Raw genomic sequence first — 230,686 nt, forward strand, 5'->3', positions numbered from 1 at the left:
GATATATCCAGTATTACAACCACAAACGCATAAAGGCAAAACTAAAGGGCATGAGCCCGGTACAATACCGGATTCACACCCATAAGGGAGCCTAATATATATTGTCTAACTTTTTGGGGTCACTTCACTCCTGTCCGGACGGTTCTATTGTTATACATACGTTTATTGTAGCGATAGAGTTACAATTTATATAATTTTTTGGCATTTTCGTAGAAAATCTTTTTTCTTGCTTCAAGGCTCAGACGTTTGAGAATCGCATCCGGGGCATCAAAGTCCCAATGGGGATAGTCGCTGGAAAACATCAAAATATTTTCCGCATCCATCATATCAAACAATCTGATCAAATCTTTGGGATTATCCGGCTCTTCAATCGGCTGTGTGGACAGGAAACAATGGTCGCGAATGTACTCACTTGGCAAACGTGTCAGCCATGGCACCTGGGCCCGCAAAGCTTTGTAATTTTTGTCCAGCCTCCACATCAGATGGGGCAGCCAGGCAACCCCACCCTCCAGCAGAACCATTTTCAAATTTGGAAATTTCACGAACACCCCTTCACAAACAGCGCTGGTCAATTGCGCCATAAACATTTGAGACAAATTCGTGTGCCATTCGATATATCGGGTAGGATAACCGGCTGAGGTTGGAGCGCCAGTACCCCCTGTACCTTCGGTTCCGGGATGTACAGCTATTGGCAGTCCATGCCGCTCGGCCGCCTCATAGATCGGATGATACATGCGATGCCCCAGCGGTTCGCGGGTTGCACTGGAAATAATAACCTCGATAATATCCGGGTGTCCGGCGATACGATCGATTTCACGCGCAGCGAGCAGAGGATCCCCTGTCGATACGACCATGGCCCCCTTGAATTTATCGCTCCGCGGAAGCCATTCTGCAATCAAATAATCGTTATACGCAGAAGCAATAGCTGCTGTAAAATCTGGATCATGTGTTGCTGAAATATTATAAAGAATACCGGTCAGAACGACATATTCCATTTTGTACTCTTCCAGCAGCTGTTCGAGCATATAATCCGGGTCCGATCCTTCCACCCCTCCATCTGGTGGCTTGGTGTCCTTGCGCATTCCACCGACTGGCGACCAGTACCCGCTCCCCATCATACCGATCCCCGAAGCAGCAACCCGAGTTTTCCAGGGCTCCGGTAAATAGGGAACCAGATCCTGCGGTTTTTTCAACTCATTATGCACGTCCACATCGATGACCTTCAATATCTCACTCACTTTCATTACCTCCCTTATGTCCTAAGTTTATTGTAATCAAAGAGACAAGGGACCACGATAAGTGATTCAACATTTTATTGAGAGATTCTCCGATTAATATGATAAAATGAAGTCATTGGGAGGGGAGCAGGCTCGTGAAAATAACATCGGTTTTATTTGATTCACAAATGGGCAAAAACTGGAGCATATCAAGGTCACCCACTAAACATGATATTTTACTGCTTGTTATCAATGGAAAAATCACTTATACCTTAGGAGATACCGTAATTCCTCTACAGCGTGGAGACGGTCTGTTTATATCAGCGGGTACTATGCGTTCTGCTGTCACGGACCCTATCGATCCCCATCAGATGTTTTCCGTTCACTTCAACGATTCTACGGAAATTGATATACCTCTGCTTGCTGGAGGAGACCACCGTTTTATTCGAACTATCAGCTTCGATTACCTGAAGCAGCGGTTTTCCTTGCTTTATGATTGCTGGATCGGGCAAATGCCGTGTTATGAAATTATTTCCAAAGGAATTATGCTGGAAATATTGGGGATCGTCCAACGGGAGCTGATGTCCAGACAGCATCCTTCCTCCAAGCAAAGCCTGGCTATGCACATTCAGCAATATATCGTCAAGCACTACCGGGAGCCGATTCGTCTCAAAGAGCTTGCTCAACACGTTGACCGGACTCCGAATTACATTTCGAGTGTTTTTAAAGAAGTAACAGGCCGCACACCGGTCGAATACCTGCATCAGGTGCGCATTACCGCTGCCCGCGAGATGCTGCTTAATACCGATATGACGATCAAGGAGATTTCCGATTATCTCGGTTATTGCGATCAAACTTACTTCAATTATATTTACAAAAAAAATATAGGCTATCCTCCTACATCTACGCCCAAGCGTGGCATGAAGCAGGCAGTGGAATAAATAGCAGCTGATAGAAAAACCCGGCCTGCGGCTAGGTCGTTGACTAAACCCATACGTTGGCGCGTTGGCGAGGACATAGGTATGGGGCTCCAGCCGTTGTTGAAGTCGTGTTCCGTGGATTAGACTAGGCGGTTGGAACACGACTTCAAAGACGGCCCGTAAACTTTACACCCCACACCCATGTCCTCTGTTCAGCTTTATTTGCTGTCTGCTACTTCTTAACCCAAGAAAGACCGTCCAGCAAGCTCGCCGGACGGTCTTTTCGTGTTCGCATTCGTTTACACCCGAAACTCCAAGTGAATAGGCTTATTTCCCATAAGTGCGCTTGTAGGCTGCATTGTACATTTTCAGCAGATCGTCTACGCCCTGTTTCTTCGACTGGTCAATAAATTCGGCAACGGTTTGATCATTGATCGGTGTTTTTCCAGTTACAAATTCGGTTAGCTTTTGATCAAAATATTTGTTGAGGTTGTTCAGCTTCGATTTTTCGATTTCCTGCTCATCCGCATTTTTAACGATCGATTTGGGTGCATCAATAATAAATTTGGCATAGGAAGCATTGATTTCCTTGTTTTTGGCGTCCAAGCCTCTTTCCCATGCAGCACGCGCTATCGCGTTATTGATCGAGACGTTGGGAAACCACACGCCCCAATCACGGCGCAATGGAACATAGGGACTGGTACCGAACTCTTCCATATATCTGGGCTTGCCATCTACCAGCTTATAGGTTTTGTTCAAGATGCCGAGCGACATTAAATTCGTGCCTTCCTCGCTGTATAAATAATCCATAAATTTGATCGCCGCATCTTTGTCTTTGACATTAGCTGATATCGCAAGGCCGCTTGTACCGACGGCAGGCCGTGCGTACTGATAATTTTTGACGCCCTCGGCAGCAAATTGCGGGATGACATTCATATCAAAATCTTTATTGTTGGCGTTGGCTTTGCGGGCCTTTTCAATTAACGGGTCCATGTCAGCCTTCCAGAAGTAGGTCACCATCGATTTGCCCGTCAGCAGCCGCTCCTCCCACTGTGCTGTAGTCAACAGCGCGAATTCCGGTTCGAGCAGCTTCTCGGCATACAGCTTATTCATGTACACCAACGAATCCTTGAATCCTTTATGATACCCGGCGAACTCATATTGACCGCCGCTTCCTGGTGTTTCGTTAATGAATCCTTCGACGCCCGTGAACGCTCTTAAGAATACCGTAAAGATCCCGGTCAGGTTAGGGCTGCTGACAGGTGTGCGAAATGTGAGCGGATACGAATCCGGATGTTTTTCTTTCAACGCTTTCAGATATTGGTAGAATTCATCTACAGTAGTCGGCGCCTTCAAGCCGTATTTGTCCTGCAAATCCTTGCGAACGTACCAGGCGTAGTTAAAGCCTTTGGTGCTGGGGTCACTTTCTAATACAGGCATGGTGTAATATCCGCCATTCGCTGCGGTTGCTTGAGCCTTCGCTTCCGGGTTATTGTCAAAAAACTTCTTGATATTCGGTGCTTTGTCCAAATAATCTTTTAAATTCAGGAACACCTTCTCCGGTCCAAAATCTCTTCCGTCCTGATTAGGCACAAGTATAAAGTCGGTGACCGTATTCGTCGCAATCATTATTTTTCTTTTTTCCGGGAGTGCTTCCTCGCTGATCACCTGAAAATCAATTTTGACGCCCGTTTTCTTCTCAATTTCCTTGAAGGTTTCCCAATCCTGCTTAACCGGTCCCTCCACGCGATTAGCTGCCAGCCATGTGAACGTTACCGCTTTAGGCTGCTGGCTCGCCGCCGGGGCTGGCGTTGTCGCTGCTGGCGGCGCCGTTGTGCCGCCTGTATCCTTTGCTGGCGCTGAAGTGCCAGCAATGGGTCCCCCGCTGCTACAGCCGGCAATCATGCCGCCAAACATAATAGCTGTAAGTGTCGCTGCATATGCTCTCTTTTTCACCCTAATACCTCCCTTAATGTTCATGTATAGGAACAGATTCCAGAGGAATCTATGGCTATCTAGCCTTTCACGCCGCCAATCATGCTGCCCTGCACAAAATATTTTTGGATAAAGGGATACACGCACAGGATCGGCAATGTCGCGATTACGATCAATGCATATTTTAACGATTCGATATAGCTTTGATCCCCTTCACCCTGCGGGTTATTGCCGGCTATAAGGACACTGCGGAGCATAATCTGCAGCGGATGCATCTTGCCGTTATTCAAGTACAGCAGTGCATCAAAAAAAGCATTCCACTGATTGACGGCTGTAAATAATCCGATCGTCATCATAACCGGCAGCGATAAAGGTACAACGACTCTCAGCAGCACCTGCATGGAGCCGCAGCCGTCCATAATCGCCGCATCCTCAATCTCCTCCGGCAGCCCTTCAAAAAACGTCCTCATAATGAACAGATGCCAGGTGCTAATCAAGGATGGCAGCACGATAGCCCAAATCGTATCCAACATATTTAATTGCTTGACAAGGAGAAATGTTGGAATCAGTCCCCCATTGAACACCAGAGTAAACGCGGCCAGAATCAGGATCCATTTTCTACCAATCAACCACCTTTTGGCCAAGGGATACGCCATAGCCGAGGTTGCTATTAAAGTAAGAACGGTTTGCACCACGGTATAACGAATCGTGTTCCAATAGCTGATCCACAGGTTTTCATCAACGATAATTTTTTCATAAGCACCAAAATTGATGCCTTTGGGCCACAGCAGAACCTGTCCGCTGGCAACCATCGCATTATCACTGATCGAGGCCGCAAATACAAACACCATCGGATATAACATGATCATAATGACGACTACCATGATCAGCGTATTGACAATATCAAACAGCTTGAAGCCCAAGCCTTTTCGTTTCATGCTGCCCCTCCCTCTACCATAAGCTGGTCTGCGAATATTTTTTGACAAGCCGATTGGCCGTAACGACTAATGTAAAGCCAATCACCGATTGAAACAAACCTACAGCTGAGGCGAAGCTGAAGTCAGCATTCAATACCCCTCTTCGATAGACGAAAGTATTGATCACATCGGACGTTTCGTAGTTCATCGGATTATAGAGCAGCAATATTTTTTGAAACCCGATCTCCATAAAGTGACCGAGACTGAGTACAAATAAAATCGTCATGACCGGAATCATCCCAATCAACGTAATATGACGTATTTGCTGTAGACGATTGGCCCCATCCATTCGGGCCGCTTCATACAAAGCGGGATCGATGCCAGCAATAGCCGCCAAATAGAGGATCGTGCCCCAACCGACCTTTTGCCATATTTCCGAACTGATATATATGGTTCTGAACCATTCGGGCAAGCCCAGAAACATCGTCGGCTCGATGCCAAACGCTTTATGCAGCAATATATTGACGATACCGGTAGAAGGCGACAAAAAGATGACCAGAATACCGGCGATCACCACGGTTGACAGGAAATGCGGCATGTAGCTGATGCTTTGTACGATTCGTTTGAATGTTTTATTTTTGATCTCGTGAAGCAGCAAGGCCAGAGTAACCGGAGTCGGAAAATGAAACAACAAATCGTAAATATTCAATAACACGGTATTGCGAATCAGCTTCCACGAATCAGGCGTATTATAAAAAAACTCAACAAAATGCGCCAGTCCGACAAACTTGCTCCCCAGCATGCCTTTTCCGATTGAATAGTTCTGAAACGCAATAATAACTCCGTACATCGGCACATATTTGAAAACAATATAATAGATGATGCCTGGGAGCATTAATAAATATAAGGCTTTATGCTTCATTAAATAACGTTTGGCGCGTAAGCGCTTTCCAGTTGTGATTTGAGAAGCGATGCGCTCACTCGTTTCTTCATTAACTCCGCTATTGGCTGACAAAGCACCCTCACTCCTTTTGATTACATTTCACTCGGTACTTGGTAATGCATGCTCCTGACCTAAAGATAGGTGCTTTGGCATCAGGCGTAAAGCGTGCATTTTTGTGCTATGTAGCCATTTATGTATTGTGCCCGTCTTCTATCCTATTCCAAGCTTCCCGCAAAAATAGCGACACATACAATTATAGCTACGTATAATAAGCCTGCCGATGCCGCTCAATGCCAAAGACCCGCTCCCTGTCATTATGACAGTGAAACGGGCCGCTTGGAGTGATATGTCATTGTGTTATTGATGATGAATCGTTCGATATTTGCCGGGAGTAATGCCTTCATATTTGCAAAAGGTTCGGATGAATGAAGTCCGTCCCAAATACCCGACTTTTTCAGAAATGACGTCGATAGTCATGTCGGTCTCAAGCAAATATCTTTTGGACATCATCAAGCGATGCTTTGTAATATATTCCACGTATTTTTCTCCAACTGTTTCCTTGAAGGTCCGGCTAAAATGGCTTACCGACATGTTTAATTGCTGGGCAAATTTCTCCACAGATAGTTCTTCTCCGTAATGTTGGTGAATATAGTCCAATATTTGTGCAAATTGCGCACTCCGGTCGCTGGGCTCCACCAATGGAAACATAATCGTATGGATATGCTCGAAGCATTGCTTGATTTCATCCCAGGTCGCACAGCGATTCAGCTTCTCAAACAAGCTATAGTAAAAAGGAATGTTCAAGTCTTTACGTTCCGTCTCAACGGCCCGGATCCATGTATTCAACACGTCCGAGCATAATCCCTTTACCTGATAAGCGCTTGCATTTTTCACGACTGCCATATCCAACAGGTCGAAGACCGATTTCAGCAGCTTGGCATAATTCCGTGATTTGTATATATTAATAATCCGATTGACTTCGTCACTAGATAAAAAGCTGTCAAGCTGCGTTCGATCTTCCCACGCATTCTCTTCACTTAAAATCTCGACTCTGGAGTGAAGGCTTTTATGCTGCAGCATGGCCAGGGCTGAATCATAGGACAAGTACAGCTCACCGATATCGTGAACTTTTTTCCCGACTCCAATCGCAGCTTTAAAATACGGATTAAATTGCTGAAGAATCAGCGATACAACCTCTGATACCTCTTTAGGGCCGATATGTAAAAAAAGTGAATGCTGGACCACACACGCCAGCATATCCGGCTTTGTCTGGCACAGCCAGACGGTTCCTGATGCTGATTTGAGAATGCGTTCCTTTAATTCCACCATCATAAACGTTTTGGACGTTTCCGAAATTTGCTCAAGCACCCACGAATAGTACTGGATTTCAATACACAGAACGGTTCGTGCCACATTCCGCTCGTAAACAAAATCGATTTCTCTGGCATATAATTCGATCGATAAATTGTCGCGATATTCGCCGGACAGCATTTTCGCTATAAAATCCTCTTGTACAATCGGAGACATCCCGCTCACCAATTCAGACAGTTCTTTATTCTCGGATATTAATAGCTTCGAGAACTGCTTAATAAAATCGTAGTCATTTCCTTTTTGCTGTACAGGCACAACCGATTTACGGAGGTGCGACGTCAATCCACTTTTGATTTCGAGGATCGGCTTGTATAACCTTTTGCTTAAATAATAAGAGACCAACCCGCCGAGAACCAGAAAAAAACCGAGAAATACAAGGTTAAACATCCGAATCCTGTGCGCTGGCTTCAATAAGGTTTCGAGATCGATCAGGCTGACATAATACCACGCGTCATTAAAGCGGGATTTCACATATGATAACGCTTGCAGCTGGTCGTCTGAATACAGCGCTCCTTCGGAATGAGAACGGGCTGCGTCAAGCAGCTTTTGCGGATTAACAATGGATTCACCAGCCCCGGTAATCACGTTACCCGTCACATCAACAATAGCGGTCCCTGCAACCCACTTCTCCTGAATACGAATATGCTTGCTAAGCTCACCCAGCTTCATGTTGACGATCAGATACACATCAGGATGATCACTATTGAACGGATAGCTCATCACTGCCGAAATGCTGGAGCTCGACGATACAATATCATTCGTGAACAGTATTTTTTGATGTAAAGTATATGGCTTTGTAAAATGCATCATTTTTTTACCGGAAAAGTTGTTCAGATATTCTTTCTTATCCTGATCGCTGACCGGATAAAAGTATTGAAAAAAATTTTCTTTGCTTGTCTCTGTGTTAAATCCTATAACCATGTCGTATTTGGCAAAATAAAAATAAGCGTTTGAGATAATATCGCCCGTATCCAGCGTATTTAACTGATCCATCAGATAATGGGTAATTTCATAATAGTCGGGGTCTTTGACAGGCTCATCGAACAGCTTCATAGCGCTTTTAAGGTTAGAGGTACCCAGGAGATTAATCATATTAGCCTGAAGAGAAGAAAAGGCGGTATCGGTTTGGGTGGAGAAGTTGCGGATCGTGATGTTATTCGAATTCTCTGCCTCCTGCTCGATCAGCTTGACTACGAACACATAAGTAAATGTACTGGCTATAATAACGGGAATGAGAAAGAGAATAAAATAGCTTGCAAAAAACTGCCAAAACAACGCTATATTAAACGAGCGGGGGCCAAAAAACCGATTCACCTATCACACCAATCCCCTTCCAATTATTTGTATATGTCTATTTTCACACATCTGCTTAGGGGTTGGCAAGGTACGAAATTAAATAAACATTCCCCGTGATAGACGTCACAATCCGCAGGGAATGTTGGATTCGAGCTATAGTTGGAATCACATTTAAAGGTTATACAGCTTTCTGGCATTTTCGTAAAAGATTTTATGGCGTGCATCGGGATTCAGACGCTTCAATATTTCCATCGGGGCATCATTATCCCAATGCGGATAGTCACTGGAGAAAACAATGAAGTTTTCAGCGTCAATCATATTGAACAAATCGATTAGATGGTTCGGATTGTCGGGCTCCTCAATCGGTTGAGTAGAAAAGTAGCAATGATCGCGGATATATTCGCTGGGCAGCCTCTTTAACCAAGGAACCTGAGCCCTCAATGCTTTATAGTTTTTATCCAACCGCCACATCAGATGAGGCAGCCAAGCCAGTCCACCCTCCAGCATGACAAATTTTAATTCAGGAAACTTCTCAAATACACCTTCGCATACGAGACTTATCGTATGGGCCATATAGTTTTGTGATAAACCGGTATGCCATTCCAGATAACGAGTCGGGATGCCCGCCGCTGAAGCATAGGTTCCCCCCGAGCCTTCTGCTCCGGGATGTATGGACATTGGAAGGCCGTTGCGTACGGCCGCTTCATAGATCGGGTGAAATTGACGCTGACCTAGTCCTGCACGTTGGGCACTGCCCATGAGAACCTCCACGATGTCAGGATGTCCCCCAACCCGATCAATCTCCCTGGCAGCCAGCAGCGGGTCCTGACCAGCAACCAGCATCGCCCCTTTAAACGACTTATGAACCGGCAGCCATTCCTTAATCAAATAATCATTGTATGCCGTACAAATAGCCGCCGCATAGTCAGGGTCGGGATTCACACATATATTCATCGCGTCACCCGTCAGGATCGCAAATTCGATATGATTCGGTTCGACCAAATTCTCTACCAAAAATTCAGGGTCGGAAGCAGCCGGCCCACCGGTTGGAGGCATACAGTCCTTGCGGAACACACCTATGGGCGACCATATTCCATGCCAGGGATTTCCAATACCGCTGCTTGCAACACGTGATTTCCATGGCTCGGGCAAATATTCAACAAGGTCTGTCGGGGTTCTAAACGTGTTATGCACATCGGTATCAATGACTTTCTGCACTGAACTCATTTTCTAAAAGCCCCCTTACATTTGATACATCCATTGTAAAATGCAGGGTATTGATTTGCGATTAATAATACTACGTTATATTCAGTAATTCTACGATTTCAGGAAAAACCCCCTATCCGCGGATAAGGGGTTGGTTTAGAGGAGCTATATTTGCTTATTTGCCGCCATACGTCCGTTTATAGGCCGTGTTGTACATAGTAAGAATTTCATCCAAGCCGAGTTTTTTTGTCTGGTCTATAAACTCTTTAATGGTATCATCATTGACCGGTGTCTTTCCGACAACAAACTCCGCCATTTTTTGGTCCATGTATTTGTCCAGATTACTCAGCTTCGATTTTTCAAGCTCCTGCTCTTCTTTAGTTTTTGCATAACCTCTTGGGGCTGGTACGATAATCGGTTCATAGGCCTCATTAACCTTCTTGGTCCTTGGGTTCAAAGCACTTTCCCAAGCTAACCGTGCAAGCGCAAAGTCGGAGCCAATACCAGGAAACCAAACACCGTAATCCTTGCGAAGTCCGTTAAATGGAGATGTGCCAAATGACTCCAGGTAGCGCGGTTTTCCATCCACCATCTGGTAGGTTTTACCTTCAATCCCCAATGAAAGCAGCTTCTTGCCTTCATCACCTATCAAAAAGTCAAGTAATTTGACTGCTGCTTCTTTATCTTTAACCTTATTGGAAAGGGCAATCCCGTTGGCGTTAACGACTGAACGAGCGAATTGATAGTTTTTCACATTCGGAGCAGTGACCTGCATGAAACCTTCCATAGTATAATCTGCATTCCCACTTGCTTTGCGTGCCTTTTCAGCAATGTCTTCAATGTCCGCTTTCCAGACAAACGTAACGAACGATTTATTAGAAATTAGCCGCTCATCATACTGAGCACGAGTTAACAACGAATATTCGGGATCCAGCAGCTTTTCGCTATACAATTTGTTCAAATATTGCAAGGTTTCCTTGAATCCTTTTTGATATCCAGCGAATGTATAGGTATCGTTATCAGGATTCAGATTGATGAGTCCCTGAATGCCGGTAAACGCTCTCAGGAACACCGTATACAGTCCCATCTTCTTCTCTGTAGCAGGCGGGAACATGGTTAATGGATAAGAATCTGGATTTTGCTGTTTAAGTGCCTTTAAAACCTGATAAAACTCATCCATATTGGTCGGAACCTTCAGTCCATATTTATCCAATAAATCCTTACGTAAATACCAGGCATGGTCAAATCCTTTGCCTCCAATATAGGAATCCAGATTCGGCACGGTGTAAATTCCACCATCTGCTGCGGTTGCAAGTGCTTTTGCCTCCGGATTTTCTTCAAAATATTTCTTAATGTTAGGTGCTTTGTCCAAGTACGTTTTCAGGTTCAGGAATACGCCTTCAGGACCTTGCTCGCGCCCTTCCTGATTGGTGATGTGCATAATATCAGGTACAGAGTTTGTAGCGATCAGAATTTTTTTCTTCTCTTCTAACGATGTAGCAGGTACAGCCTGAAACTCAATTTTGGCACCCGTTTTTTTCTCAATTTCCTTGAAAATTTCCCAATCCTGGCGAATCGGCCCTTCAATACGATCCCCAACCAGCCAGGTATAAGTAGCCGGTTTGATCGCACTGGTCCCCCCTTCCCCTGCTGCCGCAGGCTTGTCCCCACCACTGCTGCATCCCGCTGCGACTCCCGTAAGCATTACTGAGGTAAGTGCCATCGCTATTGTTCTTTGTTTGTGCTTCATTACTTGAACCTCCCAATTATCGTTCGTTAACTTGTTTGTATATAGTAACAGATGAACAAGCCATCTGCAGCTACCAACATTAACCTGAATTCAGCTGCATTCCAGCAGAGACTAACCTTTTACGCCGCCGATCATGCTGCCTTGTGTAAAGTATTTCTGCAAGAATGGATATACACACAGGATGGGCAGTGTCGCAACCACGATCAAAGCGTATTTGACCGTTTCCATCGTTTGCAGATCGCCTTCACCTTGCGCCGGATTGAGTCCCGCAATCAAATAATTACGAATCATAATTTGCAGCGGATACATCGTGTTATCACTTAAATAAATAAGTGCATCGAAAAATGCATTCCACTGGCCAACTGCTGTAAACAAACCAATAGTCGCCATCACCGGCATGGAAAGTGGAATGACAATACGCAGCAGCACCTGAAAAGACCCACAGCCATCCATTGTAGCCGCATCCTCAATTTCTTCGGGAAGCGCTTCGAAGAATGTACGCATAATGAACAAATGCCATGTACTGATTAATGATGGGAGCACGATAGCCCAGATCGAATTTAACAAATCAAGCTGCTTGACGACGATAAAGGTCGGGATTAATCCACCATTAAACAGCATCGTGAAAGCGGCCATAAGTAATATCGTTTTCCGTAAAGGCAGCCATTTCTTGGCGAGCGGATACGCCATAGCTGAGGTTGCCAGCAGCGTCAGCACCGTATGAACAACGGTAAACCTGATTGTATTCCAGTAGCTGATCCACAGCTGCTTATCTCCAAATATTCGCTCATAGGCGGCAAAGGTCAGTGACTTAGGCCAAAGAAAAACCTTACCTCCGGCTACCATCGCATTATCACTAATTGACGCCGAGAATACATACACCATCGGATAAAGCATAATGATGATAAGGAAAACCATGAAAATCATACTAATCGCATCAAATAGGGTTGATGCCAAGCTTTGTTTCAAGCGCATGCTAATCCTCCTTTCTACCACAGACTGGTCTCGGAATATTTACGGGCAGCACGATTGGCGATGACGACCAGAATGAGGCCGATAGCCGATTGGAACAATCCGACGGCCGAAGCAAAGCTGAAATCGGCATCGAGAATCCCTCTTCTATACACAAAGGTGTTAATAACATCGGCAGTTTCATAATTTAGTGGGTTATACAACAATATGATTTTGTGGAAGCCTATTTCCATAAAATGACCCAGATTGAGTACAAACAAAATGACCATAACCGGAATCATGCCAACAAAAGTAATATGGCGAATTTGATGATACCGGTTAGCGCCGTCCATCTTGGCTGCTTCATACAAGGCCGGATCTACTCCGGCGATGGTTGCCAGATACAGAATCGTTCCCCAGCCAATCTTTTGCCAAATCTCGGAGCCTACATAAATCGTTCGGAACCATTCGGGAATCCCCAGAAACATAATCGGTTCCGTACCCAGCCACTTTAATGCAAAGTTAACAATACCGGTCGTCGGTGACAGAAAAATAACGAGTATGCCTGCGATAACGACCGTTGATAAGAAGTGCGGCATGTAGCTGATCGTCTGCACGAACCGTCTGAAATATTTGTTCTTAAGCTCATTAAACAGCAGTGCCAATATAATGGGAGCCGGAAAGTGAAACAACAGGTCATAGGAGTTGAGCAGCACTGTATTGCGAATCAGCTTCCAAGAATCCGGCGTATTGACGAAAAACTCCACGAAGTGCTTCATACCAACAAACTTGCTTCCAAAAACCCCCTTTCCCATGGAATAATCCTGAAATGCAATGACTACCCCGTACATAGGCACATACTTGAAAATAATGTAATACAATATACCCGGCAGCATGAGCAGATACAGCGCCTTATGCTTCCTTGCTGTCTGCCAACCAGCTTTCCATTTACTTACCACCATCTCATCACGCTCCTGATGTTATCCAATCGGTTCCCGCGTGTTCCGCAAATCTTGCTATGATCTGTATCACACCGTTAACGCATAGCCACAGCATACGGATTATGCGAACAGCTGTAAATCGCGCATTTTTTCGTATCGGCTTTTTTTGTCTGACAGTAAGGCTATACAAAAAAAGCCAGCCCAATGGCCGACTTTTCTGCATGTTTATTAACGTTAAAGGCGCTTCCGCAAAAAAAGCTCATCTTACAAAAAACGCCTATTTTACATTTCTGTACTTGCCCGGTGTGATCCCTTCGTACTTGCGGAACATTCGGATAAATGCATTGCTGCCCAGATAACCCACCCGCTCCGCAATCTCTTCAATTTTCATATCGGTTTCATTGAGCAGCTTCTTGGCCATGGATAATCGATACTTCGTTATATATTCCATATATTTCTCACCGACAGCTTCCTTGAACGTCCGGCTAAAGTGGCTTACCGACATATTCATCGTACCGGCAAACCATTCTATCGATAGCTCCTCCTGATAATGCTCGTTAATGTATTGCACCACTTCCGCAAACTGATCGCTTCGATTCATGGAGAACGAAGCCTTAAACAGCAGGGAATGTATATGTTCGAAATGCTGCTTAAGCTCATCCCATGTCTGGCATCTGTTCAACGATTCGAATAACCCCGAATATAATGAGATGTTAAAATCATTGCGCCCAATTTCTACGGAACGAATCCATGTATTGAGCACATCCGCGCACAAGCTTTTCATCTGCATCGCGCCTGCCTGCTTGCGTTGTCCCAATTCCAGCAGGTAAAGTACGGATTGCAGCAGCCGTTCATACTCTTGTGCCTTGTACATATTCGCAATACGGTTCACTTCCTCGGACGACAGGAAACTGTCCATCTGGGCCCGATCCTCCCAAGCATCGTCCTCGCTGCAGATTTCGACCTCTGCATTCAGACTTTTTTGCTTTAGCATAGCCAGACCGTATTGATAGGAGCTATGAAGTTCGCTTATTTCCTGTACGGTCCTGCCGATCCCGATCGTCGATTTGAAATAAGTCATATAAGGCTCCAGCACCTGCTTGATCTGCCGGGCTATCTCTGCTGCATCGGAGGAATTGTCCAGATCATGATGCCATACACAGGCCAGTACATCTGCTCTTGTTTGGCTTAGCCACATTTGATCGGAAATCTGCTTCCCGATTTTCTCCTTCAGTTCAACTAGCAGGAACGACTTCGATGTCTCGGACAGCTGCTCCAGCACATGTGCATAGTAATGATATTCAATAACCAGCACCGTACGCGCAGCTTTAATTTCACAAGGAAAGGCGATCTCTTTGGAATAATAATCAATCGACAGGTTATCTCTGTACTCACCTAACAGGATCTGGGTAATAAAGTCCTCCTGCACGATAGGAAGCGCCCCTTTAACCCATTGGGACATCTCCTTATGCTCGGATATGAGCAATTTGGAAAACCGTTTAATCATATCGAAGTCATTGCCATCCTGCACAATCTCGACTCCATCAGGCGGAATAAAGGATTGGTGAGCTTGCAAACGATTGCGAATTTCCAGGATCGGGGTATACAGACGCCGACTCAAATAATAAGACACGAAGGCTCCAACCAGAAGAAAAAACAATACAAAACCGATGCTCAAAATACGCAGCGTCTCGGCAGGCTTCAAAAGCGTTTTCAAATCAACCCAGCTGATATAATACCAGGAGGAATCATATTCCGATCTGACAAATGAAACGGCCTGTTGGTCATTGTAAGCAGAAAAGGCTCCTTCCGACTTGGTGAGGATAACCTCATTCAAGGTGTTCAGGTTCAGCTCTGCTGTATCCGATTGGCTGATCACACTTCCGTCAGTATGTATGATCGCAGTCCGGGAAATCCATTTTTCCTGTGTCTGGATCAACCGCTCCAGCTTTTCCTTCTGAAAATGAACCTCAAAGTACACCTCGGGATTATCGGAGTTGAACGGATAACTCATAATAACCGAAACGTTGGAACCACGTGTTTGATTGTCGCCTAAAACATTATTTCTAAGATTGGCAGGATACGGACCGGTGAAACGCATCATTTGTTTACCCTTAAATTGAGCGATCAGCTTCGATGATTCCAATTCATCCAGAGAGTAATAATTTTTGAAATAAAATGATTTGTTCGTATAAATATTATTATCGATCACCAGATCGGCATTTGCGAAATAAAGGAAAGCACCTGACACCAGCGGCTCTGTGATGACGGAGGTTACCTGTGTCATCATCGCGTAAATCATCTCGGTTTGTTCCATATTGAGCTGGGACTTACCGGCATACTTCAGAATGCTTTTCATATTGGACGAGCTTAATAAATTGATCATATCCACTTGAAGCGAATGAAAGCTCGCGTCGGCTTGACGGGCATTGTTCTTCATAACGATGTAGCTCGATTGCTCTGCTTCCTTCTGGATCAGACTAACGACAAAAAGATTTGTAACCGCGCTTGCCAGAATGGCAGGAATAAGAATAAGCATAAAATATTTGGTAAAAAACTTCCAAAAAAGCTTATTATTGAACGATTTGAGCTTGAAGAGCAAGGACATCCGTGTTGTCATCCCTTCCTGAGTGAAGAACCCGTTGAACTATATTGCGGCGTCCGCCTTCTAATTATAACTTCAATTATTGAAAAGCGCGATTGGTAATCATACGGATTTTTGAAGGATTCTCCGATTTTGGACATACAGATTACACATCTTGAACCTAAAAAACCACCTCAAATGAAGCCTCCGGCTTCCACTTGGGCGGTGGGGGGAGGGAGGCTTCCTGACGTGGTTTATTTGAAGCTTCTGTGATTAGGCAGATTTATTTCTGCCCTATTAAATGGAGTAGTTCAGCTCCGGTCGTATCCGCTTGAGGAATTGCTTGGTCCGTTCCTCCTTCGGATCGCTGAACAGCTCATTCGGCTTGCCTTCCTCGACAATGACGCCTTCATCCATAAACACAACATGGTTTGCAACGTCCTGCGCAAAGCCCATCTCATGAGTTACGATGATCATCGTAATTCCTTCCTTGGCAATTTTGCGAATGACTGACAGCACCTCGCCTACCAGCTCCGGGTCGAGCGCTGAGGTCGGCTCATCAAACAAAATCACCTCTGGGTTAAGCGCCAACGCTCGGGCGATGCCTACCCGCTGCTGCTGACCGCCGGATAATTGCGACGGATAAGCGTCCAGCTTGTGTTCAAGCCCTACTTTTTTCAACAGCTCGACGCTTAAATCTCTGGCCGCTTCCTTAGGAAGCTTCTTTACGACCAATAGCCCTTCCATGACATTCTCCAGCGCAGTTTTATGCTTGAACAGATTATACTGCTGGAACACCATGGCCGACCTTTGGCGAAGCTGATGGATCTCCTTCTTGCCTGCACGCTTGCAGTCGATAGCGAAATCGCCGATGGTGATGCTGCCCTCGTCCGGCTTTTCAAGATAGTTCAAGCATCGCAGCAGGGTGGTTTTACCCGAACCGCTGGGTCCAAGAATAGCGACGACCTCACCCTTGTGCACGGTTAAATCGATGCCCTTCAGCACCTGGTTGCGGCCAAAGGATTTTTTGATTTTTGACATTTGAATCATGCTGCGCCACCTCGGTTATAGAATCCAAACATCTGGCTTGCTGCTTACGCGGCCACTCTCTTTTCATGGCGGCTGTATCGGGTCTCCAGCCATACAAAGAGCCTTTCGCAGATCCAGCAAATAACCCAATAAATAATAGAAGCATCAAAGTACATTTCCAGGTATCGATAACCGTCACCGGCGACGATTTTGGCTTGAGCCATCACCTCGATAACCTTGATTGCAAAAGCAAGCGAGGTGCCTTTAATCAGATTAATAAAAATATTTCCCAAGTTCGGAAGTGCAACGGCAAATGCCTGCGGAGCCACAATTCTTATTAGTCCTTGGGATGTCGTCATCCCGATTGAATACGCAGCCTCCATCTGACCCGAATCCGTAGTGAGCAGCGCTCCGCGGATGACCTCCGACTGGTAGGCGGCAGAGTTGATCGTAAACGCGAGTAGTGCAATAGCGAGAGGCGACAATTCCTGAAGAGACAAATGCCAGCCCCACTCCCGGTTCAAGGTATCCACAAGGAGCGGTGTACCATAGAACACTACATAAAGCTGCACCAACAAGGGAGTCCCCCGGATGAAGGAGACATACAATGCGCCCAGCCTATCCAGCACAGGTACTTTATAGATCCTGCACAGAGCGATGATCAGTCCGATAATCGTACCCAGCAGCATCGAGATAACTGCCACAATAAGCATGGAGGGTACACCCTTCAGAACCTCCGGGAATTTCTCGATAGCGAAGGCCAAGCTAAATTCAGCCAATGCAGCTCCCCTCCCTTTCTTCCTTATCTTGCAATACTGACATGGCCTTTCTTATAGCTTTTTTCCAATCGTCCAAAGCCCTTTTCAATGGCAATGCTCAGAACCCAGTAAATCAACGAAACGAGAATATACACCTGAAACGTATTCGCTCCATAATTATTTCCGAGTATGATCTGTACCTGCCCCATAATGTCAACAATCCCGATGGAGAAGGCCAGTGACGTTTCCTTTAATAAAATAATCACGTTGTTGCCCAAATTGGGGATCGCGATACCGAAGGCTTGTGGCAAAATAATCCGCCTTAGTGATTGTCCGTAGGTCATACCCACACTGTAGGCAGCCTCCTGCTGACCGCTTCCGACTGCCAGATAGGAAGAGCGGATAACCTCGGAGAAGAAGGCTGCACTGTGCAGCGAGAAGGTGATTACGGCAAAGATGATCTTATCCCAGTCGTTCACATCCACGCCTACCAGTATTAACAGCTGCGGCAGCCCGTAATAGACCAGAAAAAGCTGAACGATGGTCGGGGTGCACCGCATGAACGACAGATAAAACGTGGCAAGCGCATAAATGATTTTATTCTTTTGAATTCTGGCCAGGGCGATAACTAACCCCAGCAAGAGTCCAAAAACAAGGGATAAGAGCATGATCGTCAACGTAATCGGCAGCCTCTCGGCTATTCTCAGGACCAGATTCAAAGTCGTTTCGATTCCGGCGCTGTTCATTTTCGTTAATCCTTCCGGAATTTATAGCCCTGCTGCACATACTCCAGGCTTTTAAATACATCCACCTTGAACCATTTTTCCGAAAGCTTCGGCAGTGTGCCGTCTTTAATTAACTCGACCGTTGCCGCGTCCATCTTTTGGGCAAGCTCTGTCTGATTCTTGTTGAAGATCAAATATACGGATTCCTTCGAGATGACACCGCCGATCTTCAGGTTCAGATTTAGTTTCTTCACGGCATCTTCAAAATGATTGATGTTGAGCAGATGGGCATCATATTTGCCTGATTCAACAAGCTTCAGATCGTCAGCAGGGGTTGTTTTTTCTACATCTTCAATTTTGATTTCCTTGCCAGGATGCTTGAGATTATAATCCTTCAGAATGTAGCGGAAGCCGGAAACCGGGGTCATTGGGACCAATTTCTTGCCTACCAGATCATCAAGGGTCTTGATATCATTGCGGTCCGGCTTAACAGCCAAACCTGTGATTGAATAGCCAAACTCTTGCTGCGGATACAAATATTTTTTCTCCCGCTCCGGGTTTTTGAACCAGAAGTTCGCGGCAAATGCGTACTTGCCAGTGTCGGTACCGATCAGCTGCCCTTCGTTATCCACGGATTCGTACTCAAATTTATATTCCGGAAGCTTCTTTTCCAGCTCCTTCAGGTAGTCAATCATAAATCCTGCCGGTTGGTTTTTCTCATCCAGAAAGCTGAATAAAGGTACGGGAACTGTATTTAGTGCGGATTTAATCACTTTAGGTGCCGCTTTGGCAGTTGAAGCCGCTGCAGGAGTTGCTGAAGCGGGAGTCGAGCCACCATCCGCAGCAGGGGCCGTTTTGCCGCAGCCTGCCAGAACGGTAAGCAATACGACTGCAAATAATAAATGAAAACGAGTTTTTTTCATGAAGTTGTTCCTCCTGATAAGTGGTTTGTTATTTGGATGATGGTGTACTCAGCGCAGACCAGCGATTCACCGGTGGCGTCAATCCGAGATGATCACGCAGCGTATTGCCGGTATATTCAGTGCGGTAGCGGCCACGCTTTTGCAATATCGGAATGACGTGATCGACAAACTCCTCTAGTCCTCGCAGATAGTGAGAGGGCATAATGTTAAATCCATCGCAAGCCCCCTGATCCAGCCAATGCTCCATCAGATCGACCAGCCGCTCCGGTGTGCCTGCGAACGTATGATGCCCGCCGGCTGATACTACGTGCTTGCTCATCTGCCTGACCGTCCACTGCTCACGTTGTCCCAAATCCTTCAATAGCTGCAGACGGCTTTTCTTGTTATTGTTCGCCTCCGCGTTAATTTCCCAGTATGGGAACGGACCGTCCAGAGGGTATGAGGATAAGTCGACCTCGATGGTACCAGACAAGGTTTTCACGGCAATATCCGGCAAAACCAGCTCGTTAAAGTACGTTTCGCGTTCTTTAGCCTCTTGCTCCGTAGAACCCAGAATCGGTGCAAGCCCAGGCAATATATGAAGCTGCTCCGGTCTGCGTCCATGGGACTTCAGCATCCCCTTCAGATTGGCATAGTAATCCAAAGCGTCCCGCAGGTTATCCTGAGCGGTGAACACGACCTCAGCCTTCTGGGCGGCAAACTGCAGGCCGCTGCCGGAAGAACCTGCCTGAAAGAGCACCGGATGCCCCTGAATCGGGCGCGGAATATAGGAGGTTCCGCTTATTGAGAAATAAGCACCTGTATGATCGATATCGTGGACTTTGGTTGGATCGAGGTATTGGCCCAAGCTTTGCTTGCCAATCAGTGCATTCTCTTCCCAGCTGTCCCACAGCTTCATTGCCACATCTACGAATTCGTTGGCTCGTTGATACCTCAGGGCATGGTCCATATGCGCATCCTTACTGAATTGGGAGGCGACACGCGGGTCCTGGGAGGTGACCATATTCCAGCCTGCCCTTCCACCGCTCAAGTGATCAAGTGTTGCAAATCTGGCCGCGACATGATAAGGATCGTTGTACGTCGTGGATAACGTAGCCGTCAAGCCGATCTTCTCCGTTACTGCGGCCATCACGGATAGCAGGGTCAGCGTGTCCGGCGTCGGGATGGAGCGTTCCTCAGCTACCTTCCCATTCTGTTCACCAATGGCGATTTGCTCCAGCGCCAGAATCGTATCGAACAACCCTCTCTCCGACAGCCTCGCAAAGTCTTGATAGAAAGACAAATCGAGCAGCCGGTTAGCGTGCGTTTCTGGATGACGCCATCCGCCTACATGCTGGCCCGTGTTTAATAGAAAAACACCGAGATGCAGCTGTTTTTTGGTAGTACCCATCGTTAACCCTCCTTGCTTATTCGAACACCGACTGGAGCTTCCAGTCCCAGATGGTCCCGCAGCGTAGTTCCCGTATATTCCGTTCGGAACAGTCCTCTTCGCTGCAATACGGGAATGACTTGTGTAACAAATTCATCCAATCCCCCTGGCAGCAGCGGAAGCTGAAGATGGAACCCATCACTACCGTAAGCTTGGTACCAGTCTTCCATCCAGTCGGTAAGCTGCTCAGGTGTCCCAACAAATACTTTTGCTCCGGTAAGCTTCACAATCTGAGAGCTAAGCTCACGAAGTGTTGCCGCTTCGATTCCTGAAGCTTTGACCGCCTCCAACAAGCCGGGAATAGCAGGAAGGGGGCCGTCGAGTGAATAACCCGTCAAGTCCAGATTCAACAGATCGGATATAATGGCAATTCCCGTCTTTGGATCAGCAAGCTCCTGCAGCTCGGCTGCTTTATGCCTGGCTTCCGCTTCGGTTGCTCCTATTATCGGGGACAAGGTGGTAAGCACCTTCACTCCAGCAGCAGAGTACCCATTCACAGCCCTTCGTTTCTGAAGCTTTTGATAAAAGTCAGCTGCCGTTTCTAGCAATGGTCGGGAGCTTATCACAAGCTCCGGTGTATCCAGACCGTTACCATTCCGGTTATCCCAGGCAGTGCTTATACCGATGCGAACCGGATGTCCCTGTGGAGGCCGTGGTATGCTTAAGGGACCTCGCACTTTAAAGTGCTGTCCTGTATGATGGATCAAATGCACCTTGTCAGAGTCAATATAACGCCCTTCTACCCTGTCAATGATGACAGCATCATCCTCCCAGCTGTCCCATAAACGCGCTGCAACTTCGATAAACTCCTGCTTGCGCTCATTTCTCTGTGCGAGGGAGAGCTCGGGTGGACCGCCGAGACGGCGTTTTGGTTCATATAGATCCACCGCGCTCGCCAGCCATGCCGTCCTGCCGTCACTGAGATGATCCAGCGCGGCCAATTGCCTGGCAACCGCGAACGGCTCGATAACGGAGGTGGATACAGGAGCTCCCAAACCAATGTGTTTCGTGACGGAAGCCAACGCCCCCAGTAAGGTGAATGGCTCGAGCAGCAGCCCGGGTTCCCTGCCTGCGGCGCGGAGATGTTCACCGATGGAAGTCTGGTCCAGAAGCAGCATATCGAATTTCCCACGCTCGGCCGTTTGCGCCAGACTGTAGTAATAAGCTGGTTCATGCAGCTTCACATTACTGACGTCTGGATGACGCCAGCTCCCAGGGTGATAACCAGTGCCCTGTACAGACAAAGTAAGATGCAGCTGTCCCTTTCTTCTACTCATGTTCGTTCAATGCTCCTTTCCACGCCTTTAGGCTTTTCCAGTTCCTGTTTCAATCGGATTATCCGGGTAAGATACCCAATCGCTCCAGCTTCCGCCATACAATTTGACATTAGTAAACCCAGCTTCTGCTAAGGCTAGAACATTAGGGCAGGCTGTAACACCTGATCCGCAATAAACGATGATTTCCTTGGATGGATCCAGCTTATGAAAGATTGCTTTCAATTCCTCCGACTCTTTCAGCTCGCCTTCAGCAGTAAAGGCATTTTTCCAAAAATGGTTTACTGCCCCAGGTATATGTCCAGCTATTCGGTCAATGGGCTCTTCCAGGCCCAGATATCTTTTTTCTTCACGGGAATCGATGAGCTGGGTGTCCGAGCGACCCAATCTTTGCTTCACCTCTTGGGCGTCCAGCAGCAGCCCTTCCTGTAGCTGCGGGACAAACGTACTGCCTTTAACGGATGAGACTTCTTTAGTAAGCTCGTAACCTTGGCTTTTCCACCGGGATAAGCCGCCATCCAGCAGATAGACCTGTGGATGTCCGTAATACTTCAAAATCCACCATAATCGTGATGCCATAGCACCACCTTGATCATCGTAAACGACGACGATCTTGGATTCATCGATTCCGACATCGCCAAGCTTCGCTGACAACTGTTTCGTATCAGGCAAAGGATGCCTGCCTCCGTGGCTGCCAATCACATCCGATAAGTCCTTCTCAAGATCAAAATAAACGGCACCTGGCAGATGGCCAGCCTCGTATGCCTCTTTACCTGCAGCAGGTTTGCCAAGAAGAAACCGGCAATCTGCAATCACGATCTCTGTATGATTCAAGCGTTCATGGAGCCATTCCGCGCTAACTGTATTCGACAAGCAGACCCTCCCCCTTATTTTACAAAAAAATGATTGTAATATATCTATTCATATAGATATACTAGGATTAATATAAGTTAGCATGTGCAATTTTTTTAGTCAACATAATGACAAATATAAAAGATTACTGATGATTAATGACCAAAATGACCAATAATTTACAGTCCAAGGAGGTCACATCGCATGATTAAAGAGCAATTTAATTTAATACACATCAGTGAGGTCATGGATCAATTGGATGTTAGCCGTTCGACGATTGACCGTTGGCGAAAAACGAAGCAGCTGCCCAGCGTAAAGATAGGAAAAGAAATATATTTTGATAAAAATGAGGTTATGCGCTGGTATAGGCAATTTGGCCAAGTACGGCAATCCTCCCCGGTTCTTACCGCCAATCAGACGATAACTATTGGATATACGACCGTTTCCACCCATATGTGGGGTCCGTTAATTATTAAGGAATTCGGATTTCTCGAACAAGAGCTGAGGCGTATCCGTCCCAAGGACCGGATCGAAATCAAATGGCACAAGGCCAAGGATGGAATGGAATTGATAAAAGGGATGATAGCAGGCCATATTCACCTTGCTACCTTTGGAGATTATGCCCTGTCGGTCAGCCATATGATCAGCACCATGCTGCCCGATTACCGCCCGATTCTGCTTGCCGCCGGAGGGAAATCCGCGAAGGGCGACGGGTTTGGGATGGTTATTCCGACAGATCTGACACTACAAAGTATTGGCGATCTCGCTACTCTGCCTATCGCCACCACATTCCGCACCAATGCGGAGTACCGCTTGAGAAAGATGCTGGAATCGCATCATATGACGGATTTGAACATTATTCATCGTTCTATCGAGGAAAGTATGGAAAGCCTGCGTCAAGGCAGACTGAGCGCATCGATTATGTGGGAGCCCTTCCTGAGTCTTGCCCATCATCAGCAAATCGGCAAATCGATTTTTAACCAGGAGCTGGGACTTGGTTTTATTGCTAACGTGGTCGCTGACGAGCGTTGGGCACTCGACCATGAGGATTTGGTAGTTGCTTACTTAAAGGCCCATGTGCAGGCCAATCGGCTGATCCGGGAGCAGCCCCATCAGGCTGCCAAAGCTTTTGCGCTGGAAACTGGATTTCCTTTGGAAGTTGTCAGCCGCTCCATATCCAAAATTCGCTGGGATGCAGCTCTGTACGATAATGACCTGAAGATGCTCAACTATTTTGACCCCAGCAAATATTTCGGCCCAGCCACACCCCCGTTGGTCAGTTCGGAAATTCGCTATAATATCAAATATTTGCGTATTGCCGCGCAGGAGCTGAAGCTCCCAAATCTTCCCGCAGCTCCAATCGACGGCGCTTGGCAGAGAGATATTCAATATTGAGACAACTGTCAAGACCATATTTATGGAACGACAGCTCAGAGAGTATGCTAAAAAAACCTCGGGGATATTCTCCCCGAAGCTGCTTCTGACTGCTGTCTTGCTATTGGAAATTGCTTGTTTCTTCAGCGCATGCGATCATTCACTCGGTCTGACCGGGCCATCTAATTTTTTATCGAAGCCCGGGGAGCGCGGGTCTATTGGACTTCTGGCACGGTCGGATTCAGACTTACCCGGTTTGGATGGTCCTTCGCTGTTGGTTCCCTTAAATTCAGTCATGTAAATTCCTCCTGTTCTGGTAGATACTTTCCTATTTAATATGTCCTCCCATTAGCGTTTTATCCCAACATAAGTAACACCGTGTATACACAAAAAACCGACTGCGCCTGGCAATCGGCTTTTGAATCTATTATTGTAAAATCCAAACGAATACCCTATGCTACGATAATTTGAATCCAAGCCCCCCGTCTACGGTGAGCATTTGACCTGTGATTTGTCCTGCATGAGCAGAGCATACGAACAAAATCGCCGCCGCAATATCATCCTCGGTTTGCAATCTGCCGAAGGGCATTTTGGATCCATGCTGCTCCGGCCAATTATCTTCTTCTCCATTAGCCTTCATCAGCGCCCTCTCACCGTGAGAGGCTACCCAGCCTGGATGCACACAGTTGACACGGATGCCGTGCTTCGCTAAAGCGCGGGCTAAATTTCGGGTCAGCGTCACAACACCACCCTTGGATATCGCGTATGCAAACAGTTCTTCCCCTCCTACGGTCGAATGCAGCGAACCTATGTTCACGATACATCCCCCGCCCTGCCTGATCATCAGGGGGACTGCCGCTCGGCACATCAGGTATACGCCTTTTAGATTGATGCCCATCACACGATCCCAGAAAGTCTCATCCGTTTGGAGCAAATCAGCACGCGGAAAGATTCCAGCGTTATTGACTACAATATCCAGCCTTCCGAATTGCTGCTCGGCAGCAGAAACCGCATGATTCACTTCAGCTTCCCGGGACACGTCGCATTGGACATACACCGCTTCTTTACCTTGGCTCTGCCACTGCTTCGCAGCTTGCTCCCCATCCGGGGAAGCGTCTGCTATCATGACTTTGGCTCCATTTTCCAGAAACTGCTTCACGATAGCGGCTCCGATTCCTCTGGCTCCGCCGGTTACCAATACGATTTTGCCATCAAAGTTCAAATTGGTTTCACCCTTTTCCTTATTCTCATTTCCAGCAAACGATCGTTTCTCCGGTTAAATAATCTGCTTGCGGACCGCAGAGGAACATGACGATTCGGGACATATCCTCAGGCTGGGCAATCCGCTGCAGTCTGGACAAGCCTTCTTCATTGCTCACCGTTCGTGTAGCTGAAAAGCGTGCTGTGTAGGTCGGTGCGGGTGAAATACAGTTGACATTCACATCATACGGCCTCATCTGCTGGGCCAGACTTCTTGTATAATGGGAGATGCCCAGCTTGGCAGCAGCATAAATAATGCCTGACGTAACGGGCACATGTCCTGCAATTGAGCCTACATTTACAATTTTGCCGCTGCACCGTTCACGCATATGCTGACCCGCAAATTTGCACGTATACATCGTAGACAGCAGGTTGCGTTCGACAACAGACCGGATATCCTCAGCACGAATATCCAAGCAGTCATTTGGCTCCGGGCGTGGGGTATTGAAGCCAATGTCGCCACCTGCATTATTGATGAGGATATCTATGGAACCCAGCATTTCTATCGACCGCGCAATCAATTGCTCAACCTGTTCAGGATCAGTGAGATCGGCGGCAATAAACCCGGATTTCACACCCAACTCAACAGCTTCCTCAGCCACTGTAAAGCCGGAAAGTGCTTCGTTGAATTCCATCGATTTGGTTTCCGTTTCATCATGAATAATCACATTAGCGCCGGCACGGGCCAGATCCATTGCGTACTGTCGGCCAAGACCACGGCTGGAGCCGGTGACCAGCGCGTTTTTACCCCTTAAATCAAAATCTGCCATGGCTGCACCTCAACTTTTCACCAAATTTTCATGATCACGAAACTCCCGGATCAACGATTTCAAATAGGCAAGGGCTGTATTCATTTGCGATTGTTCATAAGCAACTATTACTGCGGGCAATTCGCCTTTCTCAAAGGGAGTTCTCCAATCGCCTGTTGCCTTCGCATGGTCATGTACAAATCTCAGCAGGCGAGTAAGCTGTCTAGCGGAGCGCTCTGGATATTCCGTCCAATAGTCCTCTTCAAGCACCCTAACGTTCCTTGCCTCCAAAGCTCCATGCTCCACGGACATCGTTACATGAGGAGCCGCTACCGAGATAATTCGCAGCAGTTCAGGGAAATTTATCACGCCTTGACCAAGCGGACTTCTTACCAGCCGATACCCTTCTTCATACCAATACAGGTAATAATCCTTCAAGTGAACATTTTTTACATAAGGGGCTACCCGGCAAAAAAAGTCATTGGGCTCTTCAGCGGTTGCCAGCGGATTACCTGTATCGAGGTTAATACCAAACCTGTCCGATCCGATAGTTTCACACAGCCAGAGCAGTTCCTCAGAGGCCAAATCCTGATGGTTTTCCACGGCCAGATTGACACCTGTTTGCTCCGCAGTTTCAGTCACTGCCTGAAAGGATGTAAGAAGCTGATCCAAAAATGGCTTCCACGTACCGGCCATATGTCTGCGATCGCCACCAAATTTGGCTCCGCCCACCACGGTTCGCACCGTTATTGCCCCCACTCGCTTGGCAAGCAGCAGCGCTTTCTTTAATGATTCAGGATCATAACCGCTTGCTGCAATATTCACGAACATCCCTTTGGAGCGCGCGTAGTCTGCCACTTCGTCGGGATCATGCTCCTTTAATATTGGATAAGGGATCTCTATCCCTTCCAGTCCATAGCTTTCCGTAATATCCATCAGCTCTATAGGCGTGATTGGTTTTATGCCCGACTGCGGATGGATGCCCATTCCATAGGTTGTGCCATAAACCGTGAGACCGTATCTCAAGCGCTTCAACCCTTTCTGATCGTATTATTGTGCCGTCCACCCTCCATCGATGACAATGGAAGATCCCGTCATGAAGCTGGATGCTTCTGAAGCCAAATAGATCAATAAACCTGTCAATTCATTCGGATTGCCCCAACGTTTAAGCGCAAGATGATCAAGGAAAAATTGATTAGCCGCTGGATTGTCGATCACCACCTTGTTAAGCTCAGTAGCAAATGGTCCGGGACATATGGCGTTAGCCGTTATATAGTGCTCAGCCCATTCCAGCGCCATAACTTTGGTCAGCTGAATTAATCCGCCCTTGCTGGAGCAGTATGCAGAGCGTTCAGGTAGTGCGACGGTGCCCAGCATCGAGGACAGGTTAATAATTCTTCCATAGGCTTGTTTGATCATAAAGGGAACTACCGCCTTGGCGCATAGGAATGGAGCTTTCAGATTCGTGCTTTGCACCAGATCCCAGCTCGCTTCATCGTATTCCAGAATCGGCTTGCGCACATTGATTCCTGCATTGTTGACCAGAATATCGATCCGTCCCAAGCTCTGCATCGTCTCGGCTGCCATACGCTGAACCTGCTCGCCATCCGTAACATCCACGGCTAATCCTACTGCCTGCTGCCCGGTTTCCTCACGGATTTGCCTTGCGACTTCGGCGGCCTTCGCTTCATCCCTGCTCGTTACAGCTACACTTGCTCCAGCTTCTGCAAGCGCCTTGGCACAAACTAACCCCAACCCTTGGCAGCCACCAGTAATCAAGGCAACTCTACCATTTAAATTAAATGTATTTAAACTCATTTTATTGCTCCTTCGTGTTTTGATAGCTATGCGTTCCGTTCATTTGCTGCCCATTCATAAGCCATTCGCGGCACCTGGGTCGCCAGCTTTCCTCCGCTAATATCGATCATGGTTCCGGTAATATAGCTCGCATAGTCGGATGCCAGGTAACAAATCAGGTGAGCTATTTCCTGTTTATTGCCCCAACGCCTAAGCGAGAGATTGTCCAGCAGCTCCTTTTGCTCCTTAGGAGAACGATCCGCAAATCGATTCAAATCGGTTGGAATGACTCCAGGCGCATAACAATTCACCGTTATATTCCATGGCCCCAGCTCCCCTGCAAGCACTCGGGTAAAATGCACAATCCCCGCTTTGGATGCGGCATACGCTGCCCCACCCAAGCTCGGGATCTTGGCGGCGAATGAAGCGGCATTCAGGATACGTCCTGATTTTTGCCTCTTCATTATCGGAAGCACGGCCTTACACATGAGGAAGCTGCCCTTCAGATTGACATCCATATTGAGATCCCAGACCTCCTCGGATAAGCTTTCCACCAGACCACCGCTTGCAACACCTGCATTGTTAACAAGGATGTCGATTCGACCGTATTGATGTTCAACCTCTTGAATCACCCTCTCGATCTCCGAGTATTCACGAATATCGCACACCTGTTGAAAGCCCTCGAATTGATGCTCAGCGAATACTTGATGGAGCTCTGCCAAATGATCCGGATTTACATCCATGGCGACCGTCCTCACGCCTTCAGTTGCTAAAGTGAGTGCAATCTCCCGGCCAATTCCCCGCCCCGCTCCTGTCACAAGAGCTACCTTCCCACGCAAATCAATATGCACAATCTATCCCTCCCTTTGCTTCGACTATTAGCTTACAAAGTCCAGAAATAAAATTGCAATCCCTTACATTTGCAGGTAATAATCGGGTCTCTCATACACCATTGGTCTTCATCAGAAAGCAGACTTCACATCTAAAATATATGTACGTTTGTCCGGAAGGAGTACAGCGATGGGAAGAAGAAATCCCAGTACATAAGGTGTAAGAAGCACGGTAACCTCATCTTGGATAAAATAGCAGCTTCCAGAGTTGCACAAAAAGGCCTACCGCGTACTTTTCGCGAGGCCCTTTTGTATCCGTACATTATTCGCTTAATTATATAACTCTGCAACCAAGCCGATGAGTTCATTCCCTTTTTCCTGATCGTTTTATGTATCCTCCACGCAGGTGGAGGCGTCATTTAGATAAATGTACAGCTGATAATAACCAGCAAAATAAATAGTACAAGAATTGCACCCGTAGTCGTACCCAAACCATATCCAGCACAACTAGCGCAGCTTCCGCCAACTCCTAATGCACCCATATGTCCTCCTCCTTCCGCCTTGCATATTTGCATAATATGAACATCAGCGGAGATTGGATTGGACGCTTTGAAAAAAACATAATCAGATGTCTCTATTGATCCTGATCCTGAATAAGATCACCCGGCTTCACTTGATCCGTAGATTGCAAAATCATGGAATGTTTCATCGCATCATACCGGAAGCGATAAACATCAATGAAGTCCTGTCCTGCCCCATAACCTCCCGTCAAAATGAGCTCACCATCAGTTACCTGAAAAGGATGATGCGGCAGCTGCCCTATGTGCGTCCAGATTTGTTCTGGCTTCATCTCCAGCGTTATCGGGAAAGCCTTCCCGCCGCTTACTCCAAAAAGAAAAGTCTCAAGCGCATGACAGTCCGTATACCGCGGCACATAGGCATAAATGTCGGTTTCTCCAAAGGTATACTTCTGCATTTCGACAGGTTTATCCTCAGGCTGTACAATTTCGAAATCAACAGGGAATGTCATTACTGTGCTCTGTGACCCATCCGATCGGGATTCCCATACCATGGCATAATCTCCAGACCAACTCAGGTCAGTCTCCAAACCGTAACAGCTTGGGGCTCCCAAGGGAGATGAGACTGCTTTGCTAGCAGGTTGCACGAGCAATTTTCCGTCTGCATGCTTGCCAATCGCCCTTACTGAGTTATCTTCTTTGTTATCTTCCACTGCAGGAAGAGAGCTAAGCTTCTCTTCACTTATACGGTTTGCACAGGCAGTGAGTACAGCCCAGAGCAGCATCACCAATATCATCTTTTTTCTCATCCGATTTGCCCCTTGAGTGAAAATTTATATCCTATCCTATAGACTAAGGGCAATTGGATAAAGTTACATATCAGCTGCTAACAATTCCCAATACAAAACCATCATAGCCTTTACTTCCCACTGTCTGAATCGCTGTAGCCGAAATCCTTGGTTCTTCAGCCAACAAGTCATAGAACTGCCTGACGCCTTGCACACGGGGGTCCTGGCTATTTTCATTAATGACCTCGCCATCACGAATGACATTGTCTCCTACAATAACAGTTCCGGGGTGGGAGAAATGAAGTGCCCATTTTAAATAATTAGGATTATTAGGTTTGTCAGCGTCAATAAATATGAAATCAAAAGGTGGCACGCCCTCATCTTTCATCTTGGCCAATTGAGCCAAAGCATCACCGATACGAATATTTATAAGTCCATCCAGCTGTGCAAGGGTTATGTTAGCCTGTGCTACCTGAGCATGAAGGGGGTCAAGCTCCAGGGTGATCAATTGTCCATCAACCGGCAGTGCTCTCGCCATCCAAATGGTACTGTATCCGCCCAACGTACCGATCTCCAGAATCCGTTGTGCGCCTTTCAATTGGACAAGCAGGTTTAATAGCTTACCTTGATTCGGCGTTACATCAATTGCTGGCAGACCTGCCTGACGATTGGAAAATAATACCTTTTCCAGCACAGCATCACGTGGAATCAGACGCTCTGTAACATACTGATCGACCATATCCCAAGTATTCGATTGATTCATCTGGATCACTTCTCCCTCAGTTTATTTTACTTCTAGTGGAAGTCCGTTGAATACATCTCGCTGCGCGGCCAAATATCCTTCCGATCGCTCCGCTTGGTTTTCACAGGCCTTCTAGTTCTATTGTAAATCAGTTATAATCATAAATATAATATATCTTTTTATAAGATCGATATTTTAAATATATAAATTAAAAAGAAGGAGGATTTCGAGTGAATCTACATGCATTGCGTTTATTCCACGTGATCGCTTCAACCGGAAGTGTGACACGAGCCTCTGAATTGTTGAATATCAGCCAGCCTGCCATTACCGCTCAAATCAAAAAATTTGAAAAGGAATTGCTTCTCACTCTGCTGAAGCCCCAAGGAAGAGGCATAGCGTTAACCGATGCAGGTGAAGATCTTGCAATACTTGCAAAGAGACTCTTCGCTGTCGAACAGCAAATCGAACAATTTGCTCTCGATTACCGCAATGGCGATAGCGGAGTTATTCGATTAGCCGCTACGTATTTACCTGCTCATTTCCTGATTCCGACCTGGATAGCCAAGTTTAAACAGCAATATGAACAAGTTGAAATGATCATCACGACTACCAATTCAAGTGATGCCTTTAGGCAGCTTTTACATGTAGAGGTGGATCTAGCTATTTACGGGGGGCTGCCAGAAGATTATGTAGATGAAATTCAGACCGAGGAATTGTTTCAGGATGAGCTATGGTTTGTAGTTGCACCCAATCACCGATACGCCAACCAGCAGGTAACCTTGCCGGAAATGATGAAAGAGCCTTTTGTGATGCGGGAGAAGGGCAGCTCCACGCGTGAGCGGTTACTTTCTTTATGCCGCACCTATAATTCACCAGCGCCTACAATCTCCCTGCAATTCAATGGGCTGCATGAAGCGATTACAGCCGTTATCGCCGGATATGGTGCGAATTTCGTCTCCTCACTAGTTGTACGCGAATATGTGAATCGTGGAGAGCTGTGCAGGGTTCATGTGGACGGTATCCATCTCACCAATACGATTGCCATTTGTACGCGTAAAAACGAACCTTTATCTGCTTCCGCGGCGAACCTCATTCAGATGATCCGCCATAATCCATATAAGCATTCACTTTAAATACATTTCTTTGCTCGTTATTTCAACATTTGAAGCCCTGTGTTTCTCAGCTTGGACACAATTTTCATTTCAATTTCTGCATGCTGGTACATTTCGGACCAGTCCTGATTAGAGGCCAGTGTGCCTCGATAACGATTTCCGAAGCCAAATATATCGGACTTTTTCTGCTTCGTCAGCTTAAATACTTTCTCGGCTCTCTCCTCAAGCAGCTTGCTGACTGACTTCTCAATCTCTGCTGTATCATTCTCCGTGGACTGTGAGGAATCCATTAGCGTCATCGTTAGCAGGGTACGGATGGAAATGACCGGCTTGCCCTTTATCATTTTCGAGGAGATCCATGTATTATTTTTAAGGATTTTCACATTGGCTCCTTGTGCCGTTTCAATTTCAAAACCGCTCATCTTTTGGGTAATAATTTCATAAATCAATGTTTCCTCAGGGGTAAGCTTTCCGACCATCTTGTCATTTATAAAAAAGGCATTTCCCTTTAATTCAAACAAATTCACGTTACTTCTCTCCAATAAGGGTACGAGATTTTGTTCCATAGGGTTGTAGAAGCGACTAAACAAGCGCCAAAGCGGAACCTTATTCTTTTGAGGAGTTCCACCAGCGTACGGTTCAAAAAAAAGCTTTGTATATATACCTGACAATTCTCCTGTAGGATTAGGTTTTGCGAAAATCGGCTCCATACTGCCTGATATCAAGGCCACCACTGTGCTTAACGGAAGGGTTCGATCCCTCACCGCGAATTCCAGGTAAGGCTTTACTCCCTTTTCAGCTAATTCCTGATCCAAAAATATGGCTCTTGTCTCAGACATATCAAGCGATTTAGGCAATCTTGATCGCAGATTATCCAAAGCATCTACCACTGTATCTCCAATTTGCCGTGTCATAAAAAAGCTTTTATTGAGCCCGCCTACGCCTGTTTGCGTAGATTTGGTTATAGGAAACCGCACCCAAAGCGATATTTTATTATCTTCGGCATGTTCGATTCCCAAGACGGCGACCAGCATGCGATTGTCTATATCCTTGACGTCCCAGCAGCCCTGCATGAGCATGAATAAAATAACGATACCTATCAGGCGGAGTAACGATGTTGGTTTCATGGTTGACGTATCTTCCCTTTCTGTATCCGATATTTGATCAGAATAGCTGTCGGAATGACAAATACGACGTATAAACGAAGTGGGGTAGCCCATATGACCGCTTGTTCCATCCAATTCCAAGAAGGGATAATTAACGCTAATCCATACGCCCATAGCCCCGTAGTTATATACAACCAATTTTCCTTAAACCTGGGAAACAGTGCACGAACTCCAATGACGAAGCAATAGATCATAAGAGCCATGGCCAGTATGACATATAACATCGATACCGAAACAAATACAGCTGTCAGATTCTCAATGACCAGCCAATAGTGACTTATCGAATCCATTTTGGTGATGTAGGGGAAGGTAAGGCTTCTCGTTAATTCGGGACCAAAGGTCAGAATGGGAAAATACACCGCTCCGCCTATCATGGGTAAAAAAAAGAGTGCAGCAATCCCGTATGGTTTCCAGAGCTGTTTGGGTTTATTTGAGTAGGCACCGGTAACTGCAAAATAAATAAAACCCGTCCATATATAGGAAGAGGCATAAAAAGAGGCTTCCTGTAAAAAATCTCCGTTACTTTGCAGCCATGGTTTTCCCAGCTGAAAATCATTGTCACTCAGACCTAACAGCGTTAACCCAATGGATAACGGTATACTGACAATAACGAACACACCTGCTGTACGAACAATCGAGATAAGTCCGCCTGATGCCAAAAACGCAGAGATAAAAACAACCCCGCTTAAAAACCATTGAGGGGTTGCGTGCAGCATGGTCATGGAGATCATTTCCCCGTGTGAGCGAATCATCAGAACGATCGAGCTCCCGACAAACCACAGCAAAGGTACAATGAATAATATACTCCCCACCATACCAAATTGCTGTTTACAAATAGCAAAAGCATCTTTACCAGGTTCTATCGCCAACATGCAGCTATACAGCCATGCACCCAACAAGCCGAGCAGCATCCAGATGACGATAATGATCCAGTAGCTGTTGTTCGTTGCATGAACGACATAAAAGGGATACAGAAAAAAAGAAGTACCCCCGAATAACATAATCTGCAATACAAAATATTGGCTAAAGGAAATATGCAGCTTGGATGGGTTCAAGTTCTCTGCCTCTTCTCTTTCCACAAATTCATGAGGAATTTAATTGAAAAAGGATGCATTTTTTCAATTAGACCGATACCCCGGGAGCGGACCCGTGCATTTGGCCCAATAGGTGTCAGATAGGATACGCCAAAGGATTCAATACGGGATAGAAAAATAACCATGATCACAAAGCAAATGACAATACCCAACACGCCAATTAAACTGGCCCCTAAAAGCACAAAATATTTTAATAGTCTTTGTACAAGTCCCATTTGATAGTCGATAACGATAAAATTCGTAATGGCCGTCGTTGCAGCCACAATCACGAGCAGATTACTTACAATATTCGCTTGAATGATCGCTTGGCCGAGCACGACACCACCGACCATGGTCACTGTGGAACTGATTGACTTAGGCAGACGAACTCCAGCCTCTACAATAAAATCCAGAATCAGCAGCATGAGCATGGCTTCAATTAAGACAGGATAGGGCACGCCTTCTCTGCTCGCTGCAGCGGCAAGACTAATCTCCAACCGATTGACATCAATGTTAACTGAGGTTATCGCCACATAAAAGCCAGGCAAGAACAAATTAATCATGAGAGCAGCAAACCGCAGCACCCTTAGAAAAACAGCAACAAAAGGTGAAAGATACTGATCCTCGGCTGATTGCCAAAAATCTACGAAAGCAGTTGGTGCAATAATGGTGAAAGGGGTTCCTTCCAGAATAATAATAACTTTTCCATCTAACAGAGAAGCTGCCGCTCGATCCGGGCGTTCTGATGTAATGGCAATAGGAAACAAATTAAAAGTAGAATGGTTGTTTATTAATCGCAGAAGCTCTCCCGTATCCTGAATACCATCGATCTCAATCTTGCTTATTTGGTCACATATATGTTGAACGAGACTTGGCTCCGTTACATCCTTCAGGTAAACAACCCCTACCCTGCTCTGCATCACATTGCCTAAGGTAGATTCCCATATTTTCAAGCGCGATGTTTTTATTCTTTGGCGCAGTAGGGCAACATTTGTTTGATAATTTTCATTGAAGGCATACATCGGCCCCTGGATTACATTTTCGGTTTGCGGTGCTTGCACAGTACTTTGCTGCGGATAATACGTCTCCAGAATGATTCCATTGGATGCGTGTGACATACATAAAACGGTCTTCCCGCTGCATATAGAGCTCTCGCACGCAGTGAAGCCGCCTTCTGCATATTTAGTTCCATAAAAGCTTTCCAATACCGTGTGAAGCTGGTTCTGTTCCATGGAAGTTACATGAAAGCCCAAATGATCAGAACCTACAAGTGTTGATAAATAACAAAGATAAACCTTTTGGGACTCTACTTCGCCGATGCAGACAACTTCAAAATCCGCCGCATCCTGGAAAGCTTCTTGCAGCAAGGCTAGCAGGAAAGTGTGATTCGATGACTTTAACATTTTCATAATAAGCGGATTCATTTTATTTCCCAATCGTTATCACCTCAATCCTTCCATTCTGCTCGATTCCTAAAAATTAATATGCCAAATATGGGTAAAATCTATACCCAAACAGCTCCAAGGTGCAATTGCCGGGCTCGTATATCCGAGAAATGGAAAAAGGACTACCAGCTGGCAGCCCCTTTCGTTCTCAAATTATGAATGATCACGAATGATATAACCGGGAATCATACGAATATAGATGAGCTCGCCTACCAATTCCACGATCGTTTGGGTGACAATAACCGCAGCAACTAGTCCATCCAGCGGATCGGGTAATGCATAGGCAAACGGTAAGACAACCAATGAGTTGCGCGTACCTCCGCTAAATACGAGCGCACGGGAAGCGGCAACATCCAATCGAAACCATTTTGCAAGCTGTGCTGCGACAAAAGGCATAATGATCATAAAGGCGATATAAATCGGAATTGCGTATTTTATGACATCATAATACTCATAGATTCGGCTGATCTGGGACGCCACAATGACAAAAAGCGTCAAAGCCATAAAGGGAACCGGAAGCCAAGCAGCTCCATCTAAAGTCAATTCTCCCCTTCTACTACGTGCGGCCCATAGCTGTGTACCTAGAGCAAGCAGAAGTGGAATCAGAATAAGTCCAATGAATGCTTCAAAAAAAGGCTCCAAATGGATAAATGGAACGGCTTGATCTCCGATAAAAAGCCATAGATACAAGGGCAGAAATAGCATTTGGGTAATAAAAAGAAAAGGAGTTGAGATCAGCATCAGCTTCTCGTTGCCGCGGCCAAGGTGAGTAAAGACGATAACATAGTCAATGCAGGGTGCTAAAAGCACGAGCATAACACCAAGCAATAGAGGCGGTTGATCAGGTAAAAGGCTAGTCAGCAGCCAGACCAATAAAGGCACAGCCGCATAGTTGGTAACAAGCAGGGCGTACATAAATCTACGATTGGACAACGTTTCCTTTAAACGAAAAAAAGGAATTTGTGTGAACATGCTATATAGTAGAATCGCAATCACGATAGAGGTTACATGCCCAAAGGACGAAGAAAAAGCTGGCCACATCAAACCAATAGCTGCAGCTGCGATCAACGTAATCGCATAAATCCAGATTTGTTTTTGCTCGAGTGTCTCTCTGGTAACCATAATAGTATAAACGTCCCTCCCAGATCTCTAGATGCTATAACAAACATTAATAGTAGCTCAAATCATATCTTTTCCGCCATTAACGGGTACATATGAGCCTGTTATAAAACCTGATTGTTCGCTAACATACAACGCAATCGCTTTAGCAATATCTTCAGGCTGTGCCACTCTTTTCAGTGGAGTCAAAGCAGTGATCGCTGCTCTGAACTGTTCAACTTGATCTTTAGAAGCTTCGGTTTCTACGGCTCCTGGTGAAATTACATTGGCAGTGATACCAAATTCGCCGAATTCCTGCGCTTGACCATGTAATGTCCAGGAACGGCTTAACAACAAAAGGGATGTGGGCATTGCTCACTAAAATATCAATCCGTCCCCACTGATCAACAATTTGTTTTGTCATCAGTGCTACCTGTTCTGTGTTACACACATCCGCTTGAATTTTTATCGCTTCTCCGCCTTGCAGTTGAATTTCGTTGACTACTCGGTCGGCACTATCATGGTCAGATAAGTAGTTAATGGCTACTTGTATTCCAGAACCAGCTAACTCTTTCGCTGCAGCCGCACCAATCCCTCGTCCAGCCCCAGTAATCAACGCTACCTTTTTTTCCTTAATCATAAGACAATACTCCTTCCGCTCTTTTATTTAAGTTGATCGATCAGCTTATTTAACAAATGAGAGAAAGTGATTAATTCCTCTTCTGTAAAATTGCTGAGCACTTTGCCATCCATTTCTGTCCGCATATCTTCTAGCTGTTCCAATCTTTCGTAGCCCTTTGCGGTTAATTCGACATAAACATAGCGTTTATCATCTGCATCCTGGTTGGTCTGTACTAGCCCCGAAGCCTTCATCCGTTCAATCATCTTTGTAATATTTTGCTTCGTTACCAAAGTATTTTTGGTTAAATCGCCTAAAGACGTTTTTTGAGGTTGAGCAATTGTGTCCAATATTAACCATTGTTGTACACTCGTGAGATCACACTTGGATGCTAATTTACCCCCCCACCTTGAAAGTAAGTTGGATGCCTTAAAAGTATCTAGGATGATATCCATTTTTTCATTCTGCATTTACTCTACACATACCTTTCTATATAGTCAACTAGTTTACAGTATATCATAAATGTATGATGGATATGATAAATAAGCAAAACTATTACTTATCAAAGAACATAATTAAATCTGGCAATGATTGTCCTGGGGATTGCAGCCATTTGGGTAGCAGTTCAATTGAACACTCCTCATCCATTTCGGCGCAGGAACGCCATTGTATTTTCTGTGATCCTTATCTTGCTGCGGATCATCGAGTTCAGCGTCTGGCACAGCATTGGGTTTTTACTTGGTGTTATCCTGCCGATACTCGTGATATGGAGACTCAACAGCGCAGAGGCAAAATCATGGTTTGGTTTGCGTTGACGCCCTAAAGCGAGTCATTTTCGAAAATATGTACAAAACCTCCACATCTACGATAAAAGTAGGAAATGGAGGTTCTTTGGTTTGTTCATAGTTTCTATAAATTATAGACGGTTGATCATAGTTACTGCTTTTCCGAAAATCCAAAAAAAGGTAAGATGTTTTTATCCGAACTATCGAGGAGTGGACAATATAACTTCAAAAATACTCATTGTCGAAGATGACCGGGAGATTCACGAATTGCTGGCCAGTTATTTACAAAAAGAAGGCTACGAAACGACATCCGCCTACAACGGAAAAGAGGCAATCAGCCTCTTAACACAAACACAATTTCAAATCCTCATTTTGGATCTGATGATCCCTGAGATTGACGGTTATGAAGTACTCCGCCGCGTACGAGAAACACAAAATATTCCTGTACTGATCCTGTCTGCAAAAGGAGAAGAGGTGGACAAAATCATCGGACTTGGGCTCGGTGCGGACGATTATTTAACAAAGCCTTTTGGGCTTGGAGAGCTGTCCGCGAGGATCAAGGCTATGCTTCGACGTTATGTCTACTTTAACAATAGTACAAAAGACGATCCCTCGTCCGTGTTGACCCATGGCGATCTTACGATCAATTTACATACCTATGAAGTCGCGTCACGAACCGGTAAAATAACGCTGACCTCCAAAGAATTTGAAATATTAAAGTTGTTTCTCTCCAAACCTTCCCGGGTCTTCACGAAGGCGCAAATTTTTCAAGCCGTCTGGAAGGAAGACTGTATGTCTGATGATAACACGGTCATGGTGCATATCCGCCGTCTTCGCACTAAAATTGAGCTGAATCCGTCTCAGCCGGAATATATTCAAACGGTTTGGGGAATTGGATACAAACTCGGGGAGGCTGCTAACTGATGTTCACGTACATCCAGACTATCATCACCGTTATTTTGCTTGCTGCAAGCAGCTTACTTGTTATTCGACAGTGGCATTTCAAACGGCAATTAGCGATCGTGACCTCCCGTATCGAAGAGATACGCAATGGCAGCAGCAATCAGAGAGTCCGTATCTCCACCACGAAGAAATCTCTGAACGAGCTCGGAGGCAGCATGAACCGACTCATCGATGACTTTCAGCGAAGCATGGAGAAGGTCAACTGGCTGGAAAGCGAACGAAAAAAAATGATTACCCATCTCTCCCACGATTTACGAACACCGCTAACAGCCATTCTAGGCTACGTAGAATTCATGCAGACAGATAGAACCCTTACAGAAGCTACACGACAGCATTACCTCCAAATCATCTCCTCTAAGGGGAACAAGCTGGAAGCTTTGATACGAGATTTCTTCGAGCTTTCCAAACTGGAGGCCGATGATGAACTATTGAACACTGAGAGAATCAACATCATTGACAAAATACAAGAAGCGATACTTTCCTTCTATCATCAGTTTCAGCTCGTACAATTGAGTCCACATCTGCAGCTTCCCGAACACCCCATTTACGTTTGGGGAAATGGGCACAGCATAGATCGGATTATGAACAATCTGCTGTCCAATTCGCTTCGTTATGGAGTGGAAGGTGGAATGATCGGCATTAGTGTCCGGGAAGAGGATGAACGCGTATGGATTGATGTTTGGGATCAAGGCCAAGGAATTTCAGAGACAGATTTGCCGCATATATTCGAGCGCCTTTATACGGGCAAAGCATCCAGAAATGCTGTGCAGCAAGGGAATGGACTGGGCCTGACGATCACCAAAAAATTAGTTGAGAAACAGCAAGGTGAAATTCATGTCGATAGCATCCCAAATCAAAAAACCAGTTTTTCCTTCTATTTGCCCAAGGCGACTTAAGAAAAATGTAAGGAATAATTAATTAGGATGTAAATTGTATTCTATATAATTAAAACCACCAAGATGATGACTTACGAAGTCATTTTGCTATGCAAAACTTATAGGGGGTTCGAAACAAGTGGAAACCATTTTGCAAACAAGCGGCCTCACCAAAAAGTATAAAGATCACACAGCGGTCGACTGTATTAACATTTCCTTGAAAAAAGGAGAAATTTACGGTTTTCTCGGCCAGAACGGGGCTGGTAAAACGACGACGATTCGTATGATTATGGGTCTCATCCAGCCCACATCAGGCCAGATCGAACTGTTCGGGCAGACCTTGGAGTCGGGGCGCAGAGCCGCTTTTGAACGCATCGGCTCGATGATTGAAATACCCGGCTTTTATCCCAATCTGACTGCCGCCGAGAACCTGGACATCCACCGCCGAATGATGGGCATGGGGAACATGGAAAGCATTGAACATTCACTGGAGCAAGCAGGTTTGCTGGACGTTCGCAACAAGCGAGTAAAAAGCTTCTCGCTTGGAATGAAGCAGCGTCTTGGCATAGCCCGTTCTCTACTGCATCATCCAGAGCTGCTTATCCTCGATGAGCCGACAAACGGTTTGGACCCTGTTGGAATAAAGGAAGTACGCAATTTAATTATTGAGTTGGCATCTAAACGCAATATTGCTGTTTTAGTATCGAGCCATATTTTAAGTGAGGTTCAACAGATGGCTACGGTACTTGGCATTATTCATAACGGAAAATTAGTGGAGGAAATTGAACAACAAGCGCTGCAGATGAGAAACAGACATTGTGTGGAGTATAAGGTAAGCAATGATCGTCAGACAGTTATGCTGCTGGAGCAGAAGCTGGGCATTCAAGACTACTCCGTTCCCGAACCGGGCATTGTCAGGGTGTTCGAACAGCTATCAGAATCGGCTATGATCAATCGAACACTTGTTAATAACGGCATAGATGTGTGCGAAATTACGATGCTGCGTGAAACATTGGAGGATTATTTCCTTAGCCTGACGGGGGGTGCTCGGAGTGCTTAATATTATGTATACCGAATTACTGAAACTTAAACGCTCCAACATTCTCTGGTTAACGATCATTGGCGCTGTACTGCCTGCGTTAATCACCACATTCGGTGAATTCAAGGACATGAATTGGACCAATCTGTTAAATAACAATCTTCTGTTTCTCAACGTAATGATTGGTCCGATGTTATTATCGATGCTAGCAGGATATGTGGTGGTCCGGGAATACAATGATAATACGGTTAATCAGCTTTTCGTATATCCTCATCGTCGCGTCACGATTTTGTTTGCAAAAATGGTTGTTGTTCTGCTTCTATCGCTTACGGTATCTGCCCTTAATTATTCATTGATTTGGTTGTCGGGCAGCTTAATAGGCCATCAACCGATTACAGCCGATCTCTTCTGGAAATATACCAATGCGTATTTGTGGATGTTTGTGCTGCAGGCTCTGCTTATCCCGATTATGATGACAGCCGGGATTGTTGGAAAAAGCTTCATCCCTCCGGTTGTGCTCGGAATTGTCGCTATCCTCATTAATATGATGGCGATTCAGGGAGTTGAGGACCATTTTCCGGAACGTATCACTTTTGTAAGCTACTTTCCATTCGGTTCTGCAATCATTCATTTGCTTGATTTGATTAAATCAAATGTGGATATTGATGTTCTCAACCCTTTATATCCCAGTGGATTAAGCTTTGTCTTATTTTTTATTTTCAATGCGCTCTATTACACGAAGTCCGAGGTTCATAGCGGTTCTTGATATCTTAGTTACATGACATTGAGCCTACTCCCACTGCCTTCAATTAATTCCTATAACTAATTATTCGTCATGGAATGAGGAACATTGTATGATACAAAAAGCAACGTTTGCGGGCGGCTGCTTCTGGTGTATGGTAAGTCCATTTGAAGAACAACCGGGAATTCTCGGCATTTTGTCCGGATATATGGGCGGCAATGTGGAGAATCCTCCGGCCGCAATGCCATTATCGAAAAATACTGGAGTAAAAAGTAGCGCTTCATAACGTTTTAAGGCGACCACCGGAATTGTTGGCCGCCTTTCTTATTTACTTCGAACCCAAAAATTTTAAGACATCAAATCGTGCTCACGATGACAGCAACAACTCACAATTGCTTTTAAATATTCCGTTAAACCATTACTTGCTATGTAAATTGAACAATTATTCTCTTTTAAAAAACTGAAAACTTCCTTTACATTCGGATATAAAGCACCCTTCCCACTACTTATATTTTCAACTAATCTTGCGAGAAAATAAGCATCCGTTTGCTCTCTTTCTTCAATGGAATGATTAGGCAACAAGGCCTCCCATACTTTGGGTAAAGGTACACCCATAATTTCACGGTATTTATCAATAGGGGTTGCTGCATCCCATTTGTTTAGTGACCGTAACTGATTAAAAGCATCCTCAAGTGATAACTCTAAAATTGTATCTGTTTGAAATAGTGTCCCATCCATATCAAAGATTAGTGAATGCAGCATGGTTCTTTCCCCCTAATTTTATATAAAACCTTCATTGGCATGCCCACTTATAATTTTCGTGCTTTTACTATAAGAAAATGCGGGTTCGTCGAAAGACGATCATACCAACGTCTATACCAATCCATCGCCTCCGGTTGGTCTTTGAATTGTATATCGGGCTGCGGTTCCACGATTTGGTCAATTACAAACTGTGCTGATGTCACGTTAAGTATTTCTTGAAGAGGTCTTCTGTAAAATGTAACCTCCACGGGTCCAGACTCCTGTTTGTTCCAAGTTTCCTTCAATAGCTCATGAGCGAAATAATCCGGTCTTTCAAAGTGCTTAAAGTCCATAAAAGGGTGATGTACGGAGAAAGTCAGGCAGCCCCCTGGTTTCAGGATACGATGGAATTCACGAAAGGTGGGTGCCCAGTCATCGATATAGTGAAGTGTCAAAGAACTAACAATCAGGTTGAATGTCTCGTTATGGAACGGAAGCGTTTCAGTCAAATCACAAGTGAATACCGCTGTCTCTGAACCGACTCGTCTTTTACAAGCTTCTACCATGGCAGGACTTAAATCAACAGACGTAACCTGTGAACCCCGTTTGATAAATTGCTCCGTATACCAGCCTGCAGCACAGCCCGCATCCAGAACTACAAGATCAGTCATATCACTTGGCATAAGCTTCATCATCGCCGGTCGTTCATAATAAGCGTTATGCCCACTCTCCAGATCAACATGTAATTCATAGTCTTTAGCAAGCTTTTCATAAGCTTCGAGAACCTTTTCCTTCATTTAGCTTCGCACCTTCCACCTATTAGTTTGCATTCCTCTTATGTTAACGAATTCCACATTTAAACTAATATTCCTTGTTAATGTGTACAAAAAGGCACTTGACGAACCGCCTCTTCACTCATATAGTTATGCAAATATCTAATTGATGACAAAAAAAGAAGGATGGATTGACGTGTTATTTCTCGGTCGCTTTTACAGCAGCCGCCAATTCCGTAAGCAAAGAACAAGTTCCACAAGCCATATCCAAAGTATTCATGGGCGTAACTGCCGGGATGGTCATTGGTACACCTATTACGTCTTTAATCGCGGACGTCATGTCGCTTGGAGCCTCACTCTGGTTTTTTGCTGTAGTCAATGCGATCGCATTCGTAGCCATTCTCACTTTTGTTCCATCAATGCAGGTTAAGGAAAAACTATCCTACGGGGCTCAGCTCGGCGTTTTGAAAAGACCTCTGGTCTGGTTAAGCATAGCGACTGTCATTTTCTTGAACTTATCGATGTATGCCGTCTACAGTATTTTTTGCTGAGTATCTGGATACCGTGTCTCACATGAATGGCAAACAAATCAGCTTAATGCTGGTATTATTCGGTGTAACCGGCATGGTAGGCAATCTATTGGCCGGTAAGCTGCTAAGCAATAAAGCGATCACAACCGCAATCGTGTTTCAATTTGTGTTCGGAGTCAATTCAATCAATGTCTCAAACATGGATAATAGTAGGAGTTAATGGAGGGTCGATAATCACGACCTGTACGGGGGAAATCTTGAATCAAATATGGTATGATAACATAATCATAGTTGCTTTTGCTGCCAGGCTCTGTGTTAACCAAGCAAGATGCTTCCTACATTATAACGAAGAGCGACAGACAATATATATACCGAAGTTTTCAAGCCAAAATAATATGTCACAGAAAAGGAGAAACATGTGTATGACGACCTTATCAGACCAACAGTTCGCGAGGATATCCCGCGCCTTGGCCGAACCTCGACGTTATCAAATGCTTAAAGAAATTGGAGCATCCAAAGAGCCTCTGCCTTGCAGTACGCTGCATGAGTCCCATAATGTAAGCGCCGCGACCATTTCCCATCATATCAAAGAATTGGAGACGGCAGATTTGGTTCAATGCATTCGCGAAGGCAAGTTCATGAGTCTCGTCCTCCAACATGACGTTCTGCGCGCTTATTTGGATAAGCTTGCGGAAATATAAGAACGGTTCTTCCACATAAAAGTGAGAAGGCTTATGTAATCGTATTCAGTAATTCTATAAATTCAACGGTAGCCAAGGACAACGTAATAAAGTCCAGACTACCGTTGCACATGGAACCAACCTTATATGACTAATGAAGCTCGCAAAATAGCACCGTATTCCAAATAACCTTTTAAACAGGTCAACATGTATACCCAGCCCTCTTTATTGCCCAGTAATTTGCTTATGAGCTCATCATCATTTTCTTTAAAACCTGTTTCGTTAACCTCAATAATGGTAAGCGTAGCGTCCAGCTCCTTCAGCGTAATCGTAGCTACGTTGCCATCCTCAGTTGCTCCCCATTGGAATACGATTTTCTTATTTGTTTCAAGCTCCAATATTTTAATATCCACCTGGGCATTGTATTCTATATATTTCAAAGTGATCGTTTTCCCTTGTTCCCATTTATCCGTGCCTTTGAACCAATAGTTTGCCATTTGTGCAGGATTCACAAAAGCATCGAATACGTCCTCTACAGACTTTGATATTTTCATTTTTGTATTGACATCAAGGTTCATATTTAATCAGCTCCTATTGGGTTTTCCGAAACTGTAATTATCATAGCCTAACCACTTTTAATCTGCAAACTCGCGGTTACTTTATCCACAATAACTGCTCCAATGTTTGATCAAGCTTTACTCCTCAAAATTTTTATTTTCTTCCAATTTCGCCCACCCCTTATGCCCAATCCATGTTATGATGAACAAAGATACCATATCTCGGGAGGGCTTATTATGATAGAACAAGTGTTTCCTCGTTCCAAACCCGAAGAGCAGAATGTCACTCCACATGCCATTGAACAATTCACTAGATCTATGGAAGCTGCCGGATTGAATATTCACAGCTTTATGCTGCTTCGCCACGGCCATGTAGTTGCCGAAAAGTGGTGGCCGACGCATCGACCAGACGAACCGCATGCTTTATTTTCAATTAGCAAAAGCTTTTGCTCAACAGCTATCGGTATGTTAGTTGATGATGGTCTGCTGTCCCTTGAAGAACCGGTAATCCCATATTTCCGAGATCATATGACACCGGAAATTGAGTCCAATATGAGCTCCTTGCTGATCCAACATCTGCTTACAATGACTTCAGGACACTCCGAAGATCCCACAAACCACATACGGAATGCACATCATGGTGATTGGGTAAAAGCTTTCTTCGAAACACCAATCGAAGAAGCTCCAGGCTCACGATTCGTCTACAACAGCGGCGCTACTTACATACTGTCCGCAATCGTACAGAAGATTACCGGACAAACATTGCTTGATTATCTACGCCCCAGACTTTTTGAACCTCTTGGAATCGGTAATGTAACTTGGGAGACATGTCCTATGGGAATTAACTGTGGCGGCTGGGGTCTTAATCTTACTACAGAGGGCATTGCCAAATTTGGACAGTTATACTTACGTAAAGGAATTTGGAATGGCCAGCGGCTTATATCAGAGGAATGGATTGATCAAGCAGTTTCTGCTCATATATCCACAATGGCTATGAATGATATAGACAAGCAGCAGGGTTATGGGTATCAGTTTTGGCGATGCCGGTTTGGCGGATTTTGCGCAAGAGGTGCAAACGGTCAATTTTGTATCATTTTGCCGAATCAGGATGCGGTCATTACCATAACGTCGGATGAGAAAAAAATGCAGGCGGTACTTGATGTTGTTTGGGAAAACCTACTCCCTGCTATGAAGTGAGCAGCCAAATAATGGATTATCAACCGCAAACCATACTGAAGGATTATTAGCTATGCCCTATTCAGCTATTATGAATTTCCTTCAAACGGTTGTAATCAAGTGGCTGTCGGATGCGTTTCCTGAATAATTTCCATTTGTCCATGTTAATTAGGTTACAATCCATACCTTCGGAACGAATGGTGCATATCATTACATTGTAAGTAAAAAGGAGGGATAATCGATGAGCTGTGTTGGTGTTGGCAGAACTTCTACCGCAGAAATTTTGGTTCTTTACATTTTGTTGGTGATCGTGTTGTCGGTTGGTTTCTTTATTTAACAGAAAAGTGAAGACAAAGAAAGAACAAGAGCTTGATATCTTGTTCTTTCTTTTAATTTATTTAGTTCCAATAACGAGAACAAATCCGATGTATTCTCGAAATCTGTCCATGATACCGTTGTACTTGCTTGTTACTTCCCAAACATGGATGTCAAGAAAAGAACCAGCATCAATTTGTTGAGATGGGTCTGGATGTTCCAAAAGATCCTCACTTGTTTCAGGAAACAAGAATGGACCCTCTATCTGTGATCGATTAAAGCCCTTTGTGTTTACTAATGCTGACCAATCATCAATGCCCCATAGCTTATCAATGTGATAAAATCCAGTAATCTCTTCGTTGATTTCTGTAGACACTGGTTGTAACAGTATCATTTCTCTGTCAAAAAGTTTGCCTCCAGTACGCAAAACCCTATAATATTCCGATAATGCCTTATCCGTATCCGTGAATATGGATACAGATTCAACAAGAATCACATCAAATGATTCGTTAGGAAATGGGAGCGCGCCTGCGTCTCCTTCCATAAATTGAACCGAGACATTCTCTTTTTCAGCCCGTATTTTTGCTTTTGCGATCATATCTGGGCGAATATCTATACCTGTTACATCATGACCCTGAGCAGCTACATAACATGATGTTCTGCCAGTGCCACAACCAACTTCAAGGATTCGGCAGTTAGTAGGTAGTGGATATTGTTCAAGCTGCTTTAAAGTTGCTGTAAACCCTCCAGGATGAGCATTGCCAATACCTAATTTAGCCAGCATATCGAAATATTCCATGAGTATTTAATTCCTTTCGCTACAGGTCTTATCTCATCATATGAAAGAAAACCAATTTTGCACCGAAAAGGAGAATTTTATCCAATGGATATACCTAAACATGAAAATAATAAGCTTTTGGCGTTCGATACATCAGTCGATTTTATAAATTTGAACCATCTTCATAATATGACCTTGCAGCTCGGCAATTAATTCGGGAGGATCAATAAGCTTGACATGGCTGCTGTAGCTAAGAATGTTCTGAACCGCTTTTTCCTTGGAGGAATAATGGGCCGTTACGGATATCGTGCCGTCCGGATTATCTATGATCTGGTCATAACCATATTCATCTCTTACTCTGGTCTTGACTTCAGGATTAAAATGCAGAACTGCTCGCACCTTGGAAAAATTAGCATGGCTCATGAACTGCTCTTCAACATCCTGCAGCGTATAAGCGCGCCGAACGAAGGTCTCAGGCAAGCTTCGCAGCCTGAGCATACGGGAAAGCCTGAACACACGTATAGCAGATCGAGTGAGGCAATAGCCATACAAATACCATACATATCCTTTGAGAAATAGTCCCATCGGTTCGATCATTCTCTCGGTTTCCGTTCCCTTGCTATCCAAATATTCAAACCGGACGATATACTGTTCTTTAATGGCCTGACGAAGTGGGGCGATTTTCACCTTATCATTGGGGGCTGGAGTGAAATCAAGATCCACATGAACCATATTGGCGGCATTCGATGTAGTGGGCATCAAGATATTGATTCTCTCCAAAAGCCCATCGATGTCCGAGCTGTCGGTAGCGGAGCGAGCTCCTTTCAAGGCCGAACAAATAGACGAAAAGTCTTCGAGGGACAAGACTTGTTTATCTATACGATATCCTGACATAATCTCATATCCTCCGTCCGAGCCAGGAAATGAAACAATCGGGATTCCAGCCTGATTGATCGATTCCATATCCCGATAGATTGTGCGCAGAGAAACTTCAAAGCGCTCGGCCAGTTCAGTTGCATTGACGCGGGGCTGATTGAGTAAAGTCATCGTAATGGCAAGCAACCGATCCAGTTTCACTTGAAGTTCCTCCTTAACGAGTTTAATGGTCACACTGGCAGATTCTTATTATTTTCTACACCTAACCGTCTATAACCTTCTTATGCGAGGGAGTCATGTTATTATCTGAAGCGACGGAAAAAGCTTTGCAAGTCGGGAGCCAAAAGATCCGGCGCATCCATGGCGGCAAAATGCGTGCCACGCTCAAACTCCGACCAATGCACAATGTTAGTGTTATCGCGCTCTGCAAAACGCTTCATCGATTTGAAGTCGTAGCCAAACACAGCAACTCCGGTCTTGGTCGTATTAGGACCCTGTACGGTCTGTTTGTTGTTATGTGCATTTTCATAGTAGAGGCGAGTGGAGGATTCCGCCGTATTGGTCAGCCAATAGAGCATTACATTCGTCAGAAACGCATCACGGTTGATGAAATCCACATGGTCACCAAATCCATTGAACAACTCAGCAATCCAGGCGAGCTGGCCTGCAGGAGAGTCCGTCAGCCCATATGTCAATGTCTGCGGCCGGGTTTGCTGAATCGCATTAAAGCCGGCCCGTTCATGGAAGCTGGCCAGAAATTGAAGTCGGCTCTGATCGTCTGCGGACAGATCTACCATCTCAGCAGGATCGCCGGACGGGAAGGAGAACAGTTGCAGCACATGGATACCGAGCAGACCGTCAGGCTTCTGAATGCCCATCTCACGGGAAACGAGCGCACCGCAATCGCTGCCATGAGCACCGTATTGTTCGTAACCGAGACGTTCCATCAACTCTGCCCATGCTTGGGCAATACGAGTTATATTCCAGCCGGATTCGAGCGCAGCACCGGAGAAGCCAAACCCAGGCACTGAAGGGATGACAAGATGAAAGGCATCCGCGGGATTACCGCCATGTGACCGTGGGTCCGTAAGCGGTCCAATCAGGTCCAAAAACTCTACAATCGAGCTTGGCCAACCGTGTGTGAGGATGAGCGGCATCGCATCAGGCTCCGGTGAACGAACATGCAGGAAATGCACATGGGCCCCATCTATCGTCGTTGTAAATTGTGGAAATTCATTCAAACGCGCTTCATGCTTGCGCCAATCATACTCATTGTTCCAATAAGCGGCCAGCTCTTTCACATACGGAAGCGACACGCCGTACTTCCAGCCTGCATCCTGTAGTGCTTCAGGCCAGCGAGTGCGGGACAAGCGGTAGTGCAGTTCATCAAGATCCGCTTGTGGAATGGCGATGTGGAAAGGGCGAATCTCAGTGTCTACATGGTTTGATGTGTGGTTGATCGTTGTCATTAGAAGTGCCTCCTCGAATTTGGGGTCTCTGTGTTTCTTCTTTACACTTCTAATCATAAAGCAAGTACCCTGACAGCATACTGTCAGGGTTACGGAGAGAACTAATATTTATTTACCGTTTATTCGGATATCAACCTTAATTTCAGGAGGAAGTTCGGGAAACAAGCTTTCCCATTCAAGTAACTGGTCAATATGATACACGCCATGCGGCAATACAGAACGGTAAACCTTATCAGCTACAGTCGCAGCTACTTTTGCCGTAATGCTGGCTTCCTTGATCCCCTGAACCAGACATTCTATCAACAGGTCATCTTGACCTTTTTTTCCCCATGCATCTATTTTTACGGCAAACATCTCTTTTCCAAATCGCAGCTTACTGAACAATAAGATAGCAGCATGGCAGATACGCTGCAATTTTAATAAACGGAACACTCCACCTGCTCTTAACCACGCTAGCAAGATGGTAACGGCAGCCGAGTCAAAACAGAGTCGCGTGGATACCAATGGCACACCCAAGGTTCGTGATAAAGCATGCTGATCAGCAAAATTGAACCTATAAGACTTTCTATGTCCCAACGATAATCCAAAGTCCGTTATTTTACCGTCTGTAAAGCTGGATACAACAACCCTGCTTCCAGCCCGCATCACAGTAAAATCCGTGCCCAGATTATCCACAGTCCATTCAATTGCCGCTTTACCATGCTGGTCGCCCAAGCCCAGCATGATCGATATATCAATCGCATCCGTCCGATCCATCAAATGTTTGGCGTGAGCAGCCAACAGGTTGGTCAGACCCGGCGCGAGTCCAATGCTCAGCGTTGCTGCCCTTAAATAAAGACGGGAGTAATGCTGCAGGTAGTGAAAATAAAAATGAATAGAGCGGGCAGTATGAACTCTGCTTACTCTATCCATATACAGTAATCGACGTATTCAACGATGTTCAAGCTGAAGATCCCGTTTGTAGGTTGGCGTGACTCTGTGTGCTCCTATCAGTTCCTTATGAATCCATATCGCAGCCTGAGAGCCTTCCCCCATGGCTATAGTCAGCTGCTCCGCATGCACGCCGATATCGCCTGCTGCCCATATGCCAGGTATGTTGGTCATCTTGGTGCGTGGGTCCGTGAGGATATGCTTATTTTCCAGGCATTCAATGCCCACCTGACGAGCGAGCTCCGAATGAACATGATTCCCGCCAAAAGCGATAAAGCCCCGTTCGCCTGCAAGCATACGTCCGTCATCCAGAAGAACACCCTGAAAATCACCGTTGAAATCACTTCTTACAACCTCAGACAACGCTGCGTCGATATGGACAATGCCATGTGAAGCCAGCTTCTCCAAATGCTCATCATCTACCGACTTAGTCTGCCATTCATGATTGATATACGTGATAGCCTGGGTCCAGTAGGTCAGCGTCAACGCCATGGCAGCCCCAACATTACCCGCGCCCATTACGATGGTCTGTCGTCCATTAACTTCATAACCGTCGCAATCGGGACATACATACACTGTTAGTCCGAGACATTGCTTAAGTCCAGGCAGCGCCGGGAACCTGTCGCTCAACCCCATTGCAAGCAATACAGTCATAGCCTCAAAGCTTTGATTACCCGTTGACCTTTGTACATTAAACCCGTCGTCTATCCTTGTAAGGCTTGTCACCTCATCCTGGATGAACTGCACGCCAAGTCGTTCCGCCTGCATTTTGCCAAGACTGCGAAGCTCATTGCCTGCTACCCCGTCCGGCCAACCGAGTATATTGTGATAGCTCCTGCAGAGGCTTGAACGACCATCCCCCTTATCTATAACGAGTACGCGGTGCTTATATCTGCCGAGCTGGATCGCTCCCTGTAAGCCCGCAATACCTCCCCCAATAATGATACAATCGTATTTGGAAGTATCCAATGGCCTGTGACCCCTCATCGTTTTTTATTAGATTCTCCAAGCTTTCCAATAAAAAACGAAATGAAGCCATATGCGGTCATGCAATTTTTTCCATTCTATTTCCGTCAGTTGAAGATAGAGCGCTTGGCTTCTAAACGACTGTGCCATGGAGAAACACATGAATGGCTTGACGATATATGCTCAACGTCGCATCATGGTTGGGGGAACGTTTGGACATTTCACCAAGCCCCATTAGCAATCCCTCCAGTATAAAGCCAAGTGTCCGTGCGTCAGCCGGCTTCAGCTCACCCGCGTCCATCGCCTGCTGGAGCATTCTTTGGTTCAATTGCACATGGTCAGAAAGATAATTGGCTACCTCCTCCTGTACATCATTTCTTGCCCATTCGCTGTATATAAATTCATCCGTAGCTTTGGTTAGCGGGTGGTTCAGATCATTCACGACAAGATGTTCAGCAAACCCATACAATTTTTCTTCGACGGTTGTGTACAGCTTTTCCTTCTCTGCCCATTGCTCCTTCCAATCCCGATCCCATTCATCCAGCAAATATAAGAATAATCCTTCTTTGTTATGAAAATGATAATAAATATTCCCTTTGCTGCTTCCCGTCGCGGCTACAATATCCTCAATGGAAGTGGCTGTATACCCTTTTTGGGCAAATAATGCCCTTGAGGCTTCAGCTACCTTTTTTTTAGTCTGCTCACTCTGCAGCTGTTTTTTATTCATCGGGTCCATCTCCTTTTTAGATACCAGCCTTACGTAATGCAGGTTTCCCTAAAGATCCCTGCCTCCTATAATAAATAAGTATCGTGATCAGTACAATACATTCTGACAAGGGAACAGCCATCCAGATCCCCGTAATCCCCATGATCCTTGGAAGCACCGTAATAAACGCCAGCATAAGAATCATTTCCCTCGCTGCAGTGATCCAGATAGCCATTCTCATACTGCCGATTGATTGATAATAAGTCATCATCACAAAATTAATGCCCATAAACAGATAGGCGATTACGAAAATCCTGAGCCCATGGACAGCATGAGCTGTGACCTGACTGCTAAAATGTCCAAAAATCCCAACGATCGGCAATGTCGCCAGCTGTACAATCAGCAATAAGACAGCCCCCGCTCCAAGCGCCGTGCGGACTGCAATCCGAATCGTTTGCCGCTTCCGTTCATCCTGCCGAGCTCCATGATAATAGCTGATTAGTGGCTGGATCGCCGAGCCCATTCCTAAGAAGGTCAGTAAAATAATGCTGTGAATATAACTCATAATAGAAAATGCAGCGACCCCGTCTGTCCCGGCATACTTTTCCAGTGAAACATTATGCGAAATCGTAAAAACCGAGATACCGACCTCGGCCAGAAAGCTTGGAAATCCTACTATGATAACTGTAATCAGGAGTGCCTTATCCCATTTGAACCGCCGCAGCTTCAGATGATTCGTTTTTTTGAGAAAATGGGTGAAGATCACCATTAAGCCAAGAAATGCAGCAATGATCGTCCCCATAGCCACGCTGGCAACCCCCAGCTCAAACACATATAACACAAAGTAATTGATAACAATGTTAGACAAGGCAAAGGTAATCTGCGCCATCATCGACAGATTGGGATTACCGTCATTTCGGACGAAAATGCTCAGTGCATTTTCTATAGTAAATACGAAGCCGAACAGCAGCATCACATTCATATAGGCAGACGCATAGGGATACGTCTCCACATTGGCACCCAGCGCATAGATGAGCGGATCACGGAACATAAAGGCAGTGATGCCTATCACGAGTGTTGCTACGGTAATAATCGTTACAGAATACGAAAAAATAGTTTGTGCCTTATGATGCTCCTTAGCACCCATCGCCTGTGAATACAAGGTTGCACTCCCGATGCCAATCCAAAGTGACATGGCGACAAATATCGTATATACAGGACTTGCAATACCTAAGCCTGCGAGCGCCGTGGACCCCAGCTTGTTTCCTACCATGACACCATCAACAACGATATTGACAGCGACCAGCAGCATCCCCAGCATGGAAGGGATCAAATAACGAAGGAAAGCCCGACCAACCGATTGGGTATCCAGTAGGTGTGTCGTGTGTTGTTCTCTCATGTTGAAGCTCCTATCTGAACATTCGTTTTATTATACTGAACGTTCGGTATAAATTGTAGCACATCAAAAATAAAGTTACAACATCTTAAAGCTTACAAGGGCTTGCAGGCAGCCATCTCAGCTGGAAATGCTGTCCAGCGGATTTGTGAAGCCATAGGGGTACTAGCTGTTCCAATAATTATTCTACTTGCATCTACTATGAGTAGTTTCATATACGAAAGTGAGGTGAAAGGTTATGTCTCTTATAAGAAATGATGTCGTAACAATAGAGTTCCGTCGGATTGCTGGTATTCGAGTTATTAGAGCTTTTCGAATTATTGGCAGTGCATTTCCATGTAGAGGTTTTTTATTTATCGGTGGCCGCGTATTGCGTGCTGAACGCTGTCTCTTGAATAATCGTTTCCGTATAGTATCTATCAGACCCAATATTATAGTATTTGAACGTAGACGATTGCATCATTGATAATGATACCTATGCCCCATTTCCATTAATAACAATCAATACTAAAACTAAAGCCTCGAAATTTGAGGCTTTTTTGTGTTATGGCTGATTGAATGTATCCATATACTTTAAATAAATGAAGTTAAGCATGCGTGTGCAATTTTTGAGAGGAAGGTGTGCGAATGGCGATTCGGCCGGCTATTTTGCAAAAGGGCGATACCATCGGTGTCGTTACATTGGGTAGTCCATTGGAGGCAGAAACTATAAATGCCAACATTAACTTTCTAAAAGGTATGGGGTTTAATGTTATTGTAGGTCAATTTGTATATTCGCAAAATGGTTTTATAGCAGGTACTGATCAGGAGCGGGCACTCGACTTGATGAGGATGTTTGAAAACAATCAGGTGAAAATGATCCTGCCTACACGAGGAGGTGTCGGAGTAGCCGGAATTTTACCTTATCTTGATTATCGGTTCATCCAGAGCCATCCCAAAATCATATCCGGCTATAGCGATATAACCGTTCTGCTGAATACCCTGTACCAATTTGCTAATTTGATTACTTTCCACAGTCTCATGCTTATCGATTTCAAGCCGGATACGCCCGCGTACAGTTTCAATCAGTTTTTTTCGGCAACGTCTTCGTTATCCTTATACAGGGAAATTCACAATCCACCAGGATTTCCGTTGGTCAGCAGGGTACCGGGCAACGTCACTGGCTCCATAGTTGGGGGTAATCTGACTTCCTTGGTCGATACTTTGGGCACTCCCTTTGAAATCGATACGAGGGGGAAACTATTATTTCTGGAGGATACCCACGAACCTATTAATACGATATACAGATATCTGAACCATCTGAAGCTGGCTGGCAAATTCGCGAACTGTCTTGGTATCATAATGGGGGAATGTACAGATTGTCCAGATGCCTATGGAAAATCATATCAAGATCTTATTAATGAATTCGTTGTTCCCCTTGGCAAGCCCCTCATGACCAATCTGAGTAGTGCACACGGTCCATATAAAGCTGCGATTCCTATAGGTGCTGTGGCAAATTTGAATACGTTCAATAATACTTTAACGGTGCTTGAGCCTACTGTCAGCTATTGAATCGAATTATACACAATTACAATTACAATTAAAATCATACGTATTGCATCTATCAGAGTCGTATTATGGCACAATAATTTGCTGCCGCGGGGGCTGCACTTCTTCCATTCACTCCGCCCTCGCCAATACTTTCCTAATTATTTGTTCCCAACCATCAGTAAAAATTTTTATACCACAACGAACATTGTTCTTTACGAACATTGTTCGTTGTGGTATAACTAAAGTGTTCAGGGAAACGAATATCCACACTAACATGGAAAGGAGAGTGCACTTTTTGTCCGATCACGCACAGCCCATTTCATCGGTGTTTTCGATCAGACAGATTCTACCGACATTGCTGGCCATAGCTTGCGGTATGTTTCTGGTCATATTGGACAGCACGGTCATGAATGTTGCCATTCCCAAGCTCGTCGTTCATTTCGGCACCACGCTTGGAACCATTCAGTGGGTCATAACCGCGTACACACTCGCCCTTGCAGCAGTCATTCCATTGGCTGGATGGTTTTCAGACCGATTCGGGGCGAAAAAAGTATTCTTGTCTAGCATCGTGTTGTTTGTGATAGGTTCTTTATTATGTACGCTTGCCCATACACCTGAGCAGCTGATTTTCTATCGGATCATTCAGGGGTTAGGCGGAGGCATGATTGCTCCCATTGGCATAGCGACAACCTTTCGAATAGCACCACCAGACAAGCGAGGATCGATAATGGGGATATTAGGCATTCCGATGCTCCTGGCTCCTATCCTGGGTCCCATTTTATCCGGTTCGTTGATTGAATACGTCAACTGGCATTGGATCTTTATTATTAATCTGCCAGTCGGTATGCTTTCATTTTTCATGGCGTTGAAGTTTCTTCCGGCGACAAGCCCGAGCAAGGAGATGAAATTAGATGTGAGAGGTGCGCTACTTGCCCCTGTAGCCTTTGCTTCGCTTGTATTCAGTATTCATCAAGGCGGCGAAACAGGCTGGTCGGATGGGCTGGCTCTGGGTACGCTAGCGCTTGGCGTCATGACGCTCCTCCTTTTTATTACAGTTGAACTCAGGCAAAAGCAGCCGCTGCTGGAGCTGCGTGTCTTCCGTTCGCCACCGTTTTTGCACGGAGCCATTCTTGCCTGGCTGAATCAAATTGCCTTGTTCGGCAGCTTGCTTCTCTTCCCGTTATATCTCCAGCAGGTTAAAGGACTGTCTCCATTCGAAGCCGGCTTGTACGTTATTCCTCAAGCCATTATGTCCACCATAGGGATTAATATTGGCGGCAAATTATTTGACAAATATGGCGCCCGTCCGGTAGTCATCGCGGGAATCAGCTCCTTGTTGGGAGCCTTGCTCGCCCTGACGCAAATTTCAGCCCAAACCGGAGCCATTTATATGCTGACCAGTTTTGCTTTTGTCGGTCTTGGTCAAGGCTTGACGCTGATGCAAATCAATTCGCATATCCTGAAGCTGGCACCGCGGGAGTTGGTCAGCCGGGTGACGCCAATCACAACTTCAGCCCAGCAGATTATGTCCTCCTTTGGAATAACGATTACAATGACGTTCTTGTCTCGGCAGTTAAAGCAGCTGTCTAGCGAAGCGTCGGCTGACCTGGGTATTGCATTCGGGCATACGTTTTGGATCACAGCCGGAGTAGCCGGACTGGCATTGCTGTTAAGTCTGTTTATCCAAAAAGAAAAGAAGCGATGAATTCCACATGCTTCTATACATCGTGGGGAATATAGAACAAACCAACCTTGGGAGTGATGACTTATGAACCATCCATTGAAGCGAATTGCTGTTATCGGTGCAGGACCCGGTGGACTTACGCTTGCCCGCGTGCTGCAAACGGCTGGCTACAATCCTGTTGTGTATGAAGGCGAAGCTTCCCCTAATGAGCGTCAGCAAGGAGGAACACTCGATCTTGAAACGGATTCCGGTCAAAAAGCGCTGCAAATAGCCGGTTTGCTCGAATCGTTTTACCAGATATGCCGGTTTGAAGGGCAAAGCGGCAAAATCGTTGACAAGAGCGGTAAGGTTTATCATGATGACACGCATGACGACACGGCGGATGAAGTCCCCGGTATAGATCATTATTCGCGACCCGAGATTGACCGCACCGTCCTCCGCGAATTATTGCTTGATTCACTGCGGCCGGATACCATTCAATGGGGATACAAATTTATGCAAGCAATCCCAGTCAGTGACCATCAATATGAACTTCATTTCGAAAACGGAAAAACTGATGTCGTTGACCTGGTCGTGGCAGCAGACGGTGCATTTTCCCGTATTCGGCCGTTGGTGAGTGAGGCAACGGCAGAGTATTCCGGTATCAGTATGATCGAACTGAACATTATGGATGTGGCGAATCAATTCCCCGAACTGGCTGCTTTTAACGGTCCCGGTAGTGTTATTGCGTTGGCTGACCATAAAGGAATTATTGCACAGCTGAATGGAGACGGACGGATTCGTGTGTATTTGGGCTTTCGAGCAGAACGCGATTTTTTGGATATCGTGGATATCCCATACGACGAGCCCGAGAAAGCAAAGCCTCAACTGCTAGCCATGTTTGCGGACTGGGCGGATGAGCTGCAAAAGTACATTACTAGTGCAAATGGAGCCATCACGCCAAGAAGAATTTATATGTTACCCGTTCCGCATACATGGGAGAGCAGAGCGGGCGTTACACTGATTGGAGACGCCGCGCATCTCATGTCGCCGTTTGCCGGAGCTGGCGCCAACCTGGCGATGCTGGACGGCGCTGAGCTTGCGCTCTCCATTATTAACAATGACGATCTCGATACGGCTGTGCGGCAGTATGAACTGAAAATGTTCGAATACGCCGGTGCCATCGCAGCCGAAACCAAGACGAATATGGAGCTGTTTTTTTCCGACAACGCCGCAGCTAAGCTGGGTGAATTGATGAATTCTTATGTAAACCAATAAACTTTATACGAATAGGAGGAAGCTGGCAGCAAGTCCAGTGGAATAGACGCGGCTGCCGCCAGCGAAATATATGACCGTAAAAACAAAATTAACAACACTCAGCTTAAGTGTGCCGGTGCCAGGAATGCCCGGTGGAGGGTTATGGACCATCACGCCAACGTTGATTTCATCAGGAGATACCCATTACCTGGTTGACACGGGAATGCCAGGGATGCTGGATGATTTGGCAGCTCAGTTGTCGTCTATGGGCGTTTCCCTGGAGATGTTGACTGGCGTTATTATCACCCATCAAGACATCGATCATATCGGCAATCTCTCACGGATACTGGAGATAAATCCAGGAATCGAAGTATTCGCTCATCCTGACGATGCACCTTATATTATTGGAACTCTTCCGCTTATCAAACCTCTGCCCAACATTCTTGAAGCATTTGGGGCTGACTTTTCAAGAAACGGCAATCGCATTGACCATTTGGTTGCTGACGGTGATGATTTACATGTCGCTGGCAGATTCATAATTATCCATACGCCAGGGCATACTGCCGGTCACATCAGTCTGTATCATCCAGACAGCAAGACGCTGATCGCCGGCGATGCGATGGTCGTTCGGGGCGGTCAGCTGCAAGGACCAAATGAAGCGCAAACACCCGATTTGCCTGAAGCCTACCGTTCATTGGTGAAATTGACCGCATATGATATCCGGCAGATTATTTGTTATCATGGCGGCATATTTGATACGGACGCCAATCAGTGGATTTCCAGGCTGGCTTCGCGTGGAGAAAATGACTAAAATGCTTGCTGCATGTGATTTTACTAATAAGGGCAAACATGGTATAAGATAATTATGAACAATACGAATCGAACCATTATCAGCCGCCGTGCTCGGCCCGCCAAGGAACCGCTCAGTCAGGGACTCATTGTAGAACAAGCATTTCTTTTGTTGAGAGAGGAGGGAATCTCGGGTCTTACCATGCGTAAGGTGGCCAAAGCTCTGGACACTGGGGCGTCGTCACTTTATGTCTATGTAAAGGATTTACAAGAATTAAGCTCCTATGTGCTGGACTATGGCCTGGCCAATGTCGAATTACCCGATTCAGATGACGGATCATGGAAGAACAACTTGTTTGCAGCCCTCATATCTTACCAGCAAGTGCTCTATAAGGACCCCGGTATAGCAGAGCTTGCCTTGACAACGATGCCGCTAGGTCCCCATTCACTAGCTCTATCGGAGTATTTGCTGAAGCAGTTAGCGGCCAGTGGCCTCCAGCCCGCATCAGCAGCCTGGGGGATGGATTTGCTATTGATGTATGTATCTTCCTCGGCGTTTGAGCATGTCTCGTGGTCCAAAAATGAGAAACGATCGTTTACAATGATGAAAGAAGCTTATTTATCCGCTGATGCTTTGCGGTTCCCGTTCATCCATTCACATAAAAACGAATTGTTTTCCGGCGATGTCTCGAAGAACGAGCGTTTACTTTGGGGTTTGGAGGTTATTTTGCAGGGAATCTTAAAGCTGGATCATTGAAGGTTGACAACAAAAAAAGCTCCATCCGCAACAATAACAAGCCGAAAGAGACATGCCCATAACCCGCGTATTCGCGGAGCAGGCATATTCTATTTCGGCTTGTGGTTATCTGGAAGACATCTTCCCGCTATCACAAGGCTACACTCTTCAGCTTCTTACAGTCAACTGCCCCATCTCAGGGGATACTTATCTGTTTTTACGAATAGATTCCAAATCTTTATTGATTCCGTCTTGTGCTTTTCTTATTGCCGTATTGACATCAGCGCCGTTTAATGCGATGTCATCTGTAGCTTTCGTCAGCCATTTACCGATATCATTGTCGAATTCGCTAGGTGTGCTGACCTTTCTTGGCTTCACCTTGAAGACGTTAGCGATCTTCTTCCCCTTAAGTACTTCGATATCCGCTCCATACTCTTTTTCCAAATCTGGCATATCAATTGACGCGACACGTCCGTTGTGCACCGCAGTACGCTGCACCTCATTACTCAACGCTGTTGCGATCACTTGGAACGCTTCATCCTTATGCTGACTTTTACTCGAAATAAGCAGTGAATGGATAGTGCCCCCTACAGAAGGCTCGTCATAATATGGCGGAGGCGCTAAGTCCCAGTTCAATTCCTTTCCCTGCTGGCGCAGCTCCTCGAGTGGTCCGATCATATTGGCTAAATATGAAACCCGCATCGCAAGTGTCCGGTCTTTCATGAAGCTGTCTTTATCATAGCTGTATTTTTTATCAGGACCAACAAATCCCGGAATATCGTAGGATTGCTTCAGCGTTGTAAATACCTGGGTCCACCCTGCTGACTGCAGTCCTTTACCGGTTTGCGGATCGATCAGCGATAACGGTAAACTACGTGCAACCTGAGCCGGTCCGCCCAGATCGATTCCTACATAGTTCACTCCATTATCCGAACGCGTCAATTGCCTGCCGAGGTCAAGAGCTTTCTCCCAAGTGAATCCTTCATCCGAAGGATAAGCGACACCAAACTTATCGAAAATATCTTTATTGTAATAAAGAATCGATAGATTAAACGAGAACGGCAGAGCCACAAGCTCGCCCTTGCTGGAATAGGATCGAATCGATTCGGTAAGAACCGGCTTGATTCGCTTCAGGTCGAAGTGGTGCTTCTCTATTAAAGTTTTTAAGTCCTCTACCGCTCCAAGCGTAGTGAACCGGTAGTAGGATCCGTCACTGGTATAAATGATATCAGGTACAGTTCCGGAAGTGAACAGCTCCTCCGGTGTCGTTGTAGCGGGAGGTTCGATACGCTTCAGAGTGATGTGGGGATACAGCTTTTTGACCGGTTGGACGAAAAATTTGTCAAACTCCGTATTGGTTAGCGTATTGCCGTATGTATAAAAAGTTAACGTGACAGGCGTCTTCTCCTGTCCCTTTGAGTCTGAGACTCCAGGTGCTTCTTGTTTAGCCTCCAGCCCTTCACGCTGCGCACAACCTACTATCGGCAGCGCAAGCAAAATCAAGGAAATGACTAAATTAATAATTGCCTTCATCATAGAGCCTCCCAGTATATGTTTTCTACGTCCATTGTGAAGATGTCTGCTGTCGCCGCCCTGTATGATGCACCGCCGCCAATAATCAGACCATCTATCGTCCTTTTCAGCTCCAGAAATACACGCATGTATTACCTATCCTCCCTTTGATTGAATCTCTGGCACCCATTTTTTCTACACAAAAAAGGAGACATCCTCATATGAAGGAAGTCTCCGGTGGACCGGTGCACGAAATGTATGGACGTTTATATCAAATAATAACATAGTTATCCAATCTGTCAACTATGATTTATTTGAATGAAGGAACAGAGGAATCCGGCATTACTTTATGCGTTGTGAGGGAATTGGGTATGTGGCTGCTACGCTTATACCACCACATCTCCATTCCCTCTTGAGCTTCCTCGCTACCTAATTCTATTTTAGCTTCGCCATCAATCGATCCGAATACCGCTTCAGCTGCTCCACCAGTATACGCTGATGCGGCTGGAGGCCAGCACCATCCTTGACACGTGTGGTCAGTGTGATTGGAACGCCTGACAGCTGAATGTTGTATTTGGCATCTACCGGATAATATTGACCTTCGATCCCCGAGGCGAGACCCACGTAGTCCTGAACATGCTCGGCCTTCTCTGGCTGCGTGTTCCAGTTCTCAGTTAGCCACACATATAAATTCGGATGATGATTAGCCATGATTCCGCTAAAACCTGCAGCTCCGAGCTTCAGTGATTCCAGCAAGGTTGCCGAGTTGGCATTAAATAGCTTCAGTCCGGTTCCCTTAAGCACCTCAAGCCGAGCCTTGATCTCAACGATATTGCAGCACGTATCCTTAAGAAACAAGAAACGCCCTGTCGAGACGCACCACTCCAGCAGTGCCGGGTTCATCAGTCTTTTATAAGGATAAGGGCATTCGTAAATCCCGAATTTGACATCGGGAACCGCCTGCAGAATACGCTCCGCATTAGCCTTCCATACCTCATCGGATTCGTGCTCTGCTGCCAAACGGTTGCTCAGCATGACGAAGGCCTCAATCCCTTCAGCCCATATTTGCTTAATCTCCTCAATCTGGTCTTCGATCGAATCTGAGGTATGCCCGGATGCAATAACCGGCACACGGCCGAAAGCCTGTCTGACGACAATCCGGGTCGCCTTCACGCGTTCCTCCAGACTCAGCTTGAACATCTCACTGGATTGGCATACGGCAAACAAACCATGTACGCCCTGCTCGATATACCAATCCACCAGCTGCTCCAAAGCAGGCTCATCCAATTGATTATTTTCTGTGAACGGCGTGAGCATCGTTGGCCATACGCCATTCGCAATCGTGTTCCCCATTTTGTATTCCCATCCTTTATTATTAAGGTTGTCTCATTGCTCCTTGAGCGTAGACTGTTAGTCGGCTGTTATCAGTTGATTCAACGCTACGGACAATCCGGCATAGTCGCCGACCTGCTCTTTCAGTCCTGCAGGCAGGATTCGGCACACGGACAACGAATGGGAGAGCGCTTCGCGCTGCAGCTCCTCTTGCATCACCCGTTCCAACAAAGGAAGCTGTCTGCCGTAAATACTGCCGATCACGATGACTTCGGGATTCAGGATATCCACAAGGATTGCCAAGCCGAGGCCTAATTGACAAGCTACCGTCTGAAAAATATCAACCGCATCCGCTTCCCCGCGCTGTGCCGCCTCACCGATAGCTTCCGCTGTAATCGCAGGTATAGCGCCAGGCTCAGCACAAAAGGAAGGAGTCCTTCCTTCCTTAAATAAACGTGCTGCTTCCATACGTCCAAGCTCAGCAATTCCCCCGCCACTACAATAGCCCTCAAAGGAGCCCGCTTTTCCATAACCGACAGGACCTGTTGGAGAGAGACGCATATGCCCAACTTCTCCAGCCATATCTGACGTTCCCGAATACAGCCTGCCATTCAGAATCAGACCGGCTCCCATCCCGGTGCCGAAGGTGAGAAAGATCATATTGCGGCTGCCCTGACCAGCACCCCATTTCCATTCTGCCAATGCACACGCGTTGGCATCATTTTGCAAGCCGACAGGCACGGCGAAGCGCTCGCGAAATGGAGTGACGATATCGACACGGGACCAGTCCGGCAAATTCGGCGGTGACAGAATGAGTCCCGCCTTGCTGTTCAATGGGCCGCCGCAGCTGATGCCTATCGCTTCGAGCTGCCCATGTCCAGCATTTGCTTGACCAGCCTCGGCAAGCAGTTCTTCCAGCTCGCTTAACAATCGGGCGATATTGGCCTCTGCGCCTGATAAAGTAGCAAAGCGGCGTTTGGCAATAATTTCGATCCGCTCGTCAGCCCTATCCCCCATAACTCCCAGACTTACCGCACATTTGGTGCCTCCAATATCGATACCGGCCAAAATACTCATGAGGGAAAAAACTCCTCCTCCAGCATGATGCACAAGGCATGGTAAATCGGCAAATGCCGTTCTTGAATATCCGGCGTCAGCTCCCATGGCACCCGAATGGTTACATCGCACAGCTCCGCCATCTGACCGCCTTGATTCCCTGTAAGACCGATGGTATGAAGACCCTGTACCTTAGCGACCTGGATTGCCCGGGCGACGTTCGCGGAATTGCCGGAGGTGCTCAGTCCAAGCAGCGTATCTCCTCGCTTGCCGTATCCGTAAACCTGCTGGGCAAAGATCATTTCCGCTGACACATCGTTGGCATAAGCGGTTATCAAGGCCGAATGACTGACCAAAGATATCGCAGGCAGTGCTCCCTGCAAATGATCGGCAAGGAAATCCCCAGCGTCGGGGAACTGCGTGAGAAATGAGCTTCTTGCCTCGTCTGACAAGTATCGCTTGGAACGAAAGCCTTTCATTAATTCGCCTACAATATGCTCACTGTCGGATGCGCTTCCGCCGTTACCGCACAGCAGCAGCTTGCCCCCTCCATGGAACGTTTGCTTCAACAGCTCAGCCGCTTTTTCCACATCAGGCAGACACACGACCAGCTCCGGGTATTTATCACACATTACATCAAGCACTGCACTCATTGGTATGCTCCTTTACATAAATAAAGTTAGCTCATTCACTTGACTTTGTTCAGCTTATTCACTTTACTCGGTTTCAGCCAATTCAACGAAATTGACCTCTTTCACTGCCAAGCCTGCATCATCGGGAACAAAAAATGTCTTGATTTCACATTTGCGGAACGCTGCGCTCCACTCACGCTGCAGCGCAGGCAGCTTGAACGCGGACTCGGTTTCCTGCCCCAGGGTCTCATAGCAGCGAACGATCCATCCGTCGCCATCCTCCGCACGCTTGAACGTCGTTGCCACAATAGCAGCCTCAGAAATGACAATACCCTCTGATATTTGCGGAAGCGGTCCTTCATGGTAAGTCTCCCATATGAGCAGCGGCGGAACATTAAGCTCATTTGCTTTTTGAACCAATCTGCCATCCTTCCAGCTGCCGGAGTGAGGTACGAGTGTATAACCGAATTCCTGTACACCTTGATCCATATATTCAACCTGTTCATCACGCTCGCTAAAATGATCGGCAAATATCGGACTGCGCACAACCGTCATTCGGATCTCGCTTCCCTGTACGTCATACGCATATTTGCAATCATTCAGCAGTCCCATTCCTCTAACCTGCTGCTCTTCACCATCCGCAGTATTCGGTACGAGACCGTATACATCCACCCATTGCTGGCCTGGCACCTCCTTGCCATTCGTCGGCCGCTCAATAAAGCCATAAGGAATTTCCGAGACAGACTGTGGCTGCTCCACATGAATAGGGAAGGACAGCTTCAGCATCTTGTGCTTTTCTCTCCAGTCCAGCTGTACACGAACCTGTATATCTGATGAATGATGGCCCAGACTGATATCCTGACGCAGCACAGAGTTGTTATAATAGCTCGTCACACGAAGTGTAACTCGCAGTGGCCCTTGCTCCAGCACCTTGATGTGCGCATCGCCAAAGCGGCCGATTTCATCCCGATATTGCACCAGATGATGTCCCCATGTATCGCTGTGGTGCTCGTCGATCACAATCGGCACAGCGCCCTTGCCGTTCAGCAGCTCTGTATTCGTCAACTTGTCGAGAATACTGCTGATGTAACCGGTATGAGCATCCACTTGCACACGGATCTGAGCATTTTCCAAGACATTGTTATCCACAAGAACCTCTCCTGCAAGTGGTGCCGCTGGAATGTCCTTATCGCGGTAGGTCCAATAAACACGATAGCCAAACGCAGGAACACGAGCCGTGATTAACGAGTCCCACTTGTCGTCTCTTCCATTTGTTCGTGAGGCGCGTACAGTCTGGATTGGAATCGGTATACCCGCTTCGTCAGTAACACTTGTCAGCTTCTTGTTCACTTTAACAAGCGTCTCGACTTCCCAGGACAAAGGGTTAAACACAACGATAGGTGCTCCCAAATCATCCTGCTCCCAGGTTTGCCAATCCTTATCCTTGCTCAGTGACTTGACCTCGGGCTTCATCGTATCGATTGCCCACGATATTTTTTGCAAAGCCGCATTCAGTGTTCTAGCACCAATGGCCAATGCTTCTCCGTGAAACTCTCTCACATCGTCAAAAGCTTCCTTGATGCTGCAGCCGCCCATAATATCATGGAACTGATTAAACATCACGTTCTCCCAAGCCAGGTTGAGCGGTGCCTTCGGATAGGGAAGCCCTAACAACACATTGGCGAAAGAAGAGAATTTTTCAGCGCTCAGCAATCGATGCTCAGCACGGCGATTGTTCGCTTTGGACTCGGAATGGGCAGAGTAGCAGCCGATAGCATGATGCTGCATTTCATCCTTGACAACAGGAATCGCCGGATTTTCCGTAACCATATCGGTAAAAAACTGATTCGGCGAGCTTAAAATAATTTGTTCACGGCCATGCTCCTCACGAATTTCATCGATCAGCTGCAGGTTAGCTACAGTCGGTCCGCCACCATGGTTACCCACTCCATAGAACGACATGTAGTCGTGACCTTTTTCTTTGGCAAGCCGCTGATGCTTGAGAATTTTGGCATCCTTGCCATGCCTGGTGAAATTGGCGTAGCTGTCTGACAAACGGAAGGTCATCACACGGCTGCCATCCTCGGACTCCCACCAAAACAAGTCATTTTCCAGATGCTTCTCATGCTCTTCAGGACGCATAAACAAATAATAGTCCATACCGCTTTGCTTTAAAATTTGCGGCATCATCCCGTGATGGCCAAACGAATCGACATTGTACCCGACGGTCGCCATGATTCCGAATTTTTCCTGGAAATAGCGTTGTCCATACAAGCTGTGACGCGCAAAGGATTCACCTGACGGCAAGTTGCAATCCGGCTGGATCCACCAGCCTCCGGTTATGACCCAGCGCCCTTCAGCAATCCGCTCGCGGATTTCTGCGAACATATCAGGAGCATTTTCCTCTACCCATTGATAGTAGGCGGCGCAAGCACACGTAAACACAAACTCGGGAAATTCGTTCAAGCGATCCAGAGCAGAGCGGAACGTTGCCTTGATTTCCGCATAACCCTCCTGCCACTGCCATAACCAAACCGGGTCGAGATGGGCATTACCAATAAGATGAACCTTCGTATTTTCCGACATATCCACTGCTCCTTTAAAATAGTTTTTTTACTCGTGATTAACTAACCTTTTACCGCTCCCAGCATAGCGCCCTGTATGAAATACTTTTGAACAAACGGGTACACCAGCAAAATCGGTAAAATGACTACGAAAACGACGGCATACTTAATATTTTGAGCCATCATCGTAATGCCTTCGGCAGAGCCTGTTTCTGTTGCTTGTGAAGTAAGCTCGCCCTGAACGACAATGTTCCACACAAGAATTTGCAACGGGAACATTGATTTATCGTTCAAATAAATCAAAGCCGGGAAGAAGCTGTTCCAGTGCGCCACCGCATAAAAGATAAACATCGTCGCCATAACCGGCAGCGATAACGGCAGCACAATTTTCCATAATACTTTTAATTCTCCAGCACCATCCACCGTAGCCGACTCATACAGGGCTTCCGGTATTTCCTCAAAGAAGGTTCGCATTAAAATCATGTTGAACACATTGACCGCTGTCGGAATCAGCAGCGCCCATATCGTATTCACCATGCCGAGCGAATGAACGACCGTATACCTTGGAATTAATCCGCCATCGAAAAACATCGTAAATACTACGAAAAAGGCAAACAGCGATCTTCCGTATAAATACCTTTTCGAGAGCGGATATGCGCATAGCGTCGTCATCATTAAATTGACAATGACACCAAGCGTGGTGTACAGCAGCGTGTTTGTATAGGAACGCAGAATGGCCGGATCATCCATAACAAATAAAAATACATCACCCCTCTGCACCGCAATACCCGAGCTTACGGACACAATTGCCATATAGTAGAGGGGATAGATCGTAACAATGATTAAAACCAGCGTGAGCAGTACATTCACAATGTCAAAGGGACTTATTTTGTTAAGTCTCATCCCGTTGTTGTCCTCCTCAAGGATCATTTAAAATAAACTGGCACCCTGTATCTTTTTGGCAGCCTGATTCACTACAACAATCAATGCAAGCGAGATGACGGATTGAAAAATGCCCACAGCTGCGGCAAAGCTGAAATCATCCGGTAAAACTTGTTGAAAAACATATCAAAGTCAGCCATCTCCTGGCTCGTATAAACCTTGACCGTGTCCGTGTACATAAAAATATGATCAATGAAAGAGCTGATCGTATTCCGATTTCCCGTAATCGCTCTTACAATTAATTGCATGCTCAATTTTTCTTCGTTGTTCATCTGCATATAAGGCTTTAAATTTTGTTCGATAATCGGGTTTGAAAATAAATTATTGTTGGTCAATTGCGCACTGCGCAAATAAATATCAACCGTTTGTGAAGAAAACTTCAAATTATCGGTCAGCTTCTGCGAAACATCCATTTTTACAACTTGATCAACATTAAAATACACGATCAAACCTATGATCATGATAGGAATCAATGAGGAAAGAAAGTACATCAAAATTTTGGTAAATAACTTGTTCGCCGGGAATAGCTGCTTCAATGGATGACCTTTAATCTCTGTATCGCCCTTGTTAAAAACATGGACCGGGCATGAGTATGCTTCCTTATGCCCGAATCCCATTATGTTGCCTGTTTAGAAGTCCGGTGATTAAGTCTCGCTGCGCGGCCAAATATCCTTCCGGAGTAGTGCTTACGAAGCCAGTTTGCTTTAGCAAACTCTCAGCTGTTGAAATCGTGAAATTGGATGAGAATAAACGGTTTATTCGCGATTTCAAAGGCGACGCTTACGCTTCTCCAGGATCATTTGGCCGCTTCGCTCGTCCTTCACCGGACTTCTAAACTTCGCTGTGATCCCAGCGGTCCAATATTTCTTGCGGAGATGCCGTCCCGGTCTCCCCGCACTTCCTCACTGTAACCGCTGCCGCCAGATGTGCGAATGCTGCTGCTTCAGGTCCTGTGCATCCGGTTCCCCAAGCGGATAAAAAAGCGGCCGTGAATGAATCGCCTGCGCCCACAATATCAATAGGAGGCGGCACTGGCCGTGTCGGCACCAGCATCATCTCATTATTCTCGAACCATACCGCTCCCTTTTCCCCCAAGGTGATGCAGCAAGGAGCACCGGCCTGCTTGCTCAGCTGCAGACCTGCTTTCAATATATCACTTTCTGTGGTCTGTTGATGTTTGGAGCTTCCACTATACCAACGCAATGCCTCCAGCTCGTTCGGCTTAAGCACGACATGCTTGAATGTTCCAATCCGATCTCGGCTGTCTACAACGATTCTTTTTCCGTGACTTGCCCAGTAGCTCAGCCGTTCGCGGACGATAGAACCGACCACACCATACTCCAACTGGTCGGTTACGCTGATGACATCGACTTTCTCCGCCATCCGGTCCAACTGCTGGACAACCCTGTGCCCGGCAGCGTCCGACAAACCTTCCTGATTGATAAAATCTATCCGCGGCGCCTCCTGTCGCACCTCCTGCAAGCCGTGCAGCATAACCTTGCAGTAGGCGGGAGTGACTCGCCCCGCTTCCACCTGCACAAACGCATCATCGATACCACGTGAGCGTAAAGCCTCCTTCAGCAGATGTCCGCGCCAGTCGTCGCCTGCAATCGAGCAGAAGCTGACCTCTTCACAGCCAAGCGCTTTGAAATTAACCGCTGCATTGCCGGCCGCTCCGGGAGCGAAGCGCTCCCCAACAACCGGTACATTATAGTGCGGCGTCTCTCTGGACAATTCGCTGGCCGTCATATCGGCATGCCAATACATATCGAGGCAGCCATCTCCGATCACACCGACCTTTAAGCGGGATATGCGCTGCAAAATATCGGTTACCTGCTCCCTTGCCAGTCCGCCAAATTGCCGGATCGAAGCCAGGTTCATCGATTCGTCACTGCGCATGAGAGTGTCTCCCTTCCTGGTCCTCCGACTGCGCTGCCAGAACGATGCGGAACGTTTTCAGTTCAAATGGATTGAAGAAAGCTCCGAACCCATGCTCGCCATGCTCAACAGGAACAGCCTCTTGTTCAAGAAGATTGACCTCTTCGGCCTCGTCAACTTTGTAATGCGTAGTAAAGGAGACCTCGCCGCGTTTACCCGCGTATTCATAGCAGCGGACGATCCAGCTGTCCGAATCCTCGGCTTTCTTGACGGTATCAATCATAACGTGATCGCCGCTCACTCCGATAAAGCTTAACTGCGCTGGCAGTGTCTGCGATTGTGGACGGCTTGATTGAGCTGGTACTTCCGAAACCACGACAGGCACATTCAACCGATAGGCCTGTTCTACCGTACCCGCGGCGAACCAATCGCCATCATGTGGAAGCAACGAGTACGTGAAGGTATGCTCACCCTTATCGCATTCAGGATCAGGTTTATTGGATGATTTAATTAACGTGAGTCTCATCGCATGATCCTTTATGTCATGGCCGTATTTGCAATCGTTTAATAGACTAACGCCGAATCCACGTTCGGAAAGATCCACCCATTTATGTGCGCACGTCTCAAACCGCGCATAATCCCAGCTCGTATTCCAATGAGTCGGACGCTGTACGTGTCCAAATTGAATTTCATAAGTCGCCGCAGCTGCACGAACGCATACCGGGAAGGCCACTTTCAATAGAGTCTCACGCTCGTGCCAATCGACCCAGGTGGAGAAATCAATCCGCGGGTGATGTGCATGCACAATCAGCTCCTGACGGATGACCGTCCTGCCATATGACCATTCAAATTGAGCAACGGCGCGCAGTGGACCTTTCTCCAGCCAGACCACTGATTGCAATTCTGTAACATGACGGACCTTTTCCAAATAAAAAATATCGATTTCCCAATTATCATGATAAGCTGGCTTATCCTCGTGCACATCAAAGCGGTTGCCTGTCTCTCCCGCTGCAAGCACTTCACGATTTGAGCGTTTATCGAATAAACGGCTAAGCTGGCCAAACTCATTCCATTCCATATCATAAAATGGAGTCGACACTCCATTCTCTGTGAAGGAGAATGGTGAAGGTTGCATAACCTCTAGTTCTTCAGAAGTCAGCAAAGCTGGTATTTCCTGCAGCTTTGCTGCATCCAGATTGACGGTTCCAGTTGTATCTGTCGAAGCTGCTGCTTCCAGTCCTGCATTCGACTCCATATGAATCGTTGTGTAGCCCATCGCAGGAATATCGTTGACCAGCAGCAGCAGGCGATCACCTGCTCCATCAGCATCAAATCCACGAATCCGTTCAGCGGCAAGTACACGGCCTTCAGCATCTACCCACTGCTGTCCTTCATAGTCTTCCTTCCAGGATAAATCTACCAGCTCGCTGCGCGTCCATGGCAAGGAGTTGAATATCATCCAGCCCTGGCCTTCCAAGGATACGCATGAGGTTAACAGACTCAACCCATCCGTAAGTGCTCCCTGAGCCAGCCGCTCCGACTCCGCATACTCAATACGACAATCCTCGTAAACCTCTGTAATGGAGGAACCCGGCAAAATATCATGGAACTGATTGCGCAGCACAATTTTCCAGCTGTCATACAGCTGCTTTTGCGGATAGCTGGAATAACCGGTGAGCGGACTGTTAAAGATCGATACAATCTCGGCATCACGCAGCAAAAATTCCATGTGGCGATTCATCTTTTTCACATAGGCCTGTGAGGTATAGGTGCCGCGATGCAGCTCCAAATACAGCTCCCCGTCCCAATGGTGAACGTAGCGGTCTGTTTGCTCTACCGTTTGCTCCAGCTTGTTAAAAAATTCGTCGGCCCGACCTGTTGTCGCCCTCGGCAAGCCCGGCATATTTTCCAGTCTTCTGCGCATTTCCAGCATCGTACGTGTCGGTCCACCGCCACCGTCTCCCCAACCATAGGATAACAGCAGCTCGGAATCGTTGACTTCCTTATCACGGTAATTGTTCCAGATCCCGCTTAATGTAGCAGGCAGCACCTGACCGTTGTAGGTATAGAAGCGGGTGAATGTGCTCTCAGGAATATCAGGGTCCGGTGTCGTAATATAATGCGTCAACACCTCTGTCCCATCAATTCCGCGCCAATAAAAGGTATCGTGCGGAAAGCGGTTATATACATTCCAGCTGATTTTGGACGTCATAAAATGGCGCAGCCCGCTCTTCTGTAAAATTTGCGGCAGTGCCCAGCTGTACCCGAACACATCGGGCAGCCATAAATATTCGCATTTCACACCAAAGGTATGCTCAAAGTAGCGTATGCCATACAGAAGCTGGCGGACAAGCGACTCCCCGGAAGGAATGTTGCAGTCCGACTCCAGCCACATGGCACCTCCAGCCTCCCAGCGTCCTTCCTGAACACGCTCTTTAATTTTGGCAAAAACCTCAGGGTAATCCTGCTGGATGTACTCATACAGCTGCGGCTGCGTTTGTAAAAATACATATTCCGGGAACTGCTCCATCAAGCGCAGCACCGTCGAGAAGGAACGAACTGCTTTCTCCCGCGTATGCTTCAATCGCCACAGCCAGGCCACATCGATATGCGTATGACCGATGCAGCGAACAGTTAGAGGCTGGTAGGTGGGCAGCTTCGCCAGCTCATCCTTCAGTTTTTGATTAGCCTCCTTAACACTTGCGTAGAAAACCTCATCTCCAGGAACCCTCCAATTCAGCAGAAGAAAAGCACGGTCAAGCGCTTTCACCAACGCCTGTCGTTCCCAGCGATTTTCCTCCAATACCTGAATCGTATGATACACAGCAAACGCAGTATGATACAAGTCGTCCGTTTCCGTTTCGAGCACAGCAAATGCGGACGTCCGGATCTGATGCTCCTGCACGGTTTTCGTACCATCGGCTCCGCTTAATCCGCTCCATACTTTAAACAACAGCTCCACCTTTTGCCCCCTGTACGATTCGGGGAACCAGACCTCCGTATGATTGCTGCCCACGCCCTGATAAGGCTCTCCGTTCACATAGAGCAGTGATTCGAAGCCCAGGGTATGGCCGGAGCCTGTTTTGCCAAAATCGAACAAACCAACAATTTGTCTGTCCGTCCATTCCGCAGGGATCGTTGCTTCGGTTTTCAACCAAGCGGTCAAATCCCAGCCTTTCCATCTGTCGCCAACAGCAATACGGTCCCAGGCTGCATCCTCTGGCGGCTTCGCGGCAATTTCTGCCTCCTTATCGATCCAGAACAAGTAGGAAGGCAGCTCGCGGTGATCGATATAACGGTGCCCCTTCAGCTCCTCAATACGCTTTGCTAATTTATCCAATGTTAAAAACATGTATAATCCCCCTCAAGGTTTTTGTAAGAAAACTTACTTCGAAAGCTTCTACTTTGTTTTGGTAAGAAAACTTGCTTCGTAGGCTTTACCTTTGTTCTCGTAAGAAAATTCGCTTCCTCAGTCCGGCACCTATGTACCCTTTAGCTGTCCAATCCCAACCATTGCTTCCATTTCGTCATGTCCGTGAAATCCCCCGCTATCCAGTCCGCTCCTGCAGCCTGCAGTCTTTCCAGCTTGATTGGATTCAGTCCCTCACGCTTGTCTTCGTCACTAGCCAGCCCAAGCGCCAACGCACCATTTTCCTTAGCCAATCTGATCTCTACTTTGCCATCTCCAATGACCGCAAGCCCTTCACTATCGAACTGCTCGTGCCCCAGCAGATCCCTGATGACCTTCTCCTTGGAGCAGTCCGCACGTCCAACCGGAGCACCGGCAATTTCTTTGAAATACGTTCTGACGCCAAGCACCTCAGCCTCATGAACCACATCGGGATGGTCGGTTCCACTAGCGATGTACATCGGGATTCCATGCTGCTGCAGCAGCTCAAGCATACGTTCCGAACCCTTTATCAAAAAATCCGATGGTTGATACTGCCCCGTCTCTAAGCCCCTGATCCGCTCATTCACCTGGAGCAGCAGACGCCTGTTGTATTCCGCTTTATACTCCCATTCTCCAAGTATTTCCGTATTCCAGCCCTTTTCCTTTACCTTTTCGGTCAACCAGCGCATCTGGAAAATAGTTTGAATCCCTGTGGATTGATCAATGTAATCGATAATTTCCTCATTCAGCTTCTCAGCTTCCTCAGCTGTCAGCTGGTGATCGCCTGCAATCTTTTCCGTAAAAAGAGGAATCATGACTTCCTCCCAACCTGCCCTGAGTGTTGATAATGTACCGTCAAAATCGAACAGCACCGCTTTAATCCGAACTGCCTGCTTCTCACTTGTCATTCGAGCCTGTCTCCTTCTATCTGGATAATAATGGATAATATCTTTTTCTATGAAACATTGAGTAGCGAATTTTCCAATGGATCAACTATTGGCTTCAGCTGCTTCAATCGCTTTCCAGATGGCCGGAATGGTTTCCTGATGCAAGCCTTCAAAATGAAATCCTTTCCCCCCAAGACTGGTGGGGCGATGGACGATATTTTTGCGCGGACGGTAGTAATACTCCCAATCGGCATAACCGACTTTAAGTGAATAATCACCAAGCCGGATAATGTCAAAGTTAGCGGTCGTAATCTGATTCACAGGATATTGCAAATTTCTCGCGATCGACAGTGCCTTCAAAAATACCTCAGGCCCCGTAACCGATGAGCCAAAGTTCATGAACACCCCGCCCTCCAGATGCGCAACTGTGTGACAATACGATTGAAAATCATAGCCGCTGGCACCGGCCTGAATGCTCAAATTCGATTTCGGGTGCAGTTGAATATCATCAGTACCTATGGTGATATGACATGTATAAGGAATATCGTATCGGGCACATGCCCCAAGCAGGCTCTCTTCGAGATAAGGAAGCTTGTGCGGATACTTACAGCTGTAATCGATCAAACTTTCACCATAACCACGTTTGGATGTATGGCCATCCTCAAGTGCCTGATGGATCAAATCTCCTGCCTCCTGCCACATGCCGAGCTTTCCTTCGCGTAAATAACCATCCTCCCGCTCTTCTGCCTGCCCGCTTATTGCAAGCTCTACATCCTGAAAGCAGGCGGCTCCATTCACAGCCAGATGGCTAATGAAACCTCGCCGGATCAGATCGATCAGCAAACGGTTAACACCGCTGCCTATCATATTGCCTCCAATGGAGACGAGAATTCGATTGTTGTGCGCTCTGGCTAGCAGCAGCCGCTGCATGAATTCGTCAAAATGCGGAGATTGCCATGGCTGCTGCGAAACAGCATGCTTCGAGCCCGTTTTGCCAGCTGCGCTTGCTGATGGATCAACCAAATCCTTCACATGCAGCCTGCTGACTCTTGTGCCGATTGGATAAAGGACGGTTTTATTTCCATTGGTTGATGCGGATTTGTTACCTGGATTGACCTCACTCTTGTCAGCCGTTGGTGGGAATTCAATCCCAAGCTCCTGCTTTTTCCTCAAAAGACTGTGAAACAACGCCGGGATCGTCTGCTGATGCAGCCCGTGAAATAAATAACCTTTCCCGCCAAGCTCACTGAACCTGTCGATAAACACACGACGCGGACGATAATGGTAATCTGGGTCAGTAGGTTCCGGCTTATCATCTGCAGCCACAGGTACAATATCGAAGTTGGCCGCGATCATATCATGCATCGGCAGACCTTTGTTACGGGCAAGTGATAATCCTTTAAGAAAAATTTCCGGTCCAGATATCGCCGATCCGAAATTAAGAAATACACCTCCGTCACTCATCTCCGCAACGGACCTGCACATGCGGTCAAAATCCACACCGGAAGCCTTTCCCAAAGCTGCAAAATCAACGATGGGATGCTGGTGAATAATATCGGTTCCAATGGAGATATGGCATGTATAGGGGACGCCATACTTCTGGCACTGCACGAACACGCAGTCATCGTAATACGGGAACTTATCCGGATTCGCTGACAAATACTTGTATAGACTGGCACCGTAGCCCAAGCCTTGCTCTGCTCCCTGTTGGATCGCTTCATTCATATAGCGACCGGTTTCCTCCCACATCCCAAAAGAGCCGTCCTCAATAGAGCGGGCTACGTCCTCGGAGGTTTCACCGAGAAAGGCCAGCTCAAAATCATGAATGCTGGTAGCCCCATTACCGGAAACATGCGTCACGAAGCCGTGCCTGACCAGCTCGATGATATATCGAGACAAACCGTTTTTAATGACATGTGCGCCCATCGACCAGATCACGGGTTTGCCAGCCAGACGTTTTTCAAGGATATGCTCGATCAGCTGCTGAAATTCAGGAGCCTCTGTGGCCGTTAAAGCTTCAGCTTGATCTTCATAAGGACGGGCCATGTTGGTGATCGTGACCAGATTCGTCCGTGAATACACGGAATTTGTTTTAATGCCTTCAAAAGATAATCGTTGTGTGTGTGCCACTTGGTTCCTCCTTAGAGTTTTGCGTATGCAAAACTAGCTTCGTAAGCGTTAACTTTAGAGTTTTGCGTTAGCAAAACATAAGCTGATAAGTACGGCGAATAAGTCCCGCTGCGTGACCGAAGTATTCCTCCGAGATGATGCTTACGAAGCCAGTTTGCTTAAGCAAACTCTCAGCTGTTGTTTCCAGATTTATTCTATAAAAATATAGCGGTAAAATTCCGGAAACAAAGGCACCGCTCCGCTATCTCCAGAACACCACGGTCACTCCGCTATTTATTCGCCGCACTTATTTATAAGTTTGCATACGCAAAACTTATTTCGTCACAGAAATTGCCTCGATCTCCAGCCAGGAAGAAATGCTCCCCCCGGCGGGGATTTCCAGCGCGTATCCTTGCTCAGCTGCTTCACTCAATGTCAATTTAGGTGGTATATTGAACATTTCCAGTCCAATATTATAATCCCGGCCAAAAAAGGGAGCATCGCGGTCAGCCATGAAATTTTGCCAATACCACAAATACGGCCATACCTCGCCATCCCAGCGAACCTCAAGCGCTACCTCTTTTAGTGGATGAGTCACACGATATTGATAAGCTGCCAATTTAATGTACAGCAAGTCCCTTACGGTACCTGGAGCAGGCATGATCGATAAATCTGTAGCAGCCCCATCTTTTATCAAATACGGCCATTCCCAGCTTTCACCGGTGATCGGGTCGCATATTTGTGCGCCTTCTCCGAGGGAAATTACCGCTTCCCTATCAACAAACGGAGCACCGTAGGCTAAGTGATGCCCCCAGTTCGCCTCTACCGATGCTGCTGGTGACAAGTTGTACAGTGTCTCCTCGACTCTCACCGTCCCACTTCCTGAGGTGAGCGTTATCCGCTTTTCCACACGTAAAGGCAGAGAACGAATAGAGTTGGTCAGCACAACCTGAATTTCGTCAGGTTCGTCCTTTATTATGCGGTAGTCCCATGGCGTCACGGCCGACTCTCCACGGTGCACGGTTGCACCCCGATATTGCGATGTATAGCTCACCTCCGGCAGCATTTCCTGCCACCCGCCCATATAGCTGCTTTGATAATCCGAATATAATGCGTTAGCGCGAACCAGGCCCTGCCCCGATATCCAGATAAAATCGGTATCTGTTGGTTTATGCAGCCAACGAATAGGCTCCGCCCCTTTATCCAACAGCAAATGTATAAGCAGCTTGTCATTTTCCAGCAGCAGCGAACGGTAGCCTTTGTATTGAATGTCGTCAACAATCCGACAGCCTTCATTACGAAGCGATCGATACAGTAAATCGGCCATTCTGCACCTCTTTTTATATTTACTTAATTATTAAGTTAATTATTCAAAAAAAATTTGGTCCGCCCCCTGTCCAGAGCGGACAGGGATTAGCTATCTTGTAGCGACAACAAGCGAACAGGCTCAGATAACAGGAACCCCAGCATTAAGGCAGCAGCACCAACCGCACTTTGAGAAGTTCCAAAGGTAGCTGGCTCTATTCTCAAGCGGTCTTTGGCAAAAGCATACAGTCTCGACTGCAAACGCGGCTTCAATTGCTCCAAATGCTCTGCCAGCAGCGGAAACAATCTGCCTCCGAGTAAAATGAGCTCGGGATCGTACAGATTCTGAACATTGACCAAGGCTGCCTCCAAATAAGCAAGCGTCTCGTCGATACACCGAAGGGCTTCAGGCTCCCCCTGCTGTATGGCTGTCTGCAGCTCCGCAAGCGTGCTGCCCTGCGACCAACGGTTCAGAATGCCCGGAATGGAACCAACTGTTTCCCAACAACCGCGGTTGCCGCAATCACACATTTTACCATCCAGCACAATCGTCATATGGCCAACCTGACCGCATAGTCCATTCGTTCCGCGAACGATTTTACCATCGGTAACTACCCCGCCGCCAATCCCGATTCCCATTGTAATGGAAACGAGATTTTGCACACTTTTTCCAAGACCATACCAGCGTTCAGCCATTGCCGAGGTTCTGGCATCATCCTCAATCAGTGTGACAAGATCAAATTGCTGCTCCAGCCTCTGCTTCAGCGGATAGCCCTTCCAGCCGGGAAAATTGGGTGGTGCAAGGAGCGACCCACTGTCATAATGAATCGGTCCCGGAATGCCTACTCCCAATCCAAGGATTTTTTCGCCAGAAGCTTCAATCTCCTGCTTGACTGTCGTTAGAGTCGGCGTGATGACCTGAAAATAGGCTTCCGGCCCTTGAACGCCATTCATCTCTCGTTCAATGGATTGCAGGATGGTTCCATTCAGATCCATCACTATGATTTCAAAGCTGGTGCGTCCGATATCCAACCCGATAATGCGGTAAAAGCGCGGGTCAAAACCGAGCATAACCCGTCTGCGCCCGACATTCCCCGAAATGGCTTCATTTTCCCGCAAAATCCCCAATTGTATCAAATCATGTGTAAGATTGGTGATTGTACCTGAAGTCAGCCCCGTTAGCTCGACCAATTCCACACGTGAAATTTGACGATATTCCCAAATCCGTTCAAGGATCTCTGACATATTTTTTTGTTTAACCTGCTGCAAATAAATCATTTTGTTAGAGATACTCGCTCATTCCTTTAATTTTCTTAATCATTTAGTTAATTCACATTATACATGTGGTACCTGTATTTTGTAAATCCCCAATTATAAGCATCATACCGCATATAGCAGTGGAAGTCACCTTAAGCTATCCATCTCGAAGAACGTTGACATCACTAAAAAACGATGCTATATTTAATTTCGAGTATTACACTGTGAATAATATGTTTATATTTGCTACCGGATCACCGGAGACTGGCCTAATGGCTGAAGTCTTCGGTTTTTTTGTTGTCCAGCAGTCTTACTTCTTCAAGTTGAAAAGGGGAAACCGCGATGAATACCACAATAAGCCAACTACAGCAGCACCGCTCCATCCGTAAGTATAAACCAGATGTATTGACCGATGAACAGCTCCAAGCCATTATCCAGTCCGCGCAAAGTGCTCCAACCTCCAGCAATATGCAGGCATATAGTGTCATTGCAGTAACGAACCCCGAAATCAAGAGCGAGCTTGCTAAATTGGCTGCCAATCAGTCGTATATTGAGGAATGTCCTGTATTCCTGGTCTGGTGCGCCGATTTGTACCGCCTTCAATATGCCACCGCCTCAGTAGAAGACATTCAAATACCGACCACTACTGAAATTTTCATTATCGCTACGGTTGATGCCGCACTGGCAGCCCAAAATGCTACACTTGCAGCCGAATCACTTGGACTCGGGGCCGTCTATATCGGAGGGATTCGCGACAATATTCGCAAGGTGTCCGAGCTTCTACGGTTGCCTAAGCTGGTTTATCCGATTTTTGGCATGTGTGTCGGTTATCCGGATCAAGAGCCGACCTCCCGTCCCCGTCTACCTGTAGAAACGATCCTTCATCGGGAGCATTACTCCACCGACCATTACGACGAAGGCATAGAACAGTATAATCAGTCCTTACAGGCTTTTATGGCAACTCGCGTAGGTGGCAATCGGGACACGAACTGGTCCAAAGAAATGGCTAAACGTCTGAAATCCCGAAAACGCGATGATGTCACGGAATTCCTCCACGATCAGGGATTTAAATTAAATTAAAACTCAGTTAATGCTTACGATGCCAGTTTTGCATTCGCAAAACTCAGTTAATGCTTACGATGCCAGTTTTGCATTCGCAAAACTTTTAGGGGGCCCCCATGCTTGATTTGATTATTATTGGTGCGGGTCCTTATGGGATTTCCTTGGCAGCTCACGCTTCCGCTCATGGCTTGACTTACAAATTGCTGGGATATCCCATGCATTTTTGGAAAAACCAAATGCCGCAGGAAATGTTTATTCGTACCAATCCGATTTCCATAGGACTTTCCGATCCACAAAACGTGTATACGCTGGAACGTTTTTCAGAAGAAACCGGGGTCGAGATTACGACTCCGCTGCCCCGCCCTGTTTTTGTTCATTATGCCATGTGGTTTGCTGATAAAACAAATGTCGTATTTACGCCCGAGTATGTATCCCTTCTGCAGCGGATTGAAGCCAGTAAAGACGGATATTCGGTCATCACCGAATCCGGTCAAATGTACTCCGCACATAACGTTATCGTGGCAACAGGTCTGCAGCACTACGCTTACATTCCCGAGGTATTCGCAGGTATTTCCTCTGACCTCGTGTCCCATACATTTGGCTACAGCAGCTTCAGCTCATTTACTGGGAAAAAGGTTGCTGTAATCGGAAGCGGACAAAGCGCTTGGGAAGCAGCAGCCCTGCTGCATCTCGCAGACAGCGAATGCGAATTGCTTTATCGGCGTGAAACTCCGAACTATAGTGTCAAAGCTGCTACTGGTATCGAATTAATTGAGCTGGCCAATACCTTTTACGACTTGCCGCTGGAGCAAAAGCAAGCACGTTGGGCAAAACCAGCCGGCAGCATTGCCAATTTCCTGCGTCCTTATGTCGAGGGCAAAATACGAGAGACGGCTCATGTATCCGTTGAGCAGGCAGCTGTGACCGCTGACGGCAAGCTGTTTCTTAACCTAACCAATGGTGAGCATCGTATCGTCGACCATGTGCTGGCCGCTACCGGATTCCAAATTCAATTGGAACGTGTCCCATTCATTGATCAACATTTGCTGCAGCAAATTAAGCGTGAAGAAGCTGGATATGATCAATACCCTCTGCTAGATGTCCATTTCCAAAGCAGCCTTCCCGGGCTTTATTTTGCAGGTCCGCTCTCCTCCCACACACATGGCCCCGCATTCCGATTTATCGCCGGATTAAACAAGGCCTGCAAATCGATTATTCCAGAGATTAGTCGAGTACAGACTGTCGTGTAAGAAAACCTCTATCGAAGCCTTTCTAAGATGAGCGACTGCGGTTCAGAGGTAGGTTTTCTTAAAACATAAGAATTCTTCAGCTCCGCTGAAAACTTATAAATTCTTATGTTTTAAACAAAATCCCCCACCAATGCCACGATATCGTGGTTATGGTGGGGGATTGTTATTTGTACGATGTACGCTGTGCTTCCCAGCCCTAGTAGACCGCTTAATTCGTAACTGCGTGACGCAGATTAACAGGACGAGCCAGTCCCAGGTTCTCACGAAGGGTTGTGCCTTCATAAGCTGTACGGAACAATCCGCGATTTTGCAGCTCCGGGATCACCTTATCGACGAATATCTCAAGTCCGCTCGGGAATATCGGCGGCATCAGGTTAAAGCCATCTGCGCCCCGCTCTTTAAACCAATGCTCAATCACATCTGCAAGCTGAAGTGGCGTGCCAGTAAAGGTAAGATGTCCCCGGGCACCAGCCAGTTGCATAATAAGCTCACGAAAAGTAGGCTGTTCTGTATTAATCTGGTCGATCAGCAGCTGGTGCCGACTTTTCATACCTTGAATCGTTTCAGCACTGCGTGCACCTTCTATAGAAGGAATCCTGCTGTCGGGCGAATATCCGCTAAAGTCGATCCCGAGCCTTTCGGAAAGCCGCTGAATCGCTCCCTTCCAATCGGTCAGCTCAAACAGCTCATTTTCAATATCTCTCGCTTCTGCAACCGTATCGGCAATAATCGGGCTAAGTCCCGGCAAAATTTGCAGCTGCTCCGGGGTACGTCCATATTTGGCTAATCTTGCTTTGACATCGCGATAGAAATCCTGTGCACCTGTTAACGATTGCTGTGCCGTGAAGATCACTTCCGCCGTTTTGGCTGCAAGCTCCTTGCCGCTGTCTGAGGAACCGGCCTGCACCAGCACAGGATGCCCCTGAGGTCCACGTGGAATATTAAGCGGCCCCTTGACCGAATAGCTGCTTCCTTTAAAGTCAATTTCATGGACTTTACTGCTATCGATCTGGATTCCTGCTTGCTTGTCATATACGAGAGCATCATCCTCCCAGCTATCCCATAGCTGCTTGACAACCTCCACGAACTCCTCGGCATTTTCATAGCGCTTGGCATGCTCCGGGTGTTCGTCCAGTCCGAAGTTATGTGCATCCGAGCCACCGCCGGTTACAATGTTCCAGGCAGCTCTGCCACCGCTCAGGTGATCCAGGGAGACGAATTTACGTGCTACATGAAAGGGCTCATTGTAGGTCGTGTTGACCGTTGCAATCAGGCCGATATGCTCGGTTACCGTAGCCAAGCCCGAGAGCAAGGTGAACGGCTCAAAGCGTCTCCAGGTGCCCGAATAATTATCGGAAATAAACAGGGAATCCAGCAGACCACGCTCGGCCGTTTGGGCCAAATGCTTATAAAAGTTCACATCCAGCGTGCGCTCCGGCTGGGCAAGCGGATGTCTCCAGGCTGCCTCATGGTGTCCTGCCATAAATAGAAATAAATTAATATGCAGCTTCCGGTCTGTCTCACTCATGAATAAACACCTCGTTTTTTAAGATGAATTCGAGAGAGTACAGCTCAACCCATCATGGCACTGCACTCCCTCCAGCAGAACTATTGATTCTTTTGCAATCGCTCGACTTCTTTATCAATGCTTTCCGATGCTTTACGGATGGCTGTATTGACGTCGGTACCCTTGGCAATACTTGCCGCCGCTTCCGTTACAAATTTATTAATATCAAGCTCAAACTGGTGCGAGGTATGCTCCTGAATCGGCTTGACGGCAAATACGTTTTGCACCTTTTTGCCTTTAAGCACTGGAAGATCGGCTCCGTATTCTTTTTCCAATTCCGGATTAATGATCGAAGGTACTCTGCCGTTACGAGACAAGATCCTTTGCGTATCATCGGACAAAATATGCGCAATCGCCTGGAATGCTTCATCCTTATGTGTGCTCTTCGTAAAAACGGACAGTGTATGGTTTTGCGCCTCACGCGACTTGCCCAGCTGATCGCTGAATGTAGGCACAGGGGCGATATCCCAGTTCACTTCAAGTCCCTGCTGGCGAAGCTCCTCAAGCGGCCCTACCATATTGGCCAGCCAAGTAGGCCTCATCGCCAGATTGCGGTCCTTCATAAACTCATCGCGTCCGTACACATATTTATCAGCTTTTCCGATATAACCGGGTATCTCATAATTTTGCTTGGCGACGTTGAATACACGAACCCAATCCGGTGTGCTTAGTAACGATTTACCTGTCTTGGGATCAATAACGGGCAGTGCCAAATTTTTGGCAATCCCGATTGGACCCTCGGCATCAATACCTATGTAGTTCACGCCATTCTCCGTACGCGTCAGCTGACGTCCCAGCTCCAATGCCTGCTCCCAGGTCATCTGGGTATCGGACGGGTAAGGAACGCCGAACTTATCGAAAATATCTTTATTGTAGTAAAGAATATGTTGATTGGAGTTAAACGGAAGCTCCAGCAGCTCGCCTTTATTCGACAATTCCTTGGCATAGCTCAACATCTCCGGCTTAATTCGGGTAAGATCAAAATTATACTTTTTTACATACTCATTCAAATCCAGCAGTACGCCCAAGCTAATAACTTTTCGGTGTGAGCTGGAGCTGGAATAAATGATATCGGGTATTTGCCCGGAGGAGAAGAAATCTTCCGGTGTTGTGCCTGTAGGCGGCTCGATCCGTTCCACCTTAATATTCGGAAACTTTTTATTAACCGGATCGGCAATAAATGTTTTGAATTCGGTATTCGTGAACGTACCGCTGCTATTGTAAAATTTCAAGGTGATAGGCTCCGTGCTGGCAGCTGCATCCTTTGGGGCCGATGATGCTCCAGGCTTGGCAGGGTCTGTCGCTACTGCGGTTGGAGCCTCTTTCGAGCAGGCTGAAAGTATAAGTAGAATAAAAATAAGAGCTACGGTTATTGAATGTTTGAACTTCATTTGGTCTGCACCCCTTGATTATGTTTAGTTATAGCTGTGTGATCCACTTGCTTGCTACTTTCTGAACTCCCCCCGCTCCTCCCTGGGTAATTTATTCTCCATACAAAAAACACCGGAGACCCCACAACAAATGTTGGTTGTCTCCGGCGTTCCGGTAGATTTGTATTATTCCTATAGACTTACTATGAAATGAAATATAACACCAAACTAGAACGGTGTCAATCCTATTTTCAAGCTACTATCACGTGCCGTTTCAGATAAAAGCGGCGGGTTGTCCCGCTTGCCTTACCCCGTTTCTTGCGTAATCGTCCCTTGGGAATGCAGATAAAGCTGTTCATAATAGCCATGCAATGCCAGCAGCTCCCCATGGTTTCCCTCTTCCACAATACCTCCCTGGCTCATAACGATAATACGATCGGCTTGCATAACCGTGGACAGTCGGTGGGCGATTACGATCGACGTTCTCCCCTGGGCAACAACACTTAAAGCACCCTGAATCATTTGCTCCGTATGGGAGTCCAGATTAGCGGTAGCCTCGTCCAAAATCAATATTTTCGGTTGAAATACGATAATTCTGGCAAAGGAAATCAGCTGCCGCTCTCCAGCGGACAATCCGCTTCCCCGCTCCGATACACGCGTAGCATAGCCTTCCTTCAAACGGGTAATGAGCGAATCCGCCCCAACCAGCCTACAGGCCTGAATAACCTGCTCCTGTGAAATCGACTCATCAAACAATCTGACATTATCCATAATGCTGCCCGAATATAAATACGGCTCCTGCTGCACAAGTCCAACCAATCGGTGCAGCTGGGCCTGTGGGATCTTCCTAATATCTACATCATCAATCCGTATACTTCCCTGCCGCACATCATAAAATCGGCAGAGCAAACTGATCAGCGAGCTTTTCCCGGCGCCCGTGGAGCCTACGACCCCGATCATTTCACCCGGCGCAATGTGCAGATCAAGATCATGAATGACCTTCGTTTCCTCCTGATAAGCAAAGCTTACGTTATCAAAATCGATTTTCCCGCTGATGGCAGCCAAATCCAGAGACCGCGTTTCCACTGCATCCGTAATTTCCGGCTTAATCGAAAATACATTCCAGATCCGGTTCATCGAAACCGTGGTCGATTGAAGCGTATTCCATTGCTGGGTAATCGTATTGATCGGCTGGAAAAACTGCCTGATGTACGTAATGAAGGCATACAATACTCCAAATTCAATCGCCTTGTCGAATACGGCAATACCTCCAAGCCAGGTCACAAAAGCAACCGACAAATTGCCCAATATATCAAAGGAGCGGTTAAACATCACGTTCGTTCTGATCTCACGCAAATTTGCCTTGTAATAACTGACATTGTGATCCAAAAACCGCGATTGCTGCTCCTTCTCCTGATGAAAGGCTTGAATCAGATGCATCCCGGACAAATTTTCCGCTACATACGATACCAGCTGGGACAGCTGCGCTCTGGAGATCTGGTAGGTTTTGCGCATATAGGAACGAAATCCCGAGGCAATCAGTACGATAATCGGCATCAGCAGCATGCAGTACCAGGTCAACTGAACATCCAATTGAAACATAATGACAATAATAAAAATCAGCGTCATCCCATCACGAACCAGACTTAACAGCACCTGTGTGAAAAACTGATTGAGTGTTTCCGTATCACTGGACACATGCGTAATTAAGCTGCCGCTGGAGGTACGGTCATAGTAGGACATCGACAATTTGAAAATATGGCGAAACAAATCCTTACGGATACGAGCAACGATGGATTGACCCGCCAGCTGCAGCAAATTATTTTGCAAATAAGTAAAAAACAAGCTGCTGACCGATAATCCCAGATAGACTGCACATATGATCAGGAGAGTCCTGTAATTATTTTTGCCCACCATCAAGTTATCATCAATGGCGATCTTGACCAGATAAGGCTGCAGCAAATCTGCGGCTATCGACAGCACGGTACAGAAAAATACGATGATAAAAGTAAGCCTGTACGGCCTTGCATATACCAATAGCTCGCGAAATGCGGACTTATAGGCTTGATTCGCTTGCGGCGGCGTGGTCTCCTGTTTACTGTTCGGCTTTTCCTTACGTAGGTTCGGCAATGCTGCTTCCCTCCTCTTGTATGGCAAGCAGCTTGGCGTATAAGCCCTTTTGCTGTACCAGCTCTCTGTGGGAGCCGTGCTCAACAATACGACCCTGATCCAACACGATAATTTCGTCTACATGCTTGATGGCGCTGATGCGATGGGCAATCCAGATCGTCGTCCTCTGGGCGCGTACCCTGCGCATCGTATCAATGATGCTTTTTTCGGTTACGGAGTCCACAGCACTGACGCTGTCGTCCAGAATCATGATCGGCGATTCCTTGATCAGGCCGCGGGCCAGACTGGTACGCTGCCGTTGTCCGCCTGATAGCGTAACTCCCCGCTCTCCCAGCTTGGTCTCGTACTTATCGGGAAATAAAGCGATGCTGGATGATATTTGCGCCTGCCGGGCGGCTTTTTCGACCAGATCCAGGGATGAGCTTCTCCGAAAAAAAGCGATATTATCGCGAATCGTCGTGCTGAATAAAAATCCCTCCTGAGGCACATAGGCAATTTGCGTTCTCAGACTTTCCAGCGTAAGCTCGCGAATATCCGTACCCCCTATCCACACCGTGCCTGCCGGGGGATCATAAATACGGAGCAACAGCTTAACCAAGGTTGATTTACCGCTGCCTGTTTTGCCAACAATGCCTAATGATTTACCTGCCTGCAGACTGAAGCTGATGTTATGGAGCACCTCATCCTCTTCTCCCGGATAAGCAAAGGATAGCCCTCTTACCTGAATCCCCGAAGCGTTAAAATTGGACGAAACGGCCTGCTCGATTTCCACGATATCCGACTTCATATCCAGCAAATGGTTAATACGCTCAAGCGATGCTCTTGAGCGCTGCATCGTGTTAATAACACGACCGATTTGTTGAAGCGGATTGACCATCATGCGGATATATAACGTCAGCGCTACGAAATTCCCCAAAGAAATTTGCTGATGAATCGTTAAATATCCCCCAAAGGCTATCGTAACAATGAGCGAAAAGGCACCCAAAAACGGAATCATCGCTTCAAACAGCGAGGATAAACGAACCAGACGCAGCTGATGATCCCGGATGCGGTCTACTGTCTCCCCGAACCGTGCGATCATGATCGGCTCAACGGCGAATGTCTTCGCCACGCGAATACCGCCGAATTGCTCCTCCGCAGACTCCGTCATTTTTCCCAAAGACTCCTGTACGAGCAGAGAACGCTTCTTGATAACCGGACGAAAGCGGACAACGAGATACGGTATGAACAGCAGCGGGAATACACAGCATACAATCAAATAAAACGGAATGGAGCTGAATAGCATCGTGACCACAACCGACAGGATCAAAATCGTCGAGTTGATAATGTGATTAAATCCCATCGAAATCGATTCGCGGATCGCGGTCACATCATTCATCACATAGCTGAGCAGCTTGCCTACCCCATGCTTCGAATAAAATCCAGCGCTTAACGTCGTGAAATGATCGAATAATCGTTTTCTCGCAACGTACTCAAACCGCCGGCCCATCCTCATGATCAAATACTGCCCGACCGCCGTCAACAGCCCGAAAGAAACGCCAATACCGAGCAGCTCCAGGCTATAATCGATAATTAACGTTTTGGTCAGTTCCCCCTGCTGCAGCTGATCGGTAAACAGGCCCAGCAGCTTCGGATAATACGATTGAATAATATTTCCACAAGAAATAGATAGGGCAGCCACAATATAAATCGGCCATTTGGACAGCACATAATCCGTCAGCAAACGTGTCGCCTTCACTCGACCAGCCCCGTGCGCTCAATACCCTCAACAAACCACCGCTGCGCTATACCATATACGATCAACACGGGTACAATGATGAGAAAGGACGCGGCCATTTTGATCGGCTCCGAGAAAATACTGGTTCCTCCCTGTGCTTCATCGGCCGACAAGGATGCAGCCAGCTTGGCCAAGCTGATCGACAGCGGGACTTCCTTGGAACCGGACATATACATCGACGGCAAATAAAAATCGTTCCAATTCCACACAAACGAAAATAAAAAAACGACGATGATCGCAGACTTGGAGATAGGCAGCATGACCTTAAAGAAAAACCGAAAGGCATTGGCGCCGTCTATTCTTGCCGCCTCTTCAAGCTCCTTGGGCAGTGTTGAGAAAAATTGCCGGAAAATGATGACGAACAGCGCCCCCTTCAGTCCATGTCCGAATATAGCCGGTACGATCATCGGTAAGTACGTATTCGCCCAGCCAATTTCCTTGAACATCAGAATCGATGGCAATATCGTCAGCTGCGGCGGCATAATAAACGTAAATATCAAGGCGGCAAATAACAGCTTTTTTAATGGGAATTCAAGCCTGGCAAACGCATAACCCGCGATCGAGCAGGATATAATTTGCAAAATGGAAACGGACAATGAAATCGTGAGACTGTAAAAAAACGCCGTTTTAAATTTTAGCATATCGAATGCCGCCTGAAGATGTCCGGTATACAGCGACCGGGGTACCCAGATCACGGACGAATCCAGCATATTATTAGCATCCTTGAGCATCGTGATCACCATATACAAAATCGGCTTTAAATAAATAAAAGCGGTATCGATCAAGATCAGATACAAAAACAGGCGGAATAGAAACCCTTTATCCGCCTCCTTGCCGATAAAAAAATATTTCGTGGAGATCAATCGGTCCCTGATGGATACATCGGCCAATTGACGTTTTTTGAATAATTGGAGCACGCGTTCCATGGTGGTCCCTTCTTTCTTAAGAGTTTTTGCGTATGCAAAAACTGACTTCGTAAGCATTTGCTAAGCTTCCTAAGCTTCTGCTAGCTGCGTTTGCCGCTGAATGCCTTGTCGACCCGGCTGTAGAGCAGCATGACAATACCGATGAATACAAGCACGATCATAAAATAAATCCACGCCAGAGCGCTGGACAACCCATAATTCGCTGTCGTCACCTTGCTAATAATCGGATTGGTCGGGAACGTAAACAAATCAACGACCGTAAAGATTAAATTCAAAAATATAAATGGGATGAGACCCGGCAGCGTAATTTTCCAAAATGTATTCCAGGGATCTGCACCATCAATACGGGCAGCCTCATACACCGAGGAGGAAATCGTCTGCCTCCCCGCCAGAAAGATCAGAATTTGCACCCCGGAGTACCATAGTACAAGCACAAACGAGCTAATAACATGATTGATCGGTTCGACCCAGGTTTTGGGGACATATTCAATAATATACGAATCGATTCGTAAAGATTCCACAAAGGATAATGTACCTTCACCCTGTTTAATAAATTCCAGAATAATTTGACCCGATGAAAAAATAACAGGCAGGAAAAAAACGACTCGGAAAAAGGTCCTTCCCCGAAACTGCTGGTTCAATAAAATTGCAATCAGCAGCGAGAATATAAGAATAATCGGGATCATTACGGCTGCTTCACGCAGAAAGGGAATCAAATCGTCATAAAGCAGCCCGCCGTCAGCAAATAAAATTTCACGATAATATTCCACACCATTGGGTATCGTCTCAATTCCATTGACCGTTACTTTTACACGATGAAAACTCATGTATAAGGAGAAAACCAAAGGAAAGGCCACAAAAGCCAGAAAACCGACTACCCATGGAGTGATAAAAAGCGTTCCCTCCAATTTGCGGAGCGTGGCTCCTTGAAGTCTCAGCTTGCTCATCGCTGCGTCCCCCTCTTCCCAACAATAAAATCCTGGGCCGGAACGCGAATACTGCCATTCGTGAATTCCTGCTCGTTGTAGTTCACGATGATCGATTTGCCACCCTCGTAGGTTGTTTCTTTGACATTTGGAGCTAGCGTCCTGTGCCCGATGATCAGCTTATCCTGAACATCGCCAAGCGCTTCATTAAACCGTTTATATTCCTCGGCCGCCGCCGCCGCCCAATCCCGATAATTCATACTGTAATACCAGACAGAATAGGCGCCTTTCATCGTACCGGATGGAGCACTCGTAAATACATAAGCTGGATAAGCGCCCAATTCGATACTGCGCAGAAAATCCGTACGATATTGTTCACGTAAATTGGACCATTCCGATGTGTACGTGATCAAGCCGTGCAGCACAATTTGCGTAAAAGGTACCGATTCATCCACAAAAATATCATACGAGTAGGTGTCAGCTAATCGGTGAATATGATTAACCTCATTCAAAGCATAGAAGTTAGCATTCTCCGCGTGGACGCTGCCAAGCGTGTCCTTCGTCTGCTTAAGAATAGCCTGCTGACTCTTCAACACATCACTGCGGCTGGCCCGATAGCTGTTGTTGTAATCGCTGTTCAAATATTGCCCGATACCCTCATTGAAATAAATACCGTCGGCACCGAGCGCTTTGTAGCTGCCCAAATCCTTCTGGGCTACATTAGCGGTAAAGATCGGACTCACCAGCGTTGTCATTTCGTGATTGGCATAATTTTCAAATTCGATTACTTTGCCCGCCAGGTCACGAAGCCCGTCAAACATCGGCCAAAATCGGTCTCTGCCATTATTATTCAATGTATAGTTAGCTGTCAGGTATACCGGAATTTGCTGGGAATGGGCGTACTGGATAAATTGCTGCATCCCATCATTACCCCCTATTCGTGAATCTACGGGGAACAGACCGCCATGCGAGCTGTAGCCATCCTGCTGCCATCCTGCATATTGAACCGTTAAATTTTTGAGCCCCCGTGCGGTCAGGCTCTTGATCATATCAGTAGCCTCAGCCGTCGACGTCCCCTTCAAATATTTGTCCCACAGCAGCCCCTTTTTGATATCAGCGCCAATGATGTCGATATATACGGGAACTTCACCGCTTTTGGGCTGAACAGGCTTCAAGCTTTTGTCTTTAACCAGATAGGTTCTGTATTTCTCTGCCATTCCTACGTAATCGCTTTTGTCCGGTGCAAGGAAATAATAGCGAGTCTTGCGTTCCGGAACTGTAAAGCGATCCTTACTGTAGGTGAAAAATCCCGTTTGCGCTTTTTTGCTCGTATTTTGGAAAAATTTGATACGGTACTGCCATTCTGTCGTTACCCAGTTATATTGTCCGAAGGCACCATTCGGGGATGCGAATACCTTGCCGTATTCCTCACCCGAAACCATCACTCCGACCAGACCCTGAGCTCCCGATTTCAAACCGAATACAGGGATTCTAAGCGGATTGCGTGCAGTCGTTTCATTAAAAAAGGCACTATCTGGACCATATACGTTAGCACGATAAAACGATTTATCATTGGCCTGATTCGGCTTAAAGCGTATCAGTGCCCCTGAACCGTCCGGTACAAACAGGTAGCCCTCCTGCTTATCATTGTAAGCCTCGGCTCCCAATAACGGATACAGCTTCAGATTCAGCAGACTAAGCTTGCCTTCTTTAATATCCGGATCCACAATAACCGCATCTACGTAATCATCCTGCAATCTGACCTCGACCGGAATTTTAAACTGTGTGCCTGTAAAATTGAACACAACCTTGAACCCATTCGGAGTCGTTTGGAAGCCTTCCAGAACGCCTTTGTCCTCCGTCCAGCTAATTGTTTTGGCCTGAGACTTGGAATTGGACGCATCGATGTATTCCAGCATAATCGGTGATAACAAGTTATTTCGCCACGTTCCAGTTATCGTTTCCTTGGCCCACTGCTCCGGATTTGGATAGGAACGCCACACTTGTCCGGTTTGCTTGTTCTCTACCTTGAAATGAGCTGTCGCTTCATGGACCCACAGCTTTAACACGGACGATTCGGCTATGGCACGAAAGCCGGCTTCTTCCGGTAATCCGGATTTCGCTGCTCCAGCCGGCTGCGGTGCGGAAGCAGAGGCTGCGGGCTGCGATGCTGGAGGGGCAGCTGTTGTCGGATTTTGGACCGAAGCTGCGGGTGCGGATGACGCCACTACCGTGCCATTTCCGCTCGAAGGCTGCGGGGCTGCCGATCCAAGTACCGTTTTACTGTTCTCCTTCTGATCGGCGGCATACAACCAGTTAATCCCCTGCTGTTGAAACAGCGCAATGCCCACTATCAAAGCTACTATCAGCGCAGCTGCTGATCGATACCAAACCTGCTTACGCCTCATCGAATCGTTACCTCCTGGAAGACCGAATAACCGAAATCCGTTAATTCTTTCGTTAATCCCACCGTAATAAAAATCAATACGCCAAGCACCGTCATCGTAATCAACGATAGCACGACGCTCACCGACGTTTCTCCTATACTATAATTTTGCAAGCTCTGCACCTTCCAGAACAGCAGCAGGCCAATCCAGACAAATAAACCAAAATACAGAAAATAATAAATCGAGCTTTCATTTAATGTCATCACATTGGAGAGGATCGTTAACGGCAATCCGACCAGTACCAATGGAAATAGGGCGTATGTGCTTCCATAAACAACATCACGGAATCGACCTTCCCCGCGTAAAATCGAAGAAATCAAATAGTTGGAAATGACCCATGCGAGCCATATCGCCAGAAATTGAACGGCTACCGTCAACAAGTTAACTTCAAGAATAACAGCCGGGTTAAAAATAAAGCTGATACCTGCCTGCATGATGCAGTAGGAAACCAGAGCCAATATCCATATAATCAGGCTGCTCCAGGCCCCTGCCTTGTTTTCGTAGCGAAGCCCTCCAAACCCGTCAATCGGATGCTTTAATATATAAAAGGCTTGCCCCAGCTGCTGTACAAGCAGACTTTCACTGCGCTTACGCTGACGCCACTTTTGCCGCCAACCGCTTCGCTTGCTCCACTTTTCCAAAATAAACAGCACGATGAATACCGCTATCACGACATTCATCAGCACGCCGAAGTTCTTTTGGAACCAGACCAGACGGTTTTGCCAAAAGGCATCCGAATAGCCCTGAGCCTGACCCGCTTCATAAAACAGCTGCTGGGCCCGGGTATAGTCGCCTTTTTTATAAGCGGCCTTCGCCAGCCCCAAAATCGCAGGCGTATAATAGGCGTTAAGCCGATTTACCTCCGCCCACAGTGCTTCGCTTTCCTCATATTTGCCTTCCTGTGTCAAATGGTTGGCTTTGTGCACCAAGGCGCCAAATTCAGAAAGCCGGAACGATTGAACAAAATTGTTTTCGCCGTCGAGAATAAACAACTCGTTCTTGGAGTTGGTCGTAATGGCCGTAGGTGTCTTGACCAAGCCCAGCTTGGTCGTTACCGCATTGTCATCGCCCCACCAGAAGAACAGCAAGTTACCGGAGCTGTCATATTGGTTCACAACCTTTAGCTTCGAATCAATCACAGTAATGTTGCCATCAAGGTCTACCGTTAAATCCGACAATAAAGGCACGCGATTCTGGAAGTCAAAAAAGGCCATTTCCCCATAAGACGTTTTCTTATCGCTCTTGGCGAAATCACCTTTGCTTTCCAGCTGGTCCAGACCTGCGATATTCAGCTTCTTGATTTGTCCGTACTCCACATCCTTGGAAACCGTATAGATCATGCCATCCTGATCGGCCGTCACGCTCGCTATCGAGCCAGGCAGCTTGCTGATTTCACGTACGTACATCTCCCGTGTGTATACCAGCCTTTTGAACATATCGATTAAGGAAAAGCTTGTCGTATTGGCACCAAAGAAGCCTTGAAAATTGCCTGTCGGGTCCAGCTGGACAAGCCCTTGATAGCCGCCAAGTGCCGCTATATATAGAAATCCGCGTTTGTCGACGACCAGCTTCACCGGATCAAACTTGAACGATGCCGGAAGAAACTTGGATTCAGGACGCTTAAACTCACGAATGAGCTTGCCATCTTTATCGAGGCTAACCACACGCTTATTCCCCGTATCGGCAACATAAATCGTTCCTTTGGGATCGATGAACAGCCCTTGCGGCTTATTCAGCGGACTTTCCTTAACGTCCAAAATACGAACCAGATTCCCCTGTTCATCCAGATGGACAATCCGGTTGTTCCCGGTGTCTGCGATATAAATCTGATCCTTGTCATCTATAAACAGATCCTGGGCTTGCTTAAGCGGTGAAAAGATCAGCTGATCCGGCTTTTTCGGGTCAGGAATATAAATCTCGCGCCCAAGAGCCGCAACCGGATTGTAGGCAGATTGGGTCCAGACCAATTGATCGTAGCCATCCTTGTAATTCGTGTTATATGGCGTATAGGCAAAGATTTCCGCCGGTCGAATGAACACCGTCGAGATCATAGCCGCAAGCAGGATCAGAAGAAGCTGTTTGATAAGATACGAGCGCAAGAAGTCGTCCTCCTTTCTTATTTAATACCGGAATGCGCCATCGTGGAGATCACCTTTCCCTGGAAGAACAGGAAGATCAGCAGGTTGGGCACGAACATAATTAAAGCTGCTGCTGCTGCTGCGCCTTGACGGGCTACAATATTGGCTGCATTGTTCGTTAATGTGCTTAGAAAAAACGGGAAATTTTTCATTTCATCATTTTGCATAAACAGCTGAGAGGTTTCCACATTCCCCCATGAATTTTGAAACGTCAAAATCGCTACAGTCGCTACAGCCGGCATGCACACCGGAATAACAATTCGCAGAAACACCCGAATTTCGCCTGCTCCGTCAATTCTCGCCGCCTCCAGCAGTTCATTCGGCAGCTGATCGATAAACTGTTTAAGCAAAAAAACACCTACCGGCATGGCAAGCAGCGGTAATATATGCCCCCAATAGGTGTTCATAATGCCGAGATGGCTGACGACCAGATATCGCGGAATTTGCATCACCTCGGGAGCGAACATCAGCGTCAGCAGAATAAGGCTGAACACAAAGTGGTGACCCGGAAATTTATGCTTGGAAATCGGATAAGCGCACATGGCACTCACCAGCGTAACACCAACCACAGCAGCAACCGATATGAGCACGCTGTTAAACAAATAACGCGTAATCGGCACTGTGGAGTTGGCGGCTACCAGAAACAGCTCCGTGAAATTCTGCAGGGTAGGCTCCCTGACAAAAATATTAGGCGGATACACAAACAATTCATGATAAGGCTTCAGAGCATGGTTCAAAATATATACGATAGGCAGCAGCATGAAGATGGACAGGAGAACCATCAGGACGATCAATATTTTTTGAAACGTGTCCATTCTCTGCAGCCGGGGCCTTTTGCGGAATACATGGGAAAGCTTCCAGGGCAAGCGCAATGTTGTCATCTTTGAACCTCCTCAGGGCTTTCGTATGGAAAACTGACTTGGTAAGCACTGCTAGAAGTTCGGTTAATAAGTCTCGCTGCGCGGACAAATATCCTTCCGATCGCTGTTGAAATCGTGAAATTGGATATGATTAAGAGGTATATTCACGATTTCAAAGGCGAACGCTTACGCTTCTCCAGGATCATTTGTCCGCTGTGCTTGTTCTTCACCGGAATTATAAAGTTTTCCATAAAGAAAACTGACTTCGTAAGCACTGCTAGAAGTTCGGTTAATAATAGCGAAGTGGGTGGAATCGTTCTGGAGAAGCGAAGCGTTCGCCTTTGTCTTCGGATTTTTACCAATGCATATCTTATATAATCAAGAAAATCCTAAGACAACAGCGATTGGAAGAATGATCCGCCCGCGCAGCGCATACTTATTCACCGGACTTCTAGAGTTTTGCCAAGCAAAACTGACTTTGCAAGTACTGCTTAGTCCGCTGCGTACGGCTAGTCATCGGCTGAACCGAACAACGTCCAGCTTAATTTGTTGGACACATACATCAGGATCAACAGAAATACGGAAATCGCTGCTGCATAGCCCATTTCAAAACGGATAAACCCATAATCATCGATATGATTAATAATCAAATGGCCTGCGTATTCAGGGGTTGGATTCACACCGGACAGCTCCACACCAATCGCTCCCGCTTTGAACGTCGCAACAATAGCCATCACCGCTCCGAACAGCATCTGCGGCTTCATCGACGGAATCGTGATGAACCAGATTTCCTGTATTCTGCTGGATATGCCATCCAGACGCCCCGCCTCATACAGCTCCTTGTTCACATTGAGAATACCAGCCAGCATGGCCAAAAAGCCGACGCCCATACTGGACCAGAGCGTAACCACAATCATCGAATTCATTAAATAGTCTTTACTCGTTACCCACAGCTTAGGTACATCAATGAACCCAAGCTGCAGCAGTATACTGTTCAAGTAACCGATTCGATCACCCGTCAGCATAGGCAGCCAGACGATCGACATTGCAATTCCAATGGTCAGAGATGGTGTATACATCGCAAGCGCGAACCATCTGCGCAGTGAATCGGGCAGCTGGGTAATCAGCCAAGCCAGCGTAAAAGCTGCAATATATCCGCCTGGCCCGACGATAAGCGCAAATTTGAACGTATTGGGCAGTGCATATTTCAAGAACAGCAGATCCTGAGAGATCAAATACTGAAAATTTTGCCATCCGATAAATCTTGGCTGTTCAATCGCATTAAAATAAGTGAAGCTCAAGCCCACCGCCGCAAGCACCGGGATGAAAATAAAGGCGGTGAAGCACAGCATGAACGGTGCAATAAAGAGATAGGATAGACGATACGCCCATATTTCCGACAGCAGGCTGCCAAGTCTGCTCTCTTGCGGCTCCACCTGTGGCTTTGCAGACGCCTTGATGGGCGTGCTGATCGCGACATTCGAGACTTTATTTAACATAGGCGTTAACCCCTTCCCACGGCTTATTAATCACCGGCAAATCCAAAGTTTTGATTACACGTCCATCCTGATCGACATAACCGAATTCCTGCTGCTTGCGCCTGAGCTCTCTGTCGATGTCCAGAACAGCCGTTTCCAGTGAGCTTCGATAATTCGTGCCATCCACCACAGCCCGCAGCCAGGCATTCGTAATCTCTCTTTCCAGAAAATATCCGCCCGGCAGGTTGGGAACATCCTTGTACCAGCTCCACTGCTTGAGAATGACGTTGGCATCCTCCTGCTTCCATGGCAGCTTGGTGAAAGCCTGAGCATTGGATGTATTCCAGCGGAAAGCCACGCCATTCACAGCTTCGATATCGTTGCCATACCGTGCCTGGGTTTCTGGAGAAATCCACCACTGCATGAATTTCCAGGCCTGATCCTTTTTCTTGGACTTTTCAAAAATAACACCTGTTCTTTGCCCGCCTCCGGCCCACCGCTCAATGGTTCCATCCGGCTGCTTCACCCCGGGAATTTCGGCAATTCCCCAGCGATTATTAAGCTCAGGCGCCGCAGCGGTCAGCTGTACATACATATTGTAGTCCGAGACGCCAATCGGCATCGTTCCTCTGCGGAAATGCTGGTAAAAGCTCGGGACCTCTTTTTCCACTGCATACGTATTATACAGGTCGGTCCACTGCTTGAACGATTTAAAGCCCTGTGGCGTATCGAGTACCATTCGCAAACCTTGAGGCTCATAAAACTCCGAATGATTTTGATAAAAGAAAGGCGTATAATCCTTCGGATTCATATAAAAATTCAAAGAATTTTGCTGTAAAACCGGCAGCAGTGCATACACATCGTCCCACGTCTGCGGAATCTCGAGACCCAGTTGCTTTAAAATATCCTTTCTATAAAAGAGAACCTGAAACGACTGTGTTTCCGGGATCGCATAATATCCCTTATTGTAATGAAGCGGCAGCCATGACCCGGGGCTGAATTGCTGATATATCCTTCCAAAATCAGGGAGCTTCGATAAATCCGTGACACTTCCGCGAATCGCATAATCCACAGGCAAATCCTGCGTTAAGCCAAGCGCCACGTCCGGCTGAATGCCCGCTGCATTGGACATGACGAGCAGCTGTGGTGTCGGCAGCAGGTTAACCTTTACCTTAATACCCGTATCCGCTGTGAATACCTCATCCGTCAGCTGCTGCAATTGATCCACGTAGTCGCGACCGCGCTGCACCCAGACGTTCAATACACGTTCATCCAAATCACTCAAGCTGTCTCTGGATTGAAAGGAGTAGAAAAAATTCGTGACTGAGCCTGCTATTTGCGAAATCCAGGAGGCTTCCATCTCTGGGAACGGTTTTTCCAATGGAGCAATGTAGATTTCATCCAGCTGTAATGGCTGCTGCAGCAGTTGTTCAATGAAATTACTAATCTTTTCATTAATACTTGTAATTTGATCGGCATAATAAGGTACATCATCCAGCTTCTTCAGCAGCTCGCGAATATCCTGCGCCGACGTACTGAAGCCCTGAATAATGCTGTCTTTACTGCCATTGACCTTGAGCAGCTGCCCGGACAAGCTGTCCATCAGCTTGGCAGTTTCATCCAGACGACCTGCCAGATCGGGCAGGTCCTGATCCACCTTCCAGGTACGGTTTCTATCAATCAAACCACCGGTTAGCGCTCTTAAATCCTGATCGATAGAACGAAGCCGCTGCGACAATTCATCAATTCCGATCAGAACCGGCTTGACTGGGGCTCCAGTCACAGCTATTGATAAGGTATGCTTGCCTTTTTCCAGAAACAGCTCGTAGGGCTTGCCGTCAGGCTGTTCAAGGACAGTCCCCTTCCAGCCTGAATTGTAGGGAAAACGATATGTAAGGAACTCTTCAAAAGGAACCTTGCCATCAATCTTGATTCTGCGGAAAGATGACTTTTGCGAAATTTGATTTTGCAGGGATCGCAGTGCCAGCTTGTATTTACCTGTCTCCGGCACCTCGAAATTCCAGGTAATTTCCTGATTCTGATACATCCATCTTTTCCCTCCTACCGTATTGTAGGTGATTCTACCCTTGGCAACAGGAACTGTCCGCGGGTCGGTATCGGAAAACAGCTTGATCGAAGTATCATTCTTCAAAGCCATATCCTCGGCCTGTAGGGTCAAGGCTTGCGCTTCAACAGGCTTGGATTGCGGATAAGCTGCAGCCACCCCTGCGTAAGGCTTGAGCTTTTCGGGAGGTACGATTCGCAGCTCCTCTATAGCGACTGGCTCGTTTCCACTGAGTCTGATCGTATGAACGCCCTCGGTGAGATACCACTTTAACGGATTCGCGTACGCGCCTTCCGAGTCAATAAACGGTTGTATACGCCAAGCCGGCGCTTCAATCGAGCGGGGTCTGACTTCGTCTCCATCGTCATTTTTCAGGATCGGACGCGCGTCCTTCCATTCCCGGAAAAATGTAATCGATGAAGCCTCCCGAAAGGGATGCTTCCCGTCAAGTGTTACGTCCCATGCGATTGGATTGCCGACTCCGTTACCCGGAAGCGGACGATAAGAAGCGTGAAATTCGTATAAACCCTTTGCGGATACGTTAAACTGGTATTCCACCCAGCTTGTCGAAGCTGGCTTCCATTGCAGTACATCTGCTTTTCCCTCCAAGCTGCCTGTAGAAAAGATTGAACCCTCAGAGCGTGCCGCAGGTGTTGCGGCTTTAATGATAACAGAGGCAGCTGCATCCTGAGCTCCCTGCTGCTTCCACGTTTGCAGAACATCTGCATAATAAGGCTCGGAGTCAGGGCTATTTATGGTTTTGGCATCCGGTGCTTTGGCAGCTTGTGGTGTGACAGCAGTCGGGGGCTGCTGCTCCTGCTTAATAGCTGTTGCATTTGCCACCGGAGCTGTCCCTTCCGCAGGCAGGAGGCTTATCGATCCCAAGACGCAAGCTAACACAGCAGGCAGGATTCGCTTCCGAGCATGTTTAGTTAAATGAATGGACAACAAAGCGTACACTCCCTTCCCGATGACAAATGTGATTTAAACAAACCTGGTTCCGGTATCTCTATGGAAAAATAAAGCCTTCGTCATATCTGGAGAAAGCCGAACCTGCTCCTCTTCCTTAGCCTGGAAGCCCGGATTAACCCGAACGACCAGCAGCTTATCCTGTCCGATATCCAGATGAAGGAATCGATCCGCACCCATTAATTCACTGAGCTTATACACACCGGTTAATATCGCATCGGAATAAAGACCTTCCAAATTAATATTTTCCGGCCGGATTCCAAGCGTTAACGTCCGATTAATCTGATTGTGCTTAACCAGGATCGGCGCCAAATCATTTGGGATTTCCAATGAAAAGCGAGATGTGGAAAACTCCAGCTTGCCCGGAACATTTTCCACAATGCGCCCATCGATAAAATTCATTTGCGGTGAGCCGATGAAGCTGGCAACGAAGGTATTGCTCGGGAATCTATAAATCGTTTCCGGAGTATCCACCTGCTGGATGACGCCGTCCTTCATGACCACAATCCGATCACCCATCGTCATCGCTTCGATCTGATCGTGTGTTACGTAGATGAAGGTGACGCCCAACGTTTTGTGAAGCTTGATAATTTCCGTACGCATCTGCACCCGCAGCTTCGCGTCCAGATTGGAGAGGGGCTCATCCATAAGGAACACTTTGGGATTACGCACAATCGCACGGCCTAACGCAACACGCTGACGCTGACCCCCTGATAAATTTTTGGGCTTGCGGTCCAGATATTGCTCAATCTCCAGCACACGCGCCGCCTTTTTCACCGCCAGATCGATTTCATGCTTGGGCAGCTTGCGCAGCCTGAGACCGAAGGCAATATTTTCGTAGACACTCAAATTCGGATATAAAGCGTAGTTTTGAAAAACCATCGCGATGTCCCGATCCTTGGGAGGCAGGTTGTTCACCAGCGTGTCGCCAATATAAATCTCGCCTTCCGTGACGTCCTCAAGCCCGGCAATCATCCGCAATGTCGTTGATTTGCCGCAGCCGGATGGACCTACAAAGACAAGGAATTCCTTATCTTTGATGTCCAGATGGAAATCGTGAACGACCGGATGCTTATCCTTGCCATATCGCTTGTATAAATGATTAATCACAATTTCCGCCATGATCACTACTCCCTCTTGTCGCTAGTAGAAGTACGGTGAATAAGTACCGCTGCGCAGCCAAATATCCTTCCGATCGCTGTTGTCTTCAGATTTCTTGATTATATAAGACATTTAGCTGTAGAAATCCGAAGACAGCGTAGGCTTCCGAAGTCGCTTTCTTACAGAAAGCGTGTAGGCGAACGCTTCGCTTCTCCAGGATCATTTGGCCACTCCGCTATTTATTCACCGCACTTCTAGGTCATCCATCATCCAATGCTTCCTGATCAGCCTTTTGCTGTACCTGCGGGTTCTTTAAGCGCTGATCCGCCTTGGCCGGAGCCTGCCGCTTCGCTCGTAATAACATCAATCTCGGCAAGCTCCTCAGCCGAGAGCTTTTCGCCTACATGCTGCACCGATTCTGTAACTTGCAACGCACTGGAAGCACCCAGAATAGCGGACGTGATATGCGGTCTGCTCACAACCCATGTTAGTGCCAGCTGAGCCAATGACCAGCCCTTGCGCTCGGCAATCCCTTTCAGCTGCTCAACAATTCGGAAGTTGCGCTCTTCATCAAGCAGCACCTGCAGACGTTTCTCGCCAGCTGCTCCACGAGTGCCTTCCGGCGGAGCTTGCTCAAAATTATATTTGCCAGTCAACAAACCGCGTCCAAGCGGACTGTACACAATTACACCCACTTCTTCGGAAGCGGCAAAAGGCAGCAGCTCTTTTTCAATATCCCGGGCAATAATGCTGTATTCCGGTTGTACACTTTCGTATCGATGAAGGTTCAAGCGGGCCGAGATGCCATGTGCCTTGGCAATTTGCCATGCGGCGTAATTGGAGGCACCTATGTATCTAACCTTTCCTTGACGGACCAAATCATCCAACGCTCTCAAGGATTCCTCAAGCGGCGTTTGTTCGTCAAAGCGGTGTACCTGATACAAATCGATGTAATCCGTTTTCAAGCGTCTAAGACTGTTTTCAACCGCGCGAAGAATGTGATAACGGCTCTGACCTGCGTCATTGGGCTCCAGACCTACACGACCGTGAACCTTCGTTGCCAAAATAATACGGTGTCTGCGTTCTCCGAGCAGGTTGCCAAGAATCGTTTCCGATTGGCCGCCCTCCAACGGATTGTTGCGATCCGAACCGGTGCCGTACACGTCTGCGGTATCAATCAGGTTAATACCAGCGTCAAGTGCCGCGTCCAATACGTCAGCCGATTGCTGTTCGCTGATCCAGCGTCCAAATGCCATCGTGCCCAGACTGACCTCGGATACTTTTAAACCGGTTCTGCCAAATTTTCTAAGATTGATGCTCATGATCAAACACTCCTTATATATGGGGTTGAGTTATTTAAGTTTATGAATGCGTTAAGATTTGTTGGTGACAGCAGCACGCTCCAGCAGCTTTTTCTTTACAGCTGGGATCAATGCTTTGCCGGAAATCGATGCTTCCTCTAAATTCGGATAGCCAGAGAGAATGAAGGAGGAGACGCCGATATCGATGTATTCAATCAAACGATCCGCTACCTGATCCGGTGTGCCAACAAAGGCCATTGCACCACCTCCGCGTACAACGGATAGCCCTGCCCAGAAGTTAGGGGCAATGACATAATCATGTTTGGCCGATTGCCTCCGCACCTGATTTTGCCTCTGCTGTCCAGCCGATTCGGCCTGTGAGAACCTTGCTTCCGTTTCCTGCAGCGTAGCAGGATCGACTTTGCTTACAATCAGCCTGGCTGCTGCCCAAGCCTCTTCCTCCGTCTCGCGAATAACTACCTGCGCTCTGATGCCGTAGCGGATATTGCGGTCAATCCCCTGCGTCCTGTGCAGCACATCGCGGTGATATTCCACTTCATCAATCTGCTCCTTGATCCAATCGAGCGGCTCCGCCCACATCAGATATACATCGGCAATCTCGGCTGCCGTTCGCTTCGCAGCAGGAGAGCTGCCGCCAAAATAAAACGGTGGATGCGGCTTTTGTACAGGTGATGGATAGCTGACTCCACCCTCAATTTGAAAATACTGGCCGTTGAAGTCAAACGGCTCCACTTCCTCGCTCTTCCCACGGGAAGCCAGTATTTGATTCCCTTCAACCTCCTGAGAGTTAATCCATAGCTGGCGGACGATCTTGATATATTCCAGCGTCCGTGCGTATCTGGCATCCTTATCAAAGGCCAGTGAATCTCCCATAGCCTTCATATCCTCGGCAGAGCTGCCTGTCACGATATTGATCAGCGCTCTGCCTCCTGTCACTTCATCGAGCGTTGCTCCCATCCTTGCAGCCAGCGCAGGAGCGATTAAGCCTGGTCGCATAGCTACCAGCGGCTTGAACACCTTCGTATGCGCAGCCAGTGTCGCTCCCATAATCCAGGCATCCGTGCAATGCCCGCCTGTCGGGATCAAGGCAAAGGTGTAACCAGCCTCCTCCACAGCTTGTGCAACACGTATCATGTAGGCGGTATCCACCACACGGTCAGGCTTGACGCCAATAAATGGACCATCTCCTCTTGTTGGCATATACCAACCGAACTCCGGCTCAATGGCATGATGCTGAACCATTTTCTCCTCACTCCTTGGAATCAGTTTGCGATTTTAAACAAAAAGAGCACAACAAAGTGTTGTGCTCTTCCAGTGGTCTGGTCATCGCAGTTTATTATTCCTATAGTTTTAGTATGAATTTGATCACTTTACCATAGCACTGCCAATATGGCAATGATATTTTAAAATTTGTTCAAGACTCCCTTCCAGGCCTTAAACTATTTTAATGCCTATACATGAAGCAAGCTGTTAGCAGGGCGCACAAGCCCCAGATTTTCACGCAAAGTTTTCCCTTCATAGCTCGTACGGAACAAGCCTCGGTTCTGCAGCTCGGGGACTACCTTGTCCACGAAAGCCTCCAACCCGTTCGGATAAAGCGGAGGCATTAAGTTAAATCCATCGGAGGCACCATGGGTAACCCAATGCTCAATCACATCAGCGAGCTGAATAGGCGTACCTGTGAAGGTTAAGTGCCCACGACCGCTGGCAAGACGATTCACAAGCTGACGAATCGTCAGGTTCTCCTTGCGAATCAAATCCAGAATAAGCTGATGACGGCTTTTGCTGCCGTTGACTGAATCTATTCCCTTGGCGCTATCAAATGCAGACACAGGAAACGGACCATCGATGGGATAACCCGTCAAATTAACGCCGAACCGCTCCGACAGCTTGTCTACGGCATCCTCGACATCATTAAATGCGTTTAATTCATCCTCCAGGTCCTGGGCTTCAGCTGCGGTATCGCCAATAATCGGACTGAGTCCCGGCAAAATCACAAGCTGCTCCGGGACACGGCCATATTTAGCCAATCTGGCTTTGACATCTGTATAAAATGCCTTACCTTCACCAAATGTAGGCTGTGCCGTAAAAATAGCTTCCGCCGTCTTCGCAGCAAGTTCTTTTCCGCTCTCCGAGGAACCTGCCTGAACCAGTACGGGATAGCCCTGCGGAGGACGTGGAATGTTAAGCGGCCCTTTGACCTTGTAGACCTTGCCTTTGAAATTGATTTCATGCAGGCGCGTTTCATCAAACTGAACACCGGACTGCTTATCAAAGACAAGCGCCTCCTCCTCCCAGCTATCCCATAGCTGCTTCGTTATTTCGACAAATTCCTCAGCAGCCTCATAACGCTTGGAATGCTCCAGATGCTCCTCCCGGCCAAAGTTGTATGCAGTCGCATCCGTATGCCCGGTAACAATATTCCATCCGGCCCGGCCCTCGCTGATATGATCGAGCGATGCAAATTTACGTGCCACATGATAGGGCTCATTGTACGTTGTCCCAACCGTGCCAATCAATCCGATGCGCTCGGTCACAGAAGCCAAAGCCGAGAGCAGCGTGAAGGGCTCCAGCCTTCTGCCGGTTCCTACATAGCCGTCTGCCATAAACAGTGAATCCAGCAGCCCCCGCTCTGCGATCTGTGCCAGCTTTAAATAATAGTGAAAATCAAATCCCAGCTCCGGGTGAGTATCCGGGTGCCGCCATGCTGCTGCGTGATGACCGGCTCCCCGCAAAAAAACATTCAGGTGTACTTGACGTTGGGCTTTGCTCATCAACCCCGCCCCTTTCTTCATGTTGTTGATTTCTGTGTCCATTTAGGTCCACATGAAAAAACCGAAGACATGGCTTATAAAAGCCAAATCTCCGGTTGTCCGGTGGTTGGTTACACAATGTTCATTATTCCTATGTTATTACTGTATTTTGAAATATAGCACCCCTTATGTTCGATGTCAATAAGGTTTCACAATATTTTTCGGGAATAAATGTCAGAAGGCATCCCAGTTAATGTCAACTCAGCTTCCCGATAACTGCTTGTGTAAATGCAGTCGTTGATGCCGAGCCGCCCAAATCCTGTGTCCGTACACCGTCTGCAATCGTACTTAATATTGCCTGTTCAATAAGTCGCCCCAATTGATACAGCGCAGGATCGTTATGCCGATTGCTCAGCCAGTCCAGCAGCATCACAGCCGAGAGCAGCTCCCCGACCGGATTAGCGATATTGCGTCCTGCGATGTCCGGTGCCGATCCGTGGGCTGCCTGCGCCATAGCTCTATCATCGCTTGCATTAATCGAGGGGGCTAGTCCAAGGCTCCCCACCAGCTCGCCCGCCAAATCGGAGAGGATATCGCCAAACATATTCGTTGTCAAAATGACGTCAAAATCTTTTGCACGCCGCACCAGATGTGCAGCCATCGCGTCAATATGATAGTCGTCCACCCTGACTTCCGGGTATTGAGCCCCTACCTCACGGCAGGTGCTTAAGAACAGGCCGTAACCGAGCTTGATCACATTAGCCTTGTGGACAATGGTCACGTGCTTGCTCCGCTTCATCGCCATCTGAAAAGCGGCATGGGCGATACGTTCGGCAGCCTTCCGCGTAAATACACCCACCGATATAGCCACATCAGGTGTAACCAGCCACTCTCCTGTACCTGCATACATATTGCGATCGGGATAAAAGCCCTCCGTGTTTTCACGGTAAATAACCAGGTCCGCTTCACCCACTACACTCTGGATTCCCGGAATCGTTTTGTTCGGGCGGATATTGGCATACAAATCAAAATGGTGACGCAGCTCGCCGCTTGGATTCCGCTTCTCCTGATGCTCCGGCGGGTAGGAGGAGGAATCGTGTGGTCCAATTATCCAGCCATCGCAGCTGCCGAGCGCCTCCTTCGTGAGTAGAGGCAGTGCATCACCGTACTCCCTGATCGCAGACCAGCCCATTGGAAGCTCCAGCCAGTCAAGCTCGACATTCTGTATGACTTTCGATGCAGCTGTTACCACTTCAACTGTAGCCCGAACGATTTCCGGACCAATTCCATCCCCCAGCAAGACACCAATTCTATACACATTCATTGGAACCCCTCCTTTGTCATTGACATGAATGCAGCCAATCATAACACTCCGCAGCCATTTCTACCAGAGGGTATGACAATAAATAGACGAGCTCTCACGCTATCGTATCAGCTCTGCTGTACGGCAAGATTAGGAAATTGGCGCGAATTTACCGGTCGAACCAAACCCAAATTCTCACGCAATGTTAGACCCTCATAGGCAGTTCGGAACAAGCCCCTGTTTTGCAGCTCAGGAATGACTTGATTCACAAATACATCCAATCCGCTCGGATATAGCTGCGGCATTACGTTAAAACCATCAGCAGCCCCATTTTTGAACCAATGCTCCATCACATCAGCCATTTGTAAGGGTGTCCCTGTAAAGGTTAGATGGCCCCTTGCACCTGCAAGACGCTGCACCAGCTGACGGATCGTCAAATTTTCATTGCGGACCAGATCGATTACAAGCTGATGACGACTTTTATTGCCATTGACCTCTTCTAGCTCCTTCGCTTCATGCAGGGGAACCGGGCCATCAATCGGATACTCCGATAAATCGACACCAAAGCGAGAGGATAACCTTTTCACAGCATCCGTTGTATCTATCAGGTTGTCCAGCACCCGCTCAATCTCTCTCGCCTCGGCTTCCGTATCCGCCAGAATTGGACTGATTCCTGGTAATATATGCAGCTGCTCCGGTGTTCGTCCATACTTGGCCAACCGCGATTTAACATCTGTATAAAAAGCTTTGCCGTCCGCAAACGTCTGCTGCGCTGTGAATATAACCTCGGCTGTCTTGGCCGCCAATTCCTTGCCGCTTTCAGAGGAGCCTGCTTGTACCAGCACCGGATAGCCCTGAGGTGGACGTGGAATGTTCAGTGGACCCTTTACCGAATAATGCTTCCCCTTGAAATTGATTTCGTGAACTTTACCATGGGCGAACTGGGTACCTGACTGTTTATCATAAACCAGCGCATCGTCCTCCCAGCTATCCCACAGCTGCTTCGTCACCTCAACGAATTCTTCTGCGGTTTCATAGCGAAGAGAGTGTTCCGGGTGTTCGTCCCTGCCGAAATTCGCCTCTGCCGAGCCTGATCCGGTTACGATGTTCCAGCCAGCTCGTCCGTGGCTGATATGATCGAGAGAAGCGAATTTACGCGCAATATGGAAGGGCTCATTATACGTCGTATTAACTGTGGCGATCAGTCCGATATGCCGGGTGACGGCAGCAAGCGCAGACAAAAATGTGAACGGCTCCAGCCTGTTCGTTTTGCCCACATAACCATCAGCCAAAAAGAGCGAGTCGAGCAGACCACGCTCTGCGGTCTGTGCCAGCTGAATGAAATGTTGAATATCAAGCGATAGCTCCGGATGTGTGTCCGGGTGCCTCCATGCAGCTTCATGATGCCCGGCTCCACGAATAAAAGCGTTCAAATGCAGCTTGCGTTCTGATGTACTCATCTAACCAATCTCTCCTTTTTGGATCATTATTATTGATTTTTTTGCAGCCTTTCAACCTCTTTATTTATGTTTTCAGACGCTTTGCGAATCGTCGAATTGACATCAAGACCATGGGCCAAATCCAGATTGGCTTCGGTCATGTATTTGGCAATATCCGTTTCGAATTGATTGGATTTATGAGTTTGCAGCGGTGTGCCTACAAAAATATTTTGAATCTTCTTCCCCTTCAAGGTGCCTACCTCTGCCCCATATTCCTTCTCCAGCTCGGGGTTAATAATCGCAGGCACCCTGCCGTTGCGCGAAATAATTCGTTGTGCTTCATCCGAGAGCAGGTATTGAATAACCTGGAAGGCGGCGTCTTTTTTCTTACTTAGACTGGTCATTGTGATGGAATGAACCTGGGTCTCCCGTGTTTTGCCTAGCTGATCAGCAAAGGTGGGAACTGGAGCAATATCCCAGTTCACATCAATTCCCTGCTGTCGCAACTCCTCCATCGGTCCGACCATATTGGCTAACCAAGCCGGCCGCATCGCCATCGTCCGATCCTTCATAAAGACATCCCTGCCCCACAAATATTTGGTGTTGTCCTTAGGGAGGAAGCCGGGAATTTCAAAGTTAGCCTTCGTGATATTGAATACCCGCAGCCAGTCCGGGCTGCCAAGCAAGGATTTGCCTGTTATCGGATCAATCGTCGCCAGTGCCAGGCTCCGTGAATAATAGGTGAGGCCTTCGGCATCCAAACCTATGTACTGTACCCCATTTTCAGTCCGTGTCAGCTGGCGGGCCAGATCCAGAGCCTGCTCCCAGGTCATCTGCTCGTCTGACGGATACGGAACACCGAATTTATCAAAAACGTCCTTATTGTAATACAAAATGTGCTGATTGGAATTGTAAGGCACACCATAAATCTCGCCGTTGTCGCCGAACGAATGAATATAGCCAGTTAAATAAGGCTTGATCCGGCTTTCGTCAAAATTATATTTTTTAAACCACGGACGCAAATCCTCGACTACCTTAAGCTTTTTTAACGTATGATAATTGTCTCCAAACACCAGATCTGGAACGGTACCTGAAGAAAATAATTCCGGAACCGTCACCGTAGAGGGTGGCTCCAGCCGGTCAATCGTTATATGTTTAAATTTCTTTTCAACCGGGTCCTTGATCTGGTTTTTGAATTCAGTAGCCGTAAAGGTCGCCCCACTCACATAAAAAATCAGATTAACCGGCTCAGTGATTTCCACAGGCTTGTCTGATAATGACTGCTGGTTCTGCTCGTCAGTCCTCTTCCCATCTTTGGAGCAGGCCGTGAATAGAACAGAAAAAGCTGCAATAATAGCAAGTGCCGATTTTGTTGGTTTCATCCTCAACAGGCTCCTTTGGTTCAGTCGTTTGTTTATTGACACGAAAAATAACCGGAAACATGGTATTAAGCATGTCCCCAGTTGTCTGGAAGTGTATGATTCATCATCATATTGCAACAGCTATCTCGCTGCCTCTTGTGCTTCAATCGTTTGGTTGTTGGCCGCCCAAATCTTATTGTGCTGGTTATCCGGCCTTGCCAAACCGAGATTCTCCCGCAGCGTCCTGCCTTCATAGGCCGTGCGAAAAATCCCGCGATTTTGCAGCTCCGGTATTACCTTGTCCACAAAGGCATCCAGACCTGTCGGAAAAATTGGCGGCAAAATATTAAAGCCGTCAGCTCCGCCTTCGCGGAACCACTTCTCAATAAAATCAGCTATTTGCAGAACAGAACCTGTGTGGGTAATATGGCCATGGCCTCCGGCACTCCGACTAATGAATTGTTTGATTGTAAATTTATCTCGAATCGCAGCATCGATAATCACGTCGCGCCTTGAAGTGATCCCTACTCTGAACTCCTCTGCTGGTCTCAGCTTGTCTATCGGTACAAGTGCGTCCAATGGATATTCGGATAAATCCACCGTAAAGAAACGTGACAGGTTACGCAATGCATTCTGCTTATCCAGCAGCGTGAAGAGCTCCTCCTCGAGGTCCCTGGCCTCCGCTTCCGTGTCGCCGATAATCGGGCAAAGCCCGGGTAAAATCAGCAATTGATCCGGCGTTCTTCCGAATTTGCCCAGTCTGCCCTTCACATCGGTATAAAACTCCTGCGCAGCGCCAAGCGTTTGCTGAGCAGTGAAGATCGCTTCTGCCGTTCTTGCCGCCAGCTCCTTGCCACCTTCCGAAGATCCGGCCTGAACAAGCACTGGGTACCCTTGAGGCGGACGTGGAATATTGAGCGGACCTTTTACTTTGTAATATTCTCCCTGAAAGTTAATGTTATAAACCTTGCTCGAATCAAGGCGAATATCCTTTTCTTTGTTATACACGAGTGCATCTTCTTCCCAGCTATCCCACAGCTGCTTGACGACATCTACAAATTCTTCTCCCACCTTATAGCGCTGTTCCACATCCGGGTGCTCATCCCGGCCAAAATTGTGCGCAGCAGATTGGGCGCCTGTGACAATATTCCAGGCAGCACGCCCTTTGCTGATGTGATCCAACGAAGCAAACTGACGGGCAACATGATAAGGATCGTTATAGGTCGTTCCGACGGTAGCAATGAAGCCAATATGCTTCGTAAGCGCGGCAAGCGCAGAGAACAGCGTGAACGGCTCGAACCCTCGGGATAAACCGGCATAACCGTCCGCGACAAATAGAGAATCCAGCAGTCCTCGTTCTGCAGTTCGCGCCTGCTTGGCAAAATGCGCCAGCTCCAGGCCAGCGTTCGGATTGACTAACGGATGCTTGGAAGAAGCCGCATGATGTCCGGTACCACGGATAAATACATTAAAATGGGCCTTTCTGGAAGAATCGGTCAATTGGGTTCACCTCATATCATCATAGTCGTGCGTGTAATAGATTTCTCTCAATCTTATTGAGCTGGCTCATAAGCCGAATCCTTCACTGCTTGGTGGTGTCTGGCTGTCCATATTTCCCGATTTTTGTTCACAGGGCGCGTCAGTCCAAAATTTTCACGTAATGTGGCACCCTCATATGCAGTCCGAAAAATACCGCGATTTTGCAGCTCGGGTATTACCTTATTAATGAAAGTTTCCAGGCTGTGCGGCACAACCTGCGGCAGTAAATTAAAACCGTCAGCTCCACGCTCCCGCAGCCACGTTTCAATAAAATCGGCCACCTGCAAATAGGATCCCCGATAAGTAACGTGACCATGGCCACCAGCACTGCGATTTAAAAATTGTCGGATTGTCAAATTATCTCTGCGCACAGCGTCAAGCACAACCTCACGCCGGCTTGTTATGCCTCCGTTCCGACTGCCATCCTCAGGTTTAACCTTATCAAGTGGTACCCGGTCATCCAACTCATACTCGGACAGATCGACCGAGAAAAAACGTGAGGCCTGCTTTAATGAGCTTTCCAGATTCAACAAAGAAAATAAATCATCCTCCAGATCCTTGGCCTCTGCTTCGGTCTCGCCAACAATCGATCCCAGTCCAGGCATAATGAGCAATTGATCCGGATTTCTTCCGTACTTCGCCAATCTGGATTTGACATCGGTATAAAACTCTTGCGCGGCTCCGAGCGTCTGCTGTGCGGTAAAAATCACCTCGGCATGCTTGGCCGCCAATTCCTTGCCAGCTTCCGAGGAACCTGCTTGAACCAGAACCGGATAGCCCTGCGGAGGACGGGGTATATTCAGCGGTCCCTTTACATTAAAGTAAGTGCCTTTAAAATCAATTTCATGCACATTGGTATGATTAACCTGCAGATTCCGCTCACTGCTGCTCGTTACATCATCTTCATCCCAGCTATCCCACAGCTGCTTGGTGACCTCAACGAACTCATCGCCAATTTCATAACGTTTGCTGGGCTCTGGGTACCCACCCCACCTTGTAATATTGTTGCCGTCCTCTGGTGAATGCCCTGTTACGATATTCCAGGCAGCACGCCCTTTACTCAAGTGATCTAACGATGCCAGCTTTCTTGCAACATGAAAAGGATCATTATAGGTCGTGCTTACTGTTCCGATCAGGCCAATATGTGTCGTTACTGCCGCCAGCGCCGAGAGCAGCGTGAATGGCTCCAGCCTTCTGCCCGTTCCCGAATAATTGTCTGCCATGAATAGTGAATCGATTAGCCCTCGTTCAGCCAATTGAGCCAGTTCCACATACTTGTCAATGTCCAAATCTCGTTCAGGCTCCGCATCAGGATGCTTCCATCCCCCCGCATGGTGCCCTGCAATGCGAACAAACACATTAAGACGTATCTTCCGTTCCGTTTCACTCATATCTCTCACACTCCGCTTTGCAAATTAAAGTCACCGCACCGACATACCGCCCAATACCTTTCATACCTACCTCAAGAACGTTTTTTCCCCAGAATGCACAAAAACCGGAAACAAGCCGAGGCTGGTTTCCGGTGGTCCGGTTTTCCTATCAATTTATAAAATTCATATGCGAATACTCGGTTATAAATTTACCATCGGAATTACAGTTTTGTCAAGATGTGTTGTGTTAAAGAAATATAGCTTTAAACCAAATTAGGCATTTTTCTATGTTTGGTTTGTTGTTCAAATGCAAATGAGCTTTTTGGGAAAGATTACATTTTTAACCCCTTGCACACGTCACAACGATAAAGCGAATCAGCGTTAAACCACATGCTTGCAATATTCCAAAAATGATTTAAAATGCATAATAATCAAGTTCAACTTCATTGCAAAACAAGCGATGACGGAAAGAGTACACGGTAATCGATTCATTACAGGGACGGAGTGCCACCGACTGAAAGCACCCGATCGAACGACCCGTCGAAGTTCACTCCCGAGCTGGTTCCTGAACGGCTGCCTGCATACTGGCATCTCTTAGGGATACCCGTAACTCTCTGCGTTAAGGGACTAAAGTGAGAATAGCATTCCTGTTAGCACAGGAACTGTTGTTCTAATTAGGGTGGTACCACGGCTTCTCGTCCCTTGCGATGAGGAGTCTTTTTGTTTGTCAAAAAACATATTAGAGGGAGCGAATCAGAATGGATCAAATCAATTTAGAGCAATTAAGGGGAAATTTAACAGGAATCAATCGACAGCTGCTGGAGTTGTTGTCGGAACGGGCACAGATTGCTCAGGAAATTGGACATCTGGCAGAGAAGCACGACCTTCCGAGGTTCGATCCTGTAAGGGAGAAGCAAATGCTGGAGGAGCTCATCGCCCGTAACACCGGGCCTTTGGATCACGAAACCATTCGCCAGCTGTTCAAGCAAATTTTCCAAGCCACTACGGAATCTCAACAAACGGGTCATAAAAAACCATTACTGGTCAGCCGAAAAAACCAGAAGGCAGATACTATGGTGACCCTCGGAGATATTACTGTTGGAGGCGGAAAGCCCGTCCTGATCGCCGGTCCTTGTTCGGTCGAAAGCTATGAGCAGGTCCGTCAAGTAGCTGCCTCATTGAAGCAAGCGGGAGTTACCGTCATGCGCGGCGGCGCATTCAAACCAAGAACGTCCCCGTATGATTTTCAAGGGTTAGGGATAGAGGGGTTGAAAATTTTGAAGGAGGTGGCAAGCGAATTCGGTCTTAAAACAATCAGTGAAATCGTCAATCCTGCCCATATCGAATTGGCAAGCGAATATATTGACGTCATTCAAATTGGTGCACGTAATATGCAGAACTTCGAGCTTCTAAAGGCCGCAGGCCAAGTACGCACACCTATCCTGTTGAAGCGTGGCCTTGCCGCTACTATTGAGGAATTTCTTCATGCAGCAGAATACATCTTGGCTGGTGGCAACACGCAAGTGATGTTGATCGAACGCGGAATTCGGACGTATGAGAAGGCAACCCGCAATACTCTGGATATATCGGCAGTTCCGATTCTGAAGCAGGAGAGCCATCTGCCGGTTCTCGTGGATGTCACCCATTCAACAGGCCGCAAAGCAATATTCGCTCCTTGTGCCAAAGCCGCATTGGCCGCGGGTGCAGATGGCATCATGGTAGAGGTACATCCCGATCCTGCAGCTGCCTTGTCCGATGCAGCCCAGCAGCTCAATATTGAAGAGTTCCATCGCTTCCACGCCGAGCTCCAAATATAGTTTATTCGTATTCGCTATCACCATGTATAAGCATAATCACGTACAAATAGACTCAAAAAAATCGGCAAATCCCGAAGGATAAGCCGATTCGCAATGAATCTATTTGATTATTATAGGTAAAATCTGTAGCAGCATAAAGCGCATATCATCACTATCAATCTTTCCATCTTGATTGATATCGAACATATGAGTAGAGAAGTGTGACACGTCTTCTACGGTTATATTACCATCACCATTTAAATCAACGTAACCCAAGGAAGGCTGGGCCGAACGGTTGATCGTCACTTCAAAGGATTTTTGCTGGCCGTCATGCGTAGTTACAACGATTGTTAAAGAGCGGGTCCCCGTTGCTAAATTCGATACCAGGATGGAGTTCGCCGTGTACGTGGCCCCGGTTACGCTGAATGAAGCATTGGGATCGGAAAGAACTACACTCAGGTCCACTGATTTGATCTCATACCCTACATCCAGATGATAACTGTTGGAGGTACGCTGCAAAATCTTATTCATATAAGTGATCGTACTGATATCAGCTACGCCCAAACCTTGCTTATTCACATCTATGGTGTAAGTCTTGCTGGATACATGATCAGGTGCTGTCACTTTGACAGAAACGGTGTTAGACCCGATATGATTCAGATATACAGCGCCAGTTACCGTTGTGCCGTCAGCTATAATTTCAAATCTGGCTTGAGATTCAACAGGAACAGCAAATACCTGAACACTGTAAACACTATTCATTACACTTGCTGCGTAGCTCGTCGTACCTGAGAAAAACGCTGGATTCAACGTGCCTGTACTCAGCGATAAACTACTTAAATCCGCGTTATTGCTCGCTGCTCGGCTGACCGTTGCCGTATAAGTCTTCGTTGAGTTATCCTGTGCCGTCACCACTACTGTGACGGTATTAGCTCCTACATTCAATGGAACGGTTGCTGCATTGCCGCTGGTTACCGTGTTTCCGTTTACCTTAAGCGTCGACGTGTTATCCGCTAATGTTGGCGTCACTTTCAAGCTGCTTACAGGGTAAGCTACAGCACCTGTGTAACTGATCGTTCCTGATGCAAATGCTGGCGAAAGCGTTCCTTGATCCAGCATCAGATTGCTTAAATCAGCATTATTACTCGGGGCTGCTCGATTAACTGTTACTGTATAAGTCCTCGTCGAATTATCCTGTGCTGTCACCACCACCGTGACGGTATTAGCTCCTACATTCAATGGAACGGTTACTGCATTGCCACTGGGTGCTGCGTTCCCATTTACCTTAAGTGTCGCCTTGTTATCCGCTATTGTCGGAGTTACATTAAGGCTGCTTACAAGGTAACCTACATCATTTGTGTAGCTGATGGTTCCTGATTCAAACACAGGTGTTAGTGTTCCTTGGTCAACAATCAAATTACTCAATTCGGCATTGCTGCTGGCAGCACGATTGACGGTAACTGTATAAGTCTTTTGTGTCGTGCCGTCCTGGGCTGTAACCAATATCGTGATGGTGTTAGACCCTATATTCAATGGGATTGTTACGGCACTACCACTTGCAGCGGCGCTTCCATTGAGCTTAACCGTTGCATTACTGTCTGCTAAAATAGCGGTTACCTCTATACTACTCACTGCATTAGCCACTGCAGAAGTATAGCTGATTGTTCCCGCTGCGAACGGAGGCGATAGTGAGCCCTGGCTAAGCGTCAAATTACTCAGGTTGGCATTCGTACTTAGTGCTTGCGATTCCATCCAGCCTTCTTGGCCTACAGCAACAAACTGGCTTTCACCATAAGCAACAGCATTGAAAAATTTTGTAGTATTCGAGGTTTCATTCGTCCAGGCAACGCCGTCAGATGAGGAAATAATTTTCCCGTTATCACCTGCGGCGACAAATTTTCCAGCTCCATAAGCGGCACCGTTTATTCCTGCTGAACCGTTCGGAACAGCCCGCGATGTCCAAGTGGCACCATCTGGTGATGTGAGCAGGGTTCCCGATGACCCCACAGCTATAAACAAACTGCTGCCATAAGCTCCTCCCCACAGATCATTCGTTGTGCCTGAGGTTTGCAGTGTCCATGTAATTCCGTCAGATGAGCTATAGATAGTACCCGCAGATCCTGCCGCGATAAACTTTCCCCCACCGTATAGGACTCTATTGAGATCCTGTGATCCCTTAGTTTGTGAACTCCAGCTTATCCCATCTGTAGAGGTGGTTATTACCCCACCTTTCCCAACGGCTACTATGCGGGACCCACTATAAGCAAGAGCATATAGGTCGTTAACCGTCCCCGAGGCTTGTTGAATCCAGGTCCCGCTATTACCGGTAGGAGAAGTCATAATATTGGCAGCATTGGAGCCAACCGCAACCCATTGAGTCCCTGTATACACAGCATCATTAGGAATAAACGGAACAGCCTGTTTAACCCATGTAATCCCATCTGCAGACGAAACAATCTCACTGCTTACAGGATCAACAGCGAGCCATTTTCCTCCGCCAAAAGCAGCATTTTGAAGCTGCCCTGTGATCGTAGCGTTCGAGGTTTGGCTTGTCCAAATACCCGAAGCCATAACCATATTGTGAAAGCCATAGAATACGCTAAGCAAGGAAATCGCTAATATGGTTAGCAGCAATTTGGGTGATTGCCGAAACTGCTTAGCTATTCGTATTCTGATCATCATTAGATCCCCCTGTCATCACTTGCCTGATGCTGCATCCTTAACACTTGAACTTTCATACTATGACCGATTTGGGAAAATTCCGTTCTGACAAATGATGAAGTTCATCACAAGAAAGGGCTGCATGTTGTTGTGCGGTTGACCCCCTCCAGTTGCAGAAAGTGCATTTGGATGCATAGTCACATTGGCATTTGCGCTGTATATTGGAGCTTGCTGCGGATGAGGTCTGCCCTGTGCGGGTGCCTCTGCCCAATAATGATTGGCAGGCTCGGTTGAAGAGCCCGGTATCTCATAAGCCTGTGCCGCATGAGTGTGTCTTGGCATTTCAGATGCGCTAAGCGCTAACGAATTGACACCGACTTGTTCACCTACAGTGCGAGGCGTTAAGCCTGCCCCCTGACCTTGATGCATCGGAGCAGCTCCATTCAGATTGGGTAAAGCAAAAGTTGAGGTGCCATTCCCGCCATACTGAACACCCAAAATGGAAAAAAGTGCTGTGTTCTGAGAGATTGATAGTAGCTGTCCATTACATAAGGCCCAATTTACCGGCGCAAAATTACCTGAGAAAATCCGTATTTCTCCAATATAAGCGTCTGCCATATGATTAACCCCCCTTTAACTCCTTGATGGATAAATCCCTTGTGTTGCAATACAATAATTCAACGTCAAGTAGGGCTGCATATTGGAATGAGGCTGACTGCCACCAGTATTGGCAATTGCTGTTCCATTCATTGGTGTAATAGCTGCTGCAGGGCCATATAGGTTGTTTTGCATACCCCATACTTGGTTTTGAGGGGAAACGCTTGTTGAAGGATCTGATGAGCCCTGAGCCAAGTGCGAATGAGTTGGCATTTCATTTATATTTAAAGTATGACTTGCTTCTCCCCCTTGTTGCCCAAGCGTAAGGTTTGAACCCACATGAACAGGAACGCGTCCTCGCAAGTCAGGTAAAGCAAACGTCGTTGTACCATTTCCTCCGTACGTGGTGCCAAGCAGCGAGAAGAGCGCTTGATTGGTGGCAATCGACATGGTTTGACCATTACACAATGCCCATCCTCTTGGGGCACGCGCATAGGAAAACAACCGAATTTCAGCTAAAAAAGGATCTGACATTTAAGCACCTCCGACTCGATTTAGTAAATAAAACGGTTAGTCAAAAGACGGGAAAATTCCTACCAGTGCAATAATAAAGGTAATTGTCAGGGAGGGCATCATGTTGTCGTGCGGCTGATTCCCACCTTCCAGTGAGACGGTTTGCTGGTTCAGCGTGACAGGATTGCCATTCGCCTCAGTATACGTTTTAGCTACGTTGGTCGCCCAAATGGCATTGCTTGGAGAGGCTTGAATTCCCGTTTGGGTAGAAGCTTGAGGCACATGGGTATGTTGAGGAAGCTCATTGGCTATAAGGGTAACGGTCTCGGTACCACCCTTAGCCCCTAAAGGGTAGGCAGTAGTTGAATGGATGGGGATTCTCCCTTGAAGATCAGGCAGTGCAAAAGTGGACATCCCATCGCCTCCAAACGTCGTTCCAATCAAAGTGTAAAGAACCTCGTTCTGAGATATACTCATCACTTGGCCATTACACAACGCCCAACCTGCTGGGGCGTAGTTTCCTGCAAACATACGAATTTCACCTACATAGGGTATAGCCATCTATCTTTCACCTCATTATATTATTCGTATGAACACGCCAGTAAAGCTCTTCTTATTCGTTGAACCATATCATATTTTCATATAATCCATTGCTTCCAACACTTGTAAAACCAAGTCGCTCGTATAACCGTTTAGCGGGATTGTGCTGCAGAACGCTGAGACGAATCGATTTTGTCGTTGGCAGTCCTTCTCCAGATTGTAAGGAACGAATCATTAACGTACCTATTCCTTGATTGCGAGATTCCGGTAATAACGCAATATCGATAAGTTGGATTTCTTTTGCTGTAATACCGTACATCACACGACCCACACGAAGATCGTTATATAAAATGATATAGTGGTTCGCATCAGGAAATTGAGCCTCATAAGAACGTCTTTGCGCAGTCCATTGCATATGGAGAAAAGCATTCGTTGCTGCAGCATCCCAGCCCCACGTCACTATTTCAGCTTCTCGAGTGCTTGCATAAAGATTATATAAAAAGGATTCGTCATTAGAAGTAACCTGAATCGTATTCAGCATAATTCCCTTTCTATGTAAGAAATACTCACAATATGGACATTCCTCTTTATCCAATAACATGATATCATCAACTTAACGCCATTAATTACATATTCTATAACCACTTAAAAACTCCTTTTTTCGAGTCGATATTGATTGCTTTTTTCGCTTCTACTTCTATACATGACATCAAGGTTAAATTTCGTAAATTATCGTAAATAATTATCGCAAATTGATTATAAATTATTTGTTTTTTTGCCGTTTTTCTCTCATTTTATGTTATCTTAAAAGAGTCTGTAATGATGATAATGCTAGACTTACATATACATTTCATTTTTGGAGGTTAGGTATGGACGACAATAAGCAATTATCTCGCCGGAAATTTCTCGGTTATCTGGGAACCAGCACAGCGTATCTTGCAGTATCCTCTATGGGTCTCGGTTCCTTCGGTAAACGAGCGAATGCATCGGAAGCGAACAGGTCCCTATTCGATTTTTCAACAATCAAGGTTTCGGATTCCTTTAACCCAACCCGGGATACAGCAGTAGCGAGTGATGATTTGGTACTGTCATCCGGTTTTAAATACGAGGTCATCGCAGCTTATGGAGACACTATTAATACGAAGGGCGACACGTTCGGGGATAACAACAGCTATACCGCTTTTTTTCCTCAAGACGGTTCCCGTGTTGAAGGACTGCTCTGGGTAGGTCACGAATCGACGAACGAATTGTTTCTTGAGGACGGCAATCAGCAGCGACATTTGACTTCGGCTCAGCAGCGGTCCTTGTTATATAATCAAGGGGCTTCCATCTTGAAGGTGTTTCGTAATGATAAGGGCCTTTGGAAAATGGATACCAAGTCTGAATATGCCCGACGTATCACAGGACTTGATGCTGTTGAGCTGACGGGGCCGGTGCGTGGAACCAAGGCGGTACACCATGCAACCCGGGTCCAAGGTACATTAGCCAACCGCGGTGGCGGTACAACCTTATGGGGTACCGTGCTTACCTGCGAGAATCAATTCGAGTCTACATGCAGGAGCACAGGCCTTGACCCGTTACATTATGGATGGGTTGTAGAGGCTGATCCTTACGATGCTAACGCCACACTGAGGAAGCACACAGCATTAGGACGATTTAATCACGGTAACGTAATGATGGGGTTAAGCACCGACGGCAAGGTTATCGTCTACATGGGCGAGGATGCCGAGGACGCTTGCGTCTATAAGTTTATCAGCTCGAACAAATTTGATCCGGCGCGAGGCAAGGCCAACTCCGAGCTTTTAAACGACGGAAAGCTGTATGCGGCGAATAAAGCAACTGGACAATGGGTTGAATTAACGATAGAGGCTGTGAGTCAATCCATTAAGAATCCTCGCTATAAAATACCGAGTGTATTGAATCAAACCCGGGAATCACTTATTGAGATATTTAAGGAGCAGGCAGACGTATTTGTATATGCGCGGGAAGCTGCAATTATTGTAGGCGCTACGCTATCCGACCGTCCTGCAACGGTTACTATAAATCCGCAGGATCATACTTTGTATATTGCTTATACGAACAACGGTCGACGCGGAAACCTGCATGGACAAATTATTCGTTTCTTTGAGAAAAACAACAATCTTGGAGCAACTGAATTTTCCTATGAGATTTTTGCAGTTGGCGGACCTCAAAGCGGGTTCAGCTCACCAGGCAGCCTTGCGTTCGATACCAAAGGCAATCTCTGGGTTTCGACGAATATTGCTTCGAGTCATTTGAATAAAGGCGCATGGGCTGAATTTAAAAATAACGGATTGTACGTGATACCTGCTTCCGGCTCAACCAAGGAGACGCGGCAATTTGCATCCGCTCCATTCGATGCCGAATTTGACGGAGTAAGCTTTACCCCTGATGAGCAGACCTTATTTCTGACGGTTAAGCATCCCGGAGAGACCACTGAGGAGCGGGTTAAACTGACCAGTACATGGCCGCACCGCTTCGGTGACAATATACCGAGATCGGCATTGGTCGCCATTAACGGTTCCGCATTCTAGATGCATCTGCCAAGCGTAAATCGGATGAACCCAAAGACCCATGAGATTAGAGAGAAAATCTTTCTCCGTTCTCATGGATCTTTTAATTTACATAAAATGGTAAAAAAACCCTCTTTTATAAGGTAACTTGCCAGAATGCGATATTTTCTCTTTTCCAGGTATAAGAGACGAATATACGTTTTCCGTCGGCAATAATGGCAGGGTAAGAGTATTCTCCCACCTGATCCTCCAGAACGAATTCATCGTCCCAAGTATGTCCATTATCATAAGACGCTCTTAGCACCAGAGGCGTACGTGGCCCCCAATTGACCCCAACCGGATTAAATGCCAGGATCAACACGCCGTTATCCATTCTCGCTACGTCAATACCGCTGTTATTATTAGGAAGCGGTGTCGGATATGCCTTAGACCAGGTATGTCCCGAATCTGATGAATCGCTCCTATACACATAACCTTCACTGCTTCTCAGCAGCATATGTACCTTCCTAGGCTGCGACTCCCAAAGCGTAGGCTGAATCACACCTCTACCAAAAAAGGATTGCTCCGAAACCGGAATATCGCTGCCTGTCACAGCTTCAATGCTGCTGTAGTCCAGCTCCTGGATCCAGATATCTCCGCTTCGTATCCACGTGGCCCCTTGATCTGCAGAAATGTCGACAAAAGCCTTCCAAATACCGTCCTCAGTAGATGCCGGCGCCAACCATGTACCGTCCGAGAGCACAATGGGCTTATTTCGTACCGGACCTCTGCCTCCGCGGTCGCCTTTTACCAGCTCAACCGGCAGTGACCACGTGTATCCGTTATCCTTGGATACGATAACTTGAGTGCTCCATTCCTTGAGAAGCTGTCCGACCTTGTAAAAAAGCACAAGCTCGCCATGATCATTCCAAAAAAAGACGGGATTCCAATGAGGAATTCCGTCAGCAGCTGCTAACTGGATGGGAAACGTCCATGTTCCCTTGTGTCTCCGTGAATACCAGATAGCAGAGTCACCCGCTCCTTCCTTGCTGCCTGCAAACCATGCCGTCAACATGTCACCATCCGGGAGTATCGCCAAGCTGGATGCGTGACAGCTCTCGAATGGTGCCTGGGCAGTCATAACTAATTCCTTGACCGCTTCAGTAAACATCATGGACCGCCCCTCGCCTCCTCAAAAAGCTTGTTGTGTCGGATCGCTTCTACCATTCGCCTTTTCGTCCGAATTGGGCTTGAGCTGCAGCTCCGAACTGATTTCCTGCCTCTTTCATTCCTTGCAGTAAAGCATTCATCTCGATACCTGCCGTATTGCGCCCTGATGTTATAACGGTGTCACACTCATTTTTATCCATAAACCGCGTCGCGTCAAGCAGTCCGGCCTGATCCTCCTCAGGAATGACGAGAAAGCCGTGTTTGTCGGCATGAATCAACTGCCCGGGCTTGATTGTGATGCCGAAGACCTCAACTTCACAGTTCCAGCGCACTGGCCAGCTATAGGCATGACCAATACACATTTTGCTGGCAATCGCTTTGAACCCTGCATTATTCATTTCATCGAGATCGCGGATCGCTCCATCCGTAATCGTTCCGACGCAGCCGAGGGAACGGTGCATATTCGCACCTACCTCCCCCCAATAAGAACCATACGCATACGGTTTATCCAGATCCTGAACGACCACGATTTTCGGTCCGGGAATGCTGGCAATATATTCGCGATATTCAACCTGGGCGTTCGGATTTCTGGTCTGATGGTCGGGATTGCTCGGCTCACACACTACAGTCACCGCATATCCAACCATAACTCCCATATGTGGCATGAAGTCTTTGGTTTCCTCCAGGTTAAAGCCCGTTCTGCGATCATGCTTGGAAATTTGTTCCCAGCCATTAAAGACTGATGGCGTATTCCAACGTTTGAGCTGCAGCAATTCGCTATGGGTTAAAGTCATTCTGAGCTTCCTCCTTAATAAATTAAATTTCGAAAATCGGTAATCGTATGAAACGAGATCAGATTCACATTATGCGCATCCTTGGCACGATGGTCCCCTGTCCGGCTGAGTACATACAAATTATTCCCGTCAATGGCCAAACTCGCATAATGGCGTGACTGCTTCTGCGAAGCACCCATCGTTACCATACCTGCAAAGCACCAATCGATGCAGTTGCGGGAAAAATGAAGCTGCAGCCGATGCCGTTCATTATTCGGTGTCCAGAACCGATCCTCAGGGAGCTTTTCCGCGCGCGTCATACTATCCGTTGCCTGCGTGCTAAGCAGCCAATACATCTCCGAGACATCGTCGTAAACAATGTGGAACTTCATCTGTCCACCCGGCAAAGGCACGTAGACGATATTTTTACCGGAAGGAACCTGCTCCAGCAAAGTTGTCATACTGCCATCGTCGTTCTCCACAACTTTCGCAATGGCGGCATATCCCGTCCCACCGGTATGCGTTCTCATCCAGAGATGGAATGTTCGCCCCTCTGGATCGTAAAAATAATGATCCGGATCTGCGATCTTCACGACATTCGTCTCCAGCCAGCCGGCTGGCGCGCAATTGCGTCCGGGAGCGATCATCGTTCCCGTAATCGGTGCGGCGTTATAAAAGGGAATGCCGAAATAATCCAGCTGATCCACAGGCACTGTATCGCAAAATGCCAGCTCTGATGCGAACGTCCAATTTTCCCTGATCAGCAGGTCACTGTCGATGCTGCCCCTCATGAGAACAGGAGCAAGAATGCTGCATGGCCATATTTTCATACCGGTGAACGTCATTCTTTCCATAACCAGGTACACATGATCCTTAACGTAAAGGACATTAGCAGGAGCCTGATGCCAAATTTCCCCCTTAGATAAAAAGCTGGTCTCACTCCACGTTTCTCCATTATCGTCAGACCGGACTATCGCAAGATCGTTGCAATGGCCGATGACATAGACGGAATTCCCCGCTACAAAAGGTCTTGCATGCATGAATGGAAAGTCAGCACGAAACTGCCACGTTGCTCCTTTATCATCGGAGGTAAATATTTTACCGAACCATAATTGACCGTGCTCGATGACACGCTTTGGGCCCGGAAGATCGTCCATACCTGGTCCGCTCAGATCAAGCGTGGCGACCAACCTGCCATTCGGCAAGACGGCAATGCCGGGACTGTACGTATAAATATTGTCGGGATCGGGAGATTCATATACGGTTACATAATCCTGGGCAAGCGGTTGTATGGGCTTCATAGCATAACGCACAACCTTTCCATATGATCGATAATAGGTTTAAAGAAATGACCGAAAATTTTCAAGCGTATGAAATGTCATATAATTGGCGTTATGAAAATTGTAGGCATCATTAAGCGCGGTCCGACTTAGATAAATCATATCGTCCCCATTAAACAGCCAATCGACGTATTGGAATCCAACCTTAAGATCGTCCTCCGTCCAACCGTTATCCTGATAATTTAAAGCGTCCGTATGAACCTGCCACGATTCCAAATCGGCTGATGACACCAGAGACAATATATTGCGCTGAGATACATTGGGCAAGGTTACTCTGTTCACTAACGACCAATATCTTCCGCTGACAGGATCATAATGAACCGTGAATTTGGACATATTGCCATGAAAGTCAATGACACTGCCGAACGTCAGATCCGCATCAGGATGTACGGTATTCACATTCAGTATAATAGCTCTTCCATAATCAGGATTGCCCTTGCCTGTATTATAACGGAGCAGGTTGACGAGCCTGCCACCGGGAGCGATTACGATATTCCCTTCCAGCAGCGATGGTCTGCCACCCTCAATGACACCTGGCCATTCATGACTGTATGGAAGAAAAGGAGCTATCGCCCAATTGGCCGGATCCAGCAAATCCGCATCCGCTGGTGCGGATATGACTCCGGTGGCATGACCACCGAGAGACCATGAACCGTATTCCACCCCGCTCCAAATCCGCCCCTCGTGCTCAACGACAGGCATTGGCGCTTTATGAGGTCCGCCTTCCTCCCTGCTTCCGGCTGGTATCAGCTCCGTTGGCGCAGACCAGGTCGCTCCGCCATCATCAGAGCGGCCTATCAGCAAAGCGCCGTATTCTGTGCTTGTTCCAAGCATGTACAGCGCTCCGCGATGAAGAAACAACTTCCCCCAAAAGCACGGATAAAGATCGCACAGGAACGACCAGCTTTGACCGTCGTCCGTAGATCGAAAAATCTTGCTCAGATTTTGTCCGCCAAGCCCCCAAAAAACATCATGGGAGGCAAGCAGGGTTCCATCCACAAGCTTTACGATGGATGGACTTGCCGGAGAACGACCCGAGAAGTCATACGTGTAGTCATCGGGATGAATATAATTGACGACAATACCGGGTACCTCTCCGGTTCTCGCCTTTCTTGCCGGGCTTTCCGCCAACTGCTCATTCGAATCCTTTTTGATGGCATGAACGGCAACCTCATAATCTACAGCATGCTCCAGATCGCTAAGTAAAATCGATGTGGCGTCACCCGGTAGTTGGCGAGTTTGAATTTCTGTCCGTTCTTCCCCTGCCGTCAGCTTGACCTCGTAAACAAATTCACCGGAATTGCATGATCCTTCATACTGCCAATCCAACTGCAGCTGCCGGTTTCCCGGAGCCAGCCGTACTATGTTTAACTCACTATATGGGGCTCCATAGCCCTTGGAAGCGTAGGCGATTCCCTTGGCTGTTGAATAGCTCCATGTAGGGTTCTCTTGAACGTTCATCCACCATTCATCCCTTCTTAAGGCGGCAGTCTTCAGCTACCGCCCCATTTTTTGCGATTTTTTATTGGATTAGAATCACTTTTTATTTTTGGAGGCATCGATGACTTTTTGCTCTTCGACCCATTTATTAATCTTTTCCTGAATGTCTGCCATCTCAGCTGTCAGATCATACTTTTGACCATGATTAGCCCTTGATATCAGCTCTGCCATCCAGGGACGTATAAGTGAGAACATGATCGGCGGAAACAGCACGTTTTTGGTATCCTCCACGACCGTTAGCAACTGTTTGGCATAAGGATTATCCTTTTCGCTGACCCAATCGGCATTTTTCCAGGAAGGCAGGTACTTATAGTTATCATAGATAGCTTTTTGTCCTTCAGCTCCCGTAATATATTTCAGCACCTGCCATGCCGCTTCCGGATTTTTCGTATCTTTGGCCATCGTATACGTTTGGGCTGTACCATAGGAGGTTTTTCCGTTCTTGTCCCGTACCCCTTTGGTCACGACATAACGATCCTGCAGCTTGTTTTTGAGGATTTCATCCGTTTTGCTGCACCATAAACAAATCGCAACATTGTTCTCGACCTTGCCCCAGTTCTCAAAGCCGCGTCCAATCTCATATCCGGGTGGTAGGCTGGAGTTCATATCGATCAAGGTTTGCAAGCTCTTTTTAATTTGCGGGGTATTGAAATTCAGTTTACTGTTCCCAAAGTTCGCCCAGTCGGTTTCGCCTAGCTGTACGCCGTTCCCATCTGAGAAATAATCGAGCATCATGTGACTGCTGCTGCGCGGGTCATAATACATCCCGTAGGTTTGTTTGCCAGTCTTGGGATTGATCCCCGTCAGCTTGGCCGCTTTTTCCAATATTTCCTGAGCGGTTGGTTTATCGCTGAGCGGTGCCACACCCCAATCATCAAAGATTTGCTTATCATACATAACCGTACTCGTATTAACGATTCCAGGTAAGGCCATGACTTTACCATCGGTAGCATTCGTAAAGCGCTCTTTGTCCAGCCATAAAGAATCGTAATAATTTTGCTTCCAATTATCCCGTTTCAAGTAATCGTCCAGAGGCATCAGAAACCCTTGGTTATAAAAATCGATAGATGAATCCAGAATTAATACATCCACACTTCCACTAAGCAATAGTGATTGAAACTTCGCCTTTCTGTTATCCTGCGGAACTTCGATATATTCCACAGTCAGCTTGGGATGTTTGTCTAAAAATGGCTTCAGCATCGTTTTCATCCCTTTGACATTGCTGCCCGTTACCGGATCGATACCGTCATCCACCGGATAACTAAAAACAGCAAACTTGACGACACCGGATAAATTATCCGCGTTTGCTGCGGGACCTGGAGCCGCACTATTGTCACCCGCCCCACCACCGCAAGCGGTTAAAAATAAAAGCAGTGAGCATATTGTTAGCATCAGTGTCATTTTCCATCTATTCACTCGCATCGTATCACTCCTTATAAGTGGATGTTTCATTGTTTAATACCTGATTGGGCAACGCTTTGAATAATATATTTCTGGAAAAACAGGTATACCAGCAGAACAGGAATGATGGACAATACCGTGGAGGCCATATTCAGACCCGGAGGTGATTGTCCGGTTTGTGTGCGTGCGTTAAGCAAAGCGATTCCAATTTGAATCGTGTACTTGGCCGGATCATTCAGCATAATGAGCGGGAACAAAAAGCTGTTCCATACGTTCAGAAAGGTGAGAATAATCAAGGTAGCGACGATTGGCATGCATAAAGCAAAATAGATTCTAGTGAAGCATTGGAACTCCCCCGCGCCGTCGATAATGGCAGCCTCTCTAAGTTCGCCAGGAATGCCGTCCATGAATTGCTTCGCCAAAAAGGTACCGAATATATTGGCGATGGCCGGCAAATAAAAAGCCCAATAGGTGTTGATGAGCTGCAGCTTCTTAAATAGCATAAACAGCGGGATTAATGTCGCTTCACTTGGTATCATCAACGTAGCCAGCACGACCAGCAGTATGATTTTGCCGCCCTTGACGTTCAGCTTTGACAACGCATAACCCGCGAGCAGCGCTGAAAACGTACTAATGGCAATAACACCAACAGCAATCATAAACGTATTCACATACAATCGCGGCATATGGGTATTGATGATGGCAATTCTAAAATTTTCGAAACTGAGGTGTTCCGGAATCAACCGAAAGGGAAAAGGAAATTCGAAAATTGCATCCTTGTCAAAGCTAATCGAAAGCATAACAATGAACGGAAATAGGATCATTACGCCGCCAGCGCATAGGAACAACAGGGTCACAAACCTTCCAAGCCTATCCACTTGTTTCCTCGATTGCAGTACCACCCCGGTTTTTGCTGCAGTGGACATCAGGGTCATATGTCTCATCTCCGGTTAATTCTTATTTTGAAACGCTTTAAAGTTAAAAAGGGTAAACAGCAAAATAATAATGAAAATCACATAGGATGCAGCAGCCGCCTTGCCAAACTCATAGGTGTAAAAGCCGTATCGGTACACGTACAGCATGAGCGTAAACAACGATCCGCCCGGGTTGCCATCCGGTCCCCCAATCACGAACACATCGCCGAATCTTTTAAAAGCATTGATCGTACCCATGACGACCATAAAGAAAATGACGGGCTTCATTCCGGGAATTGTAATATAGAACCACTGCTGCAGCCTCTTGGCACCATCCACACTGGCAGCCTCATACAGATCGCGCGGAATGCCTTGAAGTCCTGCCAGCCAGATTAATACGGAATAACCCAACCCGTGCCACGTATCCATCAGAATGACGCTAAACTGTGCAAGTCTGGGATCTGCCATCCATCCGAGTGGAGCCACGCCAAACCAGCTTAGCACCGAGTTGGCAATCCCTTTTTCCGTCGGATACAGCAGCAGCAGGAATACAATTGAGGCCGCAACCGTTGAAGTCACATTCGGCAAAAAATAAATCGCTTTGAACAGAATGCTTATCCTGCGGGCGGCGATACCGTTAATCAGTGAAGCGATAATAAAGCTCAGAGGCAATCCCACTCCAAGTCCCATGACACCCATGATTATCGTGTTGCTAAGTGCTCGCCAAAAGGTCTTATCGTACCAAATAAATTCATAATTGCTGAACCCTGCCCAAATCCCCCTTACCCCGTTATGGTGATACAAGCTGATACGGAAAGCCTCTCCTATCGGGTACAAGGAAAAGGTAACGACCCCCAGAATCAGAGGAAGCAAAAACAAATAGCCAACCGTATGTTTATTTACTAACAGATTTCTTTTCGGGATCATTATCGTTCACCCCCTGTGTATGCTCATCCCTTGCTCTTATTATCCGTAATTTGCACACGGATAAATAGGTGAAATTCCTATGATTGGTTTGTAATGTTATTCAATTGGGCTGCATTTTCCGATACTCCAACGGGGTAACGCCTACCCTTTTTCTAAACACTTGTCCAAAATATTTGGCATCGGTATATCCGACCTGGCTGGAAATATCGAATATTTTCAAATCGGATTGCTTTAACAGCTGCTTGGCTTTGTTGATCCGAATATCGGCCAAAAAATTCAAAACCGTCTCATTGGTTCTTTCCTTGAATAAATTGGCGAAATAATTGGGTGTCAAATAGACGACGTCGGCTACGTCCTGCAAGGAGATATCCTGCGCATACTGCAACTCCATGAACGAAATTGCCTTCTGAACGATCGAAACATGACGCTGCTGCATTTTCTTTTCTATGCTATGGGCCAGATCGTTGACATAATGCAAAAGCCACATTTCAAGCTGCTCAATGGTTTTCCTTTTCTTAATCTGTTCATCCAAGGCCGTGATTTCCATGATGTTCCCATCTGAAAGATCCCACTCGATCAATTGGCGAAGCAGCGCGTAGACCAGCTGTAGACAAATCTTGCGTAAATGATCAGGAGTTGGGGTAAAGTCGTCGACAATAGCGCGCAAAAATTGCCTTGCATACCCAACTGCTCCGTGTACGTCCCCGATCTTCAAAGCCAGGCACAATCGTTTCTCCAGGTCATACGGGTATACGGTGTGCTCGATTGAAGCCTGGTATGTGACGTCACCGATATATACGATGCTCTCTTTACCTGAATACAGACGATACTGGACAGCCTCCACCGCTTGCTTGCCGGATTCCGGTATCCATTCAGGTTCATCGTAGATGCCGCCAATACCGATTGAAACCGACACCTTGTAATACGTTTGGATATAATATTTTATTTTTCTTGCTACCGCTTGCAGCAGCTCCAAGTAATGTTTGCTTTCCATAGGCTCCGCTCGGCTAACGATTACAATGAGCTGGTTATCGTAATTTTCGACGATCTCGGCGTATAATTGTTCCCGGAGCAGCTCTTCTACAATGTTACGAAAAGCAAATAATAAGAGCTGCTTATCACGAATACGGGCACTCTGTGCTACAGCCTCCTCATCATCGATCTCTACAACCAGGCATGCAAATAAATGGCTGCCGATGGAAAAATCCAGGTAGCCACATCTGTTTCTTATATCCAATAAAGACATTTGACCGGAAAGCAGGTAGCGCAAATATCTTTCCTTGAGCACAGGGATGCTTTGCAGCAGCTGCTGCTTTATTTGCACAACGTCCTTCACCTGGCTCCTTTCTTGCTCCAGGCTGTGCGTTGCCTTTTGGATGATAGCGAATAACTCTTCAATTGTGCTCGGCTTCAACAAATAATCAAAGGCACCATTGCGAATCGCTGTCTGCACATAGGGAAAATTATCATAGCCGCTTAACAAAATCACCTTCGCATGCGGTACGATGCACAGCGCTTTTTCCGTTAACTCCAAACCGTTCATATGAGGCATCAATACATCGGAAATGATCAAATCCGGCTTCTTGTCCATGATCAACTCCATCGCTTCGACACCGTCTTCGGCCTCACCAACAATCTCAATCTGATGCTTGGACCAATCCATACTCATTTTCAGACCATTTCTCACGCGTTCCGAATCGTCCACCAGAATCATTTTATACATCGATATATCCCCCTGGAAGTATGATTTGTATGTGGGACCCTTCATCTCTCCGACTTTCGAAGTGTAAGCCGTATCCTTCTCCATAAGCCAAATGAATCCGTTCGTTAATGTTATAGATGCCATAACCTCCGTCTTGCGAAGGCGGCTCGAGAAGCGCTTCAATTTGTTCCAGATCCATACCGATTCCGTTATCGATAACCTCCAGCAGGATGAACTGACCTTCCCTTTTGGCTGCAATTTTAATCGTCCCACGTTTATTTTTTAACGGTTTGATACCATGCAGCAGCGCGTTTTCCACCAATGGCTGCAAAATGAGCTTGATGCACGCTTCCTCCAGTACATGGGGATCAGCTTCGATCGCATACTCAAATTTATTTTTGAACTGCAGCTTCTGAATCGTCAGGTAGTGCTCGATCGTTTCCAATTCCTTGGCAATGGTTGTCATTTCGCTGCCTTTATTGAGAATAAGCCGGAAAAATTGAGCAAACGCCGTTGTCATTTCCGCAATTTCATCATATTCCTTTGTTTTGGTCATCCAATATATAGAATCCATCGTATTATACAAAATGTGCGGATTAATTTGAGATTGCAAAGCCCGCAGCTCCGCTTCTCTGATTTTCTTTTCATCATCCCGCACTTTGTGGATCAAGGTCCCGATTTCTTCCGTCATTTCATTGAAGCTCTCCGATATTTCCCCAAATTCCTCCTGCGTTCCCAGATGAACCTTGGTGTGAATGTCCCCATCCCTTACTTTTTTAATGTGCCGAATTAATTTCATGAGCGGTCGGGTAATGCTGGATGAAATGAATACGGACAATACAATCGATAACGCCACCGTAATAAGTATAATCATTACAATCGTGCCTTTGGCTAGCTCAATATGCTTGTAGACAATAGACTGCGGAATCATCGTAACGAGCTTCCAGCCCGTATATTGCGATGTAAAATAATGTACCGAATACATCGTTCCTTGCAGCGTAATCAGTGAGCTTCCATTGGACGAGCCGGTAATCATCCTCCATACATCAGGATCTGCCTTGGTAGAGACCAGGTCCTTGTTAACATGAGAAATAATGAATCCATTCTCGTCAACTATATACGTAATCGCTTTCATATCCGTAAGAATATTTTTGAAGCTGTCGAATATAAAGCTTTCCCGGACACCAATCAGCATAAGTCCCCAGTCTTTAAGGGCTAACAACCCCAATGTTTTTCGCGCATTATAAATCACCTTGGGTCCTGAATCGCGGTTGGAGAATATGTCCTTATTGGCAAACAGCCACAAGGGCTTGCCCTTGGCAGCATACGACTGTTGATAAATGGCCGTTTGTTCAAGCTCCTCCCTTGTCCGATTGGCAAAGGACGTATTCACGAATAAATTCAGGCCGTATTGGCCAAAAAAACTTACGGATTGAATCTGTTCAGAGCGCCCCCCAAAAATACTCGGATACACAGTTTCATAAAATATTTTTTCATAATTAGCTCTGGCCGTGTCGGTTGAGGCATCGGATTCCATAATGATCTGCAGCTCTTTGTTCGATACGATGTTTACATACAATTCGTCAATATCCTTGAGCTTGTAATCGATATTTTGCATTGTTTGCTTGAGAACCTCTTGGACGGATTGACCCACTTCATTAACGATGGTTTCTTTTAAAATAAGAAAAAATATCCAGCCGATGATAGACGTGGATATTACAATAAGTAGTACAAAGGATACGATTAATTTGGATTTAAGCCTCATATTACGAAGTGAACCTGCCATCGTTGCCACTTAAATCACCCCTATCTCGTTTCATGCTGTCACAGCTTATCCTCGATATGGCTAACCACCTGCTGCAGCTTAACCGCATAATTTTGTATTGTGGAATCATCAAACCTGAGGGAGGGACCGGCAATGCTTACCCCGGCAATGACTTCCCGCTTTTTGTTGCGAATCGGCATTCCCATGCATTTAATTCCGTATTCATGCTCCATATGATCAATGGAATATCCTCTTGCCCGAATCTGCTGCAAATCCAGTATAAGCGCTTCCTGGCTGGTTATCGTACTATCTGTAATGGCGATAAGACCCTTGTCTATGACAGCCTTGATCCTGTCGTCGGGTAAATAAGCGAGCATCGCTTTGCCAATCCCGGTACAATAAAGCGGCGCCTTAACACCCAGCATGGATCTCGTGGAAAGCTGATTTCGCGGACAGGTAGAATCCAAATAAACGACTTCATTTTCTCTTGGTGTGCCCAGGTACACGGTTTCATTCGTAAAGTCCGATAGCTCTTGCATCAAAGGCAGCACGATGGTCCTGAAATCAATGTTACTATGAATCACATTGCTGAACTCCAGCAGCTTAAATCCAAGCCTGTATTTCCCATTCTCCTGATTTTGCTCCAGATATCCTGCCTTTAAAAAAGTATCTGCGATATTGTGAACATTACTTTTATAAAGTCCCAGCTTCTCGCTTATTTCTGTAATGCCCAGCTCAGGCGATTGTACCGTGAAGCAATCGAGAATTTTCAGCGCTTTAATTAATGATTTCACTTTTCCTTCATCTGACAATTGGGTTCAACTCTCTTTCGTTGTATAGCTAGGTAACCGTATAATCCGGCCCTCGGTCGCAGAATGATGTGCCGCAGAGGTCACTTCGAATGTACGGAAAGCATCGTCATAATCAGATAAGATACGAGAAGTATCCCCCGTTCGCAATGCATGCACAAAAGCCGCATTTTCCAATATGTACGGGTCCGAGCTATTCCGGTACTCTACCGTTCGGTCACGTCTGATTTCCTTCAGGCTATCCATACGAATTTCCACAACACCAGAGGTCGTGTATACATCCAGGCCTGTATGGTGACCTCTTGGAAGTATACATGTATTGGATATCGTGGCCACCATCCCGTTCACCAATTTGAGTGTAACGGTGCCCACATCCGGTATATCCATGCCTTCTTGAATTTCATGTAAACATCGCTTGTTGAAGGCTGCGTACAATTCTTCGACTTCCCCGCATAAATAGCGAATAAGATCAACAATATGCGTGGTCTGTTCGTTGAATTGCCCTCCAGAGCCGTTCATTCGTCTCCACCATGCAATCTGCGGGAAAGAACTCATAAAGTAACCGAGTGCCATACCCATCGTGCCTTCCAGCAGAAGCTCGCGCGCTTTGGCTACAGAATCGAGATAACGCCAATTGTAGCCAACTGAAGTAATAAGACGTTTGTCAGCTGCTTGCTTCCGCAGCAGCTCCAAATCCTCGGTCAACTCGATTCCGAGCGGTTTCTCCACAAAGAAAGGAATGCCACGATCAACCAGGTGCCTTTCAATTTCACCGTGCCCCATCGGTGGTACGCATATGTAGACAGCATCCAATGTACACGTATCCAGCATTTGTGTCACACTTGTAAACGCTTTCGCATCTGGCCAGCTGCGTGCTGCCCGCTCCACATTTTCCATGTTTCTGCCGCAAAAGGCTGCGACCGATACACCCTCCATTTGTGAAAGTATACGTTGGTGCTTATCCGCATATCTACCTGTTCCTATAAAACCGATACGAAGTTTCATATCTCTCTCCTTGTCGTTCTATAATAGAGAACATAGTTCTATATATAATATTAGGCTATACTTTTGTAATTTTCAAGTGAAGTTTGAACAAATCCGGACAAAAAAAATCGTCCCAGCTACCGAAGTTACCCAGTAGTAGGAACGATTGCCAAGTTTATTACATACACGTTTAAACTCCACGACTAATTTCCCTGTTTTTTCACGATTCCCATTAATCCATGTAAGGTTCTGACAAATTCGTTTCCTGATAAGCGGCCCAATGCTCCGTAAACACAATCCAATTCATTGTACCTCTGGACTCGATCCCTACGGATACTGGGTCCATATATGAGAATCGGAACTGAATCGCCAGTGTGTTCACCAACTTCACACGGTGTAGAATGATCAGCAGCCAGAGCCAGGTACGTATCATCAGGCAAGCTATCCAGAATATACCCAACCATTCGATCAAACAGCTCAATGGCTTTTGCTTTTTCAAACGGCTCGTTATCATGACCTTTAATATCCGGTGCTTTCATATGCACATAAACCATATCGTTCTCAGCTATTTCCTTGAGTGCCCATTCAGCTTTTAATTCAATATTTGTATCTATATTGGCTGTCATACGACTATCCGTGATGGGCTTGAAGCCTGCTAATTGGGCAACACCCAGAACTGTGCTTTCTCCTGCAATACAGCTCCCCTTGATATGAAGCTCATTGACAATCGGTTCAAGCTCGACCATTTGCCCTGCTCCTCTGGTCAATATGAAATTAGCAGGTGACTTCCCCTGTTCCTGACGCTCTATATTAACAGGATGCTTCAATAGTATCTGGTGTACCCGTCCAAGGAACAGATTAATAATCGAAGCTGTTCTAAGGGACTCCTCAGATCCATCCAGTGGTTCAACCTCATGATAGGGAACGCCATCGTTAGGGGCTTTGGGATCAGAATCGCTGACCTTATCACTTAATCCATCCCCTCGAAGAATCAGAACAGCCCGATGCTCTGTAGCCGCTTTAAAATAAATTTGAATCCCGTCAATCTCCATACCATTAACAGCCGCTGCTATCTCATCGGTCCTCTCTCGTATTCGCCCAGCCCGACGATCTATAACGATCCCGTGCTCATCCACCGTCGCAAAATTACACCGAAGCACAACATCTCCAGGCTTAATATCCATCCCCATGCCTAATGCTTCTATCGGTCCGCGCCCCGGGTAGTGATGCGGCTGGTAGCCAAATAAAATCAGATGTCCCATATCCGTACCCACTGGAATACCCGTGCCGATCAAATCCATCATCCCCGTAATACCTTGGGATGCCATGAGATCCAGATGGGGTGTTGCGGCATATTCCAATGGAGTTTTATCATGAAGCAAAGGATGGGGGCGGTCCCCCAAACCGTCGGCAATAGCCAAAATCACTTTTCTGTTTAGCATAGTTTCCTCCACATATTTTATAATCCCAGCAGTTTGAACCAGGTGAATATCGATAAGCTAATGACGCTGGCGCCAATAAAACAAGTAACAATGCCATACTTCACTTGATCCAGTACGGAAAAATAACCGGTTCCAAAATAAATGGTATTCACCTTGGAATGGGGAGGAAGTGTTATGGTATAGGTCATTGTCATAGCTGCCGCCAATGCCAGCGTCACAGGGTCCATTCCTAATGACTTGGCCAAAGCAATAAAAGCCGGTATTAATATCGTTACTCGCACGGTTTTACTCGTAAATATGAGATGACTGTACATACTCAGGAATACGACCACCACGTAAACCAAGGCATGATTCATCTGTTCGAGCCCGAGAAAGCTCACTACATTCTTGATCATCCATTCTGCGCCTTTGGATTTATCCAACGCATTACCCACGGCATACGCACCTGCAGCGAATATCATCAATTCCCATTTGATGTTAGCTTCTTTCCAGGTTAGCACACCGAGTCTGGGCAGCAAACAAAAGAGCGCTGCAAGAACCGCTGTCTGTTCGGTACTGATTTCAAAACCGAACCAGCCCTTCTGATAATCGCCTGTCGCCCACAGGATCACCGTAGCAATAAAGATGACCAAGGCCTTCTTTTCATTCAAGGAAAAGGAACCCAGCTTCTTCAGTTCCTCCTTTAGCGTATCCATTGCATGATGAAAATTGGTCTCGCCCTTTAATGAAAAGAGCTTGAAGCCGATGAAAAATGTCAGCAGCATCGTGATGATAGCTGTGGGCATAGATGCCAGCAGCCAATCGATATAACCGATGTGACCACCCGCCTGCTCATTGATAAAACCAACGGCAATAATATTTCCAGAGGTAGCGGTCATAACTCCCGAGGTAGCAATAGCATCGGCCTGGACACCTTGAAGCATCATCACTTTTCCAAGATTGCTTTGACCCGGGATCGCTCTGTACACTTCCAGCAAAATTAAACAAATCGGCACCATCAGCGTAGCTCTTGCCGTTGTGGACGGTACGAAAAAGGCAAGAACAAAATTAATAATGATCAGGACAAGCAGCGTTCTTTTGGGTGTTTTCCCAAAACTCGTAACCATCCATAAGGCAAACCTTCTACCTAAATTTGATTTCATCATGGCAGAAGTGAGGATAAATGCCGCAACCATTAACCAGATAACGTCAAATCCCAATGTTCCGAATGCTACCTCTTGACCTTTTACAGCTCCAACCAATGGTAGCAGCAGTATGGCCATCATGGAGGTTAAATAAATCGGGATCGGTGTGGTTATCCAGAGGATTAGTGATCCCGTAAAAATAGCTATCGCTCTTTGTGCTTCCAAGCTCATACCTGCCGGTGTTGGCATGAAGAATAGAAGCAGTCCCACAATAATGGCAAGGGGAATTCCCCACTTTTTCATCGCTTCCTCAACCTTGCCTTTCTTTTTAAGAGGCGGCTCCTTATCTTCCTTGTCTACTGTTGGCACGACATCCGTCATCTTCATTCTCCTCAAATTCAGATTGTTATCGCTTTCATATTTGTTTGCAATTTCATTATATTCACAGTAGTATTATTATACAATTTGATTAAATTTGAATAATGATAAGATATCGTTATAGTAAATTCGTACTTTAGAAAGGCGTGTATCTAATGAATGTGAACAAACTGGAGACCTTTATTATTCTTTCGGAATGCCTGAACTTTACGGAAGCGGCAGAACAGCTGTACTGCTCACAACCGTCTGTAAGTATGCAAATCCAAAGCCTGGAGGCGGAATTGGGTGTTCTCCTTTTTGACAGGATTGGAAAGAGGCTGTATCTAACGCAGCAGGGCGAGCATTTCAAACCTTATGCTGAGCAGATGATTAATTTACTTCACTTGGCTAAAAATCATATCAGGCAGCTGGAGGATTTATCGTATGGAAAATTGTCCTTTGGAGCAAGTAATTTTGTCGGTGTCTATCTACTTCCGAGCCTGCTGAGAGAATACTCAGTAAAGTTTCCAAATATTAAAATAAACATGAACATAACGTCTTCAAGCCAACTCGTTCACATGCTGGATTCGAATAAGGTAGAATTCCTGATTTTGTCTGATCGCGTACGGATTGATGAAACGCGTTATCAACGAACGACATTTTATAAGGATGAGCTGGTTCTGATCGTAAATCCATCCCATCATCTGGCACAGATGCAGCATTGTACCGTAGAAGATTTGGTCAACGAAACCTTAATTATTAAACCGGAACAATCAGCTACACGAACTTACTTGGAAGATCAATTTAAAGAGTACGGATTTATTCCTTCCAAGTATATGGAAATCAGTAACCTCGAAGGTATCAAGCAGGGTGTGATCCATGAGCTTGGCGTCGCGATTGTTTCCAGCTTTGCTATTCAGCAGGAACTTAACCATGGTTTGCTCGTTAAAGTTCCAATCCAAGGGATTCAATTTCTTAGAGGAATCAGCTATGTATATCTTCGTAATAAAATTCTTTCACCCGCAGCCAAGCAGTTCATTCCTTTATTGGATCAACAAAAAAATCCTCCTCATTTCTGAGGAAGATTCTTATTAGGAGCAGCTACTTCAATATCTACACAATAAGTCTCACAGAACATTTTTACTGGAAGAGTCACTTGCCGGCCATCTGCTTGCGGTATTCTTTGGGCGAGACTCCTGCTATTTTGTTGAACATATGCGTGAAATAATTGGAGTCGTTAAAGCCGGTGGCCTCGGAAATTTCGAATATTTTCATATCTGTGCTTTTCAGCAGAAGCTTAGCTTTCTGTACGCGCAGGTTCTGGATATAGCCGGTTACACTTTCCCCGGTTTCCTTTTTAAACAGATTGCTGAAGTAACTGGGGTTGAGATGGACATGGACCGCCACCTCGGCCAAGCTGCATACCCCCATGTATGATTCTTCAATAAACCGGATGGCCTGCTTGACCGGATTATCATTCTTGCTGGCAAGCCAGTTATTGTGGGACTGCAGGAATTCATGGATGTATCCCTGCAGCCATGCCGTAATATCCTCCGGTGTCACACATTTGTAGACAGAATCCCACTCTATGGGGCGCACGGCCATTTGCCATTCGGGAAACTGAACCTGCACCAGCCGGAGAATAGCAGCAGCCAGCAGCAGCGCTTCGATCTTGGCGGTTTGCGGGGGCAAATGGCTGATCCGGACGGCTTGCTCCTGCAGCTCCCGGCTCAGCCGGCTGTTATCCTCCGACATAAGCCAGGTTACAATTTCCTTCTCCTTCTCGTAAAGCGCCGTCTGGTTGAGCAGTGATTCATTGGCAGAACCGTGGTCCCTGTCCCCTTCCCGGCAATACCGTCTGTAGCCCTGACGCAATTCCTCCGTGCTGGCGCATATCCCTTGTCCACTGCATTCAAGAGTTAACCTCAAATAATGATGGACCGAATCGGTGAGTATCTGCAGCCATGGGAGGGACGTATCCGACCGGGAAGTACTCCGGTCCACCATTAAAGCCCACTCCGATGCGTTCAAGGGAAACAGGCGAAAGCCGCCGGGAAACCACTTATTCAAGTGCTCTCCAGCAATATTGGCGAAAGCAAACTGCAAAAGCGGCACATCCTGGGCGGAATAATGCTTCTCCGGGGGGAAATAGGTATGAATACGGAGAAAAAGCAGCTCGCATTGCTTCATCCGCTTCAGCAGAGCCTCCACCTCTTCGCCGCTGCAGGGCATGCCCATAATTGCCGAGCGCAGCTCGCTGTCTTCATGCTGGCGCTTCCAGCCCTCCACCAAGAGCTGGGACTGGCTTTCTTCAATCAGCTGCACATAAATCCGGTCGAGTACGCTTAATATATCCGCTTCCACACAAGGCTTCGTGATAAAGTCCAGCACCCCGAACTTGACGGCGGACTGGGCATACGAAAAATCCCTGAATCCGGTTACAATCACAATCTTCGTCAACCAGCCGCGGCTTCTGATTTCTTCTGCCAGTTGCAGACCATCTATATGAGGCATCCGGATATCGGTCAGCAAGAGATCCGGGACACATTTCTCCATCATTAACAAGGCGTCCCGGCCATTGGCCGCTTCCCCCGTCACTACCCACTCGGCGGACCGCTTCCCCGCCAGCTTCAGTAGCCCCTTGCGGAAGTTGGGCTGATCCTCTACAATAAACAGCTTGCCCTTCATCCGTTCCCCTCCTCATGACTCTCCAGTGTCCCGTATTTAATAGGAAGTGTCATGTGAACAACCGTTCCTTTCCCATTACTGCTGGTAATTTCCACTCCATATGCGGGTCCGTATACCAGCTGAATGCGCCGCAGCACACTATTGTAGCCGATTCCCGTCTTATTGCTGTCCGGCAGTACAGCCTCCGCCTCTGTCAAGGATCTCAGAGTTTCTTTATCCATGCCGCATCCGTTATCAGCCACCTCGATATGCAGCGCCTCATTTAAAAGGAACGCTTTAATCCGCAGCACCCGGTCTTTGTCCATATCACGGAAAGCGTGCACAAAAACATTTTCCACCACCGGCAGCAAGAGGGATCGCATCATCCGCAGATTTAGCAGGGACTCCTCAGCTTGAATAATGGATTCAATTTCGCCAGTGAACAGCTCTGTCTGGATCTTGATGTAATTGCGGATCTGATGCAGCTCTTCGCCAAGAGTCGAATCAGTCTGGACAGATTTAAGGGAATACTTCAACATCTCCGAGATGGCGTTGATCAGAAGCGCCGCCTCCTCTTGGTCGTTGCTGTACAGCTTCCAATACAGCTCATTGAACAGGTTGTGCAGATAATGGGGGTTCAGCTGTGCCTGGATGGCCTTCAGCTCCGATTCCCTCTGGTTGATCTGGGCCAAATATACCTTATTGATCAGCTCGTTCACTTGCTCCGCCATGCTGTTGAAGCTGTCTCCGATGTAGCCCAGCTCATCGCCGGAATCCACTCTGACACGGACCGTGAAATCGCCGGAACGTAACATACGCAGTCCCTGCATCAGATGGGCCAGAGGAGTCAGGAGCGTCCGGGTGGAAATCGTAATAAGCAGTGCACTGAGCAGGATCACACCGATTCCGGCAAATGCCAATACCTGGATGATATCTTTATTTTTCCTCTGTATCTCCTGCAAGGAGGCCCCTCCGTATAGGGTAAAGCCTGCGGGAATCAGCTCGTGGCGGACAAACAGATAGGTGATGCCATTCATTTTGACATAACGGGGATAATTTGCCTCTGTCAGTTGCAAGAGCTGCTCCATCTCGCTCTGGTCGGTATTGGAGTAAAGCATACCGCCCATAGGCTCCAGCAGCAGCACCTTGCCGCTGCCGTTCTCCGTAAGATCCCGCAGCACCTTGGATACCAGGCTTTCCTCCATCACCATCACCATGGTTCCGTACGGTATCAGCTTCTCATTAAGCATCCGTCTGGCAGCAACCAGAACCGTTCTACGGCCGTCCGGATCAATGGTGCTGGCCGCCTCGGCCCGGCCCCAGACCATATTCCCCCGATATGGCTTAAGCTTTTCCATCATCTTGGTCAAATCATCCGTTCCCGGCTCTCCCGACGCACCGGTTTTGGAGAGAACCGTCATTTCCCCTTTCTCATTGTACAGGAAAACGGAACGGATGGACGGCGCATCCACCAGCAGCATATTCAACTGCTCTTCTACATACTTGCGGTTCTTGAACTGGTTGTAGTAATCACTTGCGGGAACGATATTCTCCCTGAGGAACAGTTCGATGTACGGATTCAGGATAATGGATTGGGATACCCGGTTGATTTCCTGAAAGGACATCTCCAGTCTGGCCAAAGCCTGCTCGTTGGCGATGGAGAACTGCTTGCTGATTTCATCCTCCATTAAACGGATATTTGACCGGTAAACCATCCAGCCTGCCAAGGCAAAGGCAAGTGTTACCATACACGAGAGCAGCACGATCAGTTTGATCTTGAAGCTGCCCTTTATTTTTCCGGCTATATACCCCGGCCAGCTTGTCGGATGCAGTCGGCTCCCCTCCCTTGAATTTCATATTGTATTATAAAACGCTTCCTTCCAAGCAAACAAGGTTTTCATTTTACCTGTCTACGTAGGAAGGAAGCGCGTCACGTTCCGATCCGGTTTACCCGTATTATTTTAAAGCTTCATACAAGGCAATAAGTGCAAGGGACTGTCCGTATGCCATTGGCATGATGGTAATATTTATATCATGGTCTTTATCCATTCCCATACCGGTTCCGTCCGACACATTCAGCGCGGTTCCATCCCCGCTGATATTTTGACAAACCGCCTGGGTGGCGTTGTCTGCAAGAGCCTGATAGGAGAAATCCAGAATACTAGCTTTTATGCCTTTTAGGATGCCCGCGACAATTGCAGCCGCAGCTTGTACAGACCATAAAGACCGACGCCCTGGGGCCAGTCCCATTCTTCAATTTTCACAAGCTTGTCCACTACCAGTCCGACTTTTTGAAGCAGCATTTCATTGTCATGATTCATATACTCATTCTCATATAAAATGTTCCAAAAGCAAACTTGGCCTGGCCTTTGCCGAACCAAGTCCGCTTTCATCCTATTCCAGGCCCTTCAGCCCTTACTTGTGTTGGGAGCGGACCAACTCCAGGATATCCTTACCCAGGAAGGCTCTGTCCTTATTTTCTTTATACCAGGTATTCATGAATTCCTCAATCTGTTTGCCGCCGCCTCTCTCCCAGGCAGCTTTGGCATCTGCAACGGCCTGCTCAGGGGTATATTGGGCCCCGCCGATAATGCCTTTGGTAAGGATATCCTTCATTTCCTTGTCGATATTGGTATTGATCACTACCAACTCACTCGACAGGGTAGGCATATGCTCATAGTGACTTAGTGCGGGATACTTGGCCTCGGGATTAAGCAGAAACTCGTCGGCTTTCTTCAGCATGTCCAGACCGGCCTTCTGGTCAGGATCACTCACGTCGAACGCAGTGGTGGAACTCAGAAGCGGATTCTCGGGGATCGAGTAGAACATGGAGTAGTCCATGGCCCAATCCAGTTCCTTGGCATTCTTCGCAGGATCAATGACCTTGGGAAAACCGTCTGCACCTTTTTTCCAATGCTCTCCCTCAATTCCTTTTTTCAGAATCAGACCTGTCTCCGGCTTGATGATGAAGTTAATATACTCCATAGCGGCCTTGGGATTTTTGGCCGCGGCATTGATCACCGTTGTCATTTGAACCGGGTTGACCACATGATGAACGAATTGCCCCATGGGAGACTTGGGCTGCGCCATCGGCGCAATCTCCGCCTCCGGAACAACCTTGCGGAGCGTTTTGAGGTCCGTTACCGTACTCTCAAACCAGTTGCCGACAACAGGAGGTAGATAAACGCCTATTTTTCCGTTCAGATAGTCCTGCTTGGCTTTGGCTCCATTCTTGTCCGCCAGGTAATCCTTATCGATAAGCCCTTCCTCAAATAACCTTTTCTTGAATTTAAGAGACTCCAGAGTATTATCCCAAGTCCTGATAATTTTGTCATCATTGGAGATTTTCCAGCCGTACGAGCCGAACATGGAATCCACCATGCCATCCGAGGTGTAGCTCATATTGGTTCCATAAGTATCCTTTTTCCCGTTGCCGTCAGGATCCTGCTCAGCGAATGCTTTCAGAACGACAAGCAATTCATCGGTGGTCTTCGGAACCTCCAGCTTTAGCTTTTTCAGCCAATCCATCCGGATAAAGGCTACACTCTGCAGATGGGGCTCATTAATTTTGCCGATTTCGTAAAGCTTGCCGTCCGGCTTGGTGCCTATTTTGCGGAGCTGGGGGTACTTATCCAGCAGCTTCTGGTACTCAGGCGCATATTTCAAGTAATCGTCCAGAGGCATCAATTGCTTCTGCTGGTACAGGGAATTCCGGAACCCCGTATCGAAATCATTGACAATATCCGGCGCACTGCCCGATGCGAACAACACATTCAGCTTCTTGACTGCCTCTGCCCGGGACACCGGCACAAACATGGCCGTAACGGGAGAATGCTCATTGATCCACTTGGTCCAACGGTTCTCCTCAACCGTTCCCTCCACTGCGGGAATATTGCCCCTGTCATAGTTGGAAACGGTAATTGTGGCTTTTCCTTCGGCTTGTCCCTTTGCTCCCTCTTCATTTTGACTGCAACCAACTGCCCCTGCTGCCAGTACCGCCGACAGTCCCAATACGAACGTGTTCTTCATTCTTGATGTGGATGTTTGTCCAGACATGTGGAATCCCTCTCAATCTATAATTGATTACATTATTGTAGCTAACCCTTGATAGAACCAAGCATAATGCCTTTAACAAAATACTTCTGCAGGAACGGGTATACCACCAGCATGGGCACAACCATAACCACAACCCCAACCGCTTTCAGCTTTTCGGATACCATTTCCTGCTGCTGCATCATATCCATGGCCGACACATTGAAGTTCCCCTGAATTTGCAGCATCCCCTGAACGATAACAGTAAGATTTTGCAAATTCGTCTTACTGATGTAAAGAATAACGCTCATGAACATGTTCCAGTAGCCCACCCCGTAGAATAACGTCAGCGTAGCCAGCATCGGAAGAGACAAGGGCAGTATGATGCGCATGAGCAGCTGGACCTCCCCGCAGCCGTCAATCTGGGCGGAATCCACCACTTCTCCCGGGATGCTCTCAAAATAGCTTTTCATTATCAGCATATTATAGGTGCTGATCAGCCCGCCAAACCAGAGGGACCAGTAAGTATTGGTCAAATGCAGGCTATTCATGACCAGATATGTAGGAATCATGCCTCCGCTGAAGAGCATGGTGAACAATGCGGCCGTTGTGATCGGCTTGCGGGCGTAGAGGTAACGGCGGGATAAAGGATAAGCCGTCAGCACCGTGGCTAGCATGCTCAGGGCCGTTCCGAATAAGGTAATGATCACGCTGTTGGTAAAGGCGCGCACGGCCGGCGTATTCTCAAAAAAGTATCTGTAAACGGTGAAATCAAGCCCCACCGGCCAGAACCAGACCTGACCCAGGTCAACCGCATGCCCCGAGCTTAGGGACAACGCAATCAAATGCAGGAAAGGCAGGATGCAAGTGAGTGAGATGATGATCAATACCACGTGAATAAAGTATACAAAAATTTTTCCGCCCGTCGATTCCCTCAAGAGGATTTCCCTCCTTTCTTCAGAATAATCCCTGATCGAATTTGCGGGCCAATGCATTGGCCGACAGCACAAGCACCAGGCCGACAAAGGATTCAAACAGGCCCATGGCTGTGGTCAGGCCAAACTGTGCCTGCTGCAGCCCCACTTTGTACACGTAGGTGCTGATGACCTCCGCTTTCTGCAGGACAGTGGGATTCTGCAAATTGTAAACCTGGTCAAACCCTACTTCCATCAGACGGCCCATTCCAAGAATCAGCAGCAGGATAATCGTAGGACGGATGCCCGGCAGGGAGATATGCCAAATCTGCCTCAGCTTTCCTGCGCCGTCCATCCCGGCGGATTCGTACAGGCTGGGGTCAATGCCAGAGAGAGCGGCGAGATAGATAATAGCGCCGAAGCCCATCTCCTTCCACATACCGGAGCCGATAAAGATGGCGATCCATGAGTTTACGCGGTACAGGAAAGGCACCGGCTCCATCCCCCATTGGCCCAGCAGCTTGTTGATGGTGCCGCCGTCGATGGAGAACAGGGTCAGGATAATGCCTGCAACGATAACCCAGGACAAAAAATGAGGCAGATAAATAATGGTTTGAATCCAGCGCTTCAGCCAGCTCTTCCGGACCTCATTCAAGGCAATGGCGATAATAATCGGTGCAGGGAACCCGAAGATCAGGTTCAGAACACTCAGGGCAAGGGTATTCCAGATAATTTGCAGTGTGACATGGGACTGGAATAAAATCTCGAAATATTTCCACCCCACCCACGGACTTGACCATATGCCATCGTGAAAATTGTAGTTCTTGAAAGCAATCACAAGACCACCCATAGGCAAGTAGCGGAATATCAGATAATAAAGCACTCCCGGTATAAGCATAACAAATAGCGGAATATTCTGCTGAAACCGCTTTGTCTGGTAAAAAGCCTCTTTGGCTGCCGGAGCTCTATCCGTTCCTACAGCGGCAGGCGTTGTTTTCATGGCTCCCCCTTCTTTCCTGCTAAAAGTTTTTGTTGGATGTGATGCATATAATGTACCGCGGTTCGTCCATTCCGGGCCTTAAGAATCTTTAGGTCTTTCTGTGTGATTTTTGTTTCTCCTTCAAACCAGCAGGAGTTTCCCGGATTCACCAGACCATTAAAGCCGGGAGCGTAAGGCAAAAAACAAGGGACCGGGCGGATGTTCCCGCTTGGCTCCTTGTTTTTTGCCTGCGTCCGCAAAGCTCCTGCCACTGCTGCTTGCAGCAGTCTGTCTGGCGTAACGGTGCAGAACAGTAATCAGTTGTTCCCGGGTAATGGAAGCTTCAGGGTGTAGTTGGGAAAGTGAGATTGCTGCCGCCAATTTGGGTATCTACGCCGCTTTTGCCGCTGTCCTTTTGATATACACCCACACTAACAACACAAGAAGCTGTGTAGCCGCCGTCATTAGTGGTTACAGTAATAACTGCTGTACCTGTGGCATGAACTGTTACATGCCCATGTCCATCCACGGTAGCTACTGCCGGATTGGAACTGCTCCAGGTCATCGTCTTGTTGGCTGCGTTAGCGGGTACTACATTGGCGTTAAGCTGGACAGTCGAAGCCCCATGGTTGGTATATCGTTGGGCGGTGGTCTGCTTAAGGCTCACACCCGTCACATGGACTGGCCGAGTCCCCGGATTTTCCGAATCAGTGTACCAGCTTACAGTTACTGTACATGTATCGCTGTAACCGCCGTCTTCCGTGGTTACCGTAATAACAGCTGTACCAGCGGCATGCACCGTCACAAGCCCATTTCCATCCACGGTAGCTACTGCCGGATTGGAACTGCTCCAGGTCACCGTCTTGTTGGCTGCATCAACGGGTTCCACATTGGCGGTGAGCAGTACAGTCGAAGCCCCATTATTGGTATACAGTTGGGCGGTGGTCTGATTCAGGCTCACCCCGATGACATGCTGAGTATAGACTGCAATGGTCAAACCCACAGGGGGACTAGCTTTATGGGTATCCGTCTCAGAGTAACGAACCCAATAAGTCCCGGGAGAAAGATCGGCGATGGTATCCCCTTCTACCTTCAACCAGGTGCCCCCATTGTCGGAGGACCATTCCATGAGAGAGTTGACCCCGGTGATGCGTCCATCCTTAGCCCCAACAGCTGTTTCATTGGTGGTCTCGAGCCCCTCGGGCGCAGCCTTCGGTCCTCCGATAACCATCGCTTTGAAATCGTCAAAGTCGATGGAGGCGTTGGCATAGCCGTCGATGCCGAACCGCTGGGCTGTCAGCTTGTCGCCGCCTGTGTGTCGGAAGTTGTAGTCCGTGGCCACCTCAACATCGTCAATATAGACGGTATAAGTCTTGGCGTCCCAGTTTGCCACCATTTTGATTTTGTACCATTTATTTAACTGAGAGTCCTTGACTTTGACCTTAGTGGAAGGCCCATTCTGGACTATAATTTTACCCGTATCAAAAGCCGTGACCATGGAATAATTGCCTGTTCCGCTGTCATTTCGCACCATGGCGCTATTGGCGTATTGGAAGCTAGTGTTTAGTCTGGCGCGGTATTCGATGACGATTCGCCGACCTGCCTCAGCTTTTAACTCGCCAGCATACGGCAGGAACAGGTTTGCCTTGCCCGAAGTAGCGGTTGTGGTCAGCCGGAGAAATTTATTCCCGGCCTCTTCCTGTACAGTGGCAGTAGCGCCATTGGTCAGATCTTCGGTGATAAAGCCGTAAGGGTACTTGCCAACTGTATCGCCGGAGAAATCCCGGTAAGCGTTATAGTTTACGCCGTCCCGAATGCTGTTTAGCGAACCTAACAAAGCTGCTTCTGCCTGAGCAAGCTTATCCAGTTCCTCGTCAAACTGTTCTTTGCTCAAATCGGAGTTAGCCATCGCATCCGCCTTGTTCACTTCGGCCACGAAGGCATCATACTTGGATTGGCTATAGTTGCCCAGCCCATCGCCCAAAGGATAGGAGAAGTTGGCCAGCTTGTTGCGGAGCTGGTTCACAATCTCATCAAGGCCCCACCCCGGAATAACGTTCACAGCAATGGTGGAAGGAAAATCACGGCCGTCCAGCTTCAGGGTGACAGGCACCTGAACAGTACCCAGAGAGCTGAAGTCAAATCCCTCCGGCTGCCAGCTGACAACCTCTGCCTTCTTCGACTGGCTGTTGTAGACAACATCAACAACGCTGGGCAGCTTAGGGGCCACCCCGGAAGGAATCTTCACTACGGAAGCAACTTGAACCGCATCTGAAGCTGCAATAACGGTCAAGTTGAGCGCCGCTTTCTTGCCGTTGTATTCGGCTGTAATAAGAGCTGTGCCCGGTTTCACCGCATATACCGATTGGGTCACTGAATCAATCCCGGCCACCCCAGGATCGCTGCTGGTATACTGGGCAGCTGCTGTCACATTCTGAACCTCATAGTTGTTATAGCTGGCCGTTAACTGCAATGGCCCGCTTGTCTCCCCAATGGTCAGGAGGCGTTGCAATCCGCCGATGGTAACGGACTGCACAGCTTTAGGCTCCGCAGCAACGGTAACCGAGGCTGTGGCCGTTTTTCCGTTATATATGGCGGTGATTGTGGTACTGCCCGCACTTACAGCCTTAACCCTAACCCCTCCATCAATAACGGCGACCTTCGTATCGGAAGAACTGAAGATTGCTCCTGTGTCAACAGCGGTATAGGTAGTACCTGTTACGGTATACAGGGGCAAGCTACGGGTTTCACCCAACCCCAACGTGTACCCCGGGGCATCGAATAACATTTCCGATGCATCCAGCTTAAATATATCCATGCTGTCGATTTCGGCAAGGTTGTTCCCCTTCGAGAAGCGGAGGATATTGTTGCCTTCCCTAAGGAAGACTTTCGCCGTGGAGAGTCCCCAGCGATTCAGGCCGGAATAGACGATGTTCAAATTGGCGCCGGAGCTCCCGTTGACCGACAAGATATGGGAGGCATCGGCCGCATTGGGTGAACCGTTGGCATTGCGCACGGACAGCATATAAAATCCCGCCTCTGGCACGTTTACGGTAAACTGGGCATAATCTTTGGCGTTCTTGATGTTGGCGATCTTCATCCCGCCGGACGCAGTGCTTTCTAGCCGGACAGCGGGAGAAGTTTCACCGCCCGGACCCTTCACCAGCAGCGCGTTTTCCGCTTCATAGCGCTTCCGCACCGGCTCGCCCGAAGGCTTGGCAATCGGTGTGTTCGGATCGGCGGGCTCTCCCAGGTTCGGCGTATTGTCTGCGTTCCAGGTGAATTTCTGCGTGTGGACTTTGCGGGTCCATCCCGATCCCGGCCAGCGAGCGGCATGGTAGATGATCCAGTCCTCTGTGTCATCAGGAGACATGACGATGCTGTGATGGCCTGGACCGTAAACGCCATTGGCGCTGGAGAAGATTGGCATGTCTTTTTTCAGCCAGGAGCCGGGATTCATCAAATCGTCACCGATCTTGGCCGTGATCAGCCCAAGGCAATAACTGTCTGTCCAGCTTCCGTTTGCGGAATAGACCAGATTAATCGTGTCGCCCTTTATCGTGACTTGGGGGCCTTCATTGATTCTGGCCGGTGACGATTCCCAATCATGTTCAGACGTCGAGAGCAATACCCGTTCCGAGCTGATGGTCCGTGGATCACTCATCTGCGCAATATACAAATTCTGGAAACTGCCGTCCGTTTCTTCCCAACCGGACCAGATGAAATAGTGTTTCTCATTTACAGTCAGCACAGTGCCGTCAATCGCCCAACGGTCGGTAGAATCGGTAATCTTCCCTTTGAACTCCCAGGTACCGGTCAACGGATTTTCACTAGCGTTCTCCAGCACGTACATGCGGTGGTTTGCGTTGGTTCCATTGTCAGCCGCAAAGTAAATATACCATTTGGATTTGCCGTCGGTATCCTTGAGATAGTGCATTTCCGGCGCCCAAACATTGGAGCTGTACATGGTGCCTTTAACCGGCGTCCAAGCCAGACTCCTCTCGCCCGCCTCAATGCCGGTGATGGTCTTCGCTCTGCGGATCATGATGCCGCTAGAGTTGGCAAATACGTTGTAATAGTAGCCGTCCGTGTGCTTGTATACCCAGGGATCGGCTCCTGTCTGCATAATTACATTGTAGAAATCCGACACATTCTTCCCCTCCTGCGCAGACGCCGAATCCGGCTTAACTGGCGTCGGCTCTACCGCCGCAGCCACTCCGCTCCATTGCGGCAGCATCAACAACACTGCGAAACAAAGCAGCAGATATCTGAATTTTTTGTTGACCATGTTCAATCCTCCTTGGAATCATATCATCCTGTTATCCCGCCCGTACATTCCAGCCCGCAAAGAGATAGCCCGGATCTGGTGTGGCGGTTAAGGTAATCGCCGTATCCTTGCCCGCCGACAATACATTGGCGCTGGCAGTGCCGTATCCCTCGGTTGCCAGTATAATACTGTGGCTGGTCACAGCAAAGCTGTCCACCACATTGACACTGAACACAGCCGGATTCCCCTTGTTAAACAGGATGGAGAAATCCGCCTTATCACCGCTCTTCAACCCCAGTGCGGCCATAGTCTCGCGCTTGATGGTCAACATATCCCCGCTGACCGTATAACCATCCGTTCCCAATGTGCCATTGTATACGGCACCTGTTACTGTTGCTGCGTATACAACCCCGGTCACAGACTTGGCCTCATTCCATATAATGCTGGCGCTTACATCCCCCGGAACATAGAGATCATAGGTGGCCTTTTCAGGACTAATATCCGCATCCTTCTTGGAGACGGTAATGGTGAAGTCCTTGGAGTAGTTCACACCGATCTCGTTTCCTTCTTCAATTGTAGCGGTGACAATGACTGTACCCGCTCTTGTGGCGGACAGCACATTCCTATCCAGGGTAGCTCTTGTTTGCCCGGCATCCTTGATGCTCCAGGTGATACTTTTACGTGTGGCCCAATCCGGTGAGACTGTTCCGAAAAGAGACAGCTCCTGTCCTGCCTGCACTGCCGCCGGGACAGCAGTAATGTCCGACACCGCGTAGAAGGTAGTGTCATATAGGTTGCGCAGCTCAATCTTAAACCGCTGGTTGTCTTTGCCCTCGTCATCAGCCAACCGCATAACAGCGTTGTTTCCTTTGGACGCTTCATTGACTGTAATCACTTTTCCATTGCTTTTGTTGATCACTTTGTAATAATCGCCCTCCTTTTCCAGACGCCACTGTTCAGTATTGGAAGGAGTGGGGGCCTCTTCAATAGTCTGATTTAGAATAAGTTCTTGAATATCCGAATTAGGCTTAATATCGAGGAAGCGTGCGCCACGCATAACTAGGATCCGATAATAACCTGTCCCCAGATCCAGGAATCGCACCAATTGACTATTGGTATCACCATTGGAATATTGGATAACGGCTGCTCCCTGATTGTACTTCTCACCTGCCACACTCAGCGCCTTGCCGCTATGCTTCGGCTGGATCTTCACCATCTTCTCGGGGGTAATTTCCCTAGCCGTCGTTCTCATGAATCCACCGCTGAATTTATCCAGGATCAGGCTGTCTATATTGAGCTGTCCGGTATCTCCTTCCTCACGGCGGAATTCAATGCTATTCTTCCCGGCTACCAGATTGACCGTCTCGGTCGCGTCCGTCCAGGTATCCCAATTCGCTGTCGGCGGCAAGGAAACTTGCTTGACCCGGTTGCCGTTCACATACATGCTCATGGTTCGGTTCGACGACTGTACACCCGAATAGCGCAAGGTTGACGTATAGGCCGCTGTATAGGGGACATTCACTTCAAACCCGATAGAATCCCCTTTATTCTGGAATAAGCCGACATAACCGTTGCCTTCAAACCATAGACGGTCTCTTCCGATCCCCGGCGTGCCTGAGAGGGTTGCCGCTTCCGCCTGATATTTCCATGGCGTGCGCTTATTCAGGTGAATATGATCGATCTGGATGACGCCTGAATCTCCGGCTGCGCTCCTAAAGGCGATGCTGTTTTTCCCTTTGTCCAGGGAAACGGTTACAGTGTGCTCCTTCCACACCTTGGCGCCTCCGGAATAGGGAAGGACCATGTTCTGCATAGGCGTGCCGTTCACCTCAAACGACAATGTTTTGCCGCCCTGCTCTGTGGCGTACCGCAGCTTGAGATCATAGCTGGCCGCATACTCGGCATACACAGAAAATTCCACGGACGAGTTCACTTGGGACAGACCGCTCACATAACCGATTCCCGTATTCCCATCCTGAGCCTGAACGATTCTGGCATCCGACCCACCTGTCGTTTTGGCGGATTCCGCTTCATACGTCCAGGTCGCCGCTTCGGTAACCGTGATATAATCCAGATTGACATTCCCCGTATCGCCGCTATCATACTTATAGGTGATAACATTGCTTCCCTCTTTCAGGAATACATTGTCATATCTGTCGGCCCACTTGTTCCATCCCTTCAGACCGAAGAAATTCGCTTGTTTGATCTTGGTGCCATTCACATACATGGTCAAGGCTCGATCTTTCCCAGTTCCAGCGCCATAAGCCAGCTTGACCGAATAGCTGCCCGCGTGAGGAGCGTTTACTGTAAAGCTGATCGCCGCATTCGGCCCCGTGAAGCCGCTGACAAAACCTGAACCGCTATATCCCGCATGGTTTTGAGCGATGCCCGCACCGCCTGATAGCTCCGCGCCTTCCGCTTCGTACAAGACGCTTTTCTTGGCAATGATCGCGTCCAGCCCCAAAGCGCTTTTGCCGGAAAGACGCACGATGTTGCTGCCTTCATTCAGCCGGATGTTGTGAACGGTTTTTAAGTCGAAGTTCAGTTTGTTCGCCGGTCCAGCATTAGATGGGAATACAAGCGGGGCCGGAGCCTCCTGGTTCACGCCCAGCGTCATGGTGACCGGCTCTGCCGTATTGTTGTTGTAGCGGAAGTCCAGCGAGTAAATCCCCCCTGTATGGGTGTTGACTGTAAACTCCACATAGTCGCTGGCAGCGCTATTGCTGTAGCGGGCATATCGGCCGGATGAGGCATAGATGCTATTCATGGTTGCTCTTGCAGCCCCCGATAATTGCGCGTCTTCCGCTTCATAGATTTCGCTCTTCTCCTCCCCGGAGGGGCGGCTCAGCACGGTGCCGGGGTTGGACGGGATGCCCAAATTGATGAAGTCATTGTCGTCCCAATTGATCCGCTGGGCGCGAACCTCTCTGTTCTTGCCGCCTTGGCTATGGGTCGGGATGCCATGGTAGGTAATCCAGTCCTCTGTGCCGTCTTCGGATTTCAGGAATAACGGCGAGCCTGTCGAGTAAGAACTGTTTTCATCCGAACGTTTCATGATCGGCTCGGGATGTTTATGCCATGCCGCTTCATTCTCCACATTTTGAGCCAGATCGGCCCAGGACAGGCCGACAGCATAGTTATCATGCGTGTAGCTGCTGGCGGAATAGGCAAAATAAACTTTACCGTTACGCTCCACCACGGCTGCCCCTTCATTAACATTATCAACATACTTCTCCCAGTCATAGGTCGGTCTGGCTAACGTAATCTCTTCGCCTTCCAATGTCCACGGGTTTTTCATTTTGACAATCGTGGGACATTCATCAAATCTCTGGTTTCCTGTTTTTGGATCTATAAAATAGTAATATTTCGTGTAGGTAAGGTATCTCTGCCCTTTGATGGTGACGAAACCGGTAGGCAGTCCATAACTTTGCGTATTCAGCAACCCCTGTTGGGGTGTAAGTCCGTCTCCATTATCATAGGTTCCCTTCAGTTCCCAGGTCCCTTCAAATGGATCGGGCGAGCTGTTCTCCAAAACATAAGAGCTGGGATGGCCATAAGCAAAGCGCCCCGCTTGATCACTAACCTTCGGACCGGAGGCGAAATAGATGTACCATTTGCCGTCGATCCTGTGCGCATCAGGACCCCAAATAAATTCCAGGTTTTCAGGTAACTTCCATACTTCTTTACTTTTCGCGGTGGAAACGCCAAGAATGGTTTCATGCCGTTTCAATACAACATTGCCATCGCCTGCCGCCGAATAATAGTATCCATCGTCTTGCCTTTCAATGGTAGGGTCGGCTCCTTTCATCAGCGGGTTAAGATAATAGGATGATACATCCGCATAGGCGATATTGGTCAACGTCATCACGACCAGTACCACTATGGACACAGCAAACAAACCAATTTTCCTCATTGCAACAATTTCCTCCTTAGGGAATTTCCTGGAGCTTTTTGGAAAACAGGAATGATCGCTGGAAATAAACCGCTTTCATTTTCGCTAAAGCTTCGCTCCATGGATGCTTATACTGTACTGTGATCCCTCCATACCAGGCCTTAAGAATCTTTAGGTCTTTCTGTACGATTTTTGTTATTTACCTAAATCCGTTTTCAAACGGACTGGCCGACTGCGGGGTGATCGAGTAGGAGACTTCATGTCCGCACCCTGCGAAATTAATATTACGTCCGTAATAGTTGTTTGCCAATATATCCCTCATGAACGAGATTTCCTAAGCTACAAAAAAGCCGTCAAAAGCAATGCTTTTGAACGGCTCTCTTTGACCCTGCGGCTCCAGGCTATGGATAACATATTCACGACGAACTCGAATTCGTAAGCATAATATCCAATGACTGAAAAAGTTGCGTAATCATCACTATTAGGACTTAAACTTTCTAAAAGCTATGATACAGTTTCACTCAAGTGTTCTGCTAGTAATATAGTCTGATCCCCTCCCCTTAAGCCCCTCTGACAGGACCAGGGATCAAACCGTCCGGGATCGGACATATATAACTTCTGCCACTCAGCTGCTTCGCGTGTTCCTCCTTGGCATGTTCCAGTACCTCGGGCTTATGCAACAGCTCAACAACTGTCGCCGCGATCACTTTTCCTGCATGCAGCATGCCTTTGTGGCCGATCGACATCCCGACCTGACTGACCGCCTGCCAGGAATGGAGAGCAGTCCCCAGCGCCATGCTGGTGATCCAGCTCTGAACTGTGGGTACGTTCCAGCTGACATCTCCCACATCGGTTGAACCCATGGCGACAGTAATTTCTTGTTTAGCCTCGTACGGTTCCAGACGATCGGACAGCACCTTACCTGACAGCTCCTGCGGCAAATTGTGGTTTTTCTCAGCATCCGATAAAGTAGCACGTATTTTGTTCGCAAATTGTTGTTCCGTTTCATCAAAAACCGGGCAGCCCAGTTGAATAAATTGTTCATGCATCACCTGCTCCAAGGTCCGATTGACAATCAGCTCAGACGAGCCGGAATCAAATACAATCTCAAGCTCGGTCCCGGTCATTAACGCGGCTCCTTTGGCGACATTGCAAATTCGCTCATATAAATCGGCCAGCTGCTCGGAACGCGGAACGCGCATTTTATACAACACCTCGGCTTCCGATTGGACAACATTCGGCGATAAGCCGCCTGTATTCGTAATCGCATAATGAAGGCGCGCATCCGAAATGATGTGCTCACGCAAATAATTGCAGCCTACGTTCATTAACTCGACTGCATCCAGCGCGCTTCGTCCCAAGTGTGCGTCTCCACCAGCATGGGCACTGCGCCCCTTGAACCTGTAGTAAACCTGGCAGGTAGCCAAGCTCGACGTGCTCATAATATGGCTGGTTGTCCCCGGATGCCAGGTTACTGCGGCATCGACATCGGCAAACAGCCCATTTTTCACCATGAACCCTTTACCACCGCCACCTTCCTCGGCAGGGCATCCATACAAGCGAACTGTGCCTGGCAGCTTATGCTTCTCCATATATTGACGCACAGCTACTGCGGCAGCCAATGCCCCACTGCCAAGCAGGTTGTGCCCGCAGCCGTGCCCATTGGCTCCACTTATAATCGGAGCTTTCCTGGACTCACCCTTCTTCTGGCTAAGCCCGGACAACGCATCGTATTCTGCGAGTACGGCAATAACCGGCTTGCCTTGTCCGTAGCTTCCGACGAGTGCCGTTGGAATACCGCCAGCTTCACGCTGTACCGTAAAGCCCTCCTGTTCCAGCACCTCGGCAAACAATGCAGCCGACTGCCGTTCCTCATAGCGCGTTTCTGCGTATTCCCATATTTGATTACTGACCTTGATAAACAAGTCTCTCTGGTTCTCTATCAAATCCGCAATTTCTTGAACTCTGTCTGAAATATGTTGTACGTCTGTCATGGCCTATCAGCTCCTATATCGTAAATCTCCTCCAGGAATTTTACTTTCGATGCTTCTTTCTGAATTCCAGAGGATTCATGTCTGTGACGCGTTTGAACATTTTCGAAAAATGGGAAAAGTTGGTGTACCCGATTGACGTTGCAATTTCACTAACCGACTTGTCCGATTGAATGAGTAACGATTGGGCTAATTTAAAGCGCTCTTCGATCAGATAATCGAATAAGGATGTGCCTGTCTCTTTTTTAAATATTCTCGATAAGTAATCCGGACTTAAAAATACATTCGCAGCTATGTCATCACGGGAAATATCCTTGTCCATATTTTCGGTAATGTAGGCCTTCACTTGATTGATGACCGTATGGGATTCCTCAATGGATTGAATAAAATCGACAGCAAGCTCAACGACTGCTTTGGACCATTCCTGCAAATTGGAAACGGTACGTGTAACAGATGCCATTTGTTGGGTAGACAATCTTTCCGAGAATATCAAATGAGCCTGCAGCCCTTTTAATTGAAGCACATGATAAACCATTTGGAGAAAATTATGATAAAATTCCTGCAGTATTTTGGCGCTGCCTTCAGTTTGCTTCATATCTTCGAGATAACGATGAATATCTTCCTGCAGCGATGTTTTCGAACCTTGTTTAAGTAATTCCAGCCAGCTGCTTATATTCGGTTGTTGGACATGTTCCTGAAGCTCAGATATTTCGTCCAAACGATAAACCTTTCGCGCATTGGTTACATTATTTCTATCCTTTTCAATTAAGGATTGCACCGCTTTATGAATGTCGACAATATTCGTAACCTCACCAATATAGCACGATAATTCACAATAGAAATACTCATCACAAGAACGAACATAACTCATGAGCTCTGCCTCCAGATAGGCTGTGGATACAAGTAGTGCATGGTCCCGAGGGAGTAAGGCGACCAGATTCCTCTCCGAAATGGGTACCACACATCCCCCCTCAAGCCCATCCAAATGAAAGCTATGCTCAGCGGCATTACGAAGCGCATATTCCATGATCTTCTTCTCGCGTTCCGACAGCTCCTTGCTCCAGCCGCGAACGGATATTAGAATCGGCACAAATTGATCATCGGGGAGATAGGGTATATTACGTTTATAGATCAGCTCACTGATCTGCTCAGGATGGGAGGATACCGTTTGATGAATCAGATCCAACCAAAAACGCTCCACCAATAACGGATGGTGTGCAGACCATAGCTGATAATAATGCTTTAAGGTTTCGGTAAATTTAACAGCTTCGCTATCGGATTCGATTTTTTGTATGGCTTTATGGAGCACAGCTTCGAGTTCCGTGTATCGAACCGGTTTTAACAGATAGTCAAGGCTTCCCAATTGAAGCGCCTTTTTGGCGTATTCAAAATCCGCATGGCAGGTTAAAAACAGACTCACGGTTGCCGGATAATGCTCCTTAACCCATGTTAACAAGTCAATTCCGTTTCCCTGAGGCATTTCTATATCACAGATCATCAAACTGATGGCCTGACTTGTATAAATCTCCTTAGCTTGACGAATGTTGTAGGCTACATATACTTGAGTTACCCCAAGCTTCGCCCAATCAATTCCGGTCTCTATTCCATGCGCGGCATGAATTTCATCATCTACAATAAGCACTCCATCCATGATCAACCCTCCGTCCCCAAGTACGTATTCTGACTGTATAGGATGATTATAACATTAAACCCGATGGGTTAAGGGAGCTGCCCTCCGTAACAAGGAAGGTTGTCAGATTTAGCGCACATAAAGTCCATGATCTCCATGACCATGGACTTTATACAAAGGAGGACCCTACTATCTTGCCTTCTGGCCTTATTGATTAAGGTTAACAAATTCAGCAAAATCAATGGTTTTCCCTGTTTCGGCGGATTGATAGACAGCTTCCAGTATTTGAGTTACCACATACGCTTGCTCTGCTTTGACCAACGGGTCCGTATCATGGATGATGCACTCCAGCCATTGCTCAGCCTCCAACACGCCAGGAGCTTCATCCTTGCCAGTAAAGTAAGCAACACTCGCGCCTGTATTCGGCTTGATTTCAACCAGCTTGCCGTACTGTGCCTTATTAAAGACAAGCTCTGTTTTTCTATTCGGCCCAACCTTCATTTCAGCTCCACCATCAACTCCAAATAAGGAGGTCTTCGCTTCTTTGGCATCAGTCGTATTAAGCGCCCAGGAGCACTCCAGGAATACGGTGGCACCATCCTCCATTTTGATAAAAGCAAAAGCCGAATCCTCTACATCAAAGGTCGCCGGATCCCATGGTCCGAATAAATTACCTTCGATATTGTCCTTCATTTTATAATATACCGAGCCTGTCACCGATTGAGGCTTGTAGTTGTCCATGCACCATAATGTCAAATCGAGTGCGTGGGTACCAATATCGATTAAAGCCCCACCGCCCTGCAGCTTCTTGTCAGTAAACACACCCCATGTCGGAACCGCTTTTCTGCGAACAGCATGGGCTTTAGCCATATACACCTCACCCAAATCTCCCTTCGAGCAAGCACGGTACAACACTTGGGATTCCTCGTTAAACCGATTTTGATAACCAATGGTCAGCTTTTTACCGGTTCTTTTCGATGCATCCAGCATTTTTTTGGCCTCGACAGAATTAATCGCCATCGGTTTTTCGCACATCACGTGCTTGCCTGATTCCAATGCATCTACAGTAATAAAGGAATGATACAAATTAGGTGTCAGCACATGAACAACATCGATAGATTTGTCCTTTAACAGCTCCTTATAGTCCGTATAGACGGCAGCATCAGGAACTCCAAATTCGGCCGCTGCTGTAATAGCTCTGTCCTCCACCACATCGCAAAAGGCAACCATTTTTCCCAGATGAGGCAGTTTGGCAAGTGATGGCATATGCTTCTGATGTGCAATGGCTCCGCAGCCAATAATTCCAATTTTTAAAGGTTCATTCATCATGTAACCGCTCCTTTTATGCATCTAAGTTTTAATGTTATTGTGTCATTTTTTCATTATTCATCGCTTCCATCGGCAGCCGGATTTCAACCTTTGCACCACTTTTGGGTCCATTCATGAACACCACGTGAGCCCGGTTCGGATACAGCAGCGCAATTCTGCGTTTTACATTCCAGATCCCGATGTTCTCTCCTTTATCGTTCATCAGATCCACATCCGATTGCAGCCGCTGAAGCACATCATCGGGAAATCCCTTGCCCGAATCTTCGATGGAAATTTTCAATAAATCCCCTTCAGCAGATGATTCGGAGTCGATGACAATATGAATATGAATGGAATCGTCCATCGTAACCGCATGTTTAATTGTATTCTCCACAAAGGTTTGCACGATCAAGGGTGGAACCTGAATTTCCTCCAAGTCATCCTTCAGGGTCACCTCGTAATCGAGATGCTTCGGAAACCTCATTTTTTGAATGTTCAAGTAATTGCAGGTATGTCTGATTTCATCTTTTAAAGGGACAAACGTCAGGTTGCTGCGGAACATGTACCGGAAGTACTCAACCAGCGACAAGGACATTTCCTGGATAAGCTCGTACTTCTGAGCCTGAGCCAGATGATACACGATATTTAAGGAATTCAGATAAAAATGGGGATTAATTTGCAGCTGCAAATGCTTAAGCTCCGCACGCTGACTGCTCAATTGCTCCTCATATACATCGATTTTCAATTGTTCAATTTGAGCAACCATATCATTGAACGCCGCATTTATCACTTCAAACTCACCGGAGGATGAGTAAGGCACGATTCGAGTATCCCACTTGCCTTCCTTAAATCTCCGCATTGCCATTAATAATTTGTAGATCGGACGCAGAATAAGCTTTCTCAAAAACAACAACAGCAGCAGCAGCATAATAACAAAACCGAGAGGCACAACCAACACAACCCGTTGAAAAACAGGCAGCTTTTCCATAATTCCATTTTCCGGGATCAGCACCGTCAGATAGAAGCTGCCCTTCTTGGAACGTTCTGCAACCTCCAGGTAGGTCTGGTTGTTTCCGGTTAGCTTGTATATTTCATCTTCGAGTGCCAGATCGATGCCATTCTGTGCAATAAACTCATGATGATCCATCGGTTCATGGTGCTCCGTAGACAAAACCGAAATCCCGGTTTCCCCCAAATCGATCAAATTGAGCGGAATCATCATCCTTTTTGCATTCACCCATGCCCCTACATATACATTGCCTATCTTGGCGACATGGCTCAAATAATGCTCTTGGTCAATTTGCTGGACACACCATTTCAGTGTACATTCCTGCTCCATTTGTGCGTTATTCTTGAGCATGGAGGTGAGCAGTATTCGAGCTTGATCCCTCTCTTTAAAGCTTAAAGCCAGGTTCGGTCCGATTAAAAAATCATCATTATTTCCCGAATAAACAAAGAACATATCCATCGTTTTACTGTTATTAATAGTCGTCGATATATTATTAAACAATCGAATTCGAGCTTCCTGGTACCTTACCGAATAGTAGGCATCCGGCTGATCCAGAATGATCAAGTCGGTTTCTTCAGCAACCATATTGTATAAGTACTCATCCGCTTCTCCCAGTGTACGATCGATTTGCCCCATATACAGGGTAACGAGATTCTTATTGGATTGGGCTACCTGATCCCTGACAACCTTCCCCGCATAAGAGCTGTAATAGATCATCCAAACCATCAAAGGAATGAAGATTGCAAAAAAAGCCAGACCGATTCGAAATCTCAGAGATTTAAAAAATTCCTTGTTCATAAATCCCATTTCTTCTGACCTCCATGATCGTGATGTCTATAACCCATTATTATATCATGGAAGAGATCAACCGGAATACGTTCCGGCTGACCCCTTGCGGCATTGGATTGGGATCTCTTACACCGTTACTTGCTGCAGCAGTCTTTCCAGGTTGCGATAGCTAAGGGCTACCCCTTCAATCTCGTCACCTGCGGTTACATCCTGTTCGACAAATACATATTTGGCATGTCCAAGCGAAGTGGCTTCCTTCAAATAGTCCGCAATAAGGAGGGTTCCCTGGCCAATTTGGGTAAAATGAGCCGGGTCCTGAGTTTTATAAAGCTCGTCTATCGTGATGCTGCTGTTGGCCCCGAATACATCAAACCAATTAACCGGCTGAGCCGCCGCAGGCAGATCCTTTTGATGCAGCATGATGCAGCGATCTCCCAGCTTACGCATCCATTCTATTGGGTCAACTCCGCCTCTGAGCGCCCAATATGTATCCAGTTCAAACTTCACCAGCTGTGGATCGGTATGCGCGAGCATAAGGTCCATAACCGTTTCACCCTCAAACACCTGAAACTCCTGAAAATGATTATGATAATATAATTGCATACCGCCACTCTTACATATTTCCCCATATCTATTAAATGATTCGCAGAATTTCAGTACATCCTGTTTATTGGCAAAGAAAGCGATTGAACAACCGATTCCAGTGCTCCCGATTTCTTGACTAGCCGCAAGGATACCTTCCCAATCGGTTTCCTCATTGACTCGGGTATGGCAGCTGACAGCTTTCATGCCAAGGCGATCCAACTGCCTCCTTACTTCAGAGGGAGTAATATCCCCTCCAAGGCTTAAGCCCTCATCGGTTTTACGAATGACCATTTCCAGATTGGTGTAGCCGATTTGCGCCAGCTTCTCCAAGGTCCCTACATAATCTAGCTTTAATGCATCCTTAACAGAAAATAGCTGTAATCCGATTGATAAAGTCATAATGGCCTCCATATTCGAAGTTTATTTCGTTTTCGCCCATTCATCCAATTGCTTTTGCTTTTCTGCAATAATTTTGTCCTGACCTGCCGACTTCAGCTTGGCAATAAACTGCGGCAGCTCTGTTTTTGGATCTATGGTTCCTGTTTCCAGACCGGATTTATATTGATTAAATACGCTGGTCACAGCTGCGATTTCAGTTTTTACCGGTGTGGCGTCAAATGTGAAACCAAGTGCAGGTGATTTGATAGCCGCTTTATTAAATTTATCGGTTTGCTGATAAATATCTTCCGGATCACCGGTAAACACATAAGACTTGAATTGATCACCGAACAACCATCCCTGATTAACTCCATAAGGTACGTTGCTAGAATTAATTCCTTGAGGATAATCGATCACATTGGCGGATTTTTTCACATAATCTCTACCTTCAATCCCCCAGGACATCAGATTAATAATATCCTTGTCTGAGAACATCAGGTTCAGGAACATCATCGCTCTCGCTGGATCCTTGGAATTGTTGGCGATCGACCACATAAAACGTGTAATCTGGTTGGTATTGGAAACCGGATCTGAAATTTTGTATTCAACCATCTCTTTACCCGTTACCCGGGAAGCTTGCATCGCATATCCAGGCTTGGATGTCGTTAAGAAGGAGAAAGCACGGTCCGCTTTGATCAAGTCGGAGCCATTGTCCTTCGATGTCGCGGCATCCTTGAGGATATACCCCTTTTCATACCATCTTCTGACGGTGTCCAGCATTCCTGCATACTTCGGTGTCTCAAACAGATTCACGACCTTCAGATTCTTATCCTCATAATCCAGAACGCCCATATAATCCCCAAGCACATCAAAATACTTATTAGCCATAATATTTGCCGGTGTCACCGAGCTTGTGTAAAGGACCAAAGGCGTAATACCCGGCTCCTTGTCCTTGATCGTTTGGAACACACTATCCAGGTCGTTATAGGAAGTCAGCTTGCTTAAATCAATCTTGTATTTATCAACAAGATCCTTTCTCATCGTAAGCGACCGGTCACCTGCCAAATCTCGGTTGCTCGTAATTCCGTATAATTTCCCATTTACCTTCGCGGCATTCAGAAATGCAGGCTCCAATGTTTTCGTAATATCCTGACCGTATTTGGCAAGCAAATCATCCATAGCCAAGAGGCGTCCTTGTGTCACATGTGTGCTGTACGTTCCTCCAACGCCGCTGACCAGCAAATCAAGCTTTTCATTGGAAGCAACCATCAGGTTGGTCTGCTGTGAATAGGAGCCATAGCTGATCGGCACAAATTTGACTGTCGCATTGATTTTTTTCTTTGTGATTTCGTTCACTGCTTTTTCCACTTCGGGAATGCCTTGTGTCTGTGAGTTCGTTGTGAAGAAAGCCATTGTAATTTCATACGGAGCCAAATTAGCTGCGGAACCAGCTTCTTCTTTTTTACTGCCTGTCGGCGCTCCAGTATCTCCTGCCTGCTTAGTGCCGGAAGAACATCCTGCCAATACCGATGTGAATAAGAGAACAGCTGCAGTAAATAACTGTAACGACCTTGCTCTTTTTTTCATACTAACCCTCCTGAATTTTTGTATACTCAACAGTAATGTACGGATTTGTCTATCCCTTCACCGCACCTACAGTAAGACCCTTGACAAAAAATTTCTGGAAAAACGGATACGTAATCAATATGGGAATAACACCGATGACAGCCATCGCCATACGTACGCCTTCTTTGGGGAGAGCGGCGAGCATTTGTCCTTGATTGCCACCCAGATCGGCGGTGCTCAAAAATTGAATATCGAGCAATATTTTATTAAGCAAATACTGCAGACTGAACAGCTTGCTGTCTGTAATAAAGATCAGGCTGTTAAACCAGTCGTTCCAGTAATGAATAATTTGAAATAAACCAATAGTAGCCAAGATCGGGAGAGACAACGGCATGACGATTTGGTAAAAGATTCTGAATTCGCCAGCACCATCAATGTAAGCTGATTCGATGATTGCTACAGGAATGGAATTCATGAAAAAGGTTCTGGCCAGCAGCACATAAAATCCATTGAGCAACAAGTAAGGAATGATTAAAGCAAAAATCGTGTTTTTCAAATCAAACACCTGTGTATACATATAGTAGGTTGATACGAGCCCACCATTGAATAGCATTGTGAAAAACACGTAAAATGCTAGAACCTTGCGGTAAGGCAAATCTCTTCTCGATAACGGATAAGCGAGTAAGGAGATGATGATCAGACTGATCATCGTTCCAATGACCGTTACCGAAATGGAGATCCCATATGCACGCAGGATGGTGCTGGCATCGTGAAACAAATATTCGTATGCAGCAAAGCTGATTTTATTAGGAAAGAAAGAGTAACCGGTTCGGATAATTTCATTCTCGTCCGTAATTGACGAGGTGACCAACAGCAGGAACGGAAGCAGACTTAACGCGGTTATGACAACAAACAGAAGATGAATAATGAATTGATACAAATTTTCCTTTTGCTTCATCTGAATCGCTCCCTTTAAAATAACGCATTATCGCTATTGATTTTTCTCACAATATAATTGGACAAGATCACTAATGCAAATCCGACTACGGATTGATATACGCCGGCTGCAGAAGACATCCCGATATCCCCAAGCGTCAGCAAGGCCCGATATACATAAGTATCAATGGTGTTGGTCACAGAGCTCAGAGCGCCCGCATCCAGCGGAACCTGATAGAACAATCCAAAATCAGAGTAAAAAATGCGACCGATTGCAAACAACGTCATGATCGTAATGACCGGTGTAATGAGTGGAAGCGTGATGCTTCTAATCTGCTGCCAACGGGATGCTCCGTCCACCGTCGCCGCTTCATAATATTCTTTATCGATGCCGACGATTGCCGCCAGAAATATAACACATAAATGACCGGCACCTTTCCAGACGCTTACTATTGTTAAAATATAGGGCCAATATTGGGTCTCACCATACCAGCTGATTTCCTTAATGCCCAGCATCGGCAATATTTGCTTGTTCATCATTCCGGAATCGCCGCTCAGTAGAGCAAACACGAGATAGCCGATGATGACGGTAGAAATCAGATAAGGCAGCAGTACCGCACTTTGATAGAATCGTGACAGGAAGCGATTTTTCAGCTCATTCAATAAAATAGCCAGCGCCACTGCCGCGATCAGATTCATAATGATGAAAGATATATTGTATAATAACGTGTTTCTGGTAATGATATACGCATCTGTCGTTTTAAAAAGAAACTCGAAGTTTTTAAAGCCAATCCAATCGCTGTTTAATATCCCCTTCGTAAAATTGATATCCTTGAAGGCGATAACAATCCCCAGCATAGGCAAGTAGTTGTTGATGAATAAGTAAAGAAGGCCTGGCACCATCATAATAAATAATACACTATATCGCCTTAATTTCTTCCATGTCCTTGCATATGAAGGGTTCAAAGCGGTTTTGTGGACAGTTTCTGCTTGTTCCATATCGTTTCCTCTCCCTTGTCTCTAGCGCTTTATATAGAGAATTATAAGATAATGAAACAGCTTTCCCTACCCCAATTCCGACGTTAAATAACGTTTTTACGACCATAGTAGTTCCATTATGATTTATTCACCTTGCGGTATTCCAATGGATTCATTCGTGCCATTCTTCTAAACATCTTGGCAAAATGCGAAAAGTTGCTGTAACCGAGCGACGAGGCAATCTCACTGACCGTCATATTCGTTGTAACCAACAAGCTTTTCGCTTCCTTGAATCGCTCTACAAGCAAATATTCCGATAAGGCGAGGCCTGTCTCTTTCTTGAACAATCGGGACAAATAATCGGGGTTTAAATAGACGCTCGAAGCTATATCTTCACGAGACAGCTCCTTATTGATATTTCCGGAAATATACTGCTTGGCTTTTTCAACTACTGTATACGACTCTTTAACGGAATCCATGTAATCGATAGCAGTCTCCGTCATCTGAATGACCCATTCCTGCAAGCTGCTGACTGAGCGGGTAGCGTGGGTTGCACGTTTCGCGGTTAAACTGCCCCTACATATGCGGTGCGCCAGAAGCCCTTTGACTTGCAAAACATAATACACGACTTGTAAATAATTTTGATAAATATCATTCAACATCGCTGTACTGATACTCATCTGCTTCAAAGAGTTAAAATAAACTGCCCACTCGTCCAATAGCGCCTGCTTGGCCCCTTGTTGTAACAGTTCCAGCCAACGCTTACCTTCTGGCAATTGTGCATACAGAGCTTTTTTCGATAATTGTGATCCATCGTTGCGAAACACAACATTAGTTATCGATACATTACCAACGGCTTCCTCCAACAACGAATCCACCAAACCACGTATCTCGCCAATCGTTACGGGTTGCCCAATCATACAGGAAATTTGGCATTCCAGCCTTTCCTTACAGATCTTTATATAGGTCTCGCATGCCGTTTCCATCGTTCCAGCATCAAAAGCAACAATAACAACAATGACGCCGCTCACATACTTCAAGACAAACCCATGACCGGTCTCTAACCCAAATGCAGCTTCTGCCAACCTCAACAATGAATATTCAAGCAGTTCATCATGACGAGCACTTAGATCCAGCCTCGAGCTCCGAAGAGCAACAAGAATCGGTCTATACAGTGTCTTTATCCTATTGAGCAGCCCATACTCTGCCAGCCTCTTCTCAATCTGTTCATCCTCCATATAATCGGCTTGATTAAATAACTCCAGCCAAAATCGTTCAGTTAAAGTTTGACGCTCACGCTCGAGCTTCTGAATTGCTTTCCTTATCCCCGACTCCAACAATTCGTAACGTGCCGGCTTTAATAAGTATTCCAAACTCCCAAGCTGTATCGCTTGTTGGGCATACTCGAAATTGGCATGGCAGGTGAGCAGCAGCACCTCCATATAGCGATCACGCTCCTTCACCCATTCCAACAGCTCTAATCCGCTTCCCTGCGGCATTTCTATATCACAAATTATCACATCAATGTTACTGTTAACGATAACCTCTTTAGCTTGTCTAATATTATAAGCAACGTGAACTTGACTGAAACCCAATCGAATCCAATCTACACCATTCTCGATTCCATGTGCAGCGTGTATCTCGTCATCTACGATAAGCAATTGATACATATTCATTCCTCCCACAAATGTACTTATAAAACGATGTAGACTGACAATGGAGAATCATACGACAAACTTAGGAACCATACATATCGCAATAACTATGTTATTAATGCGGAATATAATCTAACATTAATAACTTTGTCAAGTTAACATATGCTGTAACTATCCATTTATAGCTTTAAATTGTCTTTTCGCATGAATGCTATGAAAGTAAATATAACATGGTATGTGGAACAAAAAAGAATGCAAAATAGCCCTCCATAAATGGAAGGCTGATCGATGACTTCAAAGAGAGTTAGTCGATGTTATTCAACAAGCTCATGTGAATGTAGGTGTGTTTCCTTTTAAAGCTTTTTGCATCATAACCACTTCTGCTGCCAGAATGTTAATTCTTTCTAACACTTCAGCATCAAAGATATCATTTTCCATATTAAAATGATCATTCTGAGCATACACATAACTTGGCGCGACAAAAGCTCTAAAATAGCCTGCGATTGGTTTTAATTGATTTTCGACAACAAGATAATGCTGATAGGTTCCACCGGTCGCGACAAAGCCCATCACCTTATTACGCAACGCTTGCGGATGAACGAGGTCAAACAAGTTTTTGAGCGCTCCGGTAATCGACCCCTGAAACACAGGCGTTCCAATAATATAAAAGTCAGCTGAAGAAACGATATCAATCACCTTTTTGGTATCGCCCGTATAGGTAGACGGATCCCGTCCATCACAGAACTGCACATCGAATTTTTTAAGATCCAGCAGCTCTACCTCAATTTCCGGATCATCGACTTGTATTCTTTCTAACACCTTTTTGACCACTACCAATGTCTTGGAGCCTGTAATCGTCCCTGATATCCCTAGCAGCTTCATCGTTTGCTCTCCTTTTATATCATATAATGGCTAATGTACTTCCTATTATATCGGGAGCAGCTCCCATGTATGGTTAAGCATTTAACCTTTATCCCGCATTTATGGATTGTTTCCTACTTGCAACCGTTCCGAGATACACGCCGGTAATCACCACTAATAACCCAAGAACATGATAGGGGTAGACCTTTTCTTGTAAAATTAAAGCAGCGGCAAAGATACCATAAAACGGGACCGTATTTAAAAAGATTGAGGCTTTTCCCGGGCCTAATTTCCTTACACTTTGATTCCAAACAACGCTTCCCAATGCTGTCGCCAAAAACGAGGAAAATAAAAAAACGGCAATGATCTTCGTATCCATCCCCAGAAACACTTCAGTAATAGGAGTCTTTTCCACAAACCACCCCAGCAGCAGCAGCAATATGCCACCGGCGGAGAGCAGCAGACTGGTCATATAGGCATCTGATAATGAGCCCTGAAGCTTTTTAATAAGAATAAAGCTTAAAGATTGACAAAACATCGCAGCACAAACAAGCAAGTCCCCAGCGTTAATTGAAAGTACGGCCATATCGTTCCATATAATAAGGGAGATTCCTGCGATACCAAGGACAATCCCTATAATTTTCATTGATGTCAAACGTTCATTAAGAATAAAATAAGCCATAACAGAGGTAGTCAATGGAGTTAAAGCCATAATTAGTGCAGCATGCACAGCGCTCGTAAGCGTAAGCCCTATCGACAATAAACTATGATGTAATACCATTCCTGTCAGACAAATCCATAATAAGTACATACCGTGACGTAGACTTATTGTCTGGAATTGCCTTTTCCAAATGACATAGACAAAAATCATGATACCAGCTACTACCAATCTGCAGCCTGTAATGGTAATGGGTTGGCTATGTGCATTCATTAATTTGACTGCTATAAGATTCAATCCGAAAATGATGGTGAAGATAACTAATAAAAGATATGTCTGGCCTCTTTTGACAGGCTCGTCCATCGTTCAATTTCACTCCATACCCCTAATATTAGTCATTTCGGTCAGTCAGGCAATCCCGGAGAAGCCGGTCCATCGACTGCTCTCCAGCGGGATTACCATTCATTCCATCTACAATACAGAAACGACCTTGCTTTATTTTAACCTGAAGCCCTGTGCCTCCAGAAAAGGGAGGATATGTGCCCGTTGAGGCTGACTGTACTTCTCCGCGATGCCTTTGCTCCAGTCTGTAAGCAGCTTTCCTTGCGTTCGCTCTTTGTAATACTCGTGCATAATCTCATCGTATTCTTGAATACCTTTGCTTGCTTGATCTGTATCGTATGCGTTTAGATGCACCACTGCCTTTACAGGCAATCGAGGACGTAGTTGGTTCACCTCATCGGGCACTCCGATTGCCATGCCAAATACCGGATACACGAGGCTTGGCAAATGAAGCAGCTCGCTAACCTCCTGAATGTTATTACGGATGCCACCTATATAGCAGATGCCCAGGCCCATCGCCTCTGCGGCAACGGCCGCGTTTTGTGCAGCTAGTGAAGCATCGATGGTAGCAACAATAAAGTTTCCTGTATTGTGATGAAACATTTCCCCATGTAGTTCTGTCGCTTCCTTGAGACGATTCAAATCGCCACAAAACACAAGAAATAAGCCGGAATGCTCCACCTGAGGCTGATTGCCTGAAAGCCTCGCTAGCTCCTTCTTGATTTCGGGATCAGTTACGATGATAATGCTATATGCTTGTACATTGCTGGAGGTCGAAGCCGCCTGAGCCGAGGAGATGATACTATCCGTTTGCTCCTGTGTTAGCTCCACGTCTTTATACTTGCGGACAGAGCGGTGATTAATCAGTAAATCTACAAAGGTATTCATGAAAAGCCTCACTTCCTACGAACTATTTGCAGCCCGATTATTCCCATTCACAGCTCTTTATTGTGTTCACCTAACAGTGGAGGACGGCCCTGAATCTCCCAAGGGGTTTCATGAAAGATATAAGGCGCCCCAGGGTAAATAAAGGTTTCATTTAATTCCGGGTGCTCCACAGAGACAAAAACCTGTCTGTCTTCTCTCAAATGTTCGTCCTCCAGCATTTCTTCAGGAGCACGGACTGGAGCCCAAGGCAGACCGATGCTTTGCGCTTTGTGAAATATATACTCCGAATCATGCTGTAGACAGAACCGTGTCAGTACATCACAAACATGACTCATTCTTGGTGCGCGATAGCTATCTTCAATGAACCTTTCATCTCCCAGGTCCTCTTCCATGCCGTGAGACAATAGCCATTCTACGAGAGCTCTCCATCTCTTTTCCGTTATATAGGTATTTAGACAAAGCATGTATTTCCCATCTTTACACTTTAAGTTCCAGCGTACCGATCGGTTAGGCAGCGCATGCCGCCCAGTTTGGCGAATAACATGGGTTTGTTGATATACCCAATAAGGGATCGACATTTCCGTAGAGACGGTCACACAGTCATGAACTGCAATATCCAAGTATTGCCCTTCCTCTTCTGACAGTTCCCTGTTTAATAGTGCGCTGACAACGCCCATCGCAGCGAAGTAGCCTGCCAAATGAGCAGATTGTCCCCCCGTTGGCGCAACAGGTGGCGCATCAGGAATATCATCATATCCGGTAACAGCCATGATGCCGCCTAATGCCAATTGGATTAAATCGCTCGATTGATAATCCTTCCAGGGTCCATTTTGACCGAACGGAGTGATAGAGCAGTAAATGAGCTTAGGAAACCGGGCTGCAAGAGCTGCATAATCCAAGCCCCATTCCTTCATTTGACCAGGACGATAATCTTCAAGAATGACATCTACGTTAGGCAGTATACGAAACAAGCTTTGTTTGCCGTCATCGGTGTTAAGATCTAAAGTAATCGATTTTTTGGAAGTATTATAATGCCAAAAATACAGGCTTTGGTTTTCATTGGGCTGATCGCGATAGAATGGGCCGATTCGTCTGGAGTTAACCCCCTCTGGAGGCTCAACCTTGATCACTTCTGCCCCCATATCCGCCAATAGCTTTCCTGCATATTGTGTTAACTGGTCCCCGATTTCAAGTATTTTGATTCCTTCCAAAGCTTTGGTCATCATAGGTCTCACTCCCTCCTTGTCACCATAAAGGTCGTACTGCTTTAAAGGCTTCTTTGGGCATATCCAAGGGCCAAAGTGTTCCATCCTCAACCATGTTATTGATTTCCTCTAACGAATAACCAAGGATACTTCCATAAACATATTCATTATCCTCCCCCATTAGTGGGGCCGCTTTACTGATCTGAGGTGATGTTGTGGACATTTTAATAGGGATGCCTTCTGTTTTCCTCAACCCAAGCAATGGATGCTCGATAGACTCAAACAGCCCTCTGTATGCGAGCTGCGGATCTTTTTCCACAATATCTTCGTTTTCCTGAACAGCACCGCAAGCGATACCGTAGCGTTGTAGGTGTGACATCAATTCGTATTTATGGGTTCGTTTCGTATAGCTTTGGATAGCATCATCCAGCTCATCCTGAAATTGAATGCGTCCAGACATCGAATCGAATCGCTCCGACTGTGCCCACTCCGGCTGGCCTAAAGCTTCTTTAAAGCGAGTCCACTCTTGGTCTGAATGAATAGCAATCGCACACCAATCGCTATTCCCGTCTCCGGCACAACGATAAACGTTATGCGGACAAGCAGTCGCCCCTCTATAATCACCGGCATACTTGTCAGTCGAAAGCACGGAGCGATTACCTGTAGGAAAGCTTTCACGCCGTGATGAACGACCATTAACTGTGAAATCCAACAGATTGGCGCCAGCCAGTTGCATGGCGGTTTCAACTTGCGAAATATCAATATATTGGCCTTTGCCTGTACGTTTTTTATGAAACAGTGCTGTTAAAATAGAATAAGCGCCTGTATAACCAGCGATGATATCCAAATACGAATAGCCCCATCCACATGGATGCTGACCCGGTAATCCTGAGATAAAGGTCATACCGGATAGCGCAGCAGCCGTTGGCCCCCAAGTACCGTACATCATCCGACGCCCGGAATGACCAAGTCCGGAAATACTCATGTAGATAATACCAGGAGAAAGACTGGATAGATTTTCATAAGAAAATCCCCATTTTTCAAAAACTCCGGCACTGAAATTTTCGGTTACGACATCGGATTGACGGAGAAGATCCTTAATTATTTCCATACCCTTGTCCGATTTCATGTTGATTGTTATTCCTTTTTTGCCTGCATTCAGACTATTAAAAAAAGCTCCATTGTCTAGCCCAGGCTCATCATCCTTCGCATACATGGAGAAACGCATCGCATCCGGGGACTTGGGCCACTCCACCTTAATGACCTCTGCACCAAGCGATGCAAGAATCCGGGTAGTTGTCGATCCGGAGACGCTCCATGTAAAATCAAGAACACGAATTCCTTGTAAAATTCCTGGCTTAAGCTCCATCCTGTCCCCCCCTATCTTCAGGTTTCCACTGAACCAGGGTGACCTGCTCGTCAACCTTTTCAAATACTGCTTCCATCCTCATTCCTATTTGAATTTGTGTCGGGTCCATACCTACTGTGTTTCCAAGCAACCTGACACCATCCCCAAGGTCAACCACGACCAAAGCATAAGGAACCTTATCATTGAAATAAGGATAAAAGGATCGATAGACGACATTAAAGGTATATACGACACCGCTTGTTGGAACCGAGACCCACTTCAGCTCCGTTCCAGGGGCGAATGGTGATAAAAACCGGGGTGGCCAAACCTTTTTACCGGTTACCTGACACTCCTGAACCATCAACCTCCCTTGTCTGGTCGCTTCCCAAAAGGTCTTGTATAGATTCGAATCACGAGACCAATCCGAGTCACGATTGGGTAATGGTTTTAAAGCTTCGATCTCATTATTCATCTATGAAAACCTCCACTCGTCAATTTAATTATGAAGGATAGCAATCGATCCATCCCCCATATCCCCATATCCTGTAACCAATCCAATCCTCGCATCGGCAACCTGTGCCGCACCCGATTCTCCGCGGAGCTGTTTCACTGCCTCCACAACATGATTGATGCCCACAATATGAGCTTGCGAGAGTAATCCGCCATGTGTATTCATAGGCAGCTGCCCTCCATAAGTAATTCTTCCGTTTTTGACAAACTCGGAAGCCTCACCTCTTTGACAAAAGCCGATTTCCTCTAATTGACGTAATACGATGAACGTAAAGCAATCATAAATTTCAGCGAAATCCACCTCGTCAAGGGAGATACCCGCCATTGCCAATGCCCTTGGTGCTGCGTAGGTAATCCCCATATCTAGAATGTCCGGCCGTGTCGGCAAGTCATCCGGAACATGGGCATGTCCTTCAGCGATGCCGGCAATATAAACAGGCTTCTTAAAGCGATGGGCATTTTTCTTGGAGGTTACGATAACCGCCCCCGCTCCATCAACCTCAAGTGAACAGTCCAACAGACGAAATGGCGATACCAGCATCGGGGACTTCTGATAATCTTCCGCAGTCATAACCCTGCCTTTCATATAGGCTCTTGAGTTATTATGCGCATGCTCACGACTGGTCATGGCTACGATTTGCATGCCGATAGGATCGGGATTATATTCATAAAACCATCGGTTCGCATGCAAGGAGAAATATTGCATCGGCACCATTAGGCCATAAGGGTATTCCATATTATCGCGATACTCAGGGTTAGGCATAATCGTGTTGTTAAAATCCAGTATTCTGGGGTCCATCCCTCCGAGACGCGGTCCGGAATATCCCCTTTGACCTGTAGCAACAACAACATATTCGGCAATGCCGTGATCCACCGCGAGCGCCGCAGCTTGTATAGCAGCAACGGCACTGGCTCCACCCATTTCACTTCTCCCGCTAAATTTCAGTTCTTTAACTCCAAGACCTGCTGCCATATCCTCACAACGTATATTATATCTCCATGGAGACATGATGCCGTCAATTTCAGAAGGATGAAGTCCAGCATCTGTACAAGCATGTACGGATGCCTCTATTAATAGTTGGGCCAGCGATTTGTCTGTGCCTCTCACAAAGTCTGTTTCACCTACTCCAACGATACAAACTCTGTCACATAGCGAACGATTCATAAAGCCTCCCCCTAACTAGTCAAACTTTAAGCCATAGTCTAATTATAAGTAAACAATCCCGTTTGGTTTGTAAAGCAATATACATTAACTCTGCCTTTTTACCGGTCCGGGATTCACATCCACGGGAATTGGGCATTGATATGTCCGTCCATCCAGCTCCTTGGCATGCTCTGCTTTTGCCTGCTTGAGCAGCTCAGGCTGCAGCAGCACTTCAAGGGCTGTAGCGCCTACTACTTTGCCAGCATGCAGCATCCCCTTGTGAGCAATAGAAGTAGCGCCTTGACTAACAACCTGCCACGTATGGAATGGTGTGCCCAGAGCGACACTGGCAACCGTGCATTGAGCCGTTGGCGCTTTCCAGCTCACATCGCCAACATCTGTCGATCCCATAAAAATTCCGCCAACGGGATCATAAGGCTCCAGTTGATCCGATAAGTTTTTATTGGCCAGTTCTGCGGGTAAATTGTTTTTCAACTCAGCATCTGTCAGGGTATTACGAATCTGAGCTGCAAATTGATTGTCCATTTCATCAAATACAGGGACACCAAGCTTGACAAACTGATCATACATCAGCTGCTCCAGCGTTCTATTCATAATCAGCTCCGACGATCCCGAATCGAATTGAATCTCTAATTCCGTCCCCGTCATCAATGCAGCGCCACGAGCCACATTGCAAACGCGCTGGTACATATCATCAAGCTGCTCGGACCTCGGGACACGCAGCTTGTACAATACCTCTGCCTCCGCCTGCACCACATTGGGTGAAATACCGCCACTGTTCGTGATCGCATAATGCAATCGCGCCTCAGGAATCAAATGCTCCCTTAAATAATTGGCTCCTACATTCATCAACTCTACGGCATCCAAAGCGCCGCGTCCCAGATGTGGACTTACTGCAGCGTGTGCGCTCCGGCCTTTGAACTTGAAGTACACCTGACAAGTGGCCAGACAGCTTTTAGACGTAATTGCATTAACACTCTCCGGGTGCCAGGTAAAAGCTGCATCCACATCATCAAAAAGCCCGTTTCTTGCCATAAAACCTTTACCACCGCCACCCTCTTCTGCAGGACAGCCATAATAGCGGATCGTCCCAGGCAATTTATGCTCTTCCATATACGCCTTGACCGCTACTGCCGCTGCCAGCATCCCACTGCCAAGCAAGTTATGCCCACAGCCGTGACCATTCCCTCCTATCATAACAGGAGCATGGAGCGACTCCCCTTTTTTCTGACTTAATCCAAATAAAGCATCGAATTCGCCAAGAATCGCTATAACGGGCTTTCCTTGACCATAGCTGCCTACAACAGCTGTAGCAATCCCACCCGCCGCACGTTGTACCGTAAAGCCTTCCTGCTCCAGTACCTTAGCCATCAACTCAGCCGATTGATGCTCCTCATATCTTGTTTCTGCATATTCCCATATTTGGTCGCTGACCCCGATATATAGATCCCGTTTTTTCTCGATCATTTCCGCTATACTTTGAGCTGCATTCGTCAGCTTCTTGTGTGTTTGTTTCATAAGTTAATGCCCCTCTCTCATGGATTTGCTAACTGATTACTTTTGTTCAAAATCACTTTTTGGCTGATGGCCTGACTTCCAGAGGAATCGGATTCACATAAGTTTCTTCACCCAGTCGCTTCTTCAATTCCTCTTTGGCTTCCTTGATCAATTGCGGGTTTTGCATGACCTCTGCTGCGGTAGCTGCCATCACTTTGCCGGCATGCAGCATTCCCTTGTGACCGATTGATGTTCCACCGAGCGTCACCCATTGCCAGGAGTGTGCCTGAGAGCCGTTCACAAAACATGCTGTCGAGCATTGTGCCGTAGGTGCAATCCAGCTTACATCCCCCACATCCGTTGAACCCGCAAATATTTGAGTTGATTCTATATAAGGATTCAGACGATCCGACAAAGCTTTATCCCTAAGCTCCGGCTGCATGTTTCTGTCGCTATATTTTTCCGTTTCTGTGAGTCTCGATCGAACTTCCTCGGCCAGCTTCAGCTCATTCTCATCATGAATGGGAACACCGAGCTCAGTAAAATTTTTATGCATGACCTTTTCTATCGTCGTGTTCGAAATCAGATTGGAGCATGCTTTATCAAAAACGATTTTCACTTCGGTTCCCGTCATCAATGCCGCTCCTTGCGCGATGTTACACACTCTGTTGTATATTTCATTTACCTGCGAGATTCTTGGCGCCCTGATCAGGTAAAGTACCTCTGCTTCCGCCTGGACGACGTTAGGTGACAATCCTCCAGTATTTAATACCGCATAGTGCATTCTTGCCTCTGGAATGATGTGTTCTCTCAAGTAGTTCGTACCTACATTCATCAGTTCAACCGCATCCAGAGCACTTCGCCCCAGCTGAGGACTGACGGCTGCATGCGCGCTTTTACCTTTGAATTTATAATAAATTTGATAGTTGGCCAGAGTACTCATGGACATAACAAAATTATGCGTATCCGGATGCCAGCATATAGCAAAATCGATATCATTAAAAAGTCCTTCTCTAGCCATAAACGTTTTACCGGAACCGCCCTCTTCTGCTGGACAACCATAGTAGCGAACTGTTCCCGGGATGTTATTTTCCTCCATGTAATACCGCAGCGAGACTGCTGCAGCCAAAGCGCCCGAACCAAGCAGATTATGTCCGCAGCCATGACCATTGCCGCCTTGAACAATAGGCTCCTCATTGGAGCTGCCTCTTTGTTGACTCAATCCTGAGAGCGCATCAAATTCACCGAGTATCGCTACGACCGGGTTTCCACTTCCATAGCTCCCTATAAATGCTGTTTGGATTCCTGCTGCACCTCTTTCTACCTGGAAGCCTTCATTCTCCAAAGTGCTGCAAATAAGCTCAGCCGATTTAAACTCTTCAAATCTCGTTTCTGCGTAATCCCATATTTTGTCGGACACTTCAATAAAAAGCTCTCTCTTAAGCTCAACAATTTCGGATATTCTTTGAGTGGTTTCCATTATTCTCACCTCTAATTTTATTGGTCAGGATTATGTCAATTAAGGATCCTACTCAAGTAAACTTTACAAAAAATATACGTTCCATGTAAGGCATACAGATTTATATTTAGTATCTTTCGTTGACGACTTTGAAAGCCGCACAATAAATAGGTATCTCTATTTAAGAAATGTATCTTTATTAGCGTTTCGGTCTACTTCTGAAAACACTCTGTGACAAGACATCCAAGAGATAGCTGTCACATCCATGGAACAAATCAAACAGCCGATTGACCCCCTATGGAACAGAAGAGCTAATCGGCTTATCAGATCAAATTATTATCCGATTCATAAAGTGTTATGCTTGCTAAATCCGGTTAATAGTTCTTTATTTTTAATATGAATTAACTTATTTTCTGTTTCAATAATGCCGCTTTCCTTCCAGACTTTCAACACCTTGTTGACGGTGACTCTGGTAAGCCCCGAAAACTCAGCCAAATCCTTTTGCTTGATATAGATCATCTCACTCCCGGACGACTCATACAATTGAAGCAGTGCATGGGCGATTTGCTGTTCGGCTGTGGAATGAAAGGTTTGTTCGACCATCACACTCATCTTCTTCAGCATGGAGCTAAAAATGAGCATAAGAGGTTGATCGGATTGCTGCTGTAATTCCTTGAACCGCTGCAGTGTAAAAAAATAAATCACCGAATCCTCAGCAGAAATTGCCGTTGAAATAGAAGGCTCCTGGATGAGCGAGAGTTCTCCGAACATTTGTCCGGGCCCGATAAAATTAATGTTTTTCTCGTCACCCAGGATGGTACAGGTTTTAATTTTAATGAGTCCCTTCCCGACACAATAAAACCCCTTGGCAATATCGCCTTGATTATAAATAACCGTATGCTTGGCAACAAATTTACGCTCACCGAATTGGATGAAAGCATCCCACGGATTCGTTGTTGATGATGGTTCACTCATAAGAAACCTCCCTCTTGGAAGAGCTTCTTATATTATAAAGTAGTCTAGTAGGTTTTTACAATGAGCACAATTTGCTTGGCTTCGATTACGGGTTCTTAGTGGCTTCCGATTGTGGTACGCCTGCAATTCCCCAGTGGCTCTTCGGCACTTCGGTAACTATCACTCTGACTCTTTCTTTGGGTACCTCCAACGTTTCTGCAACTGTATCGGTAATATTGACGATCAGTGCTTTAACCTTTTCCTCTGTTCTTCCCTGCATCATTTGTACTTGAATAATCGGCACAGGATTACCTCCTTTTTATGATAGTTTAACATAGGATTGCAGCTTATCGCTGCGAATCGTCCACTGTTCTGTCTGCTCATACAATTGCGCGATCTGCAGCAGCTGCGTGTCCGCAAACGGCTTGCCAATCAGCTGCATGCCTGCCGGTAGTCCTTCCTGCATAAAACCACAAGGAACAGAAACCGCTGGAAAACCAAGCAGATTAGCAAGTGGAGCCTTAGCAAGTCTGAACATATTATTAATTGCATCAGCAGGTACGACTGAACCTATAGCAAATGGTGGATTATGATTCATTGGCGATACAAGTGCATCAATGCCCTGCATTTGCCCCAGTACTTGTCGGATGAACACATTACGCGTCTTCTGGGCCTGCAAATATTGCTCCGCCGACACCTGCTGACCGAATTGCAGCCTGTATTGCACATCTTCTCCATACCACTCTGGATGCAAACTATAGATGGGCTTATGAAAAGAATTCCCCTCCGATTGCGCAATCACACGCAGTGCCTGCTGTGCTTGATCTAATCCCGGAAGCTCGATCTCGATAATCTCTGCTCCCAATTCCCGGAAACGCTCAAGAGCCCGATTTAATAAAAGACTGATTTCTTCATTTACATTTTCAAAAAAATATGGCTGGCATACGCCTATCTTTTTCCCTTTGAGCATCCCCGGCTGCGGTGCTGTATAGGATGGTATTTTACGCTTGGATGTAGCGGGATCTTTCGAATCAAAGCCTGCTATACAATTCCAAACCAGTGCCGCATCTTCTACCGTTCTGGCCATCGGACCGATATGATCCAGCGACCAACTGAAAGGAATCGAGCCGTGACGGCTTACACTGCCATAAGTCGGCTTAAATCCGACAATTCCGCACAAGGCCGAAGGCAGTCGAATGGAACCGGCCGTATCCGAGCCGAGTGCTGCCGTGCTCATACCCGCTGCTACAGACACCGCTGAACCACCGCTGGAGCCTCCGGCAATTTTACTCTGATTCCACGGGTTCCTCACATCACCATAATGAGGGTTCTCGCTTGTTGCGCCCATCGCAAATTCATGCATGTTGGCTTTGCCAACGAGGATTACTCCAGCCTTCTTCAGTCGGGTGACAACCGTGGCATCCTCGTCTGGAATCCAATGCTCCAGAACTCTGGACCCTGCTGTAGTCCTAACCCCTTTGGTTTGTATCATATCCTTGACAGCTACGGGAACCCCATGCAGCGGTCCGCGGATTTCTCCTTTAAGCATTTCCTTTTCAAGTACTTCAGCTTGTTCTAACGCCTGCTCTGACATAACATGAATAAATGCATTCAGCTCTGGCTGCAGCCGCTCTATACGGGCAAGGGTTGAACGAACGATTTCGGTAGGAGAGAACTTTTTGTTAAGGTAACCTTCGCCCAACTCTGTGAGGGTTGTAAAATGTGATTCAGTCATAGCTCTGCTCCTCCTCATCAGGCAGGACTAGTATAAAAGAAGGTTCGACTTCCATACATAAGGGCTCATCTGTACCGAGCAGCTGTTGGATGTATGCTTCCAGGTTCATCTGATTACCTCCTTCATTAAGAAAAAGCTTCATGAGTGTTGCTCCACTATTTAACCCAGATGTCATGCAATACCCGCATAACATTGCCACCCGCAGCCTTGGCGATATCCTTACTGCTATATCCATGCTGAACAAGCCACTTGACGATATTAGGCATAGCCTCGGTAGGATTCTCTACCCCCAACACAAAAGGCGCTTCGTCAAAAGTCTCTCCGCTATGCGACTTCCCGATGGTCAAACGCTGATCCACCGCATGCTGCAAAGCCACATGATCACCATAAAACGTGTCAGGACCAAATCCGATGTGGTTAATCCCAACCAACTCGCGGATATACTCAAAATGAGCCATGACCGAGTCTAAGGAATGTCCCTCATGCTCCTTGGTGAGCGTCGTATTCGGTGCAGCCAATATCCCTATGATGCCGCCCTTTGCCTTGCAAGCGAGCAGAATCTCATCCGATTTCATCCGTGGTGTGTTCCATAGAGCTCGTGCTCCGGCATGCGTAATGAGCACGGGCTTATCGCTCGCTTCAATTACATCCAGACTGGTAGCGTCTCCGCAATGGGATATATCAATCGCCATACCCAATTGATTCATACGCTTAACCACCCGTCTTCCGAACTGAGTTAAGCCGCCATCCTTATCCTCTGCCAATCCTGAACCCAGCGTATTCGCCTCATTATAGGTTATCCCCATGCAGCGAATGCCGAGCCCGTATAAAATATCAACACGGTCAATTTCGTTCTCCAGGGCAGTAGCGGCTTCCAGACATGGAACAACGGCTACCTGACCGTTCTCATTGGCATTAATAATATCGGTTAAGGTTCTGGCTACGATGGCCGTATCCTGATGGGCAAGGTCACAATACCTTAAACCCAGATTGTAGATCACATCATCCCACTTTAACCCCATCTTCGAGGTGATGTTCATAATACCGTCCATAAAATTATCGAAAACGACATCCAGACCGGATTTGGCTAACCCTTCATAAGCAAAAGCTGTGTAACCATTCCGGCAGTAATCATCGATATCATCAAATCGTGCTGGCATCATAAACCCGTGATCTCTCATTGAAACGATAACATGCTTGTCAAAAATTCGTTGTACCCTTGTTTCTTCCTTGCTGTTTAGATGAAAGGTATAGGATGCCTTGGTTGGCTCCTGGCTTGACAACGGTACGTTCTGGTAATCCATGCTCTCCTCCAAATAGGAGAACGAAGTGTAGCCGTCATAAGCTTTCTTTTTCATTGATCAAGTCTCCTCAACCTGCTTGTCATAGGTTAGCTCAAAAGCTGCTTTCAGCGGGAGCGCTTCATTCCAGGTTTTCGTCTTCGTATCTACCGTTCCACAGCTGAATAAATCCTTCAAAGGAATCTCATGCAGCGCTTTTTCCTTTTTCTTCAACCCTTTAACCTGCTCAAGCAGCATCCGACGCATGTGAATCAGCGGCAAATCACTTGTCCCCAGATGTTCCCTGGAGCGGTCTACAATAGGCCCCATCGTTTCTGTTACGGCATGATCCTGATTGGCAATTCCACGAATGCCGGAATAATTGGCATCAATCATCAAGCTGCGGTCTTGCTCATAGTCATTCCCAAGGTTACGCAGCTTTCGCAGATCGCTATCCACGATCAAACCTCTTCGTTGGCTTTGTCCTGCACCGTCAATTGGTTTATCATGGGAAAACTGGACATCCCAGCTCCACGTGCTGTTGTCATCACGAGGAATAAATGCGTGCCACATCCCGTCCTCACCCTTCATTCTTGGAGGGAACGTATAGAACGGGAAAATATAATGAATTTCCATAAAGGCATAACGTTCTTCATCTTCCTCACCAACGCCTATACATCGTTTGCCGTAATTCGTGTTCTCAACCGCTTGTTTAACCGGAGGATTCTTCACCAATGGGTGGGACGGATTGATACCAAGATCGCTGCTTAATAATTCACTGCTTATATCTTGATCATTCAAGGCTTTATGCAAAAAGGCGGCATGCACATAATCCACATCATTTTCCATCACCTGGAGGTAATTGCATTCCTGCCATACGCGTTCCGCAATCAACTGATCTTCGGGGAGATTCATCCAGTAAAATTCAGGTAATGGGGGTTGACTTTCCTTCGGACCGAGGTAACCCCAGACAATACCATTTTTTTCTTCTACAGAATAAGCTTTTAAATGAATCCCTTTTTTCAGATTGCTATTTGCCGGCTCTGACGGCAAATCTACACAATTTCCTGCTACATCGAACTTCCAGCCATGGTAGATGCAGGTTAATCCGCAGTCAGCGTTAAGACCAAGTGACAGAGAGGTACGACGGTGTGGACACTTTTCATCAACAAGTCCCAATTTTCCTTCTGTATCCCGGAATACGAGCAAATCCTCACCCAATATTTTTATTTTCAGAGGCTTGCCATTCGGTTCCGCAACCTCATCCGACTTAACTACAGGAATCCAGTATTGGCGAAACAGTTCACCCATGGGTGTACCTGGATCAGTTTGGGTGATGAGCTGATTATCTTCAACTTTTAGCATTAATTGACCCTCCTCAGAGTTTTCGAAGAAAACTTGCTTCGTAAGCTTCTGCTTTAAAGTTTTCGCAGAAAACTTGCTTCGTAAGCTTCTGCTTGAAAGTGCAGTGAATAAGTATCGCTGCGCAGCCAAATATCCCTCCGATCGCTGTTGTTCAACAATTTCTTGTTTATATGAAGGATTTAGAGGTAGAAAATCTTGAACAAAGGCGAACGCTGACGCTTCTACAGGATCATTTGGCTGCTCCGCTTTTATTCACCGCACTTTGCAGAAAACTTACACTGTAAGCTTCTTCGTAGTTTTCGTAAAGTATAACCTTTACTCAAATTATACGGATATTTGATCATTAATATTGTAAAGTGGTTAACACATTAGCCGTATTTATCGTCATGACAAACAAACCCCGGAGCCATGAGGCTCCGAGGTAATTAAACTCCTGTTCAGCAGTTAGGCTTATTTAATTACAGGAGTCCCATACAGGAAGTACTCACCAGGCAGTGAGCCGCCCCACCAGATGATACCCTTTTCCAGATCCTGCTCACTCCACGTGACGGTTTTATGACTCGGATCGAGTATTAAATAGCCATCAGAGAATAATTCTACACGATTGCCACCAGGCTCAAATACATACATAAAAAATGCCTGGCTGATGCCGTGTTTACTTGGACCGGCCTCAATGGTGATTCCATAGTCCGTAAAAATTTCGGCAGCATCCATAAGGTGTTGACGTGTTTGCAAGCAGTAGCAGATGTGGTGAAGTCTTCCCTTGGAGCCTGTTTGGTCTTTCATAAAGGCTACCTCATGAACAAGTGGAGATACACTGGTCCACGCTCCTGCTTCGGTACCGTCATTAAGCACAATATTTTCTCTGGTTCGGAAGCCGAGATTATCCTCCATGAACTTCCGATTAGGCGTCACATCCTGCACCATTAAGTTAATATGATCAAGCCGGGTAACAGGAACACCCTTAAGCGGACGCTTCTGCGGCTGATTCATCAGCTTGGTACGCATATCTGCAGGCGCTTCATAATAATCCACATCCCACAATAGCTCCATCTGATGGCCATCCGGGTCCAAAAAACGGTACGCTTGACCATGGCCAAAGTCGCCTTCGATCCATTGTTGTCCGTATCCGCTTGCTTCCAACACTTTTACTCTGCGATCCAGAGCTTGCTTGCTGGTAGTGCGCCAGGCGACATGACCAAGACCGGCTTCCTTGTTTTCTGTTAGCTTCAGTGTGTGATGATACGTGTCCTGGTAGGCTCTGAGATAAACCGACTGGCCTTCCCGTTGAGTGACTTCCATCCCCAAATAATCCGTAAAAAATTTAAGACTTTCTTCAGGTTTTGGCGTAAACATTTCAATGTGAGCTAATTGTGCGATATCAAAAATAGGTTCTTTCATCGTATTCCCACCTTTTCTCATCGTAAGTTTAAGATACATCGTTCTCTTTTTTAATTTGAATTTTTGTTTGATTTGACGATAAATTCCATGCAGCCAAGTCCATCAAACCTGGCGGAGACGACATCGCCCTGATTCAACATGATGGCACCCGTAATGCCCCCGGAGAGAATCGTTTGTCCCGCTTTCAGCTTCTCTCCTTTTTTAGCCAGCATATTAGCGAGCATCGCGACTGAATTCGCCGGATGACCGACAACTGCAGCGCCAGCGCCAAGATCCTTGATTTGTCCGTTAATGCTGAGTGTAACACCGACCAAATCCAGCTCTAATGCTTCCGGTCGTTGAATACAATTGCCAAACATAACTCTGGAGGAGGATGCATTGTCCGCGATAACATCGGGCAGTGTAAATTGGAAATTCTCATAACGGCTATCAATAATTTCGAGAGCTGGAATGACGTATTCCGTAGCAGCCAGCACCTGCGCTCCAGAAATGCCAGGACCTTCAATATCTTTGCCCAGCACAAAGGCGATTTCCGCCTCTACCTTCGGATGAATGCAATCCGTTAACTCGAATTCTGTGCCACTCACAACCATGTAATCAAATATATAGCCATAGATGGGATCGCTTACATTCATTTGTTTCATTTTGGCCTGGCTTGTAAGTCCCATTTTGGGGCCTACAATCCGATAACCTTCAGCTAATTTCATCTGAACCAGCTGCTCCTGAATTTCATAGGCGGTTTCTATGGATAGATCCGGATATTTAGCCGTAATACGGGTTACCTCTTGCTTCTCGACCTCTGCGTTGATCAGAAAACGCGCGGTTTCTTGAATCGTTGCTTTATCCATGTCATCCTCCCAAATGAGCCAGCTCTGCGGCAACATCGACGATCATATCCTCTTGACCACCAACGACCCTTCGCTTACCAAGCTCTATTAATATATCCCGTGAATCAACGCCGAACTGCCTGGATGCGCGCTGCGCATGTAATAAAAAGCTGGAATAGACGCCTGCATAACCAAGCACTAAATTGTCACGGGTAATTTCTTGAGGTACCTGCAATAATGGTGCAATAATTTCTTCTGCAGTATCCATAATCTTGTAAAGATCAATTCCCGTCTTGATTCCCAGTTGATCAAGAACGGCAGTAAGCACCTCGGTTTGGGTGTTACCTGCACCTGCGCCCAGACAGCGGATACTGCCATCTATACGTGTTGCCCCTTCTTCGATAGCCGCAAGTGTATTCGCCATAGCCAGGGACAAATTGTTGTGACCATGAAAACCAACGTTAACCTGCAAGCTTTGGCGTAAAGCGCGAATACGCTCCCTTACTTGATGCGGAAGCAAGGCACCCGCGGAATCAAACATGTATACAGTGTCTGCCCCATAGCTCTCCATCAGCTTGGCTTGTTCGACCAGCGTTTCCACCGGTGCCATATGGGACATCATCAGGAAACCTACCGTTTCCAAGCCAAGCTCCTTTGCTTGGTATAGGTGCTGTGCGGAAACGTCGGCTTCCGTGATGTGAGTACCAATTCTCGCCATTTTCACACCCAGACTGGCTGCATGCTTCAGTTCCTTGATCGTGCCAATACCCGGTAATACCAGAACAGCAATTTTGGAGCTGCCGCTTACAGACACCGCTGCTTCAATAAGCTCCATTTCATCGGTATGGGATAATCCGTATTGGAGGGAGGATCCACCCAAGCCATCGCCATGCGATACTTCAATATAAGGCACGTTCGCCTCACCGAGAGACTTCGCTGCCCTTTTCACTTGATCGACCGTATATTGATGTGCAATCGCGTGACTGCCATCACGAAGCGCCACTTCTGTAATGAAAATATCCCGCTCAACAGTCATTTTTATCTATTCCCCCTTATTGCCCGTTTGGGCAAATCGATGGCGGGCAAACTCTTCCGCCACTTTAACCGCTGCCGAGGTCATAATATCCAGATTGCCTGCGTACTTGGGCAGGTAGTCTCCTGCGCCTTCCACTTCCACAAATACCGTAACTTTATTCCCGTCAATAATCGGCTCCGTCCGTAGACGATACCCCGGTACATAGGCTTGAATTTCTTGTACCATCTCTTCAATTGAGCGACGTATCCGTTCAACGTCCATCCGTTCCGGGTCTACCAAGGTATACACCGTATCGCGCATCAGAATCTCAGGATCGGCCGGATTCAAAATAATGATGGCTTTGCCTTTCTGAGCACCCCCAATATTTTCAATGCCACGGGCTGTCGTTTCCGTAAATTCATCAATGTTAGCTCTTGTGCCAGGTCCCGCACTTTTACTGGAAATCGTGGCAACGATCTCGGCATAGTGTACCGGACTTATCCGATTGACTGCATGTACAATTGGGATCGTCGCCTGACCTCCACAAGTAATAAGATTGATATTATCCTTATCCAAATGCTGCTTTAAATTAACGGTAGGCACTACAAGCGATCCAATCGCTGCAGGTGTCAGGTCCAGTGCCAGCTTCCCGGCATTTCTTAACGCTTTGGCATGGCGAACATGGGACTTCGCCGAGGTGGCATCAAATACGATATCGGCAAGTCCAGCTTGCTCCAAAAAGCCTGCAAGTCCGGAATCGATGGTCTCATAACCCATCCTTTTGGCTCGTGCCAAACCTTCTGAAGCCGCATCAATGCCAATCATCGTCGTCATTTCCAGCCATTCCGAGCGCTGCAGCTTATACATGAGGTCCGTACCAATATTTCCCGAACCGAGCACGGCGACTTTGATTTTTGACATGCTGTTTATCATCCCTTCGTCGTGAGCTAAGTTAGCCTGTGTTGTTTAATCCTGAAAGCTTACGCTTACTTCACCCAGGTGCGCAAACCGCGCAGTAAAATGGTCACCAGGCTCAGCACTTACAGCTGCTGACAACGCCCCGGATAAAATCACCTCGCCCGCCTTCAACGAAATGCCAAACTCGAATAATTTGTTTGCAAGCCAAGCTACACAGACCGCAGGATTACCAAGAGCTGCAGCGCCTACGCCCGTGTTGACGATCTCCCCATTCTTAACAAATACCATTCCGATTTGAGGCAAATCCACATTACTTAACCTTATAGGCTTCCCACCGAGTACATATAATCCAGAGGATGCATTATCCGCAACGGTATCGGGCAGCTTGATCTTCCAATCCGCAATCCGGCTGTCGACAATTTCCAACGCAGGCAGCACATAATCAGTTGCAAGCCATACATCGAGCGTTGTTACCCTTGGACCTGCCAAATCATGCTTCAATACAAAAGCAATTTCAGCCTCTACCTTTGGCTGCAGCAATCGTGAAGCAGAGATCACGCCCCCATTTTCAATAACCATATCGTCCAGCAGGTGCCCATAATCCGGCTGATCCACTTTCAACAGCTGCTGCATCGCCAAGGAGGTCAAGCCTATTTTTTTACCGACAATGGCAGCACCTGCTTTTACTTTTTTCTCAATTTGAATAAGCTGCACCTGATAAGCCTGCTCAATGGTTAAGTCTGGATCAAGGGTAGTCAGTGCCTCCACACCTTTGCGCTGAGAAATGGCTTGCTCCAAATGTGCCGCATACGTAATAGCCTTGTTCGTCATACAGTTTATACCTCCTCTCATCTAGAGCTTGATACAAATATTTTTTAACTCGGAATAAAATTCAAAGCTGTGCAAGCCGCCCTCACGACCGATACCGCTTTGCTTCACACCTCCAAAAGGCGTCCGTAAATCGCGAAGAAACCAGGTGTTCACCCACACGATACCCGCTTCGATCTGGCCTGCTACGCGATGGGCACGTCGTAGATCATTCGTCCATACTGTAGCGCTAAGTCCATATTGGGTATCATTGACTTGATCCAGAAGGTCATCCTCCGAGTCAAATGGAATCACGGTAACGACGGGGCCAAATATTTCCTCTTGAACAACACGACAGTCCCGGTTCAATCCGGTTATAATGGTAGGCTCCAAATAATAGCCCTTATCCAGCCCTTCCGGACGTTTGCCTCCAAGCAGGATCGTTCCGCCTTCTTCGACCGCCAGCTCGATGTACCCCATTACCCGCTCATAGTGCTCTTCACTAATCAACGCACCAACCTTGGTAGTGGGCTCGAACGGATCTCCAACAACCAATTCTCTGGACTTGGCTACGAACTTATCCAAAAATCCCTGATACGCGGACCGTTCCACATAAATTCTCGAACCGCACAAACAAACCTCGCCTTGATTAATAAAACTGGATTTCAATGTCGTCTCAATCACTTCATCCATATTGGAATCAGCAAAGATAATATTCGGGTTTTTGCCGCCAAGCTCGTAGGATAATCGCTTCAACGTCTTGGAGGCGGAAGCCATGATTACTTTACCTGTCGAGGTTTCGCCGGTAAAGCTGATTGCGTTTACATCCGGGTGCTCGACTAAAGCAGCTCCTGCAGAGTTGGGACCAAATCCATGCACCAGATTGACCACACCGTCAGGAATGCCGGCATCACGACAAATCTCGGCTAGCACAGTCGCTGTCATCGGTGTAAGCTCAGCAGGTTTCATCACGACCGTATTACCGGCAGCGAGTGCAGGTGCAAGCTTCCATGTTAGGAGCAGCAGTGGCAAATTCCATGGATTGATCAGTCCGATTACACCTAATGGGCTTCTTACTGCATAGTTCAACGCGATGTTATCCATCTGGGTTGTTTCGGTTGTGATTGTACGGATGTAATCAGAGAAAAAATGAAAATTATACGCAGAACGCGGAATATCTATGCTTCCTGAAAGCCAGATGGGTTTGCCCGTGTCCATTGATTCCAAGGCTGCAAGCTGATCTTGTCTGGCAAGAATCAGATCGCCAACCTTACGTAGAATTGCGACGCGTTCATTGGCGCCCATTTTCATCCAGGGTCCTTTAAGCGCTTTCTTGGCAGCCTTAACAGCAAGATGAATCTCAGCAGCTCCACCCTCTGCTACAGTTCCTAATACTTGCTCTGTTGATGGATTTATGTTGTCGAATGTTTTTCCATCAAGTGAAGATACGAATTGACCATTAATGAAATGCAGACAATCCACAGGCTTGAATTGAGTTGGCTCCAAGCTAATACTCCCTTTCTGAAGCGATTTTAAGTAACAATCACAGCCATACAACCACAGTCTACGATAAGACGGCGACTTCTTTTGTATAGTGCTTTACATATTTATTGATTTTTGTTATTTGATGCTTGCAATAGCTCAAAACAAGCTTAGTCAACACCGCTCCCGGTTGTGTGACTAAGCTTGTTAACTGCATTTTCATTATCTGAAATCAGGAGGGATACGTCTTGCTGTTCCCGTTAAAATGGCCGTTTCAATCACGGCCTGTCGCACCTTGGACACAACAAGCTCATTGAATATACTCGGAATGATATATTGCTCATTCAGCTCATTATCCGATACAACAGCAGCTATCGCGCGAGCCGCCGCAAGCTTCATCGGTTCATTGATGCGTTGGGCCCGACAATCCAGCGCACCTCGGAATATACCTGGGAATACAAGTACATTGTTAATTTGGTTCGGGTAATCGCTCCGGCCTGTAGCAAACACACGAACATGCGGGATCGCCTCTTCTGGAGCGATCTCCGGATTAGGGTTGGCCATTGCAAATACGATACTGCCGGGATTCATACGTTTCACGTCCTCTGCGTGCAGCAGCCCTCCTCTTGAGACACCAATGAACACATCCGTATCCGGGATAACCTCCTGAAGCGTGCCCGGATTCGCTTCCACCTGCGGCTGCTCGGCCAGCCACTGCCACATCGGATGCTCATAACGTCCTCCATACCAGATAGCACCTTCTTTATCCACGGGGATCAGCCGTTTTACACCTGCTGCAAGCAGCATTTTACATATCGATACCCCTGCCGCACCTATGCCATTTACCACAACACGAATCCGATCGATTCGCTTGCCAGTCACCTTCAGAGCATTAAATAATCCGGCCATCACCACAATTGCCGTACCGTGCTGATCGTCATGAAACACAGGAATGTCCAGCTCCTGATCTAATCTGGCCTCGATCTCAAAGCAGCGCGGAGAGCTGATGTCCTCCAGATTAATTCCGCCGAATATGGGGCTCATGGCCTTCACGGTACGGATGATCTCCTCTGTATCCTTCGTATCCAGGCAAATCGGGAAAGCATCCACATCCGCCAATTGCTTGAACAGCATCGCTTTGCCTTCCATAACAGGAGCAGCGGCATGAGCCCCGATGTCGCCCAGTCCTAACACGGCTGTACCATCCGTCACGACAGCAACGGTGTTCCTTTTTATCGTTAACGAATAGGCTTTGAGCGGATCTTCATGGATGGCCGTGCAGACACGTGCGACACCCGGTGTGTAAGCCCTAGATAAATCATCTCGATTTTTAATGGGTACGGTTGGCTGGATCGATATTTTGCCACCAAGATGCATCAGGAAGGTACGGTCTGAAATATTGATGACCTTGATTCCGGCATGCTGCTTCAGCATCTCGACAATATATGGTTCTGCCGAATCGTTCACATCCACCGTCACATCGCGGATCGATGTCTCCTGACCCGGGCGAATCACATCAATTGAAGTGATATCCCCTCCGGCTTTGCCTATAACAGAAGCCACATCACCAAAGGTTGCTTCTGCATGATTAATTTCCAAACGTATAATAATGCTGTTCGTTGCCATTTTCATGATCCTTCCTCACGCTGATTATTAACTCCATTTTTCCAGTACCGAATCTATTTCCAAAGCCATTTGAAGATGAAATCGAGCGGATGATTCGCCAAATTCGATATTAAACACTTCTTTCATTCGATGCAGCCGATAACGCATACCGCTTATGGAAATATGAAGTGCTCGCGACGTTCGATAGAGGTTGCATTCATTTTCCAAATAGTAGTAAATTGTTTTTAAAAGCTCGGTTGAATGCTTGAGATCATATTGTTTAATAGGACCGAGCACATGATTGGCGAACTTCTCTAGCTCCTCCGGTTTACGTGCATCCAGCATAATCGACAGGAAACCAAGCTCAGAAGCAAAGACGACGGACGATTGTTCTTTTTTCAAAGCTGCGATTTCCAACGACTTATTGGCTTCCTTGTAGCCATAATGAATCTTTTCCACGTCCTCACACAAGCTGCTTATACCCAAAGTAATATGCAAATTATCGGTTACATGCTTTAATTGAGTAACGAGCTGCTTCCCGTAAGCCTTGATTTTCATTTGGTTTATGCCCAAATAGGCGTCCGGGATAAGAACAGCAACCTGATCAAGCTTCGTGGAAAGCAGCACTGTCAATCCATGCTGCTTCAGCTGAGTGGTCAAAAACTGTATTATTTTATGGGTCCCATCGCTTAATACCTCGTGATCGACCGAGCTTGCCTGCTTGCTTTTTAATTTAACGACCATCACATAGTGAGGCTGGTTGATATCATACCCCAGGTATGCGTATCGTGTAAGATCCATCGACTCTTGAAAGGGCTTGGTCAGCAGCTCATCCAGCAATTGCCCTATTAGTCGCTGCTCAGTTTCTAATGCCGTCTGCTCATTCAGCACTTGAATAGCACAGGCATTCGACGCTTGTTCGAGCAAAACCTGTTCAAGATCTCCAAAGGGCTCTCTATTGTTAATCAATGAAATATAGCCAAACAACTGGCGCCGCAGCATGATAGGCGTAACCAGGCGATATTGAACTGAGCTCTCTGCGTCACGAACCTGGAATTGTGCGGTGTTCAGCTCTTTCAGCAGCTTGGTTGGTTTCGCATGTTGATTCACGTGATCCCGCTTTTTATCGTGGGCCAATAGTGTTTTTAATGAAACGGTTGGCGTCTCCCCGTAGGCGGCCATCCTGTTGAAGTGCTGATTTTCGATGATAACCCCACAGGCAAGGCTTTTTCCCAAGGTTGTGACCAGAGCCTCAAAACCCTTGCCTTGTAAAATGATTTTCGTTAAGTTTTGGCTAATGGCCGAGACACGTTTTTCAACCTCTCTTTGCGCTTCGATCCGTTTGTACGCACGATCCAGCTCATTAGCCAGATCGGCCTGCTCGTAATTCATCATAGGATCGTTATGATCATGATGCTGCTGCTCCCATTCTTCCACGGTTTTACCGACGTATTTGCAGTGTAGATCACCTTTGCCGATGCACTCAACTTCCTTAAACATAACTTTTTTCCCCATAATGGCACTGCAGTAGCCGCTGGCATAACCTGCGAGGAAGAAACAGACCGACTCATGGTGGACAGGAAAATTATTCAGATACTGCTTGCCTTCATAAGAGTCGTACCAGTACCCTTCAACATTAAAAATGCCTGCAGGCTTATCGATCGTTGAGCTTTCCAGCACGGAGCGCACCCGTCCAGACAAGCTATGCATTTGTTGACCGGCAAAAATCCAATCCAATTCGTTCTCCCACGGAAACAAATCTTTAAAAACCTCAGCCTCATGCAGCCCGCAATTCCACCCATATCGCATCAAAAACCGTTTGGCTCTTTCAATACCCAGTGCAACAATCAAATCCCTGCCCAATAATCCCCAAGCTACGGCGCTGGAAATAATCATCCGATGCTCATTCAAGAAACCGCCGCCATCTTTTTCAGGTAGAGTGATTAAATCAAGGAGCGTTAAATCCTTTGCTTTCACGGTGATTACCTCCTTAGAAATTTGCATAGCAAAATTCATTTCGTGAAGCAGCTATTGAGTGTTGGTTAGATCTGATTTGTTTGGAAATAGCTGTTGAGAGCGTCGACAAGCCCGCCATGGCCAAACTTCAATGTAGAGATTCCTGTACGTATTCCCGCCTTGTTAAGCGAAAATTGGAAAAAGTCCAGCATAGTCTCTCTCCTTTGTACAATATCCACTTTTCCCTGATTGAACATATATAGTTCAATCGTATTGAATACACCCCGATTAATTCCATAATGCTCCAGGCAGTGCTGTTGAAATAACAGATTAGGCAAATCGCAATGCTTACTTGCTGTTTTTTTCGTAGCCGTTCCGGAATTCATAATCGGATCCTCCTTCTTTACTAACCATCATAATTAAAATAGCTTGGCTTACCTACTCTTAATCCGACACATTTTGCCGTTTTTACGACTGCATCACAATAAACGGATGCCAGTAACCCGACATCCGTTATCTGTGCTCAGCGATTTCCTGCTTATCCCTTTAGTGCGCCGATCATGACACCTTTAACAAAATATTTTTGTACTAACGGATACAAACACAGGATCGGTACACTGGCGACCATAATTGTCGCGTATTTGATTGTTTCTCCTACCTGGTATCGATTCGACGTGTCCACACCTTGCGACATATTATCTGTTGAGTTGGCAATTAGAATCTCCCGCAATATAAGTTGAAGAGGAAATAACTCGCGGTCTTTTAAGAAGATTGATGCAAAAAACCACCCGTTCCATTTTTCTACAGCGTAATACAAAATCATAACCGCAATAACCGGCATAGAGAGTGGGATAATAATTTTAGCTAAGATAACAAAATGATTAGCTCCATCTATTTTGGCCGACTCCTCCAGGCTTTCGGGCACACTCATAAACGCAGTCCTCATAATAATTAAATTAAACGTATTAATCGCAAAAGGAATAATAACCGCCCATAATGAATTAAGCAGGCCAATATTTTTAACGGTCAGGTAGAGTGGAATTAAACCGCCATGGAAAAACATCGTAAATATAATGATCATAACAAACAACTTGTTCCACATAACGTTTTTTCTTGAAAGCACATAAGCACCAAGTGACGTTATCGCCAGATTGATGAGAACACCCGCAAATACGAGAATGATCGTATTTCGGTACCCAGTTAAAATGCTCGTATTGCTGATTACACTTTTATAGGCTTCCAAGCTAAAGCCTAATGGCTTCCATAGAATGCCTGTGTGCTGTACCAGCCGGCCTCCGTCGCTCAGAGAAGCAAATAACACGTATAGCAGCGGATATAACGTAACGATGACGAGCAATATGAGAACGATGTGTATCGTCCAGTAAAATAGCTTGTCTACCCAACCTTGATTCGTGTCCATTGATGGCGCCCCTTTACCATAAGCTGTTTTGGCTTATTCTTCTGCTGAGATAATTGGCTGTGATCAATAAGATCAAATTGATTAAGGAATTAAAGATCCCGACCGCTGCACTGTAGCTCCATCCAAACTCCAGCAATCCTTTTCTGTATACGAAGGAGGAGATGACGTCTGCTGTTTCATAGGTCACAGGGGTATACAGCAATATAATCTTCTCAAACCCTACGTTCAATAAATTGCCAATCCGAAGAATAAACATAATCGCAACGGTGGGCATGATGCCGGGCAATGTAATATGCATCATCTGTTTCCAACGATTGGCCCCGTCCATACGGGCTGCTTCATATTGTTCTTGATCGATCCCCATAAGCGCCGCTATATAAATAATGGATTCCCAGCCCATTTTTTGCCAAATTTCCGATAGAACATAGATGGAACGGAACATATCCGGCTTCTGCAGCAAGGCCATTCCATCATACCCCAGATACATGAGGAGGCTGTTGACGATACCTCCGCTGTTCGTAAAGTCCGTGATCATCCCGCAGATGACAACAAGCGATATGAAATAAGGCATGTACGTAATGGTTTGAACTGTACGTTTAAATATTTGATTCCTTACCTCATTAATGAGCAGCGCCAAAATAATCGGTGTCGGAAACTCAAACAATAAGGTGTACAAGCTGATAACAATCGTGTTTTTCAAAATACGCCAAAAGTAATAGCTATTGAAAAAGGATTTAAAATTGGCAAGGCCCACCCATTCGCTGCCGATAATCCCTTTCATCGGACTGTATTCTTTAAATGCAATGATCGCCCCATACATCGGAGCATAATGAAATATAATATAATAGACGAGAACCGGAATCATCATTACATATAAATATTTGTTCAAACGAAAATCCTTACTGAATCTTCGAATGAACGTTGTCTTTGGCTCAGCAGATGATGTCATCGGCTTATGCGTAAGTGTCTTGGCCATTCTCATACCCCTCATTCCCAAGCTATTCGTAAGCTGAACATATCGGGAGAACCGCGACGAATCCCCCGATATGCTTAATTTAGCGTTTATTATATCGATCCAAGGCGTTCTTTTGAATTTCAATAGCGCGATCCAACCGAATGGATTTCATTTTTTCCACATATTTATCGAAATTACTGACCGGCTCGTTACCAAGGATGAATTTCAAGGTCATTTCATCAACTAGTGTATTCATATCCGTCATGATTTTGGCCATTTCTGTGCTTTCTTCAGGTGTCGCTGTAGCAGGAGGGAACCGGTACTTGTCCATATCCGTTTCCCGCCATATTTTCAAGGCCTCCTGCTGGCTTGGATAGGACAGGTATTGTTCGGTGTAACGTCTGTCCTGAATAAATGGGCCGCTGGAAGGAGATCTCATATATAAGGATAAAGCTTGTGCCGGAGATAATTTATCCGGATTTTTCATAACCAGATCGGTGTATTTCGGATAACCGTTCTCCATCTTGTAGCTGACGCCCTCCGTGCCGAAATTGTGGAACATTTTCCCTTCCTCGCCATAACCGTAGTCGAGAAGCTTGACAGCCAATTCAACATTTTTTGTTGTCGCTGAAATGACTACCATACCACCCTGATAATAAAAAGGGAGATCCTTTTGCCCAAATTTAGGTCGGTCACCTTTATTCAAAACCGGATACGGGGTTGGAACCAGACTGGCCTTGGCGTCCTTCGCCTCCAGCATCGGCAGCCATCTGCCCATGTCTCTTCCGGCAATTGCAACAGAGGCGCCAGTCGCATTATTGGCAATGTTCGCATCCAGGATTTTGGCATCGACGGTTGCTATGTTCTTATCCAACAGGCCCTCTGCGTACCAATCATGAAATAAGGCAAGGAAGTCCTTGTACCCTTTTTCAGCGGGGCCAAATTTCACTTGGCCATCCTCTACAAAGAAATTTCGGGTGACGCCGAATGCCCCTACAAAACCTCCATTGTTAAGATCATTGAAAACCCTCGGCTTGCTGTACAGAGATAACGGAGCCGCCGCTCCTTTCTTTTCTTTAAAAGCTCTAAGTACAGTTGTCCACTCACTAATCGTAGTAGGAACCGGTAAACCAAGCTCATCCAGCCAATCCTTACGAACGACCGGTCCTTGGTAAACAGTTTGCAGAGGATCGGCTCTAATAAAAGGAAAGCTGTAATAGCTGCCGCTATCCGTTTTCACCATCTTATCAATTTCCGGGTTTTCTTTTAAAAATTTCTTGAAATTAGGCGCATATTTGTCGATGGCATCATTTAATCTTAAAATGTAACCATCCTTGATCGCTTTTTCCGGTCCTCCCGGAAAGCTAAAGAAGTCGTATTCCATCATATCCGGTAAATCGCCGGAAGCCAGTATTACGTTAAGCGCCTCTTTTGCCTGATTGGTGGGTGGTTCTATGAATTTTAATGAAACACCGGTTCTTTTTTGCCATTCCTGGTAAAATGGTACATCGGCATGAGTCGGTTTGACGCCAACCAAGGTACTGATAAGCTCGCCCCAGTAGGTGAGCGTTTTATCTGTTTGGATCGGGTAGGTGGTCACGCCTTTGGGCACATTATCGGTATTGGATTTCATATCCGATGATGTTTGTGGTGTTGAATTCGAGCAAGCCATTACCAATGTTCCCATCATGGTTGTCACCATGAGTGCAGCCGTGATTTTCATCCTGTTTTTCATTTACATGACCCCCTTTAATATTTACGTATTCAACAAACGAACCATGTTGTTGTAGCTAACCTGTATGCTTTCGATTTCTTCCTTGTCCGTCATATCCTGTTCTACAAAAACATACTTGACCCCGGTTTGCCGCATGGCAGCGAACAAAGACCTGATATCCATGATTCCTTCGCCTGTCTCCGTAAACTGATCGCTTTTTTGGGTTTGAAGCATTTCATGAAGTGTAATATTGGCTTCCTTACCAAAATAATCGTACCAGTTGACAGGGTGGGCAGCAGCGGGCAAATCCTTTTGGTGAGTCATGTCGCAGCGATCGCCAAGCTTGAATAACCATTCAACCGGATCAACGCCGCCTCGCAGTGCCCAATACGTATCAAGCTCAAATTTGACCAGTTCTTTATCCGTGTTTTCCAGCAATACATCCATTATCGTTTTATTCTGCTCATCAATGACTTTGAACTCCTGAAAATGGTTGTGATAATAAAAATCGATGCCATGCTTCCTACAAATTTCACCGTATCCATTAAGTGTTTTGGCAAAATCGAGCGTACTTTGCTTATCTGTAAAATATCCCATAGGCAAGAGAATTCCTGTGCTGCCCAATTCCTGGCTAAAAGCAATCAAGCGATCCCAATCCGTATGAGCGTCAAGTCTTGCATGAATGTTCACAAGCTTCATGCCTAAGCGTTGGACCAGCTTATTGATTTCGTCAGCGCTCAAAGTACCGGCAACATGCGTAAGGCCATCCTTTGTGGCTGTAACGCGTGTAAGCTGAAGATGCTTATACCCGATTTCAGCGATTTTTTCAAAGGTTCCTACGTTGTCCTTCTCCAGTGCATTTCTTACAGAAAATAGCATCAAACCAAACTGTAGACTCATTTGGAAAGCCTCCTACATAGTTTTTGATTACCTTATTACTATTACATAGACGCATGGAGCCGCACATCGAACAAATTTAACAAAATCGAAACATTCTTTTCTCCTCATTTCATAAAAAAACAGCCGTGCCGCATGCCTGTGTAAGCAGCGGTGGCTGTTCAAGTAGATCGCTTCATCCTAATGTTGACGGGATTGCTCCCATTTTCCTTTTAAATATGATAAACTTGCACGCAGCTCCTGCTCTAAATGAGCTACCTTACATTCCGCAGAGATCATACCCGTGTATCCAGCGGTTCTTTCTCTTCATCCATATGATAGAAATCAGCCAATACCGAGCATTCAATAAAAGCATAGCCTGCCTGATGGACCGTTTCAGCATCCTCAATCTCCGCACACCAACCCATTAAATTTCCCATGCCTATCCCACCGATCTGTTGGATTGTAGTTCGTCCTATAATTGTTTACGGAACTCAAGCGGTGACATGCCGCTAAAAGCCCGAAACAATTTAATGAAATAGCTGGTATGCTCATACCCCAGCATTCCCGCTATTTGTTCCACACATAAATTAGAATTTTCAAGCAGCTCGACAGCATGCTCCAGCTTTTGTTTGTTAACAAACTCAATGAAGGTTTCTCCGGTTTCTTTTTTGAAGATTCGGCTAAAATGTGTTGAATTCATCTGCAGTCGGGCCGCCATCTCCTCCATACTTATTTTCTCACTGAGATGGGTTTTTACATATCGCTGAGCTTCGGCAATTTCTCTTCGATTAATGACGGTCGCACCGCGAATTTTGCGAAAAAATAACATTTTATTGATTAGGAATTGTTGGAACCAATCGTCCAAGTGAGACAACGTGTCCAATTCATACAATGAAGCATACAACGCCTCTGTGTTATAGTTGGTCACGAAATTGTGCATAACGGTAAATTTAAGCTCCAGATCCATAATAATTTTTAAAAACCAGCTCCTGACGGCATCGGCCGGATACATAGAGCTTCGTATGTAGGCAACCCACTTCTTTCTTACAGACTCCGCCTTCAACTCGTCTTCAAGCATAATGACATGGCGAAAATCATGCAGTGCCTCCGAGTAATGCGCAAACAAATCTTGACTGGAAGTTGAAAACGTGTGGACCTTGGATATAGTGCCTTCTTCTGTATAAAATCGAAGATCTTTCATATTCAAGAGCATTTGGATTTGCTTTTTTAATTCCACTATCGTTGTACATGGTTTTTCAAAAAAGAACGAGCTGCTTATTTTCAAAAATCTCATCAGTGACGTCTGAATATGATGGAGCTGGATTCTCATCTCTTCAAATCCATTCACTTTAATCGTTGACGGAAACGGAAACAGCAATAGAAATTGCTTTGGATCGATCTGAAAAAATAGAGTACCTGTTGACTCCAGCAGCTCGTTCAAGGCATTATCCAACACATTACTAAGGGTATGGCCGCTGCGAAACCTTGTCGTTTCCAAAAGCATATACCGATCAATAGCACAGATGACAGGCATATAGGCCGTACCTTTGTCCAAATGTATGCCAAAGACCGTGGCTTTATCCAACCAATCAGCTTCATCCATAACAGGCTGTTCAATCAAACTGACTATAAAATTGGATTTCATCGTTGAGAAGCTTCGTTCCATATCAATTTGAAGCTTGCTTTGACTTTGTTGAACGATTTCCTCTTGCGTTAGCAGCTCAACAAGCTGTCGTAAGATGAGAATAAGCTGCTCTGGCCTAAGACTCTCTTTAAGCACATATTCATTAACACGAAGCTTAACGGCACGCTGCGCATATGGGAAATCTTCATGACAGGACAAAATGACCGTCTTGATTCCAGGCTTCCTGGCACGGAGCTCCTCGATTAGATCAAGCCCATTCATATTGGGCATACCGATGTCCGTGATCAAAATATCAGGAAGCTGCTCCTGGCTTTTCTCAAGGGCTTCGCACCCGTCCGCGCATACGGCCATCAACTCGAGCTGCAAATCACCCCAAGGAATCATTTGGGATAAAAAATCAAGCACCTGCACATGATCATCCGCCACAAGGACTTTATGCATAGTTGGGGTCCTCCAATGAAATCGGAATGTATAAGGAAACCGTAGTCCCTTGACCTGGCTTACTTAAAATTTGCATTTTAAATGGATCACCGTATATCATCTTGAGTCGATCATATACATTTGAAAGCCCTACCCCCGTCAAGCCTTTCGTGCTCGCCTTCTTGGGTCCATCGACCAATTGCATTTTGCCAAGCATAAATCTCTCTTGCAATCCGGCAAGCACCTCGGCGCTCATTCCGCTTCCATTATCACGTATTGAAATCAAAAGCATACGATTCATTTTCTCTGCAAAAACGCTAATTCGTCCCCCAACCTGAGGAAGCCCATGCTTATAAGCATTTTCAATTAACGGCTGCAGGATAAACCTCGGAACCAACTCCAGAAGAACTTCCGAATCCTCCATATCAAACACCGCTTCGGCAGGCACTCGTATCGTGAAATTCATGAGATCCATATACTGCCTGACCATGGCAATTTCGGAATGAAGCGGCACCATTTCGCCGTTATTGGATATTGTCGCTCTAAGCAACAGCGTTAAAGAACCAACAATCCCAGCGCTCTCCTCATCCTTCTTCACGATCAGATGCATACGAATCGAATTCAGAATGTTAAAGAGAAAATGAGGATTAATTTGCGCTTTCAGCAGTTCAAATTCGGTTTGCCGCTTCAGCTCCTGTTCAACTTGAATCTGTCGGATCATTTCCTTAATTCGATCCAGCATATGATCAAATGAACGACCGAGACGGCCAACTTCGTCATAGCCGGTAATTCCAGAGCGGACATCCATAATACCAATTTCAACCTTGCCAGCAATACGCCCCAGCTTGACAATAGGCTCAGTAAATTGGCGAATGAATACAAGAAGAATCATAACGAAAAACACAAAGAACACAATTTGCAGCCAAAGATTGGATTGGTAAATCGCATTAAGCTTGTCCGTAGCTTGCTTATAGGGAATAATACTTGCTATTTCCCAGTCAGAATAACGCAGCGGAATCGTCACGAATAGCTGCTCCTGATCATGGATGCGAATCGTATCAGACGATGTTCTATTACTAATGCCTGTGACCAAGTTGAAATTTTTGCCGAGCAAGGCCGGGTTGATTTGTGAAATAATCGTCTTATTATCATCCAGCAGATAAAGGCTTTGTGTGTTGATAACGCCTCCAAATAAGGAATTAAAATTGGACTCATTATAGCTTACGATGAGAATCGCATATGGTTCAGCAGCAGCGTTCAGCAGTGTCCGTGCAATCGTTATCACATACTTTCCGCTTCCATCTCTGCTTTTCAAATAATTGGGCTGCAAGCCGATAAATTTAGTCTCAAATGCTGAAAGTGAATATAACTGCTTGAACCACGGTTGTTCCAGGAATAGAGAGGGAGTAAAGTCATCAAAGGAGTAGTTTGTGAAAAACCGGCCATCCGGTACTGCAAGCGTGATATACATGCCCGATTTATCAGCTGTAAGCTGCTCTAGTTTCCCGCTGATCATCCGCCCCATCTTCACTGACATATTATCTTTGGTTGTGGTCATCAGAGTGGTTTTGATATCCGAATCGAATTGAATCGAATTAGAGACGGTGATCATCGTAGTCATCAGGTTATTCATATTATTTTGTATAATTTTGAGAGATTCCAGCGAGTTGGTATAGGTTTGTTCTTTAATGATGTTTTTGGAAGAATAGCTTGTCAGGTATAGCATTATACATGCGGGCACAACCAGACATACCAAGGAAGTCAATATGAGCTTTTGTCTCAAGCTTATTTTTTGAACAATCCGGTTCAATCGATACGCTTTCATAGAGTCCTCCCCATCGAACAGCATTCACTTCGTATTGGCATCAATCAGTTTTTTTATTTTTTCCCTGGCATGCTCTAAGGTTACATCGATCTCCTGATCCCCTATCATCATTTCCTCTACTTCTCCAGCAAAAATATTATCCACCTCATCCTGATACGGGACAGTCTTGGGCGGGTTGTGAGTAGCCGTTGTATTGAGTACCTTCAACAAGGAAGGCTTGTCTATCATCTCAGGATTATGGGAGCTCTTGATCATCGAATCCACCCTGTTCTGGACATCAATCTTTTTCCAGGAAGGCATTAATCTTCCTTGCACGATAATCCCCTCTGTCGTATACCATCGAATAAACCGATAGGCCTCCGCTTTATGCTTGGACTTCGCATTTACTGATAATATATCCGCGGTAACTGAAGACATGATGGGATCATCACGGCTTGCTTTCGGGTATGGAGCAAAGACCGTTTTGAATTTAGCAGGCATGGTCTCCGTTCCTCCGACTTCAGGTACCATGTAAGTGTAGCTTGCGAGCATGCTGACTTTTTGATTGAAATATTGCTGCCTGTAGTTCAGTTTTTGATTCAGTACTTCTGCATACGGTGTTGCTGAATGCTCCCTTTCCGCTTGAAGACGGATTTCCAAAGATTTACGAAGCAGCGGGTTATCTATATTTAAAGTCTTGCCGTCATCCCTGATTAGATTATTATTGTAAGGCTGATTGATCAAAGCAAGCTTTAAATAATCGGAAAAGGAATTCGGAAGAAAAAAAGTACCGTATCTTGCAGGTACGCTGTTTTTCCTTGTTAACACCTGGGCATACCTTAGAAAGTCATCCCATGTCCAGTCTTCCGGGATGGGTAGTCCCGATTCCTTGAGATGCTCACTATTCAGCATGACCATGGCAATGAATTTTTTACCAGGAAGGCCATAGTACTTGTCACCTAGCAATGTATCAATCGTATACTCGCTGCTGAAATCCACCCCATCCTTATCCATATAAGCGTTTAATGGCTCAAACATTCCTTGTGCCGCCCTAACCGTATACCTATTCTGGGAGCCAAACAAAATAACGTCAAGATCCTCCCCTGAAGCAGCAGCCAAATCAAGTTTTTTCATATAATCCGCGGAACTGTTCGAATCACTGGAAATAAACTCGACATGGATGTTGGGATACTTCTTTTCAAAAGCGGCGAGTACAGGCTCCCAATAATCCGTCGTCTTGTTGTAATAGGAATGAAATTTGATGGTTACGGGCTCCTTGTCACCTGACTGTTGAACAATAACATCTGTTTGCTGATTACATCCGTTTAACAGCATTATGCCTGTTATAAGAACGGCCCCTGCAGCTCGTATTCCTTTTGACATCGGATACAGCACCTCCTATCCAGGTCCTTGATAGCAAAGAAGCTCAAACCTCGGGTTGATTTGAGCACATGGGTAGTTCTATACCGATAGCATAACTGATTTATCCACAAATTTATAGAGCCGATTCGTAGCGTAAATGATCTAATATACGAGCTATGATTTTGAACTACTCATATCTACAGTCACAGCTGTCTTCGCTGGCTTAATGAAAGTAGACTGTTGAATTCGTTCCTGCAGCTTGTCCAGATACAGGTCTTCATCAATCGGGAGATGTACCCAATTATCCGTCCACGTTGATAACAACATGGCATTAGACAAGATGAGACCATTAATTCCTTCTTCTCCAGGAACAATTAAAGGTGTTCCTTTCAATACTGCATCGGCAAAGTTTTGTACGATGGCATGATGGCCGCCAAATTCGTTGCCGTCAGCCTTTATGGGAATCTCGTATTTCCGGCATTCAGGTGACCCGAAGCCTCCCTTGTATTCCTGATTGAATTGGGCTTCCGAAACAGTCAGTCTCCAAAATGTAAGCTTGCCATCCTCGATAACGATTTTCCCTCTGTCTCCGCTTACTTCCAACCGATTTGTACCCGGTGCCTCCCCGATCGTCGTAACGAATAGTCCTGTCGCGCCATTGTCAAATTCCAGATAGGCCGTTACATCATCTTCCACCTCAATATTCCTATATTTCCCAAATGAGCAAAAGGCTCTCATTCGCGTTGGCATCATTCCCATTATCCACTGCCACAGATCAAGCTGATGAGTCGCTTGGTTGATCAACACCCCACCGCCTTCACCAGCCCAGGTCGCTCTCCAGCTCCCTGAATTATAATAGCTTTGCGATCGATACCAATTGGTAACAATCCAGATACTGCGCTTAAGCTCGCCTAATTCACCAGAGCCGATAAGCTCTTTTAACTTCTGATATAAAGGATTGGTACGCTCGTTGAACATCATACTGAACACTTTCCCCGAAGCAGCGGCCGCTTCATTCATTTGACGCACATTTTTGGTATATACCCCAGCAGGCTTTTCACATAGCACATGAAGTCCATAGGAGAAGGCTTTAATAGCCAGGTTAGCATGCTCCAAATGAGGGACTGCAATAAGCACGGCATCCACACTTCCAGAGGCCATCATAGCTTCCGCATTATCAAAGGTATGAACTTGCTCACCCAAATGCTCTTTACTCCATCGAAGTCTCGCCTCGTTGGGGTCACTTACTGCCGCCAGCATGGCGCCTTCTATCTCACCGTTATGCAAATATTGAATATGATAAGTTCCCATATTTCCCATTCCAATAACACCTATTCTGATCTTCTGCATAGCTCCGATCTCATCCCCTGGTAAATGTTTTATGAACTCCAATCATCCTGCCCTTCAATCATTGGCAGCTTAGTCATTATGATAAGGTATTCTATCAAAAGTTACATGAAACAATATTTTCTGTTTCCAAAAAAATTTGCACTTCCTTTTATGAAGTCGGAATCCTCACATGACAAGCCGTGTCAGCCTAAACGATTCATGCAGAGGTGAAATAAATTACAGCAAGGTTCGAGTGTATTTATTATTTATAAATTAAGCTATCGTTTTAGTTGAAAGGCCATTAACAATCGTATCAAAAATACAGAGAAAGAAGGCTTGTGTATGCTTGGTTCAGCGCAGCGGGTAGCTGTCGTCACCGGTTCTTCTCAAGGAATCGGATTGGCTATTGCCCAGTCTTTCGTGAACAACGGATGGCGTGTAGCGTTTGTCAGCCTGGGTCTTGAGCAAATTCGCTCCAGTTTTCTAACAGAAGTAGAGCTTCATCAGGTTTTGTTATACGAGATGGATGTGACCGAAACCGATAAGATCGGGCCTTGTCTGGACGATATTATCGGACAATGGGGACAAGTCGATGTATTGGTGAACAACGCCGGTATACGTACTGTAACCTCAAACTCGGACATGAAGATCGAGGAATGGAATAGGGTCCTGTCCGTAAATTTGGGAAGTACGTTTTTCTTCTCCCAGGCCGTTGCACCGATCATGAAGAAGAGGGGCTGGGGACGCATTATCAATATGTCCTCCTTCGCAGGCCAATTCGGACCTGTGAACTCCAGTGCAGCCTATGCCGCATCCAAAGCAGGGCAGTTGGCCTTAACCAAAGTGTTTGCCCGGGAGCTGGCCCCTTACGGAATCACGGTTAATGCAATTTCTCCGGCATCTGTTCGTACACCTGAGATGGACACAATCGCTCCAGCCGATATGGAAAAGATGGTCGCCACAATTCCTCTTGGGCGTGTCGGCGAGGCAGAGGAAGTCGCTGCCATGGTGATGTATTTAGCAGCCGATTCAACCGGCTTCGTTACAGGAGCCACCTTGGACATCAATGGCGGAAGACTCATGCGGTAATGTAACTCAGCAGGTCCACTAACAATTAAAGAGGTGATAAGCGTGGCAATGGAACATGGTGCACCACAAATTCCTGCAAAGCTTAGAGTCATGATCAAATTTGAATCAACAGGCTGGTTCGATACGACGCCCGAAGACAAGAAAGAGCATATTCTACCTGCATTAAACGAGGTGATTGCTGGCTGGAAGCAGTATGATGTAACACTTCTCGGAACGCTCGACCGTGATATTCTCACTGCCGGTCATGCTGGTGAACAAGGATTTCACGCGGTATTTCTGTACGATATTCCCGACCTGCAAACGATAACGAATATGACTCATGCGTTTCGTGCGGCAGGAATCGATCGTTATTTTAGACTTGAGGCTATTATTGGACGCCCCTTTTTCTTATTGGAAGCTTAAACTCAGCAGATGCTTACGTAGTAAGTTTTCTGCGAAAACTCAGCGGATGCTTACGTAGTAAGTTTTCTGCGAAAACTCATAGGAGGTAACAAACATGAAATTTGGTATCTATGTAGAAATGCAAAATCCTAAGTCGAATTGGAAGCCCCATGCACAGGTATATCGCGAGGTTTTGGAACAGATTGAGCATGCTGACAAACGAGGCTTCAGCACATTTTCAACACTTGAGCACCATTGGTTCGAAGAGTTCTCCATATCGGCTAATCCACTCGCACTCTATTCCGCAGCAGCGCAGCGTACAGATTCGATTCGTTTCCGTACTTGTTCCCACGTACTGCCGATTCACAATCCGATGGTATTTGCCGGTCAGCTGGCTGTGGCGGATATTTTAACAGAGGGTCGAATTGAAGTCGCCTTTGGTCGCGGCCACTCCTGGGTATTCCCCAAAGCCTCGATTCCGCTGGAGGAAAGCCGTGGAAGATTTATGGAATCCCTTGAAATTCTGAAGCTGGCCTGGTCACAGGACTCCTTCTCCTACGACGGACAATATTATAAAGTGAAGAACGTTTCCATCGTTCCGAAACCGCAGCAGCTGCCGCATCCGAAAATTTATACCGGAGGTGCAAGCAACCATAATTACGAGCTTGCCGGTAAAGAAGGCTGGGGTGTGTTGATAACACCGATGCTTCCTCTTAGCAAAGTAAGTCATCAATTGGATATTTATCGCGAAGCATGTGCTAATTACGGCAATAAACCGGATATTGTTTATGTTCAAGCGATCTATTTGGACGAGGACGAGCAGCGCGCGTATGATGAAGCGAAGCCGTTTATCCATCAGTTTATGGCAGGAAATGCTTCTCCAGCAAAGGACATGCCTTCCCGCGATGAAATGCTTGCCAAGGACTTCGCCTTCTACGCTTCAGGACATCTCGAAGCATTAGTCGATATTCCATATGATACACTGATCGATGAAGATTACGTTTGGGTTGGCACACCGGAAACTATCAAAGCCAAGGTTCAAGCCATTGTGGATGAATGTCCAGGCTTAACGGAAATTAGCCTGCTCTGTACCTATGCCGGTATGGAACACTGGCGTACGATTCGGACGCAGCAATTGTTCAGTGAACGAATCATGCCGTTTATTTATGATAATACAACTGTATCCACGATCTAATCAAGTAAGGATTAATACTCAATAGCAATGTTATTCAAAACCCGCCAAAATATCATTCCGGCGGGTTTTAACGTTTTCCTACTACAAGATACCTTGCTCAAGCATCGATTCTGCAAGCAGTACGGCGCCTTTGCCCGCACCCATCTTGGTGTTATGTGAAACGAGTACGTATTTAACCCCGCCCAATACAGGATCTTCCTCCAGTCGTCCCAGGCTCGTAGTCATGCCATCCCCGATTTCCCTGTCCAGCCTTGGCTGCGGCCTGTAAGGGTCCTCATACACATGAATCATATTGTTCGGAGCCGAATGCAATTTTTTGTTTTTATATGGATTGTAGCCTTGGATCGCTGCCCTGACTTCAGCGATATCCGCTTTCTTGTCCAATCCTACAAAAACGGCTTCCGTATGCCCATCAAGCACATTTACCCTTGTACACAAGCAGTTAACATTTATTTTCGCCTGTTTTATGGAATTTTCATTGAAATTACCCAATATTTTCAATAATTCCAATCTTACTTTTCCTTCTTCATTCGGAATATAAGGAATAATATTATCCAAAATATCCAGCGTCCTTACTCCGGGACTTCTTCCCGCTCCACTCACCGCCTGCATCGAAACCATTAGCACATTATTAATGCCAAAATGCTGCTGTAAAGGTTTAAGCGTTATGGCAAGTCCTGTAACCGTACAATTAGGCACAGGGAGTACAAAACCTTTCCACCCCCGCTGCATGCGTTGTGTCTGAACTAATTGTGCGTGATCATCATTAACTCCTGTGATCAAAAGCGGTGTATCTTCATAATAACGAAATGCAGAAGCTGTTGAAAATGTAGGGGTGGTTTGGGCAAACCACGGTTCAAGCTCTTTGGCCAAATCTGACTCTACAGCTGTAAAGATCACATCCAGCTTTTCAGGTGAAAAGTCTTTTGAAGAAACGACAGGAATACCTTTCATATCTTCAGGTATGGGTAAGCTCTGTGTCCACCTTGAACTGCCATTGGCTTCAATCAGTGCTTTTTCATAATTGTCTGCATTGCGCGAGGTAACCATCTGGACGACCTCAAAATTCGGATGTTCTGTAAGCGCCAGAACAAATTGCTGCCCTGCCATTCCTGTTGCTCCTACGATTGCGGCTTTTAATCGACTCATAACCAGCATCCCTTCTGATTGGATAGTACATACAATTCAATTACAGAACGTTACGTGCAAACAAAAAAATCCCACCCCCAAGACTTATAGTCTTGGGGACGAGATTTGTTAAATTCGTCGTGGTACCACCCCAGATTTGCTGATACGTCGCCATAGCAGCCTCTTCAAGTACGGCATTACATAGAATAATGCTTATACTCTAGCTCTATAACAGGAGCTCCTGTCACACCATCCCTTTTGTCCGGTTCCGATGTGCAGCTCAGAGGCTTTCTTCAATAAATCATTTTTTACTCCCTTTCAGCTACCGGAGCTCTCTGTGAAAAAATCAATTTATTTACTTTTCTCTTCATCGCATTTGAATATTAGGCTTATGATAGCAAATACTGACCGAATTGTAAATCAAAAAGTATCCAAGTATTGAATCAGAAACCCATTCGCCTTTCATTCCTCCCTCATGATCGACAGGGTTGCCATTGGATAATGGACGTTGCCGCCCTCAAAAGCAGGAAATTTCTCTAAATCGGCGCGCATTTCGTGTCTGACCGATGAATGGAGCGCTTCGGTCAGCGCCAAGGGGCTGTCAAAGACCACTTTATTGCGCTGCATATAATTCACACGCTGCCATGGCATCGCATCGATCCAGTCAACCCGCGTGAAAATTTCGATTTCCCGAATATCGGGGAAAAATTTCATAATTTTCGGATGATGGTTAAGATAATAGGTAAGCCAAGAGTTCAGATCGCTTGCATAACCCGGGTAATGTACCAAGAAGCTGCAAGGCAAGCCGCCTGCAGGAACATTGAATGTCCTGTCCAGCACTGGATAAGAACGCGTCAACATCACTTGATGAGTTACGTTTGCTCCTGTAAGGCTTGGCCATACGCCTGTTCTGGCGAGCGCCTGCAAATGGCCCTCTTTGCCGATTGCTGCTTCAAGCATCGTGAGGTCTTCAAAATAAAGCTGCATGGCGAACTGCGGCGAAGGACCGTCATCGGTATAATAATCGGATGCGGACTCCGGTGTGTACAGCCTTGCCTGCTTTAATCCGGGTGTTGCTGCGACGATGTCAGAAATGCCTTTCAGATCCTTTTCACTGATGCAAGCTGCCAGATCAGCCTCCATCTGAAATGTTACGAAATAAGAAAAGTACATATATTCCTCTCCTTATCCTGAATATTGCAAGTCATCCACACTTTCAAACTAACACGTATAAATTAAAAAAGATGCTTCGATCACTACAGTTTTCGGAAATTTATTAGTATTATTAAAAATTAATTTATAGCTCAATGGTTTTTCCGGTTTGGGCTGACAGGTATATCGCTTCTAAAATTCGGGTTACTACATAAGCTTGTTCCGCTTTGACCAAGGGCTCCGTATCATTAAGGATGCATTCCAGCCATTGCTTGGCCTCCAGCACGCCCGGATTATCATCTGATCCGCTAAAATAGGCTATATTGGAACGTGTATTCGGCTTAATCTCCACCAGCTTGCCGTACTTGGCAGTGTTGAACACAAGCTCCGTTTTCCTGTCCGGCCCCACTTTCATTTCCGCTCCGCCCTCTACGCCAAATAACGATGTCTTGGCTTCTTTCGCTTCCGTTGTATTCAGAGCCCAGGAGCATTCCAGGAATATCGTGGCGCCATCCTCCATTGTAATAAAAGCGAACGCCGAATCTTCAACATCGAACGTTTTCGGATCCCATGGACCGAATACATTGCCTTCCATATTATCTTTCATCTTATAATAGACAGAGCCGGTGACAGATTTGGGCTTATAATTGTCCATGCACCACAGAGTTAAATCCAGGGCATGCGTCCCAATATCGATTAATGCTCCACCGCCCTGCAGCTCTTTATTCGTAAAAACACCCCAGGTGGGAACCCCTTTCCTACGAACGGCATGGGCTTTGGCCATATAGATTTCGCCTAAGTCTCCAGTAGAGCAGGCTTTATACAGCACATTTGATTCTTCATTGAAGCGATTTTGGTAGCCTACAGTCAGTTTTTTACCGTTTCTTTGCGCCGCCTCCAGCATCTGTTTGGCTTCAGCAGCGTTAATGGCCATCGGTTTTTCACACATAACATGCTTACCAGCATTCAAAGCGTCTACGGTAATGGGAGCATGATACAGATTGGGCGTTAGAACATGCACCACATCTATGGAACCGTCCTTTAACAGCTCCTTGTAGTCGCTGTATACTTTAGCATCGGCATCGCCAAATTCAGCTGCCGCTTGGCTCGCTCTTTCGACCTCAATATCACAAAAAGCGACCATTTTCCCCAGATGGGCCAGCTTCGAGAGCGATGGCATATGCTTTTGATTCGCAATGGCTCCACAACCGATAATTCCTATATTTAATATATCCTTCATCTAAAGTCACTCTTCTTTCCATTTATCTTTTGAGATTTTACTTCAACCTGAAGTCCTGCGCCACAGCAATAAAGTCTTTTATTAGACATGAAAATGGTCCAGTGCTTTCTTGAGCATAACGGACATCTTATTCAAATTTTGCGCTAACTTCAACAGACCTTCGCTGACCTGCAGTTGTTCATGACTTAGCGAAGCGACCTGCTCTGAGATTGCGGAGGATTCCTCTGACACTGCACTGACATTTCCTATAGTGTCGATTAGGATCTGCTGCATCTCCCTCAGTTCCCGCATCGAAGTATTCACCCCTGCAAGGTTGTTCACAAATTGATCCATTTGAAGTTGGACTTGTCTGAAAATAAGATCGGTTTCGTTCACTGATATTGTTTGTTCGCGAAATACCGGATATACCTCAGCCAAGGAGGTTACCGTTTCATCAACTTCCAGTTGAATTGCTTGGGTAAAATGGTCGACATCTTGAATGGAAAGCTTCGATTGCTCAGCCAGTTTTCGAATTTCTCCAGCTACAACCATAAAACCCTTACCCGCTTCGCCTGCACGAGCCGCTTCAATAGTTGCATTCAAGGATAATATGTTGGTCTGCTGCATAAGGCGATTAAGTATTTCAATAATTTGGGTGATGGACACAGTGCTTGCCTTCAAACGATCCGCTTTTTTCATCGTTCCGTCTATCATCTGTTCGATCCGGTTCGTCTGAAGTTTCAAATCCTCCATGTTGCCAGTCCCTTTCCCGCTCTCTTCCCGGATAACAGAGATAACCCTCTCCATTTCTCCGCTTACTTCAACAACTAATTCCACCTTATCGGCAATCCTTTGGGTAAGTTCACTGCCCTGTTCTGCTTGAACGGCCAGCATGGAGGCTCCAGTGGCGATCTCCTCCGTCGAGCTAGCAATCTCCCTTGCAGCAGTAGCAGTATCCTTGGAGACGGTCAGCAGCTGATCCGATATGTCGAACACCTCTCCGGCCGAACCGTTGGTTTGCCTTACAAGAGCAGTAATTTGATCCATCATACCGTTAAAGCTGACACCGAGCTGTCCGATCTCATCCTTTCCAGGAAAATAGGCCCGTTCAGTGAAATTTCCTTTTTCTCCTTCATGCATCATGGTTCGAAGCGCAGTGAGCGGTTTGCCAACCATCCTGAATATCCACATACCCAGCAAACCGGCAGCTATTGCGGATAGTAGTGTCACCAGCAACGTCATCTGGAGGATAGCCTTGCTTTCTTTAACCAATTCCGAAACCGGGGCAACCGCAGTCAAAAACCATCCCGAAGCTTCCATACGCTTGAGCGCAATCAATTGATCTCCGCCCTGGGCTTGTACAATTTTCGTTTTCCCTTGTACAACTGCTTCACCCAGCAGCTCCGGCTCCAGCGAAATATCGAACACTTGGCCTATTTTCCTATAATCTGGAGAGAGGACAAGGCGGTTATTCTTCGTAATTATGAGGATACGCCCTGTATCCCCTGGCTTGATCCGGCTGAGGGATGCCTCAATCACCGATAGTTTGATCTCTAGCAAAAGCACAAAATCCTTTCCGGCCTCCCCCCTTATTACACGACCAACCGAGATCGTAGAATCCTTCTCGGCGGCATTCAGCCTGGTTTTATTCGGCTCTACCCAAACTAGCGACCCATCAGCCTCCACCACTTGCTTGAACCAACCTTCCTGATGGTACGGTTGTATAGCATCTGAAGAATTGGAGATCGGCTTCAAACCGTCAACAGGAAGTAGAAATGCGCCAACAATTCCCAAATTAATGTCAGTCATGAGGTTAAGGCGTTCTCCAATATTCAGGGAGAGTGGAATTTTATCGGGCGTAAGATCAGGCAATTTAACGTATTCCTTTGCCATTCTCATAAAGGAGATGTCATTCACCAGTTGCCCAATCGTATAGTCGAAGTTTTGCATAAGCAAATCAACTTTATCCGCAGCCTGTTCGATGGTTTGCGCCGTTAAACCCGACATTTTGCTTTCTATGATGCTCTTGGATTTTTGATAAGAAAAATAGCCGAGAGCAACGACAAGCCCGAGAATACAGCAAAAGATTAACAAAAACAGCTTTATGCCAACCGAACGCCACAAGCTATCGAAGCGAAAACCTTTGTATTTGTTTACATATTCATGAGTAGTAACTCTCCATTTCAAAATAGAATCCTCCTCATTTGCTTCACCTCGAAACTACCCTTGTACTCCATCCAGCTATTTTATTCTCGTTTGTGGTCCTGCCATTTCAAGAGAGTTTCCTACTTCAGCAAACTTCTTGAAATTACGGATAAAACGGTCCGTGAGTTCTCTAGAAGCGGCTTCATACGCCTCTTTGTCATGCCATGTATTTCTTGGCTGCAGAACTTCACTCGGAACACCGTTTATGAAATCAGGGCACCCAAGATTAAATATGGGATCGACCGTGAAAGTCGCTTCCTCTATAGTCCCGTCCAGAATCGCATTAACCATAGCCCGGGTGTAAGATAAGTCAATCCTCTTCCCCATCCCATACGAACCTCCGGTCCAGCCTGTATTTACCAAATATACTTTAACCTGATGCTCATCTATTTTTTCTCCAAGCATTTTAGCATAAACAGTTGGATGAAGCGGAAGAAACGGTGCACCGAAGCAAGCTGAGAACGTCGCCTCCGGTTCCGTAACACCTCGCTCAGTACCTGCCAGCTTTGAAGTATATCCTGACAAAAAATGATACATCGCCTGGTCCTTTGTCAGTTTTGAAATGGGAGGCAATACACCGAAGGCATCCGCCGTTAAGAAAATAATTACGCCAGGATGTCCGGCTGTTCCAGGGATTAGTGCATTCGGGATGAATTCAATCGGATACGCTGCTCGTGTATTCTCTGTAATCCGATTGTCATTATAATCCGCTACGCCTGTTTCGGGGTCCAATATCACATTTTCCAAGACCGAACCGTCACAAATAGCACGCCATATTTGCGGCTCCTTCTCCTCGGAAAGGTTGGCACATTTAGCATAGCAACCGCCTTCAAAATTAAATACGCCTCGATCCGACCACCCATGCTCATCATCCCCGATCAATCGGCGGTTCGGATCGGCGGAAAGCGTCGTTTTTCCTGTACCGGATAACCCGAAGAATAAAGCCACATCATCTTTTTCACCCACATTAGCCGAGCAATGCATAGGGACAACATCCTTTAAAGGCAATTGATAATTTAATACGCTAAAAATCGATTTTTTCATCTCTCCCGCGTACTCTGTACCGCCAATTAATACCAGCTTCTTTTCGAAGGAAATGCAGATGAACGTTTCCGATAAGGTTCCATCCACAGTCGGATTCGCCTTTAAGCCTGGAAGTGTGATCACCGTAAATTCCGCCTTATGTGTCAACAGCTCTTCCTTGGTCGGACGGATAAATAGCTGGTGGACAAATAAATTGTGCCATGCATACTCGTTCACAATCCGGATAGGCAATCTGTAATCTGAATCCGCTCCGGCGAACCCGTCAAATACGAATAGTTCCTTTCCCATCATATAGTCCTTCGCTTTTTTATAAAGGTGCTCAAATTGATCTGGACTAATCGGTTGGTTGACGGCCCCCCAGTGAATATGATCCATAACAGTTGGCTCCTGGACAATGAACTTATCTTTAGGGGAACGGCCGGTATATGTGCCTGTGAATACCTGAAGTGCCCCTGAGGATGCAATAACTCCTTCCTTCCGTTCTATTGCCATCTTTTTCAACTGAGTCACGGGCAGATTATAATGCAGAGTCCTCTCTTTCGACTCCTTAACCTTGGCTTTCATCGCTTCTACATCCCTTCATTCGATCATATCCTCATCACCACCGTAACAATTATTTGAAGCTTTTAGGGTCAAGTGCATCGCGTAATCCATCGCCAATAAAATTGACTGACAACACAGAAATGATGATCATCATCCCGGGAGGAACCCATAGCCACTGTTGGGAAGTCAAAACAGTAAGTGATTGAGCATCTGTCAGCATATTGCCCCAGCTTGCTGTGGGCGGTTGAACGCCCAGTCCCAGAAAGCTTAAGGACGCTTCCAGCAGAATCGCTCCGGCGACTCCGAAAGTTGCATTAACAAGAATAGGTCCCATAACATTCGGCAAAATATGATTAAACAAGATTCGGGGTGTCCCCAATCCAAGAGCAACGCCCGCCTTAATATAATCCATTTGCTTTAATGACAGCACACTGCCCCGAACGAGCCGAGCCACCGTCGTCCAACCAAGCAGACCCAGAATGAAGATGACATTCCACAAACTCGGACCAACCATACTAACGACCACTAAAATAAGCATTAGCTGTGGGAACGACATAAAAATATCAGTAATGCGCATGATGACCATATCGATCCAACCGCCAAAGAATCCCGATACCAAGCCTAATAAAGTCCCAATGGTCACGCTGATCACTACAGATCCAATACCTACCGCTAGAGAAACCCGTGCAGCATAAATCAAACGGCTGAGCATGTCCCGACCGGTCTGGTCTGTACCCAGCCAGTACTTGGATGACGGCGCCCCTTCGAAGGTTCCAGTCAGCTTGTACGGATCATAAGGCGCGATCCAAGGTGCAAAAACCGCAACCAGGGTAAGCACCACCATGACGAACAACCCAGCGACAGCCAGCTTATGCATTTTAAATTTGCGAACGACCATCCAGAAATAGGTCTCTTCAACTTCTATCTTCTGCTGCGCAGCCTCTTGCAGCGCAGTCCCTATCCCGGGACCGCTCTCGACTTTCATTGGTGCCGCTGACATGCAAGTCCCTCCTTTAAAGGTTATTTATATTTAATCCGCGGATCGACGACAGAATACACGATATCAGTTGCCAAATTAGCGACCAGCACCATGATAGCAGCCATTAGATTAAGCCCCATCAGTGTTGGATAATCACGGGACATGATGGATGTCATCGTTAATTGGCCGATACCCGGCCATGAGAAGATTTGCTCTGTAATAACCGCTCCTCCAAAAAGCAGCGGAATCTCCAGGCCGACAACTGTAATGATCGGAATCAATGCATTTCGAAGTGCATGCTTATTAATGACCATAAATTCATGCAGACCCTTCGCCCTGGCCGTCCGCAAATAATCTTGTCCAAGAATCTCCAGTACACTAGAACGGACATAGCGCATCTTTTTCCCGGCAAATGTGATCCCGAGTACCATCACGGGTAACACGAGATGAAGCAGTCGATCTCCAATCCCGCCAGTTACGCCCAGCGTGACCATGCCCCCGGAGGGTAATATTTTCAACTGCAGCGAAAATACATAGATCAGCCCTAAAGCCATAAAAAAGTTGGGTACCGAAATCCCGATAAATGAGGCGCCTGTCGCCATATAATCCAGTTTTGAATGCTGCTTGATTGCACTCAAAATCCCCAAGGGCAAAGCTATCAATAGCCCAACAACAATAGAAAGCCCCATTAGTAGCGCCGTTGGTCCTATCCGCTCGCTGATCAGTTGTGCAACCGGCTGGTACGAGCTGAACGAGTAGCCAAGATTGCCTTGCAGCAGGTTAACCATCCATCGATAATATTGTATATACAGTGGATCATTGAGTCCAAGCGCTTCTTTCTTCGCCAATATATCCGCTGCCGAAATGCTTGGGTCTATCATCAGGTCCACCGGACTGCCCGGTGCCATGTTGATAATAAGGAAATTTACAATCGTCACGCCAAACAATACAGGTAAGGCGATGAGCAGCCGGCGAATAATATAGGAAAACATAGCTCCCCCTCCTTTTCTGCAAAAACTTAATCTAGTGCGAAGCAGGCGGCTGCATGCCGGGTTCCCTTTAGTTCAGGCTCCTGCTCGCGGCAAATCGCCTTAGCCAGCGGGCATCGTGTATGGAACCGACAACCGCTCGGCGGATTAGCCGGACTCGGTACGTCACCCTGAATGACGATCCGCTCATTGCTCCGCAAATGCGGATTCGGCACTGGATAGGCACTTAGCAATGCCTGAGTGTAAGGATGCTTAGGATTCTGGAAAATGTCCTTCTTACTCGCTATTTCTACGATTCTTCCCAAATACATAACTGCAATCCGATCACTGATGTAACGAACAGCCCCTAATCCATGGCCGATAAACAGGTAGGTCAAGTTTAATTCTTTTTGTAGGTCCTTTAATAGGTTAAGAATTTGCGCTTGAATCGAGACATCAAGTGCCGAAACCGGCTCATCGCAGACAATCAACTTTGGATTCAGGGACAAAGCCCGTGCGATACCGATCCGCTGGCGCTGACCACCGGAAAACTCATGCGGATAACGATTTTTATAGCTTTTAGACAATCCCACCATTTCCAGAAGATCATCTATACGTTTGGGGATTTCATGATCCGGCACGATCCGATGGACCTTGATCGGTTCAGCCAGGATTTCCTTAATCCGCTTCCGTGGATTAAGCGAGGAATACGGATCCTGGAAAATCATCTGCATGTTCGGGCGCACATTCTTCATCTCATCGGCGGAGAATTGGGAAATATCAGTTCCTTGAAACAAAATATGGCCTTCTGTAGGATCCTCCAGACGGATGATCGTGCGCCCTATCGTTGACTTCCCACACCCAGATTCTCCTACAAGTCCCAGTGTTTCCCCATCACGGATTGAAAAGTTGACTCCATCGACGGCCTTTACATGCCCTACCGTTCGGGAGATGATGCCCTTCGTAATCGGGTAGTATGTCTTTAAGCGTTCCACCTGCAGCAAAGGCTTAACTGTATTTTCTTCTACTTTAGCCACTTGGCACCTCCCGGCTCTGTTGTGCCTCCCTATCCCTTTCAACCAGCCAACACCTCGACAGATGTTCCTTGCCTGCTGTAAGCAGTGGCGGAACTTCATTCACACACCGTTCCATGGCGAAGGCGCAGCGGGAATGAAACCGACAGCCGTTTGGCATCTGAAGCAGCGATGGCACCGTGCCCGGAATAGAGACCAGACGTTCCTCAAGATCGCCATCTATTTGTGGAATTGAACCAATCAATCCCTTAGTGTAAGGGTGCAAGGGATTATCAAACAGCGTAAAAACATCGGTTTCCTCAACCACCTGACCGGCATACATGACGATAACCTTATCCGCCATTTCTGCAATCACACCCAGATCATGCGTGATTAGAATGATAGCCGTACCTATTTCCTTCCGAAGCTTTTTCATCAATTCCAGGACTTGGGCCTGAATCGTCACATCAAGAGCCGTTGTAGGCTCATCGGCAATCAATAGCTTCGGCTTACAGGAGAGCGCCATTGCGATCATGACGCGCTGCCGCATTCCCCCTGACAATGCATGGGGATATTCATCAATGATCGCGTCCGCCCTGGGGATGCCCACCTTTTTGAGCATTTCAATTGCTAGTGCGCGCGCTTCCTTCTTACCCAGCTTCAAATGCTGATTAATAGCTTCAATCAATTGATTTCCGATAGTAAATACCGGATTAAGTGATGTCATAGGTTCTTGAAATATCATTGAAATTTCGTTGCCACGGATATTCCGCATTTGTGCTTCATCAAGCTGTACGATATCCTCACCGTCAAACAAAATCTCCCCTTTGCGAATCCGTCCCCGCTGTCCAAGCAAGCCCATGATGGATAGGGATGTGACACTCTTGCCGCATCCGGATTCGCCTACAATACCGAGGGTTTCTCCCGGCTTAAGCCGGAAGCTTACATCCTCGATCGATACGACTTCCCCTTGATCCGTTTGGAAGGCCGTCTGCAATTCGCTTATTTCCAGTAATGGTTCCATGTGTCTTCACCACGATTCGATAGAATAAGTCATCCGTGCTGCTATATCAATTTTCAATATCCCATTCGTTTACATTAATCAGCATACCAACATCCTTCGGTTCGCCCACCTTGACCTTTTTAGAAACAGCACCCAGACGATAATCAGCATACAGGGTGAGCTGAGGCATATCCTGCGCTATGAGCTCTTGAACTTTATTGTATATTGCAATGCGTTTTGCAGGATCTGTCTCCTTGATGCCTTCTTTGAGCAGCTCGTCCATCTTGGGGTTATTGTAACCTCCATAATTTCCACCAGTTACGCTCGATAGGAAATAATTGGATACGTCCGGATCTAGAGAAAACGGATAACCGAGGAAAAATATATCAAACTCGCCTTTACTCGCCTTCTGTCCCACTGTTACAAGATCATATTTGGTGACCTGTGCCTTGACGCCTATCGCCTTCAGGTTCTCTACGATAATATCTGCACTTTGCTCACGCGTCTTCACACCTGAGGGAACAACCAGGTTTAATGTTTTGTTAAAATCCCAACCCGCTTCTTGCAGCAATTGTTGCGCCTTCTTCGGATCGTATTTATACGGCTTTAGACTTTTATTGTAGTAAGGATGAATGGATGTGTAAGGCATATCGATAACCTCGCCTTCACCTTTGAGAAGGTCATTTACCATCATGTCCCGGTTGATAGCATAGGCAATAGCTTGTCTTACACGTGCATCCGGAAGGGTCTTGGAATTAAAAGTCATCTGCTGGTAGTTGAGCGGCTTACCCTGAATCGTTCTCAGATTACTCATATTTTTCACTTTTTCAAAATCCTGAATGGAAATAGTGCCTACACCAGGAAAATTCATTTGAATTTCGCCGCTTTGCAGCTGTGCTACAATATTGGCAGCTGGCATGATTTTGAAAAAAAGCTTGTTTAACTTGGGAGCACCCTTGAAATAATCTTTATTGGCTTGCAGCTCAACATATTGGTCCTTCTGATAGGAGACAAAATTAAAAGGTCCATACGTTACATCCATTTTTTGCCAAAATGGGTGCTGTGCTATCTTCTCAGGATCCGCGTCTTTCAAAATATGCTTGGGTAATGGTTTTAGCTTTCTCCCGATATTTTCTTTGAATAACACCGGATCTAGAGGTGCTTTGGCGATGAACTGCACAGTATGATCATCGATTTTTTTGACACCGGTTAACTCATTTGCCCCCTCAGCTTGCTTGCCCTTATCATCAAAACCTTCGATTACCGCGTAGTACTTGGCAATATTTGAGATTGATTTAGGATGGGTTATCATTTGCACGGTAAATAACAAATCGTCCGCTGTAACCGGCTTCCCGTCCGACCATTTTGCTTTTTCGTTTAATTTCACCGTAAATGTCTTATTGTCTTTCGTTTCTATACGGTCAGCCAACATAGGGACAAATTCCATAGAATCGTTCAATTCCACGAGCGGAGGGAACAACAAAGAAGTAATATGGATCGCCGTCTGGTCCAGTACATCAATTGTGCTGAATGACCCCGGTGCATTCGTTATGCCGATACTGATCGCTTTATTGCCTGTCTGGACCGTACCTCCCTTATCACTTGCCGCCTCCGGCTTCCCGCTTACGTTAGAGCCATTACTTCCACTGCAGGCCGCTAAGGTAATCATGGACATAACCAGAATCAAAAGTAGTACCAGCTTGCTTGTTTTGTGTGTCGTCATCGTGATTCTCCTCTTTTTATAGTTTTTATCGTTTTGGCTATCTTTTTACCGGACCTGGATTTACCTCTTTGGGAATCAGACATTTGTATGTCCGTCCTCCGAGCTGCTTAACATGCTCTTCTTTTGCCCGCTTCAGCAATTCAGGCTGCTGCAGCAGCTCAGTGGCGGTAGCTCCGATCACTTTGCCGGCATGCAGCATTCCCTTGTGGGCCATTGAGGTAGCCCCTTGGCTAACTACCTGCCATGTATGGAATGGAGTACCCAGAGCGACACAGGCAACTGCACACTGTGCTGTCGGCACTTTCCAGCTCACATCGCCAACATCGGTCGAGCCCATAAAAGTTCCTGCCAAAGGCTCGTAAGGCTCCAGTTGATTCGATAAATTTTTATGTGCCAAACCTACGGGTAAGCTTTCATTCAACTCAGCTTCTGTCAGCGTAGCACGAATCCGGGCAGCGAATTGATCTTCCGTTCCGTTAAATACAGGGACACCAAGCTCGGTAAACTTGTCAAACATCAGCTGCTCCAGGGTCCTGTTCATAATGAGCTCCGATGAGCCTGAATCAAATTGGATCTCCAGCTCCGTCCCCGTCATTAACGCAGCACCACGAGCCACGTTGCATACACGTTCATACATATCCTCAAGCTGCTCAGACCTGGGAACCCGCAGCTTGTACAGCACCTCAGCCTCCGCCTGGACAACATTGGGAGAAATGCCGCCGCTGTTCGTGATTGCATAATGCAGTCGCGCTTCAGGAATCAGATGCTCCCGCAAGTAATTGGCCCCCACGTTCATAAGCTCTACAGCATCCAGCGCCCCCCGTCCCAAATGTGGACTTCCTGCAGCATGTGCGCTCCTGCCTTTGAACTTGAAGTATACCTGACAAGTGGCCAAACAACTTCTCGCGGTAATAGAGTTAATACTTCCCGGGTGCCAGGTCAAGGCAGCATCCACATCATCGAAAAGCCCATTCCTTGCCATGATGCCTTTACCGCCACCCCCCTCCTCTGCTGGGCAGCCATAAAAACGAATTGTCCCCGACAGCTTGTATTTTTCTATATAATCTCTTACTGCTACCGCCGCTGCCAGCATCCCGCTGCCGAGCAGGTTATGCCCGCAGCCATGGCCATTTCCTCCTTGTTCAACAGGATTGTGTGCCGACTCGCCCTTCGTTTGACTCAATCCGAACAAAGCGTCATACTCGCCAAGAATTGCTATGACTGGCTTTCCCTGGCCATAACTGCCTACAACAGCTGTAGGAATGCCGCCAGCATTGCGCTCTACGGTGAAGCCCTCCTGCTCCAGCACCTCGGCCATCAACTCGGCAGATCGGTGTTCCTCATATCGGGTTTCTGCATATTCCCATATTTGGTCACTGACCCGGATGTACAGATCGCGCTTTTGTTCAATCATCTCCGCTATGCTTTGCTCCATACTTGTCTTATTTGGTATTTGTCCCATACATAATCCCTCCCGTTAAGCGATTTAATTTCAGTTCAAAACCATCCATGAATAACCTACTGAATAAGCTCCCTCTTTTTATTATGTCATATTTCCTAACTTTAATTTAACATCACATTCACATTAATGAAAAGGCATCTTCGTTAGTATTAAGTATCATTTCTTAACCTGTACCCAGATAGCAGCTGATGATGTCTATGTACCTCTCCTTCATATTTCACATATGGATTATGCTCTATTCTATGGACACGAGTAAATAAAGCGCTTTCTTTTTCTTTATAACTCTATTTAAATATAAATCCTCCAAAATAAATAGGTAGTCCCTTTCATATTTGGTATCATTAATTTAGTGTATACTGCCGCTTCCTTCCAGCTATAGTATCCTCATATCATATTTCACTCTATATTTAACATTTAAAGTGTACTGGCAGGTTGTTAATGTTATAATTTAAAAAATGTTTCACAGCCCCATATCCACGGATCGATTAGTAATGATATATTTTGCGACCAAACCGGGTTATACGTGTGAATGAATATTACGATGGTGAGGAGATAGGATGATCTATTATGCATAAGCTGCTGATCGTTGATGATGAATACGAAATTCGAAACGGGTTGAGCCATTATATTCCATGGAATGAAATTGGTTTTGAGGTCGTCGGACATGTGGAGAACGGGTTGGCTGCATTAAATTTTATTAGCAAGCATCCGGTACATGTTCTGCTTTGTGACATCCGTATGCCTGTTATGACGGGAATAGACGTTGCCAGAGAGCTCTCCAAACAAAAATCCCATGTGAAAATCGTGCTGCTAAGTGGCTATAAAGAATTTGAGTATGCACAGCAGGCATTGGATTTTGGCGTTCGCAGCTACTTGTTGAAGCCTGCTAAATACACAGAAATTTATGCAGTATTCAGCCGAATTAAGGAAGAACTGGATGAAAACCCTCCTCCCACACCCTCACCTCCAGAGGCTGCGTTTGAAAAGACAATAGAAGAAGACGATATTTCCACAAGGGCAATCAGATTAATAAAAAAATATATTCACGAGCACTACAAGGACGCTACGCTTGAGAATGCCGCCAAAATCGTTTATTTAAATCCTTACTATTTAAGCAAATATTTCAAGACGCAAACCGGAGAAAACTTTTCTGATTACTTGACCCGTGTTCGGATGAATAAAGCAGTCGAGCTCTTGAAGGATGTAAAATATAAAACGTATGAAATTAGCGAATTAGTTGGGTACAGCAATGCCAAGAACTTTACTCGTTCTTTTAGAAAATATTTTGGACAAACCCCCAGGGAATTCAGAAACATGGATTAAAGGAGACAGTGATGAGAAAAACGACCCGGACATTTTTTATACGAAACCTCTCGACCTTCCTGATCCCTATGCTGATTCCCATCGTGATCCTTGGCACACTTTCAAGTGTATTGATTCAGCAATTCGTCAAAAATGAAATCAATAATACCAATGTCAATTTGCTCAGGCAGTCTAAAGAAAATATCGAGCTTCTATTCAATGAGCAAGAATCGCTGAATCTGCATATTGTTGCAAGTGCGATTGAATTTATCAATTTGAAAAGCATGCTTGAGAAGGAATTTCCCGATAAAGAGGATTACAGAAGGCTCGCCTCATTGAAAAATTTCATCGATTCTCCTGCGATTGGAAGACCCTATATCGATTCCATTTATATTTATTTGAACAACAGTAAAAATCGCTTCATCTCTTCAACGACCGGCGGTCTTATTGATTTGTCTGATTATTACGATCCAAGTTGGTACCAAAGCTTCAGGAATCATCCGAAGGAAGATATGTGGACCGAAAACAGAATGATCAAAAAAATGAACACTAAAAATGTTCCCATCGATACCGAGCTGATCACTTTATACCGCCGAACCTCGGTTTCGGATGAAAGCGACGGACTCATTGTTCTTAATATTAAACCCGAATACATTAAGCAAAGACTCGAAAGCCTTTCGACGCAAGATGGCCAGCTATTAATGATTTTAAACCCGAAAAACGAAATTTTAATCAAAAATAAAAACCCATCCTATTTGACTATGATGGACTTGCAAGGGATTTCTACTCGATCGGAGTCACTCTTCGACCTATCAATCAACGGCCAATCATTTGTGATCAATAAGCTATACTCGGAGAAGTACCAATGGACCTTCGTCTCGGCTGTACCCAAAGCCTCCTTGTACGAGGTGCCCAACCGACTAAATCTCATTACACTTACGCTTCTCTTACTTTCGTTCCTTGGCGGTACGATATTTGCGTACTATTTGACCCAAAGAAACTACCAGGATTTGAAAACCATAGTATCCATCCTGGATTCCGCCAAGCACGGACAACCGCTTCCACGGCTTCCTATTCAGGGCAAGAGCGTCTATAGCTATATTATGCATAGCCTTCTTCAAAACTTTATCGAGCAAAATTACATGCGCGTTCAGCTGTCCGAGCGAAAATATAAAGCTCAAGCCATCGAGTTCGCCGCTTTGCAGTCACAGTTAAACCCGCATTTTCTGTACAATACACTTGACACGCTTAATTGGAAGGCCGCCAGCTTGACGGGAAGACCCAATGAATTGAATACGATTATCGAGAACTTATCAGATATTCTGCGCTATTCCTTGGACGGTTCGAGTGGTCTTGTTACATTAAAACTGGAGATCGCTAATACTCTTAGCTACATTCAAATCCAAAAAGTTCGTTATAAAGAAAAGTTTCATGTCATCTGGGATTACGAGCCTGAGCTAGAGAAATACAATATGCTGAAGTTAGTATTCCAGCCTCTAATCGAGAACAGCCTGTACCACGGAATTACAGAAAAGGAAGGACCCTGCGTTATCAAAATCCGGATCCATACGGATCAATCCCGGCTCTATATCGCAGTGATCGACAACGGCATCGGTATCCTTCCTGAACGACTTGCCCGTCTGCGCTCACAATTAGAATCCAGTCAACTGGATCAAAGCCTTCACATTGGCTTATTCAACACACAGAAGCGATTAAAATTAACTTACGGTGAAAAATCCGGAATTCGCATGCGCAGTAAATTCGGCTGGGGAACGGCTATTTATATCACCATCCCGATCAATTGAAGCAAAACAACATCCTAATCCGTGGCAATCACGAATCGGGATGTTGTTTCTTTTCAAACTAAAACCCAAGATGTTCATTAGATATTCCAGGTCATACCGTTTTTTGAAAATACAAAGTTTCGCAAGCCTTCTTTATCTAAAATATAGATGTGATTATGAATCTTGGTGATCAAGTTGTGCTTCTTCAAAGAGCTTAATACTTTCGATATCGTAACTCGTGAAGTCCCTATCAGATTGGCCAATTCCTGATCGGTCATTCGGACTGAAATTTTCAACCCATCCGAGGTATCTGAACCTGCATCCTGAGAAAGCATTAGCAATGTGTAACAGATTCGTTTTTCAACGGTCAAAAAGGACATCGTACTGAGTTGTAAGGTTAGAAGATGGACTTTAGTCCCCAATTCCTGAAAAAAAGACAACATCAAATCGGGTTTGTTCGAGATATAGTTAATCAATGCAGCCGAATTGACTTTAATAAGGGTTGAAGGCTTGGTCACGATAGCTGTTGTGAATTGCGGAATTTGATTAAAAGCGGAAATTACCCCCAATAATCCCCCCTCTTGGTTAATTAGTGTCTTCTCAGAACCGTCCTCCCAAAAAATAACGATCTTCACTGAGCCTTCAATTAAATAATAAAAATAATCAGTCGTGTCGCCTTGAATGAATAAATAGGTGCCAGGGGCATGGTTAGCAGGAGTGCCTATGGTAGTGAATAGCTCTTGAAAAGAATGACTTGATTTTAGCCAAAAATGATTGCTATTCAAGCATGCCAACCTCCCTGTACAATTCGTTATACCCCACTTATAACATCAAATAATCATAATGATAAATAGTAACAACTGTAGCGATCGCAGCATCTTTAATTTTATTTCCATGGTAGCTTTGTATGAATACTAAATAAGCTTAAGAAATTGGAGGTAGAATTAAATGATTGATTTCATAACAGCCATACCCACTTACGGTGATGCAGAATACGTTAATGATGTTTTCCTCAGGCCGGATCGAACGGATCCCTGGAGGATGACCGCTGATACAGAGCCATCGCTTTCTTATGCCATTCGATTCGCTCAAGCAGCAGAGAAAGCTGGATTCGACTCTATATTGGTGCCAACCTTCAATTTCTGTCTCGAATCCCTTGTAACAGCCTCTGCATTGGTAACCAGTACGGAAACGTTGAAGTTTTTGGTTGCCGCACGTACTGGATTTACGGCCCCTGCAGTTTTTGCCAGACAGTTAGGCACCCTCGATTATTATTCCGGTGGTCGGGCGCTGGTCAATATTATTACAGGAGGCAACCCGGCGGAATTAGCCGCAGATGGGGAACATCTCGATCATGAGAGCCGTTACAAAAGAACGGGCGAGTTTATGCACGTACTTAAACGCTTATACACGGAAGACAACTTTACACATGAAGGCGACTTTTATCATTTGAAAAATGCTTCTTTATTTTATAAATCTGTGCAAAAGCCTTATCCTAAAATTTATTTTGGAGGGGCATCCCCAGCCGCAAAAGCCGTCGCAGCTAAGGACTGTGACGTATACATGCTCTATGCAGAGACACTGGATTTGACCAAGGATCGAATTGACGAAATGACTTTGCTCTCAGCACAGCATAATCGAACATTGGATTACTGCATGTCTATTCAAGTGTTTTTAGGTGAGACCGAAGAACAAGCATGGCAATATGCTTTAAGCCGCTTGAGCAAAATTTCCGACAAAGAATTTAAAGCCAAAGCGGAGCAGACCATTAACAAAAATGAGTCAGTTGGTGAGAAACGTCTGCACGAATTAATGGAATCTTCACGAAATGACAATTTCCGAATCGGTCCCAACCTCTGGGCTGGCTTGACACAAGCATCCGGGGGTGGAACTCTCGCTTTGGTCGGCACACCAGATCAAGTGGCGGATCGACTTATGGAGTATGCGGCTCAAGGATACAATAAATTTATGCTTCGCGGATATCCACAATTGGAGACCGTTGAAGCTATCGGAAGAGATATCATTCCGAGAGTGCGCCAGAAGCTGGAACAGCAAAAAAACTTGACAATATCCAAGTAAATACACGCCTTCACGAAAATCACGAAGCCGACCTGACACAATCTGAATTGTAATTAGGTCGGCCTCGATCTGATTTTACTTCAATAATTTAGACAAGTTTTTATAGCTAATCGCAATACTTTCCAGTTCATTCTTGCTAGAATGATCCTGCTCAAGAATAATGTATTTAGCAGCACCGATTTCCTTCGCTTTGTTAATAATCGAATTGATATCTATCATCCCTTCACCAACCTCAGTGAAATATTCAACTTTGGAGAACTCCCGGAATTTATTACTATCAATCTCACAATCTTCACCAATCGTCTCAAAAACGTTCACGGGTACCGTTTCTTTAGTCAAGTCTTTCTGGTGAATAAGGTCGCACCTATCTCCTAATTTATGTAAATATTCAACAGGGTTAACACCGCCTCTTAGAGTCCAGTACGTGTCTAATTCCATCTTGACAAACTCTTTGTCTGTATTCTCCAAGATGATATCCAGCACATACTGCCCATCGAATTTCTGAAATTCCATAAAATGATTGTGATAGTAAAAATCCATACCCCTAACCCGGCATTTTTCTCCTATTTTATTCAACTCTTTGCTGAAGTCAAGAACTTCATCCTTATTTTTCCAGAAGCCAATTCCACAAACAAGCGCTTGATTACCAATCTCCTGATGATAATCGATAACACTATCCATGACGTTTATGCTCATCGGGTGGATATGCGCTGATATTGTTTTTAGGCCAAGATCGTTCATGCGTTTTCTTAAGGTATCTGCATCAATATGGAACCCAATCCCATAATCTGTATTCACTGAATGATTTGCAAATTCAATGTTCTTATAACCGATTTCCGCTACTTTCTCCAGCGTGCCCCAAAAATCTTTTTTCAGTTCATTTCGAATCGAGAATACTTGTAATCCTATAGATAAACTCATAATAATGTCTCCTTAAGTATTTATTGTTAGTTCTCAATTATACGCGATTTATCACGCTCATATTGTAAAGCAGTTTGCATAATGGGTTGTTTTCTTCCTTTATATTTACATCAAATTATTCACACAAAAATAAAGCCTAATCGACATAATGTGAGTTAGGCTTTTATAAATGAACTTTATATAAGAGATAGCTAGATTAATCAAGCTTTCTTAACGAACTGACCTTGGATAGTCTGCGGATTCACCAACAGGTTGTAGATCGGGCACACCCGTTCAACGGCTTCGCGCAGCGCCTGAATCGTTTCATCGGTTTCAGTTGAACCCAGAGTAACCGTATAAGCGATATTGTGCGGGTACACGGGAATCTCTTCATAACCAGGCTTGCCGGCAAGCGGATGCAATTCCCCCGTTACTTCAACCTCCAGTGTTTCCAGTGAAACACCACGAATCGATGCCTGGATTAGCGTTATATGCGTCAGGCAGCTGCCCAGCACGCCAAGCTGCAGCTCCGGTGAGCTGGGTCCGAGATTATATCCGGCAAAGTCGTCCGGGCTATCGCTAATAATTTGAAAATCCCGGATTCTGATTTCTCGGACACCGCTTCTACCGGCCGCACGCACCTTGGCCCGATGAACGATGACCTCGGTGTTGTGTTTCGCCTTTGCAGCTCTGGCCTCTACCGCCGCTTTTTTTTGAACCAAATACTCGTTAAGTGTAGTCATATCAGGTTTGCTCCTTTTATATCATATTATTTAGTTATTCATCCTGCAAATGACAGGCAGACCTGTGATTGGGGGCTACCTCACGCAGTATGGGTATTTCCTGCCTGCACACATCCATGACGAACGGACAACGCGTATGAAACACGCAGCCTGACGGAGGATGCAGCGGCGAAGGCAGGTCGCCTTTTAGTACAATTCGCTCCCGTTTGACTGTTGGATCAGCGATAGGCACCGCCGACAATAATGCCCTCGTATACGGATGCTGCGGGTTGCGAAACAGACTATCGGTCTCGGCCTCTTCTACGAGCTTGCCGAGATACATCACACCGATCCGATCCGAAATGTGCCGGACCACACTAATATCATGAGCAATGAACAGATAGGTGAGTCCAAGCTCCCCTTGGAGCTTCCTGAGCAGATTAATAATTTGCGACTGGATAATCACATCAAGGGCTGATACGGGTTCATCACATATGACGATCTTCGGATTCAGGATCAACACCCGAGCCAGTCCGATCCGCTGCCGCTGTCCGCCCGACAGCTCATGCGGATAACGGTAATAGTATTCAGGCTGCAGCCCGACCTTGTCCAAAATCTCAAATATCCGCTGCTCACGCTCCTGGCGTGAACCAATACCATGAATCACGAGTGATTCCTCAAGAATACTGCCGATTCGTTTACGCGGGTTCAAGGACGTATAAGGGTCCTGAAATACCATTTGCAGCTGTTGACGCAGCGGGCGCAAGGCGCGGTTGGACAAGCTCAGGATATCGGTTCCGCGGAATCGCACCTCGCCCGATGTAACGTCATTAAGACGCAGCAGCGACTTGCCAAGAGTGCTTTTCCCGCAGCCCGACTCCCCGACAAGACCGTAGGTTTCCCCCTCCCATAAGTGGAAGGAGACATCATCCACCGCCTTGACCACATTTTTGTTCAATCCAAACGAAGCGCCAGCCTTATAATATTTCTTCAGGTGCCTGATTTCCAGCAAAGGCCCCTGGTCAAGAGGTTCCGTTCTGGCAGGTTCCTGATGAGGCTCAATTCCCGGCATAGTGAGTAACCTCCCGAACTGCATCAGCCGTAATGCTGTCCATTAATTGTCCTGAAAACTGCCCTGAATACCAGCAGCGCGCGGCATGATTGTCGTCCGTACGCATATATGGCGGCTCCTCTTCGCGGCAGCGTTCGTCTGCATACTGGCATCTGCCTGCGAAGCGGCACCCTGCAGGAATATGATGCAGCGATGGTACATTTCCTTCGACCACATGCAGCTCCTCCAAGCGGTCGCCATTCAGACGCGGGATCGATTTTATCAAGCTGATCGTGTACGGATGCTGCGGCCTCGTGAACAGCTCCATCACTTCGGCTTCCTCGACAATTTGTCCAAGATACATCACGATGACACGACTGCACATTTCCGCGACGACACCGAGATCGTGGGTGATGAGCATGACGCTCATGCCGAACTCACGGTTTAGTTCAGTCAGCAAATCCAGAATTTGTGCCTGGATGGTCACGTCGAGTGCGGTAGTGGGTTCATCCGCTATAAGCAGCTGAGGTCTGCAGGCAAGTGCAATAGCTATCATGATTCGCTGCCGCATTCCACCTGAAAGCTGATGGGGATAGTCGTCAATTCGCTGCTCAGGAGCGGAAATGCCAGTCAGCTTGAGCAGCTCAAGCGTTTTTTGCCGCGCCTCCCTGCGGGAAATTTTTTGATGGAGCAGCAGCGTCTCGGCGATTTGGTCACCAATCGTAAACACCGGATTCAAGGAGCTGAGCGGGTCCTGGAAAATCATTGAAATATCATTGCCCCGGATCGCCTGCATTCTTGCATGTGATGCCTGCAGCAAATTCTCCCCTTGATACAGCACCTCACCCTCGTAGCGTACCGTCCTTTTTTCATCAAATAACCGGAGAATCGACTGTGAGGTAACGCTTTTGCCGCAGCCGGATTCACCTACGATGCCGATGAATTCGCCAGAATCGATATGAAAGCTGATCCCGTCCACTGCGGTAACCTGTCCTTTTTCCGTGTGAAAGTGGGTTTTCAATTCCTTGATTTCCAACAAATGCGCTTGTTTCAAAGGAAGCCTCACCCCTTTGTATCAATAGTTATGACTTTATTTCCTAGCTGTCGTGTGCGGGTCCAGAAAATCTCTCAAACCGTCTCCAAACAAGTTAAAAGCTAGCGCCAATACGAGGATTGCTGCACCCGGGAAGGCCGTCATCCACCATGAATTAAAAATATACATTTTGCCGTCAATCAGCATGTTGCCCAGACTCGGTGTAGGCAAAGGCACACCTGCGCCAAGGAAGCTGAGCGCCGCCTCCACGATGATTGCTTCAACAAATATAAAAGAGGCTTGAACGATCAGATTCGAAATGGAGTTAAGCGCAATATGTCCCCACAGGATTCGTGTTGATGAAGCGCCTAAGGCTTTCATCGCCTCGATGTAGGTTTGCTCCCGAATAATGAGAGCAGTCGAACGGATAACTCGGGCTACATGCGGCGTAATGACGGCAATCAGACAGATGACCAGATTACGGATGCTCGGTCCAAGCATCGCCATAATCGCAAGCGCAAGCAGGATGCCGGGAAACGCCATCAAGCCGTCGGAAATTCTCATGAACAGATGATCCAGCGTCCGGTAATAGCTCGCATACAAGCCAATGATCAAGCCAAGAATCGATGCGCCAATGGAAACCGCAAAGCCGACCTCCGCCGAAATTTTCACCCCGTACACAACTCTGCTCCATACATCACGGCCAAAATTATCAGTCCCGAACAGGTGCTCGGCATTAGGCTTCTGAAATCGACTTGCCACATCAATCAAATAAGGATCATGCGTGGCGAACCATCCAGGAAATAAGGAGAGCACAATAATGATCAACAGGATCACACTGCCTGCAACGACTCCTGTGTTCGTAATAAATCTTCGGAAAATTCGCCTGCGCTGCTCCTTGCCAAGCTCCGGTGCTACCGACGGTGCCGTATAGCTGCCGACTGCATGGCTTTTTGCGTTATCTGCTGCCATAACCAAGCTCCTTTATGCTAACGGTTCAGTCTTATTCTTGGGTCAATCACTGCATATAGCAAATCAACCAGCAAATTAATCATGACGGTCAGGAACGCCACGAACAGGACCGCTCCCTGAATGACCGCATAATCCCGCCGCTGTACGGAATTAACCAGCAGCTGGCCGAGTCCGGGAATATTGAAAATCGTTTCCGTGACCGTCGCGCCCGCAATCAGCGAGCCAAACGATTGGCCGATAATCGTTAGAATAGGAATAAATGCATTCCGCAGCGCATGCTTGTAAATCACGGAACGTTCCTTTACCCCCTTGGAGCGGGCTGTTTTAATAAAGCCTGCGTTCAAAATCTCCAGCATCGACGATCGTGTAATACGTGCCAGAAAAGCTGAATGCACAACGCCAAGCGCAACGGCAGGCAAAATCAAATGACGCAGATGCTCCCCCAGCCCCGCGCTCAAAGGCTTGTAGCCCGCGACAGGAAGCCATTTGAGTTCAACGGAAAAAATAAGCATCAAAAACAAGCTTAATAAAAATCCTGGTACCGTAATGCCGAACAAGGAAAACGCCGTGACCGATTTATCGGCGGCCGAGCCATGACGCACAGCAGCAAATATACCTACCGGAATGGCAATAATGACCGCAATGATTTC

At 46.5% G+C, this 230,686-nt stretch carries 193 protein-coding genes, 3 pseudogenes and 1 other annotated feature (1 of these 197 cut by a window edge); of the genes and pseudogenes, 30 read left to right on the forward strand and 166 right to left on the reverse strand.

Annotation, left to right across the window (positions count from 1 at the left end; genetic code table 11):
- A partial coding sequence (locus LRL21_RS17530; RefSeq protein WP_240415445.1) for an IS3 family transposase occupies positions 1 to 95 on the forward strand: 95 nt, incomplete at its 5' end.
- An 84-nt stretch (positions 96 to 179) separates the two neighbouring features.
- Here LRL21_RS17530 and LRL21_RS17535 read toward each other — a convergent pair.
- Entirely contained in the window at positions 180 to 1,244 is a 1,065-nt protein-coding gene (locus LRL21_RS17535; RefSeq protein ID WP_240417096.1) for an amidohydrolase family protein, read from the reverse strand.
- A gap of 128 nt (positions 1,245 to 1,372) precedes the next feature.
- Here LRL21_RS17535 and LRL21_RS46295 point away from each other — a divergent pair, with 128 nt between their 5' ends.
- Positions 1,373 to 2,158: a helix-turn-helix domain-containing protein gene (locus tag LRL21_RS46295; RefSeq protein WP_240417097.1), complete on the forward strand. Its 786-nt coding sequence runs from the start codon at positions 1,373 to 1,375 to the stop codon at positions 2,156 to 2,158.
- Between the two features lie 306 nt (positions 2,159 to 2,464).
- Here LRL21_RS46295 and LRL21_RS17545 read toward each other — a convergent pair whose 3' ends face one another.
- From LRL21_RS17545 to LRL21_RS17620, 16 genes are all read right to left on the reverse strand, one after another.
- Positions 2,465 to 4,093, reverse strand: a complete 1,629-nt coding sequence (locus tag LRL21_RS17545) for an extracellular solute-binding protein (RefSeq protein WP_240417098.1) — start codon at positions 4,091 to 4,093, stop codon at positions 2,465 to 2,467.
- A 59-nt stretch (positions 4,094 to 4,152) separates the two neighbouring features.
- The gene (locus tag LRL21_RS17550) at positions 4,153 to 5,010 is read right to left on the reverse strand and encodes a carbohydrate ABC transporter permease (protein WP_240417099.1); all 858 of its coding nucleotides are present in this window, start codon (positions 5,008 to 5,010) and stop codon (positions 4,153 to 4,155) included.
- A gap of 13 nt (positions 5,011 to 5,023) precedes the next feature.
- Positions 5,024 to 5,884, reverse strand: coding sequence for an ABC transporter permease (locus tag LRL21_RS17555; RefSeq protein WP_420832461.1), 861 nt, complete (start codon positions 5,882 to 5,884; stop codon positions 5,024 to 5,026).
- 405 nt (positions 5,885 to 6,289) lie between these two features.
- Entirely contained in the window at positions 6,290 to 8,617 is a 2,328-nt protein-coding gene (locus LRL21_RS17560; protein WP_240417100.1) for a helix-turn-helix domain-containing protein, read from the reverse strand.
- A gap of 153 nt (positions 8,618 to 8,770) precedes the next feature.
- The gene (locus LRL21_RS17565) at positions 8,771 to 9,826 is read right to left on the reverse strand and encodes an amidohydrolase family protein (RefSeq protein ID WP_240417101.1); all 1,056 of its coding nucleotides are present in this window, start codon (positions 9,824 to 9,826) and stop codon (positions 8,771 to 8,773) included.
- Between the two features lie 154 nt (positions 9,827 to 9,980).
- Positions 9,981 to 11,555, reverse strand: coding sequence for an extracellular solute-binding protein (locus LRL21_RS17570; protein ID WP_240417102.1), 1,575 nt, complete (start codon positions 11,553 to 11,555; stop codon positions 9,981 to 9,983).
- A gap of 111 nt (positions 11,556 to 11,666) precedes the next feature.
- Entirely contained in the window at positions 11,667 to 12,530 is an 864-nt protein-coding gene (locus LRL21_RS17575) for a carbohydrate ABC transporter permease (protein ID WP_240417103.1), read from the reverse strand.
- A 14-nt stretch (positions 12,531 to 12,544) separates the two neighbouring features.
- Entirely contained in the window at positions 12,545 to 13,468 is a 924-nt protein-coding gene (locus LRL21_RS17580) for an ABC transporter permease (RefSeq protein ID WP_240417104.1), read from the reverse strand.
- A 256-nt stretch (positions 13,469 to 13,724) separates the two neighbouring features.
- Positions 13,725 to 16,055, reverse strand: a complete 2,331-nt coding sequence (locus LRL21_RS17585; RefSeq protein WP_240417105.1) for a helix-turn-helix domain-containing protein — start codon at positions 16,053 to 16,055, stop codon at positions 13,725 to 13,727.
- Between the two features lie 273 nt (positions 16,056 to 16,328).
- On the reverse strand, positions 16,329 to 17,081 hold the full coding sequence (locus tag LRL21_RS17590; RefSeq protein WP_240417106.1) for an amino acid ABC transporter ATP-binding protein: 753 nt from the start codon (positions 17,079 to 17,081) through the stop codon (positions 16,329 to 16,331).
- A 44-nt stretch (positions 17,082 to 17,125) separates the two neighbouring features.
- On the reverse strand, positions 17,126 to 17,839 hold the full coding sequence (locus tag LRL21_RS17595; RefSeq protein WP_240417107.1) for an amino acid ABC transporter permease: 714 nt from the start codon (positions 17,837 to 17,839) through the stop codon (positions 17,126 to 17,128).
- A gap of 23 nt (positions 17,840 to 17,862) precedes the next feature.
- Positions 17,863 to 18,564 (reverse strand): amino acid ABC transporter permease, encoded by a 702-nt coding sequence (locus tag LRL21_RS17600; RefSeq protein WP_076233626.1) that lies wholly within the window; start codon positions 18,562 to 18,564, stop codon positions 17,863 to 17,865.
- 5 nt (positions 18,565 to 18,569) lie between these two features.
- Positions 18,570 to 19,466 carry a transporter substrate-binding domain-containing protein gene (locus tag LRL21_RS17605; protein WP_240417108.1) on the reverse strand — a complete coding sequence of 299 codons (897 nt, stop codon included), beginning with the start codon at positions 19,464 to 19,466 and terminating at the stop codon, positions 18,570 to 18,572.
- A 28-nt stretch (positions 19,467 to 19,494) separates the two neighbouring features.
- On the reverse strand, positions 19,495 to 20,856 hold the full coding sequence (locus LRL21_RS17610; RefSeq protein WP_240417109.1) for an LLM class flavin-dependent oxidoreductase: 1,362 nt from the start codon (positions 20,854 to 20,856) through the stop codon (positions 19,495 to 19,497).
- Between the two features lie 2 nt (positions 20,857 to 20,858).
- Positions 20,859 to 22,172, reverse strand: coding sequence for an NtaA/DmoA family FMN-dependent monooxygenase (locus tag LRL21_RS17615; RefSeq protein ID WP_240417110.1), 1,314 nt, complete (start codon positions 22,170 to 22,172; stop codon positions 20,859 to 20,861).
- A gap of 27 nt (positions 22,173 to 22,199) precedes the next feature.
- Complete coding sequence (locus tag LRL21_RS17620) at positions 22,200 to 23,042, reverse strand: sulfurtransferase (RefSeq protein ID WP_240417111.1); 843 nt, start codon at positions 23,040 to 23,042, stop codon at positions 22,200 to 22,202.
- A 183-nt stretch (positions 23,043 to 23,225) separates the two neighbouring features.
- Between LRL21_RS17620 and LRL21_RS17625 the strand changes: the two genes are divergently transcribed.
- Positions 23,226 to 24,416: a helix-turn-helix domain-containing protein gene (locus tag LRL21_RS17625; protein WP_240417112.1), complete on the forward strand. Its 1,191-nt coding sequence runs from the start codon at positions 23,226 to 23,228 to the stop codon at positions 24,414 to 24,416.
- 135 nt (positions 24,417 to 24,551) lie between these two features.
- On the opposite strand, the gene LRL21_RS17630 is transcribed toward LRL21_RS17625, so the two are convergent.
- The 9 genes from LRL21_RS17630 to LRL21_RS17670 all read right to left on the reverse strand — a co-directional run bounded on the left by LRL21_RS17630 (position 24,552) and on the right by LRL21_RS17670 (position 31,100).
- Entirely contained in the window at positions 24,552 to 24,692 is a 141-nt protein-coding gene (locus tag LRL21_RS17630; protein ID WP_240417113.1) for a hypothetical protein, read from the reverse strand.
- Between the two features lie 160 nt (positions 24,693 to 24,852).
- Complete coding sequence (locus tag LRL21_RS17635; RefSeq protein WP_240417114.1) at positions 24,853 to 25,617, reverse strand: SDR family NAD(P)-dependent oxidoreductase; 765 nt, start codon at positions 25,615 to 25,617, stop codon at positions 24,853 to 24,855.
- A 25-nt stretch (positions 25,618 to 25,642) separates the two neighbouring features.
- A complete protein-coding gene (locus LRL21_RS17640) occupies positions 25,643 to 26,425 on the reverse strand; it encodes an SDR family NAD(P)-dependent oxidoreductase (RefSeq protein WP_240417115.1) in 783 nt (260 codons plus the stop codon).
- A gap of 9 nt (positions 26,426 to 26,434) precedes the next feature.
- Complete coding sequence (locus LRL21_RS17645) at positions 26,435 to 27,439, reverse strand: sugar phosphate isomerase/epimerase family protein (protein WP_240417116.1); 1,005 nt, start codon at positions 27,437 to 27,439, stop codon at positions 26,435 to 26,437.
- A gap of 15 nt (positions 27,440 to 27,454) precedes the next feature.
- Positions 27,455 to 28,222, reverse strand: coding sequence for an SDR family NAD(P)-dependent oxidoreductase (locus LRL21_RS17650; protein WP_240417117.1), 768 nt, complete (start codon positions 28,220 to 28,222; stop codon positions 27,455 to 27,457).
- A 26-nt stretch (positions 28,223 to 28,248) separates the two neighbouring features.
- Positions 28,249 to 29,052: an SDR family NAD(P)-dependent oxidoreductase gene (locus tag LRL21_RS17655; protein WP_240417118.1), complete on the reverse strand. Its 804-nt coding sequence runs from the start codon at positions 29,050 to 29,052 to the stop codon at positions 28,249 to 28,251.
- Between the two features lie 398 nt (positions 29,053 to 29,450).
- Complete coding sequence (locus tag LRL21_RS17660) at positions 29,451 to 29,573, reverse strand: YjcZ family sporulation protein (RefSeq protein WP_240417119.1); 123 nt, start codon at positions 29,571 to 29,573, stop codon at positions 29,451 to 29,453.
- 92 nt (positions 29,574 to 29,665) lie between these two features.
- Entirely contained in the window at positions 29,666 to 30,358 is a 693-nt protein-coding gene (locus LRL21_RS17665) for a hypothetical protein (RefSeq protein ID WP_240417120.1), read from the reverse strand.
- Positions 30,359 to 30,428: 70 nt separating this feature from the next.
- On the reverse strand, positions 30,429 to 31,100 hold the full coding sequence (locus LRL21_RS17670; RefSeq protein ID WP_240417121.1) for an O-methyltransferase: 672 nt from the start codon (positions 31,098 to 31,100) through the stop codon (positions 30,429 to 30,431).
- Between the two features lie 209 nt (positions 31,101 to 31,309).
- On the opposite strand from LRL21_RS17670, the gene LRL21_RS17675 reads away from it, so the two are divergent.
- Positions 31,310 to 32,212, forward strand: coding sequence for a LysR substrate-binding domain-containing protein (locus tag LRL21_RS17675; RefSeq protein ID WP_240417122.1), 903 nt, complete (start codon positions 31,310 to 31,312; stop codon positions 32,210 to 32,212).
- A gap of 17 nt (positions 32,213 to 32,229) precedes the next feature.
- Here LRL21_RS17675 and LRL21_RS17680 read toward each other — a convergent pair whose 3' ends face one another.
- The 7 genes from LRL21_RS17680 to LRL21_RS17710 all read right to left on the reverse strand — a co-directional run bounded on the left by LRL21_RS17680 (position 32,230) and on the right by LRL21_RS17710 (position 38,062).
- Positions 32,230 to 33,318 carry a Ger(x)C family spore germination protein gene (locus LRL21_RS17680; RefSeq protein WP_240417123.1) on the reverse strand — a complete coding sequence of 363 codons (1,089 nt, stop codon included), beginning with the start codon at positions 33,316 to 33,318 and terminating at the stop codon, positions 32,230 to 32,232.
- The gene (locus tag LRL21_RS17685; protein ID WP_240417124.1) at positions 33,315 to 34,412 is read right to left on the reverse strand and encodes a GerAB/ArcD/ProY family transporter; all 1,098 of its coding nucleotides are present in this window, start codon (positions 34,410 to 34,412) and stop codon (positions 33,315 to 33,317) included. The genes LRL21_RS17680 and LRL21_RS17685 overlap by 4 nt, the downstream gene beginning before the upstream one ends.
- Complete coding sequence (locus tag LRL21_RS17690; protein ID WP_240417125.1) at positions 34,409 to 35,866, reverse strand: spore germination protein; 1,458 nt, start codon at positions 35,864 to 35,866, stop codon at positions 34,409 to 34,411. Before LRL21_RS17690 ends, LRL21_RS17685 begins: the two co-directional genes overlap by 4 nt.
- Positions 35,867 to 36,028: 162 nt before the next feature.
- The gene (locus tag LRL21_RS17695) at positions 36,029 to 36,997 is read right to left on the reverse strand and encodes an arsenic resistance protein (RefSeq protein ID WP_240417126.1); all 969 of its coding nucleotides are present in this window, start codon (positions 36,995 to 36,997) and stop codon (positions 36,029 to 36,031) included.
- A 57-nt stretch (positions 36,998 to 37,054) separates the two neighbouring features.
- A complete protein-coding gene (locus LRL21_RS17700) occupies positions 37,055 to 37,330 on the reverse strand; it encodes an SDR family NAD(P)-dependent oxidoreductase (protein WP_240417127.1) in 276 nt (91 codons plus the stop codon).
- Positions 37,221 to 37,613, reverse strand: a complete 393-nt coding sequence (locus LRL21_RS17705; RefSeq protein WP_240417128.1) for an SDR family NAD(P)-dependent oxidoreductase — start codon at positions 37,611 to 37,613, stop codon at positions 37,221 to 37,223. The genes LRL21_RS17700 and LRL21_RS17705 overlap by 110 nt, the downstream gene beginning before the upstream one ends.
- A 23-nt stretch (positions 37,614 to 37,636) precedes the next feature.
- The gene (locus LRL21_RS17710) at positions 37,637 to 38,062 is read right to left on the reverse strand and encodes a MarR family winged helix-turn-helix transcriptional regulator (RefSeq protein WP_240417129.1); all 426 of its coding nucleotides are present in this window, start codon (positions 38,060 to 38,062) and stop codon (positions 37,637 to 37,639) included.
- Between the two features lie 525 nt (positions 38,063 to 38,587).
- Here LRL21_RS17710 and LRL21_RS17715 point away from each other — a divergent pair.
- From LRL21_RS17715 to LRL21_RS17735, 5 genes and pseudogenes are all read left to right on the forward strand, one after another.
- Positions 38,588 to 39,301 carry a response regulator transcription factor gene (locus LRL21_RS17715; protein WP_240417130.1) on the forward strand — a complete coding sequence of 238 codons (714 nt, stop codon included), beginning with the start codon at positions 38,588 to 38,590 and terminating at the stop codon, positions 39,299 to 39,301.
- On the forward strand, positions 39,301 to 40,236 hold the full coding sequence (locus tag LRL21_RS17720; protein WP_240417131.1) for a sensor histidine kinase: 936 nt from the start codon (positions 39,301 to 39,303) through the stop codon (positions 40,234 to 40,236). Before LRL21_RS17715 ends, LRL21_RS17720 begins: the two co-directional genes overlap by 1 nt.
- Positions 40,237 to 40,354: 118 nt before the next feature.
- On the forward strand, positions 40,355 to 41,275 hold the full coding sequence (locus LRL21_RS17725) for an ABC transporter ATP-binding protein (RefSeq protein ID WP_240417132.1): 921 nt from the start codon (positions 40,355 to 40,357) through the stop codon (positions 41,273 to 41,275).
- Positions 41,268 to 42,020 (forward strand): ABC transporter permease, encoded by a 753-nt coding sequence (locus LRL21_RS17730; RefSeq protein ID WP_240417133.1) that lies wholly within the window; start codon positions 41,268 to 41,270, stop codon positions 42,018 to 42,020. Before LRL21_RS17725 ends, LRL21_RS17730 begins: the two co-directional genes overlap by 8 nt.
- An 88-nt stretch (positions 42,021 to 42,108) precedes the next feature.
- Positions 42,109 to 42,261: pseudogene (locus LRL21_RS17735) on the forward strand (peptide-methionine (S)-S-oxide reductase); the annotation flags it as partial.
- 119 nt (positions 42,262 to 42,380) lie between these two features.
- Here LRL21_RS17735 and LRL21_RS17740 read toward each other — a convergent pair.
- Positions 42,381 to 42,770, reverse strand: a pseudogene (locus LRL21_RS17740) (HAD family hydrolase); the annotation flags it as partial.
- 35 nt (positions 42,771 to 42,805) lie between these two features.
- A complete protein-coding gene (locus tag LRL21_RS17745) occupies positions 42,806 to 43,534 on the reverse strand; it encodes a class I SAM-dependent DNA methyltransferase (protein ID WP_240417135.1) in 729 nt (242 codons plus the stop codon).
- A gap of 167 nt (positions 43,535 to 43,701) precedes the next feature.
- On the opposite strand from LRL21_RS17745, the gene LRL21_RS17750 reads away from it, so the two are divergent.
- From LRL21_RS17750 to LRL21_RS17760, 3 genes are all read left to right on the forward strand, one after another.
- Positions 43,702 to 44,061 (forward strand): MFS transporter, encoded by a 360-nt coding sequence (locus tag LRL21_RS17750; protein WP_240417136.1) that lies wholly within the window; start codon positions 43,702 to 43,704, stop codon positions 44,059 to 44,061.
- Entirely contained in the window at positions 44,036 to 44,260 is a 225-nt protein-coding gene (locus LRL21_RS17755) for a hypothetical protein (RefSeq protein WP_240417137.1), read from the forward strand. Before LRL21_RS17750 ends, LRL21_RS17755 begins: the two co-directional genes overlap by 26 nt.
- A gap of 202 nt (positions 44,261 to 44,462) precedes the next feature.
- Complete coding sequence (locus LRL21_RS17760) at positions 44,463 to 44,741, forward strand: ArsR/SmtB family transcription factor (protein WP_240417138.1); 279 nt, start codon at positions 44,463 to 44,465, stop codon at positions 44,739 to 44,741.
- Between the two features lie 122 nt (positions 44,742 to 44,863).
- Here the strand turns inward: LRL21_RS17760 and LRL21_RS17765 are convergent, their stop codons facing one another.
- Entirely contained in the window at positions 44,864 to 45,298 is a 435-nt protein-coding gene (locus LRL21_RS17765; protein WP_240417139.1) for an SRPBCC family protein, read from the reverse strand.
- Between the two features lie 216 nt (positions 45,299 to 45,514).
- Between LRL21_RS17765 and LRL21_RS17770 the strand changes: the two genes are divergently transcribed.
- Positions 45,515 to 46,474, forward strand: a complete 960-nt coding sequence (locus LRL21_RS17770; protein WP_240417140.1) for a serine hydrolase domain-containing protein — start codon at positions 45,515 to 45,517, stop codon at positions 46,472 to 46,474.
- Between the two features lie 220 nt (positions 46,475 to 46,694).
- Positions 46,695 to 46,790 carry a sporulation protein YjcZ gene (locus LRL21_RS17775; RefSeq protein WP_091167964.1) on the forward strand — a complete coding sequence of 32 codons (96 nt, stop codon included), beginning with the start codon at positions 46,695 to 46,697 and terminating at the stop codon, positions 46,788 to 46,790.
- A gap of 57 nt (positions 46,791 to 46,847) precedes the next feature.
- On the opposite strand, the gene LRL21_RS17780 is transcribed toward LRL21_RS17775, so the two are convergent.
- From LRL21_RS17780 to LRL21_RS17810, 7 genes are all read right to left on the reverse strand, one after another.
- Entirely contained in the window at positions 46,848 to 47,567 is a 720-nt protein-coding gene (locus LRL21_RS17780; RefSeq protein WP_240417141.1) for a class I SAM-dependent methyltransferase, read from the reverse strand.
- Between the two features lie 132 nt (positions 47,568 to 47,699).
- Positions 47,700 to 48,623 (reverse strand): helix-turn-helix transcriptional regulator, encoded by a 924-nt coding sequence (locus tag LRL21_RS17785; protein ID WP_240417142.1) that lies wholly within the window; start codon positions 48,621 to 48,623, stop codon positions 47,700 to 47,702.
- 101 nt (positions 48,624 to 48,724) lie between these two features.
- Positions 48,725 to 49,891: an epoxide hydrolase family protein gene (locus LRL21_RS17790; protein WP_240417143.1), complete on the reverse strand. Its 1,167-nt coding sequence runs from the start codon at positions 49,889 to 49,891 to the stop codon at positions 48,725 to 48,727.
- A 108-nt stretch (positions 49,892 to 49,999) separates the two neighbouring features.
- A complete protein-coding gene (locus LRL21_RS17795; protein WP_240417144.1) occupies positions 50,000 to 50,803 on the reverse strand; it encodes a saccharopine dehydrogenase family protein in 804 nt (267 codons plus the stop codon).
- Positions 50,804 to 50,821: 18 nt separating this feature from the next.
- On the reverse strand, positions 50,822 to 51,790 hold the full coding sequence (locus LRL21_RS17800; protein ID WP_240417145.1) for an NAD(P)/FAD-dependent oxidoreductase: 969 nt from the start codon (positions 51,788 to 51,790) through the stop codon (positions 50,822 to 50,824).
- A gap of 130 nt (positions 51,791 to 51,920) precedes the next feature.
- Positions 51,921 to 52,514: a TetR/AcrR family transcriptional regulator gene (locus LRL21_RS17805; RefSeq protein ID WP_240417146.1), complete on the reverse strand. Its 594-nt coding sequence runs from the start codon at positions 52,512 to 52,514 to the stop codon at positions 51,921 to 51,923.
- Between the two features lie 16 nt (positions 52,515 to 52,530).
- A complete protein-coding gene (locus tag LRL21_RS17810) occupies positions 52,531 to 53,892 on the reverse strand; it encodes an MATE family efflux transporter (RefSeq protein WP_240417147.1) in 1,362 nt (453 codons plus the stop codon).
- A 624-nt stretch (positions 53,893 to 54,516) separates the two neighbouring features.
- Here LRL21_RS17810 and LRL21_RS17815 point away from each other — a divergent pair.
- From LRL21_RS17815 to LRL21_RS17835, 5 genes are all read left to right on the forward strand, one after another.
- The gene (locus LRL21_RS17815) at positions 54,517 to 55,440 is read left to right on the forward strand and encodes a S66 peptidase family protein (RefSeq protein WP_240417148.1); all 924 of its coding nucleotides are present in this window, start codon (positions 54,517 to 54,519) and stop codon (positions 55,438 to 55,440) included.
- 274 nt (positions 55,441 to 55,714) lie between these two features.
- Positions 55,715 to 57,124, forward strand: coding sequence for an MDR family MFS transporter (locus tag LRL21_RS17820; RefSeq protein WP_240417149.1), 1,410 nt, complete (start codon positions 55,715 to 55,717; stop codon positions 57,122 to 57,124).
- A gap of 63 nt (positions 57,125 to 57,187) precedes the next feature.
- Positions 57,188 to 58,360, forward strand: coding sequence for an FAD-dependent oxidoreductase (locus tag LRL21_RS17825; RefSeq protein ID WP_240417150.1), 1,173 nt, complete (start codon positions 57,188 to 57,190; stop codon positions 58,358 to 58,360).
- Between the two features lie 70 nt (positions 58,361 to 58,430).
- Positions 58,431 to 59,150 (forward strand): MBL fold metallo-hydrolase, encoded by a 720-nt coding sequence (locus tag LRL21_RS17830; RefSeq protein ID WP_240417151.1) that lies wholly within the window; start codon positions 58,431 to 58,433, stop codon positions 59,148 to 59,150.
- Between the two features lie 54 nt (positions 59,151 to 59,204).
- The gene (locus LRL21_RS17835) at positions 59,205 to 59,885 is read left to right on the forward strand and encodes a TetR/AcrR family transcriptional regulator (protein WP_240417152.1); all 681 of its coding nucleotides are present in this window, start codon (positions 59,205 to 59,207) and stop codon (positions 59,883 to 59,885) included.
- Between the two features lie 186 nt (positions 59,886 to 60,071).
- Here LRL21_RS17835 and LRL21_RS17840 read toward each other — a convergent pair whose 3' ends face one another.
- The 14 genes from LRL21_RS17840 to LRL21_RS17900 form a co-directional block, all read right to left on the reverse strand.
- On the reverse strand, positions 60,072 to 61,400 hold the full coding sequence (locus tag LRL21_RS17840) for an ABC transporter substrate-binding protein (protein ID WP_240417153.1): 1,329 nt from the start codon (positions 61,398 to 61,400) through the stop codon (positions 60,072 to 60,074).
- Complete coding sequence (locus tag LRL21_RS45700) at positions 61,397 to 61,525, reverse strand: hypothetical protein (protein ID WP_275900785.1); 129 nt, start codon at positions 61,523 to 61,525, stop codon at positions 61,397 to 61,399. The genes LRL21_RS17840 and LRL21_RS45700 overlap by 4 nt, the downstream gene beginning before the upstream one ends.
- Positions 61,526 to 61,811: 286 nt before the next feature.
- Positions 61,812 to 62,729 carry a dihydrodipicolinate synthase family protein gene (locus tag LRL21_RS17845; protein ID WP_240417154.1) on the reverse strand — a complete coding sequence of 306 codons (918 nt, stop codon included), beginning with the start codon at positions 62,727 to 62,729 and terminating at the stop codon, positions 61,812 to 61,814.
- A 57-nt stretch (positions 62,730 to 62,786) separates the two neighbouring features.
- Complete coding sequence (locus LRL21_RS17850) at positions 62,787 to 63,785, reverse strand: ROK family protein (protein WP_240417155.1); 999 nt, start codon at positions 63,783 to 63,785, stop codon at positions 62,787 to 62,789.
- Positions 63,782 to 64,417, reverse strand: coding sequence for a D-sedoheptulose-7-phosphate isomerase (locus LRL21_RS17855; RefSeq protein WP_240417156.1), 636 nt, complete (start codon positions 64,415 to 64,417; stop codon positions 63,782 to 63,784). Before LRL21_RS17855 ends, LRL21_RS17850 begins: the two co-directional genes overlap by 4 nt.
- A 63-nt stretch (positions 64,418 to 64,480) precedes the next feature.
- Positions 64,481 to 66,982, reverse strand: a complete 2,502-nt coding sequence (locus LRL21_RS17860; protein ID WP_240417157.1) for an alpha-mannosidase — start codon at positions 66,980 to 66,982, stop codon at positions 64,481 to 64,483.
- A gap of 41 nt (positions 66,983 to 67,023) precedes the next feature.
- The gene (locus LRL21_RS17865; protein WP_240417158.1) at positions 67,024 to 67,863 is read right to left on the reverse strand and encodes a carbohydrate ABC transporter permease; all 840 of its coding nucleotides are present in this window, start codon (positions 67,861 to 67,863) and stop codon (positions 67,024 to 67,026) included.
- Between the two features lie 80 nt (positions 67,864 to 67,943).
- On the reverse strand, positions 67,944 to 68,519 hold the full coding sequence (locus LRL21_RS17870) for a hypothetical protein (protein ID WP_240417159.1): 576 nt from the start codon (positions 68,517 to 68,519) through the stop codon (positions 67,944 to 67,946).
- A gap of 214 nt (positions 68,520 to 68,733) precedes the next feature.
- Positions 68,734 to 69,801, reverse strand: coding sequence for a bifunctional heptose 7-phosphate kinase/heptose 1-phosphate adenyltransferase (locus LRL21_RS17875; RefSeq protein ID WP_240417160.1), 1,068 nt, complete (start codon positions 69,799 to 69,801; stop codon positions 68,734 to 68,736).
- Entirely contained in the window at positions 69,791 to 73,132 is a 3,342-nt protein-coding gene (locus LRL21_RS17880) for an alpha-mannosidase (RefSeq protein ID WP_240417161.1), read from the reverse strand. Before LRL21_RS17880 ends, LRL21_RS17875 begins: the two co-directional genes overlap by 11 nt.
- Before the next feature lie 140 nt (positions 73,133 to 73,272).
- The gene (locus LRL21_RS17885) at positions 73,273 to 74,079 is read right to left on the reverse strand and encodes an HAD family hydrolase (protein ID WP_240417162.1); all 807 of its coding nucleotides are present in this window, start codon (positions 74,077 to 74,079) and stop codon (positions 73,273 to 73,275) included.
- A gap of 81 nt (positions 74,080 to 74,160) precedes the next feature.
- Entirely contained in the window at positions 74,161 to 76,188 is a 2,028-nt protein-coding gene (locus LRL21_RS17890; protein ID WP_240417163.1) for a GSU2086 family protein, read from the reverse strand.
- A 313-nt stretch (positions 76,189 to 76,501) separates the two neighbouring features.
- Complete coding sequence (locus LRL21_RS17895; protein WP_240417164.1) at positions 76,502 to 77,494, reverse strand: DUF4432 family protein; 993 nt, start codon at positions 77,492 to 77,494, stop codon at positions 76,502 to 76,504.
- Positions 77,495 to 77,580: 86 nt separating this feature from the next.
- Positions 77,581 to 78,750 (reverse strand): ROK family protein, encoded by a 1,170-nt coding sequence (locus LRL21_RS17900; RefSeq protein WP_240417165.1) that lies wholly within the window; start codon positions 78,748 to 78,750, stop codon positions 77,581 to 77,583.
- 321 nt (positions 78,751 to 79,071) lie between these two features.
- Between LRL21_RS17900 and nfsA (LRL21_RS17905) the strand changes: the two genes are divergently transcribed.
- Together nfsA (LRL21_RS17905) and LRL21_RS17910 are read left to right on the forward strand one after the other, a co-directional pair.
- Positions 79,072 to 79,809 (forward strand): oxygen-insensitive NADPH nitroreductase, encoded by a 738-nt coding sequence (gene nfsA / locus LRL21_RS17905; protein ID WP_240417166.1) that lies wholly within the window; start codon positions 79,072 to 79,074, stop codon positions 79,807 to 79,809.
- 98 nt (positions 79,810 to 79,907) lie between these two features.
- Positions 79,908 to 81,041 carry an NAD(P)-binding domain-containing protein gene (locus LRL21_RS17910; RefSeq protein ID WP_240417167.1) on the forward strand — a complete coding sequence of 378 codons (1,134 nt, stop codon included), beginning with the start codon at positions 79,908 to 79,910 and terminating at the stop codon, positions 81,039 to 81,041.
- Positions 81,042 to 81,249: 208 nt separating this feature from the next.
- On the opposite strand, the gene LRL21_RS17915 is transcribed toward LRL21_RS17910, so the two are convergent.
- The 20 genes from LRL21_RS17915 to LRL21_RS18010 all read right to left on the reverse strand — a co-directional run bounded on the left by LRL21_RS17915 (position 81,250) and on the right by LRL21_RS18010 (position 111,903).
- A complete protein-coding gene (locus LRL21_RS17915; protein WP_240417168.1) occupies positions 81,250 to 82,569 on the reverse strand; it encodes an LLM class flavin-dependent oxidoreductase in 1,320 nt (439 codons plus the stop codon).
- 80 nt (positions 82,570 to 82,649) lie between these two features.
- On the reverse strand, positions 82,650 to 83,999 hold the full coding sequence (locus LRL21_RS17920) for an ABC transporter substrate-binding protein (protein WP_240417169.1): 1,350 nt from the start codon (positions 83,997 to 83,999) through the stop codon (positions 82,650 to 82,652).
- Between the two features lie 285 nt (positions 84,000 to 84,284).
- Positions 84,285 to 86,108: an ABC transporter ATP-binding protein gene (locus tag LRL21_RS17925; protein WP_240417170.1), complete on the reverse strand. Its 1,824-nt coding sequence runs from the start codon at positions 86,106 to 86,108 to the stop codon at positions 84,285 to 84,287.
- Positions 86,092 to 87,846 (reverse strand): ABC transporter ATP-binding protein, encoded by a 1,755-nt coding sequence (locus tag LRL21_RS17930; RefSeq protein ID WP_240417171.1) that lies wholly within the window; start codon positions 87,844 to 87,846, stop codon positions 86,092 to 86,094. The genes LRL21_RS17925 and LRL21_RS17930 overlap by 17 nt, the downstream gene beginning before the upstream one ends.
- Positions 87,843 to 88,811, reverse strand: coding sequence for a carbohydrate ABC transporter permease (locus tag LRL21_RS17935; protein WP_240417172.1), 969 nt, complete (start codon positions 88,809 to 88,811; stop codon positions 87,843 to 87,845). The genes LRL21_RS17930 and LRL21_RS17935 overlap by 4 nt, the downstream gene beginning before the upstream one ends.
- 80 nt (positions 88,812 to 88,891) lie before the next feature.
- Positions 88,892 to 89,758 carry a carbohydrate ABC transporter permease gene (locus tag LRL21_RS17940; RefSeq protein WP_240417173.1) on the reverse strand — a complete coding sequence of 289 codons (867 nt, stop codon included), beginning with the start codon at positions 89,756 to 89,758 and terminating at the stop codon, positions 88,892 to 88,894.
- Positions 89,755 to 92,145: a DUF5696 domain-containing protein gene (locus LRL21_RS17945; protein ID WP_240417174.1), complete on the reverse strand. Its 2,391-nt coding sequence runs from the start codon at positions 92,143 to 92,145 to the stop codon at positions 89,755 to 89,757. Before LRL21_RS17945 ends, LRL21_RS17940 begins: the two co-directional genes overlap by 4 nt.
- Entirely contained in the window at positions 92,142 to 94,235 is a 2,094-nt protein-coding gene (locus tag LRL21_RS17950) for an SMP-30/gluconolactonase/LRE family protein (protein WP_420832462.1), read from the reverse strand. The genes LRL21_RS17945 and LRL21_RS17950 overlap by 4 nt, the downstream gene beginning before the upstream one ends.
- Before the next feature lie 65 nt (positions 94,236 to 94,300).
- Positions 94,301 to 95,203 (reverse strand): carbohydrate ABC transporter permease, encoded by a 903-nt coding sequence (locus tag LRL21_RS17955; protein WP_240417176.1) that lies wholly within the window; start codon positions 95,201 to 95,203, stop codon positions 94,301 to 94,303.
- Positions 95,204 to 95,691: 488 nt separating this feature from the next.
- A complete protein-coding gene (locus tag LRL21_RS17960) occupies positions 95,692 to 96,681 on the reverse strand; it encodes a carbohydrate ABC transporter permease (protein ID WP_240417177.1) in 990 nt (329 codons plus the stop codon).
- Positions 96,671 to 99,610, reverse strand: coding sequence for an extracellular solute-binding protein (locus LRL21_RS17965; RefSeq protein ID WP_240417178.1), 2,940 nt, complete (start codon positions 99,608 to 99,610; stop codon positions 96,671 to 96,673). The genes LRL21_RS17960 and LRL21_RS17965 overlap by 11 nt, the downstream gene beginning before the upstream one ends.
- 99 nt (positions 99,611 to 99,709) lie before the next feature.
- On the reverse strand, positions 99,710 to 100,816 hold the full coding sequence (locus LRL21_RS17970; RefSeq protein WP_240417179.1) for an ABC transporter ATP-binding protein: 1,107 nt from the start codon (positions 100,814 to 100,816) through the stop codon (positions 99,710 to 99,712).
- 263 nt (positions 100,817 to 101,079) lie between these two features.
- Positions 101,080 to 102,117 (reverse strand): aldo/keto reductase, encoded by a 1,038-nt coding sequence (locus LRL21_RS17975; protein ID WP_240417180.1) that lies wholly within the window; start codon positions 102,115 to 102,117, stop codon positions 101,080 to 101,082.
- Positions 102,118 to 102,168: 51 nt separating this feature from the next.
- The gene (locus LRL21_RS17980) at positions 102,169 to 103,359 is read right to left on the reverse strand and encodes an LLM class flavin-dependent oxidoreductase (RefSeq protein WP_240417181.1); all 1,191 of its coding nucleotides are present in this window, start codon (positions 103,357 to 103,359) and stop codon (positions 102,169 to 102,171) included.
- 209 nt (positions 103,360 to 103,568) lie between these two features.
- The gene (locus tag LRL21_RS17985) at positions 103,569 to 104,891 is read right to left on the reverse strand and encodes an LLM class flavin-dependent oxidoreductase (protein WP_240417182.1); all 1,323 of its coding nucleotides are present in this window, start codon (positions 104,889 to 104,891) and stop codon (positions 103,569 to 103,571) included.
- A 235-nt stretch (positions 104,892 to 105,126) separates the two neighbouring features.
- Positions 105,127 to 106,194, reverse strand: coding sequence for an isocitrate/isopropylmalate dehydrogenase family protein (locus LRL21_RS17990; RefSeq protein WP_240417183.1), 1,068 nt, complete (start codon positions 106,192 to 106,194; stop codon positions 105,127 to 105,129).
- Positions 106,195 to 106,301: 107 nt separating this feature from the next.
- Positions 106,302 to 107,633, reverse strand: coding sequence for an LLM class flavin-dependent oxidoreductase (locus LRL21_RS17995; RefSeq protein ID WP_240417184.1), 1,332 nt, complete (start codon positions 107,631 to 107,633; stop codon positions 106,302 to 106,304).
- A 29-nt stretch (positions 107,634 to 107,662) separates the two neighbouring features.
- Positions 107,663 to 108,994, reverse strand: coding sequence for an ABC transporter substrate-binding protein (locus tag LRL21_RS18000; RefSeq protein WP_240417185.1), 1,332 nt, complete (start codon positions 108,992 to 108,994; stop codon positions 107,663 to 107,665).
- 120 nt (positions 108,995 to 109,114) lie between these two features.
- On the reverse strand, positions 109,115 to 110,473 hold the full coding sequence (locus LRL21_RS18005; RefSeq protein WP_240417186.1) for an LLM class flavin-dependent oxidoreductase: 1,359 nt from the start codon (positions 110,471 to 110,473) through the stop codon (positions 109,115 to 109,117).
- Between the two features lie 53 nt (positions 110,474 to 110,526).
- The gene (locus tag LRL21_RS18010; RefSeq protein WP_240417187.1) at positions 110,527 to 111,903 is read right to left on the reverse strand and encodes an LLM class flavin-dependent oxidoreductase; all 1,377 of its coding nucleotides are present in this window, start codon (positions 111,901 to 111,903) and stop codon (positions 110,527 to 110,529) included.
- Positions 111,904 to 112,640: 737 nt separating this feature from the next.
- Between LRL21_RS18010 and LRL21_RS18015 the strand changes: the two genes are divergently transcribed.
- Positions 112,641 to 113,699, forward strand: coding sequence for a bifunctional 3-deoxy-7-phosphoheptulonate synthase/chorismate mutase (locus LRL21_RS18015; RefSeq protein ID WP_240417188.1), 1,059 nt, complete (start codon positions 112,641 to 112,643; stop codon positions 113,697 to 113,699).
- Between the two features lie 99 nt (positions 113,700 to 113,798).
- Here the strand turns inward: LRL21_RS18015 and LRL21_RS18020 are convergent, their stop codons facing one another.
- Genes LRL21_RS18020 through LRL21_RS18040 form a run of 5 tightly spaced genes read right to left on the reverse strand, consistent with a single transcriptional unit; the run spans position 113,799 to position 118,530 of the window.
- Positions 113,799 to 116,360 (reverse strand): cadherin-like beta sandwich domain-containing protein, encoded by a 2,562-nt coding sequence (locus LRL21_RS18020; RefSeq protein WP_240417189.1) that lies wholly within the window; start codon positions 116,358 to 116,360, stop codon positions 113,799 to 113,801.
- A gap of 57 nt (positions 116,361 to 116,417) precedes the next feature.
- Positions 116,418 to 116,957 carry a phage tail protein gene (locus LRL21_RS18025; protein ID WP_240417190.1) on the reverse strand — a complete coding sequence of 180 codons (540 nt, stop codon included), beginning with the start codon at positions 116,955 to 116,957 and terminating at the stop codon, positions 116,418 to 116,420.
- A gap of 15 nt (positions 116,958 to 116,972) precedes the next feature.
- Positions 116,973 to 117,470, reverse strand: coding sequence for a phage tail protein (locus LRL21_RS18030; RefSeq protein ID WP_240417191.1), 498 nt, complete (start codon positions 117,468 to 117,470; stop codon positions 116,973 to 116,975).
- Positions 117,471 to 117,506: 36 nt separating this feature from the next.
- Positions 117,507 to 118,010 (reverse strand): phage tail protein, encoded by a 504-nt coding sequence (locus LRL21_RS18035; protein ID WP_240417192.1) that lies wholly within the window; start codon positions 118,008 to 118,010, stop codon positions 117,507 to 117,509.
- Positions 118,011 to 118,062: 52 nt separating this feature from the next.
- Positions 118,063 to 118,530, reverse strand: coding sequence for a GNAT family N-acetyltransferase (locus LRL21_RS18040; RefSeq protein WP_240417193.1), 468 nt, complete (start codon positions 118,528 to 118,530; stop codon positions 118,063 to 118,065).
- 328 nt (positions 118,531 to 118,858) lie between these two features.
- Here LRL21_RS18040 and LRL21_RS18045 point away from each other — a divergent pair, with 328 nt between their 5' ends.
- Positions 118,859 to 120,541 carry a PhoX family protein gene (locus LRL21_RS18045; protein ID WP_240417194.1) on the forward strand — a complete coding sequence of 561 codons (1,683 nt, stop codon included), beginning with the start codon at positions 118,859 to 118,861 and terminating at the stop codon, positions 120,539 to 120,541.
- 115 nt (positions 120,542 to 120,656) lie between these two features.
- Here LRL21_RS18045 and LRL21_RS18050 read toward each other — a convergent pair whose 3' ends face one another.
- The 13 genes from LRL21_RS18050 to LRL21_RS18110 form a co-directional block, all read right to left on the reverse strand.
- On the reverse strand, positions 120,657 to 121,673 hold the full coding sequence (locus LRL21_RS18050; protein ID WP_240417195.1) for a sialidase family protein: 1,017 nt from the start codon (positions 121,671 to 121,673) through the stop codon (positions 120,657 to 120,659).
- A gap of 46 nt (positions 121,674 to 121,719) precedes the next feature.
- Positions 121,720 to 122,463 carry an RraA family protein gene (locus LRL21_RS18055; RefSeq protein WP_240417196.1) on the reverse strand — a complete coding sequence of 248 codons (744 nt, stop codon included), beginning with the start codon at positions 122,461 to 122,463 and terminating at the stop codon, positions 121,720 to 121,722.
- A gap of 14 nt (positions 122,464 to 122,477) precedes the next feature.
- The gene (locus LRL21_RS18060; RefSeq protein ID WP_240417197.1) at positions 122,478 to 123,743 is read right to left on the reverse strand and encodes a sialidase family protein; all 1,266 of its coding nucleotides are present in this window, start codon (positions 123,741 to 123,743) and stop codon (positions 122,478 to 122,480) included.
- Between the two features lie 39 nt (positions 123,744 to 123,782).
- Complete coding sequence (locus LRL21_RS18065; RefSeq protein WP_240417198.1) at positions 123,783 to 125,243, reverse strand: sialidase family protein; 1,461 nt, start codon at positions 125,241 to 125,243, stop codon at positions 123,783 to 123,785.
- 75 nt (positions 125,244 to 125,318) lie between these two features.
- On the reverse strand, positions 125,319 to 126,698 hold the full coding sequence (locus LRL21_RS18070) for an ABC transporter substrate-binding protein (RefSeq protein ID WP_240417199.1): 1,380 nt from the start codon (positions 126,696 to 126,698) through the stop codon (positions 125,319 to 125,321).
- A gap of 32 nt (positions 126,699 to 126,730) precedes the next feature.
- Positions 126,731 to 127,627 (reverse strand): carbohydrate ABC transporter permease, encoded by an 897-nt coding sequence (locus tag LRL21_RS18075; RefSeq protein ID WP_240417200.1) that lies wholly within the window; start codon positions 127,625 to 127,627, stop codon positions 126,731 to 126,733.
- A gap of 6 nt (positions 127,628 to 127,633) precedes the next feature.
- Positions 127,634 to 128,524 (reverse strand): carbohydrate ABC transporter permease, encoded by an 891-nt coding sequence (locus LRL21_RS18080; RefSeq protein ID WP_240417201.1) that lies wholly within the window; start codon positions 128,522 to 128,524, stop codon positions 127,634 to 127,636.
- 100 nt (positions 128,525 to 128,624) lie between these two features.
- Positions 128,625 to 130,247 (reverse strand): response regulator, encoded by a 1,623-nt coding sequence (locus LRL21_RS18085; RefSeq protein ID WP_240417202.1) that lies wholly within the window; start codon positions 130,245 to 130,247, stop codon positions 128,625 to 128,627.
- On the reverse strand, positions 130,240 to 132,012 hold the full coding sequence (locus LRL21_RS18090; RefSeq protein ID WP_240417349.1) for a sensor histidine kinase: 1,773 nt from the start codon (positions 132,010 to 132,012) through the stop codon (positions 130,240 to 130,242). Before LRL21_RS18090 ends, LRL21_RS18085 begins: the two co-directional genes overlap by 8 nt.
- A gap of 38 nt (positions 132,013 to 132,050) precedes the next feature.
- Positions 132,051 to 132,803, reverse strand: coding sequence for an IclR family transcriptional regulator (locus LRL21_RS18095; RefSeq protein WP_240417203.1), 753 nt, complete (start codon positions 132,801 to 132,803; stop codon positions 132,051 to 132,053).
- A gap of 6 nt (positions 132,804 to 132,809) precedes the next feature.
- Positions 132,810 to 133,805 (reverse strand): Gfo/Idh/MocA family protein, encoded by a 996-nt coding sequence (locus tag LRL21_RS18100; protein WP_240417204.1) that lies wholly within the window; start codon positions 133,803 to 133,805, stop codon positions 132,810 to 132,812.
- 182 nt (positions 133,806 to 133,987) lie between these two features.
- A complete protein-coding gene (gene apgM, locus LRL21_RS18105; protein WP_240417205.1) occupies positions 133,988 to 135,226 on the reverse strand; it encodes a 2,3-bisphosphoglycerate-independent phosphoglycerate mutase in 1,239 nt (412 codons plus the stop codon).
- A 17-nt stretch (positions 135,227 to 135,243) separates the two neighbouring features.
- On the reverse strand, positions 135,244 to 136,731 hold the full coding sequence (locus LRL21_RS18110) for an SLC13 family permease (protein ID WP_240417206.1): 1,488 nt from the start codon (positions 136,729 to 136,731) through the stop codon (positions 135,244 to 135,246).
- 152 nt (positions 136,732 to 136,883) lie between these two features.
- On the opposite strand from LRL21_RS18110, the gene LRL21_RS18115 reads away from it, so the two are divergent.
- Complete coding sequence (locus tag LRL21_RS18115; RefSeq protein WP_240417207.1) at positions 136,884 to 137,786, forward strand: LysR family transcriptional regulator; 903 nt, start codon at positions 136,884 to 136,886, stop codon at positions 137,784 to 137,786.
- A gap of 73 nt (positions 137,787 to 137,859) precedes the next feature.
- Here the strand turns inward: LRL21_RS18115 and LRL21_RS18120 are convergent, their stop codons facing one another.
- From LRL21_RS18120 to LRL21_RS18380, 53 genes and pseudogenes are all read right to left on the reverse strand, one after another.
- The gene (locus tag LRL21_RS18120; RefSeq protein WP_240417208.1) at positions 137,860 to 139,395 is read right to left on the reverse strand and encodes a response regulator transcription factor; all 1,536 of its coding nucleotides are present in this window, start codon (positions 139,393 to 139,395) and stop codon (positions 137,860 to 137,862) included.
- Positions 139,392 to 141,062 carry a sensor histidine kinase gene (locus tag LRL21_RS18125; RefSeq protein ID WP_240417209.1) on the reverse strand — a complete coding sequence of 557 codons (1,671 nt, stop codon included), beginning with the start codon at positions 141,060 to 141,062 and terminating at the stop codon, positions 139,392 to 139,394. Before LRL21_RS18125 ends, LRL21_RS18120 begins: the two co-directional genes overlap by 4 nt.
- Positions 141,052 to 141,231: a hypothetical protein gene (locus LRL21_RS18130; RefSeq protein WP_240417210.1), complete on the reverse strand. Its 180-nt coding sequence runs from the start codon at positions 141,229 to 141,231 to the stop codon at positions 141,052 to 141,054. The genes LRL21_RS18125 and LRL21_RS18130 overlap by 11 nt, the downstream gene beginning before the upstream one ends.
- A gap of 99 nt (positions 141,232 to 141,330) precedes the next feature.
- The gene (locus LRL21_RS18135) at positions 141,331 to 141,618 is read right to left on the reverse strand and encodes a glycoside hydrolase family 88 protein (protein ID WP_240417350.1); all 288 of its coding nucleotides are present in this window, start codon (positions 141,616 to 141,618) and stop codon (positions 141,331 to 141,333) included.
- Positions 141,552 to 141,695 (reverse strand): hypothetical protein, encoded by a 144-nt coding sequence (locus tag LRL21_RS18140; protein ID WP_240417211.1) that lies wholly within the window; start codon positions 141,693 to 141,695, stop codon positions 141,552 to 141,554. The genes LRL21_RS18135 and LRL21_RS18140 overlap by 67 nt, the downstream gene beginning before the upstream one ends.
- A 94-nt stretch (positions 141,696 to 141,789) precedes the next feature.
- Complete coding sequence (locus LRL21_RS18145; RefSeq protein WP_240417212.1) at positions 141,790 to 143,430, reverse strand: extracellular solute-binding protein; 1,641 nt, start codon at positions 143,428 to 143,430, stop codon at positions 141,790 to 141,792.
- 41 nt (positions 143,431 to 143,471) lie between these two features.
- Complete coding sequence (locus LRL21_RS18150) at positions 143,472 to 144,344, reverse strand: carbohydrate ABC transporter permease (protein ID WP_240417213.1); 873 nt, start codon at positions 144,342 to 144,344, stop codon at positions 143,472 to 143,474.
- 19 nt (positions 144,345 to 144,363) lie between these two features.
- Complete coding sequence (locus LRL21_RS18155; protein WP_240417214.1) at positions 144,364 to 145,320, reverse strand: ABC transporter permease; 957 nt, start codon at positions 145,318 to 145,320, stop codon at positions 144,364 to 144,366.
- Positions 145,321 to 145,476: 156 nt separating this feature from the next.
- Complete coding sequence (locus tag LRL21_RS18160) at positions 145,477 to 145,680, reverse strand: hypothetical protein (RefSeq protein ID WP_240417215.1); 204 nt, start codon at positions 145,678 to 145,680, stop codon at positions 145,477 to 145,479.
- A complete protein-coding gene (locus LRL21_RS18165; protein ID WP_240417351.1) occupies positions 145,643 to 148,498 on the reverse strand; it encodes an Ig-like domain-containing protein in 2,856 nt (951 codons plus the stop codon). The genes LRL21_RS18160 and LRL21_RS18165 overlap by 38 nt, the downstream gene beginning before the upstream one ends.
- Positions 148,499 to 148,615: 117 nt before the next feature.
- A pseudogene (locus LRL21_RS46300) lies at positions 148,616 to 149,587 on the reverse strand (glycoside hydrolase family 43 protein); the annotation flags it as partial.
- A 31-nt stretch (positions 149,588 to 149,618) separates the two neighbouring features.
- Positions 149,619 to 153,479 carry a CBM35 domain-containing protein gene (locus tag LRL21_RS18175; protein ID WP_240417216.1) on the reverse strand — a complete coding sequence of 1,287 codons (3,861 nt, stop codon included), beginning with the start codon at positions 153,477 to 153,479 and terminating at the stop codon, positions 149,619 to 149,621.
- A gap of 539 nt (positions 153,480 to 154,018) precedes the next feature.
- The gene (locus LRL21_RS18180; protein WP_240417217.1) at positions 154,019 to 155,452 is read right to left on the reverse strand and encodes a M20 family metallopeptidase; all 1,434 of its coding nucleotides are present in this window, start codon (positions 155,450 to 155,452) and stop codon (positions 154,019 to 154,021) included.
- A 40-nt stretch (positions 155,453 to 155,492) separates the two neighbouring features.
- A complete protein-coding gene (locus tag LRL21_RS18185) occupies positions 155,493 to 157,100 on the reverse strand; it encodes a response regulator transcription factor (RefSeq protein ID WP_240417218.1) in 1,608 nt (535 codons plus the stop codon).
- A 186-nt stretch (positions 157,101 to 157,286) separates the two neighbouring features.
- Positions 157,287 to 158,405, reverse strand: a complete 1,119-nt coding sequence (locus LRL21_RS18190; RefSeq protein WP_240417352.1) for a Gfo/Idh/MocA family protein — start codon at positions 158,403 to 158,405, stop codon at positions 157,287 to 157,289.
- A gap of 37 nt (positions 158,406 to 158,442) precedes the next feature.
- Positions 158,443 to 160,203 (reverse strand): sensor histidine kinase, encoded by a 1,761-nt coding sequence (locus LRL21_RS18195; protein WP_240417219.1) that lies wholly within the window; start codon positions 160,201 to 160,203, stop codon positions 158,443 to 158,445.
- A gap of 108 nt (positions 160,204 to 160,311) precedes the next feature.
- Positions 160,312 to 161,169 (reverse strand): sugar phosphate isomerase/epimerase family protein, encoded by an 858-nt coding sequence (locus tag LRL21_RS18200; protein ID WP_240417220.1) that lies wholly within the window; start codon positions 161,167 to 161,169, stop codon positions 160,312 to 160,314.
- A gap of 21 nt (positions 161,170 to 161,190) precedes the next feature.
- Positions 161,191 to 162,735, reverse strand: coding sequence for an ABC transporter substrate-binding protein (locus LRL21_RS18205; RefSeq protein ID WP_240417221.1), 1,545 nt, complete (start codon positions 162,733 to 162,735; stop codon positions 161,191 to 161,193).
- 49 nt (positions 162,736 to 162,784) lie between these two features.
- On the reverse strand, positions 162,785 to 163,672 hold the full coding sequence (locus LRL21_RS18210; protein WP_240417222.1) for a carbohydrate ABC transporter permease: 888 nt from the start codon (positions 163,670 to 163,672) through the stop codon (positions 162,785 to 162,787).
- A 14-nt stretch (positions 163,673 to 163,686) separates the two neighbouring features.
- On the reverse strand, positions 163,687 to 164,649 hold the full coding sequence (locus LRL21_RS18215; protein WP_240417223.1) for an ABC transporter permease: 963 nt from the start codon (positions 164,647 to 164,649) through the stop codon (positions 163,687 to 163,689).
- Between the two features lie 116 nt (positions 164,650 to 164,765).
- Complete coding sequence (locus LRL21_RS18220; protein ID WP_240417224.1) at positions 164,766 to 166,298, reverse strand: response regulator transcription factor; 1,533 nt, start codon at positions 166,296 to 166,298, stop codon at positions 164,766 to 164,768.
- Positions 166,299 to 166,610: 312 nt separating this feature from the next.
- Positions 166,611 to 167,165, reverse strand: a complete 555-nt coding sequence (locus tag LRL21_RS18225; RefSeq protein ID WP_240417225.1) for an NADPH-dependent FMN reductase — start codon at positions 167,163 to 167,165, stop codon at positions 166,611 to 166,613.
- Positions 167,166 to 167,253: 88 nt separating this feature from the next.
- Positions 167,254 to 168,165 (reverse strand): DMT family transporter, encoded by a 912-nt coding sequence (locus LRL21_RS18230; protein ID WP_240417226.1) that lies wholly within the window; start codon positions 168,163 to 168,165, stop codon positions 167,254 to 167,256.
- Between the two features lie 132 nt (positions 168,166 to 168,297).
- On the reverse strand, positions 168,298 to 169,032 hold the full coding sequence (gene nfsA, locus LRL21_RS18235) for an oxygen-insensitive NADPH nitroreductase (protein WP_240417227.1): 735 nt from the start codon (positions 169,030 to 169,032) through the stop codon (positions 168,298 to 168,300).
- A gap of 47 nt (positions 169,033 to 169,079) precedes the next feature.
- Positions 169,080 to 170,258, reverse strand: coding sequence for a CaiB/BaiF CoA transferase family protein (locus LRL21_RS18240; protein ID WP_240417228.1), 1,179 nt, complete (start codon positions 170,256 to 170,258; stop codon positions 169,080 to 169,082).
- A 19-nt stretch (positions 170,259 to 170,277) separates the two neighbouring features.
- On the reverse strand, positions 170,278 to 171,606 hold the full coding sequence (locus LRL21_RS18245; protein ID WP_240417229.1) for a CaiB/BaiF CoA transferase family protein: 1,329 nt from the start codon (positions 171,604 to 171,606) through the stop codon (positions 170,278 to 170,280).
- Entirely contained in the window at positions 171,596 to 172,057 is a 462-nt protein-coding gene (locus tag LRL21_RS18250) for a Zn-ribbon domain-containing OB-fold protein (protein WP_240417230.1), read from the reverse strand. The genes LRL21_RS18245 and LRL21_RS18250 overlap by 11 nt, the downstream gene beginning before the upstream one ends.
- Positions 172,058 to 172,081: 24 nt before the next feature.
- Complete coding sequence (locus LRL21_RS18255; protein ID WP_240417231.1) at positions 172,082 to 173,260, reverse strand: thiolase family protein; 1,179 nt, start codon at positions 173,258 to 173,260, stop codon at positions 172,082 to 172,084.
- 84 nt (positions 173,261 to 173,344) lie between these two features.
- Positions 173,345 to 174,778: a M20 family metallopeptidase gene (locus LRL21_RS18260; RefSeq protein WP_240417232.1), complete on the reverse strand. Its 1,434-nt coding sequence runs from the start codon at positions 174,776 to 174,778 to the stop codon at positions 173,345 to 173,347.
- A 52-nt stretch (positions 174,779 to 174,830) separates the two neighbouring features.
- The gene (locus tag LRL21_RS18265) at positions 174,831 to 176,237 is read right to left on the reverse strand and encodes a M20 family metallopeptidase (protein WP_240417233.1); all 1,407 of its coding nucleotides are present in this window, start codon (positions 176,235 to 176,237) and stop codon (positions 174,831 to 174,833) included.
- A gap of 324 nt (positions 176,238 to 176,561) precedes the next feature.
- Positions 176,562 to 177,191, reverse strand: coding sequence for a Crp/Fnr family transcriptional regulator (locus tag LRL21_RS18270; RefSeq protein ID WP_240417234.1), 630 nt, complete (start codon positions 177,189 to 177,191; stop codon positions 176,562 to 176,564).
- 85 nt (positions 177,192 to 177,276) lie between these two features.
- A complete protein-coding gene (locus tag LRL21_RS18275) occupies positions 177,277 to 177,474 on the reverse strand; it encodes a 4-oxalocrotonate tautomerase (protein ID WP_240417235.1) in 198 nt (65 codons plus the stop codon).
- A 15-nt stretch (positions 177,475 to 177,489) separates the two neighbouring features.
- Complete coding sequence (locus LRL21_RS18280; RefSeq protein WP_240417236.1) at positions 177,490 to 178,905, reverse strand: amidase; 1,416 nt, start codon at positions 178,903 to 178,905, stop codon at positions 177,490 to 177,492.
- A gap of 155 nt (positions 178,906 to 179,060) precedes the next feature.
- Entirely contained in the window at positions 179,061 to 180,263 is a 1,203-nt protein-coding gene (locus tag LRL21_RS18285; protein ID WP_240417237.1) for a dipeptidase, read from the reverse strand.
- 3 nt (positions 180,264 to 180,266) lie between these two features.
- Positions 180,267 to 181,550, reverse strand: coding sequence for a Rieske 2Fe-2S domain-containing protein (locus LRL21_RS18290; RefSeq protein WP_240417238.1), 1,284 nt, complete (start codon positions 181,548 to 181,550; stop codon positions 180,267 to 180,269).
- A gap of 450 nt (positions 181,551 to 182,000) precedes the next feature.
- Positions 182,001 to 182,951, reverse strand: a complete 951-nt coding sequence (locus LRL21_RS18295) for a catechol 2,3-dioxygenase (protein ID WP_240417239.1) — start codon at positions 182,949 to 182,951, stop codon at positions 182,001 to 182,003.
- Between the two features lie 50 nt (positions 182,952 to 183,001).
- A complete protein-coding gene (locus tag LRL21_RS18300; RefSeq protein ID WP_240417240.1) occupies positions 183,002 to 183,799 on the reverse strand; it encodes a 2-keto-4-pentenoate hydratase in 798 nt (265 codons plus the stop codon).
- A 1-nt stretch (position 183,800) separates the two neighbouring features.
- Positions 183,801 to 184,814, reverse strand: coding sequence for a 4-hydroxy-2-oxovalerate aldolase (gene dmpG, locus LRL21_RS18305; RefSeq protein ID WP_240417241.1), 1,014 nt, complete (start codon positions 184,812 to 184,814; stop codon positions 183,801 to 183,803).
- Between the two features lie 6 nt (positions 184,815 to 184,820).
- Positions 184,821 to 185,714, reverse strand: coding sequence for an acetaldehyde dehydrogenase (acetylating) (locus LRL21_RS18310; protein ID WP_240417242.1), 894 nt, complete (start codon positions 185,712 to 185,714; stop codon positions 184,821 to 184,823).
- 45 nt (positions 185,715 to 185,759) lie between these two features.
- A complete protein-coding gene (locus tag LRL21_RS18315; protein WP_240417243.1) occupies positions 185,760 to 186,542 on the reverse strand; it encodes a 2-keto-4-pentenoate hydratase in 783 nt (260 codons plus the stop codon).
- Positions 186,543 to 186,563: 21 nt separating this feature from the next.
- Complete coding sequence (locus LRL21_RS18320) at positions 186,564 to 188,024, reverse strand: aldehyde dehydrogenase (RefSeq protein ID WP_275900786.1); 1,461 nt, start codon at positions 188,022 to 188,024, stop codon at positions 186,564 to 186,566.
- Between the two features lie 198 nt (positions 188,025 to 188,222).
- Positions 188,223 to 189,626 (reverse strand): NAD-dependent malic enzyme, encoded by a 1,404-nt coding sequence (locus LRL21_RS18325; RefSeq protein WP_240417354.1) that lies wholly within the window; start codon positions 189,624 to 189,626, stop codon positions 188,223 to 188,225.
- Between the two features lie 27 nt (positions 189,627 to 189,653).
- On the reverse strand, positions 189,654 to 191,582 hold the full coding sequence (locus tag LRL21_RS18330) for a XylR N-terminal domain-containing protein (protein ID WP_240417244.1): 1,929 nt from the start codon (positions 191,580 to 191,582) through the stop codon (positions 189,654 to 189,656).
- A 65-nt stretch (positions 191,583 to 191,647) separates the two neighbouring features.
- Positions 191,648 to 191,947, reverse strand: coding sequence for a hypothetical protein (locus tag LRL21_RS18335; protein ID WP_240417245.1), 300 nt, complete (start codon positions 191,945 to 191,947; stop codon positions 191,648 to 191,650).
- Positions 191,948 to 192,099: 152 nt separating this feature from the next.
- Complete coding sequence (locus LRL21_RS18340; RefSeq protein WP_240417246.1) at positions 192,100 to 192,981, reverse strand: carbohydrate ABC transporter permease; 882 nt, start codon at positions 192,979 to 192,981, stop codon at positions 192,100 to 192,102.
- Positions 192,982 to 192,994: 13 nt separating this feature from the next.
- Positions 192,995 to 193,930 (reverse strand): ABC transporter permease, encoded by a 936-nt coding sequence (locus LRL21_RS18345; protein ID WP_420832463.1) that lies wholly within the window; start codon positions 193,928 to 193,930, stop codon positions 192,995 to 192,997.
- Between the two features lie 106 nt (positions 193,931 to 194,036).
- The gene (locus LRL21_RS18350) at positions 194,037 to 195,671 is read right to left on the reverse strand and encodes an extracellular solute-binding protein (RefSeq protein ID WP_240417247.1); all 1,635 of its coding nucleotides are present in this window, start codon (positions 195,669 to 195,671) and stop codon (positions 194,037 to 194,039) included.
- 21 nt (positions 195,672 to 195,692) lie between these two features.
- The gene (locus tag LRL21_RS18355; RefSeq protein ID WP_240417248.1) at positions 195,693 to 196,550 is read right to left on the reverse strand and encodes a sugar phosphate isomerase/epimerase family protein; all 858 of its coding nucleotides are present in this window, start codon (positions 196,548 to 196,550) and stop codon (positions 195,693 to 195,695) included.
- A gap of 272 nt (positions 196,551 to 196,822) precedes the next feature.
- Complete coding sequence (locus tag LRL21_RS18360; RefSeq protein ID WP_240417249.1) at positions 196,823 to 196,966, reverse strand: hypothetical protein; 144 nt, start codon at positions 196,964 to 196,966, stop codon at positions 196,823 to 196,825.
- Between the two features lie 35 nt (positions 196,967 to 197,001).
- Positions 197,002 to 198,615 carry a helix-turn-helix domain-containing protein gene (locus tag LRL21_RS18365; protein ID WP_240417250.1) on the reverse strand — a complete coding sequence of 538 codons (1,614 nt, stop codon included), beginning with the start codon at positions 198,613 to 198,615 and terminating at the stop codon, positions 197,002 to 197,004.
- Positions 198,608 to 200,419, reverse strand: coding sequence for a cache domain-containing sensor histidine kinase (locus LRL21_RS18370; protein WP_240417251.1), 1,812 nt, complete (start codon positions 200,417 to 200,419; stop codon positions 198,608 to 198,610). The genes LRL21_RS18365 and LRL21_RS18370 overlap by 8 nt, the downstream gene beginning before the upstream one ends.
- A gap of 24 nt (positions 200,420 to 200,443) precedes the next feature.
- Positions 200,444 to 201,781 carry an ABC transporter substrate-binding protein gene (locus tag LRL21_RS18375; RefSeq protein ID WP_240417252.1) on the reverse strand — a complete coding sequence of 446 codons (1,338 nt, stop codon included), beginning with the start codon at positions 201,779 to 201,781 and terminating at the stop codon, positions 200,444 to 200,446.
- Positions 201,782 to 201,934: 153 nt separating this feature from the next.
- Positions 201,935 to 203,110 carry a Gfo/Idh/MocA family protein gene (locus LRL21_RS18380; RefSeq protein WP_240417253.1) on the reverse strand — a complete coding sequence of 392 codons (1,176 nt, stop codon included), beginning with the start codon at positions 203,108 to 203,110 and terminating at the stop codon, positions 201,935 to 201,937.
- A gap of 321 nt (positions 203,111 to 203,431) precedes the next feature.
- On the opposite strand from LRL21_RS18380, the gene LRL21_RS18385 reads away from it, so the two are divergent.
- The 3 genes from LRL21_RS18385 (at position 203,432) to LRL21_RS18395 (ending at position 205,754) form a co-directional block, all read left to right on the forward strand.
- Entirely contained in the window at positions 203,432 to 204,178 is a 747-nt protein-coding gene (locus LRL21_RS18385; protein WP_240417254.1) for an SDR family NAD(P)-dependent oxidoreductase, read from the forward strand.
- A gap of 48 nt (positions 204,179 to 204,226) precedes the next feature.
- Positions 204,227 to 204,580 carry a hypothetical protein gene (locus tag LRL21_RS18390; RefSeq protein ID WP_240417356.1) on the forward strand — a complete coding sequence of 118 codons (354 nt, stop codon included), beginning with the start codon at positions 204,227 to 204,229 and terminating at the stop codon, positions 204,578 to 204,580.
- Positions 204,581 to 204,674: 94 nt separating this feature from the next.
- Complete coding sequence (locus LRL21_RS18395) at positions 204,675 to 205,754, forward strand: LLM class flavin-dependent oxidoreductase (RefSeq protein ID WP_240417255.1); 1,080 nt, start codon at positions 204,675 to 204,677, stop codon at positions 205,752 to 205,754.
- A gap of 81 nt (positions 205,755 to 205,835) precedes the next feature.
- Here the strand turns inward: LRL21_RS18395 and asd are convergent, their stop codons facing one another.
- The 11 genes from asd to LRL21_RS18450 form a co-directional block, all read right to left on the reverse strand.
- Positions 205,836 to 206,903, reverse strand: a complete 1,068-nt coding sequence (gene asd / locus LRL21_RS18400; RefSeq protein ID WP_240417256.1) for an aspartate-semialdehyde dehydrogenase — start codon at positions 206,901 to 206,903, stop codon at positions 205,836 to 205,838.
- A gap of 91 nt (positions 206,904 to 206,994) precedes the next feature.
- Positions 206,995 to 207,262 (reverse strand) — a binding site (T-box leader).
- An 82-nt stretch (positions 207,263 to 207,344) separates the two neighbouring features.
- Positions 207,345 to 208,055, reverse strand: a complete 711-nt coding sequence (locus LRL21_RS18405; protein ID WP_240417257.1) for a hypothetical protein — start codon at positions 208,053 to 208,055, stop codon at positions 207,345 to 207,347.
- A gap of 124 nt (positions 208,056 to 208,179) precedes the next feature.
- Positions 208,180 to 209,274 carry a Gfo/Idh/MocA family protein gene (locus LRL21_RS18410; RefSeq protein ID WP_240417258.1) on the reverse strand — a complete coding sequence of 365 codons (1,095 nt, stop codon included), beginning with the start codon at positions 209,272 to 209,274 and terminating at the stop codon, positions 208,180 to 208,182.
- Positions 209,275 to 209,355: 81 nt separating this feature from the next.
- The gene (locus LRL21_RS18415) at positions 209,356 to 211,440 is read right to left on the reverse strand and encodes a methyl-accepting chemotaxis protein (protein ID WP_240417259.1); all 2,085 of its coding nucleotides are present in this window, start codon (positions 211,438 to 211,440) and stop codon (positions 209,356 to 209,358) included.
- Positions 211,441 to 211,494: 54 nt separating this feature from the next.
- Entirely contained in the window at positions 211,495 to 213,066 is a 1,572-nt protein-coding gene (gene pckA / locus LRL21_RS18420; RefSeq protein WP_240417260.1) for a phosphoenolpyruvate carboxykinase (ATP), read from the reverse strand.
- Positions 213,067 to 213,115: 49 nt separating this feature from the next.
- Positions 213,116 to 214,045: an oligopeptide ABC transporter permease gene (gene opp4C / locus LRL21_RS18425; RefSeq protein WP_240417261.1), complete on the reverse strand. Its 930-nt coding sequence runs from the start codon at positions 214,043 to 214,045 to the stop codon at positions 213,116 to 213,118.
- A 20-nt stretch (positions 214,046 to 214,065) separates the two neighbouring features.
- On the reverse strand, positions 214,066 to 215,016 hold the full coding sequence (locus LRL21_RS18430) for an ABC transporter permease (protein WP_240417262.1): 951 nt from the start codon (positions 215,014 to 215,016) through the stop codon (positions 214,066 to 214,068).
- A gap of 26 nt (positions 215,017 to 215,042) precedes the next feature.
- On the reverse strand, positions 215,043 to 216,029 hold the full coding sequence (locus LRL21_RS18435; protein WP_240417263.1) for an ABC transporter ATP-binding protein: 987 nt from the start codon (positions 216,027 to 216,029) through the stop codon (positions 215,043 to 215,045).
- Positions 216,022 to 217,029: an ABC transporter ATP-binding protein gene (locus tag LRL21_RS18440; RefSeq protein ID WP_240417264.1), complete on the reverse strand. Its 1,008-nt coding sequence runs from the start codon at positions 217,027 to 217,029 to the stop codon at positions 216,022 to 216,024. Before LRL21_RS18440 ends, LRL21_RS18435 begins: the two co-directional genes overlap by 8 nt.
- Before the next feature lie 46 nt (positions 217,030 to 217,075).
- Complete coding sequence (locus tag LRL21_RS18445) at positions 217,076 to 218,731, reverse strand: ABC transporter substrate-binding protein (protein WP_240417265.1); 1,656 nt, start codon at positions 218,729 to 218,731, stop codon at positions 217,076 to 217,078.
- A 37-nt stretch (positions 218,732 to 218,768) separates the two neighbouring features.
- Positions 218,769 to 220,193, reverse strand: a complete 1,425-nt coding sequence (locus LRL21_RS18450) for a M20 family metallopeptidase (RefSeq protein WP_240417266.1) — start codon at positions 220,191 to 220,193, stop codon at positions 218,769 to 218,771.
- Between the two features lie 567 nt (positions 220,194 to 220,760).
- Between LRL21_RS18450 and LRL21_RS18455 the strand changes: the two genes are divergently transcribed.
- Both LRL21_RS18455 and LRL21_RS18460 read left to right on the forward strand, forming a co-directional pair.
- Positions 220,761 to 221,516 (forward strand): response regulator transcription factor, encoded by a 756-nt coding sequence (locus LRL21_RS18455; RefSeq protein WP_240417267.1) that lies wholly within the window; start codon positions 220,761 to 220,763, stop codon positions 221,514 to 221,516.
- A gap of 11 nt (positions 221,517 to 221,527) precedes the next feature.
- A complete protein-coding gene (locus LRL21_RS18460) occupies positions 221,528 to 223,300 on the forward strand; it encodes a cache domain-containing sensor histidine kinase (protein WP_240417268.1) in 1,773 nt (590 codons plus the stop codon).
- Between the two features lie 77 nt (positions 223,301 to 223,377).
- Here LRL21_RS18460 and LRL21_RS18465 read toward each other — a convergent pair whose 3' ends face one another.
- Positions 223,378 to 224,064, reverse strand: a complete 687-nt coding sequence (locus LRL21_RS18465) for a Crp/Fnr family transcriptional regulator (protein ID WP_240417269.1) — start codon at positions 224,062 to 224,064, stop codon at positions 223,378 to 223,380.
- A 163-nt stretch (positions 224,065 to 224,227) separates the two neighbouring features.
- Here LRL21_RS18465 and LRL21_RS18470 point away from each other — a divergent pair, with 163 nt between their 5' ends.
- Positions 224,228 to 225,358 (forward strand): LLM class flavin-dependent oxidoreductase, encoded by a 1,131-nt coding sequence (locus LRL21_RS18470; protein WP_240417270.1) that lies wholly within the window; start codon positions 224,228 to 224,230, stop codon positions 225,356 to 225,358.
- Between the two features lie 75 nt (positions 225,359 to 225,433).
- On the opposite strand, the gene LRL21_RS18475 is transcribed toward LRL21_RS18470, so the two are convergent.
- The 6 genes from LRL21_RS18475 to LRL21_RS18500 form a co-directional block, all read right to left on the reverse strand.
- Entirely contained in the window at positions 225,434 to 226,279 is an 846-nt protein-coding gene (locus tag LRL21_RS18475; RefSeq protein WP_240417271.1) for a sugar phosphate isomerase/epimerase family protein, read from the reverse strand.
- Between the two features lie 200 nt (positions 226,280 to 226,479).
- A complete protein-coding gene (locus tag LRL21_RS18480) occupies positions 226,480 to 227,001 on the reverse strand; it encodes an OsmC family protein (RefSeq protein WP_240417272.1) in 522 nt (173 codons plus the stop codon).
- A gap of 34 nt (positions 227,002 to 227,035) precedes the next feature.
- The gene (locus tag LRL21_RS18485; protein WP_240417273.1) at positions 227,036 to 228,052 is read right to left on the reverse strand and encodes an ABC transporter ATP-binding protein; all 1,017 of its coding nucleotides are present in this window, start codon (positions 228,050 to 228,052) and stop codon (positions 227,036 to 227,038) included.
- Positions 228,039 to 229,085, reverse strand: a complete 1,047-nt coding sequence (locus LRL21_RS18490; RefSeq protein ID WP_240417274.1) for an ABC transporter ATP-binding protein — start codon at positions 229,083 to 229,085, stop codon at positions 228,039 to 228,041. Before LRL21_RS18490 ends, LRL21_RS18485 begins: the two co-directional genes overlap by 14 nt.
- A 36-nt stretch (positions 229,086 to 229,121) precedes the next feature.
- The gene (locus LRL21_RS18495; RefSeq protein WP_240417275.1) at positions 229,122 to 230,036 is read right to left on the reverse strand and encodes an ABC transporter permease; all 915 of its coding nucleotides are present in this window, start codon (positions 230,034 to 230,036) and stop codon (positions 229,122 to 229,124) included.
- Between the two features lie 17 nt (positions 230,037 to 230,053).
- Positions 230,054 to 230,686: the 3' portion of an ABC transporter permease gene (locus tag LRL21_RS18500; RefSeq protein ID WP_240417276.1), read on the reverse strand. It continues 315 nt past the right edge of the window; 633 of the gene's 948 nt are visible here — the last part of the coding sequence; its start codon lies beyond the right edge, outside the window — the gene reads right to left on this strand; the stop codon is at positions 230,054 to 230,056.

The organism is Paenibacillus periandrae (genome assembly GCF_022458865.1).
GTDB lineage: Bacteria > Bacillota > Bacilli > Paenibacillales > NBRC-103111 > Paenibacillus_S > Paenibacillus_S periandrae.

What these genes read in the sequence shown, in the direction of transcription:
- LRL21_RS17535 (WP_240417096.1), bottom strand. Translation starts at nt 1,244, where the DNA reads ATGAAAGTGAGTGAGATATTGAAGGTCATCGATGTGGACGTGCATAAT.
- LRL21_RS17550 (WP_240417099.1), bottom strand. Translation starts at nt 5,010, where the DNA reads ATGAAACGAAAAGGCTTGGGCTTCAAGCTGTTTGATATTGTCAATACG.
- LRL21_RS17555 (WP_420832461.1), bottom strand. Translation starts at nt 5,884, where the DNA reads ATGCTCCCAGGCATCATCTATTATATTGTTTTCAAATATGTGCCGATG.
- LRL21_RS17565 (WP_240417101.1), bottom strand. Translation starts at nt 9,826, where the DNA reads ATGAGTTCAGTGCAGAAAGTCATTGATACCGATGTGCATAACACGTTT.
- LRL21_RS17570 (WP_240417102.1), bottom strand. Translation starts at nt 11,555, where the DNA reads ATGAAGCACAAACAAAGAACAATAGCGATGGCACTTACCTCAGTAATG.
- LRL21_RS17575 (WP_240417103.1), bottom strand. Translation starts at nt 12,530, where the DNA reads ATGCGCTTGAAACAAAGCTTGGCATCAACCCTATTTGATGCGATTAGT.
- LRL21_RS17580 (WP_240417104.1), bottom strand. Translation starts at nt 13,468, where the DNA reads ATGGTGGTAAGTAAATGGAAAGCTGGTTGGCAGACAGCAAGGAAGCAT.
- LRL21_RS17585 (WP_240417105.1), bottom strand. Translation starts at nt 16,055, where the DNA reads ATGTCCTTGCTCTTCAAGCTCAAATCGTTCAATAATAAGCTTTTTTGG.
- LRL21_RS17590 (WP_240417106.1), bottom strand. Translation starts at nt 17,081, where the DNA reads ATGATTCAAATGTCAAAAATCAAAAAATCCTTTGGCCGCAACCAGGTG.
- LRL21_RS17600 (WP_076233626.1), bottom strand. Translation starts at nt 18,564, where the DNA reads ATGAACAGCGCCGGAATCGAAACGACTTTGAATCTGGTCCTGAGAATA.
- LRL21_RS17605 (WP_240417108.1), bottom strand. Translation starts at nt 19,466, where the DNA reads ATGAAAAAAACTCGTTTTCATTTATTATTTGCAGTCGTATTGCTTACC.
- LRL21_RS17610 (WP_240417109.1), bottom strand. Translation starts at nt 20,856, where the DNA reads ATGGGTACTACCAAAAAACAGCTGCATCTCGGTGTTTTTCTATTAAAC.
- LRL21_RS17615 (WP_240417110.1), bottom strand. Translation starts at nt 22,172, where the DNA reads ATGAGTAGAAGAAAGGGACAGCTGCATCTTACTTTGTCTGTACAGGGC.
- LRL21_RS17625 (WP_240417112.1), top strand. Translation starts at nt 23,226, where the DNA reads ATGATTAAAGAGCAATTTAATTTAATACACATCAGTGAGGTCATGGAT.
- LRL21_RS17630 (WP_240417113.1), bottom strand. Translation starts at nt 24,692, where the DNA reads ATGACTGAATTTAAGGGAACCAACAGCGAAGGACCATCCAAACCGGGT.
- LRL21_RS17640 (WP_240417115.1), bottom strand. Translation starts at nt 26,425, where the DNA reads ATGGCAGATTTTGATTTAAGGGGTAAAAACGCGCTGGTCACCGGCTCC.
- LRL21_RS17650 (WP_240417117.1), bottom strand. Translation starts at nt 28,222, where the DNA reads ATGAGTTTAAATACATTTAATTTAAATGGTAGAGTTGCCTTGATTACT.
- LRL21_RS17660 (WP_240417119.1), bottom strand. Translation starts at nt 29,573, where the DNA reads ATGGGTGCATTAGGAGTTGGCGGAAGCTGCGCTAGTTGTGCTGGATAT.
- LRL21_RS17665 (WP_240417120.1), bottom strand. Translation starts at nt 30,358, where the DNA reads ATGAGAAAAAAGATGATATTGGTGATGCTGCTCTGGGCTGTACTCACT.
- LRL21_RS17670 (WP_240417121.1), bottom strand. Translation starts at nt 31,100, where the DNA reads ATGAATCAATCGAATACTTGGGATATGGTCGATCAGTATGTTACAGAG.
- LRL21_RS17680 (WP_240417123.1), bottom strand. Translation starts at nt 33,318, where the DNA reads ATGAAACCAACATCGTTACTCCGCCTGATAGGTATCGTTATTTTATTC.
- LRL21_RS17695 (WP_240417126.1), bottom strand. Translation starts at nt 36,997, where the DNA reads ATGGTTACCAGAGAGACACTCGAGCAAAAACAAATCTGGATTTATGCG.
- LRL21_RS17705 (WP_240417128.1), bottom strand. Translation starts at nt 37,613, where the DNA reads ATGATTAAGGAAAAAAAGGTAGCGTTGATTACTGGGGCTGGACGAGGG.
- LRL21_RS17710 (WP_240417129.1), bottom strand. Translation starts at nt 38,062, where the DNA reads ATGCAGAATGAAAAAATGGATATCATCCTAGATACTTTTAAGGCATCC.
- LRL21_RS17720 (WP_240417131.1), top strand. Translation starts at nt 39,301, where the DNA reads ATGTTCACGTACATCCAGACTATCATCACCGTTATTTTGCTTGCTGCA.
- LRL21_RS17745 (WP_240417135.1), bottom strand. Translation starts at nt 43,534, where the DNA reads ATGAAGGAAAAGGTTCTCGAAGCTTATGAAAAGCTTGCTAAAGACTAT.
- LRL21_RS17755 (WP_240417137.1), top strand. Translation starts at nt 44,036, where the DNA reads ATGCCGTCTACAGTATTTTTTGCTGAGTATCTGGATACCGTGTCTCAC.
- LRL21_RS17760 (WP_240417138.1), top strand. Translation starts at nt 44,463, where the DNA reads ATGACGACCTTATCAGACCAACAGTTCGCGAGGATATCCCGCGCCTTG.
- LRL21_RS17765 (WP_240417139.1), bottom strand. Translation starts at nt 45,298, where the DNA reads ATGAACCTTGATGTCAATACAAAAATGAAAATATCAAAGTCTGTAGAG.
- LRL21_RS17770 (WP_240417140.1), top strand. Translation starts at nt 45,515, where the DNA reads ATGATAGAACAAGTGTTTCCTCGTTCCAAACCCGAAGAGCAGAATGTC.
- LRL21_RS17775 (WP_091167964.1), top strand. Translation starts at nt 46,695, where the DNA reads ATGAGCTGTGTTGGTGTTGGCAGAACTTCTACCGCAGAAATTTTGGTT.
- LRL21_RS17780 (WP_240417141.1), bottom strand. Translation starts at nt 47,567, where the DNA reads ATGGAATATTTCGATATGCTGGCTAAATTAGGTATTGGCAATGCTCAT.
- LRL21_RS17790 (WP_240417143.1), bottom strand. Translation starts at nt 49,891, where the DNA reads ATGACAACGATCAACCACACATCAAACCATGTAGACACTGAGATTCGC.
- LRL21_RS17795 (WP_240417144.1), bottom strand. Translation starts at nt 50,803, where the DNA reads ATGGATAGAGTAAGCAGAGTTCATACTGCCCGCTCTATTCATTTTTAT.
- LRL21_RS17805 (WP_240417146.1), bottom strand. Translation starts at nt 52,514, where the DNA reads ATGAATAAAAAACAGCTGCAGAGTGAGCAGACTAAAAAAAAGGTAGCT.
- LRL21_RS17810 (WP_240417147.1), bottom strand. Translation starts at nt 53,892, where the DNA reads ATGAGAGAACAACACACGACACACCTACTGGATACCCAATCGGTTGGT.
- LRL21_RS17815 (WP_240417148.1), top strand. Translation starts at nt 54,517, where the DNA reads ATGGCGATTCGGCCGGCTATTTTGCAAAAGGGCGATACCATCGGTGTC.
- LRL21_RS17825 (WP_240417150.1), top strand. Translation starts at nt 57,188, where the DNA reads ATGAACCATCCATTGAAGCGAATTGCTGTTATCGGTGCAGGACCCGGT.
- LRL21_RS17830 (WP_240417151.1), top strand. Translation starts at nt 58,431, where the DNA reads ATGACCGTAAAAACAAAATTAACAACACTCAGCTTAAGTGTGCCGGTG.
- LRL21_RS17835 (WP_240417152.1), top strand. Translation starts at nt 59,205, where the DNA reads ATGAACAATACGAATCGAACCATTATCAGCCGCCGTGCTCGGCCCGCC.
- LRL21_RS17840 (WP_240417153.1), bottom strand. Translation starts at nt 61,400, where the DNA reads ATGATGAAGGCAATTATTAATTTAGTCATTTCCTTGATTTTGCTTGCG.
- LRL21_RS45700 (WP_275900785.1), bottom strand. Translation starts at nt 61,525, where the DNA reads ATGCGTGTATTTCTGGAGCTGAAAAGGACGATAGATGGTCTGATTATT.
- LRL21_RS17845 (WP_240417154.1), bottom strand. Translation starts at nt 62,729, where the DNA reads ATGGGGAACACGATTGCGAATGGCGTATGGCCAACGATGCTCACGCCG.
- LRL21_RS17850 (WP_240417155.1), bottom strand. Translation starts at nt 63,785, where the DNA reads ATGAGTATTTTGGCCGGTATCGATATTGGAGGCACCAAATGTGCGGTA.
- LRL21_RS17855 (WP_240417156.1), bottom strand. Translation starts at nt 64,417, where the DNA reads ATGAGTGCAGTGCTTGATGTAATGTGTGATAAATACCCGGAGCTGGTC.
- LRL21_RS17860 (WP_240417157.1), bottom strand. Translation starts at nt 66,982, where the DNA reads ATGTCGGAAAATACGAAGGTTCATCTTATTGGTAATGCCCATCTCGAC.
- LRL21_RS17865 (WP_240417158.1), bottom strand. Translation starts at nt 67,863, where the DNA reads ATGAGACTTAACAAAATAAGTCCCTTTGACATTGTGAATGTACTGCTC.
- LRL21_RS17870 (WP_240417159.1), bottom strand. Translation starts at nt 68,519, where the DNA reads ATGGGATTCGGGCATAAGGAAGCATACTCATGCCCGGTCCATGTTTTT.
- LRL21_RS17875 (WP_240417160.1), bottom strand. Translation starts at nt 69,801, where the DNA reads ATGCGCAGTGACGAATCGATGAACCTGGCTTCGATCCGGCAATTTGGC.
- LRL21_RS17880 (WP_240417161.1), bottom strand. Translation starts at nt 73,132, where the DNA reads ATGTTTTTAACATTGGATAAATTAGCAAAGCGTATTGAGGAGCTGAAG.
- LRL21_RS17885 (WP_240417162.1), bottom strand. Translation starts at nt 74,079, where the DNA reads ATGACAAGTGAGAAGCAGGCAGTTCGGATTAAAGCGGTGCTGTTCGAT.
- LRL21_RS17895 (WP_240417164.1), bottom strand. Translation starts at nt 77,494, where the DNA reads ATGGCCGATTTACTGTATCGATCGCTTCGTAATGAAGGCTGTCGGATT.
- LRL21_RS17900 (WP_240417165.1), bottom strand. Translation starts at nt 78,750, where the DNA reads ATGATTTATTTGCAGCAGGTTAAACAAAAAAATATGTCAGAGATCCTT.
- nfsA (WP_240417166.1), top strand. Translation starts at nt 79,072, where the DNA reads ATGAATACCACAATAAGCCAACTACAGCAGCACCGCTCCATCCGTAAG.
- LRL21_RS17910 (WP_240417167.1), top strand. Translation starts at nt 79,908, where the DNA reads ATGCTTGATTTGATTATTATTGGTGCGGGTCCTTATGGGATTTCCTTG.
- LRL21_RS17915 (WP_240417168.1), bottom strand. Translation starts at nt 82,569, where the DNA reads ATGAGTGAGACAGACCGGAAGCTGCATATTAATTTATTTCTATTTATG.
- LRL21_RS17920 (WP_240417169.1), bottom strand. Translation starts at nt 83,999, where the DNA reads ATGAAGTTCAAACATTCAATAACCGTAGCTCTTATTTTTATTCTACTT.
- LRL21_RS17935 (WP_240417172.1), bottom strand. Translation starts at nt 88,811, where the DNA reads ATGGAACGCGTGCTCCAATTATTCAAAAAACGTCAATTGGCCGATGTA.
- LRL21_RS17940 (WP_240417173.1), bottom strand. Translation starts at nt 89,758, where the DNA reads ATGAGCAAGCTGAGACTTCAAGGAGCCACGCTCCGCAAATTGGAGGGA.
- LRL21_RS17945 (WP_240417174.1), bottom strand. Translation starts at nt 92,145, where the DNA reads ATGAGGCGTAAGCAGGTTTGGTATCGATCAGCAGCTGCGCTGATAGTA.
- LRL21_RS17950 (WP_420832462.1), bottom strand. Translation starts at nt 94,235, where the DNA reads ATGATCTCGACGGTGTTCATTCGACCGGCGGAAATCTTTGCCTATACG.
- LRL21_RS17955 (WP_240417176.1), bottom strand. Translation starts at nt 95,203, where the DNA reads ATGACAACATTGCGCTTGCCCTGGAAGCTTTCCCATGTATTCCGCAAA.
- LRL21_RS17960 (WP_240417177.1), bottom strand. Translation starts at nt 96,681, where the DNA reads ATGTTAAATAAAGTCTCGAATGTCGCGATCAGCACGCCCATCAAGGCG.
- LRL21_RS17970 (WP_240417179.1), bottom strand. Translation starts at nt 100,816, where the DNA reads ATGGCGGAAATTGTGATTAATCATTTATACAAGCGATATGGCAAGGAT.
- LRL21_RS17975 (WP_240417180.1), bottom strand. Translation starts at nt 102,117, where the DNA reads ATGAGCATCAATCTTAGAAAATTTGGCAGAACCGGTTTAAAAGTATCC.
- LRL21_RS17980 (WP_240417181.1), bottom strand. Translation starts at nt 103,359, where the DNA reads ATGGTTCAGCATCATGCCATTGAGCCGGAGTTCGGTTGGTATATGCCA.
- LRL21_RS17985 (WP_240417182.1), bottom strand. Translation starts at nt 104,891, where the DNA reads ATGAGCAAAGCCCAACGTCAAGTACACCTGAATGTTTTTTTGCGGGGA.
- LRL21_RS17990 (WP_240417183.1), bottom strand. Translation starts at nt 106,194, where the DNA reads ATGAATGTGTATAGAATTGGTGTCTTGCTGGGGGATGGAATTGGTCCG.
- LRL21_RS17995 (WP_240417184.1), bottom strand. Translation starts at nt 107,633, where the DNA reads ATGAGTACATCAGAACGCAAGCTGCATTTGAACGCTTTTATTCGTGGA.
- LRL21_RS18000 (WP_240417185.1), bottom strand. Translation starts at nt 108,994, where the DNA reads ATGAAACCAACAAAATCGGCACTTGCTATTATTGCAGCTTTTTCTGTT.
- LRL21_RS18010 (WP_240417187.1), bottom strand. Translation starts at nt 111,903, where the DNA reads ATGAGTGAAACGGAACGGAAGATACGTCTTAATGTGTTTGTTCGCATT.
- LRL21_RS18015 (WP_240417188.1), top strand. Translation starts at nt 112,641, where the DNA reads ATGGATCAAATCAATTTAGAGCAATTAAGGGGAAATTTAACAGGAATC.
- LRL21_RS18020 (WP_240417189.1), bottom strand. Translation starts at nt 116,360, where the DNA reads ATGATGATCAGAATACGAATAGCTAAGCAGTTTCGGCAATCACCCAAA.
- LRL21_RS18025 (WP_240417190.1), bottom strand. Translation starts at nt 116,957, where the DNA reads ATGGCAGACGCTTATATTGGAGAAATACGGATTTTCTCAGGTAATTTT.
- LRL21_RS18030 (WP_240417191.1), bottom strand. Translation starts at nt 117,470, where the DNA reads ATGTCAGATCCTTTTTTAGCTGAAATTCGGTTGTTTTCCTATGCGCGT.
- LRL21_RS18035 (WP_240417192.1), bottom strand. Translation starts at nt 118,010, where the DNA reads ATGGCTATACCCTATGTAGGTGAAATTCGTATGTTTGCAGGAAACTAC.
- LRL21_RS18040 (WP_240417193.1), bottom strand. Translation starts at nt 118,530, where the DNA reads ATGCTGAATACGATTCAGGTTACTTCTAATGACGAATCCTTTTTATAT.
- LRL21_RS18045 (WP_240417194.1), top strand. Translation starts at nt 118,859, where the DNA reads ATGGACGACAATAAGCAATTATCTCGCCGGAAATTTCTCGGTTATCTG.
- LRL21_RS18050 (WP_240417195.1), bottom strand. Translation starts at nt 121,673, where the DNA reads ATGATGTTTACTGAAGCGGTCAAGGAATTAGTTATGACTGCCCAGGCA.
- LRL21_RS18055 (WP_240417196.1), bottom strand. Translation starts at nt 122,463, where the DNA reads ATGACTTTAACCCATAGCGAATTGCTGCAGCTCAAACGTTGGAATACG.
- LRL21_RS18060 (WP_240417197.1), bottom strand. Translation starts at nt 123,743, where the DNA reads ATGAAGCCCATACAACCGCTTGCCCAGGATTATGTAACCGTATATGAA.
- LRL21_RS18065 (WP_240417198.1), bottom strand. Translation starts at nt 125,243, where the DNA reads ATGAACGTTCAAGAGAACCCTACATGGAGCTATTCAACAGCCAAGGGA.
- LRL21_RS18075 (WP_240417200.1), bottom strand. Translation starts at nt 127,627, where the DNA reads ATGAGACATATGACCCTGATGTCCACTGCAGCAAAAACCGGGGTGGTA.
- LRL21_RS18080 (WP_240417201.1), bottom strand. Translation starts at nt 128,524, where the DNA reads ATGATCCCGAAAAGAAATCTGTTAGTAAATAAACATACGGTTGGCTAT.
- LRL21_RS18085 (WP_240417202.1), bottom strand. Translation starts at nt 130,247, where the DNA reads ATGTATAAAATGATTCTGGTGGACGATTCGGAACGCGTGAGAAATGGT.
- LRL21_RS18090 (WP_240417349.1), bottom strand. Translation starts at nt 132,012, where the DNA reads ATGGCAGGTTCACTTCGTAATATGAGGCTTAAATCCAAATTAATCGTA.
- LRL21_RS18100 (WP_240417204.1), bottom strand. Translation starts at nt 133,805, where the DNA reads ATGAAACTTCGTATCGGTTTTATAGGAACAGGTAGATATGCGGATAAG.
- apgM (WP_240417205.1), bottom strand. Translation starts at nt 135,226, where the DNA reads ATGCTAAACAGAAAAGTGATTTTGGCTATTGCCGACGGTTTGGGGGAC.
- LRL21_RS18110 (WP_240417206.1), bottom strand. Translation starts at nt 136,731, where the DNA reads ATGACGGATGTCGTGCCAACAGTAGACAAGGAAGATAAGGAGCCGCCT.
- LRL21_RS18115 (WP_240417207.1), top strand. Translation starts at nt 136,884, where the DNA reads ATGAATGTGAACAAACTGGAGACCTTTATTATTCTTTCGGAATGCCTG.
- LRL21_RS18120 (WP_240417208.1), bottom strand. Translation starts at nt 139,395, where the DNA reads ATGAAGGGCAAGCTGTTTATTGTAGAGGATCAGCCCAACTTCCGCAAG.
- LRL21_RS18125 (WP_240417209.1), bottom strand. Translation starts at nt 141,062, where the DNA reads ATGGAGGATGAAATCAGCAAGCAGTTCTCCATCGCCAACGAGCAGGCT.
- LRL21_RS18130 (WP_240417210.1), bottom strand. Translation starts at nt 141,231, where the DNA reads ATGAAATTCAAGGGAGGGGAGCCGACTGCATCCGACAAGCTGGCCGGG.
- LRL21_RS18140 (WP_240417211.1), bottom strand. Translation starts at nt 141,695, where the DNA reads ATGAATCATGACAATGAAATGCTGCTTCAAAAAGTCGGACTGGTAGTG.
- LRL21_RS18145 (WP_240417212.1), bottom strand. Translation starts at nt 143,430, where the DNA reads ATGTCTGGACAAACATCCACATCAAGAATGAAGAACACGTTCGTATTG.
- LRL21_RS18155 (WP_240417214.1), bottom strand. Translation starts at nt 145,320, where the DNA reads ATGAAAACAACGCCTGCCGCTGTAGGAACGGATAGAGCTCCGGCAGCC.
- LRL21_RS18175 (WP_240417216.1), bottom strand. Translation starts at nt 153,479, where the DNA reads ATGAGGAAAATTGGTTTGTTTGCTGTGTCCATAGTGGTACTGGTCGTG.
- LRL21_RS18180 (WP_240417217.1), bottom strand. Translation starts at nt 155,452, where the DNA reads ATGACAGACGTACAACATATTTCAGACAGAGTTCAAGAAATTGCGGAT.
- LRL21_RS18185 (WP_240417218.1), bottom strand. Translation starts at nt 157,100, where the DNA reads ATGGATGGAGTGCTTATTGTAGATGATGAAATTCATGCCGCGCATGGA.
- LRL21_RS18190 (WP_240417352.1), bottom strand. Translation starts at nt 158,405, where the DNA reads ATGAATGAACCTTTAAAAATTGGAATTATTGGCTGCGGAGCCATTGCA.
- LRL21_RS18195 (WP_240417219.1), bottom strand. Translation starts at nt 160,203, where the DNA reads ATGGGATTTATGAACAAGGAATTTTTTAAATCTCTGAGATTTCGAATC.
- LRL21_RS18200 (WP_240417220.1), bottom strand. Translation starts at nt 161,169, where the DNA reads ATGACTTTATCAATCGGATTACAGCTATTTTCTGTTAAGGATGCATTA.
- LRL21_RS18205 (WP_240417221.1), bottom strand. Translation starts at nt 162,735, where the DNA reads ATGAAAAAAAGAGCAAGGTCGTTACAGTTATTTACTGCAGCTGTTCTC.
- LRL21_RS18210 (WP_240417222.1), bottom strand. Translation starts at nt 163,672, where the DNA reads ATGAAGCAAAAGGAAAATTTGTATCAATTCATTATTCATCTTCTGTTT.
- LRL21_RS18215 (WP_240417223.1), bottom strand. Translation starts at nt 164,649, where the DNA reads ATGGAACAAGCAGAAACTGTCCACAAAACCGCTTTGAACCCTTCATAT.
- LRL21_RS18220 (WP_240417224.1), bottom strand. Translation starts at nt 166,298, where the DNA reads ATGTATCAATTGCTTATCGTAGATGACGAGATACACGCTGCACATGGA.
- LRL21_RS18225 (WP_240417225.1), bottom strand. Translation starts at nt 167,165, where the DNA reads ATGAAGCTGCTAGGGATATCAGGGACGATTACAGGCTCCAAGACATTG.
- LRL21_RS18230 (WP_240417226.1), bottom strand. Translation starts at nt 168,165, where the DNA reads ATGGACGAGCCTGTCAAAAGAGGCCAGACATATCTTTTATTAGTTATC.
- nfsA (WP_240417227.1), bottom strand. Translation starts at nt 169,032, where the DNA reads ATGAATACCTTTGTAGATTTACTGATTAATCACCGCTCTGTCCGCAAG.
- LRL21_RS18240 (WP_240417228.1), bottom strand. Translation starts at nt 170,258, where the DNA reads ATGATGACCAAAGCTTTGGAAGGAATCAAAATACTTGAAATCGGGGAC.
- LRL21_RS18245 (WP_240417229.1), bottom strand. Translation starts at nt 171,606, where the DNA reads ATGGAGCTTAAGCCAGGAATTTTACAAGGAATTCGTGTTCTTGATTTT.
- LRL21_RS18250 (WP_240417230.1), bottom strand. Translation starts at nt 172,057, where the DNA reads ATGAATAATGAGATCGAAGCTTTAAAACCATTACCCAATCGTGACTCG.
- LRL21_RS18255 (WP_240417231.1), bottom strand. Translation starts at nt 173,260, where the DNA reads ATGAATCGTTCGCTATGTGACAGAGTTTGTATCGTTGGAGTAGGTGAA.
- LRL21_RS18260 (WP_240417232.1), bottom strand. Translation starts at nt 174,778, where the DNA reads ATGAAACAAACACACAAGAAGCTGACGAATGCAGCTCAAAGTATAGCG.
- LRL21_RS18265 (WP_240417233.1), bottom strand. Translation starts at nt 176,237, where the DNA reads ATGGAAACCACTCAAAGAATATCCGAAATTGTTGAGCTTAAGAGAGAG.
- LRL21_RS18270 (WP_240417234.1), bottom strand. Translation starts at nt 177,191, where the DNA reads ATGAGTGAACCATCATCAACAACGAATCCGTGGGATGCTTTCATCCAA.
- LRL21_RS18280 (WP_240417236.1), bottom strand. Translation starts at nt 178,905, where the DNA reads ATGACTGAATCACATTTTACAACCCTCACAGAGTTGGGCGAAGGTTAC.
- LRL21_RS18285 (WP_240417237.1), bottom strand. Translation starts at nt 180,263, where the DNA reads ATGAAAAAGAAAGCTTATGACGGCTACACTTCGTTCTCCTATTTGGAG.
- LRL21_RS18290 (WP_240417238.1), bottom strand. Translation starts at nt 181,550, where the DNA reads ATGCTAAAAGTTGAAGATAATCAGCTCATCACCCAAACTGATCCAGGT.
- LRL21_RS18295 (WP_240417239.1), bottom strand. Translation starts at nt 182,951, where the DNA reads ATGAAAGAACCTATTTTTGATATCGCACAATTAGCTCACATTGAAATG.
- LRL21_RS18300 (WP_240417240.1), bottom strand. Translation starts at nt 183,799, where the DNA reads ATGGATAAAGCAACGATTCAAGAAACCGCGCGTTTTCTGATCAACGCA.
- dmpG (WP_240417241.1), bottom strand. Translation starts at nt 184,814, where the DNA reads ATGACTGTTGAGCGGGATATTTTCATTACAGAAGTGGCGCTTCGTGAT.
- LRL21_RS18310 (WP_240417242.1), bottom strand. Translation starts at nt 185,714, where the DNA reads ATGTCAAAAATCAAAGTCGCCGTGCTCGGTTCGGGAAATATTGGTACG.
- LRL21_RS18315 (WP_240417243.1), bottom strand. Translation starts at nt 186,542, where the DNA reads ATGACGAACAAGGCTATTACGTATGCGGCACATTTGGAGCAAGCCATT.
- LRL21_RS18325 (WP_240417354.1), bottom strand. Translation starts at nt 189,626, where the DNA reads ATGGCAACGAACAGCATTATTATACGTTTGGAAATTAATCATGCAGAA.
- LRL21_RS18335 (WP_240417245.1), bottom strand. Translation starts at nt 191,947, where the DNA reads ATGAATTCCGGAACGGCTACGAAAAAAACAGCAAGTAAGCATTGCGAT.
- LRL21_RS18340 (WP_240417246.1), bottom strand. Translation starts at nt 192,981, where the DNA reads ATGGACACGAATCAAGGTTGGGTAGACAAGCTATTTTACTGGACGATA.
- LRL21_RS18345 (WP_420832463.1), bottom strand. Translation starts at nt 193,930, where the DNA reads ATGACATCATCTGCTGAGCCAAAGACAACGTTCATTCGAAGATTCAGT.
- LRL21_RS18350 (WP_240417247.1), bottom strand. Translation starts at nt 195,671, where the DNA reads ATGAAAAACAGGATGAAAATCACGGCTGCACTCATGGTGACAACCATG.
- LRL21_RS18355 (WP_240417248.1), bottom strand. Translation starts at nt 196,550, where the DNA reads ATGAGTCTACAGTTTGGTTTGATGCTATTTTCTGTAAGAAATGCACTG.
- LRL21_RS18360 (WP_240417249.1), bottom strand. Translation starts at nt 196,966, where the DNA reads ATGGGAAATTTAATGGGTTGGTGTGCGGAGATTGAGGATGCTGAAACG.
- LRL21_RS18365 (WP_240417250.1), bottom strand. Translation starts at nt 198,615, where the DNA reads ATGCATAAAGTCCTTGTGGCGGATGATCATGTGCAGGTGCTTGATTTT.
- LRL21_RS18370 (WP_240417251.1), bottom strand. Translation starts at nt 200,419, where the DNA reads ATGAAAGCGTATCGATTGAACCGGATTGTTCAAAAAATAAGCTTGAGA.
- LRL21_RS18375 (WP_240417252.1), bottom strand. Translation starts at nt 201,781, where the DNA reads ATGTCAAAAGGAATACGAGCTGCAGGGGCCGTTCTTATAACAGGCATA.
- LRL21_RS18380 (WP_240417253.1), bottom strand. Translation starts at nt 203,110, where the DNA reads ATGCAGAAGATCAGAATAGGTGTTATTGGAATGGGAAATATGGGAACT.
- LRL21_RS18385 (WP_240417254.1), top strand. Translation starts at nt 203,432, where the DNA reads ATGCTTGGTTCAGCGCAGCGGGTAGCTGTCGTCACCGGTTCTTCTCAA.
- LRL21_RS18390 (WP_240417356.1), top strand. Translation starts at nt 204,227, where the DNA reads ATGGAACATGGTGCACCACAAATTCCTGCAAAGCTTAGAGTCATGATC.
- LRL21_RS18395 (WP_240417255.1), top strand. Translation starts at nt 204,675, where the DNA reads ATGAAATTTGGTATCTATGTAGAAATGCAAAATCCTAAGTCGAATTGG.
- asd (WP_240417256.1), bottom strand. Translation starts at nt 206,903, where the DNA reads ATGAGTCGATTAAAAGCCGCAATCGTAGGAGCAACAGGAATGGCAGGG.
- LRL21_RS18405 (WP_240417257.1), bottom strand. Translation starts at nt 208,055, where the DNA reads ATGTACTTTTCTTATTTCGTAACATTTCAGATGGAGGCTGATCTGGCA.
- LRL21_RS18410 (WP_240417258.1), bottom strand. Translation starts at nt 209,274, where the DNA reads ATGAAGGATATATTAAATATAGGAATTATCGGTTGTGGAGCCATTGCG.
- pckA (WP_240417260.1), bottom strand. Translation starts at nt 213,066, where the DNA reads ATGAAAGCCAAGGTTAAGGAGTCGAAAGAGAGGACTCTGCATTATAAT.
- opp4C (WP_240417261.1), bottom strand. Translation starts at nt 214,045, where the DNA reads ATGTCAGCGGCACCAATGAAAGTCGAGAGCGGTCCCGGGATAGGGACT.
- LRL21_RS18430 (WP_240417262.1), bottom strand. Translation starts at nt 215,016, where the DNA reads ATGTTTTCCTATATTATTCGCCGGCTGCTCATCGCCTTACCTGTATTG.
- LRL21_RS18440 (WP_240417264.1), bottom strand. Translation starts at nt 217,029, where the DNA reads ATGGAACCATTACTGGAAATAAGCGAATTGCAGACGGCCTTCCAAACG.
- LRL21_RS18445 (WP_240417265.1), bottom strand. Translation starts at nt 218,731, where the DNA reads ATGACGACACACAAAACAAGCAAGCTGGTACTACTTTTGATTCTGGTT.
- LRL21_RS18450 (WP_240417266.1), bottom strand. Translation starts at nt 220,193, where the DNA reads ATGGGACAAATACCAAATAAGACAAGTATGGAGCAAAGCATAGCGGAG.
- LRL21_RS18455 (WP_240417267.1), top strand. Translation starts at nt 220,761, where the DNA reads ATGCATAAGCTGCTGATCGTTGATGATGAATACGAAATTCGAAACGGG.
- LRL21_RS18460 (WP_240417268.1), top strand. Translation starts at nt 221,528, where the DNA reads ATGAGAAAAACGACCCGGACATTTTTTATACGAAACCTCTCGACCTTC.
- LRL21_RS18470 (WP_240417270.1), top strand. Translation starts at nt 224,228, where the DNA reads ATGATTGATTTCATAACAGCCATACCCACTTACGGTGATGCAGAATAC.
- LRL21_RS18475 (WP_240417271.1), bottom strand. Translation starts at nt 226,279, where the DNA reads ATGAGTTTATCTATAGGATTACAAGTATTCTCGATTCGAAATGAACTG.
- LRL21_RS18480 (WP_240417272.1), bottom strand. Translation starts at nt 227,001, where the DNA reads ATGACTACACTTAACGAGTATTTGGTTCAAAAAAAAGCGGCGGTAGAG.
- LRL21_RS18485 (WP_240417273.1), bottom strand. Translation starts at nt 228,052, where the DNA reads ATGCCGGGAATTGAGCCTCATCAGGAACCTGCCAGAACGGAACCTCTT.
- LRL21_RS18495 (WP_240417275.1), bottom strand. Translation starts at nt 230,036, where the DNA reads ATGGCAGCAGATAACGCAAAAAGCCATGCAGTCGGCAGCTATACGGCA.